We start from the raw sequence: 230,686 nt of genomic DNA, 5'->3' as shown, positions 1-230,686 counted from the left end.
GAAGTATTTCGCCTTTAGCTGGTATTGATAAATATTTTTTGCGGCAATGGCTGCTTTGGGCCGAACGCGAGCTAGGTTACGAAGGACTGCGCTTTGTAAATAGTTTACAACCTACCGCCGAACTAAGACCCGCAGAACAAACGCAAACCGATGAAAAAGACTTAATGCCTTATGAAATCCTGAACCAGATTGAACGCCTAGGTTTTTATGAACGCTTATCGCCTAAGCAGATTTTTGAAAAAATGCAAGGTGTAGAGCCAGACGATTTACTAAAACTGCATATTAAACGGTTCTTTACTCTCTGGTCCCGTAATCAATGGAAACGAGAGCGGTATGCTCCTTCTTTTCACCTGGATGATTATAACGTAGACCCCCGCAGTTGGTTAAGGTTCCCGATTTTAAGTGGTGGTTATCAGGAAGAACTTGATTTTTAGTATTTTAACTTGAGCATTGCTTTATTTAAAATATGCGCCGAAATTACCTTTATTTGTGTAATTTTGGCGCATATTCGTTTACTATGGCATTAAATACTATCCTCCTCTGGAATCCGATTGTTTGGAATGTATCTCCGGAAATTTTTGATTTTGGTTTCTTTGCGTTACGCTGGTATGGCTTGTTATTCGCCTTGGGCTTTGTATTTGGCCAACGGATTTTAACTCGTATTTACAACGCCGAAGGCCGTACGGAGCAGGATGTTGATGTTATTACGTTGTACATGATTATTGGTACAGTACTCGGGGCCCGCCTGGGACATTGTTTATTTTATGAGCCCGAAGTATACTTAAAAGACCCTATCCGGATATTAAAAATATGGGAAGGCGGATTGGCAAGCCACGGGGCAACTATTGGTATTTTACTTTCCTTATTTTTATTTAGCCGGAAATATAAGTTTGATTACCTGTGGGTTTTAGATCGAATTGTGATAGTGGTAGCTTTAGGTGGTTCTCTAATTCGGTTAGGTAATTTGTTCAATTCCGAGATTATAGGAAAACCCACTGATCTGCCGTGGGCGTTTAAATTTGAACGGAATCACGAGCTTATAAATGGTGTACAAGCATCGCTACAGCCCCGGCATCCGGCGCAGCTATACGAATCTATCTCCAGTTTCTTATTGTTTTTGTTTTTGTATTCTCTCTGGAATCGCCGCAAATCACTAACACCTAGAGGGCTATTATTTGGCTTATTTGTAGTAATATTATTTACCTTACGTTTCCTTTACGAATTTTTAAAAGAGAACCAGGTAGATAAAGAAGATTTTCTGTTGAATACTATTGGTATGAACATTGGTCAATTATTAAGTATTCCGCTTATTATCATTGGGCTCTTTATTCTTATCCGCGCCATTACTAAACCAACGTACGTGGATCCGGTAGTAAGTGCATCGAAGTAAAAAGTTTAAAGGATAAAAAAGAAGCCTCTGATTTTCTAATCAGAGGCTTCTTTTTTATCTACTTGGTATTATAAAAATTCATCGTTCGCTCCAAGCCAATAGTGCCAAAAGAAAGGCTCATATCCGCTGCTTTTTCAATGAGGGTGGGCAGTTCTATTTGCTCGTCGGGGTTAAAAGGGCTAAGAACATAATCCACTTGCCTGCCTTTAGAAAACTTAGCATCTACGCCAAAGCGTAAACGCGGGTATTCGGTGGTACCAAGTGTTTCTTCAATGTGCTTCAGACCGTTATGACCGCCTGCCGAACCTTTAGAGCGCATCCGCAATTTACCATAGGGTAAAGCAAGGTCGTCGGTAATAACCAGCATCTGGTTGGCCGGAATTTTTAAAATACTTAACCAATGACTTACCGCTTTGCCGCTTAAATTCATGTAAGTAGTAGGTTTTACTAAAGTAAAGGATTTGCCTTTACTTTTTATTTCGGTTACAAAAGCATGGCGACCAGAATCAAAAGTAGCATCATGTTTTTTTGCCAGGTAATCGAGCACCATAAAGCCAATATTATGGCGGGTATTTGCGTATTCAGGACCAATATTTCCTAAACCAACCAGTAAATATTTCATAAAAAGAGATTCGTTATCTAAACCAGACGGCTGTTGTGCGTGACTAACCGCTTTGCCAAATAAACGAGTAAATAGATTAAGCAAAAGATTTGAATAAGTAAGATGCCACAAAGGTAAAACAATACCGTTACAATCAGAAATTAGACGTAGTTCTAACGTGTACTAAACTCCTGACGTTAAGGATTGCATTTAATTTGAATTTTTTAAAATAAATTACTTTAACGGTTCAGCCATTCTTTGAAGGCGTTCAGTTTACCAGTTTCGCCAACTTTGGTGGTGCCTGGTAAGGTATTTAATGCACCGGCAATATCGACGGTCGCCCCCCGCTAGTAACAATATCCAGAGGTTTTAATAAAGTGGCTCGTTTCTCTTCGCTTGCTTCGAAAGCTCCGGCGGTAATTACCACTGTGTTTAGCTCATTCTGTTCTTCCGGTAAAATTATTTTTACTTCTTGTAAGCCGGGCTTTAGTTCAATACTTAATTCTTTTTGCTTGTACCCGATAAACGTAGCAACCCAGATTTGAGAACCTTTAGCATCGGTTTTAATAGAAAAATTCCCGCTGGTATCCGCCGAAGTTCCGTCGTATGAACCTTTCAGGAAAACATTGGCTCCTATAATTGGTTTGCCCCGGTTATCCTTTACTGTTCCGGACAAGGTAGTCTAGGCTAAAATCAACAAAAAAAGTAAATATTTTTCATACCTGCGTGCTTTTGATTCAAATATGAACCAGCTGTACACGCTCCGAAGATTATCTTTACCCAACTGTAGAATTAGCTGGATGAATTGTAAGAAGAAGAAAGTGAATGGTTGGAAAATTGAACGGTTAAAAAGGTTCTAAACATTCTAGAAGAAGGGAATTTAAATCCGTGATTGTAGATACAAGCTGCTAACGAAACAATTTATTGAAAAGGCTATTCCTTCTGGGAGCTACTACAGAGGAGATTACAAAAGAGTTTGGGAATGTTTAGGAGTAGATAAATTCAAGATTAAATCTGCGGGATCTGAGTAGTTCGGGTAAATCTGCAATTCAGACTAAAATACCAATACCAAAGCCCAAGGCTAACCCTAAAGCAAAGCCGGTATAAACCTGCGAAGGGGTATGTGCGTTGAGAGCCAAACGAGCCGAAAGCACGATGCCGGTAAGTAGAATGGTACTAGATACCAGGTATAAGGTTCGTAGCTCTGGTTGCCAGGTGTGCAATAAAATAATAAAGCCCAGCGCTCCGCCCATGCCTACACTATGGGCACTTATTTTCCAGAAGTAAGAAATGGCAAAAGTAAAAAATACGGCCAGGGTAATAACTACCATTATTAAATAAAGCAATGGATCAAAAATCTGCTCCCGGTAAAACATGTAGGTCAGCATCCCAAAACAAACCGTTGTAAAAAACAAAGGCCAGGCACGTTCTGAGCGTTCTTCTGCAAATACGGATTTTACGTAACCGGTTCGTACTAATGCCAGTGTTCCTAAAACCGGAATCAGGAAGGTAGAGAAAAATACCAGCAACATTATTAACCAGCGGCTCACCAACGGAAAAGTAAGCAACGATACCGGCATAAAATACAACAGAAGGTAAAATAAGTAAGACGGAATCAGCAACGGATGAAAAACAAAAGAAATAATCTGTGCCAACGTACGGTTCACCTGGTAAAATTAAAAATTAGAAATTAAAAATTAGAAAAGGTTAGCAAAGAACAGTTTATCCTAGTTTAAGTTTTGCCATCGGCAAATTAACTTAAACTAAAATTTAAATCCATTCATTTCTAATTCATAATTCCTAATTTTTTAACTCTTTAAAGCTCTTTCCGTAAGCGGGCTACGGGTATATTTAATTGTTCGCGGTATTTGGCCACCGTACGGCGGGCAATGTTGTAGCCTTTCTCATTCAGCATTTTTTCCAGCTTATCGTCCGATAAAGGTTTCTTTTTATTCTCTTTATCAATTATTTCTTTTAGAATATGTTTTACCTCCCGGCTACTGGCATCTTCACCGGAATCAGTGGCAATTCCTTCGGAGAAAAAGTACTTTAACGGATAAACTCCAAATTCGGTTTGTACGCTTTTACTATTGGCAACCCGCGAAATAGTAGAAATATCCATGCCTATGTCTTCGGCAATATCCTTTAAAATCATGGGGCGTAGCTTACTCTCGTCACCTTCCAGGAAAAACTCACGCTGGCGCTTCACAATAGCTTCCATGGTGCGCAACAAGGTTTGCTGCCGTTGTTTTATAGCATCGATAAACCATTTGGCGGCATCGAGCTTTTGCTTCACAAAAGTTACCGTTTCCTTAAACTTTTTGTCTTTCTTAGCGCTTTTATCATACGCATCGAACATGTCGGCGTATTCCCGGCTAATGCGCAGGTCAGGAGCGTTCCGGGAGTTAAGCGTTAAATTAAACTGACTATTCTCGATGGTTAAAATAAAATCCGGAATAATGTACTGCGGTTTACCGGCCCCAGCGTCCGAACCACCCGGTTTAGGATTTAATTTTAATATAATGTTAATGGCTTGCTTGAGCTCGTAATCCTCAATGTCCAGCCGCGACCTAATTTTTTCATAATGTTTCTTCGTGAATTCGTCGTAGCATTCGTCTATAATGCGTTCGGCAATTTCAGTGTTCTCATCCTGGTCGAGGCGCTCGAGCTGGAGTAATAAACATTCCTGTAAGTCACGGGCAGCAATTCCGGCGGGGTCAAACGATTGAATTTTGCGCAGTACAGCTTCAATTTCTGGTTCGGTAGCCTCTATATTTTGTGAAAAAGCCAGATCATTGGCAATAGAACTTAATTCCCGCCGAATGTAGCCATCGTTGTCAATGCTGCCAATCAGCTGCATGCCAATGGCTTCCTGTTCTTCGTTCAGATTTAAAAAACCTAGCTGATCCAGCAGCGAATCGACCAAAGTAGAAGTGCCAGCTAAAGGCATATCGCGGTCTTCTTCGTCGCCCGGACCGTCGCCCTGCATTTTATAACCCGCAATTTCGTCGGAATGGAGGTAATCATCTAAATCCAGATCACCGCCATCATCCACCATATTGTCTTCCGGACTGTCGTACGAATCGTCAGAACTACCTTCTTCAAAATCTTCGTCTAAACTATCATCCGCATCAAAATCATCATCGTCGTCATTCCCATCATCGTCATCGGACCGTTCTTTGTCATCATCCGAACCTTCTTCCAAGGCCGGGTTCATCTCCATCTCTTCTTTTATCCGCATTTCCAGTTCGGCCGTAGGAATTTGTAACAGCTTTATAAACTGTATTTGCTGCGGCGAGAGCTTTTGTGATAAAAGTTGTTTTAAATCGAGTCTTTGCATATTCGGTCCATCTTACCGGCGGAATAATTGGCTTTTCAAAAATATGATATTTTTACTGGTCTTCTAAAAAAAAGGTTAAAATATCGTTACTTTGCGCCTGCGCCACAGCGCTGCTAATTAGAAATTAAAAATTAGACATTAGAAATTGGGTTAGGATTGCAATTCTTAACCCTTTAGGCTTAAAGATTTAACTTGTTTAATAGTATTAAATTAGAATCTGCCATTTCTATTTCTGCTAATTTCTAATTTCTAATTTTTAATTTCTAATTAAACCTATGAAACGAACTAAAGTTGCTGAACTACTACAAGGCACAGCCCTAGGGCAAGATGTTTTATTAAAAGGATGGGTGCGCACCAAGCGCGGTAATAAATTTGTAAACTTTATTGCTGTAAACGATGGCTCCACCATAAATACCATTCAGGTAGTGGCCGATGTGCAGCAGTTTAACGAAGAAAGCTTAAAAGATATTACCACCGGAGCTTGCATTGCCGTAACGGGCACGCTTGTAGAATCGCAGGGCAAAGGACAATCTGTAGAAATACAAGCTAAAAACATTGAAGTTTTAGGTTTAGCCGATGTAGAAACGTATCCGCTGCAGAAAAAAGGCCATTCACTGGAATTTCTGCGCGAGATTGCTCATTTGCGCCCCCGTACCAACACTTTTGGGGCTGTATTTCGTATTCGGCACGCCATGTCTTATGCGGTACATAAATTCTTTAACGACAAAGGCTTTTTTTACGTGCAAACGCCCATTATTACCGGCTCTGATGCCGAAGGAGCAGGGCAAATGTTTCGGGTAACAACGCTGGATGTGGCTAATCCTCCTAAAACCGAAACGGGCGAGATAGATTTTACCCAGGATTTTTTCGGTAAATCTACCAACCTGACCGTATCAGGCCAGTTAGAAGGCGAAGTGGCCGCCATGGCTTTGGGCGAAATTTACACTTTTGGACCGACCTTCCGGGCCGAAAACTCCAACACTACCCGTCACTTAGCTGAGTTCTGGATGATAGAACCCGAAATGGCTTTCTCCGACCTGACGGACAACATGGATCTGGCCGAGGAATTTCTGAAATACCTGGTAATGTACGCTTTAAACAACTGCAAAGACGACTTGCAGTTTTTGAATGATATGTACGACAAGGAGCTGTTAAACCGCCTTAACTTTGTGGTTACCAACAGTTTTGAACGTTTAGAGTATACCCAGGCCGTTGAAATTTTAAAAACAGCAAAACAAAAATTTGAATTTCCGGTGGAGTGGGGCACCGATTTGCAAAGCGAGCACGAGCGTTATTTAGTGGAGAAGCATTTTAAAAAACCGGTAATTCTTACCAACTATCCGAAACACATTAAAGCGTTTTACATGAAGCAAAACGAAGATGGCAAAACCGTACGTGCTATGGATGTGTTGTTTCCGGGAATCGGCGAAATTATTGGTGGCTCCCAACGCGAAGAAAATTACGAAAAGCTATCCGCCCGGATTAAAGAAATGGGTATTCACGAAGAAGAACTGTGGTGGTACCTGGAATTGCGCAAATTTGGTACGGCTCCGCACGCTGGTTTTGGCTTAGGCTTTGAGCGTTTGATTTTGTTTATTACCGGCATGGGCAACATTCGCGATGTAATTCCATTCCCCCGTTTCCCGAAAAGTGCTGAATTTTAATGCTAGATTCTAGTATTTAGATGCTAGATAGTAGAATTTTCCTTATAAACGAACAAGCCCATTGATTTGTCAATGGGCTTGTTCGTTTATAAGGGTTTCGAAAATGTAACAACTTCATTCATTATAGAGGAAAGAGTTTATTCATTTAGTAAATACTTTCTGGCTCAAGCTACTCCGCAATTAAAAGTAATTTCTTGCCAAAGTATTGAGCGTAATAGGTGTTCTCCCAAGACGTATCGGCAGGTACTTCTTCAAAAAATATAGTTTGTAGCCGGTTTTTAACCGTTTTAATTGGGCACACTTGACAATTACTGGTTATTAAAGTTACATACCGGGTTTGCATCTCCTGGTTATAGCGTACCGCCTTACCCGAAAGTAAATCTGAATAAGCTACCTGAATATTAGACTGTTTACTAAAAAAAAGAAAAAGCATTCCCCAGGTAAGTAGCATACTGGTAATATAATTCGGTAAGCGAGGTAGTTCATACCTTTGGCGCAAGTACTGCGACCAAATTACCAGATTTAGCATCCAGCCAATTAAAAAAACGAAAAAAATGGTGTCTTGTACCCGGGGCGGAGCAGGCATATGTTTGCTCCAATAAGCCACAAAATAGCCACTAGCTAAACACCCGTACAAAATAAGCGTTGCCAGCAACGGATGAACCCTTGGAAAAAGCTGAGCTTTGGGCAACCATTTGCCAGCAAACGGAAAAAGTAAAACACTTATTAAAAGTAGCGGGGAGTTTAGGAGCCAGTTAAGCGCATTATTCAGGGGAATTACCAAGGCATGTCCGGCCGCATACCAGAAATCGTGTCGTAAAGAATATTCATGCTCCCGCACGCTATTACCCGGGGCAAAAATAACCAAGCTGCAAGCGGCAGTCGCTACTACTAGCAACCAAAGCAAAAAATAATTAATTGTACGGTGCTGGTAAGTAAAAAGTAAAAAAAAGCAAACTAACAGAAAAACGAGCATTGCCATACTGGTTTCGTTACAACCAATAACAGCCACTACTAATAAAGTAATCAGCAACTTGCGTAATAGAGTATGATTACCCGGAAACGGCTGGTAATAACGAATCAGAAGAATAAGTAAATACAATAACAGGATATTGGCCGATTGATACGTAATAGCTCCGGACATCCAGTAAATTGTTTGAGCTACTGTAGGCATCTGGTGAAGATACATTATCAATATTAGTAACGCGAAGGCTAACGTAATTTTTCGGGAGAACCCAGAATGGCTCAGAACCTTAACAAAATTGTACAAACCGGCAGTTAAAAGTATTAGGAAAATAACGGGTAATACTTTGTATAAAGCAATGGAGCGATAAACCAGAGGATTAAAGCTGCCCAAAAACATAGCCGTATACCGGCCACTCCAGTTTTGCCGAATGGCTAATTGAGCTTGCCAGGGTCCTTTCGCTATAACCAGGTTAGTTAGCCAGAAATCATCGGCCGATGGGTGACAAAAAGCGGCTAAAAGCAAAAAAGGCAGCAACGCTAAACCGAGTACGAGTAAAGCACCATTTACGCTTACTAATCGATTTAATTTATTAGCTAGTAATGAATAAAACATGCCGCAAACTGCTTCCTTAAGTTCGGGCAAATCTAAAGCAATTTTGCAGGATTAAGAAGTAAGTGATTTTATAAAAGTGGGTTGATTAGGTTTAAAGGTATTTTACAACTGTTCAGCTTTTATTTAAACACGCCAAGTACATTATTAGTAAACAGAAATTCTCGTACCTAACTGAAAGTGTAGGACAGGTTTGGTTTTAATCCGTTCTATTTATTTTTTATAAAAACTTGCTTATAAGATTATAGAAATATCTGAAAACCAATGTTAATTAAATCTGAAATAAGTAGATTTAAATCCTTGCACTGATAACTTTCCTGGAATTTCTTATGTACGAAACACTGCTGCTTCAACTAGTCAATGGTATTGCCACTATTACTTTAAACCGGCCTGAGGTTTATAATGCCGTTAATGAAAAGCTTACTTATGAGTTACAAGATGCTTTAAAACAGATTACCCGAAGCCCCGAAATCCGGGTGCTGGTTTTTACAGGTTATGGTAAAGCTTTTTGCTCGGGCCAGGACTTAAAAGAAGCTTCCCAATTGGAGAACCAGTCTTTAGCAGATTCTTTGCATAAACGGTATAATCCTGTAATTAGGGCTATGCGGGAATTACCAAAACCAATTATTGGCAAATTAAATGGAGTAGCGGCCGGGGCTGGTTGTTCCTTGATTTTAGCCTGCGATATGATAATTGCTTCTGAAGCGGCAAGTTTAAGTCAGTTATTTATAAATATTGGATTAGTGCCCGATTCAGGTTCTTCGTTTTTTCTGCCGCGTTTAGTAGGAAGCTTAAAGGCTTTTGAATTATGTACCCTTGGTACCAAAATTACGGCGCACGATGCTTTAGAATTAGGCTTGGTCAACCAGGTAGTAACCGCCGAAGCGCTGGATAAAACTGTTCAACAATTAGCCGAACGGTATGCCGCTGCTCCTACTAAAGCCATTGGTTTAATTAAAAAAATGATACAAAAGTCGGGTAGCGCAACGCTAAACGAAATGCTCGATTACGAAGCGCATTGCCAGGAAATTGCCGGACAATCTGCTGATTTCCGGGAAGGTGTAACTGCCTTCCTGGAAAAAAGAACAGCTAACTTTACGGGGAGTTAGTTATTGTAAAGCTCCTAAAACGTAATAAAAATTGCTGCGTATAGAGTTAAAAAATTGTATAACCGAATAAAACTATGAGAAAATTAACTATTGGCAGCCTGCTTGCCTTTGCTTTAATAACAGGCTTTGGCTGTAACTCCAACAAAAGCAACTCCGAAAACGCAACTGATGCAACCTCAACAGATGCTTCTTCCAGTGCTGATTCCGGTAGCATGACTTCTTCGGATACTACGGCCAGCTCTAATATGAATGCTACGCCAACCAACCAGTCAGCTAATGATTTTATGCTGAAAGCGGCTAGCGGTGGTATGATGGAAGTAACGTTAGGTAAACTGGCCCAGGAAAAAGCCAGTAACGCCGATGTAAAAGCATTCGGTCAGAAAATGGTAGAAGACCATAGTAAAGCAAATGCAGAACTAAAAACGCTGGCGGCTTCTAAAAATGTAACTCTGCCTGTAGAATTGATTGCGGAACACCAAAAGCATGTGGATGCCATGTCGAAAATGTCGGGAGCGGATTTTGATAAGCATTACATGACCATGATGGTTGAAGATCATCAGAAAGATATTTCTGAATTTGAGGAAGCTTCGAAAAACGAAGATGCCGATGTTAAAGGATTTGCTTCTAAAACGCTTCCTGTTTTAAAAATGCACTTAGAAATGGCGCAAAAAGCAAACGCTAAAGTGTCTAAGTAAACGAAGTAAACGTGAATTAGTAAATAAAAAGGCCGAAGCTTGAAAGTAGCTTCGGCCTTTTTATTTACTAAATTTAGAGTAACTACTTAGAAGAAACATTGGTAACTTCTTAAAAAAATAGAACTCCTTTACCTAATCTAGAAGCTTACCAAGGTTTAATTAATAGTACGTTTATGGCTCTTTTAGTAAAATAGTACGTTATGATTACCGTTATCCAGGTAAGGCGTCACCTCTTCTTCCGGAATAAGTTTATAAGTGGTGTTTAAAGTATCTTCGTCGCTATTATATTTTGTAATTTCCAGTAAATACTCGTTTTCCATTACGGTTCTATAAACCGAGTAAGTAGTAGGTATAAAAGCCGGATTGGAAGTAGCATCATCGTTGGCTAAAATACCTAATGCTACCTGATCCAAATGATCAACCACATAAAGCTCTCCGCTATCTGTGGTGATTAAATTTAACTGGGTCGTGTCCTTCATCTCAGCGTTTCTCCTCAACAATATAGTCTGACGGAAGTGTAATTATTTTTACTTGAAAGTTATACTGCAAAGTAAATTCTTAACTGTTACGGAGAAAACTTTTTTTGGATTTAATTTTTATTTTTTATCCTGCAATAACCAGAATAGGTATCACATTTTACTTATTCAGTATAAGATAGTGAATAAGTTATTGATTTACAATAAAATATAATAGGAGTTTTAGCCCGGAAAAATCTGTTTTAATTGCGGGAAATTTAAAGTAATAAGACAAAATTAATAATAGTGTTTACAATGAGGAACTTAAGCGCCATAAAAAAATCCTTCCCGGTTGGGGGAAGGATTTGAAAGATTGACTTACGGTGATATGAAAAGGTACTGTATTCCCATGCCTTTATAGGACTTAACTCCGTCATATTAAATGTATTGGCTGGTGCGCAGTTCCTCACGCAGAAAACGCGCAGTATAGCCCTTATCGCTGGCTGCTACTTCTTCGGGTGTGCCTTGTGCTACAATAGTACCGCCCCGTTCTCCGCCTTCCGGGCCAATGTCAATAATGTAATCGGCCACTTTAATCATATCTAAATTGTGCTCAATGAGCAATACAGTATTGCCTTTGTCTACGAGCCGGTGGATTACATCCGATAAATGCTTAATATCTTCGAAATGCAATCCGGTGGTGGGTTCATCCAGAATGTAAAATGTTTTACCGGTGTCTTTTTTAGCTAATTCAGTTGCTAGTTTTACCCGTTGCGCTTCGCCGCCCGATAGGGTAGTGGCTTGCTGACCTAAAGTAATATAGCCCAATCCTACTTCATGTAATATTTTAATCTTCCGCAAAATGCGGGGTTGGTTATCAAAATACTCCACTGCTTTTTCTACCGTCATGTCCAATACATCGGTAATCGATTTTCCTTTAAAGCGTACTTCTAACGTTTCGCGGTTGTAACGCTTGCCTTTGCAGGTTTCGCAGGGTACATACACATCTGGTAAAAAATTCATTTCGATGGTGCGCATACCGGCTCCTTCGCAAGTTTCGCAGCGACCGCCTTTTACATTAAATGAAAAACGACCCGCCGAATAGCCCCGGATTTTGGCTTCGGGTAATTGGGCAAATAAAGCCCGGATATCCGTAAAAATTCCGGTGTAAGTAGCTGGGTTGGAACGTGGGGTACGACCAATGGGCGACTGATCTACTTCAATTACTTTATCAATGTGCTCTAATCCTTCTATGGCCTTGTAAGGCAAGGGGTCGCGTTTCGCGTTAAAAAAGTACTTGTTCAGAATAGGGTATAAAGTATCGTGGATAAGCGTAGATTTACCGCTACCCGAAACACCCGTAACTGCAATTAATTTACCCAACGGAAATTTTACCGAGAGATTTTTCAGGTTGTGCCCGGTCGATCCTTTCAATTCTAAAAATTTACCGTTGCCGGGCCGTTTTTCAGTGTGTACCTCAATGTGTTTCTGGCCGCTTAAATACTGCGAAGTCAGGCTGCCGGAATTAAATATTTCAGTAGGTGATCCTTCGGCTACAATATGGCCCCCGTGAATTCCCGCACCCGGACCAATATCTAAAACGTGATCAGCGTGCAGAATCATGTCTTTATCGTGTTCTACTACAATTACCGAGTTACCAATATCGCGGAGGTTTTTGAGGGCATTAATCAGTTTTTCGTTATCGCGCTGATGTAAGCCAATGCTGGGTTCATCCATAATGTACAACACCCCCACTAACTGCGTTCCAATTTGAGTGGCCAGCCGGATGCGCTGCGACTCGCCGCCCGATAAAGTACGAACTGAGCGGTGTAAGTTCAAATATTCCAAACCTACATCGAGTAAAAACTTAATGCGTTTCCGGATTTCTTTGAGTAATTCGCGGGCAATTAAATTTTGACGGTCGCTTAAACGGTCTTCCAGGTTTTGAAACCAATCAGCTAATTTACCAATATTGAACTGCGCCAATTCGCCAATATGCAGACCATCAATTTTAAAATGTAAAGATTCTTTTTTGAGTCGGTAGCCTTGGCATTCAGGGCACACGCTGGTTTGGGTATATTCATTAATCCAGGTACGAATAGCATCTGAATCAGAATCCATTTGCTTGCGCAGAAAATTAATAATACCCTCGAACTGCGTGATAAAGTTCTGACCTTTGGCTTTTACGATTATATCTTCATCAATACCATGGAGTAATTGGTTCAATACCGAAGCTGGGATGTCCTGAATGGGCGTGGAAATACTCAGCTTGTTTTGCTTCAGGATGGTTTGAATTTGGTTAAATACCCAGATATCACGGAATTCGCCGAGGGGAGCTATCCCACCGCGACTAATACTTAACCCTTTATCCGGAATAATGGATTCTTCGGTAATTTCCTGAATTTCGCCTAAACCATTACAGGTGGGGCAGGCACCGTAAGGGGAGTTAAACGAAAAGGTATTGGGGGCCGGATCGTCGTAGGCAATGCCGGTAGCCGGGTCCATTAAATGCCGCGAAAAGAAGTATGTTTGGTTGGTATCCGGCTCCAGAATTGTTACGGTGCCTTTGCCATGCGTTAAGGCGTTTTGTACCGAACTGGAAATCCGGTAACGGTCCTCGGTATTTACAATTATTTTATCAATAACAATTTCAATATCGTGAATTTTGTAACGGTCTACCTGCATTTTGGGCACCAACTCCATTAAGTCGCCGTCTACGCGTACGCGCACAAAACCCATTTTTCGAATTTGCTCAAACAATTCCCGGTAATGACCTTTACGGCCTTTTACTACCGGAGCCAGAATAATCAATTTCTTTTTATCAAAGTTGTCGAGAATGTGATTCACAATCTGGTCATCCGACTGCCGGATCATGCGCTCGCCGGTTACGTAGCTAAAAGCTTCGGCGGTGCGGGCATAGAGCAGACGCAGAAAATCGTAAATTTCGGTAATGGTGCCAACTGTAGAGCGTGGGTTGCGGCTGGTTGTTTTTTGCTCAATGGAAATAACCGGGCTCAAACCCTCAATTTTATCTACGTTGGGCCGTTCCAGGCCACCCAAAAAAGAGCGGGCATAAGCCGAGAAGGTTTCCATGTAGCGGCGTTGTCCTTCGGCGTAAATAGTATCAAAGGCCAACGACGATTTGCCGCTGCCGCTAATGCCGGTAAACACCACCAGCTTATTGCGCGGAATCTGCAGGCTTATATTTTTTAAATTATGCTCCCGAGCACCATAAACTTCAATTAAAGGTGCTTCGGTAGTAGTGGTAGTTTCGGTAGTTTCCGCCGTAGCGGTACCATTATCTATAAGGGAATTTGCTTCTTTTTTTGAGGCCATTGCAGGGCTTAATTAATCCGCAAAGATACGCAAAAACAAGCGTATTAGCAGGTTAAGGTTAATCTTATCTTAACTAATTTTCAGCCCTTTTAGTTTAATTTAAATGCGTTGTTCTGTAGGCGTAAAGTAGAGGCGGCTATCCTCATTTTCTTAAATTTTTATTTTTTAATGTTGGAAATTAGCCGGGATTGAGGCTTGTTTATGTGCGGCAGGAACTAGCTGACTAGCATGGCGAAAACCTGCTAAAAGCCGTTTGTGAAGACACAAACTGCGGCATCAGAATTACAGCTTTAGAATAGAATAAGACTTTCACTAAAGTGGACAATGTTGTCGCTGCCCATGAACAGAACCACTGATTTTCCCGCCTAGTGGCATTCAGCGCCATGGTTTGTGTCTTCGCAAACAGCAATATCTGCTTATCAAATAAACTTAAAATTTAAAAATGCTGGCTTCCAAGTAGCTATCTTAATCACGCGCGGAGTTTACCGGGGCCTGCGGAAGTTGCAGAGAGTAAATGGCTGTAGTATCGGCTACCGTTAATTTGTACCCTTTCAACCACGGATTATGTAATCGTAAGGTTTTATAATTAATACCTTGTTCCAAGGCAAACTGTGGTAAATCTTCTATGGTAGAGTTTATGGTTATAGAACGAATAGGTACCGGAGGATAAGCATCTGCTTGCATCAGGTCAAAACCATAGCGCTTAGGGTTTTCCATTATTTCTTTTAAGGCTAAAATCCGGAATACATACCGCGAGGTTTCTTCGTTCAGGTACAAATCGTAGTAAGAAGTAACTTTTTGAGTTTTAAGAGCCGCTTGTAAACCTCCCATTCCCCGGTTATACGAGGCGGCAGCGTTAGTCCAGGAACCGAAGCGTTGCTTTGCTTTTTTAAAGTAACTACTGGCCGCAATGGTCGATTTCTCGAAATGATACCGCTCATCTACTTCGTTGTTAATGGTTAGCTTTAATTCCCGGGCCGTAGGCGGCATAAACTGCCAGACCCCTACAGCGCCTTTCGGTGAAATAACATTACCGAGTAAACTTTCGGCCAGAGCTACGTACTTAAAATCGGCGGGTAAGCCGTTTGCTTCCAGCAATCGTTCCATTTCGGGTAAGGAGCGCTGCATGCGTTTTAAAGCGAGTAAAACATTTGAATGGAAGTACGCATTTGATTGTAGTTCCCGGTCCAAACGTTCGGCTACGTCGGGTATTTCTAAGGGTACGGGTTCGCCGGCAAACGTTAAGCTTTTAGGTAATGGAAAAGGCCGATGCCCCAAATTAGCTAGCTGATTGGGGTTTACCTGCTGGCTGCATAAATTTACTACGCCTAACAAACAAGCCAGAAAAAATAAGTATTTGAAGTAAGGAGTGAGGTATGCCATGCGTAATATCTTTACTAGTTCGGAGTTTTAACAACCCGGTTCTTCAGAGGTTGGTTCTGATTATTAAAGGTTTTTACTTAATTGTAATTAGCGTGTCGGTGGTGTTTTAGGATGAGTTTTTAAATTTTCTAAATATTTATAAAGTTTTAGGTACTCTTTGTTGTCAAGAAATTTGGGAGAAATAACAATTCTATAACTGCTTCCTCTGTCGTTCAAATCAAAATTAACAATAGCTACATTGCCGTCTACTGGTGGTGAAGATGGTGTTTTATCCGGAGAAATATTAGGTTTATCATCTAGTCGAAAGAGGTTTTTTGTTAATCCAAAAATAATATCTTGCTGAGCCGGTGTAAGCTTAATTTTCTTAGTATCTACAATTTCCTTAACAATATTTATAGAGTCAGGTAAGTTGGTATCAGTTAAATGCACGTATTGAATAACATAAAGATGATTTTTTTCAAAATCAATCTGCTTATCTGCCGCTTCATCATAATAACGCCCTTCATTTTGAATAACATAAAGCCATCCACTATCCTGTCCTAATTTGTTTTTATCAACTTTGGCAAGATCTTCTTTTTTAATAAATGGAAAAGGATAATGTTGAAGTTCTAAACTAATGTTGAAATCATAGAATTTGTACTGGGTATTAGTTTTATCTTGTCCTAAAACTGAAGAAGATTCTTGAATAAAAAATATAATTATAAGCAAGTAAAAGTTTGATAGCTTCATTTATATTTTAAATTCTGAGAACTATAAGCTTATTAGCTATTTATTTATATAGCTTGATTTATCTTAAGTAACTGGACAAAACTAGTTTAATATACTGGATGTCGAGATCAACAAAATATTGCATTTATATACTGTTACTTATACCCACAAAAGTCTAATATCTAATATCTTGATACTTTTGTCTCTTTACTTATTAGAAGTTCGGTGATAGTAAATACTTACCGTAGAAGTCGTCGATTACTTTAACCGCATCGGTGGCATTATCAACCAGGTGCACCAAATTTAAATCTTCCGGGCTGATGTTATTTTCACTGTGCAGCATTACGTCTTCAATCCAGTCGAATAAGCCCTGCCAGTATTTTTTGCCTACCAGAATAATCGGGAATTTGCCAATTTTTTTGGTCTGAATCAAAGTAATCGCTTCGAATAGTTCGTCGAGGGTACCAAAGCCGCCGGGCATTACCACAAAACCTTGGGCATACTTTACGAACATAACTTTCCGCACAAAGAAATAATCAAAATCAAGAATTTTGTCGTGGTCAATGTAAATGTTGTGCGATTGTTCAAAAGGTAATTCAATGTTTAAGCCCACCGATTTGCCACCTTCAGAATGAGCGCCTTTGTTGCCGGCCTCCATAATGCCGGGCCCTCCGCCCGTAATTACGCCGTAACCGTGGCGCACGAGCTTGGCGGCAATTTCTTCGGCTATTTTGTAATACGGATTTTCGGGCTTCGTACGCGCCGAACCAAAAATAGACACGCAGGGCCCAATGCGGGAAAGTTTCTCAAAGCCTTCTACAAATTCGGCCATTACTTTAAAAATCTGCCACGAATCGGCAATCCGGATTTCGTTCCAATCTTTATCTACGAAGGCACGCCGGATTTTACTATCGTCGTCGGAAATGGTGCGATTGTCTTTTAAAGCCTGTTGTTTTGCTTCTTTAACCGACTTAGCTTTATTATCGTTAATCTCCGGTTGAATAATGGTTTGGCCGCTACCTTCGTTAACGGTTTCTTCGTGGAGTTTGGTTTTACTGGTTTTACGAAGTTTAGTCATAGGTGAATAAAAATCTTACAGGAACAAATATTCCTGCTAACATAGTTAAATAAATATATTTGGTTTTAGAAAATAATAGCTGATTTAAATACTTGTTTAAATAGCCAGTTATTTGCTTTTAATAGGCTTAGGTTAGGTTAAGCTAATGTATTAAAACTAGAATGGCGAGGAAATGTTGCAGGGAAGAGTATTAATAGATAGTTAAATAAAACTTTAGTAAAAGTTTTACGGTTTCAGTTTTATTTTCAGGACTCAGCTATTTATTAACTAATTTATAAGAAGGCAGCTTGCTCTTTATTTATCTTCTGGTATTAAAAAAGGTTAACTAATAGGGCAGGAGCAGATTAAGTGAAGGGAAGTATGTTCGATTCGATAAAAGAATAGTAAAATTGTTCAATATTCTCCTTTTACTTCGAACGAATCGCAATTACCGGATCGAGGTTGGAGGCTAGTACCGCTGGTATAATACCTGATAGTACGCCAATTACCACCGATACGCCTAAGCCTAAAGAAATATTGGCTAAACTCAGCAAAAGTTTTAAAGCGTCCTGCGGAATAAGTGTAATCAGGAATACAATAAAAATACCCACGCCGCCGCCGATTAAGCTTAAAAAAACTGACTCGAATAAAAACTGGAAGAGAATAAAGTAATTTTTAGCACCCAATGATTTTTGAATTCCAATAATATTGGTGCGTTCTTTTACGGATACGAACATTATATTGGCAATACCAAAGCCGCCCACTAAAATAGAAAAACCCCCGATAACCCAACCTGCTACTCCGATTACTTTAAATAGACTGGAAATAGCTTCAGCTACCATTTCGGGACGATTTAAAGCAAAACTATCTTCCTGGCGCGGTTTCTGACCGCGAATATTGCGCATAACGCCTTTCAGTTCATATTCCAGTTCCAGCAAGCCAGGATCGGTATCCAAGCCTTTTACTGCAATGGTTGGCTCTACGCCGCCTCGGCCAATGGCAAATAATTTACTAAAAGCCCCATACGGAATAATAGCATTTTTGTCGTTAGTAGGAGCGCCGAGCATGTTTTCGCCTTGCTTTTCCATTACGCCAATTACCGTAAATTTCTGACCTTTTATCCGAATGGGTTTGCCAATGGCGATTTGATTCCGGAACAAATTTTCGGCAATGGTAGCACCAATAATAATTACGTTACGCGAGGCATCAATCTCCTGAGTGGTAAAATAACGCCCTTCGGCAGTAGGCATATCCGATACCAAATTATACGCGTACGACACCCCCATTAAATTAATGCCGGTAATGTTATTGTTACGGTATTTTAAAGTGTTATTACCCGTATCCCAGAAAATAGCTACTCCCTGCGCATTCTCCAAGTGTCTTTCTAAAAGTTTAAACTCGCGAATATTGGGAGCGGGCCTTTGAAAATATTTCCACCACGGATACTCGCCGCCAAACGACCAAGGCCACTTTTGCACGTAGATTACGTTATTACCTAAAAAGTTCATGCTGTTGCGGATACTGCGCTCCAGAGAATCGACAATGGTAAAAACCGAGATAATAGCAAAAATACCAATGGTAACGCCGAGCAAAGAAAGAATGGTGCGCAGCAAGTTTGATTTTAAAGCTTGCCAAGCAAACCGGAAACTTTCCAAAATGAGCCGCAGGTAAATCATTCGCTAAAGGAGCTTTAGAAGTAATTTGTTTAAAAATACAAATATTTGCCGCAAACCTACTAACTTTGCGCCTCGTTTTTAAAATTTAATACCGTAATATTAAATAGTATATTAGTAGATATGAAGCTTTCTGAATTTAAATTTGACTTGCCCGCTAATCTTTTGGCTATGCACCCGGCCAAAGAACGCGATGAAGCCCGCATGATGGTAGTGAACCGCAGTAGCGGCAAGATAGAACATAAAATATTTAAAGAGATTTTAAATTATTTTGACGACGGTGATGCTATGGTAATTAATGATACCAAAGTGTTTCCGGCCCGGATGTACGGTAACAAAGAAAAAACCGGCGCGAAAATAGAAGTATTTTTACTGCGCGAATTAAATAAGGATATTCACCTGTGGGACGTTTTAGTAGATCCGGCCCGTAAAATTCGGGTGGGTAATAAGCTATACTTCGGTGAAAGCGACCTGGTAGCCGAAGTAATTGATAATACTACTTCCCGGGGCCGTACCATTAAATTTTTATTTGATGGCACCGACGAGGAATTTTATAAAACCATTAATGAACTCGGCGAAACGCCATTGCCGAAATACATTAAGCGCGAAGCGCAACCCGAAGACCGAGAACGCTATCAGACGGTTTATGCCAAGCACGTAGGAGCAGTAGCTGCCCCAACCGCTGGTCTGCACTTTACTAAAGAGGTATTAAAGCGCCTGGAATTTAAAGGTATAAATGTAACCCCGGTTACGCTGCACGTAGGTTTAGGAACTTTCCGTCCGGTAGATGTGGAAGATTTAACCAAGCATAAGATGGATTCGGAAAGTTTTATTGTTCCCGAAGAAACTGCCCTATTAGTAAACCAAGCCTTAGATAATAAGAAACGCGTTTGCTCCATTGGAACTACTACTTTGCGGGCTTTAGAATCTTCAGTGTCGGCCAATGGTAGGTTAAAGCCTAACGAGGGTTGGACCGATAAATTTATTTTCCCGCCGCACGATTTCCGGATTGCGAATGCTTTACTCACGAACTTCCACATGCCCGAGTCTACTTTACTTATGATGACTGCCGCTTTTGGCGGGTATGAGTTAATTATGGAAGCCTACAACGTAGCCGTAAAAGAGAAATATAATTTCTTTAGTTACGGCGATGCAATGCTGGTTATCTAGAATTTTGGATTTTGGATATTAGGCGTTAGCTACCAGATTCTGGTATTTAAATAATAAAATAGTTTTTCTGAAAACCCGTTGGTTGTTTATCCAGCGGGTTTTTTGTTTTAGTATATTTGGCCTTATGTTGGTTAATAATCAGGAATACGCCATTTTGGTAGCCGGGGGCTCGGGTACCCGCATGCAAAGTCAATTGCCTAAGCAATTTCTTTCTATTGGTGGCCAGCCAATTTTAATGCATACCATCCAACGATTTCACCTCTACAATCCGCATATAAAAATAGTACTGGTATTACCAGCTGATCAGATTTTTTTCTGGCAGCAGCTCTGCGCGGAACATGCTTTTACTTTGCCGCATCAGGTAGTGGAAGGAGGAGCCTCGCGATTTGCTTCGGTTAAAAATGGCTTAGCAGTTATTATGGGTGAGGGAGTAGTTGCCGTACATGACGGCGTTCGACCGTTTGTTCCAGTTTCTATTATCCGGGAAGCATTTACTGTCGCCGCTGAAAAAGGTAATGCGGTAGTGGCGGTGCCTTTAAAAGAATCTATCCGGATAGTAAGTGAAGGTAGTAGTCGAGCGCTTGACCGCAATCAGTATCGTCTTGTACAAACGCCCCAATGTTTTCAACTTTCTTTGCTTCGCCAGGCTTATCAATTACCCGAAGAATCCTCCTTCACCGACGATGCTTCAGTAGTAGAACGGTTGGGTGAAAAAATTTACCTGGTACCCGGCGCTTATGAAAACGTGAAAATTACTACACCCGAGGATCTATTATGGGCAGAAAGTTTCTTGCAATCAGGTAAGTAGAGAGAATACAATCACGTCCGGAAAAAACGATTTTGGATTAATGAGAAATTAAAAAGTTCAGTACGAATATGGCTGGTTTAAAGTACTGTTTAAACTTGGCGCTAGAAATGCTTAATCCCTGCATTATGGCTTATAGGCAACTTCTTCTGATGATTAATAACCCGGATATATTGTTTATAAAACAGGGAAGCTAGTTCCTTAACCGGGAACTAGCTTCCCTGTTTTTACGATTTTGTTATTGGGGTTTATTATTTGCTAAAACTACCCGCATCTTATCTGCCGTTGCAACTTTTTTATAAAAATCAATTAGCTCGGAGTAAGCTGTTTTAGGATAGGTTCCCTTATTCATTTGTAATTTACGCGTATACACAAGCGCATTGTTGCTGGCAATTACAGAGGCGGTGTATTCACCAAATTGAGATTTTACCGAAATTTTCTCTGGTAAATGTTCCACTGTAAAGGCGCCAGTGGGTAAATTATAGTGAATCGTATCTGAATCACAGTAAGCCATCATACGGACAACTTCCGATTGACGATCGTCCAATTTAGGAGGTACGTGCCGTATTTTGTTAAGCATATTTACTTCTAAGAATAACCTTTTTCCACTAGTGGTGGCATATTTATTCGCTTGTAGTAATACCTTCTCGTTTACTGCCGGAATCTTGTTCTTTTCAGTTTTAAACTCAAATTTATTAATGGTAAAGTTCGCTAAGGACATATTATCGTACAGCCATTTCTTTTGCTTGTCTGTTGTTTCCAGCAGAACATTGCTTACTTCATCTTGCTGCAAAGCTTTATAGGTAGTATTTACTTCAGCCGTAGCATTACCGTTCTGGTCGAGATCAACCAAAACGGTACGTTGCTGGAGGTTATGCTGCGCCTTATAAGTAGGAGTTTTTACTAATTGGCCACCTTCAGGTGTTATAAGCAGCACATGCCGGTCACCGGTAAAACCTCCTAAATAACCCATAGATTCTGTTTGACTAGTGCATTCTAACCAGAGTGTATCTTTTGGTAAAGGAACACTTAAAATTACATGGTCAAACTGGTCGCTCGGAAAATCAGTGAGAATATTTGATTCACTTCTACCTGACTTAACCAATGCGGCGTACGAATCAATATCAACTACTTTGAGCATAGCTTTCATGTAATTTGTTAAAGCTTTACAATCGCCGTAGCCATTTTTATCTACCGTAGAAGCTTCAAAGGTTTGTAAACCACCAATACCTAATTGAATGCTAATGTACCGGGTATTGGCTTGGAGATAATCATATAATTTCCTGACCTTACCTGTTGCATCTTTTTCATCTTTTACTAATTCTTTTAACTTAGCTATAGTTGCTTCTGGTAAAATATCCCGGTCTTTATTTAAATTATAATACCATTGGCCAAAGGCTTGCCAGGTCTTCATATTGCCCGTAGAACCGTTTAATTCAAATTCGTTGGGAGCGGTATAAACTACCGGCATTAACTTCTCGGCAGGTAAACCAAATGGTTCTAATTCTTTACCTGGTACATTTGCTAAGGACCAGGTATATAATTTGTGGTTCGCTTCGGTGCTCGTTGCTACTCCCTGAGAGATGTTAACTTCTTTGTACCGAAGTTCCATCGCTGCTGGTAAGCTTACCTGAAAAGTGGCTTTTTCTACCGCAATATTTTCTTCATTTTGAGGCATCCAATTCGGGTAACCTAAAATGCCGTTTAAAGTTACTTCCTGATCAAACTCCACGGTATAAGGATATTGGGTGCCTTCAAAGCCAGCCACTTTTGCTCGGTTATCTTCGTACAAAGAACCATTAGAAGTAGTAGAGATATCCTGCAAATCAGAGTTTTTTAGCTTTTTAATTAGCTTGCCACTCGCATCATATAAGTTGCCTTTTAAATACCCGAATTTTACAAATTTATCGTAAGGAACCCCACATATTCTGTAATCCTGGGCTTTCTCATTAAATACGGTAACTACATAATGTACTTTCTGAACGGCTTTGCCCGGCCCTGATACGGTAAATGTTGTTTCATGCAAACGAATAACAGCATTCGCATTTTCGCGTAAAGCGGCTGGAATACTACTTACTTCAAATTTACTATCACCTGCATAGCCGAATGATTTAGTAAGAAGTAAAATAATCAGAGCAATAAAAAGCGTTCTGCCCGATTGCCTATGGATTGTAGCTTTCATCTGCTTAGTTCGCATTCTTCTTTAATACAATTTGCTCCGATTGCTTAGCTACAATTTGATTGTAGAATTCTTTTAAGAATGGATATTCTTCTGCCAAAAATTGAGGCCGGTTTATTACTACTTTGCTCAGCACATTTATGGTATTACCTATAGTAGTTACACTATAAATAAAGCTTCCGCCGTTTTCGGGTAAAGATACCTTGGCGCTTTTCGGTTGCTCCTCTACAGTATAACCATCCGGAATAGTGTAAGTATACATATAGGTTTGGTCAATAGTCGTAGTAAAGTCAATTGGGAATTTGCGGGTATCGTGCTTAAATGGGTTGGCTTTTGTACCTCCATTCTGAAGGGGCTGCAAGTAGATAATATTAGAAGGCTGCGCCTGACCCGTAGTGGCTATCTCATAATCTATAATAAGCGGTTCGGAACAGGGATTCGTATTTTTGAGATTAATATTTTTAATTTCAAAAAGATCGGCGGCTTTCTTTAAATTATCAATGTACTTCTTTTCACCATCCTCAGAGATAGACTTCCGATAGGCTAAGGCATTCAGGCCGTTTCGGATAACATGTACTTCTCCGCTAATAGAGTTGTCTTGATTTATTTTTAATTTTGAATGGTGAACAAAAGAATCTTTAACCCCGGAGTGTAGTACTACCCAGTCAGAGTTATTAGCCGATATTAAGCGGCCAACTTCATTTAAACAACGCGTTGGTAATACATTTAACGTTCCCATTGGCTCTGTAGCATCTAATAAATATTCTTTGTCGCCAATTTTAGCATGAGCAATGATGTAGTTAAACTTAGTTAGACTAGGATAATAGGGATTAATTTTGCCATGACCACGAGTACTTAAGATAACTGGATCTGCTTCAATGCCTGCTTCTTTGAGCATAGAGGTGAGGAGTAGATTAATATCAGCGGAAGTACCTACTTTCTTTTCTACTAATTTATTAAAGCTCTGACTAGCAGAAAGCCGGGTTGCCTCATTCCATTTAAAATTAGAACGCACGTAATCGTAAATTGCTTCTAGTCTTTTAGATGGTTCAGAGTGTTGCGCTAGGATAGGAGCAGTTAAATTTTTTACCACCGAACCTTTTTTCAAACGGCCGCCAAAATTCTCACTTTCCAGTAAATTGCTCGTGATTTTTTCCCAGCTGTTATTGATGGGCCGTGTAAAATCGCCTGGCAGGTTTATTTGACCTAATTCAAATTCAACTCGGGCAACGTAGTCTTTAATGCTGCTCATATAAGGTTCTTCTTCAATGGCAGGCACATCTTTCATGGCCCAGATATAGCGGGTACCAGAAGTAGCTAAGGCCGCAGACAGATTTACATTTATGGGTTCTGATTTAGCAATGTAAAAAGATTCGTAACCCTGGGTAATTCTTTTGTAATCGAAATATTGCGGAAATTCTGCTTCGTATTGGCTGTACAAAACGGGAATAGTTCGCTGGAAAGTCCAGTTAGGAAAGTCGAAGAAATAACCCGATTTAATCCGGTAGCTGTATTCTATAATAGAACCTTCCTTCACATTTGGTAATGAGAATTTTTGATTAGTCCAGAAATCATCTTCTTTTTCGGTGAAAATGGCTTCTTTCGGTAACTTATCCGTTACAACTTTACCATCAACCAAATTATAAGTATTTCCTTTTAAATTCATTACTACCTCCCGGTCAGCATTTGAACTGCCGTAAAGGGGAATAGTTTCGGTGGCCCAATCGTAACCGCTTTTTTTAAGAATTTTGATACGTACATGGTGGTCAGAATATAGAACCAAGCCCGAAGCATCTACGGAAAACTTTGATTCTCCTACATCAAATAATACTACCGCACTTGCGCTGGTGTCTGCTTTGTAAGAAGATTTTTCGAAATCTTTAATATCAATTTTGCCGAATTTGGGAATTTCAACGGGAGTCTGCGCTAAAGACCAGAAAGAACTACCAAAAAATAAAATTAGCAGAAAAGGTAGACGTTTTGCCATATGGATTGTTTGTATTGATAAATAGACTGAAATTATTAGGATAGATGTTTGTTATTTATATATAAATATTTAAATAAATAAATATCATGCCAATAGTGAGAAGTATTTAGCAATTTTTATTATGTGAATTAGTACCTCACATTAAAAATTGGTACTTCTAAACAAGAGCTGTTTTAGCGTATTAACTAAGGCTCCTTTTTGCCTTGTTTTTGTGTTTGGAAAAAGTAAAGAGAATTGGAAATTATAGAAGCATTTCCAAAGTAAAAGCATTTCTCAAGTTTTGGTAATTGCTAGATGCATTTAGCCACTGTGCGGTAAAATGCGGTTTAGTAATTGTAAGGAGAAAAGAACAGTTAAAAAGGGCAAAACGGTAGCCGGATAAAATTTAATTGTTTAGCTAAGTTAGGAGTAAGCATTCACTTACCTTTACCTTTGACTATTTACTAAAACACAAAAAGTTTTTACTAAAGTGAGAGGCGCATAATCTTGAATTACTCTCTCAGCAAAAATTAATTTTTGAAGGATTATTTACTTATGAAAATATATACCAAAACCGGCGACCAGGGTTTAACCAGTTTAATTGGTGGTACGCGGGTACGAAAATCGCATTTGCGTATTGAATCTTATGGCACGGTAGATGAATTAAATTCGTATATAGGACTGGTGCGCGACCAGCCGGTAAATGAGTTGCGTAAAAACTTATTGCAGGAAATTCAGGATCGATTGTTTACCATTGGTGCGTTGTTAGCATCTGACCCCGAAAAAGCTAAAAAGAAAATTCCTGACTTACACGAAACGGATATAACCCGCTTAGAACAGGAAATGGATATTATAGATGCGATTGTTCCCCCTTTAAAAACCTTTATCTTGCCTGGAGGGCATCCAGCAGTTTCGTTTTGCCACCTAGCTCGTTGCGTATGCCGGCGTGCCGAACGTTTAGTAATTGCCTTGCAGGAAGAATCGTTTGTGGAACCAATGATAATTATATATCTAAACCGCCTTTCTGATTATCTATTTATGCTAAGCCGCCAGATGGCGCATGAACTTAAGGTAGAAGAGCTACCTTGGAAACCGCGCGTGTAAGAAGAACTAGTGTAAAAGGATAATTTAAGGTTAGGATTGCCTGCCAACTACACCATACTTGTCTCCCTAGGCGCCAGGTAATTGTCCTGAAATCAGTATTTTCTCCAAAAAATTATTACTTTTGCTGTGTGTATCCGTTATAAAAGACGTAACTATTTTATAATCGATCAATAATAATTCATTTTTAATTTTTTTTCTTATGCTCGACACGCAGACGATCCAGATCCAGAAAACTACCGCGTCTCGGTTATCTTCCGTAGATTTTGCTAACCTTGATTTTGGGGCAGTTTTTTCAGACCACATGCTGGTTATTGATTATGCTAACGGTGAGTGGCAAACGCCTACTATTGTTCCCTTTGCTGATTTTAAAGTAAGTCCGGCTAACCCAGCCCTGCATTATGGTCAGGCAATTTTTGAAGGCATGAAAGCTTATAAAAATGAGCAGGGTGATATATCTGTTTTTCGTCCGGTAGCCAATCTGGATCGGCTAAATCTTTCGGCGGAGCGCTTATGCATGCCAAGCTTACCCGAAGAGCTGTTTATGCAGGGTTTAACCGAATTATTACGCCTAGATGCTGATTGGATTCCTTCGGCAGCGGGTAGCGCTTTGTATATCCGGCCTTTTATGTTCGCAACCGGCGAGTTCCTGGGAGTTCGGCCAGCAACCGAGTACCGTTTTGCTATTATTACCTGTCCGGTAAACGCGTACTATTCGGCTCCTTTACGCGTAAAAGTAGAAGAAACGTATGTACGGTCGGTAGAAGGAGGTTTTGGGTTTGCGAAGGCGGCCGGTAACTACGCTGGCTCTTTATTGCCCGCTAAAAAAGCTTTCGAAGCCGGTTATCACCAGTTACTTTGGACGGATGGTAAAACCCACGAATATTTCGAAGAATCGGGTACCATGAACCTAATGTTCATTATAAATAATACTTTATTAACACCAGCTTTAAGTACTTCTATTCTGGCGGGCATTACCCGCGATAGTATCTTGCAACTGGCCAAAGATCAAGGTATAACGGTAGAAGAGCGCAAAATATCGGTAGCAGAAGTAATGCAAGCCATTCAGCAAGGTACATTACAAGAAGCTTTCGGTTGTGGTACAGCTGCTGTTATTTCGCAAATTGTTACTATTGGTTATCAAGGCCAGGATTATGATTTACCTGCGGTAGAAACTCGTAAATTTTCTCCGAAATTAGGACAGGCTTTAGATGATATTCGCACGGGCAAAGCTGCGGATACTCACGGCTGGATGGTTCAGATTTAGTATTAAAGTATAAGTAACAGGTTGTAAGTAGTAAGTGGTTAAGTTTTATTACCGCTTACGGCTTACAACCTTTTTATTTTCTTACTACTTGGTAATTTAACTACAATTTAAATTACAATCGCAACCTAAAACTTAACACCTATTACCTATTACTTAAAACTTATCACCTAACTATGACTGCAGAACAAATTAAAGATTTAAAAGCTCGCGTAGAGGCTTTGAGGAGGTATCTTTGACTACGATGCCAAGAAAGAACAGGTAACGGAAACCGAAGAGCAAACCACTGCTCCGGGTTTTTGGGACGATTCTAAAAAAGCCGAAGCCATTTTAAGAGAAATTAAATCAATTAAAATCTGGACCGACCAGTTTGAAGAAGTAGCAACCCGGTTGGCTGATCTGGAAGTATTATTTGATTTTTATAAAGAAGGGGATGTTTCGCAGGAAGATATTACCCGGGAATACGCCGATACTTTAGCTTTAGTAGAGCAATTAGAGTTTAAGCGCATGCTTAGCAACGAAGAAGATCAGCTAAGCGCTATTCTGGAGATTAATCCTGGAGCGGGTGGTACCGAAAGCCAGGACTGGGCCGAGATGCTGATGCGCATGTATATTATGTGGGCCGAAAGTCATCGGTACCAGGTACGCCAATTAAACTACCAGGCAGGCGATGGAGCAGGTATTAAATCGGCAACGCTCGAAATTAATGGCGACTTTGCTTATGGTTATCTGAAATCAGAAATTGGCGTTCATCGGTTGGTACGTATTTCTCCTTTCGATTCCGGAGGGCGGCGGCATACTTCCTTTGCATCGGTATTTACTTACCCCCTAGTAGATGACTCTATCCAAATCGATATTAATCTAGCTGATATAGAGTGGGATACTTTCCGGTCAGGGGGAGCTGGTGGACAGAATGTAAATAAAGTGGAAACGGCCGTACGGTTGAAGCATAAACCCTCAGGTATTATTATAGAGTGCCAGATAGAGCGGTCGCAACTCATGAATAAGGAGCACGCTATCAATATGCTACGCTCCAGATTGTACCAGATAGAAGTAGATAAGCGCAACGAGGAACGCGATAAACTGGAAAGTACGAAAAAACGCATCGATTTTGGTTCTCAGATCCGGAACTACGTTCTGCATCCCTATAAATTGATTAAAGATTTGCGTACAGGTATCGAACGAACCGATGTGCAAACCGTTTTGGACGGGGATTTAGATGAGTATATTAAGGCTTTTTTGATGCAGAGCTAAATTATTTATATTAAAAAAACTTAATCTTTTCACTATTCAATTAAAATAAATTTTCTTCACATTAGTTTAATCTTATAATAAGTATAATAAAAAAGGGCTTTAATTAAAGCCCTTTTTTATTAGGTATTTAACTATAAAGACATAATTTTTAAAAGTGTCTAAGCCAAATACCAGAACTTTAAAAAATATTCAATGAACCTATATATAAATTACGTATATTGAATAATAGAAAATGAAAGTAGACAGGATGTTTTTAAATTAGAAAAATTATTTTACAATTTTTAAATAATATCCAAATTAAGTAAATTCTTTAATTAATGATAATAAACTAATCTTCAACTATTTAGAATCAATTTTGTTAATCAACCGTATATAAGTACCAAAACTATGCTTTGTTAAGATTTTGTTAATTCGCTCAGAATCTGTAAAATTGAACATAGTTCTTATATTTTTTAACTAAAACTAACTAAAACCAACAAAATGAAAAAAATTCTACTGATGAATTTTCTTTTTGTAATGATGCTGCTGCAAACGGCATTTGCGCAAGATAAGAAAATCTCGGGCCGGGTTCTCGACGCAGCGTCGAACCAAGGCTTACCTGGAGTAACGGTATTGGTAAAAGGTACTTCTACGGGTACTGCCACCGATGCTGAAGGTAATTATTCATTAAACGTGCCCAATACCGGCACATTAGTATTTAGCTTTATTGGCTATACTTCTATAGAGCAACCTATTGGTGCTTCTTCTACGGTAAATGTTTCTTTAGCAGCCGACACTCGTCAGTTGAATGAAGTAGTTGTTACCGCGTTAGGAGTAGAAAGAAGCCGTAACTCCTTACCTTATGCGGCTACGCAGGTAGGTGGTGAAGAGGTTACTAAAGCTCGTAACCCTAACTTCTTGAACTCTTTATCAGGTAAGGTTTCCGGGGTAAACATCAGACAATCTAATAACTTAGGTGGTTCTACCAACGTGGTAATCCGGGGTAATAAATCTTTGTATAACAGTAACCAGGCTTTATTTGTGGTAGATGGTGTGCCAATTAGTAACGCCAATACCAACCAATCTGACCAGTATACCGGCCGGGGAGGTTATGACTACGGTAACGTAGGAGCCGACGTAAACCCAGATGATATTGCTTCTGTTAGTATTTTAAAAGGTGCTGCTGCAACTGCTCTTTACGGTTCACGGGCATCTAACGGTGTAATTTTAATTACTACTAAAAAAGGTAAAAAAGGTAATGTTAATGTTACTCTTAATACCGGATCTACCATGGGCTTCATGGACAAGAGTACTTTTCCTAAATACCAGAAAGAATATGGCGCTGGATACGGTGCCTATTATGGTCCAAACGAAGATGCTTACTTTGAACAATTTAACAGACCTGATTTCGAACCAGGTAGTTTATACGTTCCATTCCAGCAAGATGCTTCTTATGGAGCAGCCTTTGATCCTAATTTAATGGTTTACCATTGGAACTCATTAGATCCTACTTCGCCTACGTTTGCTCAAAAAACTCCTTGGGTAGCTGCTAAAAATGGTCCTAGCTATTTGTATAAAAATACCGTAGGATTTAATAATAATATTACCATAGATGGTGGTAGCGATGCCGGAACTTTTAAACTGGGCTATACCAATACGAAAGATAAAGGTATGCTGCCTAACAGCCAGATAAACAAAAACATGGTAAACTTTGCTGGTTCGCTTAATTTAACGCCTAAGTTAGTGACCAGTGCTAACATAAACTTTACTAAAATTGATGGTTTAGGCCGCTATGGTACTGGTTATGACTCTTGGAATCCAAATCAGCAATTCCGGCAATGGTTCCAAACCAACGTTGATTTGAAAGAGCAAAAAGATGCTTATTTCCGTAATAAGCAAAATATAACCTGGAATCCCAGAAGTGCTACTGACCTACGCCCTATTTACTCAGACAACCCTTACTGGGTGCGTTATGAGAACTACGAAAACGATGAACGCTTCCATTATTTTGGTAACATAATGGCCACTTATAAATTCACGGAATGGTTTGATGTAATGGGTCGGGTTTCTTTGGACTCTTACGACGAATTACAGGAAGAAAGAAATGCAGTGGGTAGCACCGGCACACCTTTTTACTCTCGATTTAACCGTACTGCCCGCGAAACAAATTACGACCTGATAGCTAACTTTAATAAAAATATCACCGAAGACTTTACTTTTAAAGGCTTACTCGGTAGTAACTTCCGCAGACACCAGATTAATTCCGTTTTTGCGCAAACGAATGGTGGCTTAGTAGTTCCTAGAATCTATTCTTTATCTAACTCGGTAAACCCATTGAACCCACCGTTTGAAAACGACCAGAAATACGGAGTAGATGGTTACTTTGCCAGTGCTACTTTTGGTTTTAAAGAAATGGCTTTCTTGGATCTGACTGCCAGAAGAGATCAATCTTCAACCTTGCCTAAAGGCAATAATATTTATTATTATCCATCTGCGGCTGGTAGCTTTGTATTCTCCGAATTGTTTAAAGATACTCCTTGGTTATCTTACGGTAAAGCCCGTGTTAACTACGCCGAGGTGGGTAACGATGCTGCAGTTTATTCGGTATTTAATGTTTATGGTAAGCAAGACCAGGAAATTAACAGCTCTACCCGTCCTTCGGTAGGTAGCTTTGGTTCAATTCCGTTATTCTCCTTGCCTAATACCCGTAATAACCCAAATCTTAAACCTGAAAGAACAAAAAGCTTTGAAGCTGGTTTAGAAATGTCATTTTTAACCAATCGGGTTGGTTTTGATGTTACGTATTACAAATCTAACACCGTAGACCAAATTATTCCTATCCAGGTGTCTACAACCAGTGGTTTTAACTTTCAGTATGTAAACTCCGGTGAAGTGCAAAACAAAGGCTTTGAAGTTACTGCTTTTGTTAACCCCATTAAAAACGATAACTTCTCCTGGACTTTAAATGCTAACTGGACTCGTAACAGAAATAAAATTTTGGCTCTAGCTCCAGGAACCGAAAACTTAGTAATTACAACATATCAAGGCGGGGTGTCTTCTAACGCCAGTGTTGGTCAGCCTTTTGGTACCATCCGTGGTACTGGTTATACACTCAACGACAGAGGTGAAAAAGTAATTGATTCCAATCCAGCCAGTGCTTACTATGGATTATATAAGCAATCTCCTTCCACTACTGTAATTGCTGATCCAAATGCCTCCTGGATAGGTGGTGTTTCAAACACCTTAGAATACAAAGGCATTTCTTTATACTTCCTGTTAGATGTGCGTCATGGCGGCCAGTTGTTTAACTTAGATACTTATTATGGTTATGGCACTGGTATGTATCCTATAACCGCCGGTAATAACGATTTAGGTAACCCATCCAGAGGTCCTGTAGGTGAAGGTGGCGGTATTATCTTCCCAGGAGTGAAAGAAGACGGCACACCAAACGATATCCGCATTGCTAACACAGAAGGAGTTTACGGTTATAATCAGCCTCGCCAGATGCACGTGTACGATGCCGGATTTATTAAATTAAGAGAAGCCACTTTAACTTATTCTTTACCGGCTGCTTTTATCAACAGAATTAAACCTTTCAAAGGCATTGATCTTTCTTTAACAGGTAGAAACCTGTGGATTATCAAAAAACATGTTCCGTATGCCGATCCGGAAGATAACTTAGGTGCAGGTGGTAATGGTAACTATGGATTAGGCTATATGTCTGGTTCATACCCAACTTACCGTAACGTTGGTGTTAACTTAAGATTTAGATTTTAATTAAAAAATAAGATGAAAAAAATATTAATATTCTGCATCCCGGCACTGATGTTTGCTACATCGTGCAAAGATTTGGATGAATACGATAATTTAAACCCTAAAGCAGCTACTACCGTTCCGGGCGTTTCTTTAGTTAGTAATGCGCAACGCGTGTTAGCTAATACGGTAAATACCCCCGATTATAACATAAATCCATTCCGGTTTTATGTACAACATTGGGCTGCTACTACCTACCCTGACGAAAGCCAATTTATAATTGAAACACGTTCTGTTAACCGTTATTTCTGGGATCCATTATATCGGGATGTGTTAAGTGATTTAAATGAGGGCAAAAAGGTTATTACTGCCGATGCCGTTTTAGATCCTAAAGTGAAAGCTAATCAATTAGCGGCTGTAGAAGTTTTGGAGGTTTATGCCTGGTCGGTTTTAGTAAACACTTTTGGCGATGTTCCATATACTGAAGCCTTAAATGCAGATAATGTTTTACCTAAATTTGACGACGATGCCGCTATTTATGCTGATTTAGTCACACGCTTAGATAAAGCCATTGGCATGTTTGATGCATCAGCAGCTGGTTTAGGTACTGGTGATTTATATTACAACGGCAATGTGGCTAACTGGATTAAATTTGCTAATTCTCTTAAACTACGGTTAGGTATGAATTACGCCGATGTAGATCCAGGAAAGTCAAAAACAATGGTAGAAGCGGCAGCACCTAATGTATTTACTTCAAATACCGATAATGCTAAAATAACTTACCTAGCAGCCTTACCTAATCGGAACCAATTGTACGAATCTTTAGTACAAAGTGGCCGCGCTGACTTTGTGGGTACTACCACTTTAGTTGATCCTATGATTGCTACCAACGATCCGAGATTACCTATTTATTTTAAACCAGTAGCTGGAAGTACCAATTTTAAAGGTGGAACGGCCGGCGCACCAAACAGTGCGACCAATAATTCTATTCCTGGTGCTGCCTTAGAAAATCCTACTTTACCTGGAATGCTTTTAACCTACTCCGAAGTGGAGTTTTTATTAGCTGAAGCTATAGAAAGAGGATATGCTGTAAGTGGTACTGCGTCTGAACATTATAATGCAGGTGTTACTGCCTCTATTTTAGAATGGGGTGGTACCGCTACAGAAGCTACAGCTTACCTGGCTCAACCTTCTGTTGCTTATGCTACGGCAGCTGGTGATTGGAAACAAAAGATTGGTTTCCAGAAATGGATTTCTTTGTATAGCCAGCCTACTCAGGCCTGGACTGAATGGAAAAGATTAGACGCTCCTAATTTAGTGAAACCAGCGGCGGCTATCTCCGAAATTCCACTTCGATTACCTTATCCAACTACCGAAGCTAACTTAAATACTACTAATTATAAAGCAGCATCAGCAGCTATTGGTGGCGATGTGGTAACTTCCAGAATTTTCTGGGATAAACTTTAAATTTTAGTAATTTATTGATTATAAAAAAAGGCGAACCATGGTTCGCCTTTTTTTATAATCTGAACTTGCAAACCAGCTATTAGTAAATAGTTACTTATGTATGATTAAGTAAGAACAATTTTTAATCGAATCAGGAATTATTAATTGTTTTTTCAATCAGCGGCAATAAAAATTTAAGATTATAAATTAAAAAGTAGTATCGTTTTTTATTTACTAGCTAATTTTGGTAAATTGTACCTAAGTATTATTATCTATCAAATCAAACAAAAATGAAAAAAATTTTACTATTGAGTTTTCTCCTGTTTACGATGCTTCTGCTGCAGGCCAAAGCTCAAGACAGAACCATTACCGGTAAAGTTACCGATGGTTCTAACAACCAAGGTCTGCCGGGCGTAACGGTATTGGTGAAAGGAACTTCCACGGGAACATCAACGGATACAGAAGGTAATTACTCTCTTCAAGTTCCTGCTAATGGGCAAACTTTGGTGTATAGTTTTATCGGCTATCTTACACAAGAGCGTCCTGTTGGTACATCTACTGTTTTAAATGTTACCCTGCCTGTAGATGCTAAACAATTACAGGAAGTAGTGGTAACTGCTTTAGGCGTAGAGCGGGAGAAAAGAACTTTAGGTTATGCTGCCCAGAATGTGGCTCCACAACAAATCTTAAATTCAAGAGAGCCTAACCTGGTAAATGCACTGGCTGGTAAAGTAGCTGGGGTGCAAATTAATAACTCCGGTGGCCAGGCGGGTTCCTCTTCCCGGATCGTTATTAGAGGTAATACTTCTTTAACAGGCAATAACCAGCCTTTATTTGTAGTAGATGGTATTCCGATTGATAACTCTACAAACCGGGGTCTTTCAGAAAATACGGAGAGTGCCTTATTTAATGGTTATGCTGGTAACCGGGGTATTGATATTGACCCTAATATTATTGAAAATGTAACGGTACTAAAGGGAGCCTCTGCTACGGCATTATATGGTTCCAGAGGGGCTTTTGGGGTTATCTTAATTACCACTAAAAAAGGACAAAAATCTGTTGACCGGAAATATCCAAGAGTAACATTATCATCAAGTGTTGCATTCGATGATGCAATTACCGAAGGTTATCAAAACAAATACCTGCAAGGTTTAAATGGTTTGTACCGGAACGGTTTGCCATTGGGTCAGGGCGGTTATGCGCAAACACCAAATGGCGCTACGCAAGGAACAACCAGCTGGGGGCCTCACCGCGATTCTGTTGATCAGGCAGTAATTGATTCTATTGGAATGCCGCGCGTTTTTGATCCGAGAAAAGATTTTTACCGCACGGGCCAGGTTTGGAACAACTCTATCTCTATTAGCGGTGGTGGCGAAAAATCAACGTACATCCTAACCTATTCTAACCTCAATCAACAAGGTATTGTACCTAACAACACTTTTAAACGCAATAGCGTATTAGCCAGCTTCACTTCGCAGTTAAGCGAAAAGTTTAATGTTAGTACTTCGGTAAACTACATTAATTCAGATAACCAAAGAATGCCGGAGGGTAATACTAAACGGTCTTATTTGTACAGTTTAAACTTTGCTCCGATTAGCTTCGACAACAAAGCGGCTTATGATCAAGCTGGAAATTTAAGCTGGACAACTGGCACTGGTTTTAATAACCCTTACTGGTTAACGAAAAATTCTACAATGCCAACTACAGTAGATAGAATTATTGCCTCCAATGAAGCTACGCTGGAAATTTTGCCGTGGTTAAAATTAACTAACCGGGTAGGTTTAGATACCTACACTGATAACCAAAAGGAACATGTAAATATTGGAACCCTTTCGGTGCCGAATGGTAGAATGTTTGAATCGTTAATCAAAAGAACTCAGTTAAACAACGACTTGATTCTGGCAATTAACAAAAACTTTAGCGAAGACTGGGTTTTAAATGCTTTAATTGGCCACAACGTAAATCAGCGTAAATACACTAGCAGAACCATTCAAGGTTTTAACTTGGGTCAACCTGGCTTCTACGACATAACCAACGTTGAATCTACCCAACCTTTCCAAGCCGATTCGGAAAGAAGATTAATCGGTCTTTATGCTAGTGCTACCGTAGATTACAAAAATTACTTATTCCTGAATTTAACCGCCAGAAACGACTGGTCTTCTACGTTACCAGCAGGTAATAATTCCTACTTCTATCCATCTGTATCTTTGGGTTTTGTATTTACCGAAGTTCTTGGCTTGGCTAATAACACGTACTTCCCTTATGGTAAACTACGGGTATCTTACGCGCAGGCAGGTAACGATGCCAGTGAATACTTAACCAATCAAACGTATCAGCATGCAAACCCAGGTGATGGTCAAAGAGGTAATATCAACTTTCCGTTCCAGGGAATTAATGCTTTTCAAACCGGTACTTTGTTAACCAACAATAACTTGATTCCGGAAATTGTAACGGAAAAAGAAATTGGAGCCGATTTAAAATTCTTTAAAAACCGTTTAGGAGTAGATGTTTCTCTTTATGATAAAGTAAGTAAATCGCAAATTCTGCAACAAGAGATTAGTTCTTCCAGTGGTTTTGTGGAGCGCGTAATTAATGCTGGTGAAATTCAAAATAAAGGTATTGAATTAACAGTACTAGCTACTCCTATTACGGTAAAAGATTTTACCTGGGATGTTCAGTTAAACTATGGTAAAAACGATTACCGGCTTAAATCTATTGCCGAAGGAGTAGATAACATTTTCTTAGGCGGTTTTGAATCTCCTCAAATTAGAGCCGATAAAACTTACGGCTACGGCGTTATCTGGGGACAAGGCTTTAAACGCAACCAAGACGGAAAAATGGTTATTGGCGATGATGGTTTACCTGTTTTAGCCGATGAGTTAGGACCAATTGGTAATGCTACTCCCAAATGGGCAGGTGGCTTGCGCAATACTTTTACTTATAAAAGTATATCCTTATCAGCTTTATTTGATGCCCGTAAAGGCGGCGATATCATGAATATGGACTTATTCTATTCAACTTTCTATGGTACTGCTAAAGTAACAGAGCAAAGAAATACTACCATTGTTTACGATGGCGTTAAAGAAGATGGTTCTCCTAATACTACTCCTGTTGTGCGTGACCAGGATTATTTCCTAAACTGGTATTCTGCTGTTGATGAAAACTTTGTGGAAGATGGCAGCTTTGTTAAATTAAGAGAAGTTACCTTAAGTTATTCTTTACCTCAGTCTTTATTGTCTAAAACTCCATTTCAGGCCGTTAGTTTTTCTGCAACCGGTCGTAATCTGTGGCGCAGCACCGATTTTAGCTACGGTGATCCGGAAGGTAACTTATTAGGAAATACCAATGCGCAGGGTTTTTACCACGCGGTAACTCCTTCTACCAAAGGCTATACTTTCGGGGTAAACATTCAATTTTAATTACCTAATTCAATCATGAAAAGAAAAAGTTTTTTACTTCTAATTATAAGTTTGTTTTCGGCCACATTTTACAGTTGCGAAAACTATCTTGATATCAATTACGATCCGAATGCTCCTAAAGAAGTAACGGAAAAGTTAATGTTACCGGCTATTCTGAGTACATTTTCGTACGAGGTAGCCGGTGGTTTTCCGGTGCGTATTTCTTCTAACTGGACCAAGTATCTTGCATTTGCGGGTACGGGACCTCACGAAGGTCAATACCGGTTAACGGCCAATGAAACCGATAACTTCTGGCGCTATTCTTCTTACACGGATATAATGAAAACCAGCACCGAACTGATTGCCAAAGCAGATCAGAACGGTAATCCGGCTTACAGCGCGATAGCTAAAATTATATTAGCCTGGAACATGTCGTACGTTACAGATGCTTTTGGCGATGCTCCTTTCACTCAAGCTTTCCAGGGCGAAACAGGTGTTACAAAACCTACCTACGACAAGCAGGAAGATATTTATAAGCGCATACAGGTATTATTGGATGAAGCTATAGTAGATGCTGGTAAAACCACTGGTGCTCAGCCCGGATCTGAAGATTTTATCTATGGTGGTGATATGGCAATGTGGCAAAAATTAGCCCACACTTTAAAGGCTCGCTTTTACTTACGGCTATCCAATGCGCCCGGTTATAACGCTGCTACGCAAGCTGATTTAGCTTTGCAGGCATTAGATGCAGGTGCTTTCTCTAGTAACGACGAAATGCCTGAATTTAATTACGTAAATGCCCCTAACGCCGAAAACCCTTGGTACCAATATACAATAGATGGAAAATGGAGTACTGCTTATAAACCTTCTATTTTTTATATCAATTTGTTAAATTCTAAAACTGACCCACGGTTACAGTACCAGGTAGATCCGGTGGCGGAAGGAGATAATGAAGGTCAATACGTAGGGGTTACGAATGATGCTACTCCTACCGGCCTAGCCAACTACTCGGCTATTGGCACTTTTTACAGTAAAGCAGATGCGCCACTTTATCTTTTAATTTATGCCGAAGTTCCTTTTATCAGAGCAGAAGCAGAATTTTTAAAAGCTGGTAAAACTGTTACTCCGGCGGTAGTTACCGCTTACAACGATGGTATTGCGGCTTCAATGGACATGTACGGAATTAATGCGGCAACAATAGAAGCTTACCAAACGGCTAATCCATTACTTCCTGCAACTGCTTATGAGCAAATAATGACCGAAAAATACATTGCTAATTATTTGCAGTTTGAGTCTTATAATGATTTCAGAAGAACTGGTTATCCAAATCTACCTTTAAATACCGAAACTTATCCGGATACAGAATTAGAGGTGGGACCCGTAATTGAAAGTATTCCGGTTAGGTTCCCTTATCCTTCTTCCGAAAGATCCTACAACCCGACTAACATTCCATCGGAAGTTCCTTCGGCGTTTTTACAAGCGGTGCAAATACCAGTTTGGTGGGATAAACAATAAAATAGAAAATATTTAAATAGAGTATTCTATTAATTTATAAAAAAGGCAGGTGCTCTACCTGCCTTTTTTATTTGCTTGAATGCCACCATTTGTTTCTACTAAAAGCTTTCTTCCTGAAAATAAATAATACCACATAGTAAAAAGAACCTTAAATAGTTCAAGACCAGCAGGTTTTAGAAACAGGATTGTCGGAAATAGTAGTTTGAAACAGTATTTTTAATTACTTCTGTCCTCCAGGGAGGATCTAACCAATTTAGAGTGCCTGCAGTAATGTGGTCTGGCAAGTTATAGCAGGTAATCTCCTTTATTATCTATGATCCGTTCTTCTTTACTGCTGGTTAGTTCCTGCCAGGAGGACCAAAGTGGACGAAGTAGCTATCATCAATCTATTGTTCCGGCAAGTTTTTGATATCCCTGTTTTCAATATCTATCGGGTTGGCTTCTTTATAATATACTCTTATGGTAATTAGTAAATATACCTGGTAGTAGATATAAATTTAATTAGCAAATTTCTGTCTTATTATTAATATCACCTTTTTACCTGCCTTTCGTAAGTTTCAATCCATTGTTGTGGTGGTATTTTGGCGGCAAGTTCTCCTATTAGACCATAAGGTATTTGATCAACTTTCTTAAACCGGATGCAGCTTTTGCCCATATCCAGTTTAGTTTTAACCTGTTTTGTGTATGCTGATTTAAACCAATTTAGTAAGTCGGGATTGGCGTACAAACCCATATGGTACACGGCAATAAAGTTTTTTTGCGAAGCAATATTAATAAAAGGCAAAGGTAGTTGCGGATTACAGTGGTAGCCCGATGGATAAAGCGATAAAGGAACCACGTAGCCAATCATTCCGGAACTCATTACTTCGGTAAAACCAGGCGGCAAATTTTGCTTAATGGTATTTCTTAGTTCTTGTATGGCTTGCTTCCGATCTTCGGGTAGCGTTCCTAAGTAGTGTTCGGGAGTTAAGGCTATGCTTTGCATATTTTATATTTGCCGTAATAAACTTATAAATACCGCAGCCAGGTTTTCTCCGGATGAGTGGCTTTGTAGTTCTGGTACCAATGGCATAAAGGATATAAAGCCACCACTACACTCAACCAAATGAAGTAAACAATAGGTAATTCTACCCCGCTTGGTTGTTTGGGCCGTCCGAACTGAAAAGTCCCGAATTGCAAATCTTCCCAATGAAAGCCTTGCAGAAAAACCATAGCCAATAAAGTAAGGTGCAGCAAATACCAATGAAGAATATAGTAAAATAAAGGTACTTTTCCGTAAGTATTTATTATCTGAACCACCTTGTTTTGAATACCATCTACCAACCAGATAATTAAAAATAAAATACCCAAAGTCATGCAGCTATACAGCAAAGAAGGCGGGTATTTAGTGGTGTTTATAAAAGATAAAAAAGTAAATAAATCCGCTTTCTGCATTTCCCAACCTCTGGGATCGCCATACACATTACTGAACCGAAGAAGGGCAAAAAAGACGAGGGTTGCCAAACCGGCTCGTAAAAAAAAGCGTTTCCGTTGAGCTATCGGTAAGGCAAATAAAGGTCCGACGGCGTACCCAATTAACATAATTCCTAACCACGGAATAAGCGGGTAGCCTATAAAAAAGGTAAGCTGCGGGGTAACTTGAAAAATATTTGGAATAAATAAAGCCGAAACTGCTTGAGCAAGTAGAGAGCCTGTTCCTAATGGGATTAAAGGAAAAAGATTATGCCCGAGGACGATAATTAAGCCGATTATTCCAATGGTTCGAGGACTTAGCTTTAACAGTAAGGCTAATATCATAAAACTAAAGCCAATGGCGGCAATCACCTGGAAAAATAAAGTTCGAAATTTTAAATCAAACCAAATACCAAACGAAATTACCGTGAATTCTAAAAGTACCAGCCAAAGCCCTCGTTTTAGTAAAAATTTTCGTCCTTCGGCTACATTATGGTTTCTTTGCAGCGAAAGATAAGCCGAGGTGCCGGACAGAAAAACAAATATAGGCGCGCATAAATGCGTTATCCAGCGGGTAAAAAACAAGAGGGGCGTGGTAGAAGCTAAATTAGTAGGATCCTGGGTGAGGGAACTTACGTGCAGCAAATCACGGGTATGATCTAAGGCCATAATAATCATTACCAAGCCTCGGGTAAAATCAATAACGCTGATCCGCTGCATAACGTGTTAAATAATAAGGCTGCCAGAAATACAAACTAGTTTTGATTAATGAATAAGCTTCATTAAAATAAAAATAAATTAGGTTAATAGCAATTCAAAGCAGCAGACCAACTTGTACCAGTTTTATTTTAAAGCAAAGAAAAATTAATTAAGTTGGGCTATACTTGTACTTATTATAAGCCAAAATTGCTGCGTAAAATGTTTCTACAGAGCCGCAGAGCTGGTTTAATTAGTAATTTTAGTAAGCCGTATACAATCTAGCATGGCCCGGTTTACCTCTTCGTTCATATTTTCATTTACAGGCTCAAAAGCCAAAGTAAGTTGGTGCGTTCCTTTTTCGAGTTTTACCTGCACCGCATTCGAAAATCCCCAATCTGACCATTCGTTAGAACCTCGCTGCGGTAAAACAATTGTTCCTAAAAAATTATCATTTATTTTAAGCGTGCGAATGGCGCATTTGTTATTGGTGTTAATCGGTCCTTCGCCGTTGGCATACCGGAAATCAATGGCGTATATTCCGGGTTCGGCTACTGTAAACGGGAGGTTTAAACTTGCACTTTTATCTTTACTTATTTCTATAAATCCAATTCCGGAAGCTTCCTTGTAAGAAGAATGAGCTTTAGCCACACTTTTTTCCAGTTCTAGTAATTGAGTGTTTTTTTCAGATGTTACTACTAGCGGCTCACTCGCAAAAGATTCGTGTCCTTTACTGGTTACAGCTATTACTTGGTATTCAGAATATTCAGAGGCGAGTACTTTTACGCTTGTATTCTCTGATTTTAGTAATTCTTTTCCATTCTGCACTACTTTGTAAAATTTAGCATCTGCTACTTCTTCCCAAGATAAGGTGCCGTTAGCGTAAGAAACTTCGGGTGAAATCGGCGAAAACTCTACCGCTACTTTATTTATTTTGCTACCGGACAATCTGTTATTTTCTAGCTCTATCTTCAGCACGTGCCGGCCGGTGAGGTGAGCCGGAATTTCCGCCTGAGGAATTGCTTTATTATCCAGCGTAACAGTTTTAATCTTATTTCCGTGGCCTTCTAAGTAAATATCCAGGATAGTCTGGCGGTATTTAAAATTTTTCAGGGTTCGGTTTCCGGCAAAAGCTTGTGGTACTACGGGTTTGAATTGTAAGCAGTTGGGCTGGAAATCCATGCCGAAAATAACTTTATAGATCAAACTCAGATTACCGGCCAGGCTCCACAACATATTACTGGAGTTAATTTGCGTACCGGCATAATCACCGTTACTGGCCACAAAGTTTTCTTTATTGGTTAACAAGAGGGCAGCTGGCCGGTAAATGGCACTTATACTTTCGGTAAGCGCTTGCTTGTTGCCTACTTTTGCCGCTGCCAAAGACCAGTACGACTGCACAAATGGCCATACTGCGTTATTGTGGTAAGGCGGAATATTTGGGATTTGCGGATAAATACAGGGTATGCCGTAGGGCGTAACCGGCGTTTTAGCTACTATAGATTGTTGCTTTTCAGAGTCCGCAATATCAAAAAGCACGCATAATGCTTCCCCCAGCGCTTCGGCTTTAGGTGATAGTATTTTAAAGTTACGCCCGTATACGTATTGCCCATAATAGCCGTTTTCGGGTAACCACAATTGCTCGTTTATTCCTTTTTTTACTTTTTCGGCTAGTTGGCGGTATTTTTCAGCGACTGACTTTTCATTTAGTATTTCGGCCATTTGCGCCAGAATGCTACTGGCCTGGTAAAACACGGCATTGGTTCCCAAGCATTCCGATTCGAAAATATCAGTGGGCTGCATCCATTCCGGGTAGGTTTGCTCGCGCCAATCCAAAAAAGAAGACTCACCCCTGAACAAGCCGGTTTTAGGATTATACACATTTTTCAAATCATCTTCCAGCGAGTTTTTAATAATCTGATAAGATTCTTTTAACCAATTAATATCGCCGGTTACTTTGTATAATTCCCAGGCGGCTATTGCCCAAACTATCCGGTCGGAGGAAATCGGGTAAGCCCCCCCAGTGCCGGTATCCTGAATAATCCGTTGGTGCTTGGTTACTTTCCGTAGCAAACTAATACGGGCCACTTCGGGCTGCAGAATAGCCATAGATAAAATAATACTATAGCTGATATCGCGCGTCCAGACACCCGACCATTCTTTTCCGGTCCGGAAGGTGCTATCGGGTTCTATGGCATTTACCATTTCTTCCAGACTCAGATTATACAAGGCATCTACCACCGGATAGTTAGAGGAATACTGAGGAAAAGAAGCTACTTCCTTAGATAATTCCCAATTAGAGGCAGTAATAGTATCTTCCTCATCCGAAGTTAGTAATAAAGTAACTTCAAAAATACCGTTTCCATACGGGTCTTTCAATTCCAGTTCAGGGTAGTTGGCCAGGTTGTCGAAATCCCAGGTTAAAGGAGCTGGGTTGCCTGCTACAAATACCCCTTTAAAATCTTCTTTATAAATTTTATCGCCGTTATATGTCGTAAAGAATCCCTCTATATTAAAAGCTTCCAGCACCTGGCGCATATCTAGGCGAATTTTAAGTTTAGTGTTGGGAGGGAGATAAGTGTTAACCGGTACTTTACCGGTTAACTTCAACGGCTCGCCAAAAGTAATGAGAGGTGTTTCGCAGGTGCCGTTTTGCGCGATACAGGTAAACTGGTGATCTTCACCCGGCACCATTTCATTGTCTTTGCCATTAATGCTGAACTTAAAAGTAAGTTTCGGATTCTGAAATTCCTTCGCTTTACTTTTATAATTTGAAGTCATTTTAGTTGGTGATAGAGCATGGGCTGCAAATTCCTGCTGCACTACTTTATCCGGATATATTGCATACTGCTCTGATTGCCAAATAGCAGATTTATGGTTATTATAATCATTGTTTTTAGGCGGTTGGCAAGCATAACTACTCATGATAAAGAGAATAAATAAACCTGAAAGTATGCCAGAAGTGCTTCGGGCATACTTTAATTAACGTGAAATTAAGGAAGATGCAAAAGTAAAACGTATAAAACAGCAGCAGATAATTACTAAGTTATACGTTTGTATTTAGTGTCAGGTACTTAGGATAAGATGAAGTTATTCTTGATTCTAGGCAGCTACTTAAATTTTTGGTTAATTAATTCAAGGATTTATTTATAGAGTTAGTATTTCGGCTGAATTTTTAAAGGGCTTGTTTTACCTCGAAAGAAAAATTACTGCTCCCAGCCAAGCCACTTTTAGAAAGGCCTTGAATGAATATCAGGTATTTGCCGGCTTTATCGGAGGTGAAGAATTCAAGTTTCTCGCTACCTGTTGTCGCCGTATTAACCTGAGGGTTCCAGTACAATAAGTTTCTTAAATCGGGCAAACGATTTTGCTTTTCCTGGGTGGTTTCGTAACGCGGTGCGTAGAACTCTCTTTGTTGTTGCAAGCCTTCGTATTCCTGCACAAATGCGTGCGGATCCATGGTATAACCATCTAAATCGCCTTTATACGTAGAAAAACTTACTAAACCGTTGTAGGTGGAAGTTCCCTGAAAATAGCGGCTGGTAATTACTTCTAGTTTTTGAATTTTCAGAGGATCTACCGCCATTATTTTATTAAGATTAAAAACGGGTACTCCATCTAACAACACCATCGGGTTCTCCTGAAAAATAGTTTTGTTTACCTTATCGAACACCATAAAATGAAAGCCATCCTTCCGAATCCGGACTTGTACGCCGGGCACGTACTCCCGTAAAACTTCTTCCATTACTTTAAAGCGGGTATAATCGTCGAGCCGGTATTTTTCATCAGCCTGACCGTAAAATGGCAAACTATCCAAGGTAGGAGAGGGGAGCGTAAAAGCACGTTTTTTATGGAAGGTATTTTGTACTTGCATTTGCACGTGCCTTTGCACAATTTCAGATTTAAATTTTTCGGAAAAAGTAAAAGCGGGAACCTGGCTGGTCGAATAGTGGAGCGAGAAAGGATTAAAAATCTCGAATTGATACAGGCTGTCTTGCCGGGTATTGCTTTGTACCACAATCTCGCGCGAGCCAAAGAAATCTTTCATTTCAAATTGTAGATTTCCTTTTTCGTTACTAAAAGAATTATAAAGACGAACCAGGCGGCTAGGGGAAGCCAGGTAAGTTACAATATTGGGCTCAGGTTGCTTTGTGCTCCTATTTGTAATTCTTCCCCGAATCAGATGGCCATTTAATTCAGGAATAAACTCTAATGAATCAACTTTTTTCTTAAAAACATCTTCCCAGCGGAACCGCCTCCAGCCTTGTGTCAGCATCAGGTTATTAGCAACAGCAGTAACTTCCGGAGCGGTAGAAGTAAAATAATATTCCGGGTTTTCGATGGTTCCTCTCAGGTCGGAGCTTAGCCATAAATAGCTGTTAATGGAAGGAGGGGCCAGTGCCGGCAGCGAATCTAACCGGTAAACGGCTACCGATAAATTAGCCGCTAATGCTTCTTTGGCTTGATTTGCCGTAGTTACTTGTAAACTTACTTTTTCGTGGGCAGTGTAATTAGTTTTGTCGGTAGCAGAAGTAATAACTAAACTTTGGGTAGGGCGCTGGAAATACAACCTTTCGCAAAGTGGCTGTTTACGGGCATTTAAAATAGTAAAGTGCGAAATACCCGGGGCTAAATCTTTTTTATTAAACGTAAACGCAGTGGTTCCATTAATTAAGCGGTTACCCAAGGCTACAGATAATTTTTGGCGAGCATGGCCTAACAGAAAAATATCTTCCACAACTTGCCCAGTTCCGTTACTTTGAACGGTTATTTTAAGTTGTTCCGGACTGGCTTCTTCCAGGTGCATTACATAACCTTGTTCATATACCGGAGGCAAAGCTTGGGTAATAGTTGTACCATTCGGTAATTTTAAAGTAGCTGTGTACCGGAGTGCCTCGGTTGGCGTAAAAGCAAATTGCCCTAACCCGAATTTCAAAGTTTTAAAAGTTGTAAGAACCCGGCCTTGTTTATCTAGAATACTGCCTTCGGCATCTATGCCGCGCCCCGATTTGTCGGTAATCTTAAACGCCACGGTACTTGCCAGATCTTTAACCAGGTTGCCGCCTTCCGGGAAAAATTGAACATCGTAAACTGCCGAATCTTTGGTGGGTTTTACCCCTGCGTTGGTTAAAGTATTTATAATAGTTACCGGACTTTGAAAATAATAATCCGCACTAAAGTTTTTCATCCAGCTGGTATAGGCCCGCACAAAATAATTTCCCGAAACTAAGGATACAGGTAAAGTAAAAGAACCTTGTCCGGTTGCTTCAGATAAGGCAATTTTACCTTGCAATACAGGTTTTTGCTCTTTATCGAGTACCTCCACGTAGGCAACTTTGCTTAAATTTATGGGTTGATGAAAAGTGCCATCTACGGCGTAAATTTTAAACCACATGGTTTCGCCGGCCAGGTACAAAGGCCGATCGAGGTGTAGAAATAGTTTTTCCGGTAAGGTTTGTTCGCTGTAGCGGTTAAATTGTCGGGTAATACTAGTTAAGGAATCTGTTTGCGCAAAAGCCGGATAACTAGAAATAAACAGTAAGCTAAATAGCAGGTAAACCAAAAGAAAAGCTTTAGGGGAAATTCTCGCCCAAAAACCGGTCCGGAAAGGTGTAGTAGGATAAGGATAGCTTCTCACTTGGCGTATACGTATTTAGTAATTACTTCCAGAAATCAGGTTTTACATTGGTTCCTCTCAGCCGGCAATCCACGCAGGAAATGGAAGACGAGGTAAAGCCAATCAAGCGCGGAATGCCTGCTTTAGGGTAAATGGGAGTTATGGGTATGTAAATACCCGGCGCAAAATAAGCTTCTACATCTTCTATATTATGATATTGCTGATAATCAATAATAATAGAATCCAGCGGCGGACAATCTTCGTAACCGGTGGCAAATCGACCCCAGGTTTTAGGCAACTCTTCTTTGTCCACAAAAATTCTTTTTTGCGTTTCAGAGTGGGCTCCAATAAAACCTATTACCGGTTCGGAAGCATTGGTTACACAATGAATATTGCCGGTAAGCTGGGTAGGAAGTGGATCGAACAAAGAACCAATATTCTCGGTATTTTTGCGCAAGGCTTCGTAGTACGCGTATTCTTCTTGGCTAAGCGCGTATTGTTTTACCAGAATACTGTAACGGCGACCTAATTTAACTGAACCCTGGGGCACCAAAACCAAGGGATAGTTGGATATTACATCTTCGTTTAACCGGGCGGTAGTGCCAATTTTTATGGCCGATGAGTTTTCACTTCTCCAGCATACGTAAATGTTTTCGTTTGAATTGCGTGCTTTTACGCCGTTATCCCGGTATTCTAAAGCGGCAAAATAAGCCGAATTAAATTCCCAGGTTTCTTCGTACTTCCAACGGTAATACTTGGTGTCATTCGCGGCATCCTGGCTGTTTACGTAAATTTGCATACCTTCATCCTTTGCTTGCCAGGTAACCTCATTTATAAGCGGAGTGGTTTTTACCGATACAAAATCAGAGGTATATTCTTTACCGCCGGCGGAAAAATGTAAGCGGTATTTTTTTAGGGGATCTAAATTTAGGTTATCCGAAGTGTACGTACCGGCTTCTTGTTCCCTTAAAATAAATTGCGTTCCGGCTTCCTCTTCCAGGTACACTCTAGCTCCCCTTTCAGCGGGTGGAATTGTATCGGCGGTTAAGTTAATGGTTCGCGAAAGTTTTATAGTAGTAACTCCCTGGGTGTTGATAAAACCATCTACCACCATAAAACTTTCGGGTATATCTTTCACCTTAGGGTCAAACGGATCTACGCAACTGCTTAAAAACAAAAGCAGTGCGAAGAAGTAAAACGCCTGAAGATAGCGCAGAAGTAAACTCATTAGAATTTGAAATTATAGGTGATGGTAGGAATCGGCCGGCCAAAAATGGATAATTGGTAGCCATTAATCTTAGTACCTTCCGATTTAAAATAAATAGAATAAGGGTTCTTACGCCCGGTTAAGTTGTAAATAGCCAAGGTCCAGGAGCTATGGGCCAGCTTCCGCACTTTATGATTTCCTTCAATATTCATGGCAAAGTCGGCTCGGTAATAATCAGGCACCCGGTAGGCATTTCGGTCGGAGTAATATACCCGGTAGGAATTATCTACAAAATATTTAGCTAAAGGCAAGGTAATAGGCCGACCCGTATTGTAAGTAAAATTTAAAGAAGTGCTAAACCGGCGACTAAACCGGTAGTTACCTATTAAAGTAAAATCGTGGGGTTTGTCGAAGTTACTGGGATAGTACGAACCCCCGTTAATTTTATCCGAAGTAGTGCCATCATTCACTTTAACCAGCGACCGGGAATAGGTATAACTTACCCAGCCGTTTAATTTTCCGGTTAGTTTTTTCACCATTATTTCTAATCCGTAAGCTTTTCCGGCGGCATTTACTACATCGGTTTCAATGTGATGATTTAGCAAAAGGGTAGCGCCGCTTTTATAATCCACAAAATCGTGCATTCGCTTATAATAAGTTTCCACGGAAGTTTCGATGGTATTTGATTTAAAGTTGCGGTAGTAACCCAAAGCTACCTGGTCGCCAATTTGTGGCCGGATGTAAGAATCGCTTAGTTTCCAGATATCGGTCGGCGACATGGCCGCAGTATTGGAAAGCATGTGAATGTACTGCCGCATGCGGTTATAACTCACTTTCAGGGATGAGTTTTCGGTAAGTGCAACTTTAGCCGAAAGCCGGTACTCCGGGCCGTGGTATTTAGCTAATGCCTCGCCTTTTTTATACTGGAGAGTATCGATAATGGTACTTTCACTGCGCGAAATTTCGGGTAAATACTGGTATACTTCCTTTGGCCCTAGAGCCTGGTAAAAAGAATACCGCAACCCCACCGAAACCGATAAGCGGGGCGAAATATCGATCCGGTCAGAAGCGTAAATAGCACTTTCTAAAGCTTTCTCCCGGCTCAGCACATCTGTAGCCATTAAAGATTCGGTACCTAATGGTTGCAAACTGCCCGGAGCAATATGGTACAAAATAGAACTCGCCCCAAAATCGAAGGTGTGTTTAGCGTTATGAAAATAACTGAAATCGGCTTGTATGTTTGATTGATTAATGCTGTAATTAAGCCGCGAAGCATTTACCGGATTAATGTCGCTGGTAATATTGTATTTATAGTAACTATAAGCTCCGGTTAACACACCGTATAGTTTATTGTTAAAAATATGTTTCCACTTTAAACTGGCATTTTGATTTAAGTATTGATACAGCGTATCCGCAGCTAATTTAAACTTATCACGGCTTCGGTAACCAGTAGCATAAATAGTATTTTTAGAATCTATCTCGTGGCTGATGTGGGCATTTAAGTCGTAAAAGGCGGCGGAGCTATTTTTAAAACTGCTGTTTTGTAACTTTTGCAGAATCCAGTCGGAGTAAGTACTACGACCACTAATAAGAAAAGCGCTTTTATCTTTTACTATCGGTCCTTCTAAGGTAAGCCGACTAGTAAGCAACCCAATGCCACCGGAACCCGAGAATTGTTTTTTATTGCCATCGCGGGTAGCAATTTCCAACACCGACGCTAACCGACCGCCGTATTTAGCAGGCACCGCACTTTTATACAACTCTACTGTTTTTAAAATATCAGGATTAAAGGCCGAAAAAAAGCCAAATAAGTGCGCCGGATTGTAAATAGTAGCATCGTTAAAAAGAATTAAATTTTGGTCGGTGGCGCCGCCCCTTACGTTCATGCCGGTATTGCCTTCACCCACCGATTTTACGCCGGGTAGGGTAAGCACTACCCGCAAAATATCTGTTTCCCCGAAAGCAGTGGGCACCTGGCGCATGGTTTTAATGTCGAGTTTTTCGAGTCCCATTTGCATGCCTGCCACATTCTTGTCTTTTTCGGCTTCAATTACTACTTCTTTTAATGGGGTAATATCTTCTTCTACTTCAATTTCTAACTGGCCATCGCTTTGCAGTAAAATCTGGCGTTTGGTGTTTTTTATGCCGGAACCTCGTATAAATAAATCCTGGCGTCCTAAGGGTAAGGTTAGAGAATAGTAACCAAACTGGTCAGTAGTGGTGCCTATGGAAGGTGATTGTACGTACACGGCGGCCCCAATTACCGGTTCTCCGGATTTTACGTCGCGCAGGTGACCAGCCAAAGTAGCTTTGCCGGTACTCGCATTGGTTCCTGCTCGCCCTATTTCGTACAACTTGCGTTCCGCTAAAGTTAAAGAACGCGAACTACCCGATGTTGCGCCTGCCCGGTTGCTTACCTGATTGTTATTTGCTACTGCATTATTAGTGCCTTCCGGTTTAAAATAATTGTCGGGTAGGTTTAAATCCAAGGTTACACCCGAGGTAATATAAACCCGGTTTTCTGTATCAGTAGCAAAATGTAAATTGGTACCTTTAAAAACAGAAGTAAGTACTGTTTCCAGCGGTTGTTCTCTAACCTGAATGGTAACAAATAAACTATCTACCGTAGCCGGATCATAGAAAAAGTGGTACTTGGTTTGAGCTTCTATCGCCTTCGCAAACTCTGAAAAAAGTAAATTGTTATAATCACCCGTAATTGCATTATTTTTTGTATTCTGCCCGTAACCAACCCAACTTTCTGTAACCAGAAACAAGAGTAGTACTATACGGAAGTAATAATTCATAAACAGTATTTTTTAGGCTAACGAGTATATTTAATTCTTAAGCAGTGCGGATGGCAATTGGTTGTAATGTTGTACCAGGTTAATGAGAGAAGCTTCGCGCATTTCTTTTTTAAACTTTAAATGTTGGCTGCGGCTGTATTTCTGTAGCTCTTTTTTGTTATCGGCTAAGGCGTTTAGCGCGGTTTTCTTTGTGCCAACCGGGTAGTATTTATCATTCCGGCGAATATAAAATCTATCTTCTATTATAAATTCTCCTTCCATGCCTCTTATAGTCGCATCCTCGTACACTTTTTTCATCCGTTTGGCAAATAATTTTGTTTTGCCATTAACTAATAAATCATAATAGCCGGTTTTGATGGGGGATTCTGTTAAGGTATCGGCAACCAATCGAATAAAAGAATGGCCGTGTACTTTAAAATAAGATACTTTCTTGTTTTCGAGTTTAAATTGCAAGGAACCATTTGGCTCAGAAATAACAATCTGGTCCAGCATTACATCAAATAATAAGGGTACGTTCGTAAACAAATACCCATCGTAATATACTTCTCCTTCCTGCTCTTGGTCAGACTTATAAAACTGATTTCCTTTCAGATAATACTTATCGTAGGTTAAGTACTCTTTACCATTAAACAAGTGTTTGGCATCGGCAATAGTTTGGGTATACCGATTGGTGAGATTAGTTATTCGGGCAGCTAAATAAGCCGAGTCGTTAGTTGCTACTTGGCTAAAAGCTGATTTAGAACAAAGTATTACCAGGAGGGCAAAGCACAAGGTTGATATTTGTATTTTCATTAAATAGCGCCTAATTCAAATAAATTAAACTTATTAGAATAATCTTTAGACATTCAGGTTTAATAAGGTTGAAGAATAACCTTTTAACTAATTTTGAATTTTGCGTGTACCTGAATATTTGCCTTTATAGTAATCCTAAATGTAATATAAAATTTTATATATTCTTTGCAGTTAAGCAGAACTTTATTTTAGGGCTAAAGCGCGAATAATACTTTTGCTATCGTAACTATATTTTAGCTGTTTTAGCTTGCCGGTATGTTGCTTTGAGCGGGTATAGAATGGGTTTAGTTTTATGGTCCATTCTTTATTTTTTACAAATTAATTAAACTTAAATAGGCTTTTGCTTTAAAGCTTATCTTAAAACTTTATTAAAGGCAAACATTATAGTAAACGGATTATTAGCCGTTAAAAAAGAGTCAGCTCGGCATTAATTTAAAATATTAATCTGGTTTATTCTATATAATAAAAAGTATTTTAATACTAAAACAAGATAAGCATTGGGTTTATAATGCAAGAACGTTTGATTCCCTAATTAGAGAAATTATACCGAACGATTAGCTTGATTTTAGTTGTAGTAGGGGAAACGATAAAAAACGATAAAATTATGGAACTGAAAGACTACACTACTTTACAAGAAGAAGAATTCGATGTTATGGCTTACCGGTTAAACCTGTTAGCAGAAGTCTTAGAAAATGTGAAACCAGGAGCGGACTTACCTAAATCGAGAGAATTAAAAAATGCTGCCCGTGAAGTTTTATATTTCTTCCGGCAATTAATTTAAGTAGCAGAAAAAACTTAAGAAGGCCCCGAAAGGGGCTTTTTTCATTTAAAGGAATAGGTGTTAACGGAGAGCTTACCGGTTATTCTTTGCCAGATAAAATTATGAAATTCAAACAAGAGTATCTTGTATTAAGTACCGGACAAAAGTATATTGAAATAATAAATTGACATATTCAAAGAATCTCCATCAGAGGGAAACTACTCTGTTAAATAGCCAAATAGAAACCTTCTGAATAAAAGATTATTTTAACTTATTTTTCTCCGGGTTTTGAAGCAGAATCAATATCCATAACCAAAACCTTTTTCTGACGGAGGGTAAATTTTAGGTTAAGGTAAAATACCTGGTTAAACGGGCATCGAGTGCCGAATTATTTCGGAATTTATTTCATCCGATTCTATTAATCCATCGCGGAGACGTACAATGCGGTGCGCATATTTGGCAATATCTTCTTCGTGGGTAACCATAATAATGGTATTTCCTTTAACATGTAGGTTTTCGAAAAGCTCCATTATTTCGTATGAAGTTTTTGTATCAAGGTTACCGGTAGGTTCGTCGGCGAGCATAATGCTGGGGTTGTTTACCAAGGCCCGGGCTATGGCTACCCGTTGGCGCTGCCCGCCCGAAAGCTCATTGGGCTTATGTTTGGCGCGTGGTCCTAAACCTACGCTTTCCAGCGCCTGCATAGCTTTCTCTTCCCGGGCACTTTTGCCATACCCCGCATAAATCAAGGGTAAACTTACATTATCTAAGGAGGTAGAGCGCGGCAATAAATTAAACGTTTGAAATACGAAGCCAATTTCCTTATTCCGGATTTCAGCTAATTCGTTATCGGTCATATTACTCACGTCTTTGCCATTTAAAATATACTGGCCGCCCGTAGGTGTGTCTAAACAGCCCACAATATTCATGAGCGTTGATTTCCCCGAACCCGACGGACCCATAAAAGCCACGTACTCGCCCCGGTTTATCTTTATCGACACGCTTTTAAGGGCATGAATGGTTTCGCTACCCATGTGGTAGACCCGCGAGATATCTTTAGTTTCGATAATAGTGCTCATAAACAGGTGCGTTTCTAATTATAAACGATAAGGCCGTTGTTTATTGTAACCGCCACGAAAGAGGTTTATTGTTTACGAAAGCTAATTAAAAGCCTACATTTTCAGGATAATAGTTGCCAGATCAATTTAATCAACTTTAGTTTGAAAGATTAGTCTGTAACTATAAACTTTCTGCTCATCTAATTATTTTGCTTAGTCCCAACCCGGAAAAGCGGCTTGTTTTTCTTTTAATTTTTGCTCGTAAGTTGTTTGAAAGTTAGCATACTCTGCCGGACTTAGCAAGTTTTTTAATTCTTCGGCGGCTGTTTGCGCAAAATCAATAAAACCTAATTTAATACTACTAAAAACATACGCCTGATACAATCGCGACGAAAATGGATTATACTTAATACTACTTAAAAGTAAATCGTAAGCTTGATTATCATTTTTCAGAACGCGGCTAAAGAAATTGGCGGCAGCTAGTACGGCATCTTCGTTGTAGATTAAGACTTGCGGAATTTGCTGGTAAAAAGTTTTGGCTCGCTGCGGATTGGTTTTTTCGGCTACTACTGCCTGGTAAAATAATTTCTGATTTTGATCGGCAACCTGATTGGTAAGGGTGGGCAACAATTTATTTAATTCGTTTACTTTCCCTTGCTTCACTAATACATCAGCGCGTAAAAGATTCAGTTCAGAAGTTAGATTTTTATCTCCATTAGCAAGCGACAATGCTGCCTGAATAGTTTGAGCAGCCGCATTTACATTATTGTTTTGTAAATAATGACGCGCCAGTTCCCGTTGCCCCATACTTTTAAACTTACCGGTAGCCAGGGAGTTTACCACATTTTCAAATTCAGTGGTACTTAAATCTGGCCGATATAAATTTAAATAAGCTACTTTGGCCGAGTCGGAAGCAGTAAGTACACTTTGAGTAGTTAAATTAAGAACATTAGCCAGAAAGGTAGCTTGGTTTTTCAGGTTAGGTTCTTTTAAATCAATAACTGCCTGTGACACCGCTGAGTAAGCGGCACCTTTGTCCGGAGTATGCGCCAAGGCGTACAAATAAGGTAGCTCTGCTTCCGGTATCTTGTTGGTGCGGGCTTTATCAAAATAACCAACGGCTGCCTGGTATAACTTCTGTTCCATCAGCCAGGAGCCAATTAAATAATAGTAAAAACCAGCCGTATGAGGCGAAGTCAGTGCTTGATTTTCCAGGGTGGTGCGAGCCTCATTTACCTGGCCGGCATGGAACTGGGTTAAGCCTTTTAATAAAATTAGATTTTCGGCGTAAGGAGCATTTTCCTGCTGGGCCAAATACTGGTTAATGCGCTTAATAGTGGCCGCATTAGATTGCCTTAGGTGCTCCAGGGTATTATGGTAGAATAAAGCAAATTCTGCCGGAGTAAGTACTTTGGCGGGTAGTTTTAAATCGGTAGTGTTAGTGGCTGGTTGCTCCCGAAGTAGATTTAGTAAGGTAAGGTTACTTTGCCAGGCAAGCCATTTAGCAGATGTAGAGCCTTGTTCTGCTAAAGCAACCGCTTGTTGGGGATTCCCGTTTTTCAAATAAAAAGCCAACAAATTGCTCCTTACCAGATCGCTAAATTCTCCTGCTCCGGCAAGGGCTTGCTGATAAAGATATTCGGTAGAATCTACGAGCGAAGTAGTCTCGTAAAGCAGCGCTTTATTGGTAAGCAAAGAGGTGCTATTAGGGAAAGTACGTAACCCTTGGTTCAATAAAAACAGGTGATTAAAAAAGTCTTTCTGGTCGGTTTGGGTGCCGGCTAAACGGGCATAAACTTTCTCGGAGGGCTGGCCGGCTAGCGCATCTTTTAGTAAATTTATTTCAGCGGTACTGTACGAACGTTCGCGATAAAGACCGGCTAAAGCATACGTTGATTTTAAATTATGATGGCTGAAAACGGTGCCTTCGGTATAAAAACGTTCGGCGAGTAATAGATTACCTGTGGCTTTATAAAAATCACCGAGATAATTGTAATAACCACTTTGAGCCTTGCTGTAAATATTAAACGGTGACCGGAATACCAGAGCCAACAACAACAAACTACCCATTAAGTAAACGGTATAAAAAGGCATTTGCTTCGGGTCGAAAACTACTTTATAAACCGCTAAGCGTTGTTGAATAAGTTTATAAAAGTTAAGTAAAATATACAGGAAAAATAAAAAACCGTAAGCCAGGTGCGTATATACAATTACATCTGTAAATGCCGAAATAAACGGCGTATTAACTGTAGCAAACGCATAACCAATGCTTAATAAGCTGATAATACCTAATGTCAGATATACATAACCCGCGCCATTATTAAAAGTAAAATATTTCTGGTACTGTACTTTGCGCCTCTTCCATCCCCAGTAACCTACTAACGTAGATAATAAAAGAATTATAAACGGATCAACGTAGTAAAAATCCAGTTGAATAATTTCTGCATTTCTGAGGTATAACAGCAATAAGTTTAGTAAATACAAAATTCCAATCAAGATAAAATGCCACAAACCGTAACGGCGCTGCGGCGACGAACCTTGCGTATTAAGCCAGAGCAGAGCGTGAATATTCTCGAAAGATACCAGAAAAATAAACAAACACGTTGCTGCAAAAGCAGCCAAACTGCTGTAATGCACTACTTGCATGGCCGATAAAATAGCCGAAAACTGCGAGCTATAATTCATGAAAGCCGCTAAAGCAATCAGAATACCACTAAAAGTTAAAAAACGTACCCATAACGAGGCTTGGGTTATAAAAGCCTGGAAAGCGTAACTAATTAAAACCAATATACCCAGTACTAAAATTAAAAATACCTGGTTATCATCCGGGGTAGCCCGTAATAAATCAAAGTTGCAGGTAGCCAGAAAGAGCATTACCAAGGTCATGGCTACAATGTAAGGAAGCCGCGGAAAGGTGCTGACAATAGTAAAGTAAACGGCCAAGGTTAAACTGAGAATTCCTAAATAAATAGCTGCTAACTCTGGTCGTAGTGTTGGCAAACCTACATCAAAGCGTTCAGAAACCAGGAAACCGGTAACCGGGACCAGGAACGTTTGAAAAAGATCGGTAAATCGGGCAAGCGTAGCGGATACCGGGTGCAATTCCGCTTGCGGTTGCCAGGTTATTACGTAATCGCTGCCGGTGAAATAATGATAAATTGCCAGGCCCAGAGCTACTAAACCCAGCGTGAGTAATACATAAAAAAGAAAAGGGCTGCCCTTACGCCGGCTGCCCAGTAAATTTTGTTCTGCCATTTACGGTTTTAAACGTTAATCCAGCACTTTTGGTACTCTAAAATAATCAGAATCTTTACGAGGAGCATTTTTGAGGCCTTCTTCGTGCGTAATAATAATTTTGGGTTCATCCGGACGCAATACGTTTACCTCTTCGCTCATGTGCAGCAAAGGCTCTACCGCAGAAGTGTCGAGTTCGCGTAATTTTTCCATCCAGTCCAGAATTTTATTCAGATCCTGCAACATTTCCTGTTCTTTAGTTTGATCAAATTCCAGACGGGCTAAATGTGCTAATTTCCGGATCGTTTGTATATCGGTGCTCATAATGATTGTGTAAACTTAAATCAGCTTGAATTATAGTAAATACTTTATTTTTTAAATCTTCCAGATCGGCCAGAGTAAGGTCTGTTGTTGGAATAGGCTCAAAGAACGTGATTTTTAATGGCTGCCAACGCACAATAAATTTACCATCTACATCGGGTAAAAAAATATGATTGTAAGGCATAGAAACCGGAACAATTGGTATTTTCTTTTCGATAGCCAGTTTAAACGGCCCATCTTTAAATGGGAGCATTTCGTAGCCGGCGTTTTCGGCAATGGTACCTTCCGGAAAAATAACTACCGAACGACCCTGATCGAGCGTACGCCCCGATTGAATGTACGATTTGGCCCGGCTAACCGCACTATTACGATCGACGGAAATATACAACTTGTTATAAATTGGTCCCCAGAGAGGTACTTTAGCCAAGGATTTTTTACCGACAAAATTTAAATACCCCGGCACGCTATTTAGCAACAACGGAATATCAATGTACGAACTATGATTGGGCGTATAAATATAAGGGGTGTTTTTAGTAAGCGGCGCCTTATGAGTAATTTGCAGCGGTAAGCCGTACAGGCGTAGTTGTAAATAAGACCAAAATCGGTTTAACCAATGCGCATACCGGTACCAGCGTGGCTTTTGCACCAACACCACAAAAAAAGGATAAAGCAGGAAAAATGGGACAACAAACGAAATAACGCACCAGCCCGCGTAAATTTTACGCAATAATTTTACCAGCAGCTTCATGAAGGCAAAAGTACAAATATTAAGTTTAAGTTCATGAACCGAGTTGTTTTTTACGTGTTTAGGGCAACTACCCCCAAAACTTGCTACCAAATCCTACTGAGTTCTAAAAAAATTAAAGTGGCAAAAATTAGTAAAAAATTCTACTGCGGGTGGTTTAAAATTTTGTCTGCTTTTAGAATGCCGGCTATACTTAAGGCATCGGTAATTTCGCCAGCCATTACCATGCGTACCGCTTCGGTTAGCGGTACTTTTTTAATGTGCAACTCTTCTGTTTCTTCGTGCTCAGTTTCGCCGGCGGTTAAATCCTGAGCCAGAAAAAGAAAGCCAAACTCGCTGGTAACCGAGTTAGAAGTATGTATTCGGCCCAGATCAGTCCAGGAGCCGGCAGTAAAACCTGTTTCTTCTTTTAATTCGCGTTTAGCCGATTCTAAGGCATCAATGCCGTGCGGACCGCCACCTTCCGGAATCTCCCAGGAATACTCGTTTAACGGGTAGCGATATTGGCCAACCAAGTACGTATTGCCATCGGCATCAATGGGCACCACGCCAATAGCCATATTTTTAAAATCTACTACTCCGTAAATGCCCCGGCCACCTTTGGGGTTAATTACCTGATCTTCGCGCAGGCTCAGCCAGGGATTTTCATAAATAGGTTTAGAAGAAAGAGTAGTCCAGGGGTTTTCGTGTTCGTTCATGAATGGTTAAGTTGCAGGTTGCAAATTAGAGGTTGCAAGTTAGAAAGTTCTGAATTTTAAATGGGCATTCAATTAATTACCCAAAAGTCTAACATCTACTATCTTACTATTTATGTCTGTTTACTTAAATAGTAGTATAGTGCCGACGCAGCCATTCGCTTAAACCGTTAAGCCCCGGAAATAAAACCCGTTCAGTAATATTGGCTTGGTCAAGCTTATCACGGATTTCCCATTTTAGCCGCGCCGGAATAATAATCCGGAAATATAAGTCAGGATTTTGTTTCAGCCAATCGCTAAGCAAGGCAGTTGAACTGGACATCAAGGCAAATAAAGCAAACTGATGCACTATTCTCCCATCCAAAGAGGGTGGTTCTAAGAACACAACAAAATCTTCTTCCTGAAAAGCCCCTAATTCTTTGAGTGAACTGCAAACCGGTTCCAGCACTTCGGGGGTAAAAACGTTTGATCCTTCCGCCGAAATAGCATCTTTTAAAACCAGCGGTAAATGCGTGTTGGATTTTACGTAATTTACGCACCAGATTACGGCATCGGTGTCGTAGTGCAGTAAATTATTAGTGGCAAAGTGCAGCGCTACAAATGGCGAATACGTCCAATCGAGCAAGCGGGTAGGTAAGCCATGGTGCTGCGCAACGGCCAGCCAATTCCAGATAGAATTACCCGGAGCAGCATCGCGGTGGGCGTATTTCCTAAAATTGCGTAGTAAATGAGTCTCCAGTTTCGAGTAATCTCCACCCAGCCGGATTAAGCTGGTAGTTAATTCAAAGTTTTTATTCCACATGCCCCGGTATACATAAGAAGACCGGTAGCGATTTATTTTAGGGTCCCAGGAATCATGAAATAAAGCATTCTGTAATTCCTCCCAGGAATGAATCAATATATCGTTTTCTGATGGCATAAAATCAGTTCAGGGCAAATAAAGTTTACTGTTCCGTATACGTGATTGCGGTAAATAGTATGTTGCTTTACCTAAGTTGCCTGCTACAATTAATAGAAATTTACTAAAATAAGGAAAGGAGCAAATAATTAGAAGAATAGGCAGTTATATGGGTGACTTTAGCCGAGGGTAATAAATATGAAATCAAATTGTTTTATTAAAAATTAATTTTCCTATTTTCACCACACGATGAGCTGCGTTTAAAGCAAAACATTAGCTTTCTTTATTTAATAAGGTAGCTTTACTTAAATTTTTCGGCGGAGCTGGCTTTACCTGTATACAGCATATAATCTACTTACTTATATTTTATATTAGAATAGATAATTTTTCATACACTATAAAAATGATAATTAATCGAAGCAGATTCTTAAACAATGTATTAGTGCTGGGAGCAATAACTCTTAGTTCGGTTTTAACTGCCTGTAATAACTCCGGCACTACTCAGGAAAGCAACAGCCAGGCTGCATCGTCATCGGGTGAGACTTTAAAAATTGCGGTTATCCCGAAAGGAACCACTCATACTTTTTGGAATAGCGTACACGCTGGCGCCATGAAGGCCGACCGTGAATTAGATAATGTGGAAATAATCTGGCAAGGGCCGCATAAGGAAGATGACCGGCAGATGCAGATTCAGGTGGTACAGAATTTTGTGAGCCGGGGTGTAAACGGTATTGTATTAGCCCCTCTCGACGAGCGAAGCTTAGTGCCACCGGTTAAAGCGGCCATTAACCGTAAAATTCCGGTTGTTATTTTTGATTCGGATCTGGCTTCGAAAGATTACGCCAGTTTTGTGGCTACCGATAATTTTGCGGGCGGTAAATTGTGCGCCCAGCAAATGGCTAAATTGCTCGACGGAAAAGGTAATATAATTTTACTACGCTATAGCGAAGGTTCTGCCAGTACCCACGCCCGCGAAGAAGGTTTTTTGGCAGGTATGAAAGAATATGCGCCTAACGCTAAATTAATTTCTACTAACCAATACGCCGGTGCCACCATGGAAAAAGCTTTTCAGGCGTCGCAGAATTTGTTAAATCGTTTTGCCAACGTAGATGGCATCTTCTGCCCTAATGAATCTGCTACGCAAGGCATGTTGCGCGCACTGCAAACCGCCGGCAAAGCTGGAAAAGTAAAATTAGTAGGTTTTGATTCGAACGAAACTTTAGTAACAGCCCTAGATCAAGGCACAGTTCATGGCTTGGCTTTACAGGATCCGTTCAATATGGGGTACCTGGGTGTTAAAACCATTGTGGCTCTTATTAAAGGCGAAAAATTCGAAAAACGGATTGACACAGGAGTTACCATGGCTACGAAAGAAAACATTAACGATCCTAAAATTAAAACGCTACTTACTCCAGATCTTAAATACCTGCAAGAGCAATAGAAAGATGAGACTAGGAGCGATAATCCATCGCTCAAGGGTTAGTTATTATTGCTGGTTTATTGGAGTATTTTCTAGAGTTAGAAGTTGGCCAATAAAATTCTACGATACAAATTATTCAGACCTTATAACAAATACATTCCTTGCTACTTTCTTTAGAAAATATAAGCAAAAGTTTCGGGCCGGTAAAAGCCTTGAAAAACGTTAGTTTGCAGGTAGCACAAGGCGAAGTACACGCTTTAATCGGCGAAAATGGTGCGGGTAAAAGTACGCTCATGAAAGTTTTGAGCGGGGCCTACACACCCGATAGCGGAACCATGCATTTAGATGGGCAATTGTACGCCCCAGCTTCGCCGGCGGCAGGTCGTCAGTCGGGTATTGCCATGATTTACCAGGAACTAACTTTAGCGCCGCATTTATCTATTGAAGAAAATATAATGCTGGGGCTGGAGCGTACTAGTTTTGGCTTTGTAAAAAAGCAGCAGCAAAAGGTAAAAGAAGCGCTCGACTGGCTCGGACAAGGGCATCTGAACCCCGATATGCCGGTTAATCGGTTGAGTTTAGGCAAACAACAGCTCGTAGAAATTGCCCGGGCCTTGGTTATTGAATCTCGGGTAGTTATTCTGGACGAACCTACCAGCTCCTTAACCGCCGAAGATGCCCGCGCATTGTTTAATGTAATCCGGAAATTAAAAGAGAATAATATTTCGGTTATTTACATCAGCCATTTTCTGGAAGAAGTAATGGAGGTAGCCGACCGCTTTACCGTTATTCGCGATGGGGAATCTATTACTTCCGGTAATATTGCCGAGGTAACTATTCCGGAAATTATCCGGCACATGATTGGCCGTTCCGTTGAGGAGCTTTATCCGCAAATTTCCCATTCTATTCAGGAGCCGCTACTGGAAGTACGTAATTTAGTAACTGCCCCCTATCATAAAGAAATAACCTTTAATTTAAGAAAAGGCGAAATTTTAGGTATCTCGGGCTTAGTAGGAGCCGGCCGTTCCGAAACTATCCGGAGTATATTCGGCTTGGAAAAAGTACGCAACGGTCAGGTAAAAATTAAAAGTCATCCCGAACTCAATGCGGTTTATATTAATCCGGGCAAAGCTTTAGCTACCGAAATGGATTTACTAAGCGAAAACCGGAAAGAAGAAGGTTTAGCTTTAAATTTATCAGTCGCTACTAATATCACTTTATCGGCTTTAAATAAATATAGTAAATTTGGCCTGTTAAATTTAAGCCAAGAATACGAAACCGCTACTGAGTGGTCTGAAAAGTTGCGCATAAAATGCCGTGACCCGAAACAGGCTATTGGCCGTTTATCCGGTGGGAACCAGCAAAAGGCTTGTATTGCGCGTTTACTGCACCACGATAGCGACATATTGTTTCTGGACGAGCCCACCCGTGGAATTGATGTAGGAAGTAAAGCCGAAATATACCGGTTAATTCAAACCTTAGCGGTAGAAGGCAAGGCCATTGTAGTGGTCAGTTCTTATTTACCGGAATTATTAGGAGTGTGCGATACCCTGGCTGTTATGTACCGGGGCCAGATGTCAGATATTAAGCCAGTATCTGCCTGGACAGAACATGATATTATGCTGTACGCTACCTCCGGCACCAAAGTAACGGCTTAATTCTGTTTGGTTTTAAAAAAACCATTCAACTGAAAGTTGTAAAACAATGTATTTGAATTTATTTGCCGGGTTTTAAATTAAAGATAACTAAGTATTTAGCCCGGGTAATTATTTCTGCTTATCTGATTTTACCTGATATATGAATAAAGTTTTAGCCAGGTTTGGACCGTTTTTCGGGCTGCTGTTTGTTATTATTCTGTTTACCATTCTTTGTCCGCCGCAGTTTAATTCTTTTTATAACGTAAAAACCATACTTACCCAAAGTGTAATCGTCGGAATTGCAGCTTTCGGCATGACCATGGTTATTATTTCCGGTGGTATTGATTTAAGCGTAGGTTCCCAAATTGCCTTAGGTACAGTGGTAATTGCTACGGTTATGAATCTAGGAGGAGGACCGGAAGTTACTTCGGTGGGCGGGGCGCTGCCTTTATTAGCAGCTGTGGCCGCGATTGGTGCCTGTGCTTTATGCGGCTTAATTATTGGGTCGTTTATTTCGCGGTTCAACATTGTGCCTTTTATTGTAACCTTGGGCATGATGCAGATTGCCCGTGGAGTAGCAAAATGGATCGGGAAAGAACAAACTATCAGTACTCCCTCTAACTGGTTGCAAGATTTAATGTTATTGGATCCGGAACCCTCCTGGTTGATTTTTGCGCCGGGAGTTTGGATAACTGTATTATTATTTGCTTTACTGGCTGTACTCTTAAAATATACGGTTTTTGGCCGTCATATTTTTGCTATTGGCTCTAATGAATTAACGGCCCGGCTTTGCGGTATTAAAGTAAATGTAAACAAAGCCATGATTTACACCGTGAGTTCGGTATTTGCTGGTATTGCTTCGGTAATGCAGTATAGTAACTTAACCGTTGGTGACCCTACCGCTGCTAATGGCATGGAGCTCGATATTATTGCTGCCGTAGTAATTGGCGGTGGCTCTTTAAGTGGTGGCGAGGGTAGTGCCCTAGGTTCTATAATAGGGGCTTTAATTATGGCAGTTTTGCGGAATGGCTGCAATATGTTAGGATTACCTAATTACGTGCAGGAAATAATCATCGGAATAATAATAGTAGGAGCTGTTTTAATTGACCGCTTAAAACACCGGGTAAACGTATAAAAACAGCTATTTAAATAAGAAAGCCAGGCGAAAGATTCTTGATATGAAATATCTTTCGCCCGGCTTTTTCTATGGTATCTAACCAAAACCTAAACTTTGTAAAAAACTAAGAGAAACTACTTACAATTAAGTATTTCTACAAAAGGAGCTTTAATTAAAATATATATTAAATTGTTGATTATTAATAAATTATTTAGATAGTGAACAGCTAATAACCAATAACCACTTATATTTTCTCTTTAGTTAATTGACCATTCACGTTCCGCCAGATATTCAAAGGATTACTATTTTGTAGTTCTGCGGGTAACACAGTATCCGGAAAATCTTGGTAGCAAATAGGACGGCTAAACCGGTAAATAGCGGCTGTTCCCACTGAAGTAGTACGTGCATCCGTAGTAGCTGGGAAAGGACCCCCGTGCACCATAGAGGCGCAAACTTCTACCCCGGTCGGAAAACCATTTATTAGTAAGCGACCAACTTTACGTTCTAAAATAGAAATAAGATCGGCATATTCTACTAAGTCTTCTGGAGTAGCTTGTAAAGTGGCCGTTAAGTGCCCATGTAAACCGTTGGCGATAGCCATTAATTCTTCTTTGCCCGTTGCCGAAATATAAACGGTAGATGGTCCGAAAACTTCCTCGCCAATTTCCGGAGTAGCCAAAAAGGTAGCTGCATCAGCCCTTAATAAATGCGGCGTGCCGCCACAAACGCTCTCATTGCTTACACCTGTAGCCAATACTGATACCCCGGCAGTTTGCGTTAACTTTTGAATACCGGCATCAAAAGCTTTTTTAATATTAGGAGTTAGCATGGTACCAGCCGTTAAACCAGTAAATGCCTCGGTTGTTTTATTTAAAAATTGCTCTGATTCTACCGATTGCTGAGCCACCACTAAACCTGGATTCGTACAAAACTGACCTACGCCCAACGTTACCGAAGTGGCAAGTCCTTGGGCTAAATTAGCGCCGCGTTCTTTTAACGCGCCTGGTAATATAAAAACCGGATTGGTACTGCCCATTTCGGCATATACCGGAATAGGTTCTGGCCGGCGCGCGGCTGCGTCAAAAAGAGCTTTGCCGCCCCGGTAAGAGCCGGTAAAACCAATGGCTTTAATAAGAGGATGTTCTACCAAAGCCATACCTACTGCCGTGGATTGGCCGTGTACCATCGAAAATACTCCCTCGGGCATGTTAGAAGCCCGAGCTGCCCGCAGCACCGCTTCGGCAATTAACTGCGAAGTTCCCGGATGAGCCGGGTGACCTTTTACAACTACCGTACAACCTGCCGCCAATGCCGATGCCGTATCGCCGCCCGCTACTGAAAAAGCCAACGGAAAATTACTCGCCCCAAAAATGCCAACCGGACCTAAAGCAATGTTCATGCGCCGCAAGTCCGATTTAGGTAAAGGTTTTCGGTCGGGTACAGCCGTATCAATGGTAGCATCTATCCAGGAACCTTCCCGTAACAAACCGGCAAACATATTTAATTGCCCAACGGTGCGTCCTCTTTCTCCTTGCAAACGAGCCTCGGGTAAACCAGATTCTCCCTGGCAAAGAGTTATTAGCGCGTCGCCTAAGTTCACTATTTCTTCGCCAATTTTCTGCAGGAAATCGGCCCGTTCCGCTCCGGTCTTTTTCCGGTAAACTAAAAAGGCAGCTTCTGCTTTCTCTACGGCGGCGGCTACTTCTTCCGGGGTACTTTCCGTAAAGTCAGTGGTTAGCCATTCGCCTTTAGCCGGGTTAAACGCCCGGAATGTATTAGATTGTTGGGGAGAAACTTCTGTTAATATATTATTATCTGCCATGGTTATCGTATTTAAGGTTTAGGGGCCTCGCATTTAAAGGTCACCAAAAATAAAAATTTACTAATTACGTGCTTTTTTAACAATAAGCTGTTGTGAATCTACCTTACAGTGGCTGGAGAGAGGTAAGGTAAATGCTGATAACTTCTCGTTTCCTTTATATAAATTGGTTTACCGCACGTAGTTAATTAATATGCCGATGTGGTCAATACTAATCTGGATTTCGTCGCCACTGGCTAAAGTAAAATCATTGGGTGGTATAATGCCGGTACCGGTCATTAAGTATACTCCGTGAGTAAAGCTGCATTCCCGGAACAAAAAGTCTACTAATTCATGGTGGTTACGCTTAATTTGGTTAATGCTGATTGTGTCGGAAAATACAGTTTTTCCTTTCCGGGCAATTTCAAGACTAATGTTAGCATCCGGATCAATTTTGTTTTCAGCAATGTATAAACCGGGGCCTATAGCCGCACTGGCATCATAAGTTTTTGCCTGAGGTAAATACAAGGGGTTTTCGCCTTCAATACTGCGGGAACTCATATCGTTGCCGATAGTATAGCCCGCTATCTGGCCTTTGCTGTTAATAAAAAGCGTAAGCTCTGGTTCCGGAACATCCCAGGTAGAATCTTTCCGGATATTAACCTGACCTAAATGACCAACCGTACGGGCAGCCGTAGCTTTAAAAAATAATTCCGGACGTTCCGCGTCGTAAACCCGGTCGTAGAAATCTCCCCCTCCAGCATCTTTCGATTCTTCCATCCGGGCATTTTTACTGCGGTAATACGTTACTCCGGAGGCCCAAATTTCTTGTCGTACAATAGGTACTAATAATTCATCCGCGAGTAATTGCGCACCGTTTGTTTCCGGACGAAGCCGGCTTATTTCTGATTTAACCTCCTCATACAAGTTTTCCCGGTTGATAAATCTATCCCAGTCTGTATCCTGCGAAAGATAAAAAGTTTGATCTTCTTCGAGTAAAATGCCGGTCTTAAGACGATATAATTTCATAGTTCTTTTCTGTTTTTAAATACGAAGCATTAAATATAGGGGAGCGATACTAAAAATTTGTATGAATTAACTATTATTTTATGCAAGCGGGAATTATTAATACTTTCCTTAACCGCTACTAATACCAAATAGTAAAAAGTACCTTCGATAGTTCAAGCCCCACAGTCTTTACAACAGGATTGTTAGAAATAGAAGTTTAAAACAGTTTTTTCTGCTTATTCCCGTCATCCTGGAAGGATCTAACCAATTTAGAGTGACTGCCGCAAGGTTGTCTGGAAAGTTATAGTAGGTAATTCCCTTTACTTCCAACCATCCGTTCTTCTTTTCTGCCGGTTAGTTCCTTTCAGGATGACTAAAGTGAAAGAAGTAGCTACTATCAATCTATTGTTCAGGCAAGTTTTCAATATTCCTGTTTTCAATACCTACCGGATTGACTTCTTTCTAATATTCTCTTATGGTAATTTGTAAATACTACCTGGTATAAATAGGATGGTTGAAGTTGGAAGGATTAAAACGGATAATACCGCATTGAATTTATTGGACAAAGACTATAATAGCAGGCTTAAATTAAATAAAAAGCCGCCGCTATTTAAGGAAAATAGCGGCGGCAAATAAAGTTCTTAGGTAAATATGCTTATTGCGTTTTAATCTTCGAAGTGTTAGACCATCTTCTTTGGCCTCTATTGTTACTTCTGTTTTTGGCCGTGGCTACTTCTTTTTTAACATTGGATACCGACAAAGCTGGTTGCGCAAGAAGAGTCATCGGATAAGGATGATCATTTATGACCGGGATAGTTTTTGAAATAAGCTTATTTATATCGCGGAGATAAAGTTGTTCTTCGGCGTCGCAAAAAGACCAGGCAATGCCATTATTGCCTGCCCGGCCAGTACGGCCAATCCGGTGTACGTAGGTTTCGGGTACGTTGGGTAATTCAAAATTAATAACGTGCGTTAATTCTTCCACGTCAATGCCGCGGGCCGCGATATCGGTAGCTACCAGAACGCGGGTTTGTCGGGTCTTAAAATTTGTTAAAGCTCGTTGCCGGGCATTTTGCGACTTATTGCCGTGAATAGCTTCTGCTCCAATTCCAGCGCGATTTAAATCTTTAGCTACTTTATCGGCTCCGTGCTTGGTACGGGTAAAAATAAGCGCAGTTTCAATAGAAGAATCGCCTAAGAGATGAATTAATAAAGGCTTTTTATTTTCTTTCTGAACGTAATAAACCGCCTGGTCAATGGTATGTGCCGTTGAGGAAACAGGAGTTACTTCTACTTTAACCGGATTTACTAAAATAGTATCGGCAAGTTTTACAATTTCAGGCGGCATGGTGGCCGAAAAAAACAAAGATTGCCGTTTTACCGGAAGCTTGGCAATAACTTTCTTCACGTCGTGTACAAAACCCATATCCAGCATCCGATCGGCTTCATCGAGAACAAACAGGTTTAATTGCTGCAGGCTTATAAATCCTTGATTCATTAAATCGAGCAAGCGGCCGGGAGTAGCAATTAAAATATCTACGCCGGCGCGTAAAGCATCGGTTTGCGCTTTTTGCGGTACACCGCCAAATATAACCCGGTGCCGTAGGTTCGTATGCTGACCATAAGCAGTAAAACTTTCCCCAATTTGAATAGCCAATTCCCGGGTTGGGGTTAAAATTAAGGCTTTTATAGGCCGGTAACTTTTGGTAGGGGTTTGTTGGTTGTGTAATAATTGGATGATAGGAATAGCAAAAGCGGCTGTTTTCCCTGTACCCGTTTGGGCACAACCTAATAAATCTTGTTTCTTTAATATAATAGGAATAGATTTTTCCTGAATAGGAGTAGGATGAGTATATCCTTCGGTTTGTAATGCCTTTAAGATAGGCTCAATTATCTGTAAATCTGTAAATAACATTCTTGTTTTTTCTTGAATAGCTGCCTGTTTTTACCTTAATTATTTAAAGCTAATTCAGGCGAGATGGTAATTTGTGTGTTAAAGTATTAAAATAAATTTAATTTGCTCTGTAATGATAAGTATATTGTTAAACGTATGGTTCAATATGGCTAGTAACTAATTCGTTTTATATTCTATATAAAATAAAAAAGGTAGATAAATATATCTACCTTTTCCACTTTGGTTATTTAGTAATTATTGGTTTTTTTCCCAAGCTTCGAACTGCATCGTACCAACGTTTTGGCTAAATACCTTTTTAATATTTAAGGTTTTTTCTGCGCCAACTTCTACGTTTGTATAAGAATAGGCTTGGCTGCCTAATTGATCGGACTTATTAATTACTACATAAACCAAATATTTACCCGGTTTAATTTTTTCCGTCATAACTACTCCAATTGCGCCGTATTCAGCACTAACGTAGGTTTTAGTTGTTTTATCGAAAATTCTTCCTACATAAATTTCTGATCCGGAGGCAGCAACATCATAATCGTGGTTTTCTGTTCTCCACATCCAGATGGTGCAGTTAAGAGGAGCTTTAACTGCTTTGCCACTAGTTGGATCTTGCGTGATTTTAAAAACGCCTAAGTCTACTTGAGCAGATGCTTCATCTGGATTAACTTCATCGTCTTTCTGACAACCACTAAATGAAAATACTACGAGGAGTAATAAAATGGAAAATAGATTCTTCATAAAATATTAATTAAAAGAAATAGTAATAAAGCTGGTAAGTATTAAAATAAATTAGTTTAAAAAGGAATATATTGATTTGTATATAATAAAAATCATGCCAGTAAGAAGCTATAGAGTGTTATAGAACTTTACTTTAGATAATTATTTTCTGGAATTATTATATTTAAATTTGGGTAGATAACTAAAACTAATTTGCAAAAGTTTAATTTAGAATAAGTTATTTGCTATTTTAAGTATACTGTTATATAACTTACTTTTACTTTGCTGATAAAATGCAATAATTACTAAGTTTTAACATAAGCTTGAATATTCGGATTGAGCAGATACTTTAATGCTGGCTACTATAAGATAGCTCTCATCTTTTATACAATTATTTCTAATTTTTTGCTGATTAACTGTTTAACCACCTGGTTATTTTGAGTTGCCCGTAAAGGAGTAATTTACTTTTTTAGTAGATGGATCAGGATGACTAAAACACTTGATTCTATAAAGTAGATATAAAAATAAGCGGAAATTCAATTATCAACTATGTTACACTAAAGAACATAAATAGGTACGCCTTATGTACCTGCGAACAAAAGCTACATTTTTAAAGGGAATTTTAAAGAAAGGTAATTTTACTTGGTTCGGATATTATTAGCAGTGCTGCCATCAAGTTGCTCCGCATCCCATTCGTTTTCGGCGCCAACATTACCTGCTTCTTCTTTTCCTTCGTACTCAGCATCATAAATATCGGTCTGGTTGCCGGTTAGTGGATCCGGGTTGGCATCAGGTAATACTTTGCTTTCGTCGGAATTGGTAATTTGCTCGTCTTCTTTAGGCGGTTGTACCGGTTCAGTTTTATTCGTTTCCATAATGTGGCTTTTAAAGCTTTATACGGAATTTTTTAGTTGTAAGGTGATTTATGCTTAAATTTTCAATTATTACTTGGTTTTAGGACCAATATTTAAGGCTTAAGCAGTTCTTATTCGGTTTTCAAAGTAACATTATTGGCTGGTGTTTTGCCGCCACCTTGTTTAATAGTAGCAATGGCTTTATCAATTTTATACCCCTTGTTCTGAAACTCGGGCCGGTGCATTTCCAGAATATCAATGGCTTTTTGTCGCTGATTATTTGCTAATAATGGTTGTAATTTTAACATTAACACTTTAAGAGCTTGGTCGGTGGGGGCCGCTAGTTTAACGTAGGCGTCTATTTGGTCGTCTTTGAAACCACGGAAGTTATTCAGGAGCATATTCAACCCAAAAGTTGCCAGTTCTACATCGTTCTGAACTTCGTTCTTGTAAGGGTAATCAGGGTATTTGGTTAAAAACTGGGTATATACTTCGGGATCGCCGCTATCGGTATACAAAATGTAAATCTTATTCCAGGCTTCATATATTTTCTTGCTGGTTGGGTATTTCTGAATGTAGCGCTCGTACTCGGGAATGGAAGGAAAAGAAGTATACTTGGCAAAGATACTGTCTTCGGCTACTTTCACGTATTTACTATCCGGATTATTGGTAATATAAGCTTCGTAACTGGTTTCAGTATCGTCGGCGGTTAAGTGCTTAAACAAAGCTAATTCGTATTTTTCTTTGGCTTCTTCTATGTAAGGGCTTTCCGGATACGTTTCAATAAAGTATTTATATGCCTTGTGATCCTTTGATTCGGTAACTTTGGTATATATCAGCTTGTCGTACTTCTTTTTAATCTCAGCTTTGTTCTTGGAGTTCGGGTACTTTTTAAGAAAAGCACTGTAAGCTTTATCAGTATTTTCGCGCAAGGTTTCCTGAAAAGTTAATTCTTCTTTTAATTCATTGGCCTTATCCAGGTAAAGCGAAGTTTTGTGAATGTCGATGTATTCCTGAACCGCTTCTATTGTGTTTTTTTTCACTACTTCGGCGAATACCAGCGAATCAATCCGGTTTTGCAAGTCCGTTATAGCTTGTTCGTCGATCTTAGCTTTCAGCAGCTTCTTTTTTACTTTTTCGTTCGCTAATGGGTAGGCCCCCTTGGCATTTACAACATGAACATACGCTTTTTCGAGGTTAAAGGAATTGTAATCGGGTAGGCTAAGCAATTTGCTCATCCCGTATAAAGCGGCCACATCATCCGGATTTTCTGTTAAAGATTTATCAAAAATGGTAAATGCCTTATCGTATTTTTTCTTTTGCAAAGCCTCCAAACCATCGTCAAAAGCAAAGGCTTGCCCGAAGATGCAGGCTGTAAATAATAAAGTAAATATAAACCGTAATTGCGCGCGCATGAAGGAAAAAATAAAAACTTTGTATAAAGTAATACTATATTTAAGAACCTACAAAATAGAAACTTACAAATGATGAAGTATAGTTTATCATACTGCTAAAACTATTCCATGGTTTTAAGTATTAATACAAACGAATATTTATTGGCAGCTTGTTTATTACTATTAAAACCAAAGAAAAATCTGTACCGAAGTTTAACAAAATTTCTATAGCTTTTTATTCACAAAATCCAAAGAAAATCAACGATTAAGGTTTTAACCGGGGTTTAGTAAGTCTACTTCTCTACCAAAGTTTAACTTAGCCGGGTAGTTCGGTAAATTCCAGGATGTGGCCATCGGGATCGGTAAGGAAAATTTGCCACATACCATCCGGCCGTTTTTTAGGACCCATAAAGGTTAATCTGGCGCTGCGTAAATGGGCTTCGGTTTCCTGAATGGAGGCTACTTTTAAGGCGAAATGATTTCCGCGATGGTGGCTATGTACGGCTTGGTTCCGGTCGCCGATTAGGTGCAGTTCCTGGAGTGGCCCTAACGCAAACCAAGCACCCGGAAAGTCAAAAGCAGGACGCGGCAGCGAACGGAAACCTAATAAGTCGCCGTAAAAGTGGCAACTGGCCACAACATCCTGCACGTGGAGCGCAACGTGGTTTAGTTCTAGTACGGTAAGCATGAATGGTAGTAGTTTTAAAATTTTGTTATAACCAGATTCTTTTCAGGTTGTCAGTAAATCGTTTTTAATCAACAATTCCCGTAAAACGGGTTGTACCTGCTGCTGGATATGTTCGTTTGCGAAAAGCATAAAACCAACCGGCGAAGTAACATCTAATTTCGGATTAAGCAGCTCGCCTAACTCATTTGTAATAATAATGCCAGCTTCGCTGCCGATTAAATGGGCGGCAACATCGTACGGATGGCAAACCAAACCAATTGTCTTACCCTCGCGGGCCAGCCGGTTGTAAAGCAATGGCCGGAGGTCGGCAATAAAACGGTCGTGGCCCATTAATACTTCGTACAATTGCCCGCCGCTCGAAATATATTGGTCTTCAAACAAAATGGCTTTACCTGCGGGCATATCCGGTGCTAAAATCTGAATTAATTCATCATCTAACTGAGCTAATATAGACCGGCCCGGAGGAAAGAAACGCGCAATTTGGCTAAAGCCTCCTACAATAGTTTTAGCTTTAGAAGGAGATATATTCCGGGGAAAAAATTCGTTTGATTTTAAATCGCGGGTAAAAGCATGGGCACCTTTATTTTTAATGGCCCACAAGGTATCGCTCAAAAACGAACGGGAAGTGGGAAGTTCCGTCATTACGGCTACTTCAATATCCTGTAAACAAGTTTCCGGCCCGTTATTGGGCGCGGCACCGGCCAGAAAAAAAGCTGACCGCTTATCGTACATAATACCTCTGGTTCCATCAATGGGGTCAATAATCAGCCGGATTTGTGCTTGTTCCGAAGGCAACCCCTCTGGCAGTACCATTTCGTTAACGCCTTCCATAATTAATACAATACCGCCTAATTGTGGGGCATAACTCGTTAACTGAGGAATTAAAACTTCTTCTACGTCGCGGTCAATCTGGTAAATGGTATCATCTTCGCCTTCTTTATAAACGGCGCTTAGTGCTTCCGTCGAACTCTGCCTAAGCGACTGGTGAACTTTCCGGCACACGGCTTCCCCGAGTTCGCAAAGAATATTTTTTATTAATTCGTGATTCATGCTTAGTAGGTGAATAGCCAATATCCGGAATTTGCACAGCAAATTAAAATTTCTTTGAAGTACCAGATTAGCACTTTAAGTAAACAAACGGCATTTAAATGGTACTCTTGTGCCGCCAGCGCAGTAAAGTTAAGGAGTAAGGCGAGCTATATAAAACCATAACCCAATAAAGTTATTCAACTGGTTTGATAAACTGCAAAAGAATAATCCTGTAAATTGCTGCCGAATAGTTAATTTCTATTTCGTACAAAAAGTTTTCAGATTACCGCTACCATAATGACCAAAGAGCAGTTATTCGACCAGATTAAAAAGAAACAATCGTATTTATGCGTGGGTTTAGATACCGACCTGCACAAAATACCCGCCCATTTACGCGATTTGGAAGACCCCATTTTTGAATTTAACCGGCAAATTATTGATGCCACCGCAGATTTCTGCGTGGCTTATAAACCGAATATTGCCTTTTATGAAGCTCTTGGTCCCAAAGGCTGGATTAGTTTGGAAAAAACCTTAAACTACATTCCTAAGGATATTTTTACCATTGCCGATGCCAAGCGGGGCGATATTGGCAATACTTCTGAACTTTATGCCCGGGCTTTTTTCGAAAATTTAAATTTTGATTCGATTACCGTAGCTCCTTACATGGGCGAAGATTCTGTTAAACCATTTTTGTTAAAAGCCGATAAATGGGTGATTTTACTGGCGCTTACCTCAAACCCAGGCAGTGCCGATTTTCAGTTACTGCAAACCGATGACGGCACCGACGATTTTTCCCGTTGCTTATTTGAGAATGTATTAAATACAAGTAAAGCCTGGGCTACCGATGAACAATTAATGTACGTAGTAGGTGCTACCCGGCCCGATTTTATCGAGCGGGTGCGGGAGATAGTTCCAAACCATTTTTTACTGGTGCCGGGAGTAGGTGCCCAGGGAGGAAGCCTGGCCGATATTTCGCGTTTAGGCATGAACCAACAATGCGGGTTGCTCGTAAACTCGTCGCGGAATATTATTTACGCTTCTAATAACACCGACTTTGCCGAAAAAGCCCGGGCTGCTGCTTTATTGATTCAACAGGAAATGGCCGGTTACTTAACTAAATATCTGGCAAAGTAACAGTTTGGCTGAACCGGTTTGTACCATAAAAAATTAAAAGTGTGAACGGAACGCCTCCCTTTAAAGAAGATTTTCTGCATTATGTATGGCAGCAACAGTATTTCGATAAAGCCGGATTGGTTACCTCGCACAAGGAAGAATTACACGTACTAAAACCCGGGTTTTACAATACCAATGCCGGCCCGGATTTTACAGATGCCCGCCTCCGCATAGGAGCCGAAGAATGGAATGGCAGTGTGGAGATTCATGTTTATGCCTCTGATTGGGAAAAGCACAACCACCAAACCGACCCTAAATACAACCAGGTAATTTTGCACGTGGTTTGGGAAGATGACAAACCGGCTCAACGCGCCGATGGTACGGTTATTCCCACCATAGCTTTACGCGGCCGGATTCCGCTGCATTTGGTACACACCTATCAGCAATTTTTAGAGAATCGGGATGAGATTCCGTGTAGCCCTTTTGCGCCGCAAGTTCCCGGTTTAATTAAAATTAGCATGCAGGAGCGGGTCCGGATGGAACGGCTGCAAGCAAAAGCCGACCGGGTACTAGCCTTATTAACGGTTACTCAAAACAATTGGGAAGAAACCTGTTATGCCTGGCTACTGAGTAATTTCGGCTTTAAAATAAACCAAACGGGCATGCTGCGGCTCGCTAAGGTTTTACCTTACACTATATTACGTAAGCATCGGCACCAGTTAATCGCGCTAGAAGCATTGTTATTTGGGCAGGCTGGTTTTTTGCAGCCCGATGCTCCGGATGATTACGGGCGTACCTTGTTCCAGGAATTTACTTTTCTACAACATAAATATGCGTTGCCCGCTGGCTTAAAACGTGCCGATTGGAACTTTCTGCGGCTCCGACCGGCAAATTTTCCCACCGTAAGGCTGGCGCAATTTGCCGCTTTGCTGCACCAGCAAGAACACTTGTTTGCCAATTTACTCGCGGCTGACTCTATTACTGCCTGGCAAGGCTACTTCCAGGTAAAATCATCCGAGTACTGGCAAACGCATGTATTACTGGGCCAGGAGACCAGACATGCGCCTAAAGGTTTGGGTAAAAGCAGCATCCACTTATTATTAATAAATGCCGTGGCTCCGTTATTAGTAGCATATGGCAAGTATAAAAACGAAGATAATTACGTAGAAAAAGCGATTGCCTTACTGGAGCAATTACCTCCGGAAGATAATCGTATTACCCGTTTGTATACAGGTTTAAATTTTTATCACCAAAATGCCGCCGATTCGCAGGCGTTACTACAACTAAACCAATTGTATTGTGCCCCGCGAAACTGCCTGCAATGCAGTATTGGTAATTTTATTTTAAAGAAAAACCAACCCGCCAGATGAATGTATGGTATTTCCTGGCCAATATTTTACCAATTGGAGTTTTATCTTACCGGTGGTGGAATCAACAAACAACACCTTTCTTAAAGATTATTTTCTGGCCTGCATTCTTGTTTAAACTGAGTTGCGGGTTATTGGTAGGTTGGCTTTACCAGCATTATTTAAGCGGAGGGGATACGTTCGTTTATCAAAGTCAAGCCGAAATTCTAAGCCGATATGCTTCGCAAGACCCACGTAATTACCTGAGTTTTTTACTAACCGGCGAGTACCAGAGCGTATATTTATACGATGTAATGAAGTACCGGGAGTATTCCAATTCTTTCTTTATGGTGCTGCTGCTGCACTTTTTAAATTTTATTACCGGTTATAACTACTATTTAAATGCAGTTTACTTTTCGTTGTTTAGTTTTTTCGGCTGCTGGCAACTAACGGTAATTATTACTAAAATTTTTCCGGTTACCAAAGTGGCGGTGGCTTTGGCTTTTTTGTTTTTCCCATCGGTAGTTTTTTGGTCGTCAGGAGTGTTAAAAGAAAGTATTTTAGTGGGTAGTACGGCCTGGCTGCTTGCCGTGGTGCTGCAACTGGTTTATCTGCCTGATAAGAACAAAGTATTTGCGCGCAGCATAATTTTACTAATTGCCGTGTTTATTTGCTTTAAAATCCGATTTTATTTCGCCGTAGCTTATTTCCCGTTATTAGCCGGTTTTGCTCTTGTGGAGATGGCTGCCCGCCAGTGGCACCTAACTGGGAAACAAAAACTTTTCTTTTATCTTAGTGCCTTACTGGTTTTAGGTGTAGGTGCTTCATTTTTACACGAAGCGGTAAACCTGGATTATTTCTTTCGGGAGGTAATAAACAGCTACCAGACCTCCCGGTTAGCTACCACCCGCCAAGCCTTTATCGATTTACCTAATTTAAAACCCACTTTCGCGAGTTTAATTCAATACGCCCCAAAAGCAATTAGCAGCGCTATTTTCCGTCCTATTATCGGTGAAATAAATTCCGTGGAATACCTGTTAACCGGACTAGAAAATTTATTGATATTGTTTCTGGCGGTAATTAGCTTACTTTCTTTTTGGAAGCATAAACCCATTCTGCCGATTACTTTAGTAATTTCCCTGCTTATTTATATTCTTTTACTGGCCGCATTAATTGGTTTTTCTACTGCCAATTTAGGTTCGGTGAGCCGTTACAAGGTAGCCTTTTTGCCTTTTTTGTTGTACTTACTATTACAAACCGGGGCTAATTTAAAAATAATAAATCGACTGGAAAGTTGGGTTAATCGCCTGTTAACTATTAAAGTGAATTAAATCAGGAGTTGTAAGCCGGTTCGGAAAGCATTACCTTTGCGGTTTATTTATCATAAAGTATGGGGCGTACTTGTTTTAACAGCATGCATAACCTTTAGCAAGTTTAAACCCGGTTACTTTTAACTTTTATTGATTTATGGAAAATCCTGTAATTATATTAGGTGCTCAAAAACTGGGCGTTGTGGCGTTAGATATTTTTCAAAGCAATAACGTAATTGTATACTGTTTTTTGGACGATGAGGTGAAACTGCACCAAACGGAGGTAAACGGTATTACCATAATGGGTACAACCGACGACCCGGAGTTTTTAAAAATTTTGGGTAAAAAATGCGAGGTTTTTGTAGCCGCTGAGGAAACCGCTACCCGCAAAAGTTTGATAAATTTACTAAAAGAAGAGTACCAGGCCATACCGGTAAATGCCATTCATAAGTTTACTTCGGTGTCGGAACATGCCTGGCTGGGCCACGGTAATTTAATAAACGCCGGAGTTGTAATAAATGCCAATGCCCGCATTAACAATAATTGCATTATTAATTCTAATGCCCTAGTAGATTCTGGAGCGCAAATTGCCGATTTTGTGCAGATTGGTGCCGGAGCTATTATAAGTGCCGACGTGGAAGTAGAAGAAAGCGCCTTTATTGGAGCGGGCGCGGTAGTAGTAGCCGGTATAAAAATCGGGAAAAAAGGTCGGGTAGGAGCCGGAGCCGTAGTAGTAGCCAATGTTCCGGCCAATCAAACGGTTTTCGGTAACCCGGCACAAAAAGTTTAAAACCTTTGTTTAGCTGATTACCTTAGAAGAAAATTTAAAATTTATTTAGAAATCTAATTTCCAATATCTAAAATCAAAAAAAGATACACTCGGTCTGAAACCAAGCTTTGTATGAAAAATTATAGTATTTTACTTTATTACTGCTACACTTCCATTGCCGATCCGGAAACCTTCCGGGAAGAACACCACCGCCTTTGTTTGTCTTTAAATTTGCGGGGCCGGATAATTGTGGCTGCCGAAGGCTTAAACGGAACTGTTTCGGGCTTACGCCAAGACTGCGAAAAGTACATGGAAATGGTGAAAGCTGATCCGCGTTTTGCTGAAATTGACTTTAAGGTTGACGCAGCGGAGAAACACGCTTTTGCCAAATTACACGTGCGCCACAAACCAGAAATAGTACACAGTAAACTACACCACATAGACCCAAACAAACGCACCGGAGTTCATCTGGAGCCAACTGAATTTAAGCAAATGAAAGACCAGCCGGATGTAGTAGTTCTGGACGTGCGCTCCGATTACGAGCATTCGGTAGGTCGATTTAAAAACTCGGTTACTTTACCCATCGAAAATTTCCGCGATTTTCCGGAGAAGATTGAGGAATTAAAAGAAAAATATAAGGGCAAGAAAATCTTAACGTATTGCACCGGAGGCATTAAGTGCGAAAAAGCCAGTGCCTTTTTACTGGAGCAAGGTTTTGAGAACGTGTACCAGTTACACGGGGGCATTATTAAATACGGATTCGAAGCCGGTGGCGAAGATTTTGAAGGCAAATGCTACGTGTTTGATAACCGCCTGACTGTGGATGTAAACAAAGTAAATCCAACCGTTATTTCGCAATGTTACGTGTGTGGCACTGCCAGCGACCGGATGGTGAACTGCGCCAATCCGGAGTGTAATATTCATGTGGCGATGTGCGAACAATGCGGCGAAACCATGCATGGAGCCTGCTCCGACACTTGTAAAGAGCACCCAAAAGTTCGGCTTTACGATGGTACTGGTTATTACCAGAAAGAACTGAATGGTTATAATCCCCTGAAAGGTTTAAAACGCACCAAAGCCGTTTGATACCTGCATAATTTAAGTAATAAGACACAAGTATCAAGATATTAGACACAAGACTTTATTGTGTGTTATAGGTTTACTACCAATTAAGTAAAATGTATTTCTATCAAATAGATTAAATCAATTCTGTTTCCTTACTTAAATTAAAATAAAGCCTGGTAAATTTTAAAATTTACCAGGCTTTATTTTAAACCCCCATCTTTCTTCCCACCTATTTTTTATTTTACTAGAAATTGTAATTTAGAAGACGTATTTACTAATTCAATTATCCCTACTACCTGGAGCAAGGTAGCCATTAGCAATAATTTCCAGTTTGGCTATGGATGGCCTTTTAGCGTTCCGGTGGGGCGCAGCAGCATGGCGGCGCAACGGAGTGGGTTCGCTAAATCGCCCAAAAGAGCCAAACGAGGCCCGCCGGCCACGAGGCAAAACTTGAAATCTCAAGCTAGATAGCACCGAGCCCTGGAGACTTGAAAAGCTCCACCAGCAAACAATTATTACTCTTTTCGTATACGACTAAACAAATTTAATTTCGTATTACAATTAACCTAAACTTTCCCTGTCATGCCAATTGCCGAATCAGAATTAATATTAAACGCCGACGGAAGTGTTTACCATTTAAACTTATTACCCGAACATATTTCGGATACCATTATAACGGTAGGCGATCCGGAGCGGGTGCCGCGGATAAGTAAATATTTTGATTCGATTGAAGTAGAAATAGCGAAGCGGGAGTTTGTAACCCATACAGGCTACTACAAAGGCAAACGTTTAACGGTGCTTTCCACAGGTATGGGCACTGATAACGTAGAAATTGTAATGAATGAACTCGATGCCTTAGTAAATATCGACCTGGTTTCGCGCGAGATTAACGAAGATCCCATTTCCCTAAAAATTATCCGGATTGGTACTTCTGGTTCTTTACAAGAATCTATTCCGGTGGGTAGCCACTTAGTAACCGAATACGCCATTGGTTTAGATACGCTCATGCAGTTTTACCCTTTCGTACAAACTGGTTACGAAAATACCATTAGCTCTGCCCTCCAGGAAAGTCTGCAGCTGGGCTTTCAGCCTTATTGCGTAAAAGGTTCGGATATTTTGCGGGAACAGCTGGGTAAAGATTTACTTACGGGTAATACGCTTACTTGCCCTGGTTTTTATGCTCCCCAAGGTCGGGTGTTACGGTTAGAGTTAAAAGATGCCGATTTAGTAAATAATTTTAACCGGTTTAATGTAGATGATTTCTGGTTAACTAATTTTGAAATGGAAACTGCTGGTTATTACGCTTTAGGAGTATTACTCGGGCACGAAGTAACTTCGTTAAATGCTATTGTAGTAAACCGCATCACCCAGCAATTTGACCCAAATGCAGAGCAAACGATAGAAAGCCTAATTACTAAAACCCTAGATAGGTTGGTGGCTATTTCTTAATAAAAATTTAATTAGCTTAGCTGTTAAAATGAGAAAGGCAACGTTGTAGTTGCCTTTCTCATTTTATAAATCGGAGCTTGAAACAATAGCTTTTAACTTACCAACTTAAATCAAAAGCAACAATTACCGGTTTATTCTTTAACCTGAAATTAAATATGCTCAATACTTAAAATGCAACGTAATGGGATAGAAGTACCCGATTTTAATGTAACAAAGTCCTGATCGAAGGCCCAAATGGTAGTTTCTACTCTTTTAACATCGCCATCTTCGGTCTGAAATAAAATATTTACTTTTCCGTGATAACCGTTACCCAAAATGGCGGCCCATTTTAAATCGTGCAGACGTTTTACCTTCTCCATCTTGTCGGTAATAACATCTTCGTGAGCAAATTTTAATTCAGGTATTACTTCTTTTTCAATCAAATTTGCGTGCAGTTGGCTTGTATCCATAATTCAGAATAATAATTTTACTTTATTTCAATGTATACGCTTTCCTGAAATAATTCAATATATATTAATTAAATATTTTTATAGAAAGCTGATTATATAAACCAAATTACCAGTTAAAAGTTATGCAGATTTTTTCTGGAGGTATTTAATGGATTAAAATTAAAAGCCCGAAATTAAGCTGCTGGTTAGTGGAAAATATTTCTGGTTACAGTGCATTAAGGTGGATGCAAGCCTAAAAAATGGACGGAAAGGAAAAAGTAAATTTGTTCAAGAAATACCTTATAAAAAACATCTAAGAAAGTCGGCGTTCCAGTGTTGGGAAAACAAAAAACCTGATTTATAAATCAGGTTTTTTGTTAAGCCTTTTATTTAAGAAAATAGATCGGCCTTAAAATTAATTGTAATTTCTATATTATTTCAGACTTTGGTAACCAGATGACCAAGGCCAAGATAGACTAGAAATTTATTTAGTTTTTACAAAATAGTAAATCCTTTACTTTCTTCCAGTTCTTTAAAGGTAACATAGTGATTATCGTTATCACCGTGCATGCGGGTAACTACTCCTTTATCGGTTCTTTGCATTACGCGGCATTCGTAGGTTACATCGAAGAGGGTAGGCCCGTTTACCCTTTCTATCCGGTACATAAACTTATCTCCGGGCTGCAGATGCTTAGGCAGGTACTTGCGGCTTTTATAAAAGCTATCGCCAAAATAGAGCCATAGGAACAATAAAACGCCACCAAGGGTAGCCCATATCGCAATCCAGGCTTCAGTAGATAATTTATCCATAAGGGTAATGGTATACTTTGCTTCAAGTTCGGGTATATTAATATAACGAAATTATATATTATTTTATGAAGTTAAGCCCAACTATTTAAGCCCGATAAAAAAGCAAGGGTATCTACATTGTCGGCGTATTGAGATGGAGTAGGGCATTGTGCTTCGCCGAAGGGAATGCTGCCTTGGTACCAGCCCAAAGCTGAAATAATACATTGAATTTTTTCCTCCAGGGCTTTTAATTTCTGTTTTAGATCTTCCTGACTGCTATACGTCTCCAAGTGAATAACTGAAATTGGCGAAACTAATTGCTTGTTTTCGGTGAGCAACAAAAAGCCATTATCGTAGTGCGGTGTTTGGTTTACCAGTAAAATCGACTTGTTGTAATCGTAATTGTTGGCGTATTTATGATGATCCAGCACTCCTTTAAAAGGCTCTAGAGCCTGGAAAAAAGGCTCCGGGTTATATCCTTCGGGTACGAACAACTTGGAAACATTGCGGCATCCTAAGCCATAATACTGAAAAATATCGCTTCCCAACTTAGCAAGTTCTTCGGGGCTTTCGAAACCAGTTAAAACAGCCAGGCTGCTCCGGTTCCGGCGAATAATATGGGGTTTTTTAGCAAAATAATATTCAAAATAACGGGCAGTATTATCGCTGCCGGTGGCAATTACGGCATCTACGTCTTTAAGTAAATCAACAAATAGAACAAAATCTTTAAACTCTGGTTCTATAGTTATTAATTGCTGTACGAGCCATTTAGGTAAAAAAGTATCTTCGGAGCTTAATTTCGCGTAGAGGTAATTGCCGCTTAAAAGAACGGTTAGTAAGTCGTGAAAACCTACTAAGGGAATATTGCCGGCCATAACTACGCCGACTTTCCGGGGTTGCAGGTTTTCTAAATTGTAAGCAGCCAACCAGGTGCGTAATTGGCTTTCGTTGAGCATAGAGGCAATGTTGCTCAGGGCTTGCTGTACGTTTGGCTCATCGAACCAGGCATTCTGGCGGCGGGCTTGCTGAGCTAAATCCTGCACTTGTTCCGGTAATAGGGCATTTAACTGGCGACCTAGTTGAATAAAAGTTTGCAAGCGGTTTTCTAAAAGCATAAATAAAAAATTAACAAATTTCGAATTAAACCGGAAAAATTTTGAATGATAGAAGGTAATCTTCTAATTTTACCGGCGTATAAAATTACAAAATTAAATAAAAATTAACAGGAGACACGATTATGGCTATAATGATCACCGACGAATGTATTAATTGTGGTGCGTGCGAGCCAGAATGCCCCAACACCGCTATTTACGAAGGCGGTGTACAATGGACTTGGGGCGGCGGTACTTCTTTAACCGAAGTCGAGATTGACGGCGGCGAGGTAGTAGCCGGCGATGCACCGCAATCAGCTATTTCAGATGAATATTACTACATAGTTTCAGATAAATGTACCGAGTGTATGGGCTTTCACGAGGAACCGCAATGTGCGGCCGTTTGCCCCGTTGATTGCTGCGTAGATGATCCGGACTATCGCGAAAGTGAAGAAGATTTACTGGCTAAAAAAGATTGGCTGCACGCAGCTAGTTAATTTTTGTTAAATGCCAATTTAAAGAGCCTGCTTTTAAAGCAGGCTCTTTTGTTTTTAGAGGTATTTTATTGTAAATAGAATAAGCAGGTCGGAGTCTAAGATATTTTTACTGTGCCTACTTGGAGCCTTTTCAAGCCTCCAGGCTGTGGTGCTATCTAACTTTTTAGCTTCAAGTTTTGCCTCGTGGCCGGCGGGCCTCATTTGGCTCTTTCGCGCGGTGTATCCCTCCTTTTCTCGCTCTGCTGCGGAATGCCTCGTTCCTCGGCACCGGAAGTCTACAAGGCGCTCAATTGCCAAACTGGTGTCAGTTTTTCTTGGCTACCTAGTTCTAACAAATTGAAAACTAAATACTTGAATGAATCATCAGTCTAGCAACTAACAACTAACAACTACTTTAAGCGCCTTGACCCATGAACAGGGATAAACCGCCGTCCATAAAATAGCTGGAACCGGTAACATAGTCGGAGTCGGAAGAAGCCAGAAAAACCGCTAACTTGCCAATTTCTTCGGGGTTGCCTGGGCGCTTCATAGGAATGTGCTGAGATTTTTCTTCTCTTACTTCTTTACTATCCATGGCTTCCTGGTTCATGGGAGTAAGAATCATACCGGGCGCTATATTATTTACGTTAATGCCGTCTTCGGCAAGTTCCAACGCTAACGTGCGGGTAAGATTACGGACAGCCGCTTTAGAAGCACAGTAATCGGCGGTACCAGCCGAAACAATTTCTTCGTGTACAGAACTTACATTTATTATTTTTCCTTTACCGCCCTGTTTTTGACGATGCCGGATAAAAGCCCGGGAGCAGAAAAACGTACCATAGAGATTCGTACGGATGGTGCGGTCGAATACGTCGGTACTCATATCGGCTACCTTAATGCCCGAACCATTTACAGCGGCGTTATTTACCAAAATATCAAGGGTATTAAATTCTTTCAAGGCATCGGCAAACAACTGCTCCACCGATTGTTCATCGCTTATATCTACCTGTAATAACAAACCTTTACGCTGTAGTTTAGTAACTTCGGTCAGCGTTTCTTCGGCACCTTCCTTATCTGAGTGGTAACAAATTACAACATCTGCGCCTTCTTTGGCAAATTCTATAGCGGTGGCTCGGCCGATACCGGAGTCGGACCCGGTTATTAAGGCTACTTTGCCTTTTAATTTCTCCATAACGTTCTGTTTTAAATTTTTTGGAAAATAGTTCAAGTGCAAACCACTTCTATTACTTGCTGAGCTTCCGGAGGGTTTTACTTTTTAAACCTGCAACTCTTACGGACCCATACAATTTTTAAAAATCTGTAGCGTTTTCGCGGCTTATTAGTACTTCTTTATCCATTGCAAGAGTTAAATCGAGTTTTAATTTGCCGTTAAAGTAAGAATGAATTTGTCCACCTTTTATATGGCAGATGCAGGAGCGGTTTACCCGGTAAAAAGCTTTCGGGTTCAACAGGGTTTCCACTTCGTTCATAGAAGAGTATTATCGAAACAAGATTATTTTTAACCCACACCTTTATTCGTTAATTTTGCCGTCCAAAATCCGTAATGATATTATGTCGATTGCCAAAACTTATAATCCGAAAGAAGTAGAAGATAAATGGTACCAAAGCTGGTTGGAGAACGGCTTATTTAAATCAAAGCCCAATCCGCACAAACAGCCGTACTCGGTTGTAATTCCGCCGCCTAACGTTACGGGCGTGCTGCACATGGGCCATATGCTTAACAATACCATTCAGGATATACTGGTACGCCGCGCCCGCATGCAGGGCAAAGAAGCGTGCTGGGTACCCGGCACCGACCACGCTTCTATTGCAACCGAAGCTAAGGTTGTAGCCATGCTCAAGGAGCGTGGAATAAGTAAAAAAGATATTACCCGTGAAGAATTTTTAAAATATGCCTGGGAGTGGAAAGAAAAATACGGCGGCATTATTCTGGAGCAGCTTAAAAAGCTAGGCGCTTCCTGCGACTGGGATCGTACCCGCTTTACCATGGAAGAAGATCTTTCGGCGGCTGTTATTCAGGTGTTCGTGGATTTGCACCGCAAAGGATACATTTACCGCGGCATCCGGATGGTAAACTGGGACCCGCAAGGTTTAACTGCCGTCTCCGACGAAGAAGTAATTCATAAGCAGGTAAACTCCAAGCTGTACTACGTTAATTACCAGATTGAAGGCGAGCCGGAAAATTACATTACCATTGCTACAACCCGGCCTGAAACCATTTTGGGCGATACCGCAATATGCGTAAACCCCAACGATGCCCGCTACCAGCATTTAAAAGGTAAAAAAGCCTTGGTGCCGCTCATTAACCGGGCCATCCCGATTATTCAGGATGAGTACGTGGATATGGAATTTGGTACCGGCGCGTTAAAAGTAACCCCAGCCCACGACATTAACGACTACGAACTCGGGCATCGGCATAATTTAGCCAGCATTGATATTTTAAACGATAACGGTACTTTAAACGAAAGCGCCCAATTGTACATCGGCGAAGACCGGTTTGTGGTGCGTAAGAAAATTGTAAAAGATATTGATGCCACCGGCGCTTTGGTGAAGACCGAAGAAATTACCAATAACGTGGGTTACTCCGAGCGTACTGATGCCGTAATTGAGCCCAAGTTATCGATGCAATGGTTTTGCCGAATGGAGAAACTGGCAGAACCTGCATTAAAGGCCGTGATGGATGACGAAATAAAGCTGCACCCGCCAAAATTTAAAAATATGTACCGGTCCTGGATGGAAAACATCCGCGACTGGAACATTTCGCGGCAATTGTGGTGGGGACAGCAGATTCCGGCTTATTACCTGCCGGATGGCTCGTTTGTAGTGGCTATTAACGCCGAAGAAGCCTTAGTTCTGGCGAAGCAACAAACCGGTAACGAAAACTTAACCCACCAGGATTTGCGGCAAGACGAAGACGTACTGGATACCTGGTTCTCGTCGTGGTTGTGGCCCATTTCGGTGTTCAACGGATTTAAAGACCCCGATAACCCGGACATTGAATACTACTATCCTACCAACGACCTGGTAACCGCTCCCGAAATTTTGTTTTTCTGGGTGGCGCGTATGATTATGGCGGGCTTTGAGTACCGGCGCGAATTACCTTTCCGGAACGTGTATTTAACCGGCATTGTGCGCGACAGCATCGGCCGTAAAATGTCGAAATCGCTGGGTAACTCCCCCAATCCGCTTAACTTAATTGAACAATATGGCGCTGACGGTGTGCGTACCGGCATGTTGTTTAGTTCGCCGGCTGGTAACGATTTGCCCTTCGACGAAAAGTTGTGCGAGCAAGGCCGTAATTTCAGCAATAAAATTTGGAATGCCTTTCGGTTAGTTAAAGGCTGGGAAGTAAACACCGAGTTGCCTTTCCCGAACGAACTGGCCATTAACTGGTTCGAAGCTAAATTCAACGAAGCAGTAACCCAGCTCGAAGATCATTTTGATAAATTCCGGATTTCGGATGCGTTACTTACGGTTTACAAACTGGTTTGGGACGATTTCTGTTCGTTGTACCTCGAAATGATTAAACCCGCTTACCAGCAACCCATTGATGGCGAAACCTACAAGCGCACCCTTGCATTTTTTGAAAATTTAATGAAGCTGCTGCATCCGTTTATGCCGTTTATTACCGAAGAGTTATGGCACGAACTCCGCGAACGGCAAGCCAAAGATTACCTGATTGTAGCCAGTTGGCCCGAAGTAAAAACGGCGGATACCGAAATTATTCAGAATATGGATAAGGCTATGGAAGTGGTAGCGGGTATCCGAAATGTACGGAGCTCCAAAAATATTCCGAACACCAAAGCACTAGAGTTATCGGTAAAAGCTGCGGATGCCAGCCTGATTAATGCTTTTCAACCCATTATTCAGAAATTAGCGAATATTTCAGAAATCAGCTTCGTAGAAACTGGTTTAGATAACGCTATTAGTTTTGTACAAGGTGCCAGCGAGTTTTTCATCCCGATGGAAGGCAACGTGGACGTGGCAGTAGAACGGGAACGTCTGCAAAAAGAACTCGAATACACCAAAGGTTTCTTAACATCAGTAGGCAAAAAATTAAGTAACGAACGGTTTGTAAGCGGTGCACCAGAAGCCGTGCTGGAAAAAGAACGCCAGAAAAAAGCTGATGCCGAAGCCAAGATTGCTGCTTTGGAGCAAAGCTTAGCAGCAATTGGGTAAAAGTTAAATTTTTTATCGTGGAAAAGCCTTACCAAGATTTTTTAGTAAGGCTTTTTTATTGATATATAGTTAGTACACTAAGGTCTGTTTAAAATAATAATTTAAAGTATTTAAATGCAGCTAAGATAAATATTTAGTACCTTAACGTAATAGTTTTCAGAGTTATATAGAGCTTAACTAATGGTTTGTACTATTATTAGTAAGTGAATGAAAACTTTTCTCCATATAAGTATTATTAGTTCTTTTTTCCTCTTTAATAGTAGTAGGAGAGTTTATGCTCAATCCCAACCTCTTCAATTCGAACATTTAAGTGCCCGGCAAGGCCTTCCACAGAGTTGGGTTTGGAGTATTTGTCAGGACAGAGAAGGTTTCATGTGGTTTGGTACCTACGACGGATTATACAAATACGATGGACATTCAGCTACCAGCTATGCGTTAAATCCGGCTGATCCGGCCCATTCCTTACGATCTAATCTCATAAGCGCCATCCACGAAGACCGAAAGGGAAGACTCTGGGTAACTACTTGGGGAGCCGGGTTGCATCAAGTTGATAAGCCAACCGGTAAATCCATTGCCTATCCTATAGATGCTAAACACTCTAGTCGATGGGACCTACTAGAAGCTATTTATGAAGACAAAAAGGGAATATTGTGGCTTGGAACATCACTCGGGATAGCCCGGTTCAATCCGGACAGCCATTCCTACGCCTTATATGCCAGCCCTAATGGGGAAAGTATTGGCCAGATACGGGAAGATGCCATGGGCAGACTTTGGGCCGGTTCTTACCAATTTGACCCGAAAACGGGCAAGTATACCATTTTCCCGCTAGTTACAGCCTCCGGTAACCAGTTTATAAGTTCGATTGGGTTTGATATTGATACAGCAGGTATTGCGTGGTTGGGTACGGAAGGCGGTCTATACTACATGGATACCCGCAGGCCAAGCTACTATACTCCCTTTGATTCCAAAGGATTGTTGAATAAATCAATCATTAAAATTTACGCAGTCGCTGATTACCTGTGGATAGGAACAACAGAAGGGCTGCAGATCCTAAATAAAAAGACAAATCAAATTACAACTTACCGATCAGACCCATCCCAGCCCGGTAGTTTGAGCAATAGTTTTATTGGACCCATTTATTGGGGCCGACCAGGAAAATTGTGGTTGGGCACCCAGAATGGCATAAACAAGGCCTCCCTTCATAGAAGACCTTTTCAGGCCTACCAAATTATCCCTACTCCCCCTTCTTTCCACCAGCTAGAAAACGAAATATTTTCTATAGTGGAAGACCAGGACGGTACTGTTTGGGTAAGCAGTGCAGGTCATGGCCTTTACCGGATGAATAATAAATCCTATGGCTTTTCCAAAGTTGTGGTAAATCCGCTCGATCAACAAATATCTAAGGTGCGTTCTCAAGGGTGGCCCCTCCTGGAAGATCAAAAAGGTCGGTTTTGGGTGGGCACGCAAAATAGCCTGTACCAACATGACTTAGCAACCGGCAAATTTATTCAGTATCCTTGCAAGTTCTCGGTTCGTATGCTGGATAAGGATGCTTCCGGAAAGCTCTGGATAGGGGGTGTTGCTGGCGAGATGGCCTCATTTGATCCTATTACCAAAAAGTTTACTTATTACCAAGCAAACGAAAAGGACTCTACCAGTTTAATTTCGGGTTTTATTGATGACCTGATGGTTAGCCGGACTGGAGAGGTATGGATGGCTACTACCACAGGGGTGGGCCGAATGAACCCTGTCACCGGATATTCTACTCGTTACCAACCCAATTACCGTTCTCCCTCCGGCAGCATCAATGACGCCATTGCCATGGCACTTTACGAAGACCAGGCAGGCATTATCTGGATAGGTACGCACGGAGGAGGTTTAAACCGTTTAGATCCTAAAACAAATACTTTCACTTACTATACTACCCAGCAGGGTTTGCCCAGCAACCGGATAATGAATCTAATTGGGGATGAAAAGGGAAATATCTGGATTGGCACGGGGAACGGCTTGAGTCGCTTTAATCCCAAAACTAATACATTTCGCAACTTTAATGTAAGTGACGGCCTGCCTGGAAATGAGTTTTTGGAAAGAGGAAGTGTGTTTAGCCGAAATGGTAAACTGTTTTTCGGCAACAAGGATGGCCTAATTGTTTTCTATCCCGACAGTATCCAGGAGCAAATGCTTCCTCCGCCTGTTTATATAACAAACTTCAAAGTATTAGAAAAGAGCCAACCGGTACCTGCTGGTAGTATAAAGCTTCCCTATGATAAAAACTTTCTTTCGTTTGAATTTGCGGCCATTAACTATGATGCACCCGAGAAGAATCGATATGCTTACCAGTTGGTAGGGTTAGAAAACAAATGGGTGTTTAGTAGTAATATAAAACAAGCCAGTTATACCGATTTGGACCCCGGAACTTACGTATTTCGGGTAAAAGCCACCAGCGATGGCAAAGTATGGAATGAGAAAGGCGCTAGCCTGAAAATTATCATACATCCTCCTCCCTGGAAGACCTGGTGGGCATATTCTATATATACCTTTTTTGTAATAGCTAGCCTTCTTGTAGCTCGCCGGGTAATTATAAACCGGGAAAGGTTAAAAGCCGATTTAACAATCAAACAAATTGAATCAGAGAAACTACGTGAAATAGATAGTTTGAAATCTAACTTTTTCGCGAATATTTCGCATGAATTCCGTACTCCCCTTACCCTTATTGGAGGAGTTTTAGAAAAGTTATGGCGTAATGGTAATTCATTAACAAATAGTAAAGAAGATTATAGGTTGATTAACCGAAATCTCGATAGACTTCTCCAGCTTATCAATCAGTTACTAGACCTTTCTAAATTAGAAGCCGGAAAATTGGAGTTAAATCCGCAGCCAGGAGAGATAATTGGCTTTTTAAAGGTATTAGCCAGTTCCTTCGTTTCTTTATTTGAAAGTAAGCAGATAACTTACTCTTTTTATTTGCCGGATAGGCTACTCTATGCCAGCTATGATGCCGATAAATTAGAAAAGATTATCACTAACCTGCTTTCCAATGCTTTTAAATTTACTCTACCCCAGGGAATAGTGAATTTTAGAGTAGATGTGGAGCAGCAAACTTTTACTTCTGTGCAGGTAAAGTTGGTATTAGAAGATAATGGCATTGGTATTTCCCCGGAAGAATTAAACCAAATTTTCGAACGCTTCCATCAGGCAGATTCCTCGGCTACCAAAGCCTACGAAGGAACCGGTATTGGTTTGGCCTTGGCCAAAGAATTACTGGAATTGCACGGCGGAAAAATTACGGTTGCCAGTACTCCGGGTAAAGGTACTCTATTTACTGTTCATCTTCCTTTACAAGTTTGTTCGCCCGATGAAGCTCAAAAATTGGAAGAAAAGCTATTACCTACTAATCCTCTGCCTGAATTCCAGGAGGAGTCAACTGCATTACCGCATTCCTCTTCAAAGTTTTCAAACTCCTATATAAAACTTCTTGTAATAGAGGATAATAAGGATTTACGCACCTTTATTAAAAACCATTTCCTGAAAGACTATCAAATTCTGGAAGCAGAAGATGGGCTGAAAGGATGGGCGGAAGCTCTGGAAATAATACCCGATTTGATTATATCGGATGTGATGATGCCGAAAATGGATGGGGTAACTTTATGTGAAAAGCTTAAAACAGATGAGCGAACCTCTCATATTCCCGTTATTTTACTTACGGCAAAAGCAGATATTGAATCTAAGTTAAAAGGTTTAGAAAGCGGGGCCGATGATTATTTAGCAAAGCCTTTTAAAATAGATGAATTAAAAATACGGGTAAGAAATTTAATTGAAGGACGCAAAAAACTTAGGGAGCGTTTCGGTAAACATATTTCGGTAGATCCAAAGGAAATCACGGTTAACTCCGTAGACGAAAAATTCCTGCAGGGGGCTTTATCCATTATCGAGACCAACATGGCGAATTCAGAATTCGATATAACCATGTTCAGTAAAGAAATAGGCATGAGCCGGGCCCAACTGCACCGGAAACTTACTGCTCTTACGAATCAATCAGCCAATGAATTGATTAAAAATATGCGCTTAAAAAGAGCGGCCAGTTTGTTAAGACAACATCACGGAAATGCCAGTGAGATTGCTTACCAGGTGGGATTTAGCAGCCTTAATTATTTTACGAAATGCTTTAAAGAATTATACGGACAAACTCCCTCAGAATACGTGCGTAGTAACCCAGTTGCGAATGCAAAGCAAGAATAATCCTCTCTTACTTTTCTAGATTTTTAATTTTTATTGAATAGGTAAATTCAGAAACTCATCTAATTTACTTCATATACCCAATCTTTCACCTCATCCTTTTAATTATTAAGAAAACTTTAAAAGGTTAAGCTTATACTTTTTAAAGTTGTTTTTGCTACTTCATTCATTCCAGGTCTTCTTTGCTGGCTGGTATTATTTTATCTGTTCCTTTTAAGTTTAAATTTTATCAAAGTTACCTTCTCAGAATAAATTTTGACTTCTAATTAAAACAAGGATTAAGATTATAGAATCTTAACGGGTAAAAACAGCTCAAAAGATAGTAAAAATGTTTCAAAGCTCATTTTTACTAACTCCTGCAACAATATTGCTAACCCCTTGTTAGCCCTAGGCCCTACCTTTCAGCAAGGTTTAAAAAATATTTCTGGCGCCAGAAAGTAAATTTTAAAACCCGTCATCTCCCGTTGCCAATAAGGTAAATCTAGTTAGCTCTTCTGCTTTAATATTTTCAGCTTCAGAATATTATCATTAACACTTAACCGAATCAGCCATGAAATCTTTAACTTACTTTATTCACTCATTTATTAATTTCCTTATAGTAGTTCTTTTGTTAGTTGTATCTACTTCTACTCAGGCTCAAAACGTACATTACCGCGATCCCTATAATCCAGCTAAAGGATATTGGAAATTATATACCGATGCTGCTACCCGAACTACAAGTGTGAAATTTTTTGATGTTAACCATCATCAGGTTTATGAAGAGGTAATTCCGGAAAAGTACGTTAAACTAACCGACCGAAACATAAATAAGATTAACGAAGCCTTTGACCAGGTGACAAGAAACCATTTAATCCAGGCTAAGGTGAAATCTAATGCACTGCCGTTAGGCCCTCCGCAGCAATCTGTTCAAGAAAACAGTACAACTCATTTTAATCATAAAAAAGTAAATGCTCGTGCTTTTAGTGATTCGGGCATAATTCTAAACAACTTTAAATATGCTGGTTCTACAAACTATTGTGTATTATATAAGAATCCGGAACGTAAAAGTGTAAATGTTTCATTAATAGATGAACAAGGAAAAGTTCTTTATTCAGAATATGAAAGTATAGCAGAATATCGTCGTGTATTTGATTTTAGAGGTTTATACCCAGGTGTTTATACTTTAACAGTTGCCACAAGTGATCATAAGTATAAGTATACCGAGCAACTTACAATTAGTCCTATTACCCAAAACTTGCAGGTAGAACCAGCTAATTCTAATTTTTTGACAACCAGAGCTTCTAATTTCTGAAGCACAAAAAAGATTGTATACTAGTAAAAACTAGCAGTAAATGGAGTTTCTTAAAACTATTAGGATTTAAGTATTAAACACCCTCATGGAAGTTTGCTGACCTAATATTAAGCAACTAATGCGTTAGATAATATAGATTGTAAGTATAAAAGCTACTCTTCAAAGCTAAGCGGAGAGCTTGCTAAATACCCTACTTTGCCTAAATAATATTATATTTTACTGTTATATTTCCTTCTTTTTGCTTAAATTAATCAAATACTGCTCAACGATAATTTTATAGGTAGAAACTTCATTTATTAAAATGATAGCAGATGAACAACTCACCTCCTTATAATGCAGCTAAAGCTGAGTACTTTTCAAGCTTTTTAATGGATACATTAAATAAAAGTGCCTTATCTTTTATGTTATCCATTGGGCATCGTTCCGGATTATTCGATAAAATGAGCGAAATGGATTTTGCTACCTCAGCAGAAATTGCCCGTGTTGCCCAACTCAATGTACGGTATGTGCGAGAATGGCTCGGCGCTATGGTAACAAGCGGTGTAGTAAAGTATTCATCTGAATCGAAAACCTATTACTTACCAAAGGAGCATGCGGCATTTGTCACCCGGCAGGCTGGGGTAAATAATATAGCCATGGCCATGCAAAATGCGGCGGTTTTGGGCGAAGTGGAAGATGAGATACTGGAGTGCTTTATAAAAGGAGGCGGAGTACCTTATTCCAAGTTCCACCGCTTTCATGAGGTTATGGCTGAAGAAAGCGGGCAAATAGTTCTGTCTTCTCTGGAAACCCATATTCTTCCTCTGGTTCCTGAATTAACCCACCAATTAAAAACCGGAATTAACATGCTGGATGTTGGGTGCGGTTCCGGTAGAGTTATTAATAAACTAGCATCCCTTTATCCTGAATCACAATTTACGGGAATGGACTTGTCGGCTGAAGCTATTGCCAACGGTAAGGAGGAAGCAGCTAATCTAAATCTAAACAACGTTGAATTTATCCGTAAAGACCTCTCTGATTTTGACCAAACAGCACCAGAAGCGGAATATGATTTTATTACCACCTTTGATTCTATTCATGACCAAGGACAACCACTACTGGTTTTACAAGGGATTTACCGGGCTTTGAAGAAAGATGGTATTTACCTGATGCAGGATATCAACGGTACCAGTCATCTGGAAGAAGACAAAAAGCATCCCCTGGGTACTTACCTGTATACTGTATCTTGTATGCACTGCATGACGGTATCCTTAGCTCAAAATGGAGAAGGCCTGGGAGCTATGTGGGGAGAAGCCCTTACCAAAGATTATTTAAACCGAGCCGGCTTCACGAAGATTAAAACAAACCAACTGGCCCATGATATTATAAATAACTGGTATGTTATTCGTAAATAGTGGCATACACCTGATATAGCTTACCAATAACGCAAATAAAATTCTTCCATTGTAAGCAGGCAGCCAAAGGAGAATATAATTTGGATAAGGCAACAGACATTGATAAAAGGTTATTGGAACTAGGCCATCCGCAAGGTCTGCGTCGACGGCTCCATATCTGGCATGTTGTTGGTTTAGCGCTGGCACTTATGAGTCCAACAGTAGCAGTATTTCTGTTGGCTACTGCGGTTTTTTCTGTTGGCGGTACTTTTACCATTGGTGCAAATATTATTATTAATCTTATTGCTATCCCTTTAACTCTTATTATTGCTGAACTTGGTGCCTTGTACCCGGTTACCGGCGGAATTTATTCCTTAGCTCGTCGCATTCTTCCAGGACCCATCATGTGGATGGTGGGATTTAATATACTCGTGATGGGAGTTATATTTCTCGCTGTATCAAGTCTGGGAATAGCTCCATTTCTCAAAAATTTACTGCCTGGCTTCCGGGTACCGGATCAATTAATTGCAATTCTCATGTTGCTAATTGCTACAAGTATTGCACTTATTAAGGTAGAATTAGGAGCCATTATTAATGCAGTACTAATTGTAGTGGAATGTATTGCTTTAGGAACCATTATTGTAGCAGGGTTTTCTCATCCGCATCAATCTGTGCCGGATATTCTACTCCAACCCACCAGGCTTCAAAGTGGGCATCTCACTCCGGTTACTACTGGCTTTTTGTTAGCGACACTTCCTGCCGCTTTTAGTATGATTACAGCACCTGAACTTGTTCTGGGCTATTCGGAAGAGTTAATTGGCAATACAAAAACGCTTGCCAAAGCAGTTTTAATTTCTAGCTTTCTGGGTATTCCATTGATTTTAATTCCGCTTACCGCAGCGGTTGTGGCAGCTCCTAATCTGGTGGCATTCCTTCAGTCACCTACCCCTGTTATCTACTCCATTCAGCAAGCTTTTGGAAACGAAACGGCGACCTTTATTAATGTATGCATTTGCGTTGCTTTATTTACCGCAATGATTGGGGCATTAATGTATTTCCCCCGGCTTTTATATGCCATGGGCCGGGATGGAATGTGGGGAAGTGGATTTACCCATCAGATTTCCACCCTTAACCGGTATAGTGTACCTGGTGTGGCAATAGTGGTAATAGCTTTTGTTTCGCTCCTACTCATTTTTGTGAGCGCGCTTAATTGGCTGGTTATTTTTTTGGGTACCTGTGTTACTACAATTTATTTTTTTGTTGGACTAATGGGTTTGTGGTCGCGCTTTAAATCTCCGCAAGAACTAAGGCCATATCGGATGCCTGTTTGGCCAATTTGCCCCATTATTGTTATGCTTTTTACCGCATTTGTATTAACCAGCCAAGACAGCCAATACCTCATTGGTTTCCTCATCCTGAACACAGCAGCCGTACTTGCGGGAGCTATAAAAAATAAATATTCAACCTCATCTTAAATCCTGTAAGCTTCTTTCTAATCATTGATAAGGAGAGGAAGTTTACTAACCTATAAACAAAATGGAGCTAATCAAAGTAATCTGAAACGTGAGTCTTTATAAGGATAGTTAGCGTTAAGAAGAGGTTATATATGCATTGGCTTACATTAAATAATAATCCAGTACCTTCCAGTTAATACGTTTGTCGGGCTCAATGGAAAACCGAAGCAGCAAATAACCTCCATTGTGGCCATCTTCAAAATAAGCTAGTACGTAGCGGTCGTTTAAAACTTTTACCTTCTGGATGGCCATTGTGCCGCCTAATGAGCCTTTCGGTAATAACATATTCTGTTTGCTTAGTAAATCCTCCCGTAAGTTAGTTTCCGGACTGGTTAAGCCTTTTTCTTGTAAACGGGTTAAATCGCCGTCACTTAAAGTACCTAAATCAGAACTACCACTAAAGTTTTCACTGCCTTTTGCAATGCCTGGGTTGTTGCTTTTAAGAGCATCTAATTTTTTTTCATTATTGTAAATTAACCGGTCCCGGTCCAGAATACGCTGGTTAGCTAATGTTAGCTCGGTTTGCGTAAGGGCGTATTTGCGGTAGAAAAAAAGTGCTAAAAACAAACCAAAGGCAATGAGTAATATAAAAATTAGGTTTTTCATTGTTTAATGAGATATTAAAGTAAAAGCCACTAAATTATTCAGAAGCCTTCCGTAAGGAACTAAAAGTAATACAAAACACCAGATTAATCTGCAAGCTTAAAAAATTACCCCTCTTTATTCAGAATAGAAAAGGATAGTCCGGAAATTAATTCTAGAACATTCTTGTAAATATTTTATATTTTTTGTACTTTTTACTATTCAAATACTACTTAGCAAAACGTTTCTTATTAGTTAACTATAGTGTAATTAATAATTTACACTTTCCTCCTTAGATGCTGCATATCATTGCAGAGGTAGCAACTACAAACCACTAATTACTCAACCGCATTATTCCATAAGTGCTTTGGAGCATTTATTTCAGTTAGGGAATTTTGCTGAAAAGGAGTATTATCCTACTAATTGACCACGCCAGAAACTCCTTATATTCCTAAGAAGCTTGTATGATCCTATCCGGTATACTTAATCTATTTACTATTTTCCAAACAAAATGATGTTAGCAGAAGTAGAGCCTATTGCCCAATTTAAAATGAACCTCAGGGGTAAACTTATTGAACCGCACGATGCAGATTATGAAACCTGCCGGAAAGTTTACAATGGCATGATTGATAAGCGCCCCACTATGATTGCCCGGTGCCTAGATGAGGCTGATGTTATAGCTGCCGTAAACTTTGCCCGGGAAAACAATTTGTTAGTGGCTATCAGAGGTGGTGGCCATAATGGTGCTGGTTTAGGTATGTGCGATGGGGGCCTGGTGATAGATCTTTCATTAATGAAAGGAACGCACGTGGATGCGGTAGAAAAAACCATTCAAGTGCAAGGCGGTTGCACCTTAGGCGACGTGGATCATGCTACGCATGCCTTTGGCATGGCAATCCCTATGGGTATTCAGTCTACAACCGGTATAGCCGGACTTACCTTAGGCGGGGGAGTAGGTCATCTTTCCCGTAAATGTGGTCTTACCATCGATAATTTGCTGGAAGCAGATGTTGTATTGGCTGATGGTCAATTTGTTAGGGCTAGCGAAGAGGAGAATTCCGATTTGTTCTGGGCAATACGGGGTGGGGGTGGCAACTTTGGGGTAGTTACTTCTTTTTTGTTTCGGACTCATCCCATCAGTATGGTTTATGGTGGACCTATGCTTTGGGAACTAACCGATGCCAAGGAAGTAATGAAGTGGTATCACGAATTTATAAAAGGAGCATCTGATGACATTAATGGATTTTTTGCTTTTTTAACGGTACCTCCCGGTCCTCCCTTCCCCGAACATCTGCATCTGAGAAATATGTGCGCCGTAGTTTGGTGCTATACTGGCAAATTGGAAGATGCAGAAAAAGCATTTGAGCCCATTCGCAATTTTAAAAAACCGGCACTTGACCTGGTTGGTCCATTACCTGTACCTGCCCTGCAAAGCATGTTCGATCCTTTAATGCCAACCGGAATGCAATGGTATTGGAAAGGGGATTATGTAAAAGAATTAACCGACGAAGCCATTGATTTATATATAGAACATGGTTCTAAATTGCCTACCATGCTGTCTACTATGCATCTTTATCCTATAAATGGCGCTGCCGGACGGGTAGATAAAAATGCAATGGCTTGGAATTTCCGCGATGCCAATTATGCCATGGTAATTGCAGGTATTGATCCGGATCCCGCGAACAAAGATGTTATTACCACTTGGGCAAAAGATTACTGGAATGCTGTGCATCCGCATAGTGAAGGAGGTTCTTATATTAATTTTATGATGGAAGAAGGTCAGGATCGGGTGAAAGCAACCTATGGCTCTAATTACGAAAAATTAGTAACTATTAAGAAAAAGTACGACCCCAATAATTTATTTAGAGTAAACCAAAATATAATACCAGTTTAGAACTAATAGTTAGATTAACCCATATGGTGTTTACCACCATATGGGTTAGTCTATTGTTTTTAATATTTTTATGTTTTAGGAGATACGAAAATTCTGTTTGATGCAAAAAGTACTCTAACAGAAAAAATTTACTATTTAATTACATTTTAGAAAATCGGATGGTAAAAACCGTTCGATGGTCGGCAATGGTTTCTAAAGAGAACGGGAAGCCGTGGTTCATGAGAATGTCGCGGATAAGCATTAAGCCGATGCCTTGGCCGTTCTTTTTAGTACTGAAAAACGGCGAAAATAATTGTTGTCTTACTTCCGGCGGAATACCCGGACCATTGTTTTCGATGTGTAAAGTGGGAGGCTGCGCAATAGTTATAATGGTAAGTTTGCCGTCTTGCTCCATGGCCTCGAAGGCATTTTTAATAATATTAATAACAATTTGTTCGAGTTGCTGCTCGTCCGCCTGAATAACGATGGGCTCAGGAGCTAAGTCCCAAATCCAGGCAATGTGGCGTTCTTCGGCCAGAGGGCGCATTAAATAGTAGGCATGCTGGAGCAGCGCATGCAAATCCAGGGTTTGTTTAGTAGGCAAAGGCAGGCGAACCAAACCGGCGAACTTACCCATAAAGTTTGCTAATTGCGTATTGCGGTCAATGCAAATTTGTAAGGCATTTTCGTAATCGGGTTGCAAATCGATTTCCAGTTGCGGCGTGTAATGTTTGAAACTTTGCAAGATGGAGTTAATGGCGCCAATCGAATTATTCACCTCATGCGACATCATCCGGATGATTTTCTCGTAGGCCACTTTCTCCTGCCGCACTAGTTCTTCCGTCAGTTCTTCAATCAGAATGAAATAATGCGGAAAGCCCCGGTCTACGAAATGGGCTTTTTGGGATTTAAACAACCGGATGCCGTTTACGTTAAACAATTTGGATTGCCCTTCGGTTAAGTCGGCCAGATCGGTTCCCCATTGGTTGGATAAAACCCAAAGCGGTTTCCCTTTACAATCGGCCAAATTAACGTTTAACCACCGCGAAGCTGCCGGATTTATATTTTCAATATTCTGGTCGAAATCCAGTAAGATAATTCCGGAAGGTGAAGCCAGCAGCAATTGTTCTAGTAAATAATGCTTTTCGGCTTGCAACGTACGTTCCTGACGCAACTGGTCGATCATGGTATTATAAACTTCTACCAACTGATCTACTTCGCGCTGACCGACCGGCAGAAACTTCACGGTAAAATCTTTGCTCCGGATAGATTCAATGCCGGCCGAGATAATATCCAGGGGCCGGACAAAAGAACGGTAAATGTTTATGGTTACGAAAATGGAAACTATAATCAGCGCCTCGGTAGCTACAAACCAAACTTTATCGGTGGTGAGTAAACGGGCCGCAATAAGGGCCATTACCGCGTGAATGAGAACCGCAAACAAAATAAACCTAGTCCGCAGCGTCATAAGGAATGTCGAATTTTTCGAGACGCCGGTACAAGGCGCCCCGGCTTAAACCCAGCGATTTGGCTACTTTACTAATATTGCCTTTGTGCTGTTCCATAGATTGACGAATTAATACGGCTTCCATTTCTTCCAGGGTCATCATGCCCAAACCCGTCATTACCTGATTTTCCGCTTTTTTTAAATTTCTCGGTTGCTGGCCCTGGAAATCCGCAATATCTAAATAGTCTTTCCCTGAAACTAATACGGTACGTTCTACCAAATTTTTTAATTCGCGGATGTTTCCGGGTAAAGGCTGCTGCGCCAAATAACGCAACGCTGTTTCGGATATTTGCAGGCTGGGCCGATGATACGTTTTTTGTAAATTCTGCAGAAAATGTTTTACTAATAGCGGTATATCCTGAGGCCGTTCGCGCAGAGCAGGCAGTTTAACCGTAATTAAGTTAATCCGATAAAATAAATCTTCCCGGAACTTGCCCTGAGCTACCATTTCAGCCAAGTCGCGGTTGGTGGCGCAAATTACCCGGATATCCAGTTGGCGGGGTTTGCTGTCGCCGAGTACTTCGTAGGTGCGGTCTTGTAAAACCCGTAAAAGTTTTACCTGACTGCTTAAATCCAATTCACCAATTTCATCGAGGAAAATGCTGCCTTTGTTGGCCAGTTCAAACCGCCCCACACGGTCGCCTTTGGCATCGGTAAAAGCACCTTTTTTATGGCCGAACATTTCGCTTTCAAATAAGCTGCTGGAAATACCGCCCAGGTTTACTTTCACAAAATTCTGGTTTTTGCGCAAACTGTTTTGGTGAATAGCTTCAGCAATGAGTTCTTTCCCCGTACCGCTTTCGCCTTCAATTAACACCGAGGCATCCGTAGCGCTAATCTGACCAATTTGCCGGAGAATTTGTATTAATGCCGAATCTTCGCCGATAATGTTGGCGAATTGATATTGTTGGTTTAACTGTTTTCGGTTGAGATTGCTATTATCGGGCTCCGGCGTAGTTTTGTTTAAGTGCAGCGCCGTATGAATAGTTTGCAGCAAGTGTTCGTTGTTCCAGGGTTTGGAAACAAAGTCAAAAGCGCCGGCTTTCATGCCTTCCACAGCCAACGCAATAGAACCCCAACCGGTGATTAAAATAACCGGTATCTGTGGGTTTAATTCCTTAATTTTCACAAGTAATTCCAAACCATCCTGGCCGGAAGTATCCATGGAAAAATTCATATCCAGGATAATCAGGTCGATGGGTTGGGATTGGTGCAGCACGTACAAGGCGCTTTTGGCTCCGGCCGCAGAAACGGTTTGGTACTTGGCTTGCTTTAACAGCAAACCCAGCGAAGTCCGGACGGCAACATCATCATCAATAATCAGAATCATATACATGCAGGCAAATTCCGCCGATTATTTAAAATTACAAAATTTTTAGTGTTAACCTAATGCTGGTTCTTCTACCAAGTTTATAGTACTGTTATAGTAAATAGTCCCTCTTTGAAGGGGGTAGGGGATGATACACGGCAGCAGATTTAATTTTTAAAATTTACTATTTCTTGTTACTACTTGGAGCCTGTTCCAGCCTCCATGCTCAGGTTCCATCTTATTTGACACGGCTAAGTTTTGCCTCGTGGCCGGCGGGCCTCGTTTAGCTAGTGAGGACGGTCTAAGCTTCCTTTCCTCGACTCCGCCTGCGAAATTCTGCTGCGCAGAACCGGAACCTTAAAAGGTCCTCACTAGCTAAACTGGTGTCATTTATTCTTAGCTACTGATCTTTTTCATTCTCCCGAATTGTTATAGTCTGCAAAGCTCCCCTCCTGTTTTAGGAGGGGCTGGGGGTGGTAAACGAATAAGGCAAACGATTTACCCAAACTCTCGACTATGGTCTATGGTCTAACAACTATCAACCAGCAACGAACAACTAAAATTACTCTTCGTGCAGGGCAGTGGCGGGAGCAATTCTGGCAGCTTGGCGGCTGGGGTAAGCGGCGCAGCCAGCGGCCAGGGCATAAATGATTACAACGGCTGCTCCCAAAGCGGTTACGTACACACTTGTTTGTACCTGAAATACCTGCAACAAGGGGAATTGCGCCGCTACTACTACCCCGAACAAGACTCCAAAAGTAGCCAGTACCAACACTTCTCCGATGAACTGCCGGTAAACTTGGCCGGAAGCGGCACCAATGGCCCGACGTAAGCCAATCTCAGAAATGCGGCGATTAATGTTGTACCATAATACGCCAAATAAACCCAATGCCACGTTAATAATTAAGAAACCGCATACCACCGAGAAAACAATCAGCGGAATTAAAGCTACTTTATTATGCGAAGCGCGCATCTCGTTCATGGATTTGATTTCGAGGGTCCAGCCTTTGGCAATCTGGCTGGCTTGTTTGGTTAATTTTTCCTCGAAAGCGCTGGTTACACCTGGTTTTACCCGGATCAGCAAGGTATTAAAAAACACATTCGTAGAATCAGCCTGTTTTTTTAATTTTTTATATTCCAGATAGCCGGGGCTGTCTTCGGAGTAATCTCCTTGCTGTTTATACGCCTCCATAACGCCCACAATCCGAGTTTTAGGGTTCTTATTGTCTCCGCTTAAACCGGCTACAACCTTCCCGATTACCGGCTCATTTTTAAATAAAGCCTGACGGAGGGCTTCATTAATAACAACATTGCTGTAAGAAGAACTTTGGTCCTGATCGTTAAACCAACGGCCTTCGGTTAAACGCATTTGCATTACTTGGGCAAAATCTTCGTCGACCTGGTAGAAAGACGAGAGTACCGAGCGGTTATTGTAAAAAAAGCCCCCGTTCATGTTCTGCATGGTAAAAGGCGTGTTCACGCTAGAAAATGCTACGCCTTCTACTTCGGGGTTAGATTTTAATTGCTGTTTTAACCGGCTTTGGATTTCTTTAATTTCCAAAGGCTTTTCCTGGTTCCAGCGCAGGGTCATCACCCAAACTTTGTCGTATTGAAAGCCCAATGGCTTGTTGTAATTATTTAGGTAGTAAAAAGCCAAACTCAACACTCCAAACAAAACTAAAAAGGAGAAGAAAATTTCGGTTATCATCAGGAAGTTACTTTTCTTCCGGTTCCAGATTAAGGTAAATAAATGGCGGATCATAATTGGCCTCCTTTCAGTGCCTCTACGGCTTGTAATTTTGACATTTTGTAAGCCGGGATTACGCCGGACAGTAAACCAAAAACTAAACTCAATCCAATGCCAACGGCAAATACCCGCCAGTTTAGCGTTAACTGCGCATAAGGAATAATACCGCTGCTACTAATAAGTTGCAGTGCCAAAGCCGACAGTAAAAAGCCCAGTAATCCGCCCAGCAAGGTTAAAAAAATATTTTCTACCAGAAACTGCCCGATTAGCATGCGCGAAGAAGCGCCAAAAGCTTTGCGTACTCCTATTTCCGAGGACCGTTCCAGGATGCGGCTTACGTTAATATTTACCAGGTTAATGGTAGGCATCAGCATGAACAATAAAACAATCAGCGAAACTACCGCCACAAATTTACCCATGCCGGAGTCGTCGCCGTACCGGCTCCCAAACAATTGCCGCACTACCACTCCCTCCAGAATTCCTTCGGCGTAACTGGCAAACCGATCAAAGTTTTGCGGATCGGGTACTTTAATTTGCCTCACAATATGCTGGTACTCCGCTTTGATTTTTGGAATATCGGATGGCTTCTTGGCCAGAATAATCGCCATGTGTTCCCCAAATAAGCTAATATCGCCTTTGTTTATATTGGAGGTGGAGAGTGGCACCCAAACGTTCGCGTAAGAGTTAAAGCGTGAAATAGGCACATCTTCTACTACCCCGCAAACCTGGTACCGAACACCATCCACTACAATAGATTTGCCTACGGCCGGCACATCCGAGCCAAAATACTGGTCGCGGGTATAATCGGTAATGACGGCTAACTTATCGGCATTTTTTAAATTTTGCTGGTTAAAGGCTTTTCCTTCCAGAAAATTAAATTCCAGAATTTCCCAAAAATTAGCATCGGTGTATTTTAAATCCAGGGAAAGGCGCTTGTTGTTTACATAACTGTTTACGCCTTTAAAGGTGCTGCCAATGGCTATTTTTTCCGGCGTTTTCATGGGCATTACGTACCGCTGCAGGTAATAATAACTAGGCACCGAATTCATCATGGAGTTTTTTGTTTCACTCGTCATTTTGTTAAAATTGATGAAGATCGTGCGATCCATGTGGGTTTCGGGAGTGTGCGAGCCGGTCAGGTGATCTACCATGGCGGTGGCCACCATCAGAATCATGAGCGTGAAACTGATCCCGAACAGGCTAATGAAAGTAAAAAACTTCCGGCGAAGCAGTACTTTCCAGGCTATTTTTAAATAATTTTTTAACATAGGTTTAGACGATGGTCCATGGTTGGTAGACCACGGAAATTTTTAAAATTTTAAATTTTGAATGGCTAAGGAGCTTTGCTTGGCCCTAACTAACCTTCTTTAATTTAAGTCCGCCCTGCATGTTTACCAGTAAGTACAATTGGCCATTTTCTTCTACAAATTCAATTTTTGCCGGCGTGCCTTTCAGGTAAAATTTAGTAATGGTTTCAGGGGTGAACTCCGATTTTTCCTGATCGCCGGGAGCTAAGGCAAATAATTTGTCCTGCTCTACCGATATTGTTACCTGAAAATCTTTGTTCAGCTCGTAAACTCCGGCGTATTTTTGAAGAACATCATTGGATATACTTACTTCCTGGTTAGAGTTGGAAGCAATGCTGGTTGGAGTGGCAGTTGTTTGGCCGAAGCTAAAGAAGGGCACAAAGAATAAAAGTATAAAGAGCTTTTTCATGGTTTTTAATTTTGGATTGTGGAATTGTTTAGAAGTTATATTGCGTACTTATTAAATAGATGAATGCCAATTGTAATTATGTTGAAAGAAGGAATTCTGGAACCGTTAGAAAACTTTTTTAACTTTTCAACCTTCCAACCTTCCAACCTGCAACCATTAAAGCACCTGACTCCCGTCGAATAAGCGAATCAGGCGTTCGGTCTTTTTGGCCATGAGTTCGTCGTGGGTAACCATTACAATCGTGGTGCCTTCTTCCTGGTTCAGGCGCAGCAGAATGTCCATAATTTCGTTACCCATTACCGAATCCAGGTTACCAGTGGGTTCATCGGCCAGAATAATTTCCGGTTGTCCAGCCAAAGCCCGCGCAATGGCTACTCGCTGGCGCTGCCCGCCCGAAAGTTGATTGGGATAATGGCTGGTACGGGCGCTTAATCCTACTTTGTGCAGTGCCTCAATAGCGCGTTTCCGGCGCTCCGACCCCGACATGCTGCGGTATAAAAGCGACAGTTCCACATTATCCGTCACGGATAAATCGTTAATTAAATGGTAGCTCTGAAATACAAAACCAATTTTCTGGTTGCGTAAGCGCGCCAAAGCCTGGTCGGAAAAGGAACGAACCGGAGAACCATCGATAGACACGGTACCGCGGGTGGGTTCGTCCAGTAATCCCATAATGTTGAGTAAAGTACTTTTGCCGCACCCCGATGGACCCATAATCGAGGCAAACTCCCCTTTCCGGATGCTGATGTTAATGTTGTGCAAGGCTACGGTTTCAATGGTTTTGGTTTGGTAAACCTTCTCAATATCGGTGAGGGTAATCATGCTGGGAGCTTCAGCTATTAAAGCATCGTCAGTAGCAAGCGGGTCTAATTTAAAGTGGTTCATGGTTCTAGTGTTAGCGGTATATTTTTTTCGAAATCGTATAAGGTAAGGGTTCTTAAGTTGTAAAAGGCGTTCCAGAAATCGCGTAGTGAGGCAATGTAGGCGCGCTTGGCCTGGTCTTTTTCGCCGAGGGCAATATTTAAATCCGTAATGCTGATGCGGCCGATTACGTAAGTGGCTTTGGCAATATCGTAGCGGCTTTGGGCAATCTGGTCGGCTTCGGCGGTTATGGCTACGCGGGTTTTGAGCATTTCAAACTGGTTTACCTGCGTCCGGATGTTTTGCTCAAATTCTAACTGGTCTTGCTCTACCGCGTATTGGGTTAATTTTAAATTTGCCTGGGCCGTTTTGCGTAAGGATTTTTGCTTGCCGCCATCCATAATCGGCAGTTCAAAACCTATCCGTACTTGTTGCTGATTTTCGGGGTTGCTGTAAGAATCCATTAAAGTGGAGGCCTGGTTGGTTAAACCAAAAGTAGCAAACATGGTAGCATTAAAACCATTCGATTGACGGGCTTCGGCCAGGTTGCGTTCGGCTTGCAACAACGCACGTTTAAAAGCCAAACTTTCTTTCCGGTTTTGCCGGGCTTGCTCCAGAGCCTGGTTTTCGGTTACCTGTAAGCGGGGCAATTCTCCTGGTACTGCCAGCAGTATTGGTTTAGTAGCCGGCTCGCCTAAGTAACTGTTTAACGCCAGCGTGGCATTTTTTACGGCTAAATCGGCTTCGGCCTGGGCAATTTGAGAATTTAGTAAACTCAGGCGCAGTTGCAACACATCGTTTTTTGAAATTTTACCTAGTTTAAATTTTTCTTCGGCAATCCGGATAATATCTTCGGTGTTGGTGCGGTTTTTTGTGGCAATATTCTGGTTTACCTGTTGCAGTAATAAATCGAAGTATAATTTGGTAACGTCCTGCGCAATGGCTTCACGGTCTTCTACAAATTTTTTCTGCGATTCGGCGTAGCGCAAGGGTTCGATTTTACGGGCCCAACCTAGTTTATTAAACCGGAACAAAGGCTGCGAAAAACCAATCAAGGCCGGATTGCTGTTATACCGGGTAGCTCCCGCATTAAAATCGTCGAAGCGCTGCAGTTGGGAATTTACAAATATTTGCCCGCCGGTTAAGCCAATGGATTGGGTAACTCCTAAATTAAGCTGAGAATTATTTAAACTAACCTGTTTAAAATCGGTAGTACCATCGGGTTGCGTTACAGGGTTAATGCTGCGGCTGAAATCGGGTAAAGTACCGGCTAAACTTAACGTGGGTTTGTAATCGGCCAGGTACGTGCGCCATTGCCAGTAACTGGTTTCCCGGCTGGTTTCGGCCTGACGAAAGGTAAGCGAGTTATTTTGTGCTTGGGCAATTATTTGTTTCAGGGTAACTACCTGGCTGGAATCCTGCGCTTGGGTACAATTAAAGCCTATTAGCAGCAGGAAAAATAGTATTAGTTTTTTCATAATTCTAGCTAATAAGAGGGTTAATCATTGGTGATGGCAAACTCATCCAGGTGTTGGAATTCCTTGGTATCGGAGATAATAACTTCTTCGCCGGGCTGCACGCCTTGCAGTTCTACCCAATCAAAGTTGCTTAATCCAATTTGCACCGTGCGGGCATTGGCTTTATTTCCTTTAATCACGAATACTTTCTGGTCGCGGGCACCGGTAAAGAAAGGACCATTTTTCACCCGCATGGCCTGGTTTTTAAAAGAAGTGATCACAAATACTTCTACCTTTAAATTAGACCGCAGCTGCGGATGATTTTTCTGGTCTAGCTGCACGAAGAAGGTAACCTGGTTATTTTCTACGGCGGGCCGGATAGTCGCAATCGTACCTTTCAGGTCGGTATCATTCAGGCGCACAGTTACTGGGCCACCGGGTGACAATTGGTCAGCGTAAGAATCGGCGATGGTGGCTTTTACTTTAAAACTACTTAAATCAGCAACCCGCACCAAAGCATCACCCGGATTAACTGTTGTCCCAATTTCTTCATTTACAAAAGTCAGTACGCCACTAATGGGAGATTTTAAATCGGCCAGGTCGAGTTTGCGTTGCATTTCCTGGAGGTTACGTTCCTGGATGCTCATTTCAAAACCTACATCTTTCAATTCGGCGGAATTGGCTTGCTTTTGTTGTCGGATTTGCGCCGAGAGTTGATCGGCTTCTAATTGCGCTACTTTTAAATTCATTTCGGCTTGCCGCACGTTTTCTTCAGTACCGCCGCCAATAGAAAGTAAATACTTCTCATCGCTTAATGCAGCCTGCAACCGTTTTACCTGCATTTGTTTAATATTAAATCTGGATTGCAATTCGCTTACTTCTTTAGTAAGTTTTAATTGCAACTTGCTGGTTTCGTTTTGGTTGAGTTGCTGCTCGTCCTGTAGTTTGCGGTAAGCCAGTTTGGTGTATTCTTTGTCGAGTTGCAGAATGGATTGATTGGCGTTTATTTTTTCGCCGGCGTGGTGCAACACCGCCTCTAGTCGCGCCTGAATGGGACTGGTTACGACGGCTTCATTTTCGGGCACTAATACCCCAGTAGCATTCAATGAGGCTTCTATTGATCCTTGGGTAACAACAGAAGTGCGCAAGCTGGAGCGATTTTCGGAAGTACGAAGGGCAAACCGGAAAGCGAGCAAACCTGTGGCTACCAGCACCAGTATTCCGGCTATTTTGCCATAGTCTTTTAGTTTATTTTTCCGGAGTTTTTCCGGAGCAATTTCTCTGTCCATTTTTAGAAATGTTGATGACTTACTCATTTATTTCCAAAGTACATGCCATGAAATTTTACTTATTGATTATCAATATATTACCTTATTTACACCGTGTAATTATTGTCCACGAATGGACAGTCTGTCCGGGAATGGATAAGTTGTAATTTTCGAAATGAACTGGTAAGGTGAATGCTTTTCTGTGGAGCCTTTTCAAGTATTCAGATGGCGGTGCTATCGTATTTGATATGGCTGAGTTTGCCTCATGGCCGGCGGACCTCATTTGGCTGTTTCGGCGGGCGGTCTAAGCTTCCTTTCCTCGACTGCGTCTGCGGAATTTTGCTGCGCAAAATCAGAACCAAAGATTCGCAGAATCCAGAAGACCCTCAATAGTCAAACTGGTATCTTGGCGCTTAGCTACTGTTTTATGATGCAGTAAAATTTAAAATAATTTAAAGTTATAGGTACTCTTTTCTGTTTCTATTCTGGCGCAAGTCTTAGCGGAGTGGAACTTGTGACTTATTGACAAAGCCAATCTATGGCATCTATGGCGCGGAAGTTACTTCCGTGCCTCTCTTTTTTAGAGATTAATTGCCTATAAATTAAAAGTAGATTCGTGCGAAAATCCTTAACTTAATGACATTGGTCTCCCGACTGGCGGAATAGAATTACTAAATACTTGCTAGTGTGCGGTATAGTTTGAAAACGTTAGTCAGGAAACTGACCTTTGTTCGTAAACTCAAGTGACGATACGCTTAACACTTACGCTAGTTTTCTGGAAGGTAAAAGCAAAAAGCCCAGCTTGAGGCTAGGCTTTTATAGCGGTATTTATAATTTTTTAAATTTTTGTATCTAAGTCGAAGTTTTCTAAATAATCTGAAACCCGTTTTACAAACATGCCGCCCAAGGAGCCATCTACGACGCGGTGGTCGTAGGAGTGCGATAAAAACATAAAGTGCCGGATGCCGATTAAGTCGCCTTGGGGAGTTTCGATAACGGCCGGTTTCTTCTTGATCGCGCCTACAGCCATAATCGCGACTTGCGGCTGCATGATGATAGGGGTACCTAACACGTTGCCAAAAGAACCAACGTTGGTCAAGGTATACGTACCATCCGATAAATCATCGGGAGTTAACTTATTATTCCGAGCGCGGTTTGCTAAATCATTTACTTTTTTGGTAATGCCGTTCAGGTTCATTTGATCGGCGTTTTTAATAACCGGAACAATTAAATTTCCGCTGGGTAAGGCTACAGCCATGCCAATATTAATGTCCTTCCGTCGGATAATGCGGTCACCATCCACGGAAATGTTAATCATTGGAAAGTCTTTGATGGCTTTGGCTACCGCTTCTATAAAGATTGGCGTGAAAGTCAGGTTTTCGCCTTCGCGCTTCTGGTAGGCATCTTTCATCTTGTTGCGCCACATTACAATATTGGTCACGTCGGCTTCCACGAAAGAAGTTACGTGCGGGGCAATACGTTTGCTATCTACCATGCGTTGCGCAATCATTTTGCGCATGCGGTCCATTTCTATAATCTCTACATCGCCACTCACCGATACGGCCGGTTGAGCTCCAACAGTTGGTTCCGGCACAGATGCAGCAACTGGTTGTGGAACTTCTGTAGCAGAAGCTGATGCAGGAACTTCAGCGGCAGAAGCGTTGATTTCTGGTGCTTCTTGCCGGTGTTCCAGGTACTCCAGCATGTCTTTTTTGGTTACCCTGCCTTCATTACCTGTCCCAGGTATTTTTTCCAGTTCGGCCATGCTTATTCCTTCCTGGCGGGCAATATTCAGTACCAGCGGTGAGTAAAACCGGCCTTCAAAGGTGGGCTTTGTTTTAGTTTCAGCGATGGTAAGGCCACTCTCCGCGGCAACAGGTACGGATGGAGTAGGAGTAGAGGATACTTCTTCCGTGATAGTAGGAGCAGCACTTGCCTTATTTTCGTTGGATGTTTCGGTAGATTCTGGTGAGGAGGTAACACCTGCCGAATTGACATTTGTTTCAATTAAAGCAATGGCCTGACCCACCGGAATGACATCGCCTTCATTGGCCAAAATCTTTGTTAAAATTCCACCTTGAATGGCTGGTACTTCGGTATCTACTTTATCGGTGGCTACTTCGAGTACAGATTCATCTTCTTCGATGCGGTCACCTACGTTTTTTAACCAACGTAGTACCGTTCCTTCCATGATACTTTCGCCCATTTTGGGCATTACCATTTCTACCAGTGCCATATTTTTCTTTCCGGATTTTTGGCCATAAAGTATAGCCTTATTACCAGCTTTTTAAGTTTAAAATGCTTTTAAGGAACTATAAACTTTTTGGTAACCACTTGCTTAACAAGTTAAGGTTAGCCAAAAACGTCTGTTCAACCCGTCAAATTTAGGAAAAATTACCCGATCCGAAAGGCTTCAGGTAAACTTTGCCGTACCAGGTTCAGCGCCATCATGGTAGTGTATTCGATATTTAGCTCGCGGGTACGGTTAAAATTAAGTTTTTTGGTTACAGTTTGGTGAGCATCAGCATAAGCAATCCAGATGGTACCAACTGGTTTTTCGGTAGTGCCGCCAGTTGGTCCGGCAATGCCGCTGGTAGCAATACCAATATCCGTTTTCAGTAACAAGCGAACATTCTGCGCCATTTCGCTTACGGTTTCTTCACTTACGGCGCCAAAGGTTTCCAAAGTAGTTTCCGAAACACCTAACTGTTCCACTTTTACAGCATTGTCGTAGGAAATAATGCCACCTTTATAATAAGCCGATGAACCAGGTATAGTAGTTAACTTATGGGCTATGTTACCGCCAGTGCAGCTTTCGGCGGTAGAAATAGTGAGGTAGTGCTTTTTAAGTAAATTACCAATGGCTTGCGGTAAACTAACCTCACCATAGGCAAAAATATATTCCGGAATAATGTTACTCAGTTTATCTACTTCGGCCTGCATTTGCGCCTCTAAATCGCCGATGCCGGTATCCAGGCCAGTTAAGCGCAGTCGCACACTGCCCAAGTTAGGTAAATAAGCTAGTTTTATATTTTTAGGCAGGTTGTCTTCCCAATCCGCAATTTTTTCAGCCAGAAAAGATTCTCCAATACCAATGGTCATAATTACTTTATGGTTAATCTTCGGCAACCGGAAATATTGCTGCAAGCGCGGTAATACAATATCCGTCATCATGCGCTTCATTTCGAATGGTACGCCCGGCATCGAAACCATAATTTTGTTATCTACCTCGAACCACATGCCCGGGGCAGTGCCTAAAACATTGCGAACGGGTTCACAATTTTCGGGTAAAAAGGCTTGCTGCCGGTTAAGTTCTGTTACTTCCCGCCCGTGCCGACGGAAAATTTCGGTAACATCCAACAGCGATTGTTCGTCTAGTTTTAAACCTACCCCAAAGTATTGGGCTAAAGTAGATTTAGTTAAATCGTCTTTAGTAGGGCCAAGGCCACCGGTAATTAAAATAATATTGGCCCGGGAACGCGCATCATCAAACGATTTTTTTATATGTGTGGCATCGTCCGAAACAGAGGTAATTTGCTTTACCTTAATTCCGATTTTACCGAGTTCGGTGCCGATAAAAGCTGAATTAGTATCTACTATTTGTCCGTATAAAATTTCGTCGCCGATGGTAATTATTTCGGCCAATACAATGTTAGGGTTTTGGTTCGATTTATGCATTTAACGGGTAAATTGAGCTTTAAAGTTAACGCAAATTATTATGTTCCGCATGAAAACCACCTCCGTATACTTTTTGTTATTTATCTCCATAATTTCTTTTAGTTGCTCCGGCCAATTAGGTAAGTTACCCAGTGTTGGTACCATTAACGATGCTTTAAATAAAAGTAAACCACTTACCTCTGATGAAGTAGCCGGCGGCCTGAAAGAAGCTTTAACCCAGGGTATTGCCAAAGGTGCTACCCAGGCTTCGCAACAAGACGGGTATTTCGGTAATCAGTTAATACGCATTCCGTTTCCGGAAGATGTTAAACGCGTGGAATCTACTTTACGCAGTGTAGGTTTAGGTAGCCAGGTAGATAAATTTGTATTGTCGTTGAACCGGGCTGCTGAAGATGCAGCCCAAACGGCCAAGCCTATCTTTATTGGTGCCATCCGGAAACTGACTTTTAAAGATGTCTGGAATATTTTAACCGGCGAAAAAGATGCGGCTACTCAGTTTTTAAAACGTACTACTTCCGACGAATTATACCGGGCGTTTGCGCCACACATTCAGCAATCGCTGGATAAAACCTACGCTACCAAGTATTACACGGATGTAATGTCAGCCTATAATGCTATTCCGCTGGTGCAAAAAGTAAATCCTAACCTGAACGATTACGCCACAAAAAAAGCAATTGATGGTTTATTTATTTTAGTAGCCCAGGAAGAAGCTAATATTCGCGAGAACCCGGTTGCCCGTACCACTGATTTACTAAAACGCGTGTTCTCGAAACAATCTAAATCGTAATTTCATGTATTAGGTTGTAAGTTAAACGTTTTATGTTGCTAGAGTCCTCCTGTAATCCAGGAGGACTTTTGTTTTTAAGCAGGTTTTCGTCTTTTAGTTAAAACAATCCTGTACTCTGGCCTGAGGATTAGGAATAAATTAGAGGTGTGCCATTTACTACTAAATTTATTACATCTAAATACAACCAATTGCCTCCTGCACAGGTAAAATTAATTTAGATTTAGTCAAACCGGTTCAATTATGGCAGAAAGTAAACTACCGTATTATCCGCTCGAAAATAATCAAAGCTTGGATGTGCTGCTCGAAGTTATTGGCGATGCCCGTTTTGTTCTATTAGGTGAGGCGTCGCACGGTACTTCCGAATATTATACTTGGCGCACCACCATCTCACGGCGGCTAATTACCGAAAAGAATTTTAATTTTATTGCCGTAGAAGGCGATTGGCCAGATTGTTATTTGGTAAACCGGTTTATAAAAGGCTACCCGGACGCTGGTACTACGGTGCGCGATGTTTTAAAGAATTTTACCCGCTGGCCTACCTGGATGTGGGGTAACTGGGAGGTTGCCGCCTTGGTAGAATGGCTGCGTGAACATAACCAAAATCAACCAATAGATAAAAAAGCTGGTTTTTACGGCTTAGATGTATATAGCCTCTGGAATTCGCTGGAGCAAATTGTGCAATACCTGGAACAAAACGATGGCACTACCGTGGAAGCTGCTAAAAAAGCTTTCCGGTGTTTTGAACCTTTCGGCGATGATCCCCAGGCTTACGCCGAAGCTGTGGCTTTTGTGGATAAAGGTTGTGAGAAGGAGGTACTGGAGATGCTGCAAAAAATAAGTGCCAATGCCCCTCAATTTTCTAATGACCGGGAAGCTAATTTTGGAGCCGAGCAAAACGCCTTGGTAGCCGTTAACGCCGAAAAATATTACCGCGCCATGATTAGAGGGGGAGGTTGCTCCTGGAACGTACGTGACCGGCATATGATGGAAACCCTAAACCGCCTTATGACCTTGCATGGCCCCGAAGCTAAAGCCATTGTTTGGGAACATAATACGCATATTGGCGATGCCCGTGCCACCGATATGGCTCGCAGCGGCATGGTAAATATTGGGCAGTTGGTGCGGGAAGAACACGGTCGGGAGAATGCCTTTTTGGTAGGATTTGGCTCTTATTGGGGTACCGTAATGGCTGGCCGAAAATGGGGCGCTCCCATGCAGAAAATGGAAGTGCCAAGAGCAAAGCCTGAAAGTTGGGAAGCCCGCTTACACGAGGCCGGTTCCGGCGATAAATTACTGCTAACCCAGGAACTACGGGAACTGGAAGATTTACAAAAGCCCATTGGTCATCGGGCAATTGGGGTAGTATATAATCCAGATTTTGAAGCATTTATTAATTATGTTCCCTCCCGGATACCGGAACGTTACGATGCATTTTTGTTTATTGATGAAACCGAATCCGTGCATCCGTTGCATAACTACCGCGATTCGCACCAACCTCCTGAATTATACCCTTGGGGAACGTAAGCTAAGGGCAGGTTAAAAGATGCTATAAGTATGAGAATATAGTACTTACACCCATTCAGACGGTTTACCGTAAATTAAATTTGTAAAGTAGTTAAAGGAATCCAAATGGCTATTCCCTAATAGCCATTTGGATTCCTTTATTTAATCTTACTATTATCTTTCTTATTATTCTAAAAACGCACTTCTCCAAAACACCTTAATAATTTACATTAATTGTTATTTGAGATTTGGTAATTTATTTCTAAATTTCTAATGCCTTCTCAACTTAATAAAGGCCGCTCGGTATTCAATTATTTACAATTTATTTTTAATTAGCCAGGTTATTTCAGATAATTCACTAATTAAAAATTTATATTAATAATACCCTTATTGCTCTATTTAGTACCTTAAGTGTTACATTAATTTCGGAGTAGGGTATCTTACATTTTTAGTTAATTGTATCATCCGGAATATAGGTAAATACAAGGTTTCGGCTATTTATATCAATATTTCTATTGAAAGTGTTCAATAGATTATTTGATTAATTGAGTAAGTTAGATTGAACAGGAATAATCTACTTCCGTTGCTTTTTTAAGAAAGCTTTTCCTCTATTTTATTCTTTTCGTCCCGTTTGGGAAAACATTTCCTCCCTGATTCTTTCATTTTCTGAGTTCATTTAAATTTATTGATCATGAAAAAATCTGCATTTTTTTTATTGTTAGTACCTGCCCTTGCTTTCTCTCTAACGTCTGTTTACGGCCAAGGAAGTTTTACGCCTCCTGAAAGACAAATAAATAACTTTAGTGTTAGGCAAGGATACCGGATAGATCAACATCCGCGATTCTTAGCAGATGTGAATGGCGACAAACAAGCCGATGTGGTAGCTTTTGGTAATAAGGGTGTTTATGTATCCTACTCCAAAGGAACTAGTTTTGAAGCTCCTGTTCGGGTATTACAAAACTTTAGTTACAACCGCGGGTGGCGGGTAGAGCAACATCCCCGGTTTCTGGCCGATGTGAATGGGGATAACCAGGCTGATATTATTGGCTTTTACGATAATGGAGTGCATGTATCCTATTCAACTGGTACCGGTTTTACAAGCCCTCAATTAGAAGTAGAAGATTTTGGTACGGATAAGGGGTGGCAGGTAGAGAATCATCCCCGGATGATGGCTGATGTTAACGGCGATAATCGGGCGGATATAGTTGGGTTTGCAAGCAGTGGCGTGTATGTATCTTATTCAACAGGTACTGGTTTTACAATTCCTGAGTTAGAAGTAGAGGAGTTTGGTAGGTTGGCTGGCGGGTGGCGAGTAGATCGGCATCCCCGGTTTCTGGCTGATGTAAATGGCGATAACCAAACAGATATTGTCGGATTCTCCAGCTATGGGGTTGATGTTTCTTTTTCTACGGGTAAGAATTTTACGGCACCAGCGCGATTATTGAGCAACTATGGTTATGAAAGTGAGGGATACCGTGTAGATCGAAATCCTCGTTTTTTGGCGGATGTTAACGGCGACAAGCGGTCCGACATTGTGGCGTTTGGTAACAGGGGCGTATACGTGTCTTTTTCTACTGGTACTGACTTTACCGACCCGATTCGGGTATTACAAAACTTTAGTTATAACCGAGGATGGCGGGTGGAGCAACATCCGCGGTATTTGGCAGATATCGATGGTAATAATATGGCAGATATTGTGGGGATTACGGAGGATGGCGTTTATGTTTCCTATTCCACAGGAGAGGGCTTTACGACGCCTAAACTAGGAGTAGAGGAGTATGGTTATAATAATGGGTGGCGAGTGGAAAGTCATCCCCGGATTCTGGCGGATATTAATGGCGACAACCGGGCGGACATTGCTGGGTTTGGTGAAAAGGGCGTTATTGTTTCTTATTCTTATGAATTTAACGAACCTGTTTCCTGGGACAGATCCTATGCAAAGAATACAGGTAATTTTAGCTGGCATAACTTAAAAGCAACTCTTCCAACTGCTGATGGAGGCTATATACTCGCTGGCAATTATCTAAATTTTATTTTAGGAATAACTTCTTCGGCGACAAATTATTGGCCAGACTATACCAAGAGTATTTACTGGATTGTAAAAACAGATGGCCGTGGTAATAGGCTATGGGATAAAACTTTTGGTGATAATTGGTCGGATGAACTGGCTTCGATTATTCAAACTTCCGATGGGGGGTATTTGTTGGCAGGTACTTCATATGATAGCGAGGAAAAAAGTGATTATTGGCTTGTTAAAATCAGCAGCACTGGTACGAAGCAATGGGAAAAAAAATACGGTGGTAATGGCAAAGATGAGTTAAGTTCGTTGATAAGCACCGCTGATGGCGGTTACCTTTTAGCAGGAACTTCCAATTCAAAAGCCAGCGGCGACAAGTCACAGTCCAGTTTTTCGAGAGATTATTGGGTTGTGAAGGTTAACAGCCAAGGTGCCAGACAATGGGATAAAACTTACAGCAGCTTTAGTGATGATGTATTGGCGGAAGTAATAAGTACATCCGATGGCGGCTACTTGGTTACGGGTACAGGTAGTACAATAAAAGGAGTAGGCAAAGGTGGCAATGATTATTGGGTAGTTAAAACAGATAATAATGGTAATAAGCAATGGGATAAAAGGTATGGCGGAACGCGTAATGATGCCTTGGCTTCGGTAGTAAGCACTTCTGATGGCGGTTACCTATTGGCTGGAACTTCCAATTCTCTTATCAACAATGATAAATCGCAAGATAGTTTTACCAGAGACTATTGGGTTTTAAAGGTCAATGAAGTTGGCGATAAACAATGGGATAAAACGTATGGCAATATAATAACGGATGATGAACTTACTTCCGTTATAAGTACTGCAGATGGCGGTTACTTATTAGGAGGGAAAGCCAATTCGGTTTTTGTTTTAGGCAAAGGTAGATATGATTACTGGGTTGTGAAAATAGGCAACACGGGTATTAAGTTTGGAGATAAGCGTTATGGTGGCACTGGCAATGATGAACTGGCCACTGTAGTAAACAACTTTAATGGCACTTATCTGCTAGCAGGCAGCTCCGAATCACCTAAAAGCGGTGATAAAACACAAGCTTTGCGGAGCAGAAGAGATTATTGGATTCTAACAATAGGTTTTGAAGTGGATTACTATGTTAGTACTTCCGGCAGCGATAGTAATCCAGGTACCATTACTAAACCTCTGCGCACCATTCAACATGCCTTAGATTTGGCTATCCCCGGCGCTACTATTTATGTTAGAAAAGGCGTTTACCAGGAGAGGTTGGTTTGGAAGAATTCCGGCACAGTCACGGCTCCCATTAAATTAACCAATTACAAAGCTGAATCTGCTGAATTAGATGGAAGTAATTTTAACGATAAAGCGGATATTGCCTTATTTGAGATCGCTAGTAAAAGCTATGTCCGCATCAACGGTTTGCAAATTCACAATTATTACCGCGACTATGCTAAAGGTATTTTTATACACGGTGCAGGTACCAACGTTCAGGTAACTAATTGTAAAGTATATAATATTGGCTGGACTTCAAACGCCAGCACCAAGCCTGGTTCGGGTAATAATGCTAATCCGTTCGTTATTGTCGGTAATAGTTCTGCCTCTTACAATAACCTGTACATTGGTTCCAACGAAATATATAATAACATTACTGGTTATAGCGAAAGCCTAACAATTACGGGTAACGTAGAAAATTTCGTGGTCGAAAAAAATACGGTTCATGATAATACCAATATCGGGATAGTTATTGCCGGACATTATTCCTGGACAGTGGCAGAAGGTGCCGAAAATCTAAATCAGGCTCGCAATGGAAAAGTATTGGGCAATACCGCTTACCGTTGCGTATCGCAAGTGGCTACTTCGGCTGGTATTTATGTAGATGGAGGCAAGATGATTATTGTTGAAGGCAATAAGTCTTTTGAAAATGGTGTGGGCATTTCTCTGGGCTGTGAGAATCCTAACCGTACAGCTACAGAAATAAGTGTTCGGAGTAATTTTATATATAATAATATAGAAGGCGGCATTATCGTGGGAGCTAATGCTTCTGGCAGCAGAGTAGAATCCTCCAAAATCAACAATAATACTTTTTTCAAGAACAATTCGCGTGGAGATTATGGGGGCGAGATATACCTGCAGAATACTTATGGAATTACTATAAAGAATAATATTATATATGCCCTTAGCAATGTAGTAGTTATTGCACGAGCAGGTTATATTTCAACCGAACTTGCTATGAATTATAATCATTATTATAGTGCTGCCACAGGCAATAACGATCAAATTATTTTTGACTGGCATACTATTGATAGTAATGGCAAAGACTATAATAGTTTAGCTTCCTTCAAAACAGGCACCGGCCTGGAAGCTAATGGACATTATGCAAACCCCATTTTTGTTACTACCACCTTACCAAATCCCAATTTACATTTATCTTCTAACTCTCTGGCTATTAATTCAGGTGATCCTAATTACATACCGGTCATTAGAGAAAGAGATATTGATGGAGAATTAAGGCTGCAAAGTAGCCGCATAGACGTTGGCGCAGATGAAACAAGTTATACCAATCCACCTTCTGCTACTTTACTAGTTTTAAATGAAAAATTTCGGCCATTTAAACTTTATCCTAATCCGGCCAAAGATTATTTCTATTTAGATTCGGATGCTGTTATTCGTATCCAATCGGCTAATGGTAATATCCTGCATAGAGGTAACTACAAAAAAGGAGAGGCAATTAGTATTACTAAGTTACCACGTGGTTTGTATTATGTGATCAATGAAAATAGTAAATCTGCTATTAAATTAATAGTTAATTAAATGGAAAAAGCCACTAATTTTTTTATTATAATCTTATACAAATTTACCTCAATCGATTAATGCTGAAACATTGATTTTTAAGGTATTGCTAACTGATACTAAGTAAAGAGCCGTTATGAGATATCAAAATTAAAGTTAATTAGCTTATAACGGCTCTTTATGCTAACTTTTTAAGCAAAACATTAAATTCAAAAATCGAATTTAAACCTATAACTTTCTATCTACTTCGGGAAATGAAATTCTGTAATATCTAATGTTTCGTCGCAGAACTGGTATTCGTGTGCAATGTTGGAACATACTACTACTAAGCGGCCTGCCTGATTCTGGCTCACATGATCCAGGTACCAGTTAATACCTGCCTGGTCTAAATTTGTAGTAGGCTCATCGAGGAGCAGGAGAGGAGCGTCGGTATAAATGGCCAAGCCTAACTTAAGCCGCTGTTTCATGCCCGACGAAAAATCTTTCACGAATTTATAGCGGGCTTTTTCCAGGTACATTCGCTCAATTAGCTGTTGGGGCGTAAGATCGCGTAGTGGTTTAAAGCGGGTATGAAAGTGTATTAGCTCAATTAAAGTTAATTCTTCCACCAGCTCCAGGTAAGGCGCCGAAAAAGAAAGATAGCGGTAAACTTCTTCTACCGGTACTTTTTTTGAATGCACATGGTACTCAATTAAACCCTCGCTGGGAACCAGGTTACCCGATAAAGTATTGATAAAAGTTGATTTACCAGAGCCGTTGTAGCCTAAAATGGCGTAAGCCTTATCCGATTCAAATTCGTAATTTAAATGGCGAAAAATCCAATCGTAATTGTAGCGTTTACCGAGCTTGGTAAGCTTAATCTGCATCTTTTGATAAATAACCCCGGATTACTCCCCGCTCCGACGTCCGGAAGAAATTAACAATTTCGTCGCGTTCGTCGCTGGGTAGCATTTCCAATTCAATTTTATCTAAGGCTTTGCTGTGATTTAAGCCACTTAAAAACAAGGTCCGGTATATTTCCTGAATTTCGTTGATTTTTTCGTTGGAGAAACCCCGGCGGCGTAAACCAATAGAGTTCACTCCGGCATAGGTAAGCGGCTCCCGAGCAGCCTTCACAAAGGGCGGCACATCTTTGCGCACCAACGAACCTCCGCCAATCATAGCGTGGGCACCAATTTTTACGAATTGCTGTACAGCGGTAGTACCTCCAATTATCGCGTAATCCTGAATTTCGATGTGACCGGCCAATTGCACAGAATTTACCACAATCACATTATTAGCAATAATGCAGTCGTGGGCAATGTGCACGTAGGCCATAATTAAGCAATTATTGCCAATATTGGTGGTGTTTTTATCCATTGCCGTGCCCCGGTTAATGGTTACGCACTCCCGGATTACGCTATTATCACCAATATAAACCGTACTGGCCTCACCTTTGTATTTTAAATCTTGAGGTGCCGCCGAAATAACGCAGCCAGGATACAACTTGCAGTTTTTACCAATGCGGGCTCCTTCCATAATGGTTACATTAGGGCCTACCCACGTGCCTTCGCCGATTTCGACATTCTTATAAATGGTAGAAAAAGGCTCGACTACTACATTCTGGGCAATTTTGGCTTCCGGATGAATATAGGCTAAAGGTTGATTCATTCTTTCTTTTAAATTAAAAATTATGAATTAAAAATTAGAAATTATCTGTGCCGGGAGATTCAATGGAAATGTTTTCCAGCAATTTTGTTCGGAATTAGTAAATCAAAAAGAATGCTAAAGGCACTTTTAAAATTTCTAATTCATAATTTCTAATTCATAATAACTATACGCCCTCTTTCCGGACAATGCTAGCCGACATTTCGGCTTCCATAACTACTTTGCCGTTTACAAAAGCTTTTCCTTCCATTTTAGCAATACCACGCTTAATGGGGGCCAATAACCAGCACTTAAAAATGATAGTATCGCCCGGAATAACTTTACGACGGAAACGACACTTATCAACGCCCAAGAAATAAGTCCAGTAATTTTCCGGATCAGGTACGGTGCTGAGTACCAATATTCCTCCGGTTTGAGCCATTGATTCTATTTGGTAAACGCCCGGATAAACCGGATTAGCCGGAAAATGCCCCTGAAACTGCATCTCGTTCATGGTAACGTTTTTTACCCCAATTACGGTGCTTTCATCAAGGTAAATAATTTTATCAATCAGCACAAAAGGGAAACGATGCGGCAGGGTTTGGGTAATTTTATTAATATCCATAACCGGCTCCTTAGTAGGATCGTAAACCGGTACATTTTGGATAGCAACTTCCTGCATTTGTTTTTTAATCTTTTTAGCAAAGGCTACGTTGGCTGCGTGACCAGGCCGGGCAGCTAATATCTGGCCTTTTAAAGGTCGGCCAACTAAAGCTAAATCGCCAATTAGATCTAGTAATTTATGACGGGCCGGTTCATTTTTGTAACGCAGTTCTACGTTATTTAAAATGCCTTCTTTTTTTACCGCCACTTTGGGTTTATTTAACAAAGTAGCTAAGTTGCTCAATTCTTCTTCCGTAACAACCCGGTCTACTACTACTATAGCATTGGCTAAATCGCCGCCCTTAATTAAATTTTGCTTGTACAAAGCTTCTAACTCATGCAAAAAGCAAAAAGTACGACTAGAGGCAATCTGATCGCGAAACTGATCAATGGCGGTAATGGAGGCGTGCTGACTACCTAAAACCGGTGAATTGTAATCCACCATAACGGTAACCCGATAATCATTTAAAGGTAGAGCCGCTAATTCTACCTCGCGCTCACTATCTTTATAATGAATACCTTGCGGAATCTCAAAAAAATTGCGCAGAGCATTTTGTTCTTCCAGACCTACTTCTTCTAAGGCATTAATAAATTCAATAGAAGAGCCATCCATAATAGGTGGTTCCGGTCCGTCTAACTGAATCAGAATATTATCAACCTGCAACCCTACCATGGCGGCCAGGGTATGTTCTACCGTATTAATGCGGGCACCATTTTGCTCGATGGTGGTACCCCGCGATAAATCAACAACATTATCTACGTCGGCTGCAACAATCGGCTGGCCGGGTAAGTCGATGCGCTGAAATTTATAGCCATGATTTACCGGCGCGGGTAAAAAAGTCATGTTGGCTACTACGCCAGTATGCAAGCCTATGCCCGATACTGTTACCGGCGCTTTAATGGTATGTTGTTTATCGTTCATTTACTAAGTACGCGGAACGTTTTAGGTGATACGTTTTACGTTATGTTTTATTAGCTATTTAATTTTTCCTCAGGTTATTAAGGGTGTAAGGTAATAGCTTAAAGTGCATTTACCGGCAACAGGCAAAATTAAATTTTTTCTTTTAATTCGTTCAGTTGTTTTTCCAACTCCGGCAAGCGCCGCAATACGGCTAATGCCCGTAGGTTTTGCTTGTAATCAAAAGCCGGCGATCCCTGAATAATGGTACCTTCTTCTTTTACCGATTTAGAAACGCCTGATTGCGCACCTACCGTGGTTTTATTCGCTAATGAAATATGGCCCACAATACCTACTTGTCCAGCCAATACGCAATTATCGCCAATTTTAGCAGAGCCGGAGATTCCGGTTTGGGCCGCAATAACCGTATGGCGACCTACCTCTACGTTATGAGCCAGCATTACCAGATTATCTATTTTGGTACCTTCCCGGATAATGGTAGAGCCCATGGTAGCGCAATCAATCGTAGTATTCGCTCCTACATTTACGTTATCTTCTAAAATAACATTACCTAGTTGCGGAATGTCGCGGTAAGTGCCGTCTTTTTGCAAGGCAAAACCAAAACCCGGACTACCAATTACCACCCCCGCATGAATAATACAATTGTTACCAATAACGGTATCGGCGTAAATTTTGGCACCGGCAAAAATTATGGTACTATCGCCAATAACCACGTTATCGCCAATGTAAGCCTGCGGGTAAATGCGTACATTTTTCCCAATTTGGCAATTGTGGCCAATATACGAGAAAGCACCCCGGTAATGCGCTTCGCCGATAGTTACATTTTCCCCCATAAAACTAGGTTCTTCTACCCCTTGCAGTAAACGCCCTTTGGCTTTCTGGTATTCTTCCAGCAAGCGCGTGAAACTCAGATACGGATCTTCTACCCGGATCAGGGATGCTGCAGTAGGCTGCTTTAAAACCAGGGAATGGGCTACAATTACCGCTGTGGCCTGAGTAGTGTATAAATAGTGCTCGTATTTAAGATTAGATAAAAAAGCCAGGGAACCTTCCCGGGCTTCTTCAATTTTCTCTAGTTTGTAAACGGAAGCTGCTGCATTGCCTTCTACTGTTCCTCCTAATAACTCAGCTATTTGTCCGATGGTGAATTTCATGCGCCAAAATTAATAAAGAATTTAATTAAAGTGCGATTTCTTTGGGGTAGCAAAGGTAATATTGTTGTGAAATCTCTAATAAAGATTCCTTAAATAAGCAGAAACAATTATTTAATTTCTCTATTTTAAGAAAGAGGGCTGGTATATTTTGGAGTTAATACAGTAAAAAAGAAAGGTGCAAAAATAAATAAAGCTTCATTTACGATGCAATTAAGGAACATAAATCTTGTTTTCTGAAAGAAGAAAGAAAGCACGTTTAGGCCAGGTGAAACAAAGCCAGCATTTAAAAACCCCTTTCGGGGCAAGGTAATCTGGTTGTAAAATTTAAAAATTGCTTGCTATTTTAAAGTAAATTACGCCAGCCAAACTATTATTATATTTGAGTTACATGCTACGATTTCTAACTTTTACGGCGCTTTTTGCTATTTTAGTATTCACCAACGGCTGTTCCGAAGATGATGCTCCTCAAGTTGACTGTCCCAATCCTTCTTATATCAATGGTTTAATTCAGCAAGTAGAGGCTATTGAAACCGAAGTAAGTACTTTGCAAGCCCAATTGCCAAATGCCCAGGGAGCTGATAGAGATGCTATTAACGTTCAGATTAAAGGTGCCACCAACCGGCAAGATACTATTTTAAAAGAGCTAAGTAACTATCGCCATTGTTTGTGATAGTTTGTAACTTATATAGCAATCTTAAATGCGTTGGGTTAAACGTAGTAAATAACCGGGTAAAAATAAATTAGATAAATATGTCCTTCCGAAAGAATCTTTAGTTACGCAGTAAGATAGTTTCCTCCAGAAGAACCCTTAAGGAAGGTGCGGATTTACTTTAATCTTATTCTATTCTTTTACTTATTTCTAATTATTAAAAGTATTTTCCCTTATCAATACTTAAACACCCATAATTAATGCGTTATCTCCTTCGGGTAACATACAAAATATTTTTCCACGGTAGTACTTAGGGCATGAATATTCGGTAAATCGGAGGCATCGGCTACATCCACTACGTGGCCGAGTTTGGTTAGCACATCAATGGATTTGCCGTGACCTTCGTAGGCGTTATTACTTATTTTACCTGATATCATTAGGTAAGGTACTTCAAACTCATTTACTTTAAATTTTTCCTGAATTAATTCGTTAATCCCTAATAACATATCTTCATCGAAGGGGCTACTCGAAATAAGTATTTTAAATAATTTTCGTTCGAGTAAGCTGGTAGCTAAAAAAGATAATATTTTGTCGGAATGCGCGCACCAGGTTTTTATACCTTGCCAGATATCGTAATCGTCGAGAGCGGTAAATTTTTGCAGAATGGTATTTTCTGCTTCAAAATCGGCCAAGATAATGTTTTCTGCCAAAAAAAAAGTAAGTGCTGCACTAGCCGGAACATCAACCCCCGACTGATGCAGGAACCGGGCCCGCTGCACCAGTTTAATGAGCATGTGTTCGGCACTTAATACCGTTTTGTGTAAATACACCTGCCAGTACATGAGCCGTCGGCTTACCAGAAAGTTCTCTATGGAATAAATAGCTTTTTCTTCTACTACCAGGCGATCTTCGGCTACGTTTAGCATTTTAATAATGCGTTCAGCCCCAATTTTACCTTCTAATACCCCGGTGTAAAAAGAATCCCGGTTTAAATAATCGAGCCGATCCACGTCGAGTTGACTTGAAACTAACTGGTGAAAAAAGCGCCGGGGATACGTATTCGTAAATATTTTAATGGCCAAACTCAATCTTCCGCCAAACACCTCGTTTAACTGATGCATGATGTGTACCGAAAGTTGTTCGTGCGACACATTTTTAAAAATAGAAGTTTCTAAGGCGTGCGAAAACGGACCGTGACCTACATCGTGCAGTAAGATGGCTATTAGCGATGCTTCGCATTCTTTCTCAGAAATTTCGTTATTTTTGCTGCTTAATGTTTGTAACGCATTGTTCATGAGGTGCATGGCTCCGAGCGCGTGATGGAAACGGGTATGCAGCGCACCCGGGTAAACAAAGTCTGTTAAGCCTAGTTGTTTTATTCGCCGCAGTCGCTGAAAATAAGGATGCTCAATAATATCGAATAAAAGATCCGACGGAACCGTAATAAATCCGTATACAGGGTCGTTAAAAATTTTTTTCTTATTCAATTGATAATCGGGTTGGCAGTTGTTTATTAGCGATTATGGATAGGAAACTCTCTAAAGTATCCGCGCTACTTTTTAGAAATAGTAACTGTTTACTATTTTTCCTTGTTACTATAAATATAAAAGATTACAAGCGCATGCAATTAACTATATTGCCGCAAGCGCTACTAACCAGTTAAAAGCACGATTTGTTTTAAAAATAAAACTATGCAAAGATATAATATTTTATGGGCCGATGACGAAATAGACTTACTGAAGCCACATATTCTTTTCTTGGAAGATAAAGGCTACGATATTACGCCGGTACCCAGCGGCGCAGATGCCATTGAGAAATGTTCGGAAAATAATTACGATGTTGTTTTTTTAGATGAGAACATGCCCGGAATTTCCGGTCTCGAAACACTTTCGGAAATTAAAGCCTTAAAGCCCACCATACCTGTGGTAATGATTACCAAAAGTGAGGAAGAACACATTATGGAGGAGGCAATCGGAGCAAAAATTGCCGACTACCTTATTAAACCTCTCAACCCGAACCAGATTTTACTTTCGGTTAAAAAAATACTCGACAACAAACGGCTGGTTTCGGAAAAAACCAATAGCAGCTACCAACGCGATTTCCGCACTTTAGGCATGGCCTTCGGCGAACGCTTAAGCCACGAAGAATGGGCCGAAAATTACAAAAAACTGGTACGCTGGGAGCTCGAAATTGACGAAACTGAAGGCAAAAGCATGGCCGATGTAATTAGCATGCAGAAAGACGAGGCCAATTCCAACTTCGCCAAGTTCGTAATGGATAATTACGAAGAATGGATAAACAACGAAGCCGATGAACGCCCGCTCATGTCGCACGAAATATTTAAAGAGCGCGTTTTCCCGATGCTGAAAGAAAGCTCGCAAAACGTGTATTTTGTGCTGATTGATAATTTGCGCTATGACCAATGGAAAGTGCTGGAGCCGATTATCGCGGATTACTTTACCGTAGATAACGAGGAAATGTATTATTCTATTTTACCTACCACTACGGCCTACGCCCGTAACGCTATTTTTGCCGGCATGATGCCTTCCGAAATCCAGAAGAAATATCCTAACTTATGGGTTAACGACGATGATGAAGAAGGCAAAAACTTACAGGAACCGCAATTTTTAGAAATTTTATTTCAGCAGAACCGTATCCAGGACAAGTTTAGTTACAACAAAATCACAAATATTCAGGCAGGTAAAGATTTAGTAAGTAAATTTAGTAACCTGGATAAAAACAAGCTCAACGTAATCGTATATAATTTCGTGGATATGCTGTCGCATGCCCGCACCGATAGCACCATGGTGCGCGAACTGGCCCCCGACGAATCGGCTTACCGCTCGCTTACTCGCTCTTGGTTTTTGCACTCGCCTTTGTTCGAAACGTTAAAATTAATTGCCGAGAAAAAAGGAAAATTAATAATTACCACCGACCACGGTACCATTCGCTGCAAGCGGCCCTTTAAAATAATAGGCGACCGGAATACGAATACCAATTTGCGTTATAAGCACGGTAAGAATCTGGGTTTTACCGAAAAAGATGTGTATGTGGTACGCAAGCCGGAACGTATATTTTTACCCAAAGAAAATATTTCTACGGCTTACGTGTTTGCCTTAGAAGATTACTTTTTTGCTTACCCCAACAATTTTAATTACTACGTAAACTATTATAAAGATACTTTCCAGCACGGCGGCGTGTCGCTGGAAGAAGTAGTTATACCTTTTGTGACCCTGACGCCCAAAAATGCTTAGTACAGAACCGGATGAGTACGTGTTGAACGTAGCATCTAAAGAAGATTTACCCTGGGCGGTAGCCGAGCTAATTCGGTTTGCCGCCGATCAGAAGATTTGGTTATTTGAAGGGGATATGGCCGCCGGCAAAACTACGTTTATTAAAGCTATTTGTGCTGCCAAAGGGGTAACAGATGCTGTTAGCAGCCCAACGTATAGTTTAGTAAACGAGTACGAAACAGCAGAGCAGGAACGATTATATCATTTCGATTTTTACCGCATTAACAACGAAGAAGAAGCTTTAGATATGGGCGTGCTGGATTATTTCGATTCCGGGAACTTATGTTTAATCGAATGGCCTTCTAAAATAAAATCTTTATTGCCCACGACGTATTTGCTCGTAAATTTGGAAGTTGGTGCCGGAGAGGCGCGTATTATTACGTTGAAACAGTAATCTTATTATGACGGAACATATTCCTTCGGGCTTTGAAGCAATAAACGCCGCTAGTCGGGCGCTCTATCCGAAAGAATCGATGCTGGCGGTTGAAACCAAGCGCAAGCGGTTATTCATTGGCTTACCTAAAGAAACTTCGTTGCAGGAAAATCGCTTGGGGCTTACCCCCGAAGCGGTCAGGCAGTTAACGGATCAGGGTCACGAAATTTGGGTGGAAAGCGGGGCCGGGAGCCCTTCTAAATATTCCGACCATGAGTTCTCCGAAGCGGGAGCCCGGGTGGTTTACGCCACCACCGAAATCTACGAAGCCGATATTATTCTTAAAATTGCTCCGCCTACTTACGAAGAGATTGAATCTTTCCGGCCCGGCCAAACCTTAATATCGGCTCTGCAACAAGGGAACCTTACCGCCGAATACATTAATGCCTTGTGCCGCAAAAAAATTAATGCTATTGCCTTTGAATTTTTAAAAGATAAATCGGATACCCGGCCGGTGGTGCGCGCCATGAGTGAGATTGCCGGTAGTACGGTAATGCAGGTAGCCGCCGAATATTTAAGTTCCAGCAACGATGGCAAAGGTATTATTTTAGGAGGAATTACCGGCGTGCCTCCTACCCAGGTAGTTATTTTAGGGGCAGGCACCGTGGCCGAATTTGCTACCCGGGCCGCTCTGGGCTTGGGAGCCGAAGTAAAAGTTTTTGACGATCATATTTATAAACTGCGGCGGTTAAAACAAAATATTGCAGCTCAGTTATTTACTTCAACCCTGGACGGAGCCATCCTGAATAATGCTTTGAAACAGGCTGATGTGGTTATTGGGGCTTTTTCGGTGAAAGAAGGTCGGCCCTCCCTTATTATCAGCGAGTCTATTGTGTCGCAGATGAATCCGGGCTCTATTATTATTGATGTGTGTATTGACCAGGGCGGTTGTTTTGAAACTTCGGAATTGACTACGCACAGTCGGCCCGTTTTCCGGAAATACGATATAATTCATTATTGCGTACCTAATATTGCTTCGCGGGTTCCCCGCACCGCTACTAATGCATTAAGCAATATTTTTACTCCAATTTTTATTGAAATATCTAAATACGGCGGCGTAAATGAAACTCTTTTTACTCACGAATATTACCGCAGTGGCGTATATATTTACAAAGGCAGCCTTACTAACCAAATGATTGCCAAGAAATTTAATATGCGTTACAAAGAACTCAGCTTAATGATTGCCGTCCGGAATTAAAAGTAAAATAGAAGCTAAAGGTTACAAGAACATTTACTTACGGGCACCCGTTTTAACCTGATACTTCTTGCAAAATTAATAGTTTAAAATCAAAAAGATGGGTGCCGTAATTGTTAGTGCGAACCGCAGTGCCGGAATGGTAGCTACGGTTAAGATGGGAAATGAGTCAATGGTAATTGATGAATCGGGAGTAGCGACGGGAGAGTATACCGGTCCCGGCCCGATGGATTACATAATGAGTGCTCTGGGATCGTGTACGGTAATTACGCTGCAAATGTACGCGCAACGCAAAAACTGGCCCTTAGAGCGAGCCGAAGTTACTTTGGAACAACGAACCATATCGAACCTGGAAAGCACTTTTGAAGCTGGTAATAAACGCACGGTAATTAGTAAAACATTACAATTAATTGGAGATCTTACCCCAGATCAGATCAACCGACTCAAAGATATTTCTTCCCGTTGCCCCGTTCAAAAAACCTTAGAAGCCGGAATACTTATACAAACTACTTTGGTGTAAAAACTTGCTGAGCTCTTCAAGCTGGTTATAAAAAATAAAAAATTCAGGTTAAACCTAACGCAAAATCCCTATCTGTTATAAAGAGGAGTTTCCGACGGGTTCAACCTGAATTTTCTAGGAACTATAAGTAGTTTAAAACCAAGAACAGCTTATTACAACTTAGCTGTTTTAGATTTACCTGCTACTAATTTTATGTCCATTACAAAAATATCATCAATAATCTTGTCGGCGGCAGTACCCAACATGCTCGAGCGGAATTTAATATCGTGTTTAATACGGTCTACTTCTACTTTAGCACTAGCCTCGGCATTTGCACCATCCACTTTTACGGTAGCTGGAAAAGTAATCGGATTGGTAATACCTTTAATAGTTAGGTCACCGGTAATGGTATAGTTAGCCTCACCGGCTTTGGCACCAGCAATTGGGGCTGCTTTGGTAATTTTAAAAGTAGAGGTAGGATTCTTCTCCACCGAGAAAAAGTCCTCGGATTTTAAATGGCCGGTTAACTTTTTGTTAAATTCTTCATTGGTAATATCCAGGTCGGTAATAGTAGTCATGTCCATTACAAAGTTACCGCCTACCAATTTTTTACCGTTTACTTGCAAGCTGCCTTTTGTCAATTTAACGGTGCCGGTGTGTTGGCCACCTACTTTTTTAGCGGTCCAGTTAATGGTGCTAGCAGCCGGGTCGGCGTCCAGGGTGGTTACAGCTACAGCTTTAGTAGTTGCTTTTTTTACCGGATTACGGGGAGTGCTGTTAACCGTAACACTGCCAATAAGTAAAGCAAAAGCCAGAACAGAGGTAGAAATTTTAATTGTTCTCATAAGTTGTAATTAATTGAAGTGAAGAAAGATTTGGTTTATTTGAAAGTAGCGCTAGTAAATTAATTGATATTTAAGAAATTATTGCAATTTAATTGTAAATGCATTTAAAAATTTATGCGGTTAGTACAAAAGTAAAACCAGCATTCATCTTGTCTTCTGTTGGTTTAATATTCATTAAAAGCACTTTGTTGTAAATACCATCGCGGCGGTTTTGCGGTTCGTCGGGAAAGTACAGTTGCGTGGTTAAAATAGGTTTGCCGGGAGCTTGTACTTTCACGTGAATATGCCGCGTGCGACCCGGATATAAACCGGGTACAATCGTCTCTAACCGGAAATTACCTTTACTATCGGTGTATTGATGGCCGCGTAGCCGGAAACCAGTATTATCGTAATTGCCGGCATCATCGGCGTGCCACCAATCGAGTAAAACTTTTGCCATTGGATGGCAATTGGTATTCACTACTTGTCCGGTTAAAATAAGTTTGGTGCCCGCCACACCTGCCTCTATTAAATTTTTTCGTTCCGGCGATTCAGGTTTAAAATAAGGCCCTTCGGTTTGCGCAGGAGTAGGCTCGTCGTGGTCGTCGCATGCTGGAGTAGGAGTTAACTTTACTGGCTTAGTCTTAGGAATGAGTGCCCATAAACCAAGTAACGGTAGAGGAGACAGAAAAGCCAGAAATTTACGCCTGTTGGTTTTCATCTTATTACGCTTTTAACTTTCATGCTACTTACGCTCCTTAAATTAACTAAATATAAGTAGTTGCTGCCGAAAAATTTCTATTGTAACCTTTTCTTATTCAATGAAATTGATTTAGTAAACTATTAATCCTTATTCCGGATTATTCGCTCTTCATTGTATCTCAGATTTATTTTAATGCTAAAATCGGGTAAAATCCAACTACCAGCCTTTAAGTCCGGTGCTATCAGGTCGGTTACTTATTAGCCTTTTAGTAGTTAGATTTCCCGATTTAGTATTAAAAACAATATTTCATCTGTAGTAGAAGCTTTTACAATAGTCCTTAACAGTTCAGCCGCAGTTATATATTAAATTCTATCAATAGGTTATCTTTTAATTATTTACTTTTTTTAGGTCTGCTGATTACCATCATCTGAGTCGTCGCCTTTTGGTACCCTGAAACTGTATTTTAGAATTCCGGATGAACCTAAAACTTTGTATCCTCTATACTTTAGTAAGTTGAACTTGGAAAATGAGACGGCCGCCGGTGTTTAAACCTGAATTACGTATGCTACTATATTTTCCTGTTAAGCCGGTAGTTTGTCCTTATAAGAAAAAATAGAGCACATCTTGCGTTTCGCTAATTCCCGATTTCTGAAACAAAGCAACAAAGGGAGAAGCACATTAAAAAAAAGAATAGATAGAAAGCCAAAGAATACCGACTAATGGTTAAAAGTGGTCTATGAAATTAGTTTAATGTCCGACGATTACTGATTGCAGCTAATTGATAGACAAATATTTCCTGCTGGTCGGTGTGATTGGGGAAATGGTCGAAGATTGCAGATTTATACTATTGTAATCCTTACCTTTAATTTTGGTGTTGTCTTTTAAATTCCTAAAAACTGATAAATGGCTTCTTTAATCCGCCGAAATATTTCCGTTTTAATCCAAGTTTTAGTTTGGGGTTTAGTTGCTTTTCTGGTGCTTTTATTTCAACCACTTACCTCGGAGGTAAAGCTTCCCGTACAATTCTGGATAAAGCAAGCCATCTTGCTAGGGGCATGGCTGGGGGCTTTTTATTTAAATGCCCAGGTATGGGTACCCCGGCTTTTACTACCTAATAAAATAAGTTGGTTTGTAGTAGCCGCTCTAGGCACAGCCATTGGGGTAGTAATTCTTATTTATTTAGTAGAAATAGGATTGAACTTGCCGGAACGTATGCACCAGGCCTTTCATCAGGGCAGCGTTCGCAGAGGTGGCAAAGGCCCTTTGTTTTATTCGCTTATTGGTGTTTTTATTATCACCTTGGTAGTTCTGGCTATAGGTACCAGCATTACTACCGTGCAAAAATGGCAGAAAGATGCCCAACTCCGGCAATTACTGGAACAGGAAAAAACCAGTACCGAACTATCTTTCTTAAAAGCGCAGATTAATCCGCATTTCTTTTTTAATACGCTCAATAATATTTATGCGCTTACCATGATTAACATCGACTCTTCGCGGCAAGCTTTGCATACCTTGTCGCGGATGATGCGGTACGTGCTTTACGAAACTACCAGCGGCACCACCTTGCTCAGCAAAGAACTCGGGTTTATTCAGGATTATATTCAATTAATGCAGTTACGCTTAACGGAGAATGTAAAAGTTACTTTTTATAAACCTAACCCAGTAACCGAAGTGATGATTGCCCCCATGTTATTATTGCCTTTCGTAGAAAATGCGTTTAAACACGGCGTTAGTACTATTTTGCCGTGTCACATTCAAATTAAGGTAGAGCAGCACGGCCCGAATCTGCACGTGAACGTAACCAATACCATTGTAAACGAGAAAAAACTGGTACTGGAAGAAAGCAGTGGCATTGGCCTGGTAAATACCCGCCGGCGTTTAGATTTGCTTTATTCGGGCAACTACCAGCTAACGGCCGGCGAAAATACCCCGGAAAACGAATACCAGGTACATTTAACTATAAACCTATCCTGATGCTTACTTGTATTGCCGTGGATGATGAACCATTGGCCTTAGGCCTGGTTTGCGCTTTTATTGAACAAACGCCTTTTCTGAAATTAGTAGGCCGGTACTCCAGTGCCATTGAAGCCTTGCGGGGCCTGCACGAGCAACCCGTAGATGTTTTATTCCTGGACATTCAAATGCCCGATTTGACGGGTATTGAACTGGCCCGGGTATTAGATAAAGGTAAGCCAGGAAAAAATCCACGCGTTATTTTTACTACCGCTTTTAATCAATTTGCCCTGGAGAGTTACCGTGTAGATGCCTTGGATTATTTAGTAAAGCCATTTAATTACGAAGAATTCTTGCGGACTGCCACTAAAGCCAAAGCGTATTTTGATTTAATTCAAGTTCCAGTTAACCCGGTTGCAGCTCCTGCTCCCGAAGAAGAATACCTTTTCTTAAAAATAGAATACCAATTAGTGCGCATTGCTTTTAAAGATATTTTGTACATCGAAGGATTAAAAGATTACGTGAAAGTGCACCTGCTAAGTGAAGCAAAACCGGTGCTCTCTCTTACCAGCCTCAAAGCCTTAGAAGAAAAACTACCCCCCCGGCGGTTTATGCGGATTCATCGTTCTTTTATTGTAGCCTTAGAAAAAATTAAAGCTATTACCCGCAATACCGTACAAATAGGGGAAACTACCATTGCAGTAAGCGATCAGTACAAAGAAAATTTTAATCAATTTTTAAATCGGTGGATGTGAGAAGCAGGAATTTTTACTTCTATTCCGTTGAGTCTTTTAAGTCTCAAAAGAGCGGTTCAAACTAGATATCACCGCAGCCTGGAGACTTGAAAAGACGAAACGGAATAATCTGATTAATCATTCTTTACTTTTTTTGCAAGTGATTTTTTTAAATCCGAAATACTTTTTATTCCTAAAGTAGCCGCTTGTTTTCGGCGCATCATTAAAGCGTAGGCATTGTTAAACCCGATAGGCAGGAGCCAGGTAAGTTTATACTGCTTTTGAAATTCATCTTTCACGAACTGATACACTTTTTCTTTACTGGTACCGAGTTGATTAATTTGGGTGGGAGTGGGCTGCAGAATAACGAGTAAACCGGTACCTGTATATTCGGGGTATAAATCAATTTGGTTATTGGTTAAAGCGTCGAAGCAAATTTTAGTACCGCCTAACCCGGTTTTGGTTTCTACCCGGTAGTCGGAGTAGCCTTGCAGCAACTGGCTGTACATACTGGTTAAAATATACTGTTCTCCAAAAATTTTCGAGCCTATTCGTATGGTGCTGCCTGTTCCGCGGCGAGCCGGACGCCATAATTTTTTTTGCTGCAGAAAGTTTCGGGCTACTGTTTCCGGGCTTTGCTTTAAATAATCAACCTGATAATTAAGCTCGGTCATAATAGAGTCATTTATCTGACCAACCAGTAAATTTAAGATTTTAGCTAATTCGGGAAACTGTTGTAAAGCTTCGTTCCTTACAATTGGGGCGGCATAATACGGCGGAAAAATATGCTTGTCATCTTCCAATATTACTAAATCAAAAGCTTTTAAACGCCCATCCGTGGAGTAGCCACTGATAACGTCCAGTTCTTTTTCGTAGGCCGCCTGGTACATTACCGCATCGCTAATTACTACATTCCGGATATTTAACTGGTAAATATTCTGCAAACCTAAAAAGCCATCTTGCCTGCCCATAAACTCGGGCGTAAAACCAGCCAGCAACTTGGTGCCGAAAGCAGGCGGAACAAGGTAAAAAGTAGCCAGTACCAATAAAGCCAAGGGTAATAGCCATACGGCCCGTTTCATTGTCCGGAGATTTAGCTTTTGCAGCCTACTTAATATGAAATCGAACAATAAAGCTAAACAAGCAGCGGGTATGGCTCCGGCCAGAATCATATTAGAATTATTAAGTGCAATGCCGCCAAAAATAAATTCGCCCAATCCACCGGCGGCAATGTAAGCGGCTAAAGTAGCTACTCCCACATTAATAACCGTAGCCGTTCGGATACCGGCCAGAATAACCGGCAAAGCTAGAGGTAATTCTACTTGCCTTAAAATTTGGCTTTTGGTCATTCCCATACCTTTGGCGGCATCTTTTACCACGACATCTACCGAGGTAATTCCCGTAAAGGTATTCCGGATAATGGGCAGTAAGGCGTACAAAAATAAAGCAGCAATCGCTGGTTTCGCTCCGATACCCAAAATCGGAATCAGAAAACCCAATAAAGCAATGCTCGGGATAGTTTGTAAAATACCTGCCACGCCCAGAATGGTACCGGCTAATTTTTTCTTTTCGGAAATTAGTATTCCCAGTGGTAAACCAATGCTAACGGCTAACAGCAACGATAAAAAAGTAAGTCCGGTATGCGTAAGGCATTGCTCCAGTATTTTACCGGATTGCTCCTGCATAAAGCCAAGTAAAGTAGAAGATTCAGCAGCCATTAGTTTTTTCGGAAATTTTGCAGCGCTTGAAATACCTGGTTTATTGCCGGAGTAGCACGAGCAGGTAATTCTTTGCCAGCCAACGGTTCTGAAATGGGGGAGCTATCTGGTGGTAATAAAGCAGCAATAGCTTCCCAAATACTTAAAGAGGCGGGTAAGTTTCTAAATTCATTGGTGGGCGAAAAGCCAATATCGGCAAGGGTTAAGGTTTTTAGTTCTAGCGGTAGTTGTTGTTCTTTTAAAAAGGAGCGCACAAAGTCACTTTTTGGCTGAAATAATAATTCTTTGGGGGCACCAATCTGTTCTATGCGGCCTTGGTGCATCAGGCAAATGCGGTCGCCGAGTTCAAAAGCTTCGGTAATGTCGTGGGTTACCATAATAACGGTTTTGCGTTTTAACTCGTCGAGGTGTAAGAACTCCTGTCGAATGTGGGTGCGGGTAATGGGGTCGAGGGCACCAAAAGGCTCGTCCAGGAGTAGAACCGGCGGATCGGCCATTAAGGCCCGGGCCAATCCTACGCGTTGCTGCTGGCCGCCGCTGAGTTGATCGGGGTAAAGCAATAGGTAATCTTCCGAAAGATGCAGTTTATGTAACAGTTCCCGCGCCCGTTCCTTTATGCGGCTGGTTTCCCATTTTAATAGCCGGGGTACAATGGCCATATTTTCAGCAATGGTATAATGCGGAAACAAGCCGGTATGCTGCAGCACGTAACCCATCCGGCGGCGCAATTGCTCCGGAGGTAGCTCGTTAATAGGCTGATTGTTAAAATAAATAGTACCCGCTGAGGGTTCCTCTAACTTATTCAGCATGCGTAGGGTAGTGGTTTTACCGCAACCGCTGGTACCCAGCAAAACAAGGGTTTCGCCTTCTGCTACCGAAAATGAAACATTATCAACGGCCTGTATGGATCCAAAATTTTTAGATACCTGGTTTACCTCAATCATTACGGACATATAAGGCGGTTAGTACCTACGCAAAAAAGCAAACATTACCCGGAAATGCTAACTCTGAATTAAAAATTAGAAATTATGAATTGGAAAATGAAACCGAGATAATTTCCAAATTTACTTTTTCCGTAAAAACTATACTAAAATAAAATTTGGAAGACCAATAGCTTAGAAAAAAGTTAGATTAAGATGTTCACCCTTTAAATTTTAGTGCCTTAAGGATGATTTAGAATGCAGGAGTAAGTAGGATTTACCAAAAGCTAAGAGTACATAGCAAACGCTTTTTCTACTTTTTGCTGTTCATTAAAGAACATAATTTCTACCGTTTTCCGACCGGTGGCGGTGTTGCGGTAATAAATGGTTAAACCGTTGATTCCGGTTAATACATCTATTATCTCAAAACGCAGATTGGGTATTAGTTTTAAACCTTGCTGCCAGTATTCTCTAACTTGGTTTTTACCTACTACAACCCCTTCGGTTTCAGGTTTAATTTTTAAAGCCATGGGGGTTTCTATGGTAAAATCTTCTGTGTAATGTTCCAGAATTCTTTCTAAATTGTGAGAGTTCCAGGAGCTTACCCATTCTTCCGCAAAGTGTTTAGCAAATTCTTCAGTCATATTCTAATTTTAATAAATGTAAGTGTAAAGATGAATACTATTAAATTTTGGTAGTTGCAGTTGTTATTTTTTAAAACCTCAAAAGTAAATTTTGACCAAGTGTTTTGGAAGGAAGTATTATAAAAGTAACCACAAGCTTAATTTTCTGAAACAAAGAGTGTCGTTACTTCTAGCCGGTTATTGTCCGGGTCCAGGGTTTCAAATTCATAATAGCCATCACCCGTTTTGCGGGGTCCTCTTAAAATTTGATATCCGGCTTGTTGCAATTCTCTGGCTTTTGCGTCTACTTCCTGCATAGTTGCTACCCCAAATGCCAGATGAATAATACCTAAATGCTGGCGGTTAATGGTATCATTTTTATTAACGGGCACATTCGGTTTGCTCATCAGTTCCAGGCGGGCACCCGAATCAAAAGTTAAAAAGAAACTTTCAAATCCGGTCGATTCGTTCCGGTATTTAGAATTAGGAATTCCGCCAATAAATTTCTGGTAATAATCTTTTAAAACGTCTAACTGGTTCGTCCAGATGGCAACGTGTTCTATGGTCATTATTCTGTTTTTAAATCAGCAAGATATTAGGTATTAGCCTTGTTTCTATTGATACACCTGCTTTTGATAATGCGGTTAATTTTGATTCTATTGAATAAATTAAATTGATTTATATTTAATTTATTTACTAAATAACTTACTAAAAAATGTAAGGTTAATGGTATTTCCCGGAGTCAAATTAATAATTTATTTCTATTCTAATCCAAGACCTAACCGAATAGCGTTTTCCACCGGAGAATAATTACCATCAGGGTGTTGTAGTACAAAATCTTTTGCTGGAATTAAAGGGGGCTGAGCCAGAAAGCGCGGATTTGTACCATGGTGCGGTTGGGCGGCATGCACCAAAAAAGGATGGCACAAATAAACAGTTCCGGCCGGACCAGTAGCGAGAACTTCTTTTCCCCCATTAATACTCGGTAGCTTTTGGGCCAGTTCCATAAACGATAAACCTGCTTGGCCGGCCGGTTCTAATAAACGGGCTACCTCCAAATGCGAGCCTACCTTAATCCGGGTAGGAGCATCTTTTTCCCCAACGTCCGAGAAAAGAAACAGCATGAGTAAAGCCCGGCCTCTCGAAAATACATTTATCCGCCACGACAGGTAATCAGATAAATCAACACCCGGAAAACTCGCATCTACGTGCCAGCCGGTATCACCTGGATTTTCCTGGGTGGGAAACCGAACCGGAAAACTGCCTAAACTCATGCGGGGAATCCAAGCTTCTTTGCCTACTAATTGGTCGAAAGCAGCGTGCAGTTTAGGGGTATTAACGGCGTTTCTAAAAGGGGCCTGGCTAAAATCTCCTAACCGGATCACGGGTTGCGTCCAGGTAGTAGCATCATCGGGATTACAGGAGGTTGCTTGCCACAAAATTGCCCGAGCTTCCGTTGCTAGTTCCTGCGGAAAGGCTTCATCCAGCCGGATATAACCCTCGTGCATAAATTGCTGTATTTGCGATTTAGTAAATACGAGTTGCATGGTGAGATTTGCTTTTGGTAAACCACCCACTTTTGGGTAATAACTATCAGAAACAGATAAAGGGTAGTAAGTTACTAAATTTGTTTTATCTGAAATTTCTTTATCCTGATTAATAAGTAACTGATCAAAATTAACTTGCCAAAAATAATTTACCATACGTACGATTGAGATTGTAATAAGAAGGCTTTAACATTCTATTACTTACACCCATATCATGAAAGTCGAACATCTACTATCTTGATATGGGTGTCTCTTTTCTTAGATCAATTCAATTAAGTAGGGCTAAAATTAGGAGAGAAGAGATGGGTAAAGGTTGAAAATTAAGTTTTAGTTCTATAGATTATTTAGAGTGCAGGTAAATTTAAAGTAATTCTGAATTGGAAAAAGTAGGCATTCTCCTTTTCTTTATATTCTAATCCGGATTGATTTCTTTATACCATTAAATTACTTTATGAAATATTTTTCCTTAACTGCCTTGGTTCTTTGTGCAATTACCACCTTTTATCTAACGGCTTTTAAACCGAATGACACAACTGATCGGGCCCAGTTAGCAGCGGCAATTGATAAATCTATTCGGACGGAGATGCTGAATAAGTGGTACCCGCGGGCCATAGATAAGCAATACGGCGGTTTCCTGAGTACTTTTACTTACGACTGGAAACAAGCTCCTGAGCAGGATAAATTCATTGTAACCCAGGCACGCCATATCTGGTCCAATGCCCGCGCATCGCAGTTTTATCCAACGGTAGAGTATTACAAAGCGGGCGGCAAACATGGTTTTACTTTTTTACGCGATGTAATGTGGGACAAAACCTACGGTGGTTTCTATGCGCTCGTCGACCGGCAAGGCAAAGTGAAAGAAAATCCTACGGAGCCTAAAAATGCGTACGGTAATGCTTTTGGTATTTACGCCCTGGCAACCTATTACATGGCCTCCGGCGATACGGCCGCTTTAAATCTGGCCAAAAAAACCTTTCTTTGGCTCGAAAAACACAGCCACGATCCTAAATTCAAAGGTTATTACCAGGCTTTAGAACGCGATGGTACTCCCATTCAACGGCACAGCAAACTACCTTCTACTTCCGAAGTGGGCTACAAAGATCAAAACAGTTCTATTCATATACTGGAAGCTTTAACTGAACTCTACCAGGTTTGGCCCGATCCCTTGGTGCGGGAGCGTTTGCAGGAAATGCTGGTATTAATTCGGGATACTATTACTACTCCTAAAGGCTATTTAATCTTGTTTTTGAAGCCGGATTGGCAACCTATCTCTTACCGCGATTCTTCTGCGGTTGCCCAAGAAAAGCATCGGGGCTTAGACCATGTGTCGTTTGGGCACGATGTAGAAACCGCTTATTTAATGTTGGAAGCTTCGCACGTACTCGGTTTAAAAGAAGACCCTAAAACCATGACGGTGGCGAAACGCATGATAGACCATGCCCTGGCTAACGGCTGGGATGCAAAAGCCGGCGGCTTTTACGACGAAGGTTATTACTTTAAAGATAAACCCGGCATTACCATTGTAAAAGGCGGTAAAAACTGGTGGGCTCAAGCCGAAGGGTTAAACACGTTGTTGTTAATGGCCGATCATTTTCCAAATGATAAAATGCAGTATTACCAAAAATTTCTGCAGCAGTGGAAATACATTAATGCCTACCTAATTGACCACGAACACGGCGACTGGTACCCGGGCGGAATAGACAAAGAACCGGAACAAAAAACGGCGCTTAAAGGCCAGATCTGGAAAGGAAATTACCACCAGTTCCGGGCCTTATCTAATTGCGTGCTGCGTTTACAACCCGATAAAACGGCTCCTGCCGCTCCGAAAAACATTAGAATAAATGCGGGTACTTTAACCTGGGAAAAAGTACGCGATAATAAAAACATGTTGGGCTATAACATTTACCAAAACGGCCAGAAAATTGGCTTTACCCCATTGGCTAGTTTTGTAGTACCCACTGCCAAAAAAGGCAGCAAAATAACCGTACAAGCCATAGACTTAGCCGGCAATTTGTCTGCTAACAGCGCTGCGATAACCTTCTGATATTAAAATTATTTACTAAATTGTCCCAGAAAACTCCCGGTAAAATTCGCTTCTGCTGGGAGTTTTCTTTTTGCTAAAAGTTGCATTGATTTATGAATATAATTTTTACCAGCATAAAATTTTATTCTGTTTAATCAGTAGCCAAGAATAAAAACCAGTAGCTAAGAAAAACTGACACCAGTTTGGCTGTGGAGGGCCTTTTAGCGTTCCGGAGTTGAGGAAGGAGGCATGGCGCAGTGAAACGAGCCAAGGTTTGCTAAACCGGAATTTTTCCTTTTTCAAGGGGAAGTACAGTAGGCGGAAGGGTAAGCCAAACGAGACCCGTCGGCTAGGAAGCAAACTTAACCGGTTCAAGTTAGATAGTACCAGCGCCTGGAGGCTGGAACAAGCTCCAAAAAATAGCTGCTGATACTATATCTTTTATGTTTTATTTAAGTATAGACTATCCTATTAAATATGGTTTAAGTAGCTAGTTTATAACTAAAAAGTAGCTTTAACACCATTTATTATATTTATCATTAAGATATAGGTTTACAAGTATAAAGAGGTTAGAACGAGTGATCTTTATTTATTAAATAAAAAATTTTTATTAATTATTTATACTTTAATAAAAATTTTATAAAAGTTATTTGTTTGTTGCTTTACTTTAAATACCTTGCAGTGTTTAAGTTAATCAGGTTACATGAGCGCCTTATTCTCAGAAGATACTTACTTGGATACGCTTAATCACATCGAGCGGAAGAAGCATTTGCAGAAGCTCAAAATAATCAAATTTTTATACGTTAAAGGAGCTAAAACCAACGCGGCTATCTGCGAGCGGTTTACTATTAGTGCGCCTACTTCTATGGCGCTTTTAAACGAGTTAATTGCCGAAGGCATCGTGGAAAAGCAGGGCCGGGGCTTATCTATTGGCGGGCGGAAGCCAGATCTGTACGGTTTACAGGAAAACTCCTTGTTTGTGCTGAGTATCGAAATGGAAAAGCACAAAACAAGGATGGCCATTTTTAATAATAAAGACAAAAATATTACCGGTATCCGCACTTTTCCGCTGCAAATTACGCAAGATTTAACCGCTGTAGATCAATTATATATCTGTGCCGAAGAGCTGATCCAAACCGCCGGTATCGATAAAAACAAACTCATTGGTATCGGCATCAGCATGCCCGGTCTCGTAGCTTCGAAAGAAGGAAATACCTATACGTACCTGTTAACCAATAATTCTTCGGAGTCGTTGGAAGAAATTCTCGAAAAGAAATTTAACAAGCCGGTTTTTATTCAAAACGATGTAAAAACCATTAGCCTGGCCGAATACCGGTTTGGGCTAGCCCACGGTAAAAAAGATGTGCTGGTAGTTTGGATGGACTGGGGCATTGGTCTGGGAATGATTATGGACGGAAAACTGCGGAGCGGTACTTCCGGATTTGCCGGCGAATTTGGGCATATTCCTATTATAGACGATGGCTTATTGTGCCAGTGCGGTAAACGCGGTTGTTTAGAAACCGTAGCTTCGGGGATGGCTTTAGTACGGCTGGCCAAAGAAGGTATTAAAGGCGGAGCCGTTTCGATGCTAAGCGAATTAACGGTACAAGAAATAGAACAACTAGAACCACCCGCCATTATCGAAGCGGCCAACCGTGGCGATCAGTTTGCCATCCGGATTTTATCGGAAGTAGGGATGCATTTAGGAAAAGGCCTGGCTATTTTAATTCAGCTATTTAATCCTGAGTTAATTATTTTAAGTGGTACTATTGCCGAAGCCCGGCAGTATATTACAACGCCCGTACAACAATCTTTAAATACGTATTGCATGGCCCAGCTCCGCGAGAAAACCAGTATTGCTTTATCGGATTTAGGGAATAATACCTTAATGCTGGGTTCTTTAGCTTTGGTGATGGAAAATATTTTCGAGAATAATATTGGCTTCGCTAAAAATAAAGGAGTGTAAATTTTAACATAAAGAACAATAGCCATACAAACCAAGTTGCCGCTTAAAAGGAGTGGTTAACTATTAACGTGTACCAGATTTATAAATCATAAACCTATTTATTCAGTTAAACTATGATTCGCTTAAACTTATTAGAAGAAACCCGTTTTGAAAAACTACCCGTTACGGTTTACCCCGATCAGCACATTGCTTCGCGGCAAGTGGCTCGTCGCATTTGTGACCTGATTCGCCGGAAACAGCAAAATGGGGAAACTACCGTGCTAGGATTAGCTACCGGAGCAACGCCGATTGAAGTTTACGCTGAATTGGTTCGTTTGCACCGCGAAGAAGGATTGAGTTTCCAAAACGTAATTACTTTTAACCTGGATGAGTATTACCCCATGAGTCCAACGGCGCCGCAAAGCTATGTAACGTTCATGAACGAGAACCTGTTCGATCATATCGACATCCCGAAGGAAAACGTTAATATACCGGACGGAACTTTGCCTCTAGAGGAAATACCGGCTTTTTGTTTGGCCTACGAACGGAAGATAGAAGATTTAGGCGGTCTGGATTTACAAATTTTGGGGATAGGCCGTACGGGTCACATCGGGTTTAACGAACCTGGTTCGGCTCCTAACTCCGGTACCCGCCTGGTTACTCTCGACGATCTGACCCGCCGGGATGCTTCCCGCGATTTCGGGGGGAAAGAAAACGTGCCTACCAAAGCCATTACCATGGGTATTGGTACCATTTTTAAAGCCCGCGAAATTGTGCTTATGGCCTGGAACGCCAAAAAAGCACCCATCATTAATAAAGCCGTAGAAGGCGAAATGTCGAGCGAGGTGCCCGCCACCTACTTGCAACTTTCGGATAACGTAGAATTTATTCTCGACGAAGATGCCGCTTCAGAACTTACCCGTTTTGATACTCCCTGGCTGGTAAAAGATTGCGTGTGGGACGAGCAACTTACTAAAAAAGCCGTTATCTGGTTATCCGGTGAATTGAACAAACCTATCTTAAAGCTTACCGAAGAAGATTATAATAACCACGGTATGGCCCAGTTGGCCGTAGAAAAAGGTCCGGCTTACAATATTAATATTCACGTTTTTAATAAAATTCAGCATACCATTACCGGTTGGCCGGGTGGCAAACCAAACGCCGATGACTCGCAACGGCCGGAACGGGCCAATCCTGCCAAAAAGCGCACCATTATTTTCTCTCCTCACCCCGACGACGATGTGATATCCATGGGGGGTACGTTTATCCGGTTGGTAGATCAAGGGCACGATGTACACGTAGCGTATCAAACTTCAGGAAATACTGCTGTTTGGGACGATGATGTGCTGCGTTACATGGAGTTTGCCATTGATTTTAATAACAGCATCGGCAAAGATAGCAACCACTTAAAATCTATTTACGAGGATATGCGCCGGTTCTTTACTCAGAAACAACCTAATCAGATAGATACCCAGGAGGTCCGCGACGTAAAAGGATTTATCCGGAAAAGTGAAGCTATTTCGGGCGCTCGTTACGCAGGTTTAGCCGATGATCATATTCACTTTATGGCTTTGCCTTTTTACGAAACCGGTAAAACCCAAAAAAATCCGGTTACCGAAAAAGACATTGAACTTACCATGGAATTGCTGCAGCAGGTAAAACCGCACCAGATTTTTGCCGCCGGCGATTTTGCCGATCCGCACGGTACGCATATTGTCTGTTTCCGGATTATCCTGGAAGCCCTGACACGTCTGCAAAAAACCGAAAGCTGGACCAAAGACTGCTGGCTGTGGATGTACCGGGGCGCCTGGCACGAGTTTGAAGTGCACGAAATTGAAATGGCCGTACCGCTGTCGCCGCAGGAAGTAGAACGGAAACGCAACGCCATTTTCAAACATCAATCACAAAAAGACCGGCCGGTATTCCCCGGCGACGATGCCCGGGAGTTTTGGGTGCGGGCTGCCGAACGTAACCGCGAAACGGCTAAAATCTACGATAAACTAGGCCTCGCCGATTACGAAGCCATGGAAGCTTTTGTGCGCTGGAAATTCTAAATTAAGAATTCAATAGTAACTTAATCCCCACTTTTTCACCCACCCGTGAAAGAGTGGGGATTTTTATTAGAATTATACATGAGTCAAACTTTACTATTTTTATAATTTTGATTCAAAAGTACTTTGGCTTTTTTCTGAGTGAGTAATAAAATCTTCGTGAATAAAAGCTATTTTTCTAAATAGTGGTTTTAATCTTACCTGATTATGAGAAAAGGTATTCTTTTGCTGCTAGTATTTATCTGTTTTGGTTCTCAGGCGCAAATACCAATAGACCTGACCGGAATACAAAAAAAGAGCGCAACTCAGGTGACCAGTACTCCTAATCGCCTGGAAGTAAGCTGGCCAGCTAAAGCAAATCAAAAAGGGAAAATTATTTTAAATCTTGCGCCGCAAAGTCCGCTTTTTACGAGTATTCAGTTGTCGCAGCAAGGTGCGTTTAAAGAAATAGCCGCCAATCTGGACCCGGCTTTTATTTTAACCATTGGCAAACGGGATTTAATTACGCAGAACGGCTGGAATATTTTCTTCGATAAGACCCACAAAAAACCGCACCAGTCTTATTTGGTTAATCTAAATAAAAAAACGGCCAGCGTGCATACCGATGGTTCCCGCACGGTTATTCGTATTTCGGAAATACAAGCGGCCACGTTTAACGGTGCCCTCGAAATTACCTTATATAACGGCAGTCCGCTGTTTAATGTAGCGGCAGTAATGGCCACCGAAGTAGATTCTACAGCTATTCTCTACGATGCCGGCCTGGTTAGTAAAGCCCTGGTCTGGAAGAGTATATCCTGGTCGGATTCGGGTGATAAGCTGCAAACAACCACCGCTCTAACCGCTGATACCAGTACCAACCTAGCCGTAAAGTACCGCACCATTATGGGCACCGGCGAAAACGGCAACCTGGCTGTATTTCCCGCACCGCACCAATATTTTTATCCTCTGGACGAAGCTTTTAATTTAAAATTTACGTGGTTCGGCCGTAATTACCGCAATATGCTGCCTGGTTATGGCATAGGAATCCGCCAGGATTTAATGGGTGATGATCGTTATGTGCCCTGGTTTAATGCGCCACCTAAAACCCAACAGCGGCTTAACTTTTTTTGCCTGCTAAGCCCGGCTACCCCCGACAAAACCTTAGCCGAAGTAAAGCAATTTACGCATAGCGATGTGTATAAACCGCTGCCGGGCTATAAAACCATGTCAAGCCATTTTCATAACGAATTTGTAATGAAAGTGCTGCTGGCCAACCAGCCGGTACCCGAGAAGCCCACCTTTGTAGAGGTATTTAAAAATACGGGTATCGATATAGTACACTTGGGTGAGTTTCATTATACGGCGCACCCAAAAGGCCCCGATGAGCAACGTTTATTGGAGTTAAAAACCTTATTTGATATGTGTAGGCGCTATTCTTCGGATAAGTTTTTACTCTTGCCCGGCGAAGAACCAAACGAGTTTTTGGGCGGCCATTGGTTAGCCTTTTTTCCTAAACCAGTTTATTGGATTATGTCGCGGAAGCCCGGAATGCCTTTTATTACCGATGATTCGCGTTTTGGGAAAGTTTACCGCATTGCCGATAAAACCGAGATGTTAAAATTACTGGAACTGGAAAACGGCTTGGCCTGGACGGCTCACGCCCGAACCAAAGGATCTACCGGTTACCCCGATAAATACAAAGAAGAAGCATTTTTTAAATCGGATCAATTTATGGGCGCCGCCTGGAAAAATATACCCGGCGAATTATCGGAGCCCCGGTTAAGTAAACGCGTGTTGGATTTAATGGATGATATGGCGAATTGGGGTTTAAAAAAACACGTTATTGCCGAAGCAGATTTGTTTACCGTAGAGCCCGAAAATGAAATGTACGCGCATTTAAACGTAAATTATTTGCAGCTAGATAAACTACCCAACTACAACAATGGCTGGCAACCTATTTTGGATGCCATGCAACAAGGAAGATTTTTTGTGTCTACGGGCGAAGTATTGCTGCCGACATTTACCGTAAACGGGAAAAAATCCGGTGAAACCTCTACTTTAGCAAAAAACGGAAAAGCAACAATTGCCTTAGAAGTAGACTGGACTTTTCCGTTAACTTTTGCCGAAATAATTTCGGGTGATGGAACACAGGTGTACCGGGAAAAAATAAACTTAAAACACACCTTACCTTTTGGCAAGAAGAAATTTACTTTTACAACCAATCTGCAAAATAAAAAATGGGTACGGGTAGAAGTATGGGATGCCGCTGTGAATGGCGCCTTTACGCAACAGGTTTGGCTTGAGTAAAAAGTAATTGCCACTACTTAACCTGTCACTACCATTAATTTTTGTAGTCCTAAACTTACAGGTTCATTTTTCTTTCGCAAACCCTCCATGGACTGTAAACTTCCCCGAAAATAGAACTGTTTAGGAAAAGAAAAAAGCTTAACTTAAAACAGCGCATTTGAAAAGAAAGACCTTCACCCCTCAACAAAATGCCAAAATTCTCAAAGAGTTTGAAAAAGGCAAAAGAGCCGTTGGAATTAGTCGGGAGCATGGCGTAAGCCAGGCGGCTTTTTACATATGGCGGCAGCGTTTAAAAACTCGCCAGGAGGCCTAAAAACCGGTGCCGACGAATACCTGACCCAACAGGAAAACAGTACTCCGGCGTAGTGGTACAGTTAACTTGCGTAGGTACAGGTTGTAATAACAATTAGGTAACAGCCGTAGAATATTCCCTTTTAGAAGCACAACCATTAAACACTAAAATATTACTACTTTCACGGACGTTCACGCTCGTGAAAATTATTTTGGAAGCCTCTGACCGGGCATACTTTTAGAGGTTCCTTAAAATAAATCCAGTTAAATTCCTACCGGCCAGAGGCCGGACGATAAACAACACGAGCGTGGACGCTCGCGTTATAAAAGTTTTTATCTGTAGAACTTAACTGCCCTACTACCTGCGAAAATTTACTAAAAAATTTCTTTGTCAGAAATTACCAAAACTAAGGAGTAGGAGTAACAGGAGCAGGCGTATACTTAACCATTTTATTGGCCCACGGAATAAAGTATTTAATGTTTGGCGCATCGGTATGGCCGCCGTCGTGCTGCCGCCAGGCCAATTCACCATCCAACAAACTTATATTTACCCCGGGCATTTTGGCTGTTTTATAACTTTCTGTAACTCCTAAATCGCGGGCGCCAAGCAGCTTATAAACGGGGCCGGCGGCAACAGTTGCCATGTAACTACCTTGTTGGTCCAGCCACTTAGCGTCGCCTTTTTCGGGAATACCGTAGCTGATAAAAGTAGGCCGTGGAGCGCACATAGCAATTAATTCATGCTGATCCACTGGTAAGTCATTGGCAGTTTTAATACCGAAGGATGCTTTGGCAGCTCCGTATTTTAGATAATTTCCGGCCATCCAATAATATAAACCGCCCGTTAAGTTTTCTACGGCTTCGCCAAAATTGCGCCGGTTAGGTTTGGTGCCGCCTTGCCCCGCCGAGCCTATTAAGCCCAAGGCAAACCGCGGATCATACGCTAACGTAACCAAGGCCGCTTTCCCGTACCGCGAAACGCCTTCAATTCCTACTTTTTTGGCATCTACCGTTGGTTCGATTTCCAGGTAATCTAAAGCGCGGGAAGCTCCCCAGGCCCAGGCACGCAAAGCACCCCAATCTTCGGGTTTACGCGGCTGGCCTTTATTTACTAAACCAATAATGCCCTTGGTTAAGCTGGCGCCATTATCGGCCTGAATGCTGGTAGGGTCGATAGTGACGTAACCCCAGCCAGCAGCCACTAACTGATTAATGGTAGGTGGATCGCTGGGCGGAGTACCCGGAGCAGGAAAAGCACCAAAAGGATTTGTGGCCTGCGGCGAAAAAGGATTATAGGCCGGATATTGTTCAAAAATAGCTTTTAGCGAAGGATCGCTTTTAATGAGTATTTCTTTTAAGGCCGCATTAATTTTTTCTAAATCTTCTTTCGGTGGTTGCGCAGGAGCGGGCAGTCCGCTGCGACCGAACATCATGAGCACTGGTACCGGACCTTTTACATTCGTCGGCGTTACCAGGGTCATAGAAATATTTACGTCAATTAAAGGGTACTCCGAATTATCTACCCGACCAACCAACTGTTTAGCAATTACCGGGGTGCGGCCAACCATTTCTTTGTCGGTAACGGTTACCTGCCAAATTACTTTAGGTACTTTTTTCGGGACGCGGCCGTACACTTCTCTTTCAAAATCTTCGGCTATTTCGGGGCGGCGCTGGTTCCACCATAGAGCCGGGGTAGTTACTTTCTTACCATTTTTTAAAGTAAGTACCTCGGGATAGTTCGGGTAAGGGTTGGCTAAAGCTTCGTCGTAATTGGCGTGGTTAGGTGCCGATTCATCGCCGCTAGGGCCTGGGCGCAGAGCTTCAATCCCTAATTGCTTCATCATGTTTTGCCGGTCTTGTTCGGCGGTAAAATTTACTACGGGCGGATATTTACCCGCTGCCCCAGAATTAGCAGTTTGCGCCGCTGCCGTACTGGCCAGGCACACGAAAAAAAGATATAGAGCTTTCTTCATGAGAAAAATTTAAATTTTTGTAAAGAGGGGAAAAGCAAATTTCAAAAACTCCTGGTCAGCCTTTATGGGTAATCCAAACGCATTCTGAACAATTAAAAATTAATCGAACTTACTTAACTAACTGCATCTGGTTATACCCAATTAGCTTTTTTCTAAAATGGAGCAGTATACAAATAAAATCATTTAGTTGCAGCGGTTTGTGGCTTATTATTTATTCGGGCTATTTTATATTAAAAGCAAAATAGGAAGGCTAATCAACAAGGATAAAACTTAGTTTTAATTTTTATGTCATTAACCATAAAATAGGTAACTGCACTTAACTGCCTCAGCAACTATTTTTCAATCCAGTTTATAATAGCACAAGCAAAACCTCGGGCTTTTTTACTTTTAAATCTGTTACCTATTCCAGGTTCAGGTGCAAGCCTCTGTAGTTAATTATACTTCGGCAGTACTCTACTGGCACTAATTAAAAGCGACTTTGGAAAATTTAAGAATTCCAAAGTCGCTATCCTGTTTTTAATTCAGATTTAAAGTACTCTATAACCTTTCCAGATTTGCCGGACTATTCTTCAATTTGATTCGTCAATGAAATACTTTCGGGATGCAACACAACCTGACCTTGACGGTACAGTGTACCAATGGCTCTTTTAAACGTTTTTTTACTCATGCCCAGCATTTGATAAATAGTATCCGGATCGGAGTTGTCGGATAAAGGCAAAGAACCATTAGCGCCTTGTAACTTTTCCAGAATTATCTGGGCCGCATCTTTTACCTCTCCAAAGCCTACGCGTTGTAAAGTCACGTCTAGTTTCTGGTCTTCCCTGACTTTTTTGATATAACCTCTGGTTTGTTCACCAATTGGTAAATCCCGGAAAACCTCATTCTTATAAACCATGCCCAGGTATTTGTTATTTACGATAACTTTATAACCCAAATCCGTTAAACCGGCTACGAGCAATTGTACTTCTTGCCCCTCAGTTAAATCGGTAACTTCTTTTTGCAGATATTTTTCGTACTTAGCTGTACCTACTATGCGGTCAGAACTATCGTCGAGGTAAATATAAATTACGTACCGCCGCCCGGCTTGCATTTTATCGCGCTGGTTTTGGAAAGGCACAAATAAATCTTTTTCCAGACCCCATTCTAGAAATGCGCCGTACTGGTTGGTGTCTTTTACCTGAAGCGCCGCGAAATCTCCAACTTTGGCTTTAGGTTCCAGCGTGGTAGCAATCATCCGGTCTTCGGAATCCCGGTAAATAAAAACGCGTAAACGGTCACCTACGCGAGCATCATCGGGCACATATTTAGCCGGTAACAGAATTTCTCCGTCGTCCGAGTCCAGGTACACGCCAAAATCTACTTCTTTTGCTATTTCCAGTTCGTTGTAATCGCCAATGGCTACCATAATATTTGCGAAAAAGGTTTATCAATGTACGTAACGTGGAACTGCATGGTGTCGGTTGCGGATATTACATTGGGAGCGTAAATTTACTATTTCCCTTTCTTATAATGCAATTATTTGTCGTATATGCATTAGCTTTTAAGTTGCAAGCAGCCGCTGGTATGAATTTTATATAATTATTATGTTAAAGAAAGCTGTTTAACTATTCGTAAATAGCTGTAGGAGAAAGTTCTAAGCTATGATAAAACCAATTCCATTTGGTGATTTGTCCCTTAAAACAATTCTTAAAAAGGATTCAGTGGCTTCCTGACTTTTAAAAGTGGGTGGCGTGCAATTTTATTTTGCCGGGCAGGTAGCCAAAGTTTTTCTTAAAGGCTTCGGAAAAGCTGCTGATGTTGTTGTAGCCAATGTGAAAGGAAACTTCCGAAACATTCATTTGCCCCGTGGCTAGCAGTTGCTGCGCCGTTTGCATACGCAAATGGTGAATATGTCCGAAAACCGTAGTTCCAAAAAAATGTTTGTATCCTTTTTTTAATTTAAATTCATTAAGGCCAAATTGGTAACAAAGGCCCGTTAAGGTTAGTGGCTCTAAATAACTTTGTTTGATAAAGTCGTGCACGGCTTTTAAGCGTTCCCGGTCGGCGGGGCTCCAATCTTCTTTTTTAGCACTACCCGTATTAAGCTGTTCCATTTGCAAAGCAAACAATTCCAGCATTTTTGCTTCAATAAATAAATATTTGGTAATTCCTTGAAACTTACACTGCACAATAGCGTGCAGCAACTCCGCCATCCGGGGTTGTAACGCCAGTTTACCGGGCGGTACCAACAGCGTTTCGTGGCGTTCCATGCAATCCAGAACCTTGTCCAGGTATTTAACGCCGGCTGATTGTGCTATACTTTTAAAATAGGCATTATCGTAAAAGAAGGAAAAAGCTTGCAATTTTTGGTCATGAATGATATGCTGGCCTTGAAAATCAGGGGTGTACTGAAAACCATGGGTATTTACCCAATGAGTCACCGAGTTTTTATTTAAGGAAAACTGCGACTCCAAATCACCGCTTAAAATAAAAGAAGAACCTACCTTTTCTGAACTTTCCGGGTCTACGAGCACCAGCTTGCGGGCAGTAGTAAAATTAGCCTGGATTAACTCAATGCCCGGGGTATGGATAGAAATAATTTCGGCACTAGCCAGATTTGGTTCTTTAAAATGCGCCACCACTTCGGTATAGCGGTCGTTGCGGAATACTTCCTTCTGCGAGATGTCGCTGAAAATACTTCCCCAGTTATGATTTTCAATTTTATCCATTTTGCCGTAATCAAAATCCGTTTATCCGTAGCACACCCATCGGTTTAAGGTACAAATTTGTATAAAAAAAACAAAACTTATGAATAACCTAACAACTGCTTTCAATCCAACTGTATCCAACACTAACTCGTGGAAATGGACTTCTTTTTTATTCTATCCCACTGGCGTTTTTCGTATCTGGAAGCATTCACACCACTGGGGTATCCGGTTATTATATACCTTGGTGGGCTTTCCTATCTTTCTGGTGCTTTTTCTGTTTGTAGCAATAACCGTATTTGCCTTATTTCTGCCACCTTTGGATTTAAGCGTAGGAAACCGCTCCGACCGCACGGTGTACAATAGCGAGGGTAACTATAAGTCTACGTTTTTGAAAACCGGAGCGGAAACGAACGGTGCCTACGAATTAATACAGGTGGAAGTAGAACCCCACGGGGGCAATGCCTGGCATTATCATAAAAAATTTGACGAGCATTTTACCGTTTTAAAAGGCCAGGCTCTGGTGGGCCGAAATGGAAAAGAATACCGGGTAAACGAAGGGCAAAATGCTACGGCACGTAAAGGAGAATTGCATTATTTTTCTAATCCTACTAATGAAACTATTCTCCTGCGGGTTAAAGTAAGCCCGGCCGGTGGTCTGGAAAAAAGCGTACGGGTGGTATATGGCTTAGCCAACGACGGGCAATTTGATGGCTCCATTACGAAAAACCCCTGGCACATGGCCTTGCTTTTAGGCTACAGCGGCACCTATTTACCCGACGTTCCCGGCTTTATTCAAGAGCCATTAGTTAATTCCTTAGCCAAAATTGCGCAATGGAAAGGGGAAGATAAAGCTTTGGAAAAATACTTCCGGTAGTAAATGTTAGTTTAAAATAGGTTAGAGTAACCGACAAACAAGAGTGTGCCGGTTACGCTTTAATTCAGTTATTCTGCAACAGTTTATTATTTTTTAATTAAAAATTATACGTAATCCCCGCTTTAAAAAAAAAGGGTGTACCGGGGGTAAAGTTAATTTCCGTTACAGGTTTGGTTTCGCCGCGTAGCTGCGATTCGGTTTCGAACTGGGCTTCTTCCCATTCCTGATTTAGTAAATTTTCAGCGCTTAGTTTAAATTCGAGCTTTTTAAATGTGTAAGCGGCAACAGCGTCGAGTAAAAAATAGCCACTAGCGGTTAAGCTGTAATCTTCGTTGGCAGCGCGGTCGGCTACGTAGCGGTAACGCAAACTGCCTCTAAATTTATCCGGCGATTGGTAAGTAAAACCACCGGCGCTAGTAGCAGTAGGAGCCAGCGGAATGTAATAAGCATTGGCTTCCGCATTGCGGGCGCGGGGGTGAGCCAGGTTCACATCGGCATCAGCAAACAAATTATTCGTAAACTGATAACGGGCCGATATATCTAAACCGTAGCGGCGGGTTTTGCCCGAAGGTTCCACAATGCCTTCGTCACCAACGTACACAAACTCTTGTTCTAAATCTAAAAACCAGAGGGCTGCGTTCACAAACAACCGATTGACCGGTTTAAAAGTTACGCCCAAATCAGCGCCAGTAGCTTTAGGTAAAATTTCGCGGCTATTGGGCAACACCGAAACCCGGGTATCGTTCGAGTGAAATCCCTGTCCGGTATTTAAATACAATTGCACTGAAGGGGAAAGCATGTACGAAATATTTAACTTAGGACTGAACCGGTTGCGGTTAGCTTTTAATACCGAAGCTAAAGAGTCGCTGGATAGTAAGTTTTCGTATTTAAAGTGAAACTGGTCGAAACGCAAAGCGGCATTTATTGATAAGCGGGGCGATAATTGCCAGGTTTCGCTTAGGTAAGCGTAAGCGTTGGCTTCGTTGGTATTTCCCTTTTGCACAGGTGATAAAAAAACGCGGTTCCGGGTACGCGACAGTTCGGAACCATTCACATCGTCGTAGCGTAGGCCAATGCCGATGTCGCTCCGGAGCGATTTGCCGAGCAAATTAAGTTCTTTTTCGTAATTGCCCTGGTAGCCGTAAATCGTGCGGTTTTCGCGCTGCCGGATTTCGTCGCCGTTTACCGGATCGTTCAGAAATAAAGTAAAATTAGAATACAGATTAAAATCGTATTTTATCAGGTATATCTGGTTTTTGAGTACGGCTTCGTGCGCCAGCATTTTCTCCAGTGAAATAGTAGCGTTGTAACGAGCCGTATTACCGCCTTCGCTGCTATCAATCGCCCCAAACCGACTGATAAGGCCTTGCTTTACTGCCCGTCCCGGAATCTGGCCCGAAGCACCCCACTTGCTCCGAAAAGCCGATAAAGAAGCATTAATAATAGTTTTGTCGTTGATAATACTTTGATAGCGACCAAAAATATTTAACCGGTTTAGGTTTTGTGGCAAATTGAAATACCCGTTATTAAATAAATATTCGGTAGCCAGGTACGCATTCTGGTGTTTCTGCCGGGCAGCGGGTCCGAGCAAATTAAACATGCCTACCGCCCGGTAATTATCAAAACGACCGGCTTCTAACTTTAAACTGTTTTTATCAAGGGCAGGGCGGGTACGGAAGTCGGCGTAACCGGCCGTAGCAAAATTACCTTTGTTGGCCTGGTACGGTCCTTTGCCAAAATCTACGGCCTGAATGGTTTCCGGAATAAGAAAGTGTAAGTCGGAGTAGCCTTGTCCGTGCGCGTGCGATACCATGTTTACCGGCATACCATCGGCCGTCAGGTTAATATCGGTACCATGGTCAATATCAAAACCACGCAGAAATATTTGTTCGGCTTTGCCGCCACCGGCGTGTTGGGCAATTACCAGACCCGGAATAAAACGTAATACTTCCTGCGAATTCTGGATAGGCCGCATTTGTAAGTCTACGGAACTGATAATGTTTAAGGGCTTCTCCTGAGCGGCAGAAACCGCCACCTCTGCTAATTGTAAGTTGCCGGTTTCCAGGTGCGTAACTACTTTGGCCGGAGCAGCCTTGGTTACTACTACCTTTGCCCGGCTTTGTTCGTAACCCAGGTAAGATATCTGTAATTCGTAAGGACCATCGGCCAGATTAGTAAAAATGTACACGCCAAAGTTATCGGTAGTAGAAACTTTGGAAGTATTTACTATTTTAACGGTAGCGCCAGATAAAGGTGTGTTGGTGTTTTTGCCGTATACTACTCCTTTTATAGAAATTTTATGCGCCGAGGCAGAAAGAGCACCGCATAAGAAAAAACAAGTCATAAGTAAGCGGCGTAAGTTTGTACGATTACGACATGCCTCTATTAGTGAGGATACAGCCGTTCCTTGGTAAAAGTATTGCATAATAAGATTTAGTTCAGGATAAGACAGGCACAGAAGAATGCCCAAAACTTATCGGGTGAAAGCCATTTAAAGAAGAGATAGTAAAACGCAAAGCGTTGCTAAGAGGCTTTAAATCGTGTTCGGAGGAGGGCAATAAATGGGCGAAAAACCTGAGGTAAGAAATACTTTTTGGGGAGGAAAATCTAAATTTACAGTAGACAAATAACAGGCATCAGTCCATACCAAAGTTACGAGATGATGCAAATCGGGGCCATTGGCTAGTAAATAAAGATACTGATTAACAGGTATATCAGATGCATTGCTTAGCTCCGGATTGTTGCATTGTTCAAAACAATCAAACTGTAAGTAATACCGTTGTTGGCAGTCGGGAGCGTGCACGTAGGGCTCACCAACGTTATACGCTTGGGTATATTTAACCGCATTTACCGTAGTAATATTAGTAACCAGCACTACTAAAAAGTAGCTGACCAGCATACAATAAACGGTAAGGGTTTTAAACATGATAGAAAGATTAAAATTAGTAACTGTAGCTAATTGGTAGCTGCTAAAGTAAAGCAGGCAAAACTATTTTTTCGTTTTAGAGAAAGGCTAAAATTTTGCAATAGGTGAACACCTTACGAAAAAAGTTGCTTTAAGCCGAAACCTAACCTAAATTTTAGAAATAGATTTGTGCACCAGATTTTTACCTTCCGTACTTAGATGGGTGTTCTGGTAGGGGTTTATGGCCAACGACTTTTGGATTAAGTTTGCGCCTTCTACCTGGTTGCCTAAATGGTATTTGACTAAGCCATCCAGACACACTAAATCCGCTGCCTGACTGTTGGTACGGGTAGCTTTTTTCAAATAACTGGCTGCTGTAGCATACTCTTTCTTTTGGTAATAAATCTGGGCCAGAGTTTTGCAAACGTCAATGTTGTCGGGTCGTTTTTTGTGTTCTTTTAAAGCGTAAGTAAGAGCTGTATTTGGATCTTTGCCTAACTCCAGGTAAATATTAGCCAGTTCCAAATCTACTACGTGGCCGGCTTCCTGATCTTCTTCCAGGCCGGCTAGTAATTCTTTTAAGGTGGCTTCAGCTTTTTTGGTTTGTCCCTGGTGCTGGTACAAGCGCACTAATTCTTCCTGAAAAGAAAATTCCGGTAAAATAGTGGCGGCTTTCGTAAATAGCTGGGTGGCTTTGTCGTAATCTTTGCTTTTAACAGCTAACCGCCCCAGACCACTAATGGCAAAAGCATAATTAGGTGATTGACCTAAAGCTTTGTTATACTGAGCTTCGGCATTTTTCAGGTCGCCGGTTTTTTCATATAAACTGCCCAGCGTTACTAAAACCCACGAGGTTTGTTCCAGACCCGGGAAACCTGCGGTAGCAGCTAGTTGCATGGCTTCAATCGCTCCTGGCATATCGCCGTGAATTTCCCGCAAATACGAAACCCGTGAATACGATTTTAAATCAGGACGCAGCGAACTCATTTTATCGGCCATAGCAATGGCTTCTTCGTAATGGCCTAATTCCACGTTGGCATCGCACAATACCCCGTAAACCGCCGCCCCGTGGTCGTTAATTTTCAGGGCTTCTTTACCTGTTTCCAAGGCTTTTTCAAATTGGTGCAGCGACAACTGAATGGTAGCTTTGGCTACCGTAGCTTCATAGATCAATACCTGGTCAGATGATTCATGGTCTAAAACATCCTGAATTAAGCCAAGCGCGGCCGGATAATAGTACGGGTGTTCGCCGGTAATGCGGGCTTCCTGCATGTAAGCCAAACCTAACAATAACTTACTTTTTAAATCGCCGGGTTTTTCGCGGAGCTTGCGTTGCAAACCTTGAATGGCCGCTTTGGTATTTAACCATTCGCTGGTAGTAGAAATAGGGCCTTGTCGTTCGTGCAGCGGCGGAATAGGATCCGAAACATTCTGGTATTTTTGGTAGAATACAATGGCGGTTACCAGCAATACGGCGGTAGTAGCTATATAAAAGTAATTCTTTTTCATAATTACGATTGGTTTTGTTCTTTAAATAAAGCTGCGGTTTCGTGTTTCGATTAAGCAGGTGAAAGGTAGCTCTTTGAAGATAAGGTTAAGTTTTAATTATATCGCGAGCGTCCTCGCTCGTGAAAATTATCGTCCGGTTTCTGGCCGGTAGAAACTTGTTGCTGATTTGCTTTTAAAAATTGTTTATCAGTTATCCCGGCCAGAGGCCTACCATATAGTAGACATTTGAGTAATCATCAAAACTTAAATAAAGGCCAGGCTTTACCCCTGGCCTTTATAGACTTTACTTATTTAGAAACTACAAATTTTAAAGTTTGATCTGACTTGGTGCTGCCGTTTACAATCCGGGCATAGTACAAACCGCCCTGGTATTTACTCACGTTTACCGATACTTCGTACATACCAGCGGCGCGTTTTTCCTTACTAACCGGACTAGCTACTAAATTGCCGTTCGCATCGTAAATGAGCAGGCTTACCTCGGTAGGTTGGGCTACGTGGTAACGGAAAGTAGTCTTATCGCGCGATGGGTTCGGGAAATTTTCCATTTGCTTCAACATCACGTCGGGGGAAGATAAGTTTAAGCCATTCGGTGCATTGTAAGGCGTAATACTGGCGCTAGCGCTGGCATTATCGATGTTGCCGCTGGCGTTCGTGTTGCCGTGGCCACCTTCGGTGTAACCGTTCCAGGGTTCCGCTTCAAAAGGGAATCGGGTTTGGAATTCGGCATCGTTTTTCTCCACGCCGGTAGTAAAGGTAAGTACTTTTACTAAAGCCGGTGTTGCTAAACTAGCCGTGGTGCGGTAATCCAATACTACCCGTAAACTCTTTTCGGAACCCGGGCAAGGATCGCCTAATACTTTGTAGTTAACCGGAATGGTAAAGTTTGGATCGGAGTTAGTCAACTGGAAGTTACCGTAGGCTTTCCGTACTTTATCAGTTACATCTATTTGGCAATTCGCGTCGAACTTAAAGTTTTCCCAACTGCTGCCTTTACCGGTACCAAAAGTGGCCGACCGTACATTTGTGAAAATAGCCCCAGCCGGTGGCATAATCATAATCGGATCGCTGTTGTGTTGCTGTTCTACGTCGCCTATGGTGCCGGTACCGGCCATAGGATCATAATCATCGTAACCTAAACCAACGGCCGCCAATACAATACCACTAACTGCTTGTAATTCAATCCGGGTAACGTCATCTTCTAAGCGACGACCGTTCGGGAAGCCATCCATGTTCGGAATAAACTGCATAGCCGTGCTCATATTATAACGGGGATCAACAATACCTAAAACAGCGGCTTGCACTAATCCTAAACTGCTAAAATCTTTCGAGTCGCGGTCGGTTGGCGGTACGGCCATATTTACGCGCAGCATATCACCGAAGGTAGGCAAAAAGTTATTGATAAAAGGCTTGCCGGCGGCCAGCGGATTGCCGTCTTTTTTACCGGTAACCAGTTGGTAAGGTGCTAAATTAGGAACACCGGTCATGAAAATAGGCAATAAATCCACGGAGCGAGGTTCGCCTTTCCGGAGTAAATAATTACCGAATAATTGTTTATCGAAGGCGGTTCCTTTGGTGGCGGGGTCGCCTAATAAAGAATACAAGCCATCGGCTCCGTTCCGGAAATCGAATGCACCCAGAGATTTAGTTTGAATGCGCAGCGCCGATAAACCAGGTACTGCTCCGCCAAATTTAGAATCATCCATGTACAGGGCTAATTCCGGGTTGGTAAAGTATTTCTCGAATTCTTTCGGATCGTTGTTGGACGAATAATAATTCCATTCGTCTTTTTTACCAATCGGAATAATAACTTCGTTGGTTAGCGGCATGCCTAAGCGGGAAACCTGCACGTACTCGCCCTCGTGCCGGATTTTGCCTTTGCTTTCGCGTACCGTAATTTGCCGGCGGCTGGCAGAAGCCCACACCCCGATAATAAAATCCGGATCCAGAATGCTCCAGGATTTGCTTACTTTCTGGCCTTCTTTGTTCAATAATTCAATAGGAACATCTAAGGCAATAGTATGCACGTTCATTCTTTTTAAACCATCAACGGCTTTATTCGGACGAGTAGCGCCTAAGTCGAAAATGGCTCCTATATCTACAAAGAACGGATCATCTACTGGTCCGCAGAAAACTTTCTCGCCGGTAGAAGCAGTAATGATGCCTTTTTGCATTTCTTTATCGTAGCTGCTGTTTAGGCCTACGGCACTCTCGATGGAGCGAGGGCCAATGTTGTTCGGAGGAACAATACCATTGGATATTATAGTAGTAAAGGTTTTTCCGTTGTCGGTGCTTTTCTTACAGGTATAAGTGGCTTTTCGATTTTGTTTACCCAGCCGGATGTTAAAGAAAGTAGTTGGATCTTCGTCTTTTAATTTAAACTCAAAGCGATATAAAATATCATCGCCTTTGGTAGCAGGGTCGTTTTTAATGTGAATGTCGTAGGCAATGTTTTCGCCAAAGTTAAAGTAGTTAGGGCCACCATCCGGGTGTTCAAAAGGAATGTAGTTGGCGATTAATACCATGTTGTTTTTGTTCTTCGGGTTGCGGAAGGCATACACATCGGTATTATCAGCCAGGGGATCGTTCGCAATAATCGGCGCTTCGCGGTGACTTGAAGATTCCAGATAATTAAAGCGGGTACCAATTACGGATAGGGAAGCTACTGCCACCACTACCAGCCCAGATTTCAGCAGGCCAGACTTTGTAAACATTTTCATAGGCATTTATAGGTAAAAAATGAATAATGGGAAAAGGACCAATTAACCAGCGGATTATTAACGGGTTGTGGAAAGACCTACGAAGTGTAATTCTGATCGGATTTAAGAAAAATAAAAAAATGTTTACAAGAATTATAAGAATATTTAAAACCATAAAGTGAGCTAATTACGTAATGCCGCCTTGTTTTTGTACAATTCTGTGGTTTTAAGGAGGGTTAGATGCAGTATAAAAAAAGCAGTTGGGCGCTCCAACTGCTTTAGCTTGATAATATGCACGTAGTACTTAATAAGAAAACTAAGAACATATTATTAGTAAATAAGAGCTATTCTATGGAGCCTTTTCAAGGCTCCAGTTGGCGGTGCTGATGTGGTTCAACGGCCTAAGTTTGCCTCCTGGCCGGCAGGCCTCGTTTGGCACTTTCGGGCTGGTCTAAGCTTCCTTTCCTCGACTCCGTCTGTGGAATGTGGCTATGCCACACCGGAACCTTAGAAGGCCCTCAACAGCCAAACTGGTGTCGTTTATTCTAGCTCCTGCTTTTCTGGCTTTCTCCTTTTAGAAATATGCTCGGTTTGTACCCAAAATTTGGTAACTATGTTTGAGAGAAAAGGGAATATTTAACTGAAAAAGAAAGATGTATTTACTAATTCTATTTCCTTACTAGCTGTAGCCAAGTAGCTAAGTGGAGTGCATTCTAGGGTTCTAATTCTGCTTAGCAGAATTCCGCAGGTGGAGCTGAGGAAAGGAGAAAATAGGAAAAGCTGCTTCTCCTTCCCTGTTTTTAGGGGAGGTACCCGCAAGGGGGGAGGGGTTTACGAGACCTACCAACTACGAGGCAAATTTAGACCATTGAACCACATCAGCACCGCCACCTGGAAACTTGAAAAGATCCAAATAAAAAAGTCTAATTTCCTTTTCGAAAGTAAACGTTATTACTAATAGTCTCCAGTTTTACCCGGCTGCCTCCGCCATTTAGATCTCCTTTTAATTGATAACCCACTATTGGAATTTCTTTTTGTTTGTTGGTAAAACCAATGTTTAAATCCGAATATACCTCGCCGGTAATGGTTTTGAAGGAAATGGTAGCCCCTTTTTTATCCGGCCAACTCATATCTACAAAGCCGCTGATGGATTTGGCGTTTACAGGGCCATTTATTCCGCGTAGTTCAATATTGCCGTTAATAGTATTTACCACTAAGCTATTGTTGCGCGGTACTTTAATTTCGTAGTCAATTTGGGTGCAGGTATAGTACTCCTGGCCATTATAAGAAGAACGATTGCGGCCGTATGGAGCATCCGGACAATCTTCAGCGCGGCCGGTTTTTAACAAATCATGGTCCAAGTCTACGGTTACGCGGGGGCCATTGGTGCCAGAGTTAAAATCAAGTTTCAGGGCGTCGTTTAACCTACCGGAATTAATATTGTACGTTACTTTTACGTAAACCTCTGGTTTGTCCCAGGCGCTGATTTTAATATCATCCCCAAACTTTAACTGCAAATCTATTTCTTGGTTAGAGGCGGCCGGTAAGGTTTTTTCAACTACTTTCTGCGCGGAAACACTTAAAGTAGATAACGAGTTGAGAAGGATAAGAAAAAATAACTTTTTCATAATGGTAGAAACTTCATTTTGAGTTGAAAAAAGGGCAAGTATTTTTAGTTTAAAGCACCATTTTTATGTTACAGGCTAATAAGCTGAAGTAGGCGGGTGGAAGTAGTACTTTTAAAATCCGGCTAGTAGTTGTTTGTATTTTATTTAAGTAACTCGGTTTCCAGCTTTTAGCAGCTTGGCATTCTGAAACACCATACTTTAGTAAATTCTACCACGTATTTTAGAAAAGCTTTATTCAGATCTCCGCCATAAGCAAAAATAGTTTGGGTTGGATGAGCTGAAAGTCCTGTGGTTTGACCGTAACTATACTTGGGTACAAATAACCATAGCAAGAAAAAGTAAAAAATACGCATGGTAGTAGCTGGTAATGGGCCGTGTACTCGAACGAAAGTAGCTGATGGATTTACTTACTCTTGCGAATAAAAATATCGCTGTTGATGGTGTACACATTCATTTCTACGCCCCCGCCGTTAGTTTTGCCTTCCACGGTGTTGCTGCCGGCAATTTTTTGTAAATCAGATTTGTCTTTTGGCAGCGCCATGTCAAAATCGGTGTATACTTCTCCGTTGATTGAGCGCAATTTCCAGTTGGCTTTGGTGGCGGCCGGTAAGGTTATATCAATTTCGCCATTTACTACCGAAATAGACGAAGGCTTTTGCTGGTTTAAATTTTTAAATTTAACCTGAATGCCGCCGTTGGTACTATTGGCAATTACCGGTCCGGCTACGTTGTTAAGTTCGGCGCGCGAATTATTTAGTTTAAGTTCAATGGCTCCGTCTAGGTCGGCTAGTTCAAAATCGCCACCTTCCCAGTTGCCTTCGGTGTAAGAAATGGCCGCTTTATTTGGTACCCGAATCGTGTATTTGCCGCTTCCTTTCTGGGCTTTTATTACGGTTAGCACATTACCCTCTCGGTTAACAGAAAGACCAATACCGGTATTATCTTCGGCGGCGTTGTAGAGGGGCTTTAAACCTTGGGCCCGGGCAGGTGGCGCATGGTAATTATTGGCTTCTATTACTAACTCGTCGGAGTTGTGGCCTACAATTTTTACTTCACTGCTGGCCATAATAAAACGTACCTGGTTGCTGGCGTTATTGCCTAATTTAGTTTTGTACTCGCGGCGTTCCCCACTGCGGTCATCGTCGTCATTGTCGTTGCGGTGGCTATTTACTATCACATTCGCCTTGTTTTTAGTTTTATCTTTTCCGCTGACAGCTGTTTGTGCCCAACTGAGGTTGGTCAATAAGGCGCAAAAGGTGGCGGCTAATAATATCTTTTTCATAATAAAGTATTAAATGAGTATTAGAAAATAAAATAGAGATAATGGTTTGATTATTAATAATTTAACAAGTAAATACTAGGCTTGCAGCTTCGTGTAAAATGCCTTAATGCCGGTTCTTATATTAAATCAGAATGCCAATGGCTTGTTGGGCTTTCAATTTTATGGTAGGCTGTAAATTTTGTCTCTGAGATAATTTTTTAACCTGATCTACTGCTTGCTTTTCTTTTAAGGCTACCAGAATATCAATGAGCATGGCCTGAACGTTAGGATCGGTTTGGATTTGTAAAGATTGGATATACGCTTCGCGCACCATGGGTAAGTGCCGGTATTGAAACAAAGACTCGCAGGCTGCTAAACGCACATTTACGTTCGGGTCAAAGTTCATGGCGTTAATTAAAACCTGGGCTACTTCTTTATCAGCGGGAGTATTTTTTACGCCTTCTTTTACTACCTGAATTCTTTCGGCGGCAGTAACAGATTGCAATGCATGCGGCGACAACACTTTTTTAAATTCCTGTAAATCCTTCCGGAGGGCCGCTACTTCGGGGTTGGGGGTAGCGGTGGCAAATGGATTACGGGTACCAAACCAAAAGCCAAGGGTTACTAATAGTACGCTGGCCGCTATTTGCATTAAAAATTTGATAGAGTCGCGGCCCAGGAAGAACTGTCGCCCATTGGGTTCTTCCATTTTCGCAAACAGCCATTCGTCGTGCGAGTAGCCGGTAAGTTTTACGTTTCGTTGCGTTTCCATAAATTTAAACTGTTCCTGAGCCGGCTTTAGATTAGCAGGTACTTCGGTTTGGTTAAAATAAGCACGTAAGTAATTTTCTTCTTCCAGGGTGGTTTCCGCGTCGTAGTAGCGCTCCAACAATACTTCTATATTATCCCACTTCATACTTCTCAATTTTTAAATAACGTTCGCGTACCAGTTTGCGGGCTCTGGATAAGGTAACCCGAATGGTGTTCATGGGTAATTGGGTAATCTGTTCTATTTCTTCGAAGGAATAACCTTCCACGTCCCGTAAATGCAGAATCAGTTTTTGTTGTTCCGGTAGTTGGTCCACTAACCGGCGCATTACCTCAGCACTATTGCTTAGCTCGTAACTTTGCTGAGGCGTAGTATAACCCGATTCCAATTCCATTTCCGTTATATCTGCCAGATGCTTAGGAGTTTTTACTTTTAATTTATCTAAGCACAAATTTTTAGTTACTGTCATGGCAAACGCTTCAACACTATTGCAGGCCTCCAGTTTGTGCTGGTTCGTCCAGAGTTTCAGAAAAACTTCCTGCAGGGCATCTTCGGCTTCTTCGTGGTGGCGCAACATGGTTTTAGCCAACCGAAAGAGCTTGTCCTTTGCGGGTAAAACTTTCTGCTTAAACGTTTGTAAGTCCATTCAAAAACAAAGACGACAATTGGGGAGAAACATTACAAAGGTTTTAGAAAAATTTTGAATAAATGAATTTTAAATGAGCGGATGAGTGAAGGTGTGAGTTGTAGGTATGATTTAGTAAATTTTTAATCAAAGAATGAGCAAGTGATTTAGTAAATTTTGAATAGACTAACCGATGACTTTGAAATGAGTGAAAAATCTATTCTTCCGTACTTAGAGTAGTATTTATTCTTAATCATCTTTTCCTAAACATCCACTCCTTTACACATTCAAAATTTGGCAGTTACTTACCGGTAAATACCATCGCCAAAAACTGCGGTAATAGGGCGGGAGTAGGTAAAATCGTTGAATTCGTAATAAGGCCGGGTAGAAGGGTAGGTTTTAAAAGAAGTAGGTCCCTGGGGATAAAAGCCTAACGAAATTTGAATAGTATTAAAAGTGGTGTATTCATTTAAAAAACGGAAGCCAATACCGTAGCCTTGTAAAGGCGTGTTGCGGAAAGGATTGCTGCTGTTGCCGGTGGAAAGCCAGGCAATATCAGCAAAAGCAACAATAGCAAACCGGAAACCAACAAACGATAAAGGCGTGTAAAGGTTATTCTCGTAATTAAGCACGAACTTACGGGTGCCCCGTTCCGGTGAGTTGAAACCACGTACTCCTTCGTATTTATTTATGTTTAATACGTTTTCGCCGTATTTACGGTTAAGCCCGTACGACGTACGGTTCCAAACAAAATGGCGCATGCGCCAGGTATTTATATTATATAACCTGGTGAAATATAAAATTTCGGTGGCCAGCTCGCCTTGTTCCCACTTTTTATCCCGAATAAAGGTATTAAACTCAGAGGTGAAATTTAAATAACCAAAGTTACGCTGGTATTTGCCAAAACCGGCTTTTATATCTATGTAGCGCCGGTTATAATTATTGCCGTGCTCCAACCCATAGGTAAGAGCCAGTAGGTTACCGGCCGGAATATCTTCTGTACGGCCAAAGCCAAACAAATAACGGTCTTTATAATATTTCCGGTACGTATAGCCAATGCCCGCCAGGTAAAAAGTATTGCTTTGGTATTCGTCGGTTGGGGGAGTAGGATAGCGGGTAATAATAACCCGTCCCGAGGTAATAATTCGGCCCCGGTTTTCCTGGCCTAAATTATACGATTTAAAGCGGAACGACTTGCTTAACCAATAATCCTGCGTGGAAAAAGAGATATTTTGCCTTTGCCCCGTTGAGTCCGTAAGCCGGACGTAAGTAGGCAAGGTGTACCAGTTTAATGCAATGGCACCAGCGTACTTGGTGTTAATAGCAAAGAAATCGCGCTGCAGGCTGGCTCCTTTTTGTTTATAATTTACTTCGTCGCGGTAGATTAATTCGCTGCTGATGAAAGTCTTGTAAATATTTTCTACCCGGTAGCTCCCCGTGTACTCGTACGATTGCTGAATAGAGTCGAGGCCGAAGCGGTACGAATTGCGAATCTGGTGACCACTACCCATAAAGTTAATATCGCGGAGCACAATCCGGCCCGAACTTTTTCCGGCACTGTAAGAACCACCCGCACTTATCGAAAAAACGTCTTTGGTAATTACTACTATATCCACGCTATCGGCCGTGGAAGTTTTCTCGTTAACGGTTACCCGGGCATCTAAAATGTAATCGGTTTGGCGCAGCAAACGCTCCGATTCGGTTAAGTCTAAAGGTTCGAGCGGTTCGCCGGGCTTAAATAATAATTTATTGCGAATGCGCCCCTGATGGGTTTTTACATGGAGCGAATTACCGGCTTTTTCCAGGAAGTTAGCGGGCAACCGGGTGGTATCGTTAATAGAATAGCCAAAGGCATCTAAACTTTTAATATAAATGCGCCGCACAATTTTGTAATGGTGCTGCGGAAATTGGTAGTTTAAAATTTGTGGATTTACGGCAGCAGGCTCAGGTTTGCGATCAAACCGGAAAACCGCTTTTATCAAGCGGCCTACTATAGTTTTACGCTTCGAATACGCCTTTAAATCTTTAATAATTTTATCGGAATCCAATACCCGATGAGTCGTATCGGCTGCATTTTTCTGCAAAGAATCAGGAATAGGCGTGGTTTGCTGGGCATATCCAGATGCCGTAACTAAAACTAGTACCAGAAATAGTAGAGCGAACCGCTTTAAAATATATACTATCAATACCATAAAGGTATACAATCACTTCTTAAATCCTCCAACAGATAACTGTTTAAGAACGCTTGTGTTTAAATTACTACTAATAAAATTATAACCCTAATGTAAACTAGTAAGCTGCAAAAATATTGCCTGCCTTATAGCTCCTACTTAAGAATTAAAATCTACCTTTTTGCTAAAAATTAAAACTTATTACTAAATATATTAGTTTAAATATGGATTAATGTGTACTTTAGACCCGAGCAAAACACTAAAATGAACGACAAAATTAATAATAAGCTAAAAATATTAGCAGATGCCGCGAAATATGATGTTTCTTGTTCATCCAGCGGAGGCAAGCGGAAAAATCTTAACAAAGGTTTAGGCAATGCCGAAGGAATGGGGATTTGCCATTCGTATACCGAGGACGGCCGCTGCGTTTCGTTACTAAAAATATTGCTTACTAACTACTGCATTTTTGATTGTGCCTACTGTGTAACCCGGCGCAGCAATGATATTCAGCGGGCTGCTTTTACCATCGACGAAGTTGTTAATCTTACCCTGAATTTTTACCGACGCAATTACATCGAAGGGTTATTTCTGAGTTCAGGTATTTTTAAGGATTCGGATTACACCATGGAACGTCTGATACGCATTGCGAAAAAGCTGCGCCAGGAACATAAATTTAACGGTTACATTCACCTGAAAACAATTCCCGGAGCCAGCGAAGACTTAATTAAAGAAGCAGGCCTTTACGCCGACCGGCTCAGCGTAAACATTGAGTTACCTACCGAACTAAGCTTGCAAAAGCTGGCTCCGGAAAAAAATTACGCTCAGATTATTAAACCCATGTCAGCGATTAGCCAGGAACTTATCGCCAGCAAAGAAGAACAAAAATTATTTAAGCATGCTACTGCTTTTGCTCCGGCGGGCCAGAGTACGCAGTTAATTGTAGGAGCCTCCGCCGAAAACGACAAGCAGATTTTGCACCTGGCGAATCAATTATACGGGCAATACCACTTAAAGCGGGTGTATTATTCGGGTTACGTGCCGGTTAGCAGCGACAGCCGGTTGGTGGGTATTCAGGTGCCACCGCTTATGCGCGAAAACCGCATTTACCAGGCCGATTGGCTCATGCGGTTTTATGGTTTTCAGGTGCAGGAAATTGTATCGGATTTCACTCCCAACTTAGACTTAGAAATTGACCCGAAACTAGCCTGGGCGTTGCGCAATATGCATTTCTTTCCGGTAGAAATAAATTCGGCCGATTACGAAATGATTTTACGCGTGCCGGGTATTGGGGTGAAATCGGCTAAAAAAATTGTAATGGCGCGTCGTTTTGCCGCCCTTACGGCCGATCATTTATTAAAAATTGGCGTGACTATGAAGCGAGCCCGCTACTTTATTACCTGCAGCGGTAAAAGCCCGGTAGCTAAAACATATACCGAAGAAAGTATTCGCCGGCGAATACTTTTCGGAGAAGGTTCGGTGCGGAACAGCTTGATTAAGCAGCAATTAAGTTTGTTCGGGACAGCCAGCTAGTACTTATTTTATTGTGTCCGGCATAAGAATCTATTGAATTAACTGAACGAGTCCATAAAAATTTACTATTATGAAATCCATTCAAAATTCTTCTAATTCGAAAGTTAGCTCTAAAGTAGCCCCCGTTTCTTGTCACTGCAAACTTAGTTTATTAGTGGTGCACCTGCAGTATTTAAACGAACGCCAACAAAACCGCTCGGTAAATAAACGCCTGACGCCAGTAAGCGAAGACCGCAGTTTATTTTACCAATACCTTTAAGCGAGCCATTTATTTACATTTTTCCGCTGCTATCATCCATGCCCCTATATCATTACTCCTACGACGGAACGTTCGAAGGTTTGCTGAGTGTAATTTTTGAAGTATACGAGCGCAAAGCCTGGCCTGGTAAGATTATGAACGAACAGCAGGTGCAGCCTAGTTTATTTGTTACCCACATTCCGGTAATTACCAATGAGGAAAAAGCCGAACGGGTGTGGCAGGGTTTGCTCCGGAAAATATCGGCAAATGCGGGTGTGCAGTTATACAAAGTTTTTCTATCCGAACTACCAGATATGGAAATGGTTATTTACCAATACATAAAACTGGCATTTGATAGTTTAGTAAATATAGAAGAAAATTTTGCGGCTGATTGCGTTCGCGTAGTGGCGCAAATTAACAAGCAAATATTTCGGGAAGCTCACCGCATGGAAGCCTTTGTCCGTTTTCAGAAAACCGGGGATAATTTGTTTTACGCGGGCATTGAACCAGATTTTAACGTAATACCTTTACTTCAAAAACATTTTGCGCAAAGGTACGCCGACCAGCGTTGGCTGATTTACGACCTGAAACGCCGTTACGGCATTTATTATAATCTGGATCGGGTAGAGTATGTACAATTAGAGCAAATGCCAATTAACCGGAGCGGCCAACTAAACACTGCTTTGTTAGACGAGGATGAAACTGCTTATCAGGAATTATGGCAGACGTATTTTAACAGCGTCAACATTCCGGAAAGAAAAAATAAAAAGCTGCACCTCCGGCATATACCCGTGCGCTATTGGAAGTATTTGGCAGAAAAGCAACCGGTCTATTCTAAAAATAAAGCTTAAAATAATTTTCTAAACCAGTAAAAATTTTATAACGCTTTGCTCAATTGCTTTAGCTTAAAAAGGTTAGTTACACGGGTTTAAAGTAAACTGGTTAATAATGAAAAGATTAAAACAAAATATTTAATTTTTAAGTATTTAAATAAGTTCTGTGCCAGGTTATATTTGCCTGCAAAATCGCTCTTTCTCTTTTATTGGTTGTTAAGTATTTTTAAATTTTTAGTACGAATAGATTTTTTACGTGCAACTATTGGACCTTTGTAAGTGTCCAGTAATAGATTAAATGCTAGTAGAATTTCTATTTTAAATTTTCCGACCCGATTTTTTTGCCTACTTACCAACCAACTTTTATGTTTAAGAATTTTAATAAAGTACCGGAACAACCTGTTTGTTTTGAGTGTATTTCAGATTCTCGGATATTACGTGCTGATAGTGCCTGGTGGAACCTATACTACGATACTTTTCCCCCGGAAGAACAGGAACCCCTACAAGCTATTTTAGACAGCCTGGATCAGGGCGTTGGTTTAGCTTTCCGCGTTTCTACTAAAGAAAAAACCATTGGCCTGGCTACCGTCCATTTACTTACTAGTCCTTCGGCAGTATTTTTAGTTTACCTGGCTATTGACCCGGAGCAACGCAGCAGACAAATTGGCTCGCACTTTTTCGATTACATTTACCAGACGGGAGCCGCTAAACTAAAGGAAAAAGGTTACCGTTCGGTTGGTTTTGTTTGGGAAATAACCGCTCAAAACGGCGAAAACACCAACGAAGCAAAAACTTTATTGAGAAAAATAAACTTTTTTGAGCAAAACGGCGGCGCGGTACTGCCTTATAAGTATTTTCAACCGCCCATTAATGGCGATGTAGCTGTTCCTATGCACGTTATGTTCCGCCCCGGCGACGAAGGAGTAACCTCAGAAGCTATTAATCCCGCTGCTCTTATTCAAGCCATTTACTACGAAAAATACGCGGCAATTAATTATATTAATCCAGAGCTGATTGAAGAGTTGTTGGGGGTAATTTCGGCTTAAGTAGTTATTTATTGTTTGCGTATTAGTAAGTAAAACTTAAAAATTTAGTGTTTTAGTAAAAAATATTCTAAGCTAATCTCATAAAAATACTTACTACCTTTAATTATAACGGGTAAAGCAGAAGCCTGGAAAGCTCTGATTCGTATTCCTGATTGCCATAAATTTTATGGCGGTAAAATCGCAATAGTTGCATTTACCAAAAAAACGGTTAGTTTCAAACCTCCAGATTTACTACTTGCATTTTTCTTTTGGAAACGCCGTTACTTACTTCCCAATTGCCTGGTCGTACCCTGGTTACTGAAACGGCCACCTATTTGTATTGTAGCGGTACTTCTTATCTGGGAATGGCTCGTAACGAAGAATTTCAGGCTATTTTACAAGCGTGTTTTGCCACGTACGGCACCAATTATTCGAGTTCCCGACTATCAAATGTACAATTAAAAATTTTTTCCGAAACCGAAGCGTATTTAAGTACCTGGACCGGCGCTGAAGCAGCCTTAGTCGTTTCGTCGGGTTTAATAGCAGGACAATTAATAGTAAAAACTTTTGCCGATACTGGCACTTTTATTTACGGCCCACGAACGCACCCGGCTTTATGGCGCACCCCTATCGATTGCTACCAAGGCGATTATACTAATTGGGCGAAGGAAGTACCCGAAAAAGTACGAACTGCTACCAGTAAAGAAGTAGTTATTCTTACTAATTCTTTAGATGCTTTATGGGTTCAGACTTATTCATTTGATTGGATTACAAAGCTCCCAGGAGATAAGAAAATTACCATTATTATAGACGATTCGCACGGCTTTGGCTTAACCGGGAAAAACGGAGCCGGGGTATATACGCAATTGCCAGAACTGCCCGCTCATGTGCAGGTGGCAGTAATTAGTTCTTTCGGGAAAGCTTTGGGCATTCCGGGTGGGGTAATTTTAGGTAATGTTTCTCTGATAGAAAATCTGAAAAAGTCCGCATTTTTTGGGGGAGGTTCACCGCCTGTACCAGCTTACTTAGCCGCTTTTCTACAAGCCGAGAATATATACCAACAAGCCCGGGAAAAATTGCAGGAGAACATTACCCAATTTACTAATAATGTACAACAACCCGCTCTATTTCAGTCGTTCACTCGTTATCCTGTTTTCTATACCCGCCAAAATAGTTTGTATGCCTGGTTGTTAGAGCAACAAATCTTAATCTCTCATTTCGCTTATCCAACCCCCGCCGATCCGCCTATTACCCGTATCATACTAAACAGTTTGCACACTAAAGCGGATATAGAAGTGCTTACCCACCAGGTGAATGCTTTTTGTGCTTCTGCCAATATCTCTTATTAAACATATTTACTGATTCTTTAACTTAAAAATTCAGGTGGATGGCCGTAACTAAGCGTTCCATTTCCTGACGTATTTCGGCTGTAGGTTTCGTAAAATTATTGTTCATGAAGGCGAAGATGTAGGTTTTGCCGCTTTTAGTAATAATAAAACCACTTTGGCTGTAATTATTACTTAGCGAACCTGTTTTACCAAATACAAAAGGAACATCGGCTTTATAATTGTCTTTGAGGGTTCCACTTTTACCTCCTACCGGCAACAAAGAAAATAAGCGATTACGGGGAACTTCCTGGTAAATCTTTTGCCAAACGACCACCAGGTCGCGCGGCGTAATTAAGTTAAACCTCGACAAACCGGAACCATCTACCCAATTAGGTAAATCGGGTAAATCGGAGAGATACGATTTCTTTACGTGGTTAATAATTAAAGTAGTATTGAGGGAATCGAAGACGGTAGCGGCGCACAGCAATAATAAATGCTCGGCAAACATATTGTCGCTTTCTACCATCATGCGCTTATACAAAGAATCAACCGGATTCGCGTAAAAAGTTTGGGTTGGCCGAAGCATACGTTTTTTTACCAGTTTCACGGGGCGCTGGAGTGTATCGCTCAGTAGTTTAATAGTAAGCTCCGGCGTTTGCTTAAAGGGAACATCTACCTCAAATTTTTTTTTAATGTTTTTCGGGTAAAAGGTAAATTTATTCGTGTCGTATTCCCGCCCTACCAGCTTGTTAGAGGCATTAAAATTTAAATCAGTTTTTACCTGCGCTTTAAAATACCGCGGATTTACCAAGGCTTTGGTTGTGCCTGGCTTACCGGTAAACCGGACAATGTTGCCGTAGACCGGTAGCGGAGAACGTTCGGTGGAGTAATAATCATTGTAATCATCCCAGGCCCAACCAGGTCCGAGGGGAATAGTGGCAAAATTTGAAGCGGAGAAAAATAATTTTTCGGGCCGGTTTTTCAAAAATTGCCAGGCTCGCTGATTTAGTAAATCCGGATGCAGCAAAGTAGGGTCACCAGTGCCCCAGAAAACCAACGAATCGTGCTGAATGGTATACCGGAAAGCCGGAATAGAATCCTTTAATATTTTAAGGCCCGCGTAAAAAGTTAAAATTTTAGTGTTAGAGGCCGGGGTAAAATACTTGTCGGCGTTATGCGCTATTACCATTTTACTGGAATCTAGATCGTACAAGGCAAAACCGGTAAAGTTTTGGGCAAATACCGGCGATTGTTCTAATTGCGTTTGTAGCTGTTTATAAGTAAATTTTGGTGGTAAAGCCGCAGTTGTTGGTGTTGGGGTAGGAGTAGTTGTTGGTTTTGATGTTTGACAAGAACAGGCCAGAAAATAAAGTAAAAAAATACAATTTAAGGTTAATGGCTGGTAATAGAATTTACTAAATGGATTCTTGAATGGAGGTAAACGTAAGATCATTCTCGTATTTTAAGGTGTATTTTAAGAATAGCTAGCGGCACTAGCTAATTACAGTATCTGCAATTAGCTGAAAAAAAGACAAAGCTTCTCTCGTTTTAATTTTTTTACTTTAGTACTCTGCCTAACAAATCACCCTTATACAAACTTTTACTATTGTAAGTAAGATGTAAAGCATAAGATGTATATTGGCTCGTATTCTGTAAGTCTGACCGGATTGCCTGCTTTATGGTTTTAAATTACCTTTGGATTGCTTTTTTCCTGATTGCATTTGCTATTGCCCTCTTTAAATTAATTTTTTTCCAGGATACCGAGATTTTTGCCGCCTTAGTAACCAGTATGTTCGACATGGCAAAAACGGGCTTCGAGATTTCTTTGGGATTAACTGGAGTAATGACCTTGTTTTTAGGTTTAATGAAGATAGGCGAAAATGCAGGTATTATCTCGGTATTTGCCCGTTTAGTTGGGCCTTTCTTTAACCGCTTGTTTCCGGAATTACCTAAAAACCATCCGGTATTTGGTTCTATTCTCATGAATTTTTCCGCCACTATGCTCGGGTTAGATAATGCCGCCACGCCCATGGGCTTAAAAGCTATGAAAGAATTACAGGAATTAAATCCCGTGAAAGATACGGCCAGCAATCCGCAGATTATGTTTCTGGTTTTAAATACGGCCGGTCTCACCATTATTCCCATTAGCGTTATGGTATTCCGGGCGCAAATGGGCGCGAAAGACCCCTCGGATATTTTTTTGCCGGCGCTAATTACTACTTTTCTAGGGGCCTTGGTTGGGTTAATAATAGTAGCAATTTACCAACGCATTAATTTGTTAGACCGGGTGATTTTCGCTTATCTGGGTACTATTAGCATTCTTTTAGGCGGCCTGATTTATTACTTCTCTACTATTTCGCAGGAACAAATTTCCGTTATTTCCCGGGTAGCCAGTAATTTTATTTTGTTCAGCATTTTTGTAGCATTTATTGGATTAGCCCTGATTAAAAGAATTAACGTGTACGATGCCTTTATTGAAGGCGCGAAAGAAGGTTTTCAGGTAGCCATTAGTATTATTCCTTACCTGGTAGCTATTTTGGTAGCCATTGGCGTTTTTCGGGCCTCGGGCGCTCTGGAAATGCTGGTGAGCGCCATTGCCTGGGTTTTTGCGCAGTTAGGTTTTAATACTGAATTTGTACCGGCTTTACCCGTCGCTTTCATGAAACCATTAAGCGGTAGCGGGGCTCGGGGTCTGATGCTGGACGTAATGAAAACCTACGGAGCTGATTCGTTTGTAGGGCGAGTGGCTTGTACCATTCAGGGTGGTACCGAAACCACTTTTTATATTCTGGCCGTTTACTTTGGGTCGGTAGGTATTCGCAAAACCCGTTATGCTGCTACTTGCGGGCTAATTGCCGATTTAGCCGGGGTAATTATAGCTATTTTAATGAGTTATTTATTTTTCCATTAACCCGTATTTACAGCAAAGATGCCCGTTATTTATTTGCAAACTTTCATTCGGCCGTCTTAAGAAGTATGTTTTGATTTATCCCGCAGCATCGATTTGCATATAATTTCCACAAAACAAATCGGTGAAAATGCCATTGCTGGTCGAACCAGTGGCCATTAAGCTCTAAAAATGTCATTGCTGGCGCGAGCGTCTTCGCTCGTGTCTACTATTTGGGAGGCCTCTGGCCGGGCAAACCGATGAACTTCAGAACATAGTAATATAAGTATTGCTAGCGGCCAGAGGCCGGACGAGGAGCAACACGAGCGAAGACGCTCGCTTTATTCAAGGTTATACTTCTTTTCAACAACAAATTGCCGCCCAAGAAAGACTTTTATACCTGAAGAACATTGACCGGAAAGCTGGAACCAACTTAAAGGAATACTTGGTAAGCAGGCTGATTTACTTTACCAGAAAAAATTAAAACGTAGGTTTTAGTAAATCGCAGAAACAAGTGCCTTAAATTTTTTAATATTGGTTCGAAAACAGGCGCGCAATAAAGAATCCCGGCGTTTAAGCAATCTGAATAATTGATTTGGTTTTTAAATAAATGACACTTTACGAAATTATAGGTACCGTAACTGGTGTGGCCGGAGTATGGTTGGCCGCTCGCGAAAACATCTGGACGTGGCCCGTTGGAATGGTAAGTACCCTAATGTTGATTTATGTTTGCTTCGATGCCCGCTTATACGCCGATGTTGGTTTAAATATTTTTTATTTTATTACGAGTGCCTACGGTTGGTATGCCTGGCTGCACCCGGACCCGGATAGCGTACAAACGGAAATACCGGTAACCCGTACCCAGCCGTTGCAATGGCTCTGGCTAAGTGTTTTTTCGGTGGTATTTACCTTAGGATTGGGCTTTTTTCTAACGCATTTTACCAATGCCGACTTATCTTATACCGATTCGGCCACTACCGGGGTGAGTCTGGCAGCTTATTGGATGATGGCCCGTAAAAAACTTGAGAACTGGCTTGTGTGGCTAGTCGTGGACTCCGCGTATGTAGGTATTTACCTGTACAAAGAACTTTATATGCTGGCCGGCCTTTACTTTGTCTTCTTAATTCTGGCGACCGATGGTTATATAAAATGGCGGCGGGCCATTCGGGTGACCCAGCCCGCCTGATTATTCGCTTCTTTCAATTTTGCCATCAAGCAAATGTAAGGTGCGGGTACCGTACGTGGCGTTTTTCTCGGAGTGGGTAACCTGAATAATGGTGGTGCCATCCTGATTTAACCGTTGAAAAAGGTCCATAATTTCTTCGCCTTGCCGGGAGTTTAAATTACCGGTAGGTTCATCGGCTAAAATTAACTTAGGCGAACCCACTACGGCTCGGGCAATGCCTACCAACTGCTGCTGTCCACCGGATAATTGGTGCGGAAACAAATCTTTTTTACCTACAATCTGAAAGCGATCCAGAATGTCAGCCACCAACGATTTGCGTTCGGATGATTTCATGTTCTTGTAGAGCAGCGGAGTTTCAATGTTTTCGTACACGGTGAGTTCATCAATTAAATGATAACTCTGGAAAACAAACCCTATAAAATTTTTATGCAGCTCACTTTTCTCAGAATCTTTTATTTTATGAACCGGCCGGTCCAGGAAGTAATATTCACCGTCGGAAGGTTGTTCCAGCAAACCAATAATATTAAGCAGCGTAGATTTGCCCGAACCAGATGGTCCCATAATGGAAATGAATTCGCCTTCTTGTACTTCTAAATTAATGTGGCGAAGCACGTAAGCCCGCGAAAAACCGGAAGAGTAATATTTTTCAATGTTTCGTAACGAAATCATAACTGGTGTGAATTTTAGCAGCCCTTAAGGTACAGATATTTTCGAAAAGTAATAGTACCAAAATTGTAACAAAAAGCTATGATATATTTTGCTTGCTAGTAAGCGTTTTCTGGGCGCCTTTTTAAGTCTCCAGGCGGCGGTGCTAACTTGTTTGATATTTCAAGTTTGCCTCGTGGCCAGCGGGCCTCGTTTGGCTGTGGAGGGCGGTTTAGCGAACCTTGGCTCACTGCGTTGCGCCATGCTGCTGCGCAGCACCGGAACGCTAAAAGGCCCTCCACAGCCAAACTGGTAATTGTTGCTTGTAGCTCCGGCTATTACTACTACTTATTAACTCCTCCAGTTATTTTATAAAGTTCTGCAAGCTCCCCTTTTATTTTAGGAGGGGCAGGGGTGGTAAAAAATAGTAACTTAATTTAACTCATCAGCTGTAGAAAATTAGTAATCACTACATTGTTAATTGGAAAAGTCTGTAAAAACAAGAAAGACTTTGGCTACTCGCGACTAACACCAGTTTGGCTGTGGAGCACCTGCTAGGCTTCCGGTGCCGCAGGCATTCCGCCGACGGAGTCGAGGAAAGGAAGGCTAGCGAGGGCGGAAGAGCCAAACGAGGCCCGCCGGCCACGAGGCAAACTTAGGCCCTTGAACTGCATCAGCACCACAAAATGGAGGCTTGAAAAGGCTCCAAAGAACAACATCAAAGTCAGCCATAGCAAAACTTTTTACTTTTGGGTATAGTACCCAAACTTGCCAGGGTTCTTCGTTAAACTTGTAAATCTTTAAACTTAGATCGCGCCGTTGTATTTACGGATAAGCCACTCCACGCTAACCAAACCCAGAATAAGGAAGAATAGCCATTTCAGGTTAATTAATTCCTGAATGTTTTCGGAAGAATAAATAACGTTTTTGAAATCGGCTTCGAGAATATCTTTTTCTAACTGATCAATCTGATTAGCATAATATACCCGTGAATCGGTTTTTTGCGCGGCCTGGTGCAGTAAGTTTAAATTTGCCAGTGACGATACCGCTTCTAACTGAATGTCCTGCACTACAAACTCGCCTTTATCCCGGTAAAGACGGTTGTCTAATACGGCCGAGGCTTCGTACTTGTACACACCACCGGGCAAGTTGCCAATGTTTAAACCCGAAAACCCTTCGCCGTTTACAAAAGAAAAGGAGCGATTTTTATTTTTTTCGTCGGTTAAACGCAAAGTAACTTTTTGCCCGTAAATTTTTTCGTAAATAGAATTATACGTTTCTGCTTCAAACCGAATATCATCGTGCACCAGGTACTCGTCTTGCACTGGGTACACATTCAGTCGTTTTTTATCGGTGGCCGAAGTAAGTAACTGGGCAGTACTTACCATAATTTTATCGAACACATCGGGCTTTTCGTAATTAGCCGCTTCCGTGAGTCGCCATTGCCAGGAACCATCCGCAAGCAGGGTAGCCGAACGGGCTTCGCCGGAAACCTGGGCAATTAACAAGGGTCGCGATGTTTTTAATTTACCAATCTGCTGCGATAAGATAATTTCGGCATTTGGTGCCAGTTTTATATCGGCAAAGGGAGCCTCGGCCGGCGGGTATTTCGATAAGCGTTCCGGCGCCGAAGCATCTATCTTAAATTTAGTAAAACTTACGTTAAAAACGGGCACTACTTCGTCCACCTGGTTACTCTTACGGGTAATTTCCAGACCGGCATTTTGGCGGTTAAAGCTAGCCAGGTCGCTTTGCGCTCCAATAATGTAAAAGGCCGGTATTTTCTTTTGTTTAATCAGTGTTAAAACCTCATTGCCCGTTCCGAGTCGGGAAGGTAACTGGTGCAAAATAACTAAATCATATTTAGTGGAGGCATTCAAAGGAAAAACACCCGGAATAAAGAGCTCCGTTTCAAAGTTTTCGTTTGTTTCAATAGCGCTTTTTATAGCTTTAATATCGGGATGCGGCGTGGCAGCGGCCAGTAAAATTTTTAATTTTCCTTTTACAATATCGAGGTAAGCATGTTTCAGGTTGTTGATTTTCGTAAATTCTCCCGGCTTAGATTCGAGCAAAACTTCGTAGTGTTTTTTACCCGGTTGTACCGCCGTAACGGCAAATTCGACGCTGCTTATTGGTTTGTTAGTTAATTTAACTGTTTTCCGTTCCAGTATTTTATTGTTTTCGCGCAGCACTACCGTAGCAGTTTGCCCGGAGAAGCCCTGATTATTAATTTCAGCAATAATCGGGAAACGGTTGCCGCTGTAGGCTACTTTATTATAAGACAATGCCGGTATACTTAAATCCTTCTTCGGAATAGTATCGCCTACCGCTACCGGAAAAAGCCGAAAATTATAATCGGAGAATGCCGGTGATTTGCCTTGGTTAATAATGCCATCAGAAAGCAACACTACACCCGCCAGATTGCGGTTCTCGTATTCTTCTTGAACCCCGGCCAGCATTTGGTCGAGATTGGTGGCCGGCTGGTTAAAGTTAATGCTCTCCAGGTTGCCGCTGATTTTTGTTCCGCGATTTAAGGTCCGTACGGTTACCTGCAAATCTTTATCAGTTAGCGAAGCTTTTAATTTATCTAACCGGTCGAGGAGCGAGTTAAGTAAAGCCGGTTGAGTAAATAATTTTACCGATTCTGAATTATCAATGGCCAGTACCAAGGTTGGTTTTTGGGTGGTATTGGTAATAGCCCGCACGAATGGCCCCAACAGCAAAAAAGCCAGAAACGACACTACTAAAAAGCGGAGTGCTGCCAAAGTGTAATTAATGGATTTAGGCCAGGTTGCCGTTTTAGAATACAACAACCAGGCATAAGCTGCTCCCAAGGCCAGGCAAGCCACAATTAGCCAAGGGGAGTAGGTAAGAGAGAGCTTAAATTGATTCAAAATAGTTTGCTAGTTATCCGTTGTTCGTTACTTGTATCAAAAAGTAATGAATTTACTATCTTAAACGTATAAAACACGTTTTAATTGATAATAAAGCTCAAAATTCACTAGTAAGATAAAAAATAATTACTATTTCGAACAAAAATAACCAGTAACTAACCACAGATAACGTTTTGGTACCTGAGGCAGCAAAGCTATGAGCCGCCGCAGGTATTAATGTATAGTGTGAACGACTGTAATAAATTAAGCAATTAAGCTAAGTTTAGATAGGTAAATTGCTTAATTGCTTAATTTAGAAAATATTTTTTTCATCGTGTCCGCATCTATTGCCTTCATATCAATCAGCTTAAGCGATTTTACCATATTGAGCGTGCTGGTCTTATATTTCTGAAAATGAGGCGTTTTTAAATGCGACTCGTAAGCTTCTTTGCTGGCGTATATTTCTAAAATTCTAATTTGGTTCGGATTTTCCTTCTCATACATGGGAAAAATAGAAATAACTCCCGGTTCTAAGCGCACGGAGGCTTCTGCTTCTTCCCGGAGAATTTTATTATATTCTTCCAGGGAATTCGAATTAATTTCTATTTCGGATAAACGAACAATCATGTCATTTTTCTGAGCGGAGACACGGATGTTTAACAATAGCATTAATAAAACAATTATAGAAAATTTCATACTATTGGTTTTTTAATTTCCAGTAAACATCCGCAACCTAATAATCAGCAAGCAACCTAAGTCAGAAGGCCGCCATCTACCTGCAGAACCTGGCCGGTAATATAAGCCGATTGATCCGAACCTAAAAATACGGCACAGTTGGCTACATCTTCGGGCGAACCGCCACGTTTTAACGGAATAGCTTTTTTCCATTCTTCTACTACAGCCTCGCCCAATTCACCGGTCATTTCGGTTTCGATAAAACCGGGAGCAATGGCATTACACCGGATGTTGCGCGAACCTAACTCTAAAGCCACCGATTTAGTAAACCCAATAATACCGGCTTTAGAAGCAGCATAGTTAGCCTGACCCGCATTCCCTTTTATACCTACCACTGAGGTCATGTTTACGATAGAACCATATTTTTGGCGCATCATTACTTTGGTGGCCGCTTTGGTCAGGTTAAATACCGATTTTAGATTTACGTTCAGTACGGCATCCCATTGTTCTTCGGTCATGCGCATGAGCAAACCATCTTTAGTAATTCCGGCGTTGTTAATTAAAATATCTAAACGGCCGAAGTCGGCTACTACGCTTTCAATCAGTTTTTCGGCTTCGGTAAAAACAGAAGCATCGGAGCGGTAACCTTTTACTTTTGCTCCGTTGGTTGCTAATTCCTGCTCCAGAGCTTGGCCTTTTTCAACGCTCGATAAATACGTGAAAGCCACTTGGGCTCCCATCTCCGCAAACTTTTGCGTAATGGCGCGACCAATACCTTTGGAGGCGCCCGTAATTAATGCTGTTTTTCCTTCGAGTAATTTCATAATTAAATTATCAGCAATCAACAACAACTAAAAGAAGCTTTAATAGCCAATTATTAGGTTTGTTATTGCTTTAGTTAGTTGTTTGATTTCCGTTACTTTTCTGTTTTTTGTTACTGGTTTGTTCCTGTTTTAATATGTTTGTTTTAAACGGAAACAAAGGTGCAAATAAAAGAAAATGTAATGAATGTTCAACTTAGAAAGAAAAAGCTTTTAAATGGTAAGGTAAGCCCCACCTCAATATTTATGAGGAAGGCATATAAGTTATTAAGATAAACTTAGATATCTAAAATAACTTAAATATTTTATTGTTATCCTTATAATAATTACTTACATTCACTATACATTCTAGTTTGGTTACTTCATCCTGAGCTAATTCTATTATTATTTGTTTTTGCTGTTATATTACTTTTTAAGTAAATGATTACGGCTGATAAAATCTCCACCTACTGATCTTATTCTTATAAAGATTAAGCAAAATCCTGTCTTGGTATATTCACTAAACTTTTAGGCCTTTTTACCTTTTAAGCCAATCTGATATGAAAGCCAAAATCTTTTTACTGGTCCTTCTAGTTTATTTTTCCTTGAATCTCTTTGCTCAAAATCCATTAGTAGGCACCTGGGAAGTAATATCCCTAAATTGTATAGATAGCGATGGTTCTAAAATCTCTGGTGATGGTTCGGTATTTAAAGAAATTAAAATTATCACTCCAACCTATTATTTCCTGATTACTCAGAGGAAACAGGGGGATTCTTTGATATTTGATAAAGCCATTGCGGGAACTGTTCAGGTAGAAGGCAATAAATACATCGAAACGCCTATCTACTTTTCGCAGGAAGGAACAGATAAAACCAAATCAAATTTTACCTACAAGTTAGAAGGAGATAAATTTATTCAATCAGGTACTATTACTTATCCGGATGGCAAAGTAGCTGCTTGTGAGGCGTTAGTATTTCAAAAGGTAAAAGGAAATAAATCTAACAATCCGGCTATTGGTACCTGGAATAATTTAACTTCTGCAGAAGTAGATGCTAAGGGGCAAAAAACCTCCCATACTAATGCTACTCATATCCGGTTTCAAACCATTACTCCTACCCACTGGATGCGCATTAGTTATAAAGACAATAAGTTTGAACATGCTATGGGTGGTACCTACCGGATGAAAGGAAACAAGCTTTATCCCAATTTTGAAATGCTTTCCTTCCCGGCGCCAAAAAGCTTAAAGGTAGAAATTAATCAGCGACTGGAAGGAAATAAGCTTTATTGGAGCGGGATTGTAAATGACGAAAACGGCAAACGAACTTTTGAGGATGTATATGAAAAAGTAAACTCTAAAACAGCATCAATAAAATAATTAATATCTAAAATTCTACTGTCATGAAAACTAAACTGTATTTTTTCTTATTTCTTCTGGCTTGCAGCGGGCAGTTACTGGCTCAAATGCAAGCCACTAACCTGGCAAATTCCTTGGTAGGTACCTGGAAGATGATTGCCCAGACAGGTAAAAACCCAGAAGGCAAAACCCTTACAACTGATCTTACTAAGATAACTCAATATAAAATTATTACTCCTACTCACTGGATGTTTGTATCCTACAACAGTGACTCTTTGAAGGGCAGCGGAGAAGGAGGAGCCTATACCTTGCAAGGAGATAAATATGTAGAAGCTTTGGATTGGGGTAAAACCGACTATACGGTTAAAGTTGCAGGCGATAAGTTTCATATGGATGGTTTTATTATTTTACCGGATGGCAAAAAAGGAGAATTGCATGAAGTATATGAACGGGTAGCAGAACCAGCTAACCAGAATTCCGATTTAGTAGGTACCTGGAACCGGGTTATGAATTATGAACTGAAAGATGGCAAAAAGGTACCTGTAACAGGTTTAACCTCATTACATATTATGACCCCATCTCATTACATGTGGGTTACCAAGAAAGCCGGTAATGTGGAGGAGGCGATGGTCGGAACTTATACCAGAGAAGGTAATAAAATAATACCTGTTCCAATTATTGCTACTTTCCCGGTAGGAAACGGAGAAAAGGTAGAAATAAACATTACTGATTTAAAACCAGATAAAATGGTTTCTACTGGTAAATTAACCTTTCCGGATGGAAAAACACAAGAATGGGAGGATACCTTCCATCGCGTGGGAAAGGCGAAACTTGCCAAAGCGGTATCCAAGAAATAAATTAAACGCACCCCATCAGACACATGAAAGCCTTGTACTCAATTTAAAATACATGGCTTTTTTTTAACATTAATATGGGTACAAAGCTACGATTTAATCTAGCCTTGATTCTCCACCTGATTAAAATAAGCATGCTATTTTGGATTGTAACTGACTTCAGCCAAAAGTATGAATTGGAGACTGCTTTTTTGCACTCTTTTCTGGATGCTCCTATCATTTATGGGGCTAGCGCAAAAACCAATTGGTATTTCCCGTTTTGCCGGAGAATTTAAATTAGACGGAGTGATGGATGAAGCCGGTTGGAAGTCAATCAACTCTTTTCCGGCATTTATGCACATACCCACCGTTGGTGACAATCCATCTGAGCGTACCGAGTTTTGGATGGCTTATGACAATAATTTCCTGTATGTGGCGGGTAATATGTACGACGATCCAAAAGGGGTGCAAGGTTATTCCTTTAAACGCGATGATGGTGCCGGTAACGCCGATTGGTTTGGAATAAATCTGGATACATTTAGGGACCGGGAAAATTGCCTGAGCTTTTTTACCCTTCCTACCGGCAACCGCTATGACTTTGCTATTTCCAAGGATGCCCAGGGAAATGATGGGAGTTGGGTGAATTTCTCCTGGAATACATTTTGGGACGTGGCCGTTTCCCGCCACGCGGAAGGATGGTCGGCCGAGTTTAGGATTCCTTTTTCGACCCTCCGTTTTCAAGACCAGAACGGGCGCGTGGTGATGGGCCTTACTTTCGTCCGCCGGATTTCCCGCAAAAATGAGATGATTACTTTTCCTCGTATATCCAATCAATGGGGTGAACAAAGTTTCTGGAAACCCTCCCAAAGCCAGGAAATAGTATTTGAAGGACTTTTCTCTAAAAAGCCTCTTTATGTTACTCCTTACCTCTTATCGGGATTGGAACAACAAAATAGTTTTAGTCAGGCCAAAAAATCTTATCAGAAAAACAACAAACCAACCTACAATGCCGGTCTGGATTTGAAATATGGTTTAACCAGTAACCTAACCCTTGATCTTACCTTTAATACTGACTTTGCCCAGGTAGAGGCTGATGACCAGCAAATAAACCTGACTCGTTTCTCGTTGTTTTTCCCCGAGAAAAGACTCTTTTTTCAGGAACGCGCCAGTATTTTTGATTTTGATTTTGGCAACCCCAATCAGCTTTTCTATAGCCGGCGAATTGGTCTCCACAACGGTGAGCAAGTGCCCATTCTGGCTGGAGCCCGGTTAGTAGGCCGGGCAGGAAAATGGGACCTTGGTTTTATGAATATGCAAACCCGGCATATTGCCAGTTTACCTGCAGAAAATATGGGAGTTCTGCGCATGCGAAGGCAAGTCATTAACCAGAACTCTTATGTGGGCCTGATGACTACTTCGCGGCTGGGAATGGATGGTTCTTATAACCTTGCCTACGGCTTAGATGGCATCTTTCGGGTGATCGGTCAGGATTTTCTACAGGTAAACTGGGCCCAGACATTTGACCGGGAAAACAATAGCAACCCGGATGCGCTTAGTAACAGCCGTGTACGATTACAATGGGAGCGGCGGACCATCAAAGGATTAGGATATAACCTAACCTATTCCCGGGCCGGTGAAGATTATGATCCGGGCTTAGGCTTCGAGTTTCGCAATAACTATACTCGCGTTGGTGATCGGGTATTTTATGGCTGGATACCGAAGAAGGAGTCTCGTTTACTAAACCACCAATTGGGGGTAACCGGTTATATGTTCCTGAATAACAATGATGGCAGCACCCAATCGGTAGAAGTTGCTCCCACCTGGGACGTAAGTTTTAAGTCTAACGCCTCGGCTCAGGCCAAAACTGTTTATTCGTTTGAGAGTTTGTCGGATACCTTTTACTTGTCAGATCAAGCCTACATTCTCCAAGGAAATTACCACTTCTACAGCCTCAGTGGTTTTTACCAGACGCCATCGGTTAAAATGGTAAATACCCGCATTTCACTCGAGACGGGTAGTTTTTACGACGGGCAAAGGGTGTCGGTGGGTGTGGTGCCTTCCTGGACTTTATCCCGTTTTTTTGGATTGAGCGGTTTTATTCAGTGGAATAAAGTAAAATTTTCAAGCCGGCAGCAGGAGTACAAAGCAATTATTTCCCGGCTTAAAGCTAGTGTTAGCCTCAATGTAAAATTATCGGCCGATGCCTTTATTCAGTATAATAGTGATGCCAATTTAATCTCCACTAATTTTCGCTTCCGGTATAATCCCCGCGAAGGTACAGACCTTTTTCTGGTGGTGAACCAGGGAAACAACACGAACCGCTATCGATTAGATCAGGAATTACCCATCATGAGCGGGCGAACCATCTTAGTGAAATATACCTACACATTTGTGAGATAAAGTCACTTTTACCTGACGATCTTCTTTTAACGGTGTACTTCAACTACAACAGACCTAAGAATAAAAAATACGGTATTGGCTTATAAATGCGGCACCTTCCGAAAAATTATTGTTCAATAGTGTTGACTTTGCCGATATTCTGCAATTCATTCTTAGTACAAATAAAAATTTTAAAGTATGCTCTCATTCCGTTAAGTATTAATATCTTACAGTAATGCTTATGGGTAATCGCTTATTGGTAACAGAAGTGCTGAAAAAACTTTATTCGGATGAGATTATTCTGCGGGATTTAAAAAATCGCGATGAAAATACTATCCGCCAGGTGTACCAGACCAACTGGCCCAAAATCTTGCAAATGGTAAAGTTAAACAGTGGCAGCTACGCCGAGGCAAAAGATTTATACCAGGACAGCATGCTCGATTTTCTGGAAAAAGTATCCAGCGAAAGCTTTGTTCTTACCTGTAAACTGGAAACATATATTTATTCAATCTGCCGTAATAAATGGCTGTACCAATTAAGAGGCAAACAACGGTTTATAGACTTGGACGATTACATTGAAGTTCAGAATGTACCCGATGAAACGGAAGAAACAGACGTGAAAGTGCCGGACGATGGCCAGATTATTCGGGCCATTCATGCTTTAGGAGAACCTTGTAAAAGTTTGCTGGTAGGTTTTTATTACGAGAAACTAAGCATGGAACAACTAGCCGCGAAGCTTAACTACAAAAGCGTGAATGTGGCCAAGCAGCAAAAATTCCGGTGCAAAGACCGCCTGAAAAATGCTTTTTCCGGTTATTTCTAGTTTTCTAACCCTATGATGGATGATTTTGACAAAGACGAGTTGGTAGAGCAATACCTGCTGGGGCAATTGCAAGGCGAAGCATTAACTGATTTTAAACGCCGGTTAGCTACTGATGAATCTTTTAAAAAAGAAGTGGCAGTAGAGCAAGCTATTTTGAGAAATTTAAAAACGGTAGGCCGGCAACAAAGGCAACAGCAATTCGAGAATTTTCATCTGGAAATAGCAGAAGAGCCGGAAACGGAGGTAAAGGTTGTAAAAATGAATACCCAAAGGTATTTCTTAATGGCAGCAGCCAGTATTGTTTTAATTATTACCAGCATTTTAGCAATAAACAACCTAATTACCCGACAAAGCACTCCTGAGGCTATTTACCAAGCTTACTACGAACCTTATCTAATACCACGCTTTAGAGGAGCACCCATTGAAGCAGACCAGAGAACAGGGGCAATTGAAGCTTATAGAGCAGGTGACTACCTCCTAAGTATTCAATTGTTTGAGCAGTTTTTAGCGAAAGAAAACGATGAAAAATCTTTGTTTTATTTGGGCAATGCTTACTTAGCCGCTAATAAACCAGAAGCTGCTATTAAAACTTACCTGACTTACTTGCAGCAATACAAGCAATTTGAAACGCCCTCTAAATGGTACCTGGGCTTAAGTTACATTAAGGTGGAAAATAATGCCGAGGCTAAAAAAGTATTAAAAGAAGTAGCCGCTAACAAAGCGCCAGATAATATTTATCGAGAAAAAGCAAAAGAGATTTTGAGCAAACGGAAGTTTAAGAAGTTGCCCGACGAATAAAGTAGTCCAATTGCAAAGCAATGAAAGAAGCAGGCCTTATTTGGCGTATTAAATAAAACCTGCTTTTTATTTATAGTCGCATTAAGTTAACGTAAGTTCGAGTTAAGGACTTATCTACACTAAGAATAACTAAAAGTGCTGGCAAGAAAGATAAAATTCTATTTTCAGGTTTTTTCCTGTCTATCTAAGTCATCCTGTAAGGATCTAACCAGTAGGTAACCGGTTAGATCCTTGCAGGATGACGTACTTAAAGAAGAATAACGCTGTATTCTGTTCTTATCTCGAACGCACCTTAAGTTAAATTTTAAAATGGTAGGCTAACCAGCAATTTTATCTCCTTGCCCCTATTTGCTTAAGAGCAAAATCTAGGTTAAAGGGATTAAAGAGGGAGGTGTGTCTGAGTTTTTCGTGGTTGATTTTTGAATTATTCCTCGTTTGTAAAATAACCATAAAACTGAAAATACGACTAACATACTTCCCGCAATCCAAACGACTATAGCGTAATTAGTGGTTTGATAGATAGGCGCTTCGTCCCCGATAAAAATTAAATTTGCCCAATAAACCGGCGATTGAAACTGCGGATTGGTTTGGTTTTTTAAACAATCAAGCTTTGCCAGTTGTACGGCTTCATCTTTCGGTTTTCCTGCTTTTAGATAAGCGTGCAGCCGGGTAGTAATATAAGCTGTGGCTTTATCTTCTGCCGGCCATAAGGTAGTTACAGTACTGGGGCAGCCGGCGTACCTAAAAGCACGGGCTAAACTCATAATCCCTTCTCCTTGTACTAATTGGCCGTTGCCCGTTTCGCAGGCACTCAAAACTATCAATTTTAACTTACTTAAGTTCAAATCGTAAATTTCCGAAATGTAAAGTCGATAGTTGTTGAGCGAATCACTTGGGTAAAAAGCAATAAAAGATTGCAATGTCTCTTGGTTATTAACGCTGGCGTGCGTGGCCAGGTGAATAATATCAGATTTACTAGCCAATCGTTCAAATAGGGCTTTAGTAGCATCTGGGCCAATGAATACTTGGTTACCAATCTGATTCACTTCGTCGGCCGAAGCATCTAAAGAAGCAAACATTCCGGCCCGCCGGGCTGTTTTGGTGTCGTGGTTCTTCGCGCCGAAAGGAGCCATGGCCAGCACCAAAGCTTCCTGATTAACTAATTTATTGGTGGAACCGGTGGGTAAAAGCTTACCTGAATAAGCGTAACTAATAATTTTATCCTGGATTAAATAATGATTGGTGTTGGTATCAGAAATCAAAGCCTCGAAAGGTACATATCCAAGTTCTTTGTCCGGGATAATTACTAAACGTTGCTTTCCGGTTAAGGAAGCCGCTACTGGGGCTATTAATTGTTGATATAATTGGTGTGCAGCCTGACTTTCCGGTAAGCCAAAGGTTGGTTCCGGTTGGTAAAAAGCTTTATGTAGTATGGCCCAATTTTTCCGGAATGCTTTAGTAGAGTTAAGTTGTTTGGCTTCGAAACTTTGCGATGTAATAACAAAAACGTATAAGTTGTTTTTCCCGATAAAGTATTCAACAATGGCTGTTTGTTTACTTAGTTTTTCCTGAATCGGGCTTACTTTTACTGGCTGCGTATCGTATTTGAGTTGGTAGTATTGTTTATTATTTTCGAACTCTTTGTCAATTTTCGCCAGTTTAATTTCATTTTCCCGAAGACGATCCCGGTACATTTCTCTTCGGAAATTACTAACGGTGTCTTCTACCAGCTTCACCTGGAGAGCGACATTATTGCGTTTTAAGTCGGCTTCTTGTTGCCTCAACCTTGGGCTGATACCCGAAATATTTTTAATCTCTAACTTTCGTAAACTTTCTGCCAGTACAGCTGCTTTACTTCCTTCGGCTAAGGCAAAAGCTGTTTCAAGGTAACTTTTTTGTTGGGTTTGCTCAAAGAGGTGAAAAGCGGTGGCAATGGCTTCTTCGTAGGTGGGAGCTACCGTACGGTTAAAGAATAATTTAGCCTCATCCGAATCATAACTTTTACGAATTCGGTCCGCCAATTGAAAAGCTAATTCATACGTTTGGAGAGAAGCTTCAAGATCAGAAGTTTTCCGGGTTTGGTTATAAAATTGTCGGAACGTACCAGCTTTGTTTTTTAATACTTCAAAAAGCAGCAGGGAGGAAACTGTACCGTTAAAGTCTGGCGGGTTTTGATAAACATTGGCGTTATTAAAGGTAAAATGCAGTGCTTGCAGAGCCGATTGGTAATGCTGCAAGGCTAAAGGATAATTTCTGAGTTTCTCATACACTTGTCCTTTTCCTGCGAAGGCAATGGCCAAACCATCGTTTTTAAAGCCATAGTTCGCTATACTTATTTGCTGAGCTTTATCGAAATTAAATAAAGCTTTATTAAAATTTTTAGTTTTAAGGTAAACAGTTCCCCAGTTATTGTATAAATCAATCTGCTCGCCAATAATATCCAGGCTAGCGCCCTTTGTCTTATCGGTGATGATTTTCTGCAGGTAAGTTATAGCGCTGTCTAGCTGGTTGTATTGGAGATAGGTAACGGCAATATTCTGGTATAATAAATTAGGCAGAATACCATACCGGATTAAACCTTTTATATTTTGAATGGCTGGTTGATAAAGTCCAAGTTTGCGGTAGGCCGTAGCAATATTATTACTATACATAATATACCGGTAAGCATCATTTTCATTTAATTGCTGAAACGACTTGCCGTCCGGATTTAAGTTTTTAAGTACTTTCTCGTAATAATTGGTGCTCTGGGTGTAATTGCCTAATAAGTAATAGAGATTACCCATACCATTGTAGAAGCGTTGCGCCTGCGGAATGTTAGGGTAACGGATTAGTAAATGTTCAGCATTTCTGTAATAAGTATAAGCTGAATCATAATAATTGAGATGAATAAAATTTTCGGCAATTAGTACATAAGGATAAAAGTTGCTGGAATCTTTTTCGGGAGTTATTTTTTGCTGGTACGTAATGGATTCTTTATACTGTTTAATCGCCTGGGTAAAATTTCTTCTTATCTGGTAAATAACGCCCATTCCAAAACAGGCATCTACCAGGTTAGAGTCAACGGCAGGTTTGTTAAAATAATTAGCTTTTACCTGTTGATACTTCAGCAAAGCTAAACTATCCTTGCCTTGCAGAAACAATAAGGTGTAAGCTTCATCGCATAACTGTTGCGCCTGCTGCTGGTAAGTTGCTTTTTGAGCTGAACATTCTGCGGCAGAAAAGTAAAATGCGGCAAACAGAACCACAGTAATTAGTTTTACTGCTATTAACATATTCATATTCAATTATTTATGTAGAATTTTTGCACAAGCCAGACTTTCTCAAGAAATTTTGGAACTGGTTCTGCTGATAAAACCGGAAGAATCAGTCATTGACCAGATCGACATTAATAACTTTTGCATAAGCTTAAAAAAGAAAACAACACACAGATACTACAAACTACCTACCCTAGCCACTCCGCTCTTTACCTTCTGATGCAAATTTCCGGCGGAATTAATGGGCTATTACTTTCTTTTGCCCGGGCCATTAAAAACAAAAACGAAGAAAGCACTGTCAGCAAAGTGGTTAAAATTTCCCAGGAAGTATCGGGTAAAGAAGATAAAGCTATTCCCAAGAGCAAAGGTAAAGGCAAACTCTGCCGGAAAATAGAGTTACTCTGTTGCCGCATCCGTACCTTTAATTCTTCCGGAATATCATCCTCCGCATCAAAGAAATGGATTCTAACATTTGTTTTATTTAGTACTTCTTTTCCCGGGCCGCTGAATAACCGGTAATAAATAGTAAAATCTTTGCTTACTCCATTTTGCGGGAATCTATCATTGGGGTTATCTGTGATTTGCCGGAATCCTAAAGCGCCGGATTCAATTGTTTTTCTTAAGTCAATAGTTCCACTCTTAGGGTCCAGGATTAACCCAATTAAGTCGGCAGTTGGTTTCTGGTTCGGCTCCGGATTTATACCATATTCACCGGAAGGCGCTGGCCTTGCCGGAACTTTATCCGAACGAATCTCTTCATCCGGACTCGTACTGCCAAAGTAAAATGGATTAATAAAAAGTGCGTCTGCAGGAGTTTCTGTTAAGGAAAAGATTCCTCCTTCGTAACCAACACCACTAATTACCACGTGGGTGCGGGCAACGCAATCCCGGCCGCACGGCGAAAATTCTACGGTATACCGCACACCGGCATCGCTATCGTTAATATCAATTTCACCTGTTCGCGGATCAATATTTAAGCCTCCGGGATAGGCGTGAAAAAAGCCTGGGCCATCGGAGCTGATCTTCGGAGCTACCCGGTTTGGTTCTTCCTGCTTTTTATAAAAGACCGGCTCTTTATAAGCATTCAGGTATTTACTTTTATAGGCAATTATATATTCTATCCGGTATTCGGAGCAGGAGGGACTTTCTTCCCATAAACGGTCACTATCCCGGTTGTAGCGGGTTTTACTGGCACTTTTTGGAATATCCATTGTCTTGGTCTTAAAATTTTAGCGTGTAAATTTTAGATGAGTAATAAAACTTGGAATATTATTTAAGTAAGCTGCCTGTTATTGGTGCCAAGGGCTCTGATTTAAATAAAGATAAACTGTTTGCTACCTTAAATCAATACTTATTTTTCAGTATTTTATAGATTAAATCGAAGGGCGTTTAGATATTGTTTTAAACTTATAAAATACTAATTATTAGTGATTTCGGTAGATCTAATTGTGCTTAGGTATGATGCCTTAATTAGGAGATGATCTTAATAAATTATTAGATAAAGCCGTTTATCTTGGTTTCTACTAAACCTTCAAATCTTATCCAATCTTAAAATTTACTAATTACGTTTCTGCGAGAGTTTCTTGTTTACTTCTACAAACCAGAATAAATAAAAACTCTTCTGGCTGTCTCAGATAAAGGCCAAACTTCTGCCTCAGGTTTTTACGAGTTTATTTTAAATTTTTCAGTATCACCTGTTGACCTTTCTTCATTGCGGTAATCAACTCTTGAATGCTCCCGGCCGGCTAGTATTCCAAAATCATTTTAAACCATTTAAGATTTATGTCATGAAAATGTACAAACTTGTTCCCTGCTCGGAACTTGAAAGCAGCAGAAAATGGTGGCACTTCCTTTTTAAGAGCTATCCTAATAAGTTAGCTTGGGTTTATGCCGGCAAAAATAAATTTTTAGTATTACTGGTTCTTAGTGTGATAGGGCTAATAAGTCCGGCTATGGCTCAGGTAGATGATATTAATCAATCTGTTCTGGCACCACTCCTGCAACCTTCCAGCAGGTATACTTTTTTAAGATTTAAGGAAGGGGTACAATTAGCCCCACAAGAGTTGTTTAAAACCTATTCTACGGTATTTGGATTAACTGAAAATGATGTAATGACTTTGCAAAAATCTGACAGCGATAAGTTAGGTTTTATTCATTACCGGTTCCAGCAAGTTTACAAGCAAATACCCGTGGAAGGAGGAGAGTTTATTGTTCACCAAAAAGGAGGAGAACTAACTACCGCCAACGGGCGGGTAGTTCCCAAATTAAACGCCGAGATAGGAAATTCTATGCCCGCTGATGCAGCAATAGACTTTGCTTTGCGGTATACTAATGCTAAACGCTACAAATGGCAATTAGACCGTAGATTATATCCGAAGCCTACTTTAGTGTTTACGCCCGTAAATGTAGAAAGTGGTAAAAACCTTAATTTGGCTGCTACTAAATACCGGTTAGCTTATAAAATGGATATTTTTGCCGCCGTTCCATTTAGCCATAATCGAGTGTATGTTGATGCCTATTCCGGTGAAATAATCAAGACAATTAGCCTTATCCAGGATTGTACAAATGCTACTGCGGCTACTTTGTACAATGGTAACCAATCCATTCAAACTGAACTTACGGCTATGGGTAATTATCGCTTATTTGACAATTGCCGGAGCGATGGCGCCTGCGGCGATGTGGGGGGAACCATCCGTACCCGATCATTGCTTTCCGGAGATTTAACCAACAGTACTACTAATTGGGCAGGGGTAGGAGCCAGCGCACATTGGGCCCTTGAAAAAACCTATGATTATTATAATTGTACCTTCGGGCGGCAAAGCTACGATGGTGCCAATGCGGTACTTAATGCCTTTATAAACGACAATGCCGCAGGACGGGATAATGCTTTTTGGGATAGTGGAACAATGGACATGCATTTTGGAGATGGGGGCGGTGGCGCAACTACCGGAGCTATTGTATCCTTGGATGTAGTAGGGCACGAATTAACTCATGCCTTTACTCAATTTACCGCTGGTTTGGTTTACTCTAACGAATCCGGCGCTTTAAACGAATCTTTCAGCGATATCTTTGGTACAGCAGTGGAATACTACGGACAAGGTGGTACTGGCGATTATGATATTGGAGAAGATATGTGGATTCCGGGCGGAAAATTACGCTCTATGTCTAACCCGAATGACAAAAATCAACCTGACACTTATTTAGGAACTAACTGGTACTCCGGCGTGCTAGACCACGGGGGCGTACATACAAACTCCGGAGTACAGAATTTCTGGTTTTATTTACTTAGCGAAGGCGGCACTGGTACTAACGATATTAGTGACAGCTATAATGTAACTGGCATTGGCCGGGATAATGCACTCGCTATTTCTTATCAGGCCTTAACTTATTACATGAACAGTATGGACCAGTATATCGACTCCCGCTATGCTACTATTCAGGCAGCCGAAGATTTATTTGGGGCCTGTTCTCCAGAATCTTACCAGGTGGCAAATGCCTGGTACGCGGTAGGTGTAGGTGGCCCAGTGGGCGACTTGTGGTCGAAAGACCGCCCGGATGATACCGGCAATGAACCTAACAATATTTCCTCGTTTATGTGGGGCAGCGAGGATATCTGGGTTAGAAAACAAAACGATGGCTTGACAAACCAAGTTCACCAAAATCCGGAATACCGGGATCCAGCTTTGGGCGTTCCTAACTATGTATACGTTCGGGTTAGAAACCGGAGTTGTACCAGTTCCGGCAGCGGCAACGTAAATTTATATTGGGCAAAAGCGTCTACCGGGCTTAGCTGGCCCTCTCCCTGGACAGGAGCTGTAATGGGTGGTTTGCAAATGGGCAGCCCTATTGCTACTCTGCCAACTGGTACCATTGCAGCTAGCGGAGAAACTATCCTGGAATTTCCTTGGTACCCGCCTAATCCGGCCGATTACAGTGGTGCTTACGGCCTCGATTTTTCTCACTTCTGTTTATTATCACGCATCGAAACTTCTACTACCGCACCTTTCGGTATGACTTTCCCCGAAAACACCGATTTGAACTTGAATGTTAAGAAAAATAACAACATTGCCTGGAAAAATATTACAGTTGTGGATGAAGCAGCCGGCGATGGTTTAACCGCCGCTGTAGCCATTGGCAATTATCTGGAACAAGAGCGTTTACGAACCAAATTGGTGTTCAGCATTCCGAAAGAAGAAAAATTGCCATTTACTGCTATTGGCGTAGTAAGAATTTCTTTAGGCGAGAAATTATTTAAAAAGTGGTTAGAAGGAGATAGAGTAGGAGAGGGTATAAAGGTGAATAACCGAGGCGAAATTTACCTTTCTGAACCTACGGCTTGGATTGGAAATATAATACTTAGCCCGCAAGAGGTTTATGGCATTAAAGTGTTGTTTGATGTAAAAGAAAAATTATTGAATGATAGTATCTTTCATTTTGATGTAACTCAATACCGGACCGATAATCAAAGAGATTCTTTAGTAGGAGGAGAGCGATTTGAAATTAATACGAATGCTCTTTTACGGCGAAAAAAATATCCAAAACAGATTATCCAACCAACAAATAATCAGAAAGCTCCTGAGCAAATAGTGAGTTTACCGCTTAAAAATGAGATTACAGCGAAAGCCTTCCCTAATCCGACCAGTGCTTCGGCTACCATCCAATTTTATTTGCCTAAAGCCGGGAATGTAGAACTAAGTATTTATAATGCTATTGGTAATAAAGTAACAACCTTGGTGAATGGATCACAAAATGCAGGATTTCACGAAGTGTTATTCCAGGCGGAAAAGTTACCTAAAGGGATTTATTTTTACCGGCTCAATGCATTAGGTACTAACCTGGTTAAAAGAATATTATTAACAAAGTAAATAGGATCGTACTTTAGTAAAAAACAAAGGTGCCTTAAAGGCACCTTTGTTTTTTACTAAAGTAAATTTCTTATACTCGTTTATTTACAGATAGGCACTGCTAATAATTAAATTACTTACAAAAACGCTTCCGGTAGTCGCCGGCTTTGTCTACGCCTAGTTCTTCGGCTTTGGCCCAATCCCGGCAGGCATCCTGATTTTGCTTTAAAGTTTTGTTAATCAGGGCGCGGTTAAAATAAGCTTCGGGTAGGTCGCTGTCGTAATTCAAGGCTTTGTTATAATCTTCAAGGGCTTCGCGGTAGGCTTTTACCCGAAACTTGGCATTTGCCCGGTTTTGGTAAGCAACGGCGTAATCTGGTTTAAATAAAATGGCTTTGGTGTAATCGTTTACCGCCCCCGCATGATCTTTTAATTTTGCCTTACAAATTCCCCGGTTGTTGTAAGCGTTTGCATACTCGTTATCAAGAGTAATGGCTTGGGTATAACTTACAACAGCTTCCTTTAAATTATTCTGTTGCATTTGCACATCGCCCAGGAATTTAAAAGTTTCGGCATCGTATTTATTTAAAACTGCAGCCTGGTTTAAATCTGTTAAAGCGTTTGGGTAATCTTTTAGTTCGTAGCGAGCTATGCCGCGGCGTTTATATAAATCAGCATTGTTCGATTTCAGGTTAATGGCTTTGCTGTATTCCTCTATTGCGCCCTGGTAATCCTTTGCCTGGAATTTAGTGGCGGCCTGACGCGTATAAGATTTATAATTACGCTGGGTACAGGCCGTAAGCAAGGTAATAGCCACAAAAAAAGTTAAAAAGTATTTCATATAAAACGTTAGGAATTCAAAATATAAGCCAACAATTTTTTATTTAGCCTGTTTTTAGTAAAAGAAATTTTCGTGCCAGCAACTGTAGCGTTCCAGAATTTACTTAACCAATACCTCCGTAGTAGCAGTACTCCTTTTACTTCATCTGAGTTCATGAAAACAGAGAGTACTACCTATAAATTTTTTCATTTTTCCCGGATTTTGAACGGGTAAATATCAATTTGGGAAATACAGATTATAACCTAACTTTGCGGCACTCAATAAGAAAATAAATCCAATAATATGGCATCAGCATACGATTTGATAGTAATTGGCAGCGGACCAGGTGGTTACGTAGCCGCTATCCGTGCCTCACAACTCGGCCTGAAAGTAGGGGTAGTAGAAAGAGCAGAACTGGGTGGGATTTGCTTGAACTGGGGTTGTATTCCCACGAAGGCTTTGCTCAAGAGCGCTCAGGTTTTTGAATACATTAAGCATGCGCAGGACTACGGAATTAACGTAGGAGATGCTACTGCTGATTTCGGGGCAGTAATTAACCGTAGTCGGGGCGTAGCCAATGGTATGAGTAAAGGTATTCAGTTTTTATTCCGGAAAAATAAAATTGATCATATTGCTGGTTTCGGCAAAGTGCTGGGCAACAAAAAAGTAGAAGTAACTACTGCCGATGGTAAAAAAGAAACCTACGAAGCGCCAAATGTTATTTTAGCTACTGGTGCCCGCTCGCGCGAGTTGCCTAATTTGCCAATAGATGGTAAAAAAATTGTGGGCTACCGCCAGGCCATGGTGCTGGAAAAACAACCTAAAACCATGGTAGTGGTGGGTTCCGGTGCTATTGGCGTAGAGTTCGCGTATTTTTATAATGCTATGGGTACCAAAGTTACCATTGTAGAGTACATGCCGAACGTAGTGCCCGTAGAAGACGAAGAAGTATCCAAACAACTCGAAAAATCTTTCAAAAAATCGGGTATTGATATTTTAACCAACTCTTCGGTAGAAGCCGTAGATACCAGCGGCGAAGGCTGCGTAGTTAAAATTAAAACGGCTAAAGGCGAAGAAACAATTACCTGCGATGTAGTTTTATCGGCGGTTGGAGTAGCTACTAACCTGGAGGGCATTGGTTTAGAAGAAACCGGCGTAAAAGTAGAAAAAGGCCGGGTAGTAGTAGATGAATTCTACCGCACCAGCGTACCGGGCATTTATGCCATCGGCGATATTGTAATGGGGCCCGCTCTGGCGCACGTTGCTTCCGCGGAAGGTATTATTTGCGTAGAGAAAATAGCCGGTCACCATCCGGAGCCGCTTAACTATAAAAACCTGCCGGGCTGTACGTATTGCTCTCCCGAAATTGCATCGGTAGGCTTAACCGAAAAACAAGCCCGCGAACAAGGTTTAGACATTAAGGTAGGTAAATTCCCTTTTTCGGCATCGGGCAAAGCTAGTGCCGCTGGGGTGAAAGAAGGTTTTGTAAAAGTAATTTTCGATGCCAAGTACGGCGAATGGCTGGGCGCGCACATGATCGGGGCCAACGTAACCGAAATGATTGCCGAAGTAGTTGTAGCCCGGAAACTGGAAACAACCGGTCACGAAATTATTAAATCAGTACACCCGCACCCTACCATGTCAGAAGCAATAATGGAAGCTACTGCCGCTGCTTACGACGAAGTAATTCACTTGTAGAATTTAAAATTATACATTCTAATTAAAGGAGCTGAAGGAGAAATCTTTCAGCTCTTTTGGTTTATTCTGATTATATCAGCTAGAATTTACTAATTGCTATACGTTTATTTAAAATAGGCCAACTGGTAGGTTTAGAAAACTTGAATGTCCGAAATATAAGTTTAAAACAATTTTTTCTACTTACTCCCGTCATCGTGGAAGGATCTAACCAATTGAGAGTAACTGCCACAGTGTTGTTTAGAAAGTTATTCTTTACATTCAACAAGTAATCCTTCTATTACAAGTGTTCCGTTCCTCTTTTCTGCCGGTTAGATCCTTCCCGAATGACAAAAGAGGAAAAAGTATGTATTACTTGATTCCATTTCAGGCAGGTTTCGTACAAAAATGTTTTCAAAACCTGCCGGGTTTAAACTGGGTTTAGGTTCTAGCTCCTATGGCAATAAATTTATAAGATTGGGCATAATTTATATCACTTTAAGACCAGTGTCCGTTTAGGTAAATTCTAACCAGAATCAAGAGAATGAGAACAGATTTGATGTTAAAAGAAAACGCCTTAAAAGGCAACACCATTATTATAACTGGGGGCGGCACGGGTTTAGGTAAATCTATGGCGCAGGTATTTTTGCAGTTGGGAGCCCAAGTAGTAATTACCAGTCGTAAGTTGGAGGTGCTGGAACAAACAGCAGCCGAATTGCACGAACGTACAGGTGGCATTATTGTACCAATTGCCTGCGATGTACGCGATTACCAAGCCGTGGAAACCATGCTGCAAACGGCTAGGGAAAAATTAGGTACCATAAACGTTTTAATTAATAATGCCGCCGGTAATTTCATTAGTCCCACCGAACGACTCAGTCCCAAAGCCTTCGACGTAGTAACTGATATTGTTTTAAAAGGCAGCTATAACACGACTTTAGCTTTAGGAAAGCTTTGGATTGCCGAGCAACAGCCGGGTACTATTTTAAACATTGTTACTACCTATGCCTCGACGGGTTCCGGGTACGTAGTACCCTCGGCCTGCGCCAAAGCTGGTGTACTGGCTCTTACCCGTTCGTTAGCGGTAGAATGGGCTAAATACGATATTCGTTCCAACGCCATTGCCCCGGGACCTTTCCCGACGGAAGGTGCTTTTAGCCGCCTTTTTCCGCCAAATCTGGTTGATATAGTGGATCCGGTAAAGCGCGTTCCGGTGAAACGATTAGGTGAACCCCTTGAACTAGCCAACCTCGCCGCTTACCTGGTTTCCGATTATGCCTCTTTTATAAACGGCGAAGTTGTTACCATAGACGGCGGCGAATGGCTCAAAGGAGCCGGTGAATTCAATCATTTCGACGAGATACCCTCAGAACTTTGGGATTCCCTGGAACAGCAACGCCGGAAGAAAGAATAATTTACCAGCTACCATTGATAGAATTCTTTACCTTTTAATAGACTATGGAAGCAGTATTATCTTGCCCATGTATGCTTAGCTTTTTTTACCATTAAAATCCGCAACTATCTGCACACACACTGGCTTGGGTACTTGGGCCGAAAAACCAGTAGGGGTTAGCTGACCGGTACCTGAATCAATGCGATAAGTAAAAATATCGTCAGAACGCTCATTAGCGGCTATTAAAATTTTGCCCGATGGATCAATAGCAAAATTACGGGGCCAATTACCTTGGGTGCTTACATGCTGCACCAGTGTTAGTTGGCCATTAGTTGGGTTAATACTAAATACGGCTATGCTATTATGGCCCCGGTTAGAACCGTAAAGAAACTTACCATCCGGCGAAACGTGTACATCGGCACAGTAACTTTCGCCGGTAAAATCAGTGGGTAAAGTAGAGAGCGCTTGAATCTCTGAAAAAGTACCTTGGCTGGCATTGTAGGTCAGAGCAATTACGGTGGAGTTAAGTTCGCAGATCAAGAAAGCAAATTGGCCGTTCGGGTGAAAGGTAAGGTGGCGCGGACCCGCACCCGGCTTGGTTTGAAAAGCAGGTTGGGCAGCCCGGGTAAGTTTGGCCGATTTAGGATCCAAACGATAACCCAGTACCTGATCTAAACCTAAATCTACTGCAAAAATAAAGTTGTTTTTAGGATCGGGAATAATGCAGTGCGCGTGCGGGCCAGATTGCCGATTAGATATGCTGCTTCCTTGGTGTTGCTCATTCCCGACCGCCTTTTTTAAGGAACCATTGTCCTGGATTGGTAGGGCAATTACATTACCACCACCATAATTAGCCGCAAGAGCTACTTTTTCGGTTTTATCTAAAGAAATATAACACGGCGACGAACCTTCCGAAGCTTGCTGGTTTAATAAAGTCAATTGTCCGGTTCCGGGATCTACCGAGAAGGCACTTACCGCGCCACTCTTGGCATTATTATAATTACCAATTTCATTTACCGCGTACAGGAATCTTTTTTTCGAATCTAAAGTCAGGAACGAGGGGTTTTCGCCTCCCTTTACGGCTAGTAAACGCGTTAGTTCGCCGGTATCGGTATTTAACCGATAACCAAAAATGCTGTCTTGGTCGGGTTTGGCGTAAGTACCAACGTATACAAAATAAGAAGAAGCTTTGGCAGCAGCTTTCCCGCTGGCGCAGGCCTGTAAAAACATTGGCAGACTAGCTAAGCCTAAACTGGTTGTTTTTAAAAAATTACGGCGCGAAGTAGTTGTAAGAGTCATAGGGATAAACCTTTTTGGCACCTCTAATTACTTAAATTTACTATTATCGCCAAAAAGCAATCCTTTTCAATTGAAATTTTTTTTTAATAAAGCCTTACAAGAGTGCAGAATTGTGTGAGGCGTACTACTTGCTTATTAAAAGTAACTGCCTGCTTTTGTTTAAGTTGGGTGTAATCGTAAATGTGAATTACTTTTTACTTTTTCTTAAAAGTTGCTGTAGAATTTTTAATTGAACGGAGGTTTTTATTTTGCTATCTAAGTAAAGAGACAAATTAAATGATAGATAATAATTTGGGTAATAGCTCCCCTCCTAAGTTTAGGAGGGGTAGGGGTGGTTGTTTTTCCACTAAAACTACGCGTGAGAATGTATATTTATTTTTGTCCAGGTACTTAAGCCACAATCAATTTACTTCTAAAACTAATTTGCCAATATGTTCACTACTTTCCATAATAGAGTGGGCTTGAGCTGCCTCGGAAAGGGGTAGTACCTGATAGATTACCGGTTTGAATTTTTTGTTTTGCAGTAATGGCCAAACGTGTTTTTCAATATCAGCGGCCAGGTTTGCTTTAAAATCTGCTTCACGCGGACGCAGAGTGCTGCCGGTAATAGTTAAACGCCGGCGCATTACATCCATAATATTAAACTCACCCTGGTTACCTAGCATGGCATTAATAAATACCAAGCGTCCATCCGGTTTTAAAAGCTGAATATTTTTGGGCGTATAAGGTCCTCCAATCATATCCAGAATAACATCTACCCCATCGCTGGCGAAAGCTTCGGCAAAATCTTCGGTTTTATAATTAATTGCTTTATCTGCTCTTAGAGTGAGGCAGGCCGCACATTTATCCGGACTGCCCGCCGTGGTAAATACCCGGGCACCGAGCGCCTTGGCTAATTGAATAGCGGTGATACCAATACCGCTCGTACCGCCGTGAACCAAAAAGGTTTCGCCGGCTTGTAGATGTCCGCGCTGAAATACGTTGTGCCACACGGTAAAAACAGTTTCGGGCAAAGAAGCAGCTTCCGCAAAAGACCAGTTGGCCGGTAAGGGCAAACAATGGCGCGCATCGGCAACTACGTATTCGGCATAACCACCACCACCCAATAAAGCACAAACTGCCTGACCCGGTTGCCAGCGGTTTACCTCCTCGCCGCATTCTGTAATTATTCCAGCTATTTCCAATCCCGGGATATCCGCCGGCACGCCTGGAGGTGGCGGATAACCACCTTTCCGCTGAAAAACATCGGGCCGGTTTACGCCGGCGGCTTTTACCTGAATCAAAACTTCGTGTGCGGCTGGAACAGGCGCAGGCCTTTCCTGAAGTTGTAAAACATGTGGGGCACCAGGTTGAGTAATTACAATGGCTTTCATATAGGATACATCTATTTTTAAAGCTTATACTCGCTGCCCAACAATAAAGTAATTCTTTATTCAAAATTAAAAAGGATTCTTAACCATTATAGCAACTGTTTTAATAGCCAAGTATCTAATTCAAGCTTAATCATGTGACTCTTATAATTGGTAATATAATAGCACTATTTTAGTTTTAGGAACTTTAAACTTTTACTTTTTATTGATAGAATAAATTTCAACTTATTAAAATCTATAGTAGATAGTTCTATAATTTTAATCAGTTATTTTTAAAAAACAGTAGCACTATAAATTTCAATTGATGGATACTGTAAAAGTAAATCGTAAACTTTTTGTAACTATTATTAGAATTGTAGAGGTTTATTTTAACTAAATATTAAAATTGTTTACCTGGTATTGCCGGATAACTTATTGGTTTTCTTACTTTAGTATTTGGTAAACGAATTGCATTTAATAAAGGTTAAATCACTGGTAAACTTTTATTTTATAATTAAAATGTACTATTTACATGGTTAGTATACTTATTATTTTATAGTAAATAAATATAAATTTTATTAGATGCTTCCTTTTGGAAAAATTTTAATAAAAAACACTGTTGCACCATTAGAGTAAAATTGATTTATAGCAATAAAGGTTATAGGCTGAGCGGATTCTCCAAGTTGCTAGCCCAATAACTATTGAAAAATACTCACCGGAATAGTTCACGAAGGTGGCCGTAATTATTAAGATGAAAAAACTCTTTTTTAGTATCCTTTTTTATTTCTGTGCCCTGGCCATTTTTGCCCAAGCACCAGATCTAAAATTTACGCACTTAACCAATGCGCAAGGTTTATCGCAGAGTACGGTTATGTGTATTCTGAAAGATAAATCCGGATTTATGTGGTTCGGCACCATGGATGGGTTAAATAAGTACGATGGATACAACTTTACCGTTTACCGGCACGATCCTAACAAACCCGGCAGCATTCCGGCCAGCGATATTATGGCGCTTTACGAAGACAAAGCTGGTAATTTATGGATAGGAACTAACGGCGGAACATTGAGCCGTTACGATCGGGCTAACGATACTTTTGTGCATTACCCGGCTAACCTCAACGATAAACAAGCCATTAGTGATAAAGCCGTTACGGCTATTTTCGAGGACAGCCGGGGAAATTTATGGCTGGGTACCATGGCAGGTTTAAATTTGTTTGATAGAAAAACCGGTAAGGTTACCCGTTTTATGGCGGGGCCACGGCATACCAACCATTTAAGCAACAACAGTATTGCCTCTATTACCGAAGATACTAAGGGCAACTTATGGATTGGTACCTACGGTGGGCTGAACCGCTTCGATCCCCGCACCAAAACAATTACTCAATTCCTCCACTACGATAATAATGCCCAAAGCCTGACGTACAACTATGTTACTGCTCTGCTGCCGGAAGAAAACGGTGATATTTGGGTGGGTACGTACGGGGGCTTAGATTTATATAATGCTGCTACTAATACTTTTACGCATTTTCGGCATAATCCGGGTAATGCTAATGGGTTGAGCAGTAATACTGTTTATGCTCTTACCAATGCCGCCCCGGGTAAAATCTGGATTGGTACCGAACAAGGTTTAAGTCTTTACGATAGCGCCACAGACCAATTTCAGCATTACGCCAAGAAATCCGAAGTTGAAAACAGTTTAAGTCATAATTCAATAATTTCCTTGCTGCAGGATAAGCAGGGAATTTTATGGATTGGTACGAACTCCAGCGGTTTAAATAAATACGACCGCAATTTATCTACTTTTGCTTTATACCAGAGTCATAACCCCGACCTTACCAGTTTAAGTTTTAATATTGTGACGGCCTTTGCCGAAAAAAGCAACGGCGATGTATGGGTAGGAACCGATGGTGGCGGCTTGAATCTTTTTAACCGGGAAACCCAGACCTTCTCGCGGTGGTTGCCGAACCCGAGGAATAAAAATTCTCTGGCTAGCCCGGCGGTATTGGATTTGGTGCAGAGCCAGAAAACCGACGATCTCTGGATAGGCATGTTTGATGGCGGATTGAATCGTTACAATTGGAAAACAAATACTTTTACGCATTATAAAGCCGGTAACTCTCCTTATCATTTAAGTAATAACTCTGTTTTCCGGTTAATCGAAGACCGACAAGGTAATATCTGGATTGGCACCGGTGGGGGCGGATTGAATAAGCTGGATGTTAAAACCCAAAAAATAACGCAATACAAGTTTGACCCCGCTAACCCCAACAGCCTGAGCAACGATTATATCCGGGCTTTGTACGAAGACAAGGCGGGTAATATTTGGGTAGGTACTTATTCAGGTGGTTTGAACAAGTTTAACCCGGAAACGCAAACCTTTACCCGTTACGATAAAGCAAATAATAATCTGAGCCACGATGTAATCTTTTCTATTACGGAAGATCGGCGGGGTAATTTGTGGGTGGGTACCATGGGTGGAGGATTGAACGTATTAAACAAGAAAACCAATAAATTTACTTTTTTCACCGAAAAAAATGGTTTGCCCAGCAACGTTATCAATAGCATCGTGGAAGATGCCTCGGGCTTTTTGTGGTTGAGCACCAACAACGGGGTAAGCCGCTTTCATCCCGAAAAAAATACGTTTAAAAACTATAGCCCTTACAATGGCTTGCAAAGTTATGAGTTTACAGACGGGTCGGGTCTGATTACCCAAAATGGGGAAGTTTTTTTTGGCGGCAGTAATGGGTTTAACTTATTTCAACCGGCACAAATGGTAGATAATACCAATGTGCCACCGGTAGTATTAACCGATTTACATTTATTTAATAAGTCGGTAGATATTGGGGGTGATTCGCCTTTGCAGCAACATATAAGCCAGACGAAAACACTTACCCTGCCCTACGACCAGGCTGTTTTTGCCCTGGAATACGCTGCCCTGGATTATACCATTCCGGAAAAAAACCAATATGCCTACATTCTGGAAAATTTTGACAAACAATGGAGCCACGTAGGTACCGAGCGCAAAGCCACCTACACCAACCTCGACCCAGGAACGTATACTTTTCGGGTAAAAGCTGCCAATAACGATGGGGTTTGGAACCCGCAGCCTACTACTTTAAAAATAATTATTACTCCCCCTTACTGGATGACCTGGTGGTTCCGGTTGTTGCTGGCCGGAGTGGTTACAGGGGGTGTATTGGCTTTTTACCGCAACCGCTTACAAACTATCCGGGAGCAGCAAGCTAAACTGGAACAACAAGTGCAGGAACGCACGGCGCAGGTAAGTCATCAGAAAGAAGAATTACAAAGGCAAGCCACTCATTTAAAACATTTAAATGAGCAGTTGCTCGATCAGCAGGAGTACGAAAAGCAAGCCAAAGAAGAAGCAGAACAAGCGCGTCAGGAAGCCGAAAAAGCCAATCAGGCCAAGAGTATCTTTCTGGCTACCATGAGCCACGAAATCCGTACGCCGCTGAATGGGGTTATTGGCATGACCGCTTTACTCTCCGAAACCAAATTAGATGCGGAGCAGCGCAACTTTACCGAAATTATCGGCCGCTCGGGTAAAAACCTGTTAACGGTAATAAACGATGTGCTCGATTTTTCTAAAATTGAATCGGGTAAGATGGAGCTGGAACAGCAATCTTTTAACCTCCGGGAATGCCTGGAAGAGGTGCTGGATATGTTTGCCAGTAAAGCCGCCCAGCAGCAATTAGAATTACTCTATGAACTCGATTCCAAATTACCAAACTGCATTGTGGGAGATTATAGCCGCTTGCAGCAGATTCTCATTAACCTGGTAGGCAACGCTTTAAAATTTACTGCCGCAGGCGAGATTGTGGTAAAGGCAACGCTGGAACAACTATTAGAGAACGATCAATTAAAGTTAAGATTTACGGTAAAAGATACCGGCATTGGTTTTTCGCCGGAGAAGGCGGCCAGTTTGTTTCAACCGTTCTCTCAACTCGATTCCTCAACTACCCGCAAATACGGGGGTACAGGCTTAGGATTGGCTATTTGTAAAAGATTGGTGGAGTTAATGCAAGGAGAAATTAGCGCTATCAGCCAGCCGGGAGCAGGAGCAACATTCCGGTTTACCCTGCTTACCGCTGCCGCCCCGGACCTTAACGTTACCGACGTAGTAACACCCGTAAATGCTGGTGAACTACAGCATAAAACTATTTTGCTGGTAATCCCCAATGCTACTTGTTGCGAGTGGTTGTGCCAGCAATTGCAGCACTGGCAGTATAAGCCGGTAGCAGTAGCTTCGGCCCGCGAAGCACTATCTGTTGTAAAGCAACAAACTTTTGATGCGGTACTCACCGACCGGCAATTACCTGGTATGGATGGTGTGTCTCTGGCCCAGGCCTTGCGCCAGCAGCAACCTGACTTGCCTCTTATTTTATTATGCCCCTTAGGTAACGAACTAGATGCCGAAGCTCGTGCGTTGTTTAGCTGTACCTTGAGTAAACCAGTAAAATACCTGGCGCTACAACAAGCAATTAAAGAAAGTATGCAGCACCAACGGCCGGAAGTTAGCCCAGCCACTGCCCAACATAAACTTTCGGAAAAGTTTGCGCATCAGTATCCGCTGCGCATTTTAGTGGCCGAAGATTATCCGATAAACCAGTTATTTGCCCGCATGGCGCTAGAACGTTTGGGTTACATCATCGAAATGGCCGAGAATGGCTTACAAGTACTTACTGCCTGCGAGCAAAGCCGCTACGACGTAATTCTGATGGATGTACAAATGCCCGAAATGGATGGTTTGGATGCTACCCGGGCTATCCGGGCGCAAGAGAATAGTCCCCAACCGTACATTATTGCCACCACTGCCAGTGCTCTTACCGAAGATGAATTAGCTTGTATTGAGGCCGGCATGAATGCCTTTATTAGTAAACCCATCGACTTGGATGCGCTCATGAAAGCCTTGCAAAAAGCATTTGCGTTTATGCAGGAAGTGGCCGAACTGGAGAAGTAAGGTTAGACTTTTGAGAGCCTTTAAGATTTCAAGCAGCGGTTTACTTCCTTTATTTTCCTTTAAGCCTTTAACGCAATCATAATAGTGCCCTTACCGGAGCTGTTAGGTCCGGCAAACATGAGTAATTGTAGCGTAGAATTAATCGAGGGCAATGGGTTGCAAGGAGTTTACGGGTTCAGTAGATAATAATTTCGTAAGAGTATCGTTTTTATCTTCCCGGATTACCCAGCCATTTGTGGCTTTTATAACAAAACCTTTTATTTTCATAGCTTCTCGTGAAGCTTTTCTAACCGCTGGGCTGACTGCCTGTTCTAACACTTCTTTCGTTGAATAATCAGCTTTTGAGCTAAATTAAGTTAGGTGTAGCTTCTTTTTAACTTTCATAGTTTGAAGATATTCATATTAAAGGAAAATTACTTTTTTACTCAATTGATTAATAGGTCTTATTAAGGCTGTTCTTGACTTCTATGTTGGAATAAAATAAACAATTGGTAACTTAAACGTTTTTTGCTTTGAGTTAAAGCAAATAGTTTAATCCACAGATACGAAGATTAGAAACAGATAAATGTCCGAAGACCATAAAAAACAACTGGAGCAACAGCTCTGGAATATTGCCAATACGCTTAGAGGAAAAATGGATGCCGATGAATTCCGAGATTATATTCTGGGATTTATCTTTTACAAGTACCTGGCCGAGAAAATGGAGATTTATGCCAACGATATTTTAAAACAAGACGGCATTAAATACCACGACATAAACGAAAACACCGCCGAAGGTCAGGAAATAATTGAAGCCATAAAAGAAGAAGCCATTGAAAAACTAGGTTATTTCTTAAAACCGGCGGAGTTGTTTAGTGAGTTAGCCAAACGTGGCAATAAAAAAGCGTCTGACGAAGAGGCGGAAGAAATTGAAAGCAATTTTATCCTGGAAGATTTGCAAAAGGTGCTGAACAACATCCAGCTCAGTACCATGGGCGCGGAAAGCGAAGAAGACTTTGACCATTTGTTTGAAGATATTGACCTAAACAGCACCAAGCTGGGCAAAACCCCAGAAGCCCGTAACCAAGTTATAGCCAAAGTGCTGGCGCATTTAGATAAAATAGATTTTAAGCTGGAGCAAACCGAACTAGATGTTTTGGGCGATGCCTACGAATATTTGATTGCCCAGTTTGCCAGTGGGGCCGGGAAAAAAGCCGGGGAGTTTTATACGCCGCAGGAAGTAAGCAAAATACTGGCTAAAATTGTTACAACGGGTAAAAGCAAATTAAAATCGGTGTACGACCCTACGTGCGGCTCGGGTTCTTTATTGTTGCGGGTAGCCAAAGAAGTGCAGGAAGTAAGCAACTTTTACGGACAGGAACAAAACCGCACCACCTACAACCTGGCCCGCATGAACATGATTTTGCACAACGTGCATTACCGCCGATTTAATATAAAGCAGGAAGATACTTTAGAACACCCGCAGCACCTCGATAAGCAATTTGAGGCCATTGTAGCCAACCCGCCTTTCCCGGCGCAATGGAGCGCCAACCCGCTTTTTACCTCCGACGACCGCTTTAGCCAGTACGGCAAACTGGCCCCCAGCAGCAAAGCCGATTTTGCCTTTGTGCAGCACATGATTTACCATTTAGCCGATAATGGCACCATGGCCGTGGTATTACCGCACGGGGTTTTATTTAGAGGCGGAGCCGAGCAGCACATTAGTCGGTATTTAATAGAAGACCGCAATTATTTAGACGCCGTTATTGGTCTACCGGCCAATATATTTTACGGCACCAGCATACCTACCAGTGTTTTGGTTTTTAAAAAATGCCGCGAAAACCCCGAAGATATTTTATTCATTGATGCCAGCCAGCACTACGAAAAAGTAAAAAACCAGAATGTGTTACGGCCAGCCGATATTATCAAATTAATTGATGCCTACCGCAACCGCACCGAAGAACCCAAATACAGTAAAAAAGCTTTACTCACTGATATTGCCGAAAACGATTACAACCTGAATATTCCACGTTATGTAGATACGTTTGAAGCTGCCGACAGCATTGACCTGAATGCTATTGCGGATGAATTGAAAGTGCTAGATATGCAAATTGTGAAAACTGATAAATTGATTACTGGTTTTTGCCGGGAACTTAATATTTCTACTCCTTTCTAGAATATGGAAAAACAAAAAAATATACCAGCCTTGCGTTTTCCTGAATTTTCAGAGGATTGGGAAAGGAAGAGCCTAATAGAGCTAAGTAAAAATAAATTTAGTAATGGTGTTTTTAATGACCCTAAAAAAGTAGGAAAAGGCTATCGAATTATCAATGAAGTTGTTTAGAGTTTTAAAACTACCAAAGAAATAGGAGTGTAAAAGAGTTTGCAAAGACACTTTACACAAGTTCCTATTTCAATGGCAGTATTAAGCGAAGATAAAATAAATCGGTGGATAGTTCCATATTTGAGCCAAGGAAAGAGAGGCAGTAAATTACAAGTAGCACCAGCAGCCATTATTTCAGGTATTTTATATCGGTTGAAAACAGGCTGTCAATGGCGAGAGTTACCCCTAAAAGAAATATTTACTGGCCCAACCATTAGCTGGCAAGGCGTGTATCATCATTTTCGAAAGTGGGTAAATGATGGGAGTTTTAAGAATGTATGGCTTGGCCTACTAAAAAGCCAGCGTTGCTTACTAGATTTATCAGGTGTTCAGTTAGATGGTAGTCAGACTATCTGTAAGCAGGGAGGGGAATGCATTGGTTATCAAAACAGGAAAGCGGCCAATAGTTGCAATAGCCTGTTTTTAGCTGATAACAAAGGGCAGATGCTGGCTTGTAGTTTACCAGTATCAGGAGCCCACCATGACTTGTATGAGATTGAAGTAGTATTTAAAGAATTATGTAATTTATTGAAAGAAGCAGGTATTGAAACTAAAGGTTTATTCTTAAATGCCGATGCCGGATTTGATTCCCAAGCTTTTAGAAGTATATGTTCAGAAATGAAAATAGAAGCTAATATTGCCACTAATCCCAGGAATGGCCAAATCACGGATGAATATATTTATTTTGATGAACAACTCTTTAAGCAGAGAAATGCCATTGAAAGAGCTAACGCCTGGATGGACAGCTTCAAAGCTTTGCTCATTCGATTCGAAACCAAAGCACTACACTGGTTCGTGCTTATTTTAATTGCTTTCTCCGTCTTATTTATTCGTAAAATCCCTAATAAACCAAAACTCTAAACAAGTTCATTGATAAAAAGGAATTTCTCAAAAATAAAGTTGAATATGGGGATATTTTTTTTACGAGGTCTTCATTAGTAAAAAAAGGTATTGCTCATTCGAATATAAATTTAAGCAATGAAGAGGATTTAACTTATGATGGGCATCTTATTCGAATGCAACCTAAAAAGGATATAGCTTTTCCTTCATTCTTAGCCTACAATTTTATTACATCAAATACTAGAAATAAATTTATTAAGAGAGGAAAAACAACAACAATGACCACAATTGGTCAAGAAGATATTGCTTCAGTTGAAATTAATATTCCCTCTCTTCTGGAACAACAGAAAATAGCATCATTCCTTTCAGCAGTAGATGAAAAACTACAAGCCTTAAAGAAAAAGAAAAGCCTTTTAGAGCAATACAAAAAAGGTGTAATGCAAAAAATATTCTTTCAGGAAATTCGCTTTAAGGATGATAACGGCAAGGATTTCCCGGATTGGGAGGAGAAACTTGTTGGTGAAGTAATTGAATTTATCAATGGGAAAGCACATGAAAATGATATTGATATTAATGGTAAGTACATTGTTGTAAATTCAAAGTTTGTTTCTACAGAGGGCAGAATCAAAAAGTTTTCTAATAAACAAATTTTAAGTTTATTCAAAAATGATATTGTTTTGGTTATGAGTGACGTGCCTAATGGGAAAGCATTAGCTAAATGTTATTTAATTGATAACGATAATACATATACCTTAAATCAAAGGATCTGTGCGCTACGAGAAGATAAATGCAACAACGCTTTCTTAATTTATTTGATTAATAGGAATGATTATTATTTATCATTTGATTCAGGTGTAGGACAAACCAATTTAAGAAAAGAGGATGTATTAAATTGTCCATTAATTATTCCTTCCTCTCTGGTGAAACAAACCAAAATTGCTGATTTCCTTTCGGCCATTGATGCAAAAATAAATCATTGCCAAACCCAAATAGTAAAAACAGAGCAATTTAAAAAAGGGTTATTGCAGCAAATGTTCTGTTAATTAAATATGGCTAAACAACCCGAACAAGTATTAGAAGAACAGTTAGTGACTCAATTACAAAAATTGGGCTACAGCTTGGTATTATTGAAAGACGAAAAAGGCCTGTTAGCCAATTTAAAAGCCCAACTCGAAAAACACAACAATATTCAGTTCACGGCTAAAGACTTTGAGAAAGTTTTAAATATTCTGAACAAAGGTTCAGTTTTCGAGAAAGCCAAAACGCTCCAGGAAAAGCAGCACATTATAAAAGATAACGGCGATAACTTATACTTCGAGTTTATCAATACCGAGCACTGGTGCCAAAACCAGTTTCAGGTAACGCAACAGGTAAGCGTGGAAGGCAAATACAAAAACCGTTACGATGTTACTTTATTAATAAACGGTTTGCCCCTGGTACAAATAGAACTGAAACTCCGGGGCCTGGAACTAAAAGAAGCTTTTAACCAGATAAACCGTTACCAGCGCCATTCGTTTGGGGCTAATTCGGCTTTGTTCCAGTACGTGCAAATATTTGTTATCAGCAACGGGGTAAACACCAAGTACTACGCCAACAATAAAAACCAATCGTTTAAGCAAACCTTTTACTGGAGCGATGCCCACAACAAACGCTTAACCAATATTTTAAATGGCTTTACCAGCGAGTTTTTAGAGCCTTGCCATATTTCTAAAATGATATGCAAGTACATTGTACTCAGCGAGGCACATAAAATATTAATGGTGCTACGGCCTTACCAATTCTACGCCGTTGAAGCCTTGATTGACCGGGTAAAAAACACCCAGAAAAACGGTTACATCTGGCATACCACCGGTTCGGGTAAAACCCTTACCTCGTTTAAGGCCAGCCAAATTTTAACCAGTCTGCCGCAAGTAAAAAAAGTTGTTTTTGTAGTAGACCGCAAAGATTTAGATTACCAAACCACCAAAGAATTTAACTCCTTCAGTAAAGGCAGCATCGATGGCATCGATAACACCAAAGCCCTGGTAAAACAGTTCTCCGACGATACCAAACTCATTGTTACCACCATTCAAAAACTAAATACGGCCATTAGCAAAAAGCAGTATTTAGAAAAAATGGAAAAGCTGAAAGACGAACGAATTATCTTTATTTTCGACGAGTGCCACCGTTCGCAGTTCGGCGAAACCCACAACCGCATTAAAGCCTTCTTCCGGAACATTCAATTATTTGGGTTTACCGGCACGCCTATTTTTGCCGATAATGCCGTTAAAAATGAATTAGGCAAACGCACCACCACCGAGCTTTTCGGCGACTGCCTGCACAAATACGTGATTACCGATGCCATAAAAGACGAAAACGTTTTAAAATTCTCGGTAGAATACGTAGGCCGCTACAAACAAAAAGACGACAGCCCAAACCACATTGATATTGAGGTAGAAGATATTGATACCAAAGAATTAATGGAATCGCCGGTGCGCTTAGATAAAATTGCCGATTACATTCTAGCCAATCACGCCCGCAAAACCCACAATCGCGAATTTACCGCCATGTTTTGCGTGAGCAGCGTCGAAACCCTGATTAAATACTACGACATTCTGCACCAGAAAAAGGAAGCTGGGCAGCATCATTTAAAAATTGCTACTATTTTCAGCTACGCCACCAATGAAGACGATAAAGATGCCAACGGCTTTTTACCCGAAGAACTATCGGTAGCCGAAGAACCCCGCGTTTTGTATGGTTTGCAATCTCACAGCCGCGAAAAGCTGGATGAGTTTATCGGGCATTACAACAAATTATTCGATACCAAATTCTCTACCAAAGACAGCGAATCGTTTTACAACTACTACAACGATATTTCTAAAAAAGTAAAAGAGCGGAAAATTGATATTCTGTTGGTAGTAAATATGTTCCTGACCGGTTTCGACAGTCCTACGCTAAGCACCTTGTACGTTGATAAAAATTTAAAATACCACGGCCTGATACAAGCTTATTCCCGCACCAACCGGATTTTAAACGAACAAAAATCCCAAGGGAATATTGTGGTGTTCCGCAACCTCAAAAAGGCCACCGATGATGCTATTGCTCTTTTTAGCAACAAAGACGCAAAGGACATTATTATCATGGAGCCTTACGAAGATTACGCGAAGAAATTCACCGAAGCCTTTATCCAACTCCTAAAAATTGCGCCTACAGTAAACAGCGTTAATGATTTACAAACCGAAGAAGACGAACTGGAATTTATAAAAGCATTCCGGGAGCTGATGCGGATTAAAAACGTACTCACCACTTTTGCCGATTTTAAGTGGGAAGATTTGGCTATGGCCGAGCAGCATTTCGAAGACTACAAAAGCAAATACCTCGACCTCCACGACAAAGTAAAATCCGACCACCAGAAAGAAAAAGTTTCTATTCTCGAAGACGTAGACTTTGAACTCGAACTTTTGCACCGCGACGAGATAAACGTAACCTATATTTTAAAATTGCTGGCTAAACTAAAAGATGCCAAGCCAAAAGACCAGGAAAAGAAGAAGAAAGAAATTATAGATCTGCTCTCCGGCGAAGCCAGCTTACGCAGCAAACGCGAACTAATTGAAAAATTTATCGCCGAAAACTTACCTAATCTAGAAGACAGCGAAGAAATAGAAGAAGAATTTGAAAAGTACTGGAATACCGAACAAGTAAAAGCCTTTCAAGAACTTGTTAAAGAAGAAAACCTAGCGGAAGACAAAACCGAAAAAATAATAGAAGATTACCTCTTCGCCGAACGCGCCCCCTTACGCGACGAAGTTTTGGATTTGATTCAAGGAGATAAACCAACCATCCTGCAACGCAAAAAAGTAGGGGATAGAATTTTAAATAAGATTATTGACTTCGTGAATACGTTTATAAATGGGACAACTGGTAGTTAAAAGCTTACATATATTTTATAATTGAGAGATATAAATTTATTAAGTAAGGATAAATTTAATTTAAAAATATAAAGATTAGATACTCTTCAATCACTCCACCTAGGACTTTTGAATATTCCAGTGAAGAATTTATTAAATTATTCAATAAACCTGGTCAAATTGTAGAAATTAAAGATAGTACAGTGTCAGGGGATATTGTTATTAGTTCAGAAGATTATAAATGTACATTTGCCAAATTAACAAATGTAAATTTTAAAGATAATTTTTGTTTTAAGCATTGTAATTTGGGTATAGGTGTAAGTTTTGATAATTCCACGTTTGATAAAAAGCTCGGTTTTTATGGTTCAAAAGCAAGTGGTTTTAATAAAGAATTTTCTAACGAATCAACAAGTTTAATTATTAATAAATGTGAAATATCGAAGCTTGAATTTAAACAGAATAATCATTTTGAAAGAGGTGTTAATATTAAAGAATCATTAATTAATGAATTGAATATTTCTAAATTGATAACAGAAAAAGGAGGTATTTATATTGAGGGTTCTACTTTTGAAAAGAAATTAGACGTTGGTAATACAAGATTAAATGGTAATGGAATAATAAGAATTCATAAATCAAAAGTACATTCTAAGGTTAGATACCAATCTATAAATGTTAGTGGTATAACTTTTACAAATACTGAATTTGAAAAAGATGTTCATATTTGGGGCGGCGAAAGTACTGATGGTATTGTTTTTAATGAAAATAACTTTAATGATGATGTTTATATTAAAGGAGTAAAATCTTCCGGCTCATTAACTATACGCAGAGATAATTTTAAAAAATCAGTTCAGATTGATTTTGAAGATAACAAGGATGGATTATTAGGTAGATTTAAGAATATATATATAAGTTCGGTAAATTTTGGTATCAGTTTCACTTTAAACGGAGCAAATCAAGAAATTGAATCTTTATTGAATGCTGCATCTCAAAGCTTGACAGGAACAGTACAGTTTAGTAGTTGTTCATTTAAGGAGGCGAAAATTGAAGGTGATAACCATAAGGGTAATTTTGTATTCAATTTATGCCAATTCCATAAATTAACTTTTAAGTATTTTATTAATTTTGGCAATCTCATTCTATCTTCAAGTGCAGGTATACCAAATACAAATTCTGAGTTTCAGGTTTATAATTCTAACCTGGGTAAAGCTCAATTTTTTAATGTTTCTCTGAAAAGGTTTGATTCTGTTGATATTATAAGTTCACAGGTTAGTGAAATAATTACTTCAGGTGTTGCATGGTTTGTTGATACAAGTCTTTTACCATCAATGCCGGAGAATTCTGATAAAAACAAAAGGAAGAGGGAGATTTATCGGCAATTAAAACAAGCTCTTGAAAAACAAGGTGATAAAATTCATGCTTTAGAGTTTCAAGCTGCTGAACTAAAAAGCTATGAAAAACAAATTAGCACCGAAGCTAAATTTCTTAACCAAAATAGAATAATACTTTGGTTAGGAAAGACAAATGACTTTGGACTGAATTGGGTAAAACCAATAAAACAGGTTCTAATAATAACTTTAATTTTTTATTTTTTAATTATCCTTACCGCATCTGATAAGTTATTATTAAAACCTGCAAGAAATTGTTTTGAAGTTGCTGAAACAATAATAGAATTCGCTAATTTTAGTTACGTCTTACCACAATTAATAAATCCAGCAAGAACACTAGATAGAATATTTGATTCGGAAGCAAACATCACTTTAGGCTTTTGGGCCTATCTTTGGGACGCTTTGCAAAAGATTGTTTTAGCATTTTTTATATTTCAAATCATTTCAGCATTTAGAAAATTTATTAAATAATGCTCTTCTACAACAGAGGTTAACACGAGTATGCTCGATAAGCTAATCTTTTTATATTTAGCCAAATTGCACCTACCAACTATAATGCACCAGCGGCTTAATCTTAGCCTCGTAAATTGCTTTTACGCCTTCCAGTTGCTCCGGGGTGAGGTCGGGTACTTCCAGGGCTTGCAGGTTAGAGGTAAGCTGGCTGGGTTTGGAGGCGCCTGGTATAATGCAGCTGACGGCCTCAAATTGCAATATCCAGCGTAAGGCTACGGGGGCTAAATTTTCCTGGTTCGGGAACAGTTTTTTAAGTTTTGCTACGGCTTCCAGGCCAATGTTATAATCCAAACCCGAGAAGGTTTCGCCTTTGTCGAAAGCTTCGCCGTTGCGGTTAAAGTTACGGTGATCGTCGGGGGCAAAGTTGGTTTCGGGGCGGAACTTACCGGTGAGCAGGCCGCTGGCCAGGGGCACCCGTACAATTACCCCAATGTCGCGGCGCTGGGCTTCCCGGAAAAACAACTCGGCGGGCCGTTGCCGGAACATGTTAAAAATAATCTGCACGGTGGTTACATTCGGGAATTCAATGGCTTTCAGGGCTTCTTCTACTTTTTCTACGCTCACGCCCATATTCTGGATTTTGCCTTCTTCTTTCAGCCGGTCGAACAGTTCAAATATTTCGGGCCGGTAATACACCTCGGTGGGTGGGCAGTGCAGTTGTATTAAGTCCAGGGTTTCGAGACCCGTGTTGCGCAGGCTATCTTCCACGAATTTTCGTAAAGCATCAGGCGTATAGGCTTCGTTCACGTGCGGGTTCAGGCGACGGCCGCATTTGGTAGCCACGTGTACCCATTCGGAGCGGGATTTTACCACCCGGCCTACGGCCTTTTCGCTTTCCCCATCGCCGTACACATCAGCGGTATCAATAAAATTTACGCCGGCATCTAGAGCGGCATTTAAAATCTGGTCGGCGTTTTCGTGGCTGAAAGGTTCACCCCATTTGCCGCCCACCTGCCAGGTGCCTAAACTAATTTCAGATACTTCAATGCCGGTTTTTCCTAGTTTTCTGTATTTCATGCTGTTGTTTTCACGGGTTATAATGGGGTAGTTTTACGGGGAGCAGTTGATTAAGGATTAGAAAACCTTACTGGTAAGTTTAGTATAGGTATTTGATAAGTACTTCAACGAAATTAGTTGAGATTATTATTTATAGGAAGTTGTGGCTCATTAGAAATTTACTAAACTAACAATAAGCACCTAATAGCGAACCACTACATATTTTGCCGGGCTAGATGGAACAGGTGAAAATTTCTTCTCGGGCACAATTCTAAGTACCTGAACAAAAAAATAGTCATTTTCACGTGCAGCTTCAGTGAAAAAACAACTATCTCTATTTCTCCTAAACTTAGGAGGGGAGCTTATTCCTAACTCATCAATTATAATTTATTTTGTCTTTTTAATTATCTTTTAAAAGAAAAGCAGAAAATAAAATATCTTCCCTATCTAAGCAAGGTTAATACTTTCTAAAAATAAGTAATTAAATAAAATTAATTTACTAAACCGGAGGTGGAGATGGTGGTAATATACCATTGCTAAATAATTGCTTAAATGCGCACAAGTCTAAGCACTAATAGCTGAATACCTGAGTCACCTTACGTAGCATTAATGGGTTAAATTCAGGATTTTCCATTTTATAAAAGCAACCGACACCTGAATAGGTGCGTAGTTGCTGGTAAATTAGAAATCTGTCTTCTTGCATGATGATCGAGAATTTCCCCTATTATTGGAGTGCGCCTAAGTCTATTTTGCGCTACGATAGTGTTTGCGGCCCGATGGCGGTCTGGGGAGTACTCCGTTATTTTGGAATACGGGTAAATGCGGGACGTCTGCCGCAGGCCTGTCACCGAAAGGGTACCTACCTCATTGCCCTGGCAATAGTACTCCGGGAATACGGATTAAACGTATCGTTCTACACCCTCCCGGATCTGGAGCTAAAAGGATTTGAATTAGAATGTTACGAAAAGGCCAGATTATTAGGCATTCCTATCCGAAAAGCATTTTCATTAAGTTATTTGTTATCCCGAATTAACGAACACCGAGGAGCCCTTGTGTGTTACGATACTTTTCCGGGTTATGATTTGGATGGTACCGGCCATATTTCTCCCTTATTGGGCAGGCAGGATAATAAATTAATTATGCCCTACACCGATGAAAAATTATTGCCGCGGATAGATTTTTTAAGAGGATGGCGGGAACCCAATTTTTGTAAACAATGTATCCTGGTTTCGGACCGGAAATAAGCCTGACCTAAGCCGTGCTTTGGCTTAAAAGCTACCCGGGATGAAAGAAGCAGAAGCAAGGTAATTGAAAACAGGCCTCCAACTTGGAACCGGCCCTTTTAATACCTGAATTTCCCAGCTTAGGATTTCGTCATGCTCAAAAGTAAATTCCAGCTGGCTTTTGTAGTTTTACCACAAATCTGTATCCCAGTGTCATTAAGTTAATAAATGATAGTACACTGATGCAAACTTTGATCAGATACTTTAAATCATCCCCAATCCCCTTTCAAGGGGGACTTTTTTCCTTCTGATACCCTTAATTAACGACATTGATCTGAATCTAAGTTCCCAACCATTACTTCGTACGTCATAATACCATCTTCCGCCATTTTTATTTCTTGACTTTTTATAAATATGTAGTTGAAAGCTACTAACTATCAGGGAGGTTTAAGATTGTAGATTCGCGTTTGGGTTAAAGCAGAAGAAGTATTCTAAACTTTAGGTCTAACTTAATCAGCCTTGTTCGCCTAATACATACTTATAATCAACAAGAAGCAGATATTCAGAAAGACCGTAGCTAAGAATAAATTACATCAGTTCGGGCAAGGAGGGCCTTTTAGCGTTCCGGTGCCGAGGAACGGGGCATGGCGCAACAGAGTGAGCCAAGGTTCGCTCAGCCGCCCGACTGCCCGAACGGGGCCCACCGGCCTTGAGGCAAACACGTACGGTTAAATCGCATTAGCACAGTAACCTTGAAAGATGCAATCTTTCAAAAGAACTACTTATCCCTCCTAAAACAAAAGGGGAGCTTTTTCATTTTACTAATCGCTCCGCCCGGAAAAGATCATCTGCCGCTTGTAAAATTTTAGCTTTAAGTTTGGGGTTGTAATTGGGGTGCTGCTGTAGGAAAGTCCGGATGGTAGTGGCGGCAGTAGACGTTTGGTAATTACCCAGGGTAGCTTGTAACCAGGAGTATGGGAAAAAAATATCGCCGGTTTTTTGAATTTCTTCCAGCAAGTTCAGGCTCATGGGCAGGTATTTTTCGGAAGTTTGCTGACGTAAAGGGTGATGCAGGTAACTAAGAGCGCTTACTACCCAAGCTTCTTTTTGGCGGTTTTGTTCTTGCTGCAGCGAAGAGAAAAAATCATCGCGCTCGCTGACATCGGGGGATAAAGCCAACATCAGGAACTGGAGGCGTTGCTGGCGGTCGGGGTTTTGGATGCGGGTGAGTTGCTGCGTTAAAATTTGCTTACTGTTGGAGTAATCCCGGAGAGCCAACGCCTGGGCCAGGGAAGTATAATCGTCTTCGGTAAGTTTTACCCCGGTAGGTGGCTGCTCCTTTTCCCAGATTTGGTATAATTGCTTTTGCGCCTCGGCGGTTAACGCAATGCTCTGGTACGTTTTAAATAATAATTTTTTGTTGTTCTGCGCCGAGGCTTTTTCCATGGCTTGCCACAATTCTTTTTCCAGTTCAGCGGCTAAGGTAGGCCGGTTGGTTGGTTTTACTAATCGCCAGAAAATATTGCTCAAGTTACCGGTAATTAGTTTTAAATTGAGTTCTTCAGATTCCTGGGTAAGGGCAGCTCGGTAAAAATTTAGTAAATCTTTAGGGTTTACGCTACGGCCATTGAGCATGTTTTCGTACAAACTAATGTACCCCGAAGCCCGTGCTACCGGGTCTTTCAGATGAACTAAACCTTTGGCAACTTCGGCATCCGTAGGAAATACGCCATAACCCTGGCCCGAACTGTTGAACAGAATAAAACCAGGTACCGCCGCACCAATTGCTTCGGGTACGGTAAATTCGGGGGCGTTCATGGGCACGGTAATTTCCTGTTGCCGGTCGGGGTAAATTAAGGTGAGTTCAAAAATCTGAGGCCAGATCCGGTCGGAATTATCTTCGGCTTTTTGGGAAATCGTAAGCGCGGTTATTTTACCGCCTTCGGTTTTTAAATCATAATTAAATACCGGGCGACCGGGTTCATTTACCCAAACCTGGTTCCAGGCTTTCAGGTCGGCGGGCGTATGGGCATCCAGAATTTGGATTAAGTCGGGCCAGGTAGCATTATTAAAGGCGTATTTTTTTAAATATTCCCGTAAGCCATTCCGGAAAGCCTCCGGACCCATAAGTCGTTCCAGTTGCCGCATCATTACGGGAGCTTTGTGGTAAATAATGTTGCCGTACATTGTACCGGCATCCTGCAGGTTATTTAATTGCTGGCGGATGGGGTTGGCACCAGCCGTACGGTCCACGGCGTAAGCCGCCGGAAAATGATCTACCAAGAACTTTAAATCATAATTGGTATTTGCTTCTGCTACCTGCGTTATTTTATCGGCCATAAAATTGGCGAACACTTCTTTCATCCACACATCGTTAAACCACTGCATGGTTACTAAATCACCGAACCACATGTGCGCGGTTTCGTGCGAAATAAGGCTAGACCGGGAAATTTTCTGGTCCTGCGTAGCTCCATCATCCAGAAACAAGGAAGAAGCTTTGTAGTCGATAGCGCCCACGTGCTCCATTCCGCCGTACTGAAAATCCGGAATAGCTACAAAATCAAACTTCTGAAATGGGTAGGGAATTTGCGTATATTCCTGCATAAATTGCAGGGCATCGCCGTGAATCCGGAAAATAGGGCCGAGGCTTAATTGGAGCTTATCCAAATCGGTTTCGCGGTGCAGCAAATGCATGGTGCGCCCGTTTACCTCCCGACTTACCCGCTTAAACTTACCGGCCACAAACGAAAACAAGTACGTACTAATGGTATCGGAAGGGGCAAAACGGTAGGTTTTAGCATTTCCTGTAGAAGTAGAATCCCGTAGCGGCGCATTCGCCAGAGGCTGCCAATCATTAGGTACCGTTAAGGTTAAGGTAAAGCTGGCTTTGAGGTTGGGCTGGTCGAAAACCGGGAAAACGGTGCGGGCCCGATCAGGCACCAGCAAAGTGTACAAGTATTCTTCATTCCGGTTCAACGACAAATCACCGGCAATAAAAGTTATATCTACGGTATTCCAACCTATTTTTAAATTTTCGGAGGGAATAACCAGGTGTTCGTTTGTGTGGTGAATAGAAACATCTTGACCATTTACCTTTATCGTCTGTAGATGATCAGCTTTTTCTTTAAAATCAATTTGCAGTAGAGTTTTATTGTTCTTGAGGTGAAAGCGAATGGTTTCCTGACCTTGAATGGGGGCGCTTTTCCCGTTTGAAATAGTAAAATGCAAGCTATACCCCAGCTGACTGATAACGGATTGCCGGTAATCGGCCAAGGCTTTACTCACTCCATTTTCTACTAGTATATTTTGAGTACTAATCATTTTTTTACTGCAGGCTACTATTGTTAGGAACAGCAGGGTGGTTATGCTTATGGCAATTCTATTCTTCATGTTGATTTAAAAATACAAAGACCATGAATAAAACTTTATTTTTAATGATTTTTTGAGTCTTCTCCTGTTTTACTGTTGAAAGAGTGCATCTTTCAAGGCGTAGGTGTTAATGCGATTGAACGGTCTATGTTACCTTAAGGCCGTAGGGCCCCGTTTGGGCAGTTGGGCGGTTTAGCGAATCTTGGCTCACTCCGTTTCGCTATGCCTCGTTCCTCAGCACCGGAATGCTAAAAGGCTCTCCTCGCCCAAACTGACGTAGTTTATTCTTAGTTACGGTTTATCTTGCTTTTACTTGCCTTAACTTTAAAATTTTGAAAGTTTATATTTACAGTTCAGGAGTTTGAATAATGGTAGCCCTTGCGGGCGCAAGTCTTAGCGGAGCGAGACTTGTGACTTACAGACAAATGCCAGTCTCCCAACCAATGTCATTAAGTTAAGCTATTTAAATATAATCTATAGCGTGGAAGTTACTTCCGTGCCTTCCTTTTTTAGTGATTAATGGCTTATGAATTGGATGAAGATATAAGCGGAATTCCTTAACTGAATGACATTGGTCTCCCAACTGGCGGAAACCAAACCATTTTCCGTCAGTCGGGAGACTGACTGGGGTACTTACGCACAAGTGACGCTTCGCTTAACACTTGCGCGGGGAGGCGGGAGCTTAGTTAGCTACTAGCATCAATTACCCGTTTGGGACTGAAGGCAAACACGAACGGTTAAACCGCATTAGCACCGCTCCCTTAAAGGATGCAATCCTTCAACAGTAAAAACGTAAAGTAAAAAGTTATTAAAAACAGCCTAAAACCTTACTTTATACCCAATAGCCTGTTTAATTTCCTGTATCCGCAGTTCCTGTTGAATGTAAAGGTATTGCGCCTCTTCCAGCGAAATTTCCTGAAACCGGATTTTCTGCCCCAACGGAACCTGGGCCAGTTTCGAGAAATCTGCGGTAATCACCTGACCGATACGCGGATATCCCCCCGTAGTTTGGTGGTCAGCGAGTAAGGCAATGGGATGGCCTTCCGGAGGTACCTGGATGGTGCCGAAAGTAACCGCACTGGAGATCATTTCTTTCGGTTCATTTAACATCAAAGGCACACCTTGCAGACGATAACCCATACGGTCGGAGTCGGTGGTAACGGTAAATTCCTGCTCCCAAAAAGCTTGCTGACTAGCTGGGGTAAATAACTTATATTCCGGTCCTTTTATTACCCGTAGAGTGGGCTGGGGTTCCAGATGCGGGAAGAGTCGGAGGGTGGGCATCCAGGCAGCCTGCACCCAATTTGATTTATCTTTTACTAAATTTTGTAAGAGCTTTTCTCCAATAGCAGTTGGTCCCGGACAAAGCAATTGATCTCCCGCCTGCAAGGCCCGACCCTTAAAGCCGCCTACTTCGGCCCTTAAAAAAGTAGCGTAACTTCCCAGCACTTGCGGCAAAGTAAAGCTTCCGGAAATGGCCACGTAGGCCCGGCCGCCTAAACCCGGCGCACCAAATTGCAGCAAGCTACCTTGCGGTACAAAAATGGGTCGGTCCATTTTTATTTTTTCTCCGTTAATTGTTGGTGAGAGTTCGCCACCGGTAAGGGCAATAAGGTGATCGGCTTCGAACAAGATTTTAGGGCCCAGAAAGGTAATTTCGATGCCCGCTGCTCCTTCTTCGTTGCCGACGAGCAAATTGGCTACCCGTAGAGCAAAGGCATCCATGGGGCCACTAACAATAATTCCTTCTTTTTGGTATCCGAACCGCCCCGCATCCTGAATGGTAGTGAGCAAACCCGAACTTATTATTTTAATGCCCATTAGCCAATGCCTTTTTTTTCTCGAATTGTTTTTCGGTGATAGCCACAAACCGGATCATATCGCCGGCCTGCAACAAACTGGGCGGATCGCGGTGCGGGTTAAAGAGTAAAAGCGGTGTACGGCCAATAAGTTGCCAACCACCCGGGCTCTGGATGGGGTATACGCCGGTTTGTCTATCCGCAATGCCTACTGAGCCGGCCGGCACTTTCGCGCGTGGTTTATCTTTACGCGGGGCGGCAATTTCGGGAGTCATGCCTCCGAGATACGGAAAGCCGGGAGCAAATCCAATCATGTACACCAAGTAAGTGGTTTGCGTATGCAATTTAATTACTTCTTTAGGCTTTAAACCGTGTAATTGGGCCACATAATCCATATCCGGACCGTATTTGCCCCCGTAACATACCGGAATTTCGATTGTTTTGGCGGCTGGTGTTTCAGGATGGGCTTTTACATGCGAGCGCATTTCGGCTAAATAGGCTGCTACCGTTTGATAAGGATTCCGAAGTCCTTGCTGACTAACTACCCACGGGTCGTAGTATACGGTTAAAGTAGTAAAGGCTGGTACGTATTCCACCAATCCTGGAAAAGGATGCTGATCCAGGTACATGGTAAACGCTTGAATATACCCGTGGAGAAGCCGGTTAATGTGGTCGCCGAATTCCAGGACAATAGCTGCGTCGCCCAGCGGGTAAAAACTTATTTCCGGCAATTCTACGGGGGTAACTGGGTTTTCCATGCAGCCAGGTTAAATTCTTGATATTACGAGTAATGGAGAAAGTGTTTTACGGTTTTAAATTAAGTTTGCTTTCGAATTATTTATACTAAATTATTTTTTATTTACGGTTCTACTTTTGAAAGATTGCCATTTTCAAGTAGCGGTGCTAATGCGATTAAACGGTCTATGTTGGTTCTAGGCCGCGGGGCCCCGTTCGGGCAGTCGGGCGGTTTAGCGAACCTTGGCTCTCTCCGTTGCGCCGCCATACCTCGTTCCTCGGCACCGGAACGCTAAAAAGTCCTCCTTGCCCAAACTGACGTTGTTTATTCTTAGCTACTGATTTATTTGTTTTCAATTGACCTTATTCTAAAACTTTGAAAATCTATCCCGGAACAACTTGGTATTAAAATCAAAAAATAATTTCGATTTTACCTTTTCTTAGCCATTTTTCAATTCTTCCATTTTTCTCATCCTTGTCCTACATATCCTTTTTTAGCTTCGCTAAAAAAAAACTATTTCACTTTTTGCCAAGCTACTTTCTTTCTAAATGGTACGAGTTAATTTTCTCAACTGACTTTTATTTAGAGAAAGTAATTTTAAATAAATCTTATAAGTACTTAGACAAAAATAAATATTCATTTTCCCTCGCTGCTTTAATAAAAAACAACCACCCCTGCCCCTCCTAAACTTAGGAGGGGAGCTTTTACCCCAACTTATCCTGTATATTTTAATTTGTCTACTTACTTATCCCTTTCCTATAAGACTACTTTTAAAGTTTGAGGGTGAATTAGTAAGTTTACCAACGAAGGAGCTAAAAAATAGCTTTACTTTTATTCATCATCAGATACTATTAACCTTAAAATCAACTTAGTTATCTCTCATGATTTTTAATTAAGTTAAGCCGTGAAAGCTAAGGAAAGCCGTAGCTAAGAATAAACTACATCAGTTTGGGCAAGGAGGGCCTTTTAGCGTTCCGGTGCCGACGCAGGAGGCATGGCGCAACGGAGTGAGCCAAGGTTCGCTAAACCGCCCGACTGCCCAAACGGGGCCCCGCGGCCAGGAGCTAACAGGGACTTATCAAACAAGTTAGAACCCTCCCCTTGAAAGATGCAATCTTTCAAAAGCAAAACAGAAGAAAATTTAAACCTAACTTTTAGATTTGTCTACGAAGTTTCAGCCATTTATAAATTACAATAAAAATTTCTGATCGATTCTAAATGCGCAACCCCACCTTAACCATTGATTTAAATTGTGATGTAGGAGAAAGCTTTGGAGTGTACCAACTCGGCAACGATGAAGCCATTTTACCCTATGTAAGTTCGGTAAATATTGCCTGCGGTTTTCATGCGGGTGATCCGGCCGTAATGAAGCAAACGGTAAATCTAGCTTTGCAACACGGAGTAGCCATTGGGGCCCATCCAGGTTTGCCTGATTTAGTAGGTTTTGGCCGGCGAGAAATAATAGTTTCACCTGAGGAAGCGTATGATATGGTAGTGTACCAGGTGGGCGCTTTAGCTGGGTTTGTAAAAGCGGCGGGTGGTACTTTACACCACGTAAAACCCCACGGTGCCTTATACAACATGGCCGCGGTAAATCTGCCTTTAGCGCAAGCTATAGCCGAAGCAGTTCATAAAGTAAATCCGGAAGCTTTCTTATACGGATTGGCTGGTAGTGCCTTGATTCAAGCCGGAGAACAGTTTGGATTACTAACGGCTAATGAAGTATTTAGTGATCGTACCTATCAGCCTAACGGAACTTTAACGCCCCGCCGGCAACCCAACGCCCTTATTACCGAAGAGCAGGTAGCTCTAAACCAGGTAATACAAATGGTAAAAAGCAATACTGTTCGCGCACAAAACGGGAGTGATATTCCGATTAAGGCCGATACTATTTGTATTCACGGCGATGGTGCGCACGCGGCAGCGTTTGCTAAAAAGATTAACGAAACGCTGCAACAGGAAAAAATTCAAATTCGGGCCGCCACCTACAACAGAATTGTATGAAGCCAGAAAGTAAATGGAGGGTGCTCCTGGGAGCAGCTTTCTTGATGGCCACTTCGGCGGTTGGACCAGGATTTTTAACGCAAACAACCGTTTTTACACAAGCATTAGGCGCTAGCTTTGGGTTTGTTATTCTCATTTCTATCCTGATTGATATGGGAGTGCAACTAAATATCTGGCGCGTTATTGCGGTTTCAGAAAAGCGGGCACAGGATATTGCCAATTTGGTATTACCGGGTTTAGGTACTTTTATTTCTGTTTTAATTGTGCTGGGTGGACTGGCCTTTAACATCGGGAATGTAGCCGGAGCTGGGTTGGGCTTGCAGGTATTATTGGGTTTTTCGCCGGAGTTAGGCGCAATAGTTTCGGCAGGATTGGCAATTGGTATTTTTCTGGTAAAAGAAGTAGGCAAAGCCATGGATCTTTTTGCCCAATTGCTGGGACTGTTAATGATATTACTAATTTTATACGTGGTATTTACGGCTCACCCACCCGTAGAAGTAGCGCTGGAGAAAACCTTTGCTCCGGATAAATTAGATTTAATGGCTATTATTACCTTAGTAGGCGGCACGGTGGGCGGTTATATTACTTTTGCGGGCGGACATCGCTTATTAGATGCCGGTTTAAAAGGAACGAGTGCATTACCTCAAATTAAAACCAGTGCTATCTCGGGAATAGCCGTCGCTTCTGTTATCCGAATTTTATTGTTTTTGGCTTCTTTGGGAGTGGTAACCCAAGGTTTACCCATTGAGGCGGCTAATCCGCCTGCCTCGGTTTTTGCCCAAGCCGCAGGAAATTTTGGTTATAAATTATTTGGTGTGGTAATGTTTGCGGCTGCTATTACCTCGGTTATTGGTTCGGCGTATACCTCAGTTTCTTTTATTAAATCGTTTCACGCATCCATTCCCCGGCACGAAAGCAAAATAATTATTGCTTTTATTGTAGTATCTACCTTAATTTTTATCACCATTGGTAAACCCATAACATTGCTGATTGTAGCGGGGGCACTCAATGGGTTTATTTTGCCTGTTACCTTAAGTACCATTCTGATTGCCGCCTACCGACGAAATATTGTAGGTACTTACCGGCATCCGGTTTGGCTTACTATATTTGGAGTATTAGTGGTGTTGGTTATGGCCGGAATGAGCCTTCACGTATTCTGGAGCCAGTTACAAAGTTTGTTTAAAGGTTGATGCGGGTGATTGGCAACTACTTAGTCTTTCAGAAACAATCCCTTAGTCGCTGATTTAGTATTTTCGTCCATTTCGTGGATTTGACTTAAGGCTTCTACTACGGCCATTAAACCGTTAAACATGCGTTCCTCCTGCGTCTTGGCCCAGGGTGCCCGTTCAAAAGCATATTCTATCTGGGCGAGTTCCTGCCAGGAGTAACCGGTAGCATTAATCTGTTCTTTTGCTGGCCCGGTGAGGTTCCATGGGCGTCTTACTTGGGCAATTTCAAAGCTTACCGTTACAAAAACCTGCGGCCAGGCTACCTGACAACCCATCCACTTTAAATCCCGGTCGTACTTAATATTCATTTTAGCCGCAATAATATTGCCCACTGCGCAGGCATGGCAATTGCCTTGCACCAACGAGTTGTTCAGGTAAGCGTTCACCAGAATCTTTACGGTATCGTTAAAAAGCTCCTTGTTTTTCATGTTATGTATATCTTTAGAGAAGCAGAATTCTAATGTATTGGAGGCAAACCTTCGGGGCAGATGGCTCTTCTTATTTTTCGTTTTTGCGCGAAATAAGTTGCCGGAGTTACCTAAAATTATTTAATAAAAAAACAGAAAAATGTAACCGGCAAAAATCCCATAATTTGTTTTTAACTCTTGCTAACTAAGCAGTTGCAAATGTTAAAATGTGCATTGTTCGGCTACTAAGATTTGAGTATTTACTAAATAGCCCATATGAAACTCTAAGCTAATTTAATAGAAGTATTATCCAGGCAGTTTCGCTGAATGTTATCGCGGTAAAGTCGGGGTAATTGGAAGAGTTTCTTTATCTTTAATCAGCTATTCGGAGGTGCGCCTTACTAAATCTTACTTCATTAAAGCCAGACTTTTACCCATGAGATACCTTGTTGTTTTACTATGCTCGTTGTTAGGGGCTCCTTTGCTAGCACAAACAAAATCAACTCCAAATGTAGCGGCCGATAAAAAAGCCGTAGAAAATGCTGTTCAGACTTTGTTTGATAGTATGCGGGCCAGCGATACTACCCGCGCCCGATCGGTTATGGCTCCTAACCTGCGGATAATTATTATTGGGCAAAACCCGGGAGGAGGTATTGTAACCCGCGAAACTACCGGCAAACAATTTTTAAGTATGCTCGCCTCGCGGCCTGCTCAAACGCTCGACGAGCGATCCTGGAACGGACAAGTACAAGTCGACGGCGATTTGGCATCGTACTGGTGCGAGTACGCTTTCTTTAACGCGGGTAAATTTAGCCATTGTGGCGTAGATGTGTTTCAATTGTACCGCTCGCCCCAGGGTTGGAAAATTGTAAACCTGGCATACAATATGCGTCGCGAAAATTGCGATTTAAAAGCAATCCCACCCAAGTAGTGCCATTTCTCGGACAAACAATAAAATAAGTAACTTCACTTACTTTATTGCCCGCACTAAATACTTTTGCAGAAGATTCTGGTATTTTGTTGCCTTACCAGAAATAAAAGTATAATTTTTACTTAACGGGTGGTTTTCGGTATAAAGGCAATAATGCGCAAAGGGCCGCCACTACCACCTTTAATCTTTATGGGTAAGGCAATAATTTGCGCACCTGTAACGGGTACTTTCTCTAAATTAGCTACGTTTTCGAAGGCCGGAATATCTTGTTGCATTAGCGTTACGTGGCTGCCATAAAGTTGCGATTGTCCGTAATCAATACTGGCAGTATCAATTCCTACGGCTTTAATTTTTCGGTTCTGCACTAACCAGGTGGCGGCTTCCGGCGCTAAACCAGGGAAATGTAAATTTTGCACTCCTTCTGGTCCCCGTTTATCGGTTCCCAGGTATTTTAATGCATCAGGCCAATATTGTCCGAACCCGGTTTGTAACAATACCATACTACCATCCGGAATCCGGCCATTTTCTTTTTCCCAGTTCAGGATATCGGCTATTTGCACCTGGTAATCCCGGCTTTGGGCGGTTTGGCGGCTAACATCTATTTTTACGGCTGGTCCGGTAAGTTGTGTTAAAGAAAGCTGGTCAACCGTTTTCCGTCCTTGGGCAAAATGAATAGGCGCATCAATATGCGTTCCCCCGTGTTCGGAAGCGCAAAAATTATAAGCCGAATAATAATAACCTTGTTCTGTAATGCCCGCCGAAACAGTATCTAATTGGAAAGCATCGGAGGTAGGCCAGGTAATTGTTTGGTTAGATAGATCATAAGACAAGTCAATCCATTCTCCGGCCGGAAATCCGGACTGCTCGCGGCACCCAACCCCTAAAAAGCTAAGAAAAATTAAAATCAGGTTCTTCTGTAAAAGCCTAGCCCTAAGTGTCCGTGTTTGGTTTTGCTTCATAGAAAAATGTAAAAGACCCAATATAAAAAGAATCATTCACATATTCATCAGCATAAATAACAGAATAAAGTACAATACTGGTATAGATTCTACTGCGGCAGATAGCAGTCCTTTTTTATAAGATTATAAAGCTCTTATAAAAAAGAGGTAAGGAAGTTTAGCATTTAGAAAACCTGATTTAGTACTAGTAATTATATTAGCTGTCAGGTTTCTGATGTTCTGAAAATAGGTATTTTAATAAAAATGATTATTAGAATTAATTACTTTGAAGTGCTCCTATCAAATTAGAATTATTTGATAGTTCTGGATTTCTTTAAGCAGTAAAAACAGATGGAGTTAGTAGGAGAATAATTATTCCTGTATGGGGTAAAACCTCGTCAGCTACAAGACTAAATACAAATTAATTAAATAGAGAAGCAAAGTTGATTTAATCAATTTATTAGAACGAGAAATAAAATAACGTTAATTAAATACTAATCTAGAGACGGTTTTGTTACTGCTTTCCTGAGGCTCATATTTGATTAGTGATATTTAAGGATTAATTTTTTTTCTTGATTTTGCCTGTTTCAATAAGCAACTGTTTTCGGATAGATAATATATCCTTTACTAATACTCCCGTACTTACAATACCCGTAACCCCTAGGGCTAAATGAAACAAAGGGTGAAAAATAAATTGCATGTTCTTTGTTTAGTAATTACTATTTATTGCGTTAAGGTTAATGGTAGTAATAAAAGTTTCATTCCTTTTATTATTTATACTAAATGCCCGTTCTTGCTATTAATATATTAGTTAAGTACTGTTTGTTGGGCTGCCTCTTTACCATTCACGCATAAAAATTGAATAACTATTCTTTAATAAATAATGTAACGCCCCGGAGTTAAGTTTTATTTTATTTGGTTCATGTAAATATCTTCATCTACTCTTTTATTTAGTTTTAAAAACAATGAATTATCTATTAGCTTTTATTTCAAAATTTTAAAAAGGGCAACTTTACCGTAATTTATAAATGATAAGTACTACTTAGTTTTGTATTAAAATGGATGCGGGTATAAAACCCGAACGGTTAAGAATAATTTATTTACTATTTTGTGCTTTAAACATTGTTGAAACAGATTCAAACTCTAAATTTTGTAGGTGGTTAGTGCAAAAAATATACTTTTTTACTTGTGGATGTAATTGTACTTTGTTATAATTTTTGGTTATTAATAGTTTAGCCGTAATATTGTAACTCAGATATATTTTAACCAAAACTACTAAACAATGGCAACTGCTAACATTACCGAAATTCTTAAAACATTAGAGGAAGCTTCCGCAAACAAAGAATTACTAAATGCCCTAACAACTTCGCTGGATAAGTACCTGGCTACTCAAAAATCTGAACTAGAAAACTTAGAGCAAATATTAGAAAGAGCAAAATCCGGTGATTTAAAGGTTAAAAAGCGTGGTGGATACCGGGGCAGACGTAAAAAAGGCCAGGAAGAAAATGGAAATAACGGATAATTAAGTATATAAATTGGTATAAGAAGGTGATTGGTTATCTGATCACCTTTTTTTATTTTATCTGGTTAGCCAAAAGCTGCATTCCCCTGGTAAACAGGTTTCAATCTAAAGAGTTGTCTGCCTTCCATTTAAATATTGTAAAAAAGTAAATGCTCGTTTGATTTCTACTGTTAACCTGCTATTTTAGAAATAATTAGCTGGGTTTATATGCTATATCAGAAATTTTCGCCTTGTCCGGTGCTATCTCCTTACGTGGAGTGCTATTACGTGTGGGAAAATGATGAACCCGTAATAGAAAAGCTAATAGTGGAATCTCCGCCCAGTGCTTTTTCCGCAATTGTGTTTAACTACGCCGACGATTATTTTGTAACCTCTAAAAATCAATCCCTTCAATTAGTACCTCGCCAATTTATTGTGGGTCAGCTAACTCGCAGTTATGCCTTACATTTTCCCGGGAAAATAGGAACCGCCGCTATTGTGTTTAAACCAACGGGCGCGGCTTCTATTTTTAATATTTCGATGTATGCCTATACCGAAGAACGAACCGATTTAAAGGCAATACTACCCGTTGCGTTCATAGAAAATATTGTTGAAGCAATTAAAGGAGCAGCAAATGCTAGCGCGAAAGCCAGATACCTGGAGCAATTTCTTATACATTTTTATGAAATAAACTGCCCCATACCAGACGTAATTGATAAAGCCGCCAACCAGATTGTAGAAAGGTATGGTCAGGTTAATATTAACGAACTATGCGCGGAGTACGCAATTTCCCGCCGCCAGTTCGAACGAAAATTTCTTCAGAAAGTAGGATTAAGTCCAAAATTTTATTCCCGATTAAGGCGCTTAGGGCACCTTTGCGCCTCAATGGCTGGAAAAAGAGAAGTTAACTGGCAAGATTTGTATTTTGATTCTGACTATTACGACCAATCTCACTTTATAAAAGATTTTACCGAGTTTACCGGTCGCCATCTGAGTATTTAAATGGTAATGCCGAGCTTATTCATCATCTAAAACAGAATAGTTAAGCGTACTTTTTCACTTGTCGCATTTTTACAATATAGGGCCAGGTAGTGAATGTAGCTTTACATTATAATCTACTAAAAACCCAAAAAATAATAGTATGGAACTGTTGAACGTACAATCCCGAAAAATTGAAATGAAAAATGCCTGTGTGCATTTCATGTTTTCTTACCAAAATAAAGACGTGGCCCAAATGATGAGTTTTTGCGACCCGGAAGGAGAAGTATTTTTTAGTCCTTTAGGGGAGGCAGGCCGCGGAAAAATAGGCGAATTAGGGAAAAATCTTTGGACCCTGTTAATTGATTGCTTCCCTAATATTAATAATACAATTGATGCTATTGTTTCGGAAGGTG

Annotated in this window: 170 protein-coding genes (2 of these 170 only partly in view); 77 read left to right on the top strand and 93 right to left on the bottom strand. The window is 41.1% G+C overall.

Going from position 1 to position 230,686, the window contains the following annotated elements; genetic code table 11:
* Together nadE and lgt are read left to right on the top strand one after the other, a co-directional pair.
* Window positions 1–434: the final stretch of an NAD(+) synthase gene (gene nadE, locus HUW48_RS19690; protein ID WP_182412569.1), read on the top strand. Its footprint begins 1,438 nt before the window's first position; only the last 434 of its 1,872 coding nucleotides appear in the window; its start codon lies off the left edge, out of view; it ends in the stop codon at window positions 432–434.
* Window positions 435–517: 83 nt separating this feature from the next.
* Window positions 518–1,390 carry a prolipoprotein diacylglyceryl transferase gene (gene lgt, locus HUW48_RS19685; RefSeq protein WP_182412568.1) on the top strand — a complete coding sequence of 291 codons (873 nt, stop codon included), beginning with the start codon at window positions 518–520 and terminating at the stop codon, window positions 1,388–1,390.
* Between the two features lie 58 nt (window positions 1,391–1,448).
* Here lgt and pth read toward each other — a convergent pair whose 3' ends face one another.
* The 4 genes from pth to rpoN all read right to left on the bottom strand — a co-directional run bounded on the left by pth (window position 1,449) and on the right by rpoN (window position 5,331).
* Window positions 1,449–2,012 (bottom strand): aminoacyl-tRNA hydrolase, encoded by a 564-nt coding sequence (pth, locus tag HUW48_RS19680; protein WP_182416453.1) that lies wholly within the window; start codon window positions 2,010–2,012, stop codon window positions 1,449–1,451.
* Between the two features lie 292 nt (window positions 2,013–2,304).
* Window positions 2,305–2,667, bottom strand: coding sequence for a carboxypeptidase-like regulatory domain-containing protein (locus HUW48_RS19675; protein ID WP_182412567.1), 363 nt, complete (start codon window positions 2,665–2,667; stop codon window positions 2,305–2,307).
* A 373-nt stretch (window positions 2,668–3,040) separates the two neighbouring features.
* Window positions 3,041–3,658: a hypothetical protein gene (locus HUW48_RS19670; protein WP_182412566.1), complete on the bottom strand. Its 618-nt coding sequence runs from the start codon at window positions 3,656–3,658 to the stop codon at window positions 3,041–3,043.
* A 149-nt stretch (window positions 3,659–3,807) separates the two neighbouring features.
* Window positions 3,808–5,331, bottom strand: coding sequence for an RNA polymerase factor sigma-54 (rpoN, locus tag HUW48_RS19665; protein WP_182412565.1), 1,524 nt, complete (start codon window positions 5,329–5,331; stop codon window positions 3,808–3,810).
* A gap of 275 nt (window positions 5,332–5,606) precedes the next feature.
* Between rpoN and asnS the strand changes: the two genes are divergently transcribed.
* Window positions 5,607–6,995 carry an asparagine--tRNA ligase gene (asnS, locus tag HUW48_RS19660; RefSeq protein ID WP_182412564.1) on the top strand — a complete coding sequence of 463 codons (1,389 nt, stop codon included), beginning with the start codon at window positions 5,607–5,609 and terminating at the stop codon, window positions 6,993–6,995.
* 169 nt (window positions 6,996–7,164) lie between these two features.
* Here asnS and HUW48_RS19655 read toward each other — a convergent pair whose 3' ends face one another.
* On the bottom strand, window positions 7,165–8,574 hold the full coding sequence (locus HUW48_RS19655; RefSeq protein ID WP_182412563.1) for a DUF6056 family protein: 1,410 nt from the start codon (window positions 8,572–8,574) through the stop codon (window positions 7,165–7,167).
* 326 nt (window positions 8,575–8,900) lie between these two features.
* On the opposite strand from HUW48_RS19655, the gene HUW48_RS19650 reads away from it, so the two are divergent.
* Window positions 8,901–9,680: an enoyl-CoA hydratase-related protein gene (locus HUW48_RS19650; protein ID WP_182412562.1), complete on the top strand. Its 780-nt coding sequence runs from the start codon at window positions 8,901–8,903 to the stop codon at window positions 9,678–9,680.
* A 74-nt stretch (window positions 9,681–9,754) separates the two neighbouring features.
* Window positions 9,755–10,375: a DUF4142 domain-containing protein gene (locus tag HUW48_RS19645; RefSeq protein ID WP_182412561.1), complete on the top strand. Its 621-nt coding sequence runs from the start codon at window positions 9,755–9,757 to the stop codon at window positions 10,373–10,375.
* Between the two features lie 182 nt (window positions 10,376–10,557).
* Here HUW48_RS19645 and HUW48_RS19640 read toward each other — a convergent pair whose 3' ends face one another.
* From HUW48_RS19640 to HUW48_RS19615, 6 genes are all read right to left on the bottom strand, one after another.
* On the bottom strand, window positions 10,558–10,854 hold the full coding sequence (locus HUW48_RS19640) for a hypothetical protein (RefSeq protein ID WP_182412560.1): 297 nt from the start codon (window positions 10,852–10,854) through the stop codon (window positions 10,558–10,560).
* A 414-nt stretch (window positions 10,855–11,268) separates the two neighbouring features.
* Window positions 11,269–14,166: an excinuclease ABC subunit UvrA gene (gene uvrA / locus HUW48_RS19635; protein ID WP_182412559.1), complete on the bottom strand. Its 2,898-nt coding sequence runs from the start codon at window positions 14,164–14,166 to the stop codon at window positions 11,269–11,271.
* A gap of 465 nt (window positions 14,167–14,631) precedes the next feature.
* Entirely contained in the window at window positions 14,632–15,549 is a 918-nt protein-coding gene (locus HUW48_RS19630) for a lytic transglycosylase domain-containing protein (RefSeq protein ID WP_182412558.1), read from the bottom strand.
* Window positions 15,550–15,636: 87 nt separating this feature from the next.
* On the bottom strand, window positions 15,637–16,278 hold the full coding sequence (locus HUW48_RS19625) for a hypothetical protein (RefSeq protein ID WP_182412557.1): 642 nt from the start codon (window positions 16,276–16,278) through the stop codon (window positions 15,637–15,639).
* Window positions 16,279–16,471: 193 nt separating this feature from the next.
* Complete coding sequence (locus tag HUW48_RS19620; RefSeq protein WP_182412556.1) at window positions 16,472–17,335, bottom strand: LOG family protein; 864 nt, start codon at window positions 17,333–17,335, stop codon at window positions 16,472–16,474.
* Window positions 17,336–17,742: 407 nt separating this feature from the next.
* The gene (locus HUW48_RS19615; protein WP_182412555.1) at window positions 17,743–18,990 is read right to left on the bottom strand and encodes an ABC transporter permease; all 1,248 of its coding nucleotides are present in this window, start codon (window positions 18,988–18,990) and stop codon (window positions 17,743–17,745) included.
* A 120-nt stretch (window positions 18,991–19,110) separates the two neighbouring features.
* Here HUW48_RS19615 and queA point away from each other — a divergent pair, with 120 nt between their 5' ends.
* A complete protein-coding gene (gene queA, locus HUW48_RS19610; protein ID WP_182412554.1) occupies window positions 19,111–20,157 on the top strand; it encodes a tRNA preQ1(34) S-adenosylmethionine ribosyltransferase-isomerase QueA in 1,047 nt (348 codons plus the stop codon).
* Window positions 20,158–20,281: 124 nt separating this feature from the next.
* Window positions 20,282–20,965, top strand: a complete 684-nt coding sequence (locus HUW48_RS19605; RefSeq protein ID WP_182412553.1) for a 2-C-methyl-D-erythritol 4-phosphate cytidylyltransferase — start codon at window positions 20,282–20,284, stop codon at window positions 20,963–20,965.
* Between the two features lie 235 nt (window positions 20,966–21,200).
* On the opposite strand, the gene HUW48_RS19600 is transcribed toward HUW48_RS19605, so the two are convergent.
* Entirely contained in the window at window positions 21,201–23,144 is a 1,944-nt protein-coding gene (locus HUW48_RS19600) for a DUF3857 domain-containing protein (RefSeq protein WP_182412552.1), read from the bottom strand.
* A 4-nt stretch (window positions 23,145–23,148) separates the two neighbouring features.
* Window positions 23,149–25,128: a transglutaminase domain-containing protein gene (locus HUW48_RS19595; RefSeq protein ID WP_182412551.1), complete on the bottom strand. Its 1,980-nt coding sequence runs from the start codon at window positions 25,126–25,128 to the stop codon at window positions 23,149–23,151.
* Window positions 25,129–25,662: 534 nt separating this feature from the next.
* Between HUW48_RS19595 and HUW48_RS19590 the strand changes: the two genes are divergently transcribed.
* The 7 genes from HUW48_RS19590 to HUW48_RS19560 all read left to right on the top strand — a co-directional run bounded on the left by HUW48_RS19590 (window position 25,663) and on the right by HUW48_RS19560 (window position 38,817).
* On the top strand, window positions 25,663–26,211 hold the full coding sequence (locus tag HUW48_RS19590) for a cob(I)yrinic acid a,c-diamide adenosyltransferase (RefSeq protein ID WP_182412550.1): 549 nt from the start codon (window positions 25,663–25,665) through the stop codon (window positions 26,209–26,211).
* A 199-nt stretch (window positions 26,212–26,410) separates the two neighbouring features.
* Window positions 26,411–27,475 (top strand): branched-chain amino acid aminotransferase, encoded by a 1,065-nt coding sequence (locus HUW48_RS19585; protein ID WP_182412549.1) that lies wholly within the window; start codon window positions 26,411–26,413, stop codon window positions 27,473–27,475.
* A gap of 173 nt (window positions 27,476–27,648) precedes the next feature.
* A protein-coding gene (gene prfB, locus HUW48_RS19580; protein WP_182412548.1) for a peptide chain release factor 2 occupies window positions 27,649–28,726 on the top strand; the annotation gives its coding sequence in 2 pieces (ribosomal slippage) (window positions 27,649–27,708 and window positions 27,710–28,726; 1,077 coding nt in all).
* Window positions 28,727–29,206: 480 nt separating this feature from the next.
* Complete coding sequence (locus HUW48_RS19575) at window positions 29,207–32,482, top strand: SusC/RagA family TonB-linked outer membrane protein (protein WP_182412547.1); 3,276 nt, start codon at window positions 29,207–29,209, stop codon at window positions 32,480–32,482.
* Window positions 32,483–32,494: 12 nt separating this feature from the next.
* A complete protein-coding gene (locus tag HUW48_RS19570) occupies window positions 32,495–33,925 on the top strand; it encodes a SusD/RagB family nutrient-binding outer membrane lipoprotein (RefSeq protein WP_182412546.1) in 1,431 nt (476 codons plus the stop codon).
* A gap of 269 nt (window positions 33,926–34,194) precedes the next feature.
* Window positions 34,195–37,323: a SusC/RagA family TonB-linked outer membrane protein gene (locus HUW48_RS19565; protein WP_182412545.1), complete on the top strand. Its 3,129-nt coding sequence runs from the start codon at window positions 34,195–34,197 to the stop codon at window positions 37,321–37,323.
* Window positions 37,324–37,338: 15 nt separating this feature from the next.
* Window positions 37,339–38,817 (top strand): SusD/RagB family nutrient-binding outer membrane lipoprotein, encoded by a 1,479-nt coding sequence (locus tag HUW48_RS19560; protein ID WP_182412544.1) that lies wholly within the window; start codon window positions 37,339–37,341, stop codon window positions 38,815–38,817.
* Between the two features lie 529 nt (window positions 38,818–39,346).
* Here HUW48_RS19560 and HUW48_RS19555 read toward each other — a convergent pair.
* The 7 genes from HUW48_RS19555 to HUW48_RS19525 all read right to left on the bottom strand — a co-directional run bounded on the left by HUW48_RS19555 (window position 39,347) and on the right by HUW48_RS19525 (window position 51,385).
* Entirely contained in the window at window positions 39,347–39,802 is a 456-nt protein-coding gene (locus HUW48_RS19555) for a DUF1801 domain-containing protein (protein ID WP_182412543.1), read from the bottom strand.
* 23 nt (window positions 39,803–39,825) lie between these two features.
* Window positions 39,826–40,989, bottom strand: a complete 1,164-nt coding sequence (locus HUW48_RS19550) for a DUF1624 domain-containing protein (RefSeq protein WP_182412542.1) — start codon at window positions 40,987–40,989, stop codon at window positions 39,826–39,828.
* 225 nt (window positions 40,990–41,214) lie between these two features.
* The gene (locus HUW48_RS19545) at window positions 41,215–43,890 is read right to left on the bottom strand and encodes an alpha-L-rhamnosidase-related protein (protein ID WP_182412541.1); all 2,676 of its coding nucleotides are present in this window, start codon (window positions 43,888–43,890) and stop codon (window positions 41,215–41,217) included.
* 250 nt (window positions 43,891–44,140) lie between these two features.
* Window positions 44,141–46,603, bottom strand: a complete 2,463-nt coding sequence (locus tag HUW48_RS19540; RefSeq protein ID WP_182412540.1) for an MG2 domain-containing protein — start codon at window positions 46,601–46,603, stop codon at window positions 44,141–44,143.
* 22 nt (window positions 46,604–46,625) lie between these two features.
* Entirely contained in the window at window positions 46,626–47,810 is a 1,185-nt protein-coding gene (locus HUW48_RS19535) for a DUF4249 domain-containing protein (RefSeq protein WP_182412539.1), read from the bottom strand.
* The gene (locus HUW48_RS19530; RefSeq protein WP_182412538.1) at window positions 47,810–50,593 is read right to left on the bottom strand and encodes a TonB-dependent receptor; all 2,784 of its coding nucleotides are present in this window, start codon (window positions 50,591–50,593) and stop codon (window positions 47,810–47,812) included. Before HUW48_RS19530 ends, HUW48_RS19535 begins: the two co-directional genes overlap by 1 nt.
* Window positions 50,594–50,623: 30 nt before the next feature.
* Window positions 50,624–51,385, bottom strand: coding sequence for a hypothetical protein (locus tag HUW48_RS19525; protein WP_182412537.1), 762 nt, complete (start codon window positions 51,383–51,385; stop codon window positions 50,624–50,626).
* 604 nt (window positions 51,386–51,989) lie between these two features.
* Here HUW48_RS19525 and HUW48_RS19520 point away from each other — a divergent pair.
* Window positions 51,990–52,166: a hypothetical protein gene (locus HUW48_RS19520; protein WP_182412536.1), complete on the top strand. Its 177-nt coding sequence runs from the start codon at window positions 51,990–51,992 to the stop codon at window positions 52,164–52,166.
* Window positions 52,167–52,510: 344 nt separating this feature from the next.
* Here HUW48_RS19520 and HUW48_RS19515 read toward each other — a convergent pair whose 3' ends face one another.
* The 6 genes from HUW48_RS19515 to HUW48_RS19490 form a co-directional block, all read right to left on the bottom strand.
* Entirely contained in the window at window positions 52,511–53,224 is a 714-nt protein-coding gene (locus HUW48_RS19515) for an ABC transporter ATP-binding protein (protein ID WP_317173717.1), read from the bottom strand.
* 192 nt (window positions 53,225–53,416) lie between these two features.
* Window positions 53,417–56,458: a YfgM family protein gene (locus HUW48_RS19510; RefSeq protein ID WP_182412535.1), complete on the bottom strand. Its 3,042-nt coding sequence runs from the start codon at window positions 56,456–56,458 to the stop codon at window positions 53,417–53,419.
* 15 nt (window positions 56,459–56,473) lie between these two features.
* Window positions 56,474–56,761, bottom strand: coding sequence for an Asp-tRNA(Asn)/Glu-tRNA(Gln) amidotransferase subunit GatC (gatC, locus tag HUW48_RS19505; RefSeq protein ID WP_182412534.1), 288 nt, complete (start codon window positions 56,759–56,761; stop codon window positions 56,474–56,476).
* Window positions 56,703–57,506 carry a lysophospholipid acyltransferase family protein gene (locus tag HUW48_RS19500; protein ID WP_182412533.1) on the bottom strand — a complete coding sequence of 268 codons (804 nt, stop codon included), beginning with the start codon at window positions 57,504–57,506 and terminating at the stop codon, window positions 56,703–56,705. The genes gatC and HUW48_RS19500 overlap by 59 nt, the downstream gene beginning before the upstream one ends.
* A 140-nt stretch (window positions 57,507–57,646) precedes the next feature.
* Window positions 57,647–58,201: an NUDIX domain-containing protein gene (locus HUW48_RS19495; protein WP_182412532.1), complete on the bottom strand. Its 555-nt coding sequence runs from the start codon at window positions 58,199–58,201 to the stop codon at window positions 57,647–57,649.
* A 124-nt stretch (window positions 58,202–58,325) separates the two neighbouring features.
* Window positions 58,326–59,117, bottom strand: a complete 792-nt coding sequence (locus HUW48_RS19490; protein WP_182412531.1) for an FRG domain-containing protein — start codon at window positions 59,115–59,117, stop codon at window positions 58,326–58,328.
* 382 nt (window positions 59,118–59,499) lie between these two features.
* Here HUW48_RS19490 and HUW48_RS19485 point away from each other — a divergent pair, with 382 nt between their 5' ends.
* The 3 genes from HUW48_RS19485 to HUW48_RS19475 all read left to right on the top strand — a co-directional run bounded on the left by HUW48_RS19485 (window position 59,500) and on the right by HUW48_RS19475 (window position 63,288).
* Window positions 59,500–60,537 carry an ABC transporter substrate-binding protein gene (locus HUW48_RS19485; RefSeq protein WP_182412530.1) on the top strand — a complete coding sequence of 346 codons (1,038 nt, stop codon included), beginning with the start codon at window positions 59,500–59,502 and terminating at the stop codon, window positions 60,535–60,537.
* A 140-nt stretch (window positions 60,538–60,677) separates the two neighbouring features.
* On the top strand, window positions 60,678–62,174 hold the full coding sequence (locus HUW48_RS19480) for a sugar ABC transporter ATP-binding protein (RefSeq protein ID WP_220463955.1): 1,497 nt from the start codon (window positions 60,678–60,680) through the stop codon (window positions 62,172–62,174).
* Between the two features lie 139 nt (window positions 62,175–62,313).
* Window positions 62,314–63,288, top strand: a complete 975-nt coding sequence (locus HUW48_RS19475; RefSeq protein ID WP_182412529.1) for an ABC transporter permease — start codon at window positions 62,314–62,316, stop codon at window positions 63,286–63,288.
* A 226-nt stretch (window positions 63,289–63,514) separates the two neighbouring features.
* Here the strand turns inward: HUW48_RS19475 and HUW48_RS19470 are convergent, their stop codons facing one another.
* The 8 genes from HUW48_RS19470 to HUW48_RS19435 all read right to left on the bottom strand — a co-directional run bounded on the left by HUW48_RS19470 (window position 63,515) and on the right by HUW48_RS19435 (window position 72,685).
* On the bottom strand, window positions 63,515–65,092 hold the full coding sequence (locus HUW48_RS19470; protein ID WP_182412528.1) for an aldehyde dehydrogenase (NADP(+)): 1,578 nt from the start codon (window positions 65,090–65,092) through the stop codon (window positions 63,515–63,517).
* Window positions 65,093–65,260: 168 nt separating this feature from the next.
* On the bottom strand, window positions 65,261–66,097 hold the full coding sequence (locus tag HUW48_RS19465) for a fumarylacetoacetate hydrolase family protein (RefSeq protein WP_182412527.1): 837 nt from the start codon (window positions 66,095–66,097) through the stop codon (window positions 65,261–65,263).
* Window positions 66,098–66,731: 634 nt separating this feature from the next.
* The gene (locus HUW48_RS19460; RefSeq protein WP_182412526.1) at window positions 66,732–67,991 is read right to left on the bottom strand and encodes a DEAD/DEAH box helicase; all 1,260 of its coding nucleotides are present in this window, start codon (window positions 67,989–67,991) and stop codon (window positions 66,732–66,734) included.
* A gap of 234 nt (window positions 67,992–68,225) precedes the next feature.
* Complete coding sequence (locus tag HUW48_RS19455) at window positions 68,226–68,720, bottom strand: hypothetical protein (RefSeq protein ID WP_182412525.1); 495 nt, start codon at window positions 68,718–68,720, stop codon at window positions 68,226–68,228.
* A gap of 617 nt (window positions 68,721–69,337) precedes the next feature.
* Window positions 69,338–69,574: a hypothetical protein gene (locus HUW48_RS19450; RefSeq protein ID WP_182412524.1), complete on the bottom strand. Its 237-nt coding sequence runs from the start codon at window positions 69,572–69,574 to the stop codon at window positions 69,338–69,340.
* A 110-nt stretch (window positions 69,575–69,684) separates the two neighbouring features.
* Window positions 69,685–70,968 carry an outer membrane protein assembly factor BamD gene (locus HUW48_RS19445; RefSeq protein WP_182412523.1) on the bottom strand — a complete coding sequence of 428 codons (1,284 nt, stop codon included), beginning with the start codon at window positions 70,966–70,968 and terminating at the stop codon, window positions 69,685–69,687.
* A gap of 295 nt (window positions 70,969–71,263) precedes the next feature.
* Complete coding sequence (locus tag HUW48_RS19440) at window positions 71,264–71,635, bottom strand: VOC family protein (RefSeq protein ID WP_182412522.1); 372 nt, start codon at window positions 71,633–71,635, stop codon at window positions 71,264–71,266.
* Between the two features lie 42 nt (window positions 71,636–71,677).
* Window positions 71,678–72,685 (bottom strand): FIG domain-containing protein, encoded by a 1,008-nt coding sequence (locus tag HUW48_RS19435; protein WP_182412521.1) that lies wholly within the window; start codon window positions 72,683–72,685, stop codon window positions 71,678–71,680.
* A 276-nt stretch (window positions 72,686–72,961) separates the two neighbouring features.
* On the opposite strand from HUW48_RS19435, the gene pyrF reads away from it, so the two are divergent.
* The 6 genes from pyrF to HUW48_RS19405 all read left to right on the top strand — a co-directional run bounded on the left by pyrF (window position 72,962) and on the right by HUW48_RS19405 (window position 79,716).
* Window positions 72,962–73,798, top strand: coding sequence for an orotidine-5'-phosphate decarboxylase (pyrF, locus tag HUW48_RS19430; RefSeq protein ID WP_182412520.1), 837 nt, complete (start codon window positions 72,962–72,964; stop codon window positions 73,796–73,798).
* A 41-nt stretch (window positions 73,799–73,839) separates the two neighbouring features.
* A complete protein-coding gene (locus tag HUW48_RS19425; RefSeq protein WP_182412519.1) occupies window positions 73,840–75,147 on the top strand; it encodes a DUF2851 family protein in 1,308 nt (435 codons plus the stop codon).
* Window positions 75,144–76,454 (top strand): hypothetical protein, encoded by a 1,311-nt coding sequence (locus HUW48_RS19420; protein ID WP_182412518.1) that lies wholly within the window; start codon window positions 75,144–75,146, stop codon window positions 76,452–76,454. Before HUW48_RS19425 ends, HUW48_RS19420 begins: the two co-directional genes overlap by 4 nt.
* 136 nt (window positions 76,455–76,590) lie before the next feature.
* A complete protein-coding gene (locus HUW48_RS19415) occupies window positions 76,591–77,223 on the top strand; it encodes a NeuD/PglB/VioB family sugar acetyltransferase (RefSeq protein ID WP_182412517.1) in 633 nt (210 codons plus the stop codon).
* A 111-nt stretch (window positions 77,224–77,334) separates the two neighbouring features.
* Entirely contained in the window at window positions 77,335–78,288 is a 954-nt protein-coding gene (gene trhO / locus HUW48_RS19410) for an oxygen-dependent tRNA uridine(34) hydroxylase TrhO (RefSeq protein ID WP_182412516.1), read from the top strand.
* A gap of 561 nt (window positions 78,289–78,849) precedes the next feature.
* The gene (locus HUW48_RS19405; protein ID WP_182412515.1) at window positions 78,850–79,716 is read left to right on the top strand and encodes a nucleoside phosphorylase; all 867 of its coding nucleotides are present in this window, start codon (window positions 78,850–78,852) and stop codon (window positions 79,714–79,716) included.
* Between the two features lie 149 nt (window positions 79,717–79,865).
* Here HUW48_RS19405 and HUW48_RS19400 read toward each other — a convergent pair whose 3' ends face one another.
* From HUW48_RS19400 to HUW48_RS19390, 3 genes are all read right to left on the bottom strand, one after another.
* Complete coding sequence (locus HUW48_RS19400) at window positions 79,866–80,165, bottom strand: hypothetical protein (protein ID WP_182412514.1); 300 nt, start codon at window positions 80,163–80,165, stop codon at window positions 79,866–79,868.
* Window positions 80,166–80,639: 474 nt separating this feature from the next.
* Window positions 80,640–80,954 (bottom strand): hypothetical protein, encoded by a 315-nt coding sequence (locus HUW48_RS19395; RefSeq protein WP_182412513.1) that lies wholly within the window; start codon window positions 80,952–80,954, stop codon window positions 80,640–80,642.
* Between the two features lie 71 nt (window positions 80,955–81,025).
* On the bottom strand, window positions 81,026–82,048 hold the full coding sequence (locus HUW48_RS19390; protein WP_182412512.1) for an acyl-CoA reductase: 1,023 nt from the start codon (window positions 82,046–82,048) through the stop codon (window positions 81,026–81,028).
* Between the two features lie 122 nt (window positions 82,049–82,170).
* Between HUW48_RS19390 and HUW48_RS19385 the strand changes: the two genes are divergently transcribed.
* Window positions 82,171–82,521 (top strand): 4Fe-4S dicluster domain-containing protein, encoded by a 351-nt coding sequence (locus HUW48_RS19385; RefSeq protein ID WP_182412511.1) that lies wholly within the window; start codon window positions 82,171–82,173, stop codon window positions 82,519–82,521.
* Window positions 82,522–82,915: 394 nt separating this feature from the next.
* Here the strand turns inward: HUW48_RS19385 and HUW48_RS19380 are convergent, their stop codons facing one another.
* Window positions 82,916–83,692, bottom strand: coding sequence for an SDR family NAD(P)-dependent oxidoreductase (locus HUW48_RS19380; RefSeq protein ID WP_182412510.1), 777 nt, complete (start codon window positions 83,690–83,692; stop codon window positions 82,916–82,918).
* A 118-nt stretch (window positions 83,693–83,810) separates the two neighbouring features.
* On the bottom strand, window positions 83,811–83,990 hold the full coding sequence (locus tag HUW48_RS19375) for a LytTR family transcriptional regulator DNA-binding domain-containing protein (protein WP_182412509.1): 180 nt from the start codon (window positions 83,988–83,990) through the stop codon (window positions 83,811–83,813).
* 82 nt (window positions 83,991–84,072) lie between these two features.
* Between HUW48_RS19375 and HUW48_RS19370 the strand changes: the two genes are divergently transcribed.
* The 5 genes from HUW48_RS19370 (at window position 84,073) to HUW48_RS19350 (ending at window position 95,075) form a co-directional block, all read left to right on the top strand.
* A complete protein-coding gene (locus HUW48_RS19370; RefSeq protein WP_182412508.1) occupies window positions 84,073–86,700 on the top strand; it encodes a valine--tRNA ligase in 2,628 nt (875 codons plus the stop codon).
* Between the two features lie 207 nt (window positions 86,701–86,907).
* Complete coding sequence (locus HUW48_RS19365; protein WP_182412507.1) at window positions 86,908–90,939, top strand: two-component regulator propeller domain-containing protein; 4,032 nt, start codon at window positions 86,908–86,910, stop codon at window positions 90,937–90,939.
* 547 nt (window positions 90,940–91,486) lie between these two features.
* Window positions 91,487–92,227 carry a hypothetical protein gene (locus tag HUW48_RS19360; RefSeq protein WP_182412506.1) on the top strand — a complete coding sequence of 247 codons (741 nt, stop codon included), beginning with the start codon at window positions 91,487–91,489 and terminating at the stop codon, window positions 92,225–92,227.
* Window positions 92,228–92,595: 368 nt separating this feature from the next.
* Window positions 92,596–93,621, top strand: coding sequence for a class I SAM-dependent methyltransferase (locus tag HUW48_RS19355; RefSeq protein ID WP_246343550.1), 1,026 nt, complete (start codon window positions 92,596–92,598; stop codon window positions 93,619–93,621).
* 80 nt (window positions 93,622–93,701) lie between these two features.
* Window positions 93,702–95,075 (top strand): APC family permease, encoded by a 1,374-nt coding sequence (locus HUW48_RS19350; protein WP_182412504.1) that lies wholly within the window; start codon window positions 93,702–93,704, stop codon window positions 95,073–95,075.
* A 141-nt stretch (window positions 95,076–95,216) separates the two neighbouring features.
* On the opposite strand, the gene HUW48_RS19345 is transcribed toward HUW48_RS19350, so the two are convergent.
* Window positions 95,217–95,720 (bottom strand): hypothetical protein, encoded by a 504-nt coding sequence (locus HUW48_RS19345; protein ID WP_182412503.1) that lies wholly within the window; start codon window positions 95,718–95,720, stop codon window positions 95,217–95,219.
* A gap of 487 nt (window positions 95,721–96,207) precedes the next feature.
* Between HUW48_RS19345 and HUW48_RS19340 the strand changes: the two genes are divergently transcribed.
* Window positions 96,208–97,590, top strand: coding sequence for an FAD-binding oxidoreductase (locus HUW48_RS19340; RefSeq protein ID WP_220463954.1), 1,383 nt, complete (start codon window positions 96,208–96,210; stop codon window positions 97,588–97,590).
* A 139-nt stretch (window positions 97,591–97,729) separates the two neighbouring features.
* Here the strand turns inward: HUW48_RS19340 and HUW48_RS19335 are convergent, their stop codons facing one another.
* The 8 genes from HUW48_RS19335 to HUW48_RS19300 all read right to left on the bottom strand — a co-directional run bounded on the left by HUW48_RS19335 (window position 97,730) and on the right by HUW48_RS19300 (window position 107,455).
* Entirely contained in the window at window positions 97,730–99,037 is a 1,308-nt protein-coding gene (locus tag HUW48_RS19335; RefSeq protein ID WP_182412502.1) for a sensor histidine kinase, read from the bottom strand.
* The gene (locus HUW48_RS19330) at window positions 99,021–100,406 is read right to left on the bottom strand and encodes a sigma-54-dependent transcriptional regulator (protein WP_182412501.1); all 1,386 of its coding nucleotides are present in this window, start codon (window positions 100,404–100,406) and stop codon (window positions 99,021–99,023) included. The genes HUW48_RS19335 and HUW48_RS19330 overlap by 17 nt, the downstream gene beginning before the upstream one ends.
* A gap of 541 nt (window positions 100,407–100,947) precedes the next feature.
* Window positions 100,948–102,147 (bottom strand): ABC transporter permease, encoded by a 1,200-nt coding sequence (locus HUW48_RS19325; RefSeq protein ID WP_182412500.1) that lies wholly within the window; start codon window positions 102,145–102,147, stop codon window positions 100,948–100,950.
* Window positions 102,144–103,400: an ABC transporter permease gene (locus tag HUW48_RS19320; RefSeq protein WP_182412499.1), complete on the bottom strand. Its 1,257-nt coding sequence runs from the start codon at window positions 103,398–103,400 to the stop codon at window positions 102,144–102,146. Before HUW48_RS19320 ends, HUW48_RS19325 begins: the two co-directional genes overlap by 4 nt.
* 85 nt (window positions 103,401–103,485) lie before the next feature.
* On the bottom strand, window positions 103,486–103,848 hold the full coding sequence (locus HUW48_RS19315) for a DUF3471 domain-containing protein (RefSeq protein ID WP_182412498.1): 363 nt from the start codon (window positions 103,846–103,848) through the stop codon (window positions 103,486–103,488).
* A 156-nt stretch (window positions 103,849–104,004) separates the two neighbouring features.
* Window positions 104,005–104,670 carry an ABC transporter ATP-binding protein gene (locus tag HUW48_RS19310; protein ID WP_182416449.1) on the bottom strand — a complete coding sequence of 222 codons (666 nt, stop codon included), beginning with the start codon at window positions 104,668–104,670 and terminating at the stop codon, window positions 104,005–104,007.
* A gap of 59 nt (window positions 104,671–104,729) precedes the next feature.
* A complete protein-coding gene (locus tag HUW48_RS19305; RefSeq protein WP_182412497.1) occupies window positions 104,730–106,187 on the bottom strand; it encodes a TolC family protein in 1,458 nt (485 codons plus the stop codon).
* A gap of 20 nt (window positions 106,188–106,207) precedes the next feature.
* A complete protein-coding gene (locus tag HUW48_RS19300; protein WP_182412496.1) occupies window positions 106,208–107,455 on the bottom strand; it encodes an efflux RND transporter periplasmic adaptor subunit in 1,248 nt (415 codons plus the stop codon).
* A gap of 244 nt (window positions 107,456–107,699) precedes the next feature.
* Here HUW48_RS19300 and HUW48_RS19295 point away from each other — a divergent pair, with 244 nt between their 5' ends.
* Window positions 107,700–107,873, top strand: a complete 174-nt coding sequence (locus tag HUW48_RS19295; RefSeq protein WP_182412495.1) for a hypothetical protein — start codon at window positions 107,700–107,702, stop codon at window positions 107,871–107,873.
* A 399-nt stretch (window positions 107,874–108,272) separates the two neighbouring features.
* On the opposite strand, the gene HUW48_RS19290 is transcribed toward HUW48_RS19295, so the two are convergent.
* Complete coding sequence (locus HUW48_RS19290) at window positions 108,273–109,670, bottom strand: dihydrolipoamide acetyltransferase family protein (RefSeq protein ID WP_182412494.1); 1,398 nt, start codon at window positions 109,668–109,670, stop codon at window positions 108,273–108,275.
* 158 nt (window positions 109,671–109,828) lie between these two features.
* On the bottom strand, window positions 109,829–111,112 hold the full coding sequence (locus HUW48_RS19285) for a competence/damage-inducible protein A (protein ID WP_182412493.1): 1,284 nt from the start codon (window positions 111,110–111,112) through the stop codon (window positions 109,829–109,831).
* A 49-nt stretch (window positions 111,113–111,161) separates the two neighbouring features.
* Here HUW48_RS19285 and HUW48_RS19280 point away from each other — a divergent pair, with 49 nt between their 5' ends.
* The 3 genes from HUW48_RS19280 (at window position 111,162) to HUW48_RS19270 (ending at window position 118,224) form a co-directional block, all read left to right on the top strand.
* Entirely contained in the window at window positions 111,162–111,899 is a 738-nt protein-coding gene (locus tag HUW48_RS19280; protein ID WP_182412492.1) for a DUF4197 domain-containing protein, read from the top strand.
* Window positions 111,900–112,139: 240 nt separating this feature from the next.
* The gene (locus HUW48_RS19275) at window positions 112,140–113,423 is read left to right on the top strand and encodes an erythromycin esterase family protein (RefSeq protein WP_182412491.1); all 1,284 of its coding nucleotides are present in this window, start codon (window positions 112,140–112,142) and stop codon (window positions 113,421–113,423) included.
* 670 nt (window positions 113,424–114,093) lie between these two features.
* Window positions 114,094–118,224, top strand: coding sequence for a T9SS type A sorting domain-containing protein (locus HUW48_RS19270; RefSeq protein ID WP_182412490.1), 4,131 nt, complete (start codon window positions 114,094–114,096; stop codon window positions 118,222–118,224).
* A 221-nt stretch (window positions 118,225–118,445) separates the two neighbouring features.
* Here the strand turns inward: HUW48_RS19270 and HUW48_RS19265 are convergent, their stop codons facing one another.
* The 4 genes from HUW48_RS19265 to lpxD all read right to left on the bottom strand — a co-directional run bounded on the left by HUW48_RS19265 (window position 118,446) and on the right by lpxD (window position 122,565).
* A complete protein-coding gene (locus HUW48_RS19265; protein ID WP_182412489.1) occupies window positions 118,446–119,069 on the bottom strand; it encodes an ABC transporter ATP-binding protein in 624 nt (207 codons plus the stop codon).
* Window positions 119,059–119,853 carry an acyl-ACP--UDP-N-acetylglucosamine O-acyltransferase gene (lpxA, locus tag HUW48_RS19260; protein WP_182412488.1) on the bottom strand — a complete coding sequence of 265 codons (795 nt, stop codon included), beginning with the start codon at window positions 119,851–119,853 and terminating at the stop codon, window positions 119,059–119,061. The genes HUW48_RS19265 and lpxA overlap by 11 nt, the downstream gene beginning before the upstream one ends.
* Window positions 119,854–120,016: 163 nt before the next feature.
* Complete coding sequence (locus HUW48_RS19255; protein ID WP_182412487.1) at window positions 120,017–121,414, bottom strand: bifunctional UDP-3-O-[3-hydroxymyristoyl] N-acetylglucosamine deacetylase/3-hydroxyacyl-ACP dehydratase; 1,398 nt, start codon at window positions 121,412–121,414, stop codon at window positions 120,017–120,019.
* A 128-nt stretch (window positions 121,415–121,542) separates the two neighbouring features.
* Complete coding sequence (gene lpxD, locus HUW48_RS19250) at window positions 121,543–122,565, bottom strand: UDP-3-O-(3-hydroxymyristoyl)glucosamine N-acyltransferase (protein WP_182412486.1); 1,023 nt, start codon at window positions 122,563–122,565, stop codon at window positions 121,543–121,545.
* A gap of 388 nt (window positions 122,566–122,953) precedes the next feature.
* Here lpxD and HUW48_RS19245 point away from each other — a divergent pair, with 388 nt between their 5' ends.
* On the top strand, window positions 122,954–123,235 hold the full coding sequence (locus HUW48_RS19245) for a hypothetical protein (protein ID WP_182412485.1): 282 nt from the start codon (window positions 122,954–122,956) through the stop codon (window positions 123,233–123,235).
* A 236-nt stretch (window positions 123,236–123,471) separates the two neighbouring features.
* On the opposite strand, the gene HUW48_RS19240 is transcribed toward HUW48_RS19245, so the two are convergent.
* Window positions 123,472–124,701, bottom strand: a complete 1,230-nt coding sequence (locus tag HUW48_RS19240; protein WP_182412484.1) for an HD domain-containing protein — start codon at window positions 124,699–124,701, stop codon at window positions 123,472–123,474.
* Between the two features lie 204 nt (window positions 124,702–124,905).
* Here HUW48_RS19240 and porX point away from each other — a divergent pair, with 204 nt between their 5' ends.
* The 4 genes from porX to HUW48_RS19220 all read left to right on the top strand — a co-directional run bounded on the left by porX (window position 124,906) and on the right by HUW48_RS19220 (window position 128,655).
* A complete protein-coding gene (gene porX, locus HUW48_RS19235; RefSeq protein ID WP_182412483.1) occupies window positions 124,906–126,468 on the top strand; it encodes a T9SS response regulator signal transducer PorX in 1,563 nt (520 codons plus the stop codon).
* The gene (gene tsaE / locus HUW48_RS19230; protein WP_182412482.1) at window positions 126,461–126,901 is read left to right on the top strand and encodes a tRNA (adenosine(37)-N6)-threonylcarbamoyltransferase complex ATPase subunit type 1 TsaE; all 441 of its coding nucleotides are present in this window, start codon (window positions 126,461–126,463) and stop codon (window positions 126,899–126,901) included. The genes porX and tsaE overlap by 8 nt, the downstream gene beginning before the upstream one ends.
* 7 nt (window positions 126,902–126,908) lie before the next feature.
* Window positions 126,909–128,138 carry an alanine dehydrogenase gene (locus HUW48_RS19225; RefSeq protein ID WP_182412481.1) on the top strand — a complete coding sequence of 410 codons (1,230 nt, stop codon included), beginning with the start codon at window positions 126,909–126,911 and terminating at the stop codon, window positions 128,136–128,138.
* 97 nt (window positions 128,139–128,235) lie between these two features.
* Window positions 128,236–128,655, top strand: coding sequence for an OsmC family protein (locus HUW48_RS19220; RefSeq protein ID WP_182412480.1), 420 nt, complete (start codon window positions 128,236–128,238; stop codon window positions 128,653–128,655).
* A 152-nt stretch (window positions 128,656–128,807) separates the two neighbouring features.
* Here HUW48_RS19220 and HUW48_RS19215 read toward each other — a convergent pair whose 3' ends face one another.
* Together HUW48_RS19215 and HUW48_RS19210 are read right to left on the bottom strand one after the other, a co-directional pair.
* Window positions 128,808–129,479 (bottom strand): YceI family protein, encoded by a 672-nt coding sequence (locus HUW48_RS19215; RefSeq protein WP_182412479.1) that lies wholly within the window; start codon window positions 129,477–129,479, stop codon window positions 128,808–128,810.
* 112 nt (window positions 129,480–129,591) lie between these two features.
* Window positions 129,592–130,179, bottom strand: a complete 588-nt coding sequence (locus HUW48_RS19210) for a dioxygenase family protein (RefSeq protein ID WP_182412478.1) — start codon at window positions 130,177–130,179, stop codon at window positions 129,592–129,594.
* Window positions 130,180–131,064: 885 nt separating this feature from the next.
* Between HUW48_RS19210 and HUW48_RS19205 the strand changes: the two genes are divergently transcribed.
* A complete protein-coding gene (locus HUW48_RS19205; protein ID WP_182412477.1) occupies window positions 131,065–132,135 on the top strand; it encodes a sensor histidine kinase in 1,071 nt (356 codons plus the stop codon).
* Window positions 132,132–132,869, top strand: coding sequence for a LytR/AlgR family response regulator transcription factor (locus HUW48_RS19200; RefSeq protein ID WP_182416448.1), 738 nt, complete (start codon window positions 132,132–132,134; stop codon window positions 132,867–132,869). Before HUW48_RS19205 ends, HUW48_RS19200 begins: the two co-directional genes overlap by 4 nt.
* Before the next feature lie 113 nt (window positions 132,870–132,982).
* Here HUW48_RS19200 and HUW48_RS19195 read toward each other — a convergent pair whose 3' ends face one another.
* The 5 genes from HUW48_RS19195 to HUW48_RS19175 all read right to left on the bottom strand — a co-directional run bounded on the left by HUW48_RS19195 (window position 132,983) and on the right by HUW48_RS19175 (window position 137,812).
* Complete coding sequence (locus HUW48_RS19195) at window positions 132,983–134,566, bottom strand: ABC transporter permease/substrate-binding protein (protein WP_182412476.1); 1,584 nt, start codon at window positions 134,564–134,566, stop codon at window positions 132,983–132,985.
* Window positions 134,566–135,519, bottom strand: coding sequence for an ABC transporter ATP-binding protein (locus HUW48_RS19190; RefSeq protein ID WP_317173716.1), 954 nt, complete (start codon window positions 135,517–135,519; stop codon window positions 134,566–134,568). The genes HUW48_RS19195 and HUW48_RS19190 overlap by 1 nt, the downstream gene beginning before the upstream one ends.
* A 254-nt stretch (window positions 135,520–135,773) precedes the next feature.
* Window positions 135,774–136,130, bottom strand: coding sequence for a nuclear transport factor 2 family protein (locus tag HUW48_RS19185; protein ID WP_182412475.1), 357 nt, complete (start codon window positions 136,128–136,130; stop codon window positions 135,774–135,776).
* A gap of 137 nt (window positions 136,131–136,267) precedes the next feature.
* Complete coding sequence (locus tag HUW48_RS19180; protein ID WP_182412474.1) at window positions 136,268–136,678, bottom strand: VOC family protein; 411 nt, start codon at window positions 136,676–136,678, stop codon at window positions 136,268–136,270.
* A 192-nt stretch (window positions 136,679–136,870) separates the two neighbouring features.
* Window positions 136,871–137,812 (bottom strand): phytanoyl-CoA dioxygenase family protein, encoded by a 942-nt coding sequence (locus HUW48_RS19175; protein ID WP_317173715.1) that lies wholly within the window; start codon window positions 137,810–137,812, stop codon window positions 136,871–136,873.
* Between the two features lie 295 nt (window positions 137,813–138,107).
* On the opposite strand from HUW48_RS19175, the gene HUW48_RS19170 reads away from it, so the two are divergent.
* From HUW48_RS19170 to HUW48_RS19145, 5 genes are all read left to right on the top strand, one after another.
* Entirely contained in the window at window positions 138,108–139,700 is a 1,593-nt protein-coding gene (locus HUW48_RS19170) for an AGE family epimerase/isomerase (protein ID WP_182412473.1), read from the top strand.
* 682 nt (window positions 139,701–140,382) lie between these two features.
* A complete protein-coding gene (locus HUW48_RS19160; RefSeq protein WP_182412472.1) occupies window positions 140,383–141,645 on the top strand; it encodes an ROK family protein in 1,263 nt (420 codons plus the stop codon).
* Window positions 141,646–141,758: 113 nt separating this feature from the next.
* Window positions 141,759–143,678: a glucosamine-6-phosphate deaminase gene (gene nagB / locus HUW48_RS19155; protein WP_182412471.1), complete on the top strand. Its 1,920-nt coding sequence runs from the start codon at window positions 141,759–141,761 to the stop codon at window positions 143,676–143,678.
* Window positions 143,679–143,882: 204 nt separating this feature from the next.
* Window positions 143,883–145,961, top strand: a complete 2,079-nt coding sequence (locus HUW48_RS19150) for a CehA/McbA family metallohydrolase domain-containing protein (RefSeq protein WP_182412470.1) — start codon at window positions 143,883–143,885, stop codon at window positions 145,959–145,961.
* Between the two features lie 157 nt (window positions 145,962–146,118).
* Complete coding sequence (locus tag HUW48_RS19145; RefSeq protein ID WP_182412469.1) at window positions 146,119–146,274, top strand: transposase; 156 nt, start codon at window positions 146,119–146,121, stop codon at window positions 146,272–146,274.
* Between the two features lie 385 nt (window positions 146,275–146,659).
* Here HUW48_RS19145 and HUW48_RS19140 read toward each other — a convergent pair whose 3' ends face one another.
* From HUW48_RS19140 to HUW48_RS19130, 3 genes are all read right to left on the bottom strand, one after another.
* The gene (locus tag HUW48_RS19140) at window positions 146,660–148,225 is read right to left on the bottom strand and encodes an alpha/beta hydrolase family protein (protein WP_182412468.1); all 1,566 of its coding nucleotides are present in this window, start codon (window positions 148,223–148,225) and stop codon (window positions 146,660–146,662) included.
* Between the two features lie 562 nt (window positions 148,226–148,787).
* Window positions 148,788–149,630, bottom strand: coding sequence for a CvfB family protein (locus HUW48_RS19135; protein WP_220463953.1), 843 nt, complete (start codon window positions 149,628–149,630; stop codon window positions 148,788–148,790).
* 310 nt (window positions 149,631–149,940) lie between these two features.
* On the bottom strand, window positions 149,941–150,933 hold the full coding sequence (locus tag HUW48_RS19130; protein ID WP_182412467.1) for a helix-turn-helix transcriptional regulator: 993 nt from the start codon (window positions 150,931–150,933) through the stop codon (window positions 149,941–149,943).
* A gap of 79 nt (window positions 150,934–151,012) precedes the next feature.
* Here HUW48_RS19130 and HUW48_RS19125 point away from each other — a divergent pair, with 79 nt between their 5' ends.
* A complete protein-coding gene (locus HUW48_RS19125) occupies window positions 151,013–151,786 on the top strand; it encodes a cupin domain-containing protein (RefSeq protein WP_182412466.1) in 774 nt (257 codons plus the stop codon).
* A 97-nt stretch (window positions 151,787–151,883) separates the two neighbouring features.
* On the opposite strand, the gene HUW48_RS19120 is transcribed toward HUW48_RS19125, so the two are convergent.
* The 9 genes from HUW48_RS19120 to HUW48_RS19080 all read right to left on the bottom strand — a co-directional run bounded on the left by HUW48_RS19120 (window position 151,884) and on the right by HUW48_RS19080 (window position 165,371).
* Window positions 151,884–154,130, bottom strand: a complete 2,247-nt coding sequence (locus HUW48_RS19120; protein WP_182412465.1) for a TonB-dependent receptor — start codon at window positions 154,128–154,130, stop codon at window positions 151,884–151,886.
* 189 nt (window positions 154,131–154,319) lie between these two features.
* Window positions 154,320–154,712 (bottom strand): hypothetical protein, encoded by a 393-nt coding sequence (locus tag HUW48_RS19115; protein WP_182412464.1) that lies wholly within the window; start codon window positions 154,710–154,712, stop codon window positions 154,320–154,322.
* A 147-nt stretch (window positions 154,713–154,859) separates the two neighbouring features.
* Entirely contained in the window at window positions 154,860–156,200 is a 1,341-nt protein-coding gene (locus HUW48_RS19110; protein WP_182412463.1) for a tetratricopeptide repeat protein, read from the bottom strand.
* A 287-nt stretch (window positions 156,201–156,487) separates the two neighbouring features.
* Window positions 156,488–158,917 (bottom strand): DUF4331 family protein, encoded by a 2,430-nt coding sequence (locus HUW48_RS19105; protein ID WP_182412462.1) that lies wholly within the window; start codon window positions 158,915–158,917, stop codon window positions 156,488–156,490.
* Between the two features lie 902 nt (window positions 158,918–159,819).
* Window positions 159,820–160,524, bottom strand: a complete 705-nt coding sequence (locus HUW48_RS19100) for a DUF4097 family beta strand repeat-containing protein (RefSeq protein WP_182412461.1) — start codon at window positions 160,522–160,524, stop codon at window positions 159,820–159,822.
* A gap of 403 nt (window positions 160,525–160,927) precedes the next feature.
* Entirely contained in the window at window positions 160,928–161,806 is an 879-nt protein-coding gene (locus HUW48_RS19095) for a DUF4097 family beta strand repeat-containing protein (RefSeq protein WP_246343549.1), read from the bottom strand.
* A gap of 121 nt (window positions 161,807–161,927) precedes the next feature.
* Window positions 161,928–162,701: a HEAT repeat domain-containing protein gene (locus tag HUW48_RS19090; protein WP_182412460.1), complete on the bottom strand. Its 774-nt coding sequence runs from the start codon at window positions 162,699–162,701 to the stop codon at window positions 161,928–161,930.
* Window positions 162,688–163,200 carry an RNA polymerase sigma factor gene (locus HUW48_RS19085; RefSeq protein ID WP_182412459.1) on the bottom strand — a complete coding sequence of 171 codons (513 nt, stop codon included), beginning with the start codon at window positions 163,198–163,200 and terminating at the stop codon, window positions 162,688–162,690. Before HUW48_RS19085 ends, HUW48_RS19090 begins: the two co-directional genes overlap by 14 nt.
* A 284-nt stretch (window positions 163,201–163,484) precedes the next feature.
* Window positions 163,485–165,371, bottom strand: a complete 1,887-nt coding sequence (locus HUW48_RS19080; protein ID WP_182412458.1) for a BamA/TamA family outer membrane protein — start codon at window positions 165,369–165,371, stop codon at window positions 163,485–163,487.
* A gap of 243 nt (window positions 165,372–165,614) precedes the next feature.
* On the opposite strand from HUW48_RS19080, the gene HUW48_RS19075 reads away from it, so the two are divergent.
* The 5 genes from HUW48_RS19075 (at window position 165,615) to HUW48_RS19055 (ending at window position 170,325) form a co-directional block, all read left to right on the top strand.
* Entirely contained in the window at window positions 165,615–166,880 is a 1,266-nt protein-coding gene (locus HUW48_RS19075; protein WP_182412457.1) for a putative DNA modification/repair radical SAM protein, read from the top strand.
* A 70-nt stretch (window positions 166,881–166,950) separates the two neighbouring features.
* Window positions 166,951–167,139, top strand: coding sequence for a hypothetical protein (locus HUW48_RS19070; protein WP_182412456.1), 189 nt, complete (start codon window positions 166,951–166,953; stop codon window positions 167,137–167,139).
* Between the two features lie 38 nt (window positions 167,140–167,177).
* On the top strand, window positions 167,178–167,969 hold the full coding sequence (locus HUW48_RS19065) for a TIGR03915 family putative DNA repair protein (protein ID WP_182412455.1): 792 nt from the start codon (window positions 167,178–167,180) through the stop codon (window positions 167,967–167,969).
* A 347-nt stretch (window positions 167,970–168,316) separates the two neighbouring features.
* Complete coding sequence (locus HUW48_RS19060; RefSeq protein WP_182412454.1) at window positions 168,317–168,997, top strand: GNAT family protein; 681 nt, start codon at window positions 168,317–168,319, stop codon at window positions 168,995–168,997.
* Between the two features lie 248 nt (window positions 168,998–169,245).
* Window positions 169,246–170,325 carry an aminotransferase class I/II-fold pyridoxal phosphate-dependent enzyme gene (locus tag HUW48_RS19055; RefSeq protein WP_182412453.1) on the top strand — a complete coding sequence of 360 codons (1,080 nt, stop codon included), beginning with the start codon at window positions 169,246–169,248 and terminating at the stop codon, window positions 170,323–170,325.
* Window positions 170,326–170,347: 22 nt separating this feature from the next.
* Here the strand turns inward: HUW48_RS19055 and HUW48_RS19050 are convergent, their stop codons facing one another.
* A complete protein-coding gene (locus HUW48_RS19050) occupies window positions 170,348–171,757 on the bottom strand; it encodes a D-alanyl-D-alanine carboxypeptidase/D-alanyl-D-alanine-endopeptidase (RefSeq protein ID WP_182412452.1) in 1,410 nt (469 codons plus the stop codon).
* Window positions 171,758–171,982: 225 nt separating this feature from the next.
* Between HUW48_RS19050 and HUW48_RS19045 the strand changes: the two genes are divergently transcribed.
* Window positions 171,983–173,215 carry a nucleoside recognition domain-containing protein gene (locus HUW48_RS19045; RefSeq protein ID WP_182412451.1) on the top strand — a complete coding sequence of 411 codons (1,233 nt, stop codon included), beginning with the start codon at window positions 171,983–171,985 and terminating at the stop codon, window positions 173,213–173,215.
* A 586-nt stretch (window positions 173,216–173,801) separates the two neighbouring features.
* Window positions 173,802–174,377: a nicotinamide riboside transporter PnuC gene (gene pnuC, locus HUW48_RS19040; protein ID WP_182412450.1), complete on the top strand. Its 576-nt coding sequence runs from the start codon at window positions 173,802–173,804 to the stop codon at window positions 174,375–174,377.
* Here pnuC and HUW48_RS19035 read toward each other — a convergent pair whose 3' ends face one another.
* The 4 genes from HUW48_RS19035 to fabG all read right to left on the bottom strand — a co-directional run bounded on the left by HUW48_RS19035 (window position 174,378) and on the right by fabG (window position 179,394).
* Window positions 174,378–175,046, bottom strand: a complete 669-nt coding sequence (locus HUW48_RS19035; protein ID WP_182412449.1) for an ABC transporter ATP-binding protein — start codon at window positions 175,044–175,046, stop codon at window positions 174,378–174,380.
* 782 nt (window positions 175,047–175,828) lie between these two features.
* Complete coding sequence (locus HUW48_RS19030) at window positions 175,829–177,916, bottom strand: VWA domain-containing protein (RefSeq protein ID WP_182412448.1); 2,088 nt, start codon at window positions 177,914–177,916, stop codon at window positions 175,829–175,831.
* A 279-nt stretch (window positions 177,917–178,195) separates the two neighbouring features.
* Window positions 178,196–178,591, bottom strand: coding sequence for a putative quinol monooxygenase (locus HUW48_RS19025; RefSeq protein WP_246343548.1), 396 nt, complete (start codon window positions 178,589–178,591; stop codon window positions 178,196–178,198).
* A gap of 56 nt (window positions 178,592–178,647) precedes the next feature.
* Window positions 178,648–179,394, bottom strand: coding sequence for a 3-oxoacyl-[acyl-carrier-protein] reductase (gene fabG, locus HUW48_RS19020; protein WP_182412447.1), 747 nt, complete (start codon window positions 179,392–179,394; stop codon window positions 178,648–178,650).
* Between the two features lie 536 nt (window positions 179,395–179,930).
* On the opposite strand from fabG, the gene HUW48_RS19015 reads away from it, so the two are divergent.
* The 5 genes from HUW48_RS19015 to HUW48_RS18995 all read left to right on the top strand — a co-directional run bounded on the left by HUW48_RS19015 (window position 179,931) and on the right by HUW48_RS18995 (window position 185,558).
* On the top strand, window positions 179,931–180,746 hold the full coding sequence (locus tag HUW48_RS19015; RefSeq protein WP_182412446.1) for a hypothetical protein: 816 nt from the start codon (window positions 179,931–179,933) through the stop codon (window positions 180,744–180,746).
* A gap of 23 nt (window positions 180,747–180,769) precedes the next feature.
* Window positions 180,770–181,582 carry a hypothetical protein gene (locus HUW48_RS19010; protein ID WP_182412445.1) on the top strand — a complete coding sequence of 271 codons (813 nt, stop codon included), beginning with the start codon at window positions 180,770–180,772 and terminating at the stop codon, window positions 181,580–181,582.
* 168 nt (window positions 181,583–181,750) lie between these two features.
* Window positions 181,751–183,958: a DUF5916 domain-containing protein gene (locus HUW48_RS19005; RefSeq protein ID WP_182412444.1), complete on the top strand. Its 2,208-nt coding sequence runs from the start codon at window positions 181,751–181,753 to the stop codon at window positions 183,956–183,958.
* A 220-nt stretch (window positions 183,959–184,178) separates the two neighbouring features.
* The gene (locus tag HUW48_RS19000; protein WP_182412443.1) at window positions 184,179–184,760 is read left to right on the top strand and encodes an RNA polymerase sigma factor; all 582 of its coding nucleotides are present in this window, start codon (window positions 184,179–184,181) and stop codon (window positions 184,758–184,760) included.
* Between the two features lie 12 nt (window positions 184,761–184,772).
* Window positions 184,773–185,558, top strand: a complete 786-nt coding sequence (locus HUW48_RS18995; RefSeq protein WP_182412442.1) for a tol-pal system YbgF family protein — start codon at window positions 184,773–184,775, stop codon at window positions 185,556–185,558.
* Window positions 185,559–185,923: 365 nt separating this feature from the next.
* Here HUW48_RS18995 and HUW48_RS18990 read toward each other — a convergent pair whose 3' ends face one another.
* Both HUW48_RS18990 and HUW48_RS18985 read right to left on the bottom strand, forming a co-directional pair.
* Window positions 185,924–188,836 carry a CHAT domain-containing protein gene (locus tag HUW48_RS18990; protein WP_182412441.1) on the bottom strand — a complete coding sequence of 971 codons (2,913 nt, stop codon included), beginning with the start codon at window positions 188,834–188,836 and terminating at the stop codon, window positions 185,924–185,926.
* Window positions 188,837–189,021: 185 nt separating this feature from the next.
* A complete protein-coding gene (locus HUW48_RS18985; protein ID WP_182412440.1) occupies window positions 189,022–190,023 on the bottom strand; it encodes a hypothetical protein in 1,002 nt (333 codons plus the stop codon).
* A gap of 576 nt (window positions 190,024–190,599) precedes the next feature.
* Between HUW48_RS18985 and HUW48_RS18980 the strand changes: the two genes are divergently transcribed.
* Window positions 190,600–193,677: a M4 family metallopeptidase gene (locus HUW48_RS18980; RefSeq protein ID WP_182412439.1), complete on the top strand. Its 3,078-nt coding sequence runs from the start codon at window positions 190,600–190,602 to the stop codon at window positions 193,675–193,677.
* A 112-nt stretch (window positions 193,678–193,789) separates the two neighbouring features.
* Here the strand turns inward: HUW48_RS18980 and HUW48_RS18975 are convergent, their stop codons facing one another.
* The gene (locus tag HUW48_RS18975) at window positions 193,790–194,497 is read right to left on the bottom strand and encodes a tetratricopeptide repeat protein (RefSeq protein WP_182412438.1); all 708 of its coding nucleotides are present in this window, start codon (window positions 194,495–194,497) and stop codon (window positions 193,790–193,792) included.
* A 282-nt stretch (window positions 194,498–194,779) separates the two neighbouring features.
* Between HUW48_RS18975 and lpdA the strand changes: the two genes are divergently transcribed.
* Entirely contained in the window at window positions 194,780–196,174 is a 1,395-nt protein-coding gene (gene lpdA / locus HUW48_RS18970) for a dihydrolipoyl dehydrogenase (RefSeq protein ID WP_182412437.1), read from the top strand.
* A 520-nt stretch (window positions 196,175–196,694) separates the two neighbouring features.
* Entirely contained in the window at window positions 196,695–197,564 is an 870-nt protein-coding gene (locus tag HUW48_RS18965; RefSeq protein WP_220463952.1) for an SDR family oxidoreductase, read from the top strand.
* A 75-nt stretch (window positions 197,565–197,639) separates the two neighbouring features.
* Here the strand turns inward: HUW48_RS18965 and HUW48_RS18960 are convergent, their stop codons facing one another.
* Both HUW48_RS18960 and HUW48_RS18955 read right to left on the bottom strand, forming a co-directional pair.
* Window positions 197,640–198,842 carry a lactonase family protein gene (locus tag HUW48_RS18960; RefSeq protein ID WP_182412436.1) on the bottom strand — a complete coding sequence of 401 codons (1,203 nt, stop codon included), beginning with the start codon at window positions 198,840–198,842 and terminating at the stop codon, window positions 197,640–197,642.
* 401 nt (window positions 198,843–199,243) lie between these two features.
* Window positions 199,244–200,215: an NAD(P)H-quinone oxidoreductase gene (locus HUW48_RS18955; protein WP_182412435.1), complete on the bottom strand. Its 972-nt coding sequence runs from the start codon at window positions 200,213–200,215 to the stop codon at window positions 199,244–199,246.
* Between the two features lie 727 nt (window positions 200,216–200,942).
* On the opposite strand from HUW48_RS18955, the gene HUW48_RS18950 reads away from it, so the two are divergent.
* A complete protein-coding gene (locus tag HUW48_RS18950) occupies window positions 200,943–205,172 on the top strand; it encodes a hybrid sensor histidine kinase/response regulator (RefSeq protein ID WP_182412434.1) in 4,230 nt (1,409 codons plus the stop codon).
* Window positions 205,173–205,310: 138 nt separating this feature from the next.
* On the opposite strand, the gene HUW48_RS27365 is transcribed toward HUW48_RS18950, so the two are convergent.
* The gene (locus HUW48_RS27365; RefSeq protein WP_262891457.1) at window positions 205,311–205,439 is read right to left on the bottom strand and encodes a hypothetical protein; all 129 of its coding nucleotides are present in this window, start codon (window positions 205,437–205,439) and stop codon (window positions 205,311–205,313) included.
* Window positions 205,440–205,737: 298 nt separating this feature from the next.
* Here HUW48_RS27365 and HUW48_RS18945 point away from each other — a divergent pair, with 298 nt between their 5' ends.
* The 6 genes from HUW48_RS18945 to HUW48_RS18920 all read left to right on the top strand — a co-directional run bounded on the left by HUW48_RS18945 (window position 205,738) and on the right by HUW48_RS18920 (window position 214,117).
* Window positions 205,738–207,327 (top strand): type I restriction-modification system subunit M, encoded by a 1,590-nt coding sequence (locus tag HUW48_RS18945; protein WP_182412433.1) that lies wholly within the window; start codon window positions 205,738–205,740, stop codon window positions 207,325–207,327.
* A gap of 3 nt (window positions 207,328–207,330) precedes the next feature.
* On the top strand, window positions 207,331–207,495 hold the full coding sequence (locus HUW48_RS18940; protein WP_182412432.1) for a hypothetical protein: 165 nt from the start codon (window positions 207,331–207,333) through the stop codon (window positions 207,493–207,495).
* Between the two features lie 72 nt (window positions 207,496–207,567).
* Window positions 207,568–208,395, top strand: a complete 828-nt coding sequence (locus HUW48_RS18935; protein WP_182412169.1) for a transposase — start codon at window positions 207,568–207,570, stop codon at window positions 208,393–208,395.
* An 8-nt stretch (window positions 208,396–208,403) separates the two neighbouring features.
* Window positions 208,404–209,417 carry a restriction endonuclease subunit S gene (locus tag HUW48_RS18930; RefSeq protein ID WP_317173806.1) on the top strand — a complete coding sequence of 338 codons (1,014 nt, stop codon included), beginning with the start codon at window positions 208,404–208,406 and terminating at the stop codon, window positions 209,415–209,417.
* A gap of 6 nt (window positions 209,418–209,423) precedes the next feature.
* Entirely contained in the window at window positions 209,424–212,282 is a 2,859-nt protein-coding gene (locus tag HUW48_RS18925; RefSeq protein WP_182412430.1) for a type I restriction endonuclease subunit R, read from the top strand.
* Between the two features lie 182 nt (window positions 212,283–212,464).
* Complete coding sequence (locus HUW48_RS18920) at window positions 212,465–214,117, top strand: hypothetical protein (protein WP_182412429.1); 1,653 nt, start codon at window positions 212,465–212,467, stop codon at window positions 214,115–214,117.
* Between the two features lie 72 nt (window positions 214,118–214,189).
* On the opposite strand, the gene HUW48_RS18915 is transcribed toward HUW48_RS18920, so the two are convergent.
* Window positions 214,190–215,176 (bottom strand): aldo/keto reductase, encoded by a 987-nt coding sequence (locus HUW48_RS18915; RefSeq protein WP_182412428.1) that lies wholly within the window; start codon window positions 215,174–215,176, stop codon window positions 214,190–214,192.
* A 680-nt stretch (window positions 215,177–215,856) separates the two neighbouring features.
* Between HUW48_RS18915 and HUW48_RS18910 the strand changes: the two genes are divergently transcribed.
* The gene (locus tag HUW48_RS18910; RefSeq protein ID WP_182412427.1) at window positions 215,857–216,399 is read left to right on the top strand and encodes a hypothetical protein; all 543 of its coding nucleotides are present in this window, start codon (window positions 215,857–215,859) and stop codon (window positions 216,397–216,399) included.
* A gap of 792 nt (window positions 216,400–217,191) precedes the next feature.
* Here HUW48_RS18910 and HUW48_RS18905 read toward each other — a convergent pair.
* From HUW48_RS18905 to HUW48_RS18890, 4 genes are all read right to left on the bottom strand, one after another.
* Window positions 217,192–219,768, bottom strand: a complete 2,577-nt coding sequence (locus tag HUW48_RS18905) for a M1 family aminopeptidase (RefSeq protein WP_182412426.1) — start codon at window positions 219,766–219,768, stop codon at window positions 217,192–217,194.
* A 798-nt stretch (window positions 219,769–220,566) separates the two neighbouring features.
* A complete protein-coding gene (locus tag HUW48_RS18900; RefSeq protein WP_182412425.1) occupies window positions 220,567–221,568 on the bottom strand; it encodes a 5-oxoprolinase subunit C family protein in 1,002 nt (333 codons plus the stop codon).
* Window positions 221,558–222,304, bottom strand: coding sequence for a 5-oxoprolinase subunit PxpB (gene pxpB / locus HUW48_RS18895; protein WP_182412424.1), 747 nt, complete (start codon window positions 222,302–222,304; stop codon window positions 221,558–221,560). The genes HUW48_RS18900 and pxpB overlap by 11 nt, the downstream gene beginning before the upstream one ends.
* Before the next feature lie 944 nt (window positions 222,305–223,248).
* A complete protein-coding gene (locus HUW48_RS18890) occupies window positions 223,249–223,404 on the bottom strand; it encodes a hypothetical protein (RefSeq protein WP_182412423.1) in 156 nt (51 codons plus the stop codon).
* A gap of 96 nt (window positions 223,405–223,500) precedes the next feature.
* Between HUW48_RS18890 and HUW48_RS18885 the strand changes: the two genes are divergently transcribed.
* On the top strand, window positions 223,501–224,286 hold the full coding sequence (locus HUW48_RS18885) for a LamB/YcsF family protein (RefSeq protein WP_182412422.1): 786 nt from the start codon (window positions 223,501–223,503) through the stop codon (window positions 224,284–224,286).
* Complete coding sequence (locus HUW48_RS18880) at window positions 224,283–225,476, top strand: NRAMP family divalent metal transporter (RefSeq protein ID WP_182412421.1); 1,194 nt, start codon at window positions 224,283–224,285, stop codon at window positions 225,474–225,476. Before HUW48_RS18885 ends, HUW48_RS18880 begins: the two co-directional genes overlap by 4 nt.
* Window positions 225,477–225,496: 20 nt before the next feature.
* Here the strand turns inward: HUW48_RS18880 and HUW48_RS18875 are convergent, their stop codons facing one another.
* Entirely contained in the window at window positions 225,497–225,943 is a 447-nt protein-coding gene (locus tag HUW48_RS18875) for a hypothetical protein (RefSeq protein WP_182412420.1), read from the bottom strand.
* 415 nt (window positions 225,944–226,358) lie between these two features.
* On the opposite strand from HUW48_RS18875, the gene HUW48_RS18870 reads away from it, so the two are divergent.
* On the top strand, window positions 226,359–226,853 hold the full coding sequence (locus HUW48_RS18870; protein WP_182412419.1) for a nuclear transport factor 2 family protein: 495 nt from the start codon (window positions 226,359–226,361) through the stop codon (window positions 226,851–226,853).
* A 122-nt stretch (window positions 226,854–226,975) separates the two neighbouring features.
* On the opposite strand, the gene HUW48_RS18865 is transcribed toward HUW48_RS18870, so the two are convergent.
* Entirely contained in the window at window positions 226,976–227,812 is an 837-nt protein-coding gene (locus HUW48_RS18865; protein WP_182412418.1) for a cyclase family protein, read from the bottom strand.
* Window positions 227,813–228,350: 538 nt separating this feature from the next.
* Entirely contained in the window at window positions 228,351–228,491 is a 141-nt protein-coding gene (locus HUW48_RS18860; protein WP_182412417.1) for a hypothetical protein, read from the bottom strand.
* Window positions 228,492–229,073: 582 nt separating this feature from the next.
* Between HUW48_RS18860 and HUW48_RS18855 the strand changes: the two genes are divergently transcribed.
* From HUW48_RS18855 to HUW48_RS18845, 3 genes are all read left to right on the top strand, one after another.
* Window positions 229,074–229,313 carry a hypothetical protein gene (locus HUW48_RS18855; protein ID WP_182412416.1) on the top strand — a complete coding sequence of 80 codons (240 nt, stop codon included), beginning with the start codon at window positions 229,074–229,076 and terminating at the stop codon, window positions 229,311–229,313.
* A gap of 207 nt (window positions 229,314–229,520) precedes the next feature.
* Window positions 229,521–230,294 carry an AraC family transcriptional regulator gene (locus tag HUW48_RS18850; protein ID WP_182412415.1) on the top strand — a complete coding sequence of 258 codons (774 nt, stop codon included), beginning with the start codon at window positions 229,521–229,523 and terminating at the stop codon, window positions 230,292–230,294.
* A gap of 139 nt (window positions 230,295–230,433) precedes the next feature.
* Window positions 230,434–230,686, top strand: partial view of an ester cyclase gene (locus HUW48_RS18845; RefSeq protein ID WP_182412414.1) — the 5' portion only. 185 nt of this gene lie beyond the right edge of the window; the window shows 253 of its 438 coding nt (coding positions 1–253); the start codon lies at window positions 230,434–230,436; the stop codon falls past the right edge of the window.

The sequence above is a fragment of the Adhaeribacter radiodurans genome (assembly GCF_014075995.1).
GTDB classification, from domain to species: domain Bacteria; phylum Bacteroidota; class Bacteroidia; order Cytophagales; family Hymenobacteraceae; genus Adhaeribacter; species Adhaeribacter radiodurans.
The sequence above is the reverse complement of the archived record's forward strand: the minus strand, read 5'-3'. Positions and strand labels throughout refer to the sequence as shown.

Coding starts and splice junctions, on each gene's coding strand:
- HUW48_RS19525 (WP_182412537.1), bottom strand. CDS start 51,385: ATGAAAATACAAATATCAACCTTGTGCTTTGCCCTCCTGGTAATACTT.
- HUW48_RS19310 (WP_182416449.1), bottom strand. CDS start 104,670: ATGATTACCCTCACCGATATTGAGAAGGTTTACCAAACCAAAACCATT.
- HUW48_RS19190 (WP_317173716.1), bottom strand. CDS start 135,519: ATGTCCGTAATGATTGAGGTAAACCAGGTATCTAAAAATTTTGGATCC.
- HUW48_RS18965 (WP_220463952.1), top strand. CDS start 196,695: ATGAGAACAGATTTGATGTTAAAAGAAAACGCCTTAAAAGGCAACACC.
- HUW48_RS19390 (WP_182412512.1), bottom strand. CDS start 82,048: ATGCTTTTAGAAAACCGCTTGCAAACTTTTATTCAACTAGGTCGCCAG.
- HUW48_RS19280 (WP_182412492.1), top strand. CDS start 111,162: ATGAAAACCACCTCCGTATACTTTTTGTTATTTATCTCCATAATTTCT.
- HUW48_RS19185 (WP_182412475.1), bottom strand. CDS start 136,130: ATGACTGAAGAATTTGCTAAACACTTTGCGGAAGAATGGGTAAGCTCC.
- HUW48_RS19220 (WP_182412480.1), top strand. CDS start 128,236: ATGGGTGCCGTAATTGTTAGTGCGAACCGCAGTGCCGGAATGGTAGCT.
- queA (WP_182412554.1), top strand. CDS start 19,111: ATGAAGCTTTCTGAATTTAAATTTGACTTGCCCGCTAATCTTTTGGCT.
- HUW48_RS18940 (WP_182412432.1), top strand. CDS start 207,331: ATGGAAAAACAAAAAAATATACCAGCCTTGCGTTTTCCTGAATTTTCA.
- HUW48_RS19405 (WP_182412515.1), top strand. CDS start 78,850: ATGCCAATTGCCGAATCAGAATTAATATTAAACGCCGACGGAAGTGTT.
- HUW48_RS19085 (WP_182412459.1), bottom strand. CDS start 163,200: ATGGACTTACAAACGTTTAAGCAGAAAGTTTTACCCGCAAAGGACAAG.
- HUW48_RS19535 (WP_182412539.1), bottom strand. CDS start 47,810: ATGAGTTTACTTCTGCGCTATCTTCAGGCGTTTTACTTCTTCGCACTG.
- HUW48_RS19530 (WP_182412538.1), bottom strand. CDS start 50,593: ATGAATTATTACTTCCGTATAGTACTACTCTTGTTTCTGGTTACAGAA.
- HUW48_RS19420 (WP_182412518.1), top strand. CDS start 75,144: ATGAATGTATGGTATTTCCTGGCCAATATTTTACCAATTGGAGTTTTA.
- HUW48_RS19205 (WP_182412477.1), top strand. CDS start 131,065: ATGGCTTCTTTAATCCGCCGAAATATTTCCGTTTTAATCCAAGTTTTA.
- HUW48_RS19600 (WP_182412552.1), bottom strand. CDS start 23,144: ATGAAAGCTACAATCCATAGGCAATCGGGCAGAACGCTTTTTATTGCT.
- pxpB (WP_182412424.1), bottom strand. CDS start 222,304: ATGGAAAACCCAGTTACCCCCGTAGAATTGCCGGAAATAAGTTTTTAC.
- HUW48_RS18980 (WP_182412439.1), top strand. CDS start 190,600: ATGAAAATGTACAAACTTGTTCCCTGCTCGGAACTTGAAAGCAGCAGA.
- HUW48_RS19510 (WP_182412535.1), bottom strand. CDS start 56,458: ATGGCAGAACAAAATTTACTGGGCAGCCGGCGTAAGGGCAGCCCTTTT.
- HUW48_RS19465 (WP_182412527.1), bottom strand. CDS start 66,097: ATGAAATTATATCGTCTTAAGACCGGCATTTTACTCGAAGAAGATCAA.
- HUW48_RS19005 (WP_182412444.1), top strand. CDS start 181,751: ATGAATTGGAGACTGCTTTTTTGCACTCTTTTCTGGATGCTCCTATCA.
- HUW48_RS19445 (WP_182412523.1), bottom strand. CDS start 70,968: ATGCGCGCGCAATTACGGTTTATATTTACTTTATTATTTACAGCCTGC.
- HUW48_RS19195 (WP_182412476.1), bottom strand. CDS start 134,566: ATGGCTGCTGAATCTTCTACTTTACTTGGCTTTATGCAGGAGCAATCC.
- HUW48_RS19100 (WP_182412461.1), bottom strand. CDS start 160,524: ATGAAAAAGTTATTTTTTCTTATCCTTCTCAACTCGTTATCTACTTTA.
- HUW48_RS18855 (WP_182412416.1), top strand. CDS start 229,074: ATGGCAACTGCTAACATTACCGAAATTCTTAAAACATTAGAGGAAGCT.
- HUW48_RS19585 (WP_182412549.1), top strand. CDS start 26,411: ATGCTCGACACGCAGACGATCCAGATCCAGAAAACTACCGCGTCTCGG.
- HUW48_RS19365 (WP_182412507.1), top strand. CDS start 86,908: ATGAAAACTTTTCTCCATATAAGTATTATTAGTTCTTTTTTCCTCTTT.
- lgt (WP_182412568.1), top strand. CDS start 518: ATGGCATTAAATACTATCCTCCTCTGGAATCCGATTGTTTGGAATGTA.
- HUW48_RS19400 (WP_182412514.1), bottom strand. CDS start 80,165: ATGGATACAAGCCAACTGCACGCAAATTTGATTGAAAAAGAAGTAATA.
- HUW48_RS19000 (WP_182412443.1), top strand. CDS start 184,179: ATGGGTAATCGCTTATTGGTAACAGAAGTGCTGAAAAAACTTTATTCG.
- HUW48_RS19075 (WP_182412457.1), top strand. CDS start 165,615: ATGAACGACAAAATTAATAATAAGCTAAAAATATTAGCAGATGCCGCG.
- HUW48_RS18850 (WP_182412415.1), top strand. CDS start 229,521: ATGCTATATCAGAAATTTTCGCCTTGTCCGGTGCTATCTCCTTACGTG.
- HUW48_RS19375 (WP_182412509.1), bottom strand. CDS start 83,990: ATGAACGAAGTGGAAACCCTGTTGAACCCGAAAGCTTTTTACCGGGTA.
- tsaE (WP_182412482.1), top strand. CDS start 126,461: ATGCTTAGTACAGAACCGGATGAGTACGTGTTGAACGTAGCATCTAAA.
- HUW48_RS18945 (WP_182412433.1), top strand. CDS start 205,738: ATGTCCGAAGACCATAAAAAACAACTGGAGCAACAGCTCTGGAATATT.
- HUW48_RS19435 (WP_182412521.1), bottom strand. CDS start 72,685: ATGAATCACGAATTAATAAAAAATATTCTTTGCGAACTCGGGGAAGCC.
- HUW48_RS19370 (WP_182412508.1), top strand. CDS start 84,073: ATGTCGATTGCCAAAACTTATAATCCGAAAGAAGTAGAAGATAAATGG.
- HUW48_RS19245 (WP_182412485.1), top strand. CDS start 122,954: ATGCTACGATTTCTAACTTTTACGGCGCTTTTTGCTATTTTAGTATTC.
- HUW48_RS19290 (WP_182412494.1), bottom strand. CDS start 109,670: ATGGCACTGGTAGAAATGGTAATGCCCAAAATGGGCGAAAGTATCATG.
- HUW48_RS19325 (WP_182412500.1), bottom strand. CDS start 102,147: ATGATCCGCCATTTATTTACCTTAATCTGGAACCGGAAGAAAAGTAAC.
- HUW48_RS18995 (WP_182412442.1), top strand. CDS start 184,773: ATGATGGATGATTTTGACAAAGACGAGTTGGTAGAGCAATACCTGCTG.
- HUW48_RS19125 (WP_182412466.1), top strand. CDS start 151,013: ATGAATAACCTAACAACTGCTTTCAATCCAACTGTATCCAACACTAAC.
- HUW48_RS18955 (WP_182412435.1), bottom strand. CDS start 200,215: ATGAAAGCCATTGTAATTACTCAACCTGGTGCCCCACATGTTTTACAA.
- HUW48_RS19520 (WP_182412536.1), top strand. CDS start 51,990: ATGGAACTGAAAGACTACACTACTTTACAAGAAGAAGAATTCGATGTT.
- asnS (WP_182412564.1), top strand. CDS start 5,607: ATGAAACGAACTAAAGTTGCTGAACTACTACAAGGCACAGCCCTAGGG.
- rpoN (WP_182412565.1), bottom strand. CDS start 5,331: ATGCAAAGACTCGATTTAAAACAACTTTTATCACAAAAGCTCTCGCCG.
- HUW48_RS19640 (WP_182412560.1), bottom strand. CDS start 10,854: ATGAAGGACACGACCCAGTTAAATTTAATCACCACAGATAGCGGAGAG.
- HUW48_RS19360 (WP_182412506.1), top strand. CDS start 91,487: ATGAAATCTTTAACTTACTTTATTCACTCATTTATTAATTTCCTTATA.
- HUW48_RS19470 (WP_182412528.1), bottom strand. CDS start 65,092: ATGGCAGATAATAATATATTAACAGAAGTTTCTCCCCAACAATCTAAT.
- HUW48_RS19615 (WP_182412555.1), bottom strand. CDS start 18,990: ATGATTTACCTGCGGCTCATTTTGGAAAGTTTCCGGTTTGCTTGGCAA.
- HUW48_RS19550 (WP_182412542.1), bottom strand. CDS start 40,989: ATGCAGCGGATCAGCGTTATTGATTTTACCCGAGGCTTGGTAATGATT.
- HUW48_RS18985 (WP_182412440.1), bottom strand. CDS start 190,023: ATGGATATTCCAAAAAGTGCCAGTAAAACCCGCTACAACCGGGATAGT.
- HUW48_RS19450 (WP_182412524.1), bottom strand. CDS start 69,574: ATGGAAACGAATAAAACTGAACCGGTACAACCGCCTAAAGAAGACGAG.
- HUW48_RS19590 (WP_182412550.1), top strand. CDS start 25,663: ATGAAAATATATACCAAAACCGGCGACCAGGGTTTAACCAGTTTAATT.
- HUW48_RS19210 (WP_182412478.1), bottom strand. CDS start 130,179: ATGAAAACCAACAGGCGTAAATTTCTGGCTTTTCTGTCTCCTCTACCG.
- HUW48_RS18960 (WP_182412436.1), bottom strand. CDS start 198,842: ATGACTCTTACAACTACTTCGCGCCGTAATTTTTTAAAAACAACCAGT.
- HUW48_RS19560 (WP_182412544.1), top strand. CDS start 37,339: ATGAAAAGAAAAAGTTTTTTACTTCTAATTATAAGTTTGTTTTCGGCC.
- lpdA (WP_182412437.1), top strand. CDS start 194,780: ATGGCATCAGCATACGATTTGATAGTAATTGGCAGCGGACCAGGTGGT.
- HUW48_RS19620 (WP_182412556.1), bottom strand. CDS start 17,335: ATGACTAAACTTCGTAAAACCAGTAAAACCAAACTCCACGAAGAAACC.
- HUW48_RS19545 (WP_182412541.1), bottom strand. CDS start 43,890: ATGAGTAGTTATGCTTGCCAACCGCCTAAAAACAATGATTATAATAAC.
- HUW48_RS19285 (WP_182412493.1), bottom strand. CDS start 111,112: ATGCATAAATCGAACCAAAACCCTAACATTGTATTGGCCGAAATAATT.
- HUW48_RS19455 (WP_182412525.1), bottom strand. CDS start 68,720: ATGAAGAATCTATTTTCCATTTTATTACTCCTCGTAGTATTTTCATTT.
- HUW48_RS18910 (WP_182412427.1), top strand. CDS start 215,857: ATGATGATCGAGAATTTCCCCTATTATTGGAGTGCGCCTAAGTCTATT.
- HUW48_RS19275 (WP_182412491.1), top strand. CDS start 112,140: ATGGCAGAAAGTAAACTACCGTATTATCCGCTCGAAAATAATCAAAGC.
- HUW48_RS18905 (WP_182412426.1), bottom strand. CDS start 219,768: ATGAAGAATAGAATTGCCATAAGCATAACCACCCTGCTGTTCCTAACA.
- HUW48_RS19215 (WP_182412479.1), bottom strand. CDS start 129,479: ATGAGAACAATTAAAATTTCTACCTCTGTTCTGGCTTTTGCTTTACTT.
- HUW48_RS18900 (WP_182412425.1), bottom strand. CDS start 221,568: ATGGGCATTAAAATAATAAGTTCGGGTTTGCTCACTACCATTCAGGAT.
- HUW48_RS19555 (WP_182412543.1), bottom strand. CDS start 39,802: ATGCAAAGCATAGCCTTAACTCCCGAACACTACTTAGGAACGCTACCC.
- HUW48_RS19105 (WP_182412462.1), bottom strand. CDS start 158,917: ATGAAAATGTTTACAAAGTCTGGCCTGCTGAAATCTGGGCTGGTAGTG.
- HUW48_RS19320 (WP_182412499.1), bottom strand. CDS start 103,400: ATGTTAAAAAATTATTTAAAAATAGCCTGGAAAGTACTGCTTCGCCGG.
- lpxA (WP_182412488.1), bottom strand. CDS start 119,853: ATGAATCAACCTTTAGCCTATATTCATCCGGAAGCCAAAATTGCCCAG.
- HUW48_RS18880 (WP_182412421.1), top strand. CDS start 224,283: ATGAAGCCAGAAAGTAAATGGAGGGTGCTCCTGGGAGCAGCTTTCTTG.
- HUW48_RS18915 (WP_182412428.1), bottom strand. CDS start 215,176: ATGAAATACAGAAAACTAGGAAAAACCGGCATTGAAGTATCTGAAATT.
- HUW48_RS19270 (WP_182412490.1), top strand. CDS start 114,094: ATGAAAAAATCTGCATTTTTTTTATTGTTAGTACCTGCCCTTGCTTTC.
- pyrF (WP_182412520.1), top strand. CDS start 72,962: ATGACCAAAGAGCAGTTATTCGACCAGATTAAAAAGAAACAATCGTAT.
- HUW48_RS19295 (WP_182412495.1), top strand. CDS start 107,700: ATGGCCGGCGGACCTCATTTGGCTGTTTCGGCGGGCGGTCTAAGCTTC.
- HUW48_RS19380 (WP_182412510.1), bottom strand. CDS start 83,692: ATGGAGAAATTAAAAGGCAAAGTAGCCTTAATAACCGGGTCCGACTCC.
- HUW48_RS18865 (WP_182412418.1), bottom strand. CDS start 227,812: ATGAAGCAAAACCAAACACGGACACTTAGGGCTAGGCTTTTACAGAAG.
- HUW48_RS19485 (WP_182412530.1), top strand. CDS start 59,500: ATGATAATTAATCGAAGCAGATTCTTAAACAATGTATTAGTGCTGGGA.
- HUW48_RS19265 (WP_182412489.1), bottom strand. CDS start 119,069: ATGCAGATTAAGCTTACCAAGCTCGGTAAACGCTACAATTACGATTGG.
- HUW48_RS19340 (WP_220463954.1), top strand. CDS start 96,208: ATGATGTTAGCAGAAGTAGAGCCTATTGCCCAATTTAAAATGAACCTC.
- HUW48_RS18885 (WP_182412422.1), top strand. CDS start 223,501: ATGCGCAACCCCACCTTAACCATTGATTTAAATTGTGATGTAGGAGAA.
- HUW48_RS19150 (WP_182412470.1), top strand. CDS start 143,883: ATGAGAAAAGGTATTCTTTTGCTGCTAGTATTTATCTGTTTTGGTTCT.
- HUW48_RS19495 (WP_182412532.1), bottom strand. CDS start 58,201: ATGAACGAACACGAAAACCCCTGGACTACTCTTTCTTCTAAACCTATT.
- HUW48_RS19565 (WP_182412545.1), top strand. CDS start 34,195: ATGAAAAAAATTTTACTATTGAGTTTTCTCCTGTTTACGATGCTTCTG.
- HUW48_RS19080 (WP_182412458.1), bottom strand. CDS start 165,371: ATGGTATTGATAGTATATATTTTAAAGCGGTTCGCTCTACTATTTCTG.
- HUW48_RS19130 (WP_182412467.1), bottom strand. CDS start 150,933: ATGGATAAAATTGAAAATCATAACTGGGGAAGTATTTTCAGCGACATC.
- trhO (WP_182412516.1), top strand. CDS start 77,335: ATGAAAAATTATAGTATTTTACTTTATTACTGCTACACTTCCATTGCC.
- HUW48_RS27365 (WP_262891457.1), bottom strand. CDS start 205,439: ATGAAAATAAAAGGTTTTGTTATAAAAGCCACAAATGGCTGGGTAATC.
- HUW48_RS19330 (WP_182412501.1), bottom strand. CDS start 100,406: ATGATTCTGATTATTGATGATGATGTTGCCGTCCGGACTTCGCTGGGT.
- lpxD (WP_182412486.1), bottom strand. CDS start 122,565: ATGAAATTCACCATCGGACAAATAGCTGAGTTATTAGGAGGAACAGTA.
- HUW48_RS19630 (WP_182412558.1), bottom strand. CDS start 15,549: ATGGCATACCTCACTCCTTACTTCAAATACTTATTTTTTCTGGCTTGT.
- HUW48_RS19315 (WP_182412498.1), bottom strand. CDS start 103,848: ATGAAAAAGCTCTTTATACTTTTATTCTTTGTGCCCTTCTTTAGCTTC.
- HUW48_RS19490 (WP_182412531.1), bottom strand. CDS start 59,117: ATGCCATCAGAAAACGATATATTGATTCATTCCTGGGAGGAATTACAG.
- HUW48_RS19645 (WP_182412561.1), top strand. CDS start 9,755: ATGAGAAAATTAACTATTGGCAGCCTGCTTGCCTTTGCTTTAATAACA.
- HUW48_RS19095 (WP_246343549.1), bottom strand. CDS start 161,806: ATGAAAAAGATATTATTAGCCGCCACCTTTTGCGCCTTATTGACCAAC.
- HUW48_RS19010 (WP_182412445.1), top strand. CDS start 180,770: ATGAAAACTAAACTGTATTTTTTCTTATTTCTTCTGGCTTGCAGCGGG.
- HUW48_RS19300 (WP_182412496.1), bottom strand. CDS start 107,455: ATGGACAGAGAAATTGCTCCGGAAAAACTCCGGAAAAATAAACTAAAA.
- HUW48_RS19050 (WP_182412452.1), bottom strand. CDS start 171,757: ATGATCTTACGTTTACCTCCATTCAAGAATCCATTTAGTAAATTCTAT.
- HUW48_RS19515 (WP_317173717.1), bottom strand. CDS start 53,224: ATGAGCACTATTATCGAAACTAAAGATATCTCGCGGGTCTACCACATG.
- HUW48_RS18950 (WP_182412434.1), top strand. CDS start 200,943: ATGAAAAAACTCTTTTTTAGTATCCTTTTTTATTTCTGTGCCCTGGCC.
- HUW48_RS19345 (WP_182412503.1), bottom strand. CDS start 95,720: ATGAAAAACCTAATTTTTATATTACTCATTGCCTTTGGTTTGTTTTTA.
- HUW48_RS18935 (WP_182412169.1), top strand. CDS start 207,568: ATGGCAGTATTAAGCGAAGATAAAATAAATCGGTGGATAGTTCCATAT.
- HUW48_RS19355 (WP_246343550.1), top strand. CDS start 92,596: ATGGATACATTAAATAAAAGTGCCTTATCTTTTATGTTATCCATTGGG.
- HUW48_RS19655 (WP_182412563.1), bottom strand. CDS start 8,574: ATGTTTTATTCATTACTAGCTAATAAATTAAATCGATTAGTAAGCGTA.
- HUW48_RS19180 (WP_182412474.1), bottom strand. CDS start 136,678: ATGACCATAGAACACGTTGCCATCTGGACGAACCAGTTAGACGTTTTA.
- HUW48_RS19120 (WP_182412465.1), bottom strand. CDS start 154,130: ATGACTTGTTTTTTCTTATGCGGTGCTCTTTCTGCCTCGGCGCATAAA.
- HUW48_RS18990 (WP_182412441.1), bottom strand. CDS start 188,836: ATGAATATGTTAATAGCAGTAAAACTAATTACTGTGGTTCTGTTTGCC.
- HUW48_RS18860 (WP_182412417.1), bottom strand. CDS start 228,491: ATGCAATTTATTTTTCACCCTTTGTTTCATTTAGCCCTAGGGGTTACG.
- HUW48_RS18925 (WP_182412430.1), top strand. CDS start 209,424: ATGGCTAAACAACCCGAACAAGTATTAGAAGAACAGTTAGTGACTCAA.
- HUW48_RS19385 (WP_182412511.1), top strand. CDS start 82,171: ATGGCTATAATGATCACCGACGAATGTATTAATTGTGGTGCGTGCGAG.
- HUW48_RS19595 (WP_182412551.1), bottom strand. CDS start 25,128: ATGGCAAAACGTCTACCTTTTCTGCTAATTTTATTTTTTGGTAGTTCT.
- HUW48_RS19060 (WP_182412454.1), top strand. CDS start 168,317: ATGTTTAAGAATTTTAATAAAGTACCGGAACAACCTGTTTGTTTTGAG.
- HUW48_RS19605 (WP_182412553.1), top strand. CDS start 20,282: ATGTTGGTTAATAATCAGGAATACGCCATTTTGGTAGCCGGGGGCTCG.
- HUW48_RS19415 (WP_182412517.1), top strand. CDS start 76,591: ATGGAAAATCCTGTAATTATATTAGGTGCTCAAAAACTGGGCGTTGTG.
- HUW48_RS19025 (WP_246343548.1), bottom strand. CDS start 178,591: ATGAAATTTTCTATAATTGTTTTATTAATGCTATTGTTAAACATCCGT.
- HUW48_RS19440 (WP_182412522.1), bottom strand. CDS start 71,635: ATGCTTACCGTACTAGAACTAAACCACGTTGCGCTCCACGTGCAGGAT.
- HUW48_RS19255 (WP_182412487.1), bottom strand. CDS start 121,414: ATGAACGATAAACAACATACCATTAAAGCGCCGGTAACAGTATCGGGC.
- HUW48_RS19475 (WP_182412529.1), top strand. CDS start 62,314: ATGAATAAAGTTTTAGCCAGGTTTGGACCGTTTTTCGGGCTGCTGTTT.
- pth (WP_182416453.1), bottom strand. CDS start 2,012: ATGAAATATTTACTGGTTGGTTTAGGAAATATTGGTCCTGAATACGCA.
- HUW48_RS19160 (WP_182412472.1), top strand. CDS start 140,383: ATGAGCGCCTTATTCTCAGAAGATACTTACTTGGATACGCTTAATCAC.
- HUW48_RS19460 (WP_182412526.1), bottom strand. CDS start 67,991: ATGTTATTTACAGATTTACAGATAATTGAGCCTATCTTAAAGGCATTA.
- HUW48_RS19305 (WP_182412497.1), bottom strand. CDS start 106,187: ATGAAAAAACTAATACTATTTTTCCTGCTGCTAATAGGCTTTAATTGT.
- HUW48_RS19570 (WP_182412546.1), top strand. CDS start 32,495: ATGAAAAAAATATTAATATTCTGCATCCCGGCACTGATGTTTGCTACA.
- HUW48_RS19140 (WP_182412468.1), bottom strand. CDS start 148,225: ATGAAGAAAGCTCTATATCTTTTTTTCGTGTGCCTGGCCAGTACGGCA.
- HUW48_RS19395 (WP_182412513.1), bottom strand. CDS start 80,954: ATGGATAAATTATCTACTGAAGCCTGGATTGCGATATGGGCTACCCTT.
- HUW48_RS19170 (WP_182412473.1), top strand. CDS start 138,108: ATGAAATATTTTTCCTTAACTGCCTTGGTTCTTTGTGCAATTACCACC.
- HUW48_RS19115 (WP_182412464.1), bottom strand. CDS start 154,712: ATGTTTAAAACCCTTACCGTTTATTGTATGCTGGTCAGCTACTTTTTA.
- porX (WP_182412483.1), top strand. CDS start 124,906: ATGCAAAGATATAATATTTTATGGGCCGATGACGAAATAGACTTACTG.
- HUW48_RS19335 (WP_182412502.1), bottom strand. CDS start 99,037: ATGACGCTGCGGACTAGGTTTATTTTGTTTGCGGTTCTCATTCACGCG.
- HUW48_RS19110 (WP_182412463.1), bottom strand. CDS start 156,200: ATGAAAAAGAATTACTTTTATATAGCTACTACCGCCGTATTGCTGGTA.
- HUW48_RS19625 (WP_182412557.1), bottom strand. CDS start 16,278: ATGAAGCTATCAAACTTTTACTTGCTTATAATTATATTTTTTATTCAA.
- HUW48_RS19175 (WP_317173715.1), bottom strand. CDS start 137,812: ATGGTAAATTATTTTTGGCAAGTTAATTTTGATCAGTTACTTATTAAT.
- HUW48_RS18870 (WP_182412419.1), top strand. CDS start 226,359: ATGAGATACCTTGTTGTTTTACTATGCTCGTTGTTAGGGGCTCCTTTG.
- HUW48_RS19035 (WP_182412449.1), bottom strand. CDS start 175,046: ATGATTTCGTTACGAAACATTGAAAAATATTACTCTTCCGGTTTTTCG.
- HUW48_RS19500 (WP_182412533.1), bottom strand. CDS start 57,506: ATGAAGCTGCTGGTAAAATTATTGCGTAAAATTTACGCGGGCTGGTGC.
- HUW48_RS19225 (WP_182412481.1), top strand. CDS start 126,909: ATGACGGAACATATTCCTTCGGGCTTTGAAGCAATAAACGCCGCTAGT.
- HUW48_RS18875 (WP_182412420.1), bottom strand. CDS start 225,943: ATGAAAAACAAGGAGCTTTTTAACGATACCGTAAAGATTCTGGTGAAC.
- pnuC (WP_182412450.1), top strand. CDS start 173,802: ATGACACTTTACGAAATTATAGGTACCGTAACTGGTGTGGCCGGAGTA.
- nagB (WP_182412471.1), top strand. CDS start 141,759: ATGATTCGCTTAAACTTATTAGAAGAAACCCGTTTTGAAAAACTACCC.
- HUW48_RS19135 (WP_220463953.1), bottom strand. CDS start 149,630: ATGGTAGCCATTGGCGATTACAACGAACTGGAAATAGCAAAAGAAGTA.
- HUW48_RS19065 (WP_182412455.1), top strand. CDS start 167,178: ATGCCCCTATATCATTACTCCTACGACGGAACGTTCGAAGGTTTGCTG.
- gatC (WP_182412534.1), bottom strand. CDS start 56,761: ATGAGCACCGATATACAAACGATCCGGAAATTAGCACATTTAGCCCGT.
- HUW48_RS19045 (WP_182412451.1), top strand. CDS start 171,983: ATGGTTTTAAATTACCTTTGGATTGCTTTTTTCCTGATTGCATTTGCT.
- HUW48_RS19015 (WP_182412446.1), top strand. CDS start 179,931: ATGAAAGCCAAAATCTTTTTACTGGTCCTTCTAGTTTATTTTTCCTTG.
- HUW48_RS19070 (WP_182412456.1), top strand. CDS start 166,951: ATGAAATCCATTCAAAATTCTTCTAATTCGAAAGTTAGCTCTAAAGTA.
- HUW48_RS18975 (WP_182412438.1), bottom strand. CDS start 194,497: ATGAAATACTTTTTAACTTTTTTTGTGGCTATTACCTTGCTTACGGCC.
- fabG (WP_182412447.1), bottom strand. CDS start 179,394: ATGAAATTACTCGAAGGAAAAACAGCATTAATTACGGGCGCCTCCAAA.
- uvrA (WP_182412559.1), bottom strand. CDS start 14,166: ATGGCCTCAAAAAAAGAAGCAAATTCCCTTATAGATAATGGTACCGCT.
- HUW48_RS19575 (WP_182412547.1), top strand. CDS start 29,207: ATGAAAAAAATTCTACTGATGAATTTTCTTTTTGTAATGATGCTGCTG.
- HUW48_RS19650 (WP_182412562.1), top strand. CDS start 8,901: ATGTACGAAACACTGCTGCTTCAACTAGTCAATGGTATTGCCACTATT.
- HUW48_RS19090 (WP_182412460.1), bottom strand. CDS start 162,701: ATGAAGTGGGATAATATAGAAGTATTGTTGGAGCGCTACTACGACGCG.